Source organism: Streptomyces sp. NPDC006208 (assembly GCF_040613775.1).
Taxonomy (GTDB): domain Bacteria; phylum Actinomycetota; class Actinomycetes; order Streptomycetales; family Streptomycetaceae; genus Streptomyces.
Genome location: NZ_JBEXSW010000011.1, coordinates 1 through 194,536 on the forward strand (window position 1 = coordinate 1; position 194,536 = coordinate 194,536).

Here is a 194,536-nt window from a genome sequence, read left to right on the forward strand (position 1 = left end):
GGACCCTGTGGGAGAGTAGGACGCCGCCGAACAATCATTGGCCTCAACCCCCGGACCTTGTCCGGGGGTTGAGGCATTTTTGCGTTCAGGGCGATCCCCGGGAAACTGCGTTGCCCGAAGCCGGGGGCCGGCACGAGTATCGGGGGATGGAACATGTCATCCGCCCCGTGCGTGCCGAGGAGTGGGCGAAGGTTCGTGACCTTCGGCTCGCCGCCCTGCAGGACCCGCTGTCATCGATAGCGTTTCACGAGACGTACGAGACTGCTCTCGCGCAGCCCGACTCGTTCTGGCAGGAGAGAACCTCGTCCGCCGCCGCGGGTCAGGACGTGATTCAGCTCATCGCCGAGGCGCCGGACGGTCGTTGGGACGGCACCCTTTCGGTGCTGGTGGAGCACCCCGGGGCCGAGCCGCGGATCGGCAAGGCCGCGGTCGTCGAGCAGACGCATGTCGTCGGGGTGTTCGTGCGGTCCGAGGCGCGGGGGTCGGGGCTGGCCGACGAACTGTTCCGCGCGGGGATCGAGTGGTCGTGGGCGCTGGACGCGCCGGCCGTCGAGCGCGTGCGGTTGATCTTCCATGCGGACAACGCAAGGGCTGAAGCCGTCTACCGCCGAATGGGTTTCGTCCCGAGCGGCGAACCCGAACCCATCCCGGGGGACGACATGGCGCGTGAGTACGAGATCCGGCGCCCTGGCGGTCCACTCAACGCGTAGAGCGCTTGCCCCGGACCGTCGTCGGAGGTGGAACAGCACACCGCGGCAGACCTGTTGGCCTGCCGCGGTGTGCTGTGTCCGGACTACTCGTCGATCGAGGCCCCGTATGCCGCGTCGAGCGACGGGGCGCCGAGCGAGCCGCCGCCGTACGTCCATGAGCCGGAAGCCGTGACCCCGCCCGATCCGGCCGAGAGCACCCACACCACTCCGTCGCTCGTGTTCTCGCCGGGGGCCGAGGCCAGCAGGCCGAAGCGGCCGTCCCTGTTCGGGTCGGTCAGCCTGACCTGGCCGCCCCAGCGGTCACCCTTCTCGGCGGCGCCCGGCACCTGCGCGGAGTTCTGGTCCCACGACTTTGCGCCGGTGGCGGTCAGACCGCCGGCCGCGCCGCGCAGCACCCACACCGCGCCCGCGTCCGCGACCGTGCCGATGTCCTCGCCGGCTGCCCCGATCGCCACGTCCGCGTACCCGTCGCCGTTGGTGTCGGCGACGGAGAGGTCGCTGCCCCAGCCGTCCGCGCGCTCGGCCGTGCCGGGGACTCCGGGCGAGTTCTGGGTCCACCACTGGGGCGGGCTGTCCGCACCGTCGATCCCGAGCGGCCCGTCGGGACTTCCGTAGTAGACGCCGACCTGGCCACCGGTCATCCAGTCGCCACCGTCGTCGGGGCTGTGCGGCTCGCCGGTCACGAGGTCGTCGTATCCGTCGTTGTTGATGTCGCCGGAGGCCGCGACCGGGCCGCCACGCAGATCGCGCTCGTACACGAGGCCCTGCACCTGACCGGAGAAGAAGGACGACCAGCCGTGACCCGGCTCCTCCGGGCCTGCGGTGACTCCGGAGACGATGAGGTCGGCGAGACCGTTGTCGTCGTAGTCGCCGGTGGTCAGGGACCTGGGCAGGATGTCGCGCGCTTGTGCCCCGGTGGAGAGGCGGGTCCGAGCAGTGCGCTCCAGCGGCGCGGACCGCGGCTGCGGGACGGTGTCGTACGCGTACAGCTCGAGGTTGTCGCGCTGGAGAACGGCCAGCTGGTCACCCGGGGTGTCAGGGCTGAAGCGGGCTGCGGCGACCGCGCTGCCGAACGTCTGGCCCGCCGCAGGATCCGCGGTCTCCAGCCAGTCGCTGTTCGCGCCGGACAGTCCGCGCGACGACCCCCACAGAATGGTGATGCCGCCCGCCTCCTTGACCGTGCCGATGTCCTCGCCCGGGATGCCCACGATCGCGTCGTCGTAGCCGTCCGCGTCGAGATCGCCGCTGGCCACGGCCTTTCCGAATCCGTCGCCCGCCTCGGCGGCGCCGGGCACGCCGGCAGTGGACTGGCTGACGACGGCGGCGCGGCGGGTGCCGATACCCGTCGACGCGCCGTACTGCACGGTCACGTACCCCGCGCCCTTCTTCCCGCTGACGGTCGCGCCCGGCGCGCCGATGAGCACGTCCTCGTAGCCGTCGCCGTTGAAATCGCTGTTGCGGTCACTTGCGTGTGTACCGCCGGGGGTACCGGCGTATGCGGCGGGAGCGGCGATGGCCGCTCCCGCCGTAAGGAGAAATGCGGCTGCGGCTACGGCGGCCGTACGGTAGTTGCGCACGAGCGGCTCCTTGGCTCAAGGATGACCGGGCGAGTGCGGGGGGCATCCGGAAAGGGCCCGTTCCTTCCTGGCGCCCTGATTGACCGTCAGTGAGGCAAAAGGGTTGTACGGCGGGGTGTTCTCGCCGGACGGCACCTACCGGGTGAGGGGATCGCTCCAGCGGGCGCGCGCCTGTTCCTGGGAGCGGAGCAGGACCAGAGTCGGCAGGCCCTGGTCCTGGCCGGTCGCCAGCAGCTCCGGGAGGCGGGGAAGGGGAGCCACGGCCGCGACGTCTTCGAGGACGAGCGTCAGTGGTGGGTCGAGCCGACCGTCGGATGACCGTGCGGCCATGCGGCGGCCGTGCTCGACCACGTCTGAGGCGAGTGCAGTCAACAGCGGCATCCCGCCCGGGTGGGTACGGGGGTCCTCGATCGGTTCACCCACCACATAAAGGGTGCCCCCTTCGTTTACGAATGATTCCAAGGCGAGCGAATCAGTTCGATTTGGGGTGCAGGCGTCACGGATATGGACCGACGACAGCGCGGATAGGGCACGGACCGTCAACTGCTGGGCGATCTCTCGCCGTTCGGGATGTGCCGTGAGCGCGGACTCCAGCAGCCCGGCGAGCCCGCCCGAGGCCTTGGGATGCGTACGGAGAATGCGTACGGGCTCATGAGCGGCGGTGCCCTGGGCCCAGCGGTGGAGCTGCTTGAACGGGCGGCCGTCCACGGCAGCAGCGTGCAGCCAGCAACGCAGCAGGGTCTCGGCGGTGTCCGCCATGGCCGCGTCCATCAAGGCCCTCGGCCGTACGGGCGCGAGGAGGGCTGCGGCGCGGTCGGCGGCGGTCCCGGCGTCCTCGCAGTGGGCGGTGGGCGACCAGTGGAGACGGGCGGGCGTGTCGCACAGATGCCCGGGGTCGTAGACGAGTACGGGGCCGAGCTTGGCGCGGGCGTCCTTGGTCTCGGCCCATACCGTCGGGTCGGAGGTGATCACCAGGACGGGCCCTTCGGCGTCGCGCAGCGCCTGAACGGTGATGGGGCGGCGGGTGGCCCGGTCGCCGTAGAAGACGTGAGGCGTTCGGGTACGGGGGGCCGGGACGGTGGGGTGCGGCCCGAGCGGCGGGGCGGTGGCGGCACGGGAGCCGGCCGGGTCCGGGTCCAGGGGGACGGTGGCCCGGTCCGGTGCCCGCTCGGCGGGCGCGTCGAGCACCTCTGCGTACGGGGTGGTCACCGCGGTCACGGCGGGGTCCGTCGCCCTGGCGGGAGTGCCGCGCTCCTGGACGTGCCGCTCCCCGGTAGGCGTCACGTCCGCCGTCCGCCGTGTCCTGCCCTCGCGCGCCGCCGCCCGGACCGCGCGCCAGCGCGCCAGGGTGCCGAGCGTGAAGACGGTGAGGACCACCAGCACCATCAATTCGCCGATGGCCAGTCCCCAGAACAGCCCGTACCCGGACAGCTCGGCGGGCGGTGTGGACGGCCAGGCGGACGTCAGGTCGTGCGGGGCCGAGACCAGCGCCCGCATCGCGTGCGGCGTGTCGGTGAACGTGACGCCGGTCGGCCAGGCCCCGTGCGCCAGCAGGCCGGCGAGCCCCGTGGCCGTCCAGACCAGCAGTGTCAGTCCGAGAAGGAAGCTCAGCAGACCGACCAACAGGCCGTCGGGGATACCTCGCTCGTTCTCCGGTCTCCGGCCGCCGTACTGGCGGCTCTGCCGACCCTCGTACATCTCACGCCACCGTCGACTCGGACGACTCGTCCAGCTTGTGCTGCTCGATCAGGGCCGCGCGCTGCTCCGCCTCCCACTCGGCGGCCTGCACGTGTTCCGGCAGGTCCGGGACGGACGACTCCGTCATCGCCCGGTCGGTGAAGACCAGGGGCCGTTCTGCCTCGGTGACCAGGTGTTTGACCACCTGGACATTGCCGTTGACGTCCCACACCGCGATGCCCGGGGTGAGCGTGGGGATGATTTCGACGGCCCAGCGCGGCAGGCCGAGCACGCGCCCGGTGGCCCGTGCCTCGTCGGCCTTCTGGGCGTAGATGGTCCGCGTGGACGCCATCTTGAGGATCGCCGCGGCCTCCCGTGCCGCCGCCCCGTCCACCACGTCGGACAGATGGTGGACGACCGCCACGAAGGACAGACCGAGCCGCCGGCCGAACTTCAGCAGCCGCTGGAAGAGCTGGGCGACGAACGGGCTGTTGATGATGTGCCACGCCTCCTCCACCAGGAAGATGCGCTTCTTGCGGTCGGGGCGGATCCAGGTGTGCTCCAGCCAGACTCCGACGATCGCCATCAGGATCGGCATCGCGATCGAGTTGCGGTCGATGTGCGAGAGGTCGAAGACGATGAGCGGCGCGTCCAGGTCGATGCCGACGGTCGTCGGACCGTCGAACATGCCGCGCAGGTCACCGTCGACGAGCCGGTCCAGCACCAGCGCGACATCCAGACCCCAGGCCCGTACGTCCTCTATGGCGACGTTCATCGCCTCGGCCGACTCGGGCTCCGGGTGGCGCAGCTGCTCGACGATGTCGGTGAGGACGGGCTGGCGGTCGGTGATGGTCTCGGTGACGTACGCGTGGGCCACCTTCAGTGCGAAACCGGCCCGCTCGTCGAGGCCATGGCCCATCGCCACCTCGATGATGGTGCGCAACAGCGCGAGCTGGCCGGTGGTGGTGATGGCGGGGTCGAGCGGGTTGAGACGGATCCCGCCGTCCAGGGCCGTCATCGGGTCCAGCCGGATGGGAGTGATCCCCAGCTCCTGCGCGATGAGGTTCCACTCGCCGACGCCGTCCTCACCCTGTGCGTCCAGCACGACGACCTGGCGGTCGCGGAAGCGCAACTGCCGCAGGACATAAGTCTTCTCGAGTGCCGACTTGCCGTTGCCGGACTCGCCGAGCACCAGCCAGTGGGGGGCGGGGAGCTGCTGCCCGTACAGCTGGAAGGGGTCGTAGATGTAGCCCTTGCCGCTGTAGACCTCGCGGCCGATGATCACGCCCGAGTCGCCGAGGCCGGGCGCGGCGGTGGGCAGATAGACGGCCTGCGCCTGCCCGGTCGACGTACGGACGGGCAGGCGGGTCGTCTCCACCTTTCCGAACAGGAAGGAGGTGAAGGCATCCGTGAGGACGGACAGCGGATCTCGCATGGCGGACTGCCCTCTCGGTCAGCGTCGGATGCCGGTCGCGAACGGCAAGGTGTTCACAAAGGCCCGGTGGTGTTCGCGGTCGCACCATTCCAGCTTGAGATAGGACTTGCCGGCCGAGGCCCTGATCGTGCGCTTGTCCCTGGCCAGGGCCTCGGGCGAACGCGCCGACACAGTGATGTACCCGACGAGATTGACGCCCGCCGCACCGCTTGCGAGATCTTCACCCCGCTGGTCGAGCCGTCCGTGCGCGGCGATGTCGCGCGGGTCGACGGTCCGGTTCATCTTGGCGGCGCGGCTGGCGTCCGCCTCGTCGTTGGTCTTCTCCGTGAGCATGCGCTCGATGGCGACCTCGGTGGGCTCCAGGTCCATGGTGACCGCGACCGTGCGGATCACATCGGGGGTGTGGACGAGCAGCGGGGCAAGGAAGTTGACGCCGACCGGGGTCATCGGCCATTCCTTCACCCACGCGGTGGAGTGACACCAGGGGGCCCGGGTGGACGACTCGCGGGTCTTGGCCTGGAGGTAGGTGGGTTCCACGGCGTCCAGTTCGGCCGGCCAGGAGTTCCGCTTCGTCATCGCCTGGATGTGGTCGATGGGGTGGTCCGGGTCGTACATGGAGTGCACGAGGGAGGCGAGCCGGGACTGGCCGAGCGGCTGGCGTACGCGGATGTCGGCCTCGGCGAGGCGGGCGCAGATGTCGGTGAGCTCACGGGCCATGACGACGGCGAGCCCGGCGTCCTTGTCGAGCCTCCTGGCTCCGGTGGTGTGCCGGGCGGCGCGGGCCATGGCGTGTGCCTCGGCGGCCAGGTCGCGGGAGTAGTGCATGCAGGCGACGAGATAGGCGCGGTGCTGCTCGCTGGAGGTGGAGACCATCGACTGGAGCTGGTCGTAGGACTGCTGGAGCCAGCCGGGGGAGGCCGTGTCGCCGCGCTGGGCGACGTCCTTGGCGTGGGCGTCGGGGTCGGCCGGCAGCGTGCGGGCGAGCATCTGAAGGCGGGTCACAAAACCGTCGCCGTTGGCGACATGCTTGAGCAGGGTGCCGAAGCGGTCGACGAGGGCTTCCTGGTCCTCGCTGTCGCGCAGTCCGACGCCCGGGCCCTCGATCTCGATGGCGGCGGTGACGGTGCGCCGGTCGGCGTGCAGCAGTACGGCGATCTCGTCGGGCCCGAAGGGGGCGGCGAGCCAGTTGATCCGGCCGATGCCGGGGGGCGGGCCGACCTCGACCTCCCGGCCGTCGAGCCGGGTGCCGGCCTCGGCCGTACGGGAGCGGTAGAGGGTGCCCTTGCGCAGGGTGCGCTTGTAGCTGCGGTTGACCTCGAACCACTTGTAGAAGGTGCGCTGCTTGTACGGGACGTAGACGGCGGCGAGCGCGAGCAGCGGGAAGCCCATCAGCAGCACGATCCGCAGGGACAGGACGGGGACCAGCAGCCCGCTCATCATGCCGAGGAACGCACCGGCAATGATCAGCGCGATCTCGCCGGTCTCGCGGTTCTTGCCGACGACAGCGTTCGGCCGCGCGCGGCCGATCAGATACGTACGGCGGGGCGTGATGGGTTGGGACTGCGTCGTCAACGTCCTCCACCTCCAGTGCTGTTGCGGTTGCTGTGCGGAGTGCCGCTGGTCGGGCTGCTGCTACGGGGCGCGGGCGCGGCCCCGCCGCCGCGGTTGCTGTGCGCTGCAACGCCGCCGCTGATGGGGTTGGCGGGCCGGGCGGCCGTGCCCCTGTTGTCCTGGCCGCCACCCGGGTTGCCGCGGGTGCTGTGGGTCTTGATGCCCTGGGAGACGAGGGCGGCGGGGGAGCTTATGACGGCGGCGGCGGCGTTCTCTGCGCCGTTCTGGAGACGGTTGTTGCGGGAGTTGGCGATCTCGTCGCCGAAGCCGGGGACGAAGCGGTAGATCATCGCGGAGGCGAAGATGGCGAGCAGGATGATCGCGAGACCGGACACGACGGCGGAGAACGAGTCGGGCCCGTCGTCGGCGGAGAGCGCGCCGGCGAGCCCGAGGACGATGACGATGACCGGCTTGACCAGGATGATCGCGATCATGATCCCGGCCCACCGGCGGACGTGGCCCCACATGTTCTTGTCGACGAGGCCGGCGTAGACGACGACGCCGAGCAGTGCGCCGACGTAGAGCAGCACGGCGCGGATGAAGAGTTCGAGGTAGAGCACACCGGCGGCGAGGATCGTCACGAGCGAGACGACGATCAGCATGATCGGGCCGCCGCCGATCTCGGTGTCCTTCTTCAGGGCGCCCGAGAAGTTCCCGAAGAACAGGTCGGTCTGCCCGGTGGTGCCGCCGGCGATGACCTCGGTGACGCCGTCGGTCGCGGAGACGAGTGTGTAGAGGATCAGCGGCGTGAAGGCGGACGCCAGGACCGTGAGCCAGAGGAACCCGACGGCCTCGGAGACGGCGGTGGTGAGCGGTACGCCGCGGATGGCGCGCTTGGCGACGGCGAGCAGCCACAGGATGAGCGTGAGGATGGTGGCGGCGGCGAAGACGATCGCGTACTGGGACAGGAAGGTGGTGTTGGTGAAGTCGACGGAGGCGGTGGACTTCACGGCCTTGGAAAGCGTGTCGACGGTCCAGGCGGCGGCGTCGGCGCAGCCGCGGGCGAGGGAGCTGAGGGGGTCGAGGGCGTCGGCGGGGTCGGTGACCGAGGAACGCCCACCGGGGGCGCGGCCGTCGCCGTCTTCACAGTAGTCCCGGGCGGGGCCGACGATGAGGTCGCACTGGTCCTTGTTGGACGGCGTCGGCGTCGGGGAGGGGGCTGCGATGGCGCGCGTTGCCATGAGTACGGCTGCCGTCTGGACGGCTGCGAGGACAGCCGTGGCCTTGAGCAAGAGCCGCTGACTATCGGGCATACGTGAACCCTCCGTACTGCTCGACCGCCTTGGCGATCTCTTCGGCATCCGAGGCTGTACGGTCGGCGTTCACAGGCGCAGGGCCATCTTTCTGGGAGAAGCTCTCGACTCTCCAGTCGCCACCCACCCACTGGAGCCTGAGTGTCATGGTGAACCAGTCGTTGGTCACGGGGTTGGTCGAGCTGACACCGGCGGTTCCGAACACGCCGGTGCACCACACCTCGACGGTGGCCGCCGCGTCCGTGTACTCCGTGACTTTGGTCCCCACAGGTGCAGTACGGGACACGTATGTCATTCCTGCCGGGGCGTTTCCGTTCGTGTCGAGGCCGACCTTCTCGAGGAACTCTTTGTTGTAGGCCTGGTCGAGCTTGGCCTGGAGCTCGGCGGTCTTGCTGCTGACGAACACCTGGCGGACGATCTCGCGACGGAGGTCCGGCTTCAGGATGTCGGCGGAAACGAGCGCCACCGCGTAATTCGCGGCAGCGCTCTGCGCCCCCTGCTCGTCCTTCGCGTACCCCGTAGGGATCTCCCCGGCCTTCCCCTTCACCGGTTTCACCCCCGTCGCCGCCGTCGGCTCCGCGCCCGCGCCCTTGCTGCCGCCGCTCGACCCCTCCGAACCACCGCCGCCGCCCTGGTTCGCGAAGGCGATCGCCGCGATGAGCAGCACGACAACGCCCACCACCGTGATGAGCGAGCGGGAGTTGCGCACGGGGCGCCGCGCGCCGCCGTAGACGTCGCTTGCGGTGCTCTCGGGCAGCCGTGTACGGGTCTGGCCCGAACCGCCCGTGCCGCTGCCCGCTCCGAAACCGTCGTCGTGCTCGTCGCCGAAGCTCATGCCGCGAATGCCCCCTCAGCCGTGTGCGGTGCTGCCACGACGTAGTACGCCGGCCGTGGCTGTGCTGGTTGCCGCGCGGACGCGGTGTGGTGACTCGACATCAGGGAGTGCAACCTCGGAGGGACTGAGGGGTGGCTATACGGCCATTCCGTACACGATGGTGAACAACGTCCCCAGCGACCCGATGATGAAGACACCGGTCAGCCCGGCGACGATCAGGCCCTTGCCCTGCTCGGCGCTGAACGTGTCGCGGAGAGCCGTCGCGCCGATGCGCTGTTTGGCTGCGCCCCAGATCGCGATGCCGAGGCAGAGGAGGATGGCAATGGCCATCACGACCTCGATCATCACTCGAGCCTCGTTGCCCAGGCTTCCGAAAGGCCCCCAGTTCGGGGCGATTCCGCCGATGATGGTGGTGATGTCGCCCTTTTCGGCTGCCAGGATCATGTAACTCACCGCCCCTGTTGGGTTGTTCGGTGCCCTGCCCCTCGGCATGGGCCGTCGTTCTATCTTCGCTGATGAAACCGCCCACGTATGCCGACTTGGAGGGTCTCTTTACCCGATCTCCGCACGTATGACCGAGGGCATGGCTCTGACCTGCGGCGGTGTGGCATGGTTCGATGTTCGTACAGGTATCGTCACTCTGTGTATCACGCTGCGTGACTCCGGGCAATTACTGTCGTTGTGGCACCCAGGGGCGGAAACCGTGAGCCCGCACCGGACGCGATGCGGGCTCGGGGCGGGACCGGGGCACCGGCCGGGACGCGGCGACGGCGAGGCGTCAGCGGGGGGCTACGAACAGGCTCTGGGCGCTTCGTCCGATCGGGCCCTTTTCATCGTGCAGTTGGGCGTCCGCCAGCCCGATCCCGGCGGCGTCCACGCTCGTGCGGGCCTCGACGCACACCCACTCACCGACCGGGTGACGGTGCAGATGGACCGTCAGGTCCGCGTTGATGAACACGTGCCGGTTGAAGTCGAGGACGTTGCTGATCCCGTTCCCGGAGTCGGCGGCGACGAGGACGCGGTCCAGCGGGCGGATCTCCTCGCCCGCGACGAGCGGTACGCGCATCCGCATCCAGCAGGTCCCGGGGCCCCTGTCCATGAAGGCGCCTTCGGTGAACCGGGTGTCCATCGCGGTGTGGTAGCCGATGTCCCATGGGACGTCGAAGAAGGGAGTGACGGCGGTCTGGCCGGGCGAGGGCTGCTGTGGCCCTTCCGCAACCGCCGGGCCGGGGTCCTCGGTCGTCCTGATGCGCAGAGCCCTGGCCATCATGACGGGGGCTTCGCCCTCGGGTGCCAGGGTGGCCTCGACGACTTCCACGCTCCGTCCGGCGCGCAGCACGGTCGTGGCCACTTCCAGCGGCCGTATCGGTACGGGGCGCACGATCTCGAACGTGATCCGGGCCAGCCGCATGTCCGTACGCGCTCCCGGGCGCTCCTCCACGGCCCGGCCGAGCAGCGCCGCGGGCGGTCCGGCGTGCTGGGAGCTCGCGTCCCAGGGGCCACGGGTGTGTTCGGTCGACGCGAAGCGGTTCTCGGAGAGCCGCTCGAAGAACGCCTCGGGTGCCGTCATGTCGCGCTGCCTCTCCCTGCCTGAGTCTTGCAGATGGGTGTACGGCACACACGCTACCTACGGGTAACCTCGGGAGCCAGAGTCCGGCCGCGGCTGGGTCCTGCCCGCGTCCGCCTCGACGACAGGCTGAACCGGGTGGAGACGGCGCAGAGGCCTTCGTACGCGAAGGGCGGCACGGAGTCGTTGTGGACTCCGCGCCGCCGCAACGGCATCAGCGGATGGCCACCATGTATCCGAGCAGGCTGATCGCGATGGCGATGAGCGCGATGAAGGTCACCGTCGCCAGCGTCCCGCCGGCGTCCCCGTTTCTCCGGGTGCCCCCGGGCCTCGACTGAACGCTCTCCCCGTTCTGTGTGTCGGACGCGGTGGCCGCGTTCGCTGCATTCTTCACTTGTGCTCCTGTGTTGCCGGCCCCTCCGTGGTCACCGGAGGGGATCTGACCTCAGCCTTCTGGGCTGCGTCACACACAGTAGCGGTGGGCCGGTCGCGACCCCCCTGTCGGGTCGCGCGGTTTCGGCCAGTGGGTCACCCGTTCGTCAGCGGGTGTCCGGGGGCGAGGAGTTCGGCGATGCGCTGGGCGACGGTCTGGGCCGTGTTGTTCCCGGGAGCCTTGCGCCCCACGGTCGTGGCGACCGCGACGGAGAGCCGTTCGGCGGGGAGATATGCCTGGATGGCGGCGTATCCGGCGAACGACGGGTTCTGCAGGATCCAGCCTTTCTCCACGATGAGGCCCACGCCGAAGTGCATGGCCTCGGTGTTCCGCAGGCAGACGCTCGCGGGACAGGTGGAGGTGGGGCGGCCGAGGCCGACGGTCCCGGGGTTGAGCTGCACTCCGTAGGCGCGCTTCGAGAGCAGTTCTCCGCTGCCGATGGCCTGGGCCGAGCGGGCCAGGTCGCAGATGTTCGTCGTGATGACCGCGCCGGGCGCAGTGGTCCACGAGGGATTCCAGAAAGTGGATTCCTCGTAGGTGCCGCGTTCGGCGTCGAAGGAGTGCAGGACGGGTGAGGGGATCTCGGGGGTGAAGCTGTTGCGGGTGCTGTGCAGCCCGAGGGGGCCCAGGATGCGTTTCTCGAGCAGCTTGTCCAGCGGTTCGCCGCTGATCTTCTCGAGGGCGGCGCCGAGGAACTGGAAGTTGGCGTGCGAGTAGCTCCAGTTGGTGCCGGGCTCGTACCACAGGGGGTGGCTGAGGGAGAAGGCGACGGCCTGCTGGGGCGTCCACCGGCGGAACGGGTCGGCGTAGAACGCGGCGATGAATGCGGGGTCGGTGACGTAGTCCCTGAGTCCCGAGGTGGAACTGCCGAGGTCGCGCAGAGTGATCTCGGCGCCGTGCGGAATGTCGGGCAGCCAGCGGGAGACGGGGTCGTCGAGGCCGGCCTTCTTCTCGTCGACGAGCTGGAGCAGGATGGTGCCCATGTAGGCGATGGCCACCGACCCGGCCCGGAAGTTCATGGCCGCTGTGGCGGGGACGCCGGTCATGGACTCGCCGAGCGCGGCGGTGACGATCTCCTTGCCGCCCTCAGTGACCCGCAGGAGCACGGCTTCGAGGTCGAGGTCCTTCTGGGCCCGCTTCGCGACATCGACAATCCGGCGGGCCTGACCTGCGGGTTTCGAGGAGCCGGCACAGGCGGGCTGCTCTCGGTCGGGAGCGGCGACTCCGGCCCTGATCTGGAGAGTCGCCGCGATCTGCAGAGTCGCCGCGATCAGGATGGCGGCGCAGAGCAGCGCCGTCCGGGTTCGTTTCATGCCGCACTATGTACGGACGAATGCAGTGAAGTCGGCCACAACACGCGAGGGTTGAGCCGTTCGATGAGCCTGAGCGGTGAAGTCCCGACGAAGCCGGTCCGGTTGTGGTGGTGAGGCAGGGACACCGCCCCCGGGCCGGAGCGCCTGAACCCTCGCGCCCCGGCCTCGAACGAAGAAGCCCACGACTCTTCTGCTGTCAACGGCTGAGCAGTACGAAGCCCTCTCTTGCGTCCACCGTTCGATATCCGCGAGCGCGGGCGTTGTCCAGAACACTTTTCTCCTGGAATGCATTCAGCGGCCATCGTCGATCCGGTGTCACCCAGGTGTCCACCATGATCCATTGAGGGTCGGGGCGGCTGCTGAAGTAGCCGAGGAGACTCACACTGGTACGGCCCGTCAAATGAGGCCCCAGCTGGTTCGAGGTCTGGACGGTGGCACCGTCGGGGATCTGGCTCATCATGCTGTGAGCAACGGCGATTCGGGGGTCGGTTCGCCATGTGGAAGCCTGGATGATCTTCCACATGGGAAAGTGCGGAAGCAGCAGGAGGCTGATCGCGGCGGCGCCCACAGCGTATCTCCGCACGCTGCCTTTACGTGCGCGTCGTTTCCGCAGGGCATCGATGAAAGCCGCGAAGACGATGGGCATCAGGACGAGCGAGTAGTGTCCGAACGTGTCCCAGTGGGACGAAAGGTTCGAGGCGAAGCGCCAGAGAACGGTGGGCAGTGCAACCCACAGCAGCGGGGATCGCAGGGCCAGAAAGAGAGTCGGGGACAGAAGGAGCAGGAGGGTGGTGACCTTCTGCTGCGGGGTGATGAGCCCGATCGTGTATCGGTACAGCAGATCCCCCAGCCCGTTGCCTCCGGAACTGCTCAGCCAGGAAAAGTGGAAGTAGGAGTCGCTGGGAGCCAGGGCCGGCATGATCACCAGCATCTCCAGTGCCGTGGCGCCCAGACCGTACGCGATCGTGAGGAATCCGAGCTTTCGTTCCCCGCGGCAGGCAATGATGATGCCGATCACGGCCACCATCAGTCCGAGGTCTTCCTTGATCAGAACCAGAGGCAGCACCCAGAACACCGCGGCACGTGACCGGTTCTCTCCAAGAGCGGTCAGCGAGAAGGCGAGCAAGGGGGCTGCGAACGCCACTTCATGGAAGTCGAAGCCCACCGCCGCGGCAATGCCCCAGGAGAGGCCGTAGCTGACGCCGATGAACGCGGCCGCCTCGTCCCCAAGTGCTCGGCGTGCCCAGAAAGTCAGGGGCACCACGCTGATGGCGATCAGCAAGGCCTGCGCCACGAGCAGGAGCATCGGCGACGGCCACAGCATGTAGAAAGGAGCCAAGAGGGCCAGGATGGGGGAGAAATGCTCTCCCAGGACCGGGTAATCCGGGCCTCTCAGTTCGGATACCGGCAGGTGCCCTTCGGCATAGGAACGGACGACCTGTTCAAAGATTCCCAAGTCATAGCTGAAGGAGAGCATTTGCTGGTGGATGCGCAACGACAGCATCATGTACGAAAAGAAACATGCTCCCGCCAGAGCCCAGATCCACCATGCTGTGGTGGATCGGATCTTGAGGGCCGGCTTCGACGCTGAATGGTCATCGACGGGGGATTTCTGGGGCGCGACAGTCGATGCGGGCAGTGCTTGCATGACGCCCTTCCGGTAGCTGCTGGCTGCGAATCTCAAGATGCCAGAAACTTCCCGGATTTGACTCCGGATGCCCCCTCGGAGCGGCCACTACCCTCCGAATGGAGGATCAGGCAGAGAGTGCCTCAATGCCCTCTGCCCGATGACTTGTACGACTTGCGGTTCGCCGTGGTGAGGGCCTGATACCTCAGCCTCGTTGCGGCAAGGGCTGATGACGGAGAGATCGGCCGTGATCGCCCAGCTCCGCCACGGGGTTGTCCTCGACGTAGAACCAGTCGCCGATCAACGTGACCCGGCAGCGGTCGCGGTAACCGAAGTGCGACTGCAGGGACCAGGCGTAAGGAAAGAAGTGAATGTGCAGATCGAAGCTGTGCTTGTACGGGCGCTGCCGCGGCACCACGATGATCAGCCGGTCCTTGGCGACCCGTCGCAACTCCCGTACGGCGGCCTGCAGGTTCTGCACATGCTCCAGGGTATGGGTGCACACAACCGTGTCGAAGGAGTCGTCGGGGAAAGGAAGCGACTCGACGTTGGCCTCCTGGAACGTGACCCGAGGGTGCCGCTCGCGTACCTCGACCGGGACGATGATGTCCGTTCCCGTGACATCGAAACTGCGGCTCAGCAACCCGGAAAGATAGCCCCGCCCGGTACCTGCCTCGAGCACCGTGCTGCCCGCGACGGACCCCAGGATCCGCTGAATGCACCTGTGGTTGAGGTCCGTCTCGCGGTCGATGAGGACCGGCGCGACCCGGCGGTACACATCGGAGAACTCCCGCTCGCTCAGGCCGAATGCCTTGTCCTTGAAGGTGGTGAAGTCGTCCGTCCGGTCGCGGAACAGTGCCTTCATGGCGGGGCGCATGAACCACTTGGCGTCCCGGATGGCCGGGGGTACCCACTCGTCGAGACCGTGGTTGATGGTGACGGCCAGCTGGCGCGGGATCCTCATTGCGGAATTCGCTCCTTTTGTGGCGTAGCGGTACGTACCCCACGGGAACGGTCGAAAGTGCTGTGGGGTTACGCGTCCTGGGCATACCGGGGAACGCCGCTCGAGCGCCTGCCGGCAGTGGCCGGCGCCCCCTGGTCCGCCGGATTGCCGTCCTTGCGGTACCGCGGCGATCAAAAGTGAGCCAACTCAGCAGTAATTGACCAGAGTTGGTTACCCTGTCGCGCGTGACCGATGAAGCGGACCTCCTCGCCAGGATCGACACCTCCCGCCCGCACACCGCTCGGATCTGGAACTACTGGACCGGCGGCAAGGACAACTACGTGGTCGACCGCGAAGCCGGTGACCAGATCCGGGAGCTGCATCCCGGGATCGGCGAGTACGCCCTGGCCGACCGCAGGTTCCTCGGGCGCTCGGTGCGGTATCTCGCGGCCGAGGCCGGGATCCGGCAGTTCCTGGACATCGGTACGGGGCTGCCGAGCGCCGACAACACCCATGAGGTGGCCCAGCGCGTCACGCCCGATGCGCGGATCGTGTACGTCGACAACGACCCGCTCGTCCTCGCGCACGCCCGTGCCCTGCTCACCAGTTCGCCCGAGGGCCGCACCGACTATCTCGACGCCGATCTGCGCGACGTCGACACGATCCTGGAGCGTGCGGCGCAGACGCTGGACTTCAAGCAGCCCGTCGCGCTGATGCTGCTGGGTGTGGTCATCTTCATCGAGGGCCATGAGGAGTCGTACGACGTCGTGCGCCGGCTCATGGACGCGCTGCCGTCCGGCAGCCATCTCGTGCTGTCCCACACGATCACCAGTCCGGCGATGCCCGATGTGGACGCGGCGGTCGCGTTCTGGAACGAGCACGGCACGCCCAGGCTCACCCAGCGCACGCCGGAGCAGATGGAGCGTTACTTCGACGGCCTGGAGCTGCTGGCACCCGGCGTGGTGTCGTGCAACCGCTGGCGGCCGGACGCGGGCGACCCGGCGAACCCGGACGAGGTGGCGATGTTCGGCGGGGTGGGCCGCAAGCGGTAGCGGCGACCCACGGTCCGAGCGGATGGTCCCCCTACACTGGCGCAGGGTGGACTGCCGTGAGGTGAAGGGTGGTTGACGGTGCGTAAGGCGTGGCTGGTCGCGGGAGCGTCGATCGGGCTGTGTCTCAGCTTCGTCGCGCTGCTCGTCGTCGGCACGTACTCCGCCGCCGCCGGGCTGCTCGGCGGGTCGGGCGGCAAGAACGGGGCCGTCGGACTGGCCAAGGGGGCCGTGCCCGCCCGGTATCAGCCGCTCGTGCAGAAGTGGGGCAACCTCTGCCCCGCCATCAACCCCGCGCTCCTCGCCGCCCAGCTCTACCAGGAGAGCGGCTGGAACCCCCAGGCGCAGAGCCAGGCCGCCGCACAGGGCATCGCGCAGTTCATCCCCGGCACCTGGGCCACGCACGGCATCGACGGGGACAAGGACGGCGACCGCGACGTGTGGGACCCGGCCGACGCGATTCCGTCCGCCGCCTCGTACGACTGTGAGCTCGCCGGGTATGTGAAGAAGGCGCCGGGCGATCCGACCGACAACATGCTGGCCGCGTACAACGCGGGGGCGTACGCGGTCATCAAGTACGGCGGAGTCCCGCCGTACCGCGAGACGCAGAACTATGTGAAGGTCATCCGCACCCTCGAGAAGAGCTTCGCCCGGCCCGTCGGGCGGGTCGAGCCGTCGCGGCAGGCGGCCGGGGCCATCTACTTCGCGCAGCAGAAGCTCGGCACCAAGTACCTCTGGGGCGGGAACGGAACGCCCGAGCAGGGTGGGCGGTTCGACTGTTCCGGGCTCACCCAGGCCGCGTACCGGACCGTGGGGATCGAGCTGCCGCGCGTCGCCAACGACCAGTACAACGCGGGACCGCATCCCGCGCGCGACGAACTGCTGCCGGGAGACCTCGTCTTCTTCTCCGACGACCTGACCAATTCTCGCGCCATCCGGCATGTGGGGCTCTATGTTGGCGGCGGGTACATGATCAACGCTCCGTACACCGGGGCGGTGATCCGGTTCGACAAGATCGACACACCGGACTATTTCGGCGCGACCCGTGTCACCGAGGACGGCGCCCGGGCACTGCCCACCGACCTTCCGGCTGACGCTCCCGAGGCCGCGCCGGAAGCATGAAAAGCCCGGCGCACCGGCTGGAACCGACCCCGTCGCACCTCTCTGAGCTGCAACGACGTGTCACTCTTCGATAACGTCATGGTGATCGTTCCGTGGAGAGTGGAACGTCGCCGTGCAACGGGTCGTTTCCTGGGGGGACAGGCCGGCCGCACTGACCAAGCAGCAGACACCGCACCGACCACGGGGGTTCACGGACGCGGCGCACACCCCGTGCGCCGGCAGGCAACAAGGCAAGGGGCCGCAGGAGATGGCTGGACTCGCAGCGACCGTCGCCGCGAACGGGTCGAACCCGGATGTCGGCCTGCTCTACGACATCAACGGCCTGGCGAAGGACGCCCCCTCGTGGTTCGACCGGACCATGGAGTTCGTCGGCGAGTACGGCATCATGCTCGCCCTGGTCCTGGTGGTCCTGTGGTGCTGGTGGAGCGTGCGCCGGCGCGGCAGCGCCGACGACTCGGTCTCGGCGGTCGCCGGGCTGATCTGGGCGCCGCTGGCCGCCGGCGTCGCTCTGCTGATCAACATCCCCATCCGCGGCTTCGTCGAGCGGCCCCGCCCGTTCGTCAACCACACGGGCCTCGAGGTCCTGGTGGACGGCAAGACCGACTACTCGTTCGTCAGCGACCACGCGACGATGGCGATGGCGATCGCGGCCGGACTCTTCGTCGCGCACCGCGGTTTCGGACTCGCCGCCCTCGGACTGGCGATGGCCGAGGGCTTCTGCCGGGTCTACATGGGCGTGCACTACCCGACCGACGTCGTGGGCGGCTTCGCGCTCGGTACGGCGGTGGCGCTGCTGCTGGCACCGCTCGCCCTCGCCCTGCTGACCCCCTTGGTGTCGGCGGTCGCCGGATCAGGACGCTTCGGCCGCCTCGTACGGTCGAGGAAGGCCGGGGCCGGTGGCCCGTCGTCCGAGGCGGTGGGCATCCCCGAGCCGCGCACCGCAGGCGCGGGGGAAGACGAGAGCGACCTGGCGGCCTGAGCCGGCGCGGCTCCGCCTGCTGCGCGCCCGCGCCTACAAGGCCTGTGGGTGGTGGGCGAAAAGACGGTCCGGGTCGTACTGCCGCTTCAGCCGCGTCAGCCGGTCCGCCGCCGGACCGTAGTAGGCCTCGCGCCAGTTGCGCAGCGTCGGATCCGCGTAGTTCTGGTACGCGGCCCCGGACGCGTGCCGCCGCATCGCCGCGTGGGTGTCTTTCAGCCAGCTCTGCTGGGCGGTGCCGGCGGTGTCCGCCCGCCAGGCGCCGATGTACTGGGCGAGCATCCGGGAGCGGCGGTGCACGAATGCCGTCGCCAGCGGGTCCACCCGGTTCACCGCGCCGCCGAGCGCGGTCAGCGCGATCGAACCGCCGCCGCCCTCGGCCGCCGGGATCCTGGTGAACGCCTCGGTTGCGGCGATCAGCGCCCGGCGCCCGGCCGCGTCGATGTCACGGTCGTAGAAGTCGGAGGCGGAGGCGTATGTCTCGCGCTGCAGCGCACCCTGCGGCGAGCGGCCGGGGGTGGTACCCGGCAGATGGCACTGTGCCTCGGTGAACGACAGGCAGCCCGCGTAGGCGAGCATCGCGTCCCGGTAGCTGCGCGGGCGCAGCGCCACCGACGAGGCGGAGGAACCCACCAGGTCGGCGAGCCGGTCGAGCGCGTTGCGCAGGTCGCTCTCGGCACCGAGCGTGAAAGCAGCGACGGACAGGGTGGGGGCGGCGCCGCCGGGGCCCGCGGCGAGATGCAGAGAGGACCAGATCTCGTCCGGCTGGTCGGGACCCCAGCGCTGCCAGGCGGCGATCACCCTGTCGGCCTTGGGCCACGGCCAGTTGAGAAAGGCGCTCACGGTCCGCGGCGCCGGATGCGTACGGAAGGTGAGCCCGGTCACGACGCCGAAGTTGCCGTTTCCCGCGCCGCGCAGCGCCCAGAAGAGGTCCTTGTTCTGCTGCGCGCTCGCCGTCAGCACCCGCCCGTCGGCGGTGACGATCCTCGCGGAGGTCAGGCTGTCGCAGGTCAGACCGTAGGCGCGCGAGGCGACGCCGTGGCCGCCACCGAGGACCAGGCCCGAGACGCCGACCGTGGGGCAGGAGCCGGCCGGGATGGTGCGGCCGTGGCGGGCGAGAGCGTTGTAGACGTCGATCAGTTTGGCGCCGGCGCCGATGGTGCCGTCGGCGCCGATCCGGTCGAGGGAGGAGACGTCGATGACGAGGTGGCCGTTACCGGAGGACCAACCGCCGTAGGAGTGGCCGCCGTTGCGGATGGACACGGGGGTGCGGTGGGCCTTCGCGTACGCCAGGCACTCCTTGACGTCGTCCTCGCCCGCGACATACGCCACGGCTGCGGGCCTCAGCGCGTCGAAGCGGGTGTTGTAGAGCTGCCGCGCGCTCGGGTAGTCGGCGTCGCCGGGCCGGACGAGCTGTCCCTCGAGCCCGCGGGCCAGCGCGCCCCAGTCGGGCGGCGCCGAGGACGCGGACGCGGTGCCGCGCGAAGGAGCTTCGGTGCTCTTACCCGTCGCGCCGCCGGGGTCACGGTCCTTGCCCGTGCAGGCGGTCGCGGCAACAGCGACAACAGTGGTGAGCAGCGCGCGCCGGTCCATGGATCCTCCTGGGGAAGGAGACGGTATCCACGGACGGCCAGTTCCGGCCGGGCCGCTTCCGGATCGTTTCCGGATCGTTCTTCGACGCTTCGGGTCAGTCCGCCGCTTCGTGCGACGTGGCGTCCGTACGGGCGCGCTCCCGGGATCTGCGCGCGGGCCCCGACCAGCCGCAACTGCAGCGGGCGAACGCGAACGCACCGCGCTCGGCGGTGGTGGCGATGTGTTCCCGGGTGCCGCCGGGCCGGTCCTGCTGGTGCACAGGACCACGGTACTGCGCCATGAGGGGTCTCAGTGACCGGACAGTCGCGTGACGACGTGCTCAGGCCGTCGTTATGCGAATGAGGTGTCCCCAGGCCCCTCGGGCCGAGGGGAGGGGTGGGACTCCTACAAGCGGCGGTCCGGTGTTGGGGGTTGGCAGGCGATGGTGGTGCAGGAGCACAGGCGCAGGGGCGGCGCGTTCGCCGTCGCCGCGGCCGTGGTGGGGGTGGTGGCGACGAGCGCGTGCTCGGGCGCGGGCGCCGCCGCCGAGAACCGCAGCGGCGGTGGACCCGCGGACGAGGTCCGCAGAGCGGCGGACACACTCACCGAGGCGGGCAGCTCCAAGGCGCGCACCTCGATGGAGATGGCCGCCGGCGGCACCCGGGTCACCATCCGCGGTGAGGGCGGGTACGACTTCGCACGGCGGATGGGGCGGCTGAGGGTCGTGCTGCCGAAGGACCCGGCCGGTGCCGACGGGCACGAACCGATCACAGAGCTGCTGACGCCCGGTGCGCTCTACATGAAGAACCGGGGCGCGGGTGTGCCCGCCGACAAATGGGTCCGGGTCGACACGACCACGCTCGACGACGGAAATCTGGTCACGGGCGGTGCGACCGATCCGCTGGCGGCGGCGGAACTGCTGCGGGGCGCGCAGGACGTCACGTACGTCGGTGAGGTGGAGCTGGCCGGCCGGCGGGTACGGCACTTCAAGGGGACGACGGACATCGGGCGGGCGGCCCGGGCGGCCGAGCCGCATGCGCGGGCGTCGCTGGCCGCGGCGGCGAAGGGGTTCACCAGGGACGTGGTCCCTTTCGACGTCTATCTGGACGACGAGGGCCGGGTGCGCAAGGTCCGGCACCGGTTCAGCTTCGCCAATCAGGGCCGTACGGTCGCCGTGACATCGACCACGGTCCTCTTCGACTTCGGGGCCCGGGTGGTCGTGCGGCTGCCGGATGAGCGGGACATCTACTCCGGGAAGGTCAGGGCCTAAATGGTCCGGACGTGCCATGCGCAGTCCGTGCATCGCTCCCTACGCTAGGAAGTCGACTCCGGCTGGAAGAGGTGATTGCACGTGGCTCCGCCCAGTACGACAACCGTCCAGGAGGACCACGTGGCCCTCGCCGAGATCGAGCTGTGCGGCGAGCTGATGATCGCGGCGTCGGACGCGGACGGGGACCGGCTCAGTCCGGACCGTATCGACGAGGTGCTGATGGTGACGCAGGAACGTTCGACCGGGCCCGACCGGGAGTGATCCCGTCATGATGCCGCACCGCTGAGGCGCACCGTCCATATCCGGCCACGGCCCGGAGCCGGTCGGCAGGCCCCGGGGCGGACGGGATCACGTGCGCAGCAGGCGCGCGATCGCCTTCGTCGCTTCTTCCACCTTGGCGTCGACCTCTTCGCCGCCCTTCATCGCCGCGTCCGCCACACAGTGCCGCAGATGCTCCTCGAGCAGCTGGAGCGCGAAGGACTGCAGGGCCTTCGTGGAGGCCGAGACCTGGGTGAGTATGTCGATGCAGTACACGTCCTCGTCGACCATCCGCTGCAGGCCGCGGATCTGGCCTTCGATCCGCCGGAGACGCTTGAGGTGCTCGTCCTTCTGCTTGTGGTAGCCGTGTGTCGCTGCGTGGTGACCGTCGCCGTGGTCGGTGACCGGGGGGCCGGCCGCCTCGGTGGTCGTCATCGCGTCCTCCCGCTGTCCTGAAAGGGTCCGTATACCCCTCGTGGGTATATCGTAACGAATTGGGTGAGATCCGGGTGGGGCCCGTATTGATCGCGAAAGCCCATGGGCGACACTGGGACCCTGCCGGTTAGCTGTGGCCGGATGATGCACCTAGCATCAGCCTGACCCAATTCAAAGCACCCCGAGGACCCCACGTGCGATTTCGTCTGACCCCCAGGGAGACGAGCTTCTACGACATGTTCGCCGCGTCCGCGGACAACATCGTCACGGGCTCGAGGCTCCTGATGGAACTGCTCGGGGCGGACACGTCCGGCCGAGCAGAGATCGCCGAACGGATGCGGGCTGCGGAGCACGCCGGGGACGACGCGACCCACGCGATCTTCCACCAGCTGAACTCCTCGTTCATCACGCCCTTCGACCGCGAGGACATCTATGCCCTCGCATCGTCGCTCGACGACATCATGGACTTCATGGAGGAGGCCGTCGACCTGGTCGTCCTCTACAACGTCGAGGAACTGCCCAAGGGCGTCGAGCAGCAGGTCGAGGTGCTGGCCCGGGCGGCCGAGCTGACGGCCGAGGCGATGCCGCATCTGCGCACCATGGAGAACCTCACGGAGTACTGGATCGAGGTCAACCGGCTCGAGAACCAGGCCGACCAGATCCACCGCAAGCTCCTCGCCCACCTCTTCAACGGCAAGTACGACGCCATCGAGGTGCTCAAGCTGAAGCAGATCGTGGATGTGCTGGAAGAGGCCGCTGACGCCTTCGAGCATGTGGCGAACACTGTGGAGACCATCGCGGTCAAGGAGTCCTGAGCTTCGTGGACACCTTTGCGCTGGTCGTGACCATCGGGGTCGCGCTCTTCTTCACGTACACCAACGGCTTCCACGACTCCGCCAACGCGATCGCCACCTCGGTGTCCACCAGGGCGCTCACCCCCCGGGTGGCGCTGGCGATGGCCGCGGTGATGAACCTCGCCGGAGCCTTCCTCGGCAGCGGCGTGGCCAAGACCGTCAGCGAGGGCCTGATCGAGACGCCCAAGGGGTCCCAAGGTATGGGCATCCTCTTCGCGGCTCTCGTCGGCGCGATCGTCTGGAACCTGGTCACCTGGTACTTCGGCCTGCCGTCGTCGTCCTCTCATGCGCTGTTCGGCGGCATGGTGGGTGCGGCGCTGGCGGGCGGGACCGAGGTGATCTGGTCCGGGGTGCTCGACAAGGTCGTCATCCCCATGTTCATCTCGCCGGTCGTCGGTCTTTGTGTCGGCTATCTGGTGATGTGCGCGATCATGTGGATCTTCCGCAAGTCGAATCCGCACAAGACGAAGCGCGGTTTCCGTATCGCGCAGACGGTCTCCGCGGCGGGCATGGCCCTCGGCCACGGTCTCCAGGATGCGCAGAAGACCATGGGCATCGTGGTGATGGCCCTGGTCATCGCCGATGTCGAGGACTTCAAGGACCCGATCCCGGTGTGGGTGAAGCTCGCCTGTGCGGTGATGCTGTCGCTCGGTACGTACGCGGGTGGCTGGCGCATCATGCGCACGCTCGGCCGCAAGATCATCGAACTGGACCCGCCGCAGGGGTTCGCGGCGGAGACGACGGGGGCGTCGATCATGTTCGGTTCGGCGTTCCTGTTCCAGGCGCCGATCTCGACGACGCATGTGATCACCTCGGCGATCATGGGTGTCGGGGCGACCAAGCGGGTGAACGCGGTGCGCTGGGGTGTCGCGAAGAACATCGTGCTCGGGTGGTTCATCACGATGCCGGCGGCGGCGGTGGTTGCCGCACTGAGCTACGGGGTCGTGTACCTGATCTTCGCCTGACGGATCGTGCGTCGCAGGAAGGGGCGGGCCGGGGTAGTCCCCGGCGCCGCCCCTTCGTCGTCACCGGGCATCGTGACCAGGCACAGCAGCCGGCGGCGCAGCAGCCGACGGCACAGCGTCAACGGCACGGCGGTCACCTCTGCGCATCAACGACAAGCGGGCCCGCCCCTCTGGGAGAGAGGGGCGGGCCCTTCGCCTTGCGGTGGCACCGCCATGCAGCACCGCAGGACGTCTTTATGGGCGGCCGGTTGCGTCGGCGTACTCCCTGGGTGAACCCGTCACCCGCCGCAACCACCAGCGCCCCCTGGCCAGGCTCGGCACAGGACCGTCGGCGTGCGCCCCGGGTGAACCCACCACTGGCAGCGGCCACCAACGGCCTCTGCCCAGGCTCACCACGGGGCCGTCCATCATCCGAAGCGTCCCGAGATGTAGTCCTCGGTCGCCTGGACCGACGGGTTGGCGAAGATGCGCTCGGTCTCGTCGATTTCGATCAGCTTGCCGGGCTGGCCGACCGCGGACAGGTTGAAGAAGGCCGTACGGTCCGAGACGCGGGCCGCCTGCTGCATGTTGTGCGTCACGATGACGATCGTGAACCGCTCCTTCAGCTCGCCGATCAGGTCCTCGATCGCCAGCGTGGAGATCGGGTCCAGCGCCGAGCAGGGCTCGTCCATCAGCAGGACGTCGGGCTCGACCGCGATCGCGCGGGCGATGCACAGACGCTGCTGCTGACCACCGGACAGGCCGGAGCCGGGCTTGTTGAGGCGGTCCTTGACCTCGTTCCAGAGGTTCGCGCCCTTGAGGGACTTCTCGACGACATTCGCCAGCTCGTTCTTCTTGTACGAGCCGTTCAGACGCAGGCCCGCCGCGACGTTGTCGAAGATCGACATGGTCGGGAACGGGTTCGGGCGCTGGAAGACCATGCCGACCGTACGGCGCACGGCGACGGGGTCCACGCCCGACCCGTACAGGTTCTCGTCGTCCAGCAGCACCTTGCCCTCGACGCGGCCACCGGGAGTGACCTCGTGCATGCGGTTCAGGGTGCGCAGGAAGGTGGACTTTCCGCAGCCGGAGGGGCCGATGAAGGCCGTCACGGAGCGGGGCTCAACGGTCATCGAGATGTCCTCGATGGCCTTGTGGGTGCCGTAGTAGGCGGTCAGGCCGCTGACGTCGATTCGCTTGGCCATGTGAATCACTTCTTCTTTCGTGAGCCCCGCTCGGCGGAGCCGAATATCGAGGCCTTAGCGGCCGGTCTTCGGGGCCTTCCAGCGGGCGATGCCGCGGGCCACCAGATTGAGGATCATGACGAAGGCGATCAGGACCAGGGCGGCGGCCCAGGCGCGGTCGTACGACGCCTCGCTGCCGACCCGGTACTGCTCCCAGATGTAGTAGGGGAGCGAGGACTGGGCGCCTTCGAACGGGTTGCTGTTGATCAGCTGGGCGCCGAAGACGAGCAGCATGATCGGGGCGGTCTCACCGGCGATACGGGCGATCGCGAGCATCACACCGGTGGTGATGCCGCCGAGCGCGGTCGGGATGACCACCTTCAGGATCGTGCGGTACTTCGGCACACCGAGGGCCAGCGAGGCCTCGCGCAGCTCGTTCGGGACGAGCTTGAGCATCTCCTCGGTGGAGCGGACCACGACCGGGAGCATCAGGATCGCCAGGGCCAGCGCGCCCATCAGGCCGGACGGCTGCAGATCGAACATCAGCATGATCGACAGCAGGAAGAGGCCGGCGACGATCGACGGGATACCCGTCATGACGTCGACGAAGAAGGTGACGGCCTTGGCCAGCGTGCCCTTGCCGTACTCGACGAGGTAGATGGCGGTCAGCAGGCCGATCGGCACGGAGATCACGGTGGCGAGACCGACCTGCTCCAGGGTGCCGATGATCGCGTGGTAGATACCGCCACCGGGCTCGAAGCCGGGGACCCCGGCCATCGAGTGGCTGAGGAAGTACCCGTCGAGGGCCTTCACACCGCGGCTGACGGTGACCCAGATCAGCGAGAAGAGCGGGATCACGGCGAGGATGAAGCACACCCAGACGATGCTGGTGGCGAGCCGGTCCTTGGCCTGGCGCCTGTTCTCGACGGCGCTGGTGACCACGTACGAGATGACGACGAAGAGCAGGGCGGAGATCAGGCCCCACTGGACCTTGCTCTCCCAGCCGGCCACCATGCCGATGCCGACACCGAGGGCGGTTGCCACGACGGCGAAGAGGGGCTGGGAGCCGCGCGGGAGGGCACGGGAGCTGAGGCTGCTGGGGCGTCCCGGCCTCGGCGGCGTCTTCCTGTCCTGTATGGCTGCGTGGCTCATGCGTTGGCCCCCGAGTACTCCTTGCGGCGCGCGATGATCATGCGGGCCGCGCCGTTCACCAGCAGGGTGAGGATGAAGAGGACCAGACCGGAGGCGATCAGCGCGTCGCGTCCGAGTTCATTGGCCTCGTCGAACTTCGCGGCGATGTTCTGCGCGAAGGTTCCGCCGCCCGGGTTGAGCAGGTGGAGGGAGATCACGAAGCTCGGGGACAGGACGGTGGCGACGGCCATCGTCTCGCCGAGGGCACGGCCGAGGCCGAGCATCGAGGCGGAGATCACGCCGGAGCGGCCGAAGGGCAGCACCGACATGCGGATGACCTCCCAGCGGGTGGCGCCGAGCGCCAGGGCCGCTTCCTCGTTCATCCGGGGGACCTGGAGGAAGACCTCGCGGCTGACGCTGGTCACGATCGGCAGGATCATGATCGCCAGCAGCAGGCCGACGGTGAAGAGCGAGCGGGCGACGCCCACCTCGGTCTTCTCGAAGATGTAGGTCCAGCCGAAGAACTCGTCGAGCCAGAGGTTGAGGCCCTCGAGGTACGGGACCAGGAAGAGCGCGCCCCAGATGCCGTAGACGATCGACGGCACGGCGGCCAGGAGATCGACGACGTAGGCGATGGGAGCGGCGAGCTTGCGCGGCGCGTAGTGCGAGATGAACAGCGCGATGCCGACAGCGATCGGTACCGCGATCAGCATCGCGATGATCGAGCTGACGACCGTGCCGAAGAGGAGGACCGCGATGCCGAAGACCGGCGGGTTGCCCGCCGGGTTCCAGTCGAAGGTGGTGAGGAAGTTGCCCTCGTCCTTCGAGATGGCGAGCGTGGCGCGGTAGGTGAGGAACACGGCGATCGACGCCATGATCACCAGCAGCAGAATGCCCGAGCCGCGGGACAGGCCGAGGAAGACCTTGTCGCCCGCGCGGCCCGTGGAGGTGGCTCGTCTGGTGACCGGCGGAGCCGGTGTCGGAGGCAGAGAGTCTGTGGGTGTTGTGGAAGCCATGATCTTTCCGGTCTGGGGTGGGGGAGCGGAGCGGCTCCCCTGGCGGCGGTGCACCGGAGGGTGGCCGGCGGGGGCAAGGCCCCCGCCGGCCGACTGTGTTACTTCAGGCCCGCGACGGTCTCGCGGACCTTGGCGTTGATCTCGGCCGGGATCGGGGCGTAGCCGGCTTCCGTCAGGACCTTCTGGCCCTCGTCGGAGGCCGTGTAGGTCAGGAAGGACTTGACGGTGCCGAGGGTGTCGGCCTTGTTGCCGCTGTCGCAGACGACCTCGTAGGTCACCAGGACGATCGGGTAGGCGCCATCGGCCTTGGTGGCGTAGTCGAGGTCCAGGGCCAGGTCCTTGCCGGTGCCCTTGACCTTGGCGGCGGCGATGGCCTTGGAGGCGTTCTCCGACGTGGCCTCGACCGGGGCGGCAGCACCGGTGGCGATGTTCACGGTCGGGATGGACTGCGAGGTCGCGTAGGAGAGCTCGAAGTAGCCGATGGAGCCTTCGGCCTGCTTGACCTGGGCGGCGACGCCCGCGGAGCCGGACGCGGCCTGGCCACCCGGGGCCGGCCACTTCTTCTCGGGCTCGTACGGCCAGTCCTTCGCGGCGGTGGCGGCGAGGTACTTACCGAGGTTCTGGGTGGTGCCGGAGTCCTCGGAGCGGTGGAAGGCCTGGATCGCGGTGTCCGGGAGCTTGGTGCCCTCGTTCAGCGCGGCGATCGCCGGGTCGTTCCACTTCTTGATCTTGTTGTTGAAGATCTTGGCGAGGGTGGCGGCGTCCAGGTTCAGCTTGTCCACGCCCGGCACGTTGTAGCCGATGGCGATGGGGCCGCCGACCATGGGCAGGTTGATGCCCTGGCCGGTCTTGCAGATCTTCTTGGACTCCTCGACCTCTTCGGGCTTGAGCGCCGAGTCGGAGCCCGCGAAGCCGACGGTGCCCTGGTTGAAGGCGACGATGCCCTCACCGGAGGACGAGGCCTTGTAGTTGACCTCCACGCCGGTGCAGGCGGCCATGTAGTTCTTGACCCAGAGGTCCATGGCGTTCTTCTGTGCGCTGGAACCGGACGCGAGCAGCTTGCCCTTGGCGTCGTCGCACTTGATGTTCGAGGAGGCCTTGGACGTCTCGCCGCTGCCAGGCTTGGTGTTGTCGTCCGAACCACACGCCGTGAGGACCAGGGCGCCGGACACGGCCAGGGCACCGAGCGCGGTGGCGCGAAGCCCGTTCTTGCGCTGAAGCTTCACTTTTCGGGTGTTCCTTCCAGTTGCCGCCTGACTCTGAACGTTCTATGGCGGCGTGCGTCGGGGTGGGGGGACCAGCACTGTGCCGGTCACCGTGTAAGGCCGAAATTAGGCAGATCAGGTGACGCGACCAACGGGAGAGAGTGAACGGCAGGTGAACCATGCAGGGCGGCCTGGTGCTCGATTCAGTGTTCACCTGTTCGGCCGAGCGCGCGCGACGGGCGTGTGGCGCCGAGAGACCGCTGAGGGGCTCTTCGGAGGGAGCAGGGGGCGGCGTCGGATGCGCAGTGCGTCATCCCTGCTCAAGCTACGTGCAGTGCCTCGAGGAGCGCGTCGAGAAGAGTGCGGTCGCGGGGCTGGGTGAGACGGTTGCGGGCCGCGGCCGGGGGCAGCCAGATGATGCTGTCGACCTCGTTGCCCGGGGTGAAGCCGCCTGTCGTGGCCTCTGCGGCCCAGTACATGACCTGCTTCGGGCGGCCGCCTGCGACATAGCGTGCGGTGGGCAGGCGGGGACCGATCAGGCAGTGGTGACCGGTCTCCTCCAGCACCTCGCGCCGTGCCGCGGAGCGCTCGTCCTCCCCGCGCTTGAGCTTGCCCTTGGGGAAGGACCAGTCGTCGTACTTCGGACGGTGCACGAGACAGATCTCCACGCCGCCGTCCCCGTAGGGCGACCGGCGCCACAGCGCGCAGCCCGCGGCGAGGACGGGGTCGCCGTCCGTCACGGGGCCGACACCGCCGTGGCGTGCCGCCACTCCTGCTGGAAGGCGAAGCGGGCGGCCTCGACCTCGTGCCGCTGGTCGGCGTGAAGCACCCCGAGGGCGTAGGCCGTTGCCGGCGCGATTCGGGGAGTGCGGGCGGCTGCCGCCGCGGCCGCTGCAGCCTCGGCGGCGTCCCGGTGCCGGTCCAGGACCCGTCCGGCGTGCCGGAGCACCTGGTCCGCGCCGGGGTACAGCACCTCCTGTGCGTAACGATGCAGGCGCAGCAGCCGCCGGACCTCGTGCCAGGGCGCGTCCTGCTCGTCGCCGGCGGTGGCCAGGCCGTTCATCAGGGCGTCCGCGTTGTACGGATGGGCGGCGCGGCCCAGTGGCAGCGCCGCGACGGCCTCCAGCAGCCGCTGCTCGGCGGTCTCGGCCTGGGGCACGAGCGTCTCGGCGGCCGTGCGCTCGGCGGCCGGGGCGAGGGGGAGCTCGGAGGCCAGTACGGCGACGGCGTCCGCGACGGCGTGGAACCGGGACGACCCGAGCGTCTGGAGCGCGGCGGAGTGGGCCCGGGTCCGGGCGAGCGTGAGCTGCCGCTCCAGCAGCGCCCCGGCCCGCGCGGCACCGACCGCCAGCGTTCCGGTGGCGCGCCTGGCTTCGGCGGTGGCGCCTGCGCCGTGCGCGGCTGCGACGGGAGCCGGGGCCGCGGCACGGGCCGGGCGGACGGCGGCGTCAGGTACGTCGAGCCCGAGCGATCCGGCCGACCGGGCGGCGCCGACGGAACCGGCGGGCACGGTCCGCCGGGCCACGGGTTCGCCGGGATTCCGGGGGGTCCGCTCCGCGCCGCTCACGCCGCCGGCCTCCGCACCGGCGGCGTGAGCGGACGTCTGCGCGGGGGCCTGGGCAGCGGCCGCACCAAGGACGCCGCCCGTCGCCGCCGGGCCACGGTCTGCGGCGGCCGGGCCGGCCTGGTTCGCGGAGCCGTCGGCGCTGCCGGGATCGGCCAGGTGGTCGGCACCCGCCCGGCCGCCTGGTCCGTGCGGGTCTGCGTCGTCGTCCGCGCTGCCGGGGGCGGCTTCGGACACGTGGCCGGATTTCGCAGCGTCGTCGGCGTTGCCGGTGCCGCCGGTGCCGGATGGGCGGCCGGCCGTGGCGGAGCTGCCACGGCGGCTGCCGCCCGGCGCGGGCAACGGCAGTCGTGCCGGGGGCAGCGGGGCGGTGCCCGACAGGCGGGAGAGGGCCGCCAGCAGGCGGTCCAGGCGCGAGGTGCAGGCGTGTTCGTGGGCCAGCGTCGCCGACAGCCACCCCAGTTCCGTGCGCAGGCCGTCCGCCCAGGCCCCGTCCAGCAGCGGCCGGAACGTGTGCAGCGTGCCGCTGATGCGGCGCGACGAGTGGCGCAGCGCATGCGCCGCCCCGGCGACGACCTGCGTGTCGGCGCCGCCCTCGCTGTGCAGCCGCAGGCTGCGCAGGAAGTCGGCCGCCTGCGCATGGAGGTATCGGGCCACCACGTCGCCCGCCGTGACCTCGGCGGTGGTCGTGGTGTCCCGCCGGGAAAGTTCAGGGCTGTGCACGCCGGCGCCTCCGGGCGTCTATGAGCATCTCCTGTACGTGCCGCAGCGGCTGGCCGTCGGAGTCCGTGGCATGCCGTGTCCACTCGCCGTCCGGACCGAGGTGCCAGGAGGACGTGCTGTCGGACATACCGGTCTCCAGCATCCGGCTGAGGGCCGCGCGGTGGGCCGGGTCGGTGACCCGTACCAGTGCCTCGATCCGGCGATCGAGGTTTCGGTGCATCATGTCGGCGCTGCCGAACCACACCTCGGGCTCGCCGCCGTTGCCGAAGGCGAAGATCCGGGAGTGTTCCAGGAAGCGGCCGAGGATCGAGCGCACCCGGACGTTCTCCGAGAGGTCCGCAACGCCGGGGCGTATCGCGCAGATTCCGCGCACCCATATGTCGACGGGCACGCCCGCCATGGCCGCCCGGTAGCAGGCGTCGATGACCGCCTCGTCCACCATCGAGTTGACCTTGATGCGGACGTAGGCGGGGCGGCCGGCCCGGTGGTGGACGGCCTCTTTGTTGATCCGCGACACCAGGCCGTCGCGCAGGGACTTGGGGGCGACCAGCAGTCGCCGGTAGGTCTCGCGGCGCGAGTAGCCGGAGAGCCGGTTGAACAGGTCCGAGAGGTCCGCGCCGACCTGCGGGTCAGCGGTCAGCAGGCCCAGGTCCTCGTACAGCCGGGCGGTCTTCGGGTGGTAGTTGCCGGTGCCGACGTGCGAGTAGCGCCGCAGGATCTCGCCCTCCTGGCGGACCACCAGCGACAGCTTGCAGTGGGTCTTCAGGCCCACCAGCCCGTACACGACATGGCAGCCGGACTCCTCCAGCTTGCGTGCCCACTTGATGTTGGCCTGCTCGTCGAAGCGGGCCTTGATCTCGACGAGGACGAGGACCTGCTTGCCGGACTCGGCGGCGTCGATCAGTGCGTCGACGATCGGGGAGTCGCCGGAGGTGCGGTAGAGCGTCTGCTTGATCGCGAGCACGTCCGGGTCGGCCGCGGCCTGCTCCAGGAAGGCCTGCACCGATGTGGAGAACGAGTCGTACGGGTGGTGGAGCAGCACGTCCCGTTCGCGCAGCGCCATGAAGATGTCGGGCGCCGACGCGGACTCGACCTCGGAGAGGTCCCGGTGGGTGCCGGCCACGTACTTCGGGTACTTCAGCTCGGGCCGGTCCAGCGCGGAGATCCCGAACAGTCCGGTCAGGTCGAGCGGCCCGGGCAGTGGGTACACCTCGGCGTCGGAGACCTTCAGCTCGCGCACCAGCAGGTCGAGGACGTACGGGTCGATGGACTCCTCGACCTCCAGGCGCACCGGCGGCCCGAAGCGGCGCCGCATGAGCTCCTTCTCCAGGGCCTTGAGGAGGTTCTCGGCGTCGTCCTCCTCCACCTCCAGGTCCTCGTTCCGGGTCACCCGGAACATGTGGTGCGCCAGTACCTCCATCCCGGGGAACAGCTCCTCCAGGTGGGCGGCGATGACGTCCTCGAGGGGGACGTAGCGCTGCGGGGACGCCTCCAGGAACCGCGAGAGCAGCGGTGGCACCTTGACCCGCGCGAAGTGGCGGTGGCCGCTGACCGGGTTGCGCACGACGACCGCGAGGTTCAGCGACAGACCCGAGATGTACGGGAAGGGGTGTGCGGGGTCGACGGCGAGCGGCGTGAGGACCGGGAAGATCTGCTGGCGGAAGAGCGTGAAGAGGCGCGCCTGCTCCTTCTCGGTGAGTTCCGGCCAGCGGATGACATGGATGCCTTCCTCGGCGAGCGCCGGTGCCACGTCCTGCTGGTAGCAGGCGGCGTGCCGGGCCATGAGCTCGCGGGAGCGGGTCCAGATCAGGTCGAGGACCTCGCGGGGCTGGAGACCGGAGGCGGAGCGGGTGGCGACGCCGGTGGCGATACGGCGCTTGAGGCCTGCCACCCGGACCATGAAGAACTCGTCCAGGTTGGAGGCGAAGATCGCGAGGAAGTTGGCGCGCTCGAGCAGCGGCGTCGCCGGGTCCTCCGCGAGCTCCAGCACACGCTCGTTGAACGCGAGCCAGCTGCGCTCGCGGTCCAGGAACCTGCCCGACGGCAGCTCCGGCGTCTTCGGCTCGCGCTCCTCGTCGTATGCGTCGAGGGAGTCGATGTCGGGCTCGAGATCGGACACCGTGGCGGAGGTGGTGTGCCGTCGGTGTGCGGCTATGGAACCGACGGACGACGTGGGGTGCTGGACCGGTACCTCGGCGGGCTGCTGGCTCATAAACCCATTCTTCCGCGCCGAAGGCAGGACGGGCGCGTCGGAGGTGGCCGGGCCGAGGGGATCTTTGCCGTTCGGGGAGGCGGGCACAGCGGGCTGCATTGCCTGAGGGTCGCAAGGTCGTCTGAATGCCCGGTAACAACGACATGACGTGAGGGAAAGCGGGGCAGGGCTCCCGGGCGTCGGAATCCGGGGGCCCTGCGTCCGTGCATACGAAAGTCGGCGTATACGAAAGCCGGCCGCTTGCCGCGGCGCGTCAGCCGTGGCGGCGGCGCAGCACCACGAACGCCGCGGTGGTCAGCGCAGCGGTGAGCGTGAGGACGATACCGGTCTCGACGAGCTGGAGCGGCCAGAAGTGCGAGGGCGGATGGCCGCCGTTGTCCACGCTCCATGCGCTCATGGGGTCGCCGGCCGTGACACGGTCCAAGATCGGCGACTCCAAGATCGGCCACAGTCGCTCGCGGTAGCGGTCGCCGAGGGCGTTGAGGACGATGGTGGTGAGGAGGGCGAGCCCGGCGGCGGGCAGGGCGCGGCGCAGCAGCAGGCCCGCAAGAGCGCCCGTGGCCAGTCCGCACAGTGCGTACGCGAGGCTGACGGGTCCGAGCGCGCGGAACACGTCGTCGTAGTACCACTCGTCGGTCAGGGCGGGGGTGCCGGAGCGGCGCGCCCAGCGGTACAGCAGCGACAGCAGCGCCGTGCCCGTGGCGATCAGCAGGGCGGGGAGCAGGAGTTTCGCGGCGAGCCAGCGAGCCAGCGGGCCGGGGTGACGGACTGGGTCCAGGCCAGGGCGGCGGTGCCGCGCTCCAGCTCGCGGACGATCAGCACCCCGCCCGCGTACACGGCGACGGCGAACGGGAGCCAGGCGATCAGCGTGGAGGCCAGGCTCATGTGCCCGGAGTATTCGAACGCGACGGACGAGTAGGCCTGCTCCTCGCAAGAGAGGGGCCGGTGTCCATCCCCACCGGCCCCTGCGTCTGGTTGCTCCTGAGCCGTCACGATTCCGTGCGGTACATCAGATCCACTTCGTGGGTGACGAAGCCCATGCCCTCGTACACCCGCAGCGCCGCCGCGTTGTCCGCGTCGACATAGAGCATCGCGGTCGGCACGCCCTGCGCGGCGAGGTGCCGCAGACCGGTCGCGGTCAGTGCCGTGCCGAGGCCGGTGCCCTGTGCGTCCGGGCGGACGCCGACCACGTAGACCTCGCCGAGCTGCTCCTCGGCGTGCACCTTCGTCCAGTGGAAGCCGACGATCTCGCCGGCCACCTCGGCGAGGAAGAACCCCTTCGGGTCGAACCACGGTTCGGCCTTGCGGTCGTCGAGATCCCGCTGGACCAGGGACCCCTGTTCGGGGTGGTGGGCGAAGGCGGCGGCGTTCACCGCGAGCCAGGCGGCGTCGTCCTCGCCGGGCACGAACGTGCGTACGCTCACCCCGGCCGGATACACCGGCTCGGGAACGCTGCCGATCTCCAACGGACGCCGCAGCTGGCGCAGTTCCCGGAAGAGGGTGAGCCCGAGCACCTGGGCCAGATGCCGGGCGGCGGACTTGCCGCCATGAGCCCACACCCGCAGCCGCTTGCCCGACGCCCCCAGCAGCGCGGTGCCGAGCGCCCGCCCGTGCCCGCGCCCGCGGTGCCCGGGATGGACGACCAGTTCGGCGGCCGGCGCCTCGACCGGGTCCGTGTCCTCGAGCTGGGCGTACCCGACGAGCACGCCGTCGACCGTGAGCAGGAAGTGCTGTACGCCCTCCCGCTTCCCACCGCGCATCTGCAGCCGCCCCTGCTCGGAGACGGCCTGCATGCCGTCGGACCGTGCAGCGTCGGCAAGCAGCCCGAGCACGGCCTGGGCCTGCTGGGGGCTGAGCTCGTCGTGGGCCTGGATCTGCCGGCCGGGCTCCGGAATCACTGCGTCGATCGTCATGGAATCGAGGGTACGGCGGGGGTGGCTGCGGCGGGATCTCCGAGTGCTGCGTTTGACGGGCTCCCGTTCACCGTGGCGCGTTGGCGTGCCGTCCGCCGCCGTTCCCCCATGTGGGTGAAGCGCGGGGGACGGCCCGCCGGCGAAAGATGGCAACCAGGTCGTAACCCTCATCCCCCTGTCGCGCTACGCGCGTTGACTCTAGGCTGCCGCTCGACGTACACAACACGCTGGAACTGACAAGGGGACAGATGTCAGCGACACCACACAATCACCGCGCGACCAAGCGGAACCGGCGCCTGCTCGCCGCCGCTGCCGGGTTCGCCACCGTCGGCGCGCTCGTCGCCGCGATGCCGGCCGGGGCGGCGGACGGGGACCGTCACAGCAGTCGGCACCACTGGACGCGCACCGTCGATGTGCAGCTGCTCTCCTTCAACGACCTGCACGGCAACCTCCAGCCGCCCGCCGGTTCGGCCGGGCGGGTCACCCACAAGCACGAGGACGGCACCACCACCACGATCGACGCGGGCGGCGCCGAGTACCTCGCGACCCACCTGCGCCAGGCACGTGAGGGCAAGCGGTACTCGATCACCGCCGCGGCCGGCGACATGGTCGGCGCCTCGCCGCTGCTTTCCGGACTCTTCCACGACGAGCCGACGATCGAGGCGCTCAACAAGCTCGACCTCGACGTCACCTCCGTGGGCAACCACGAGTTCGACGAGGGTGCCAAGGAGCTCGCCCGCATCCAGAACGGCGGCTGCCACCCGACCGAGGGCTGCTACGAGAAGAAGGCGAACGGCAAGCCCAAGACGTTCAAGGGCGCGGACTTCCCGTTCCTCACCTCCAACGTGACGAACGCCAAGAGCGGCAAGCCGCTGCTCGACCCGTACTTCATCTGGGAGAAGAACGGGGTGAAGATCGGCTTCGTCGGCGTCACCCTGGAGGGCACGCCGGACATCGTCTCCGCCGAGGGCGTCAAGGGCCTCAAGTTCGGTGACGAGGTCGAGACGATCAACAAGTACACGAAGATCCTGGAGCGCAAGGGCGTCAGGTCGATCGTCGCCCTGATCCACGAGGGCGGCGCGCCGGCCTCGCCCGCGTACAACTACAACTGCGACAGCCCCGGTCCGGGCGACGGTATCTCCGGTCCGATCGCCGACATCGCCAAGAACGTCAGCCCGCAGGTCGACGCACTTGTCACCGGCCACACCCACCAGGCGTACGCGTGCACCATCCCGGACCCGTCCGGGAAGCCGCGCACCGTCACCTCGGCCGCTTCGTTCGGCAAGCTGTACACCGACACGACGCTCACGTACGACCGTCGCACCCGCGACATCGTGCGGACGTCCGTCGCCTCCGCCAACCACGTCGTCACGCGTGACGTGCCGAAGGCCGAGGACATGACGCAGCTCATCGACCGCTGGAACACGCTCGCCGCGCCGATCGCGAGCCGGCCCGTCGGCTACATCGCCGGTGACATCGAGAACTCCGTCGAGGCGCCCGAGAAGCCGATCGGCAACCTGATCGCGGACGCGCAGCTGGAGGGCATGGCGCCCGCCGACAAGGGGGGCGCGCAGCTCGCCCTCATGAACCCGGGCGGTATCCGCGCGGGCCTGGTCCACAAGGCGTCCGGCAGTGAGGGCGACGGTGTCGTGACGTACGGCGAGGCCTTCACCGTCCAGCCGTTCACCAACATGATGACGGCCGTCGACCTGACCGGCGCGCAGCTGATCACCGTGCTCCAGCAGCAGGTCAGCGGTTCTAACCAGGCGGCCCCGAAGATCCTCCAGGTGTCGAAGGGCTTCACGTACACCCTCGACATGACGAAGACCGGTGCCGACCGGATCGTCGTGGACTCGGTGAAGCTGAACGGCGAGGCGATCGACCCGGCGAAGACCTACCGGGTCGCGATGAACGAGTTCCTGGCCGGTGGCGGCGATGGCTTCACCGTGCTGAAGGAGCACAAGAACAAGCTGGTGGGCGGGTCCGACCTGGACATCCTCACCGCTTACTTCGCCGCCCACTCGAGCGCGGCCACCCCGCTCGCGCCGCCGGCGACGGGCCGGATCACGGTCGTGAAGTAGCAGGCGCAGTCCGAGTACGAGGGGCGGCGGGCCGATGGCCCGCCGCCCCTCAGCCGTTCCGGTCGGACGCGGTGAGGAACTCCCGCAACGCCAGAGCCCCTCCGGTCTGTTTCCTGCCGGCCGGACATCAGGGGCGTACGGACTCTGGTGAGACTTGACGTGGCCCCGTCATACTCCGGGCTCATGGACCGACGGAGATTTCTCACCGGGGCCGCAGCCGTATCGGCCGCCGCCCTCATCGGCGCCCCCCACGCCGCCGCCGCGCCAGGCCGCACCCTGTCCGTTCAGGACTGGATGGCCGGCGCCGCCGACTCGACACCCCTGCAACGGCTCACCGTCCCGGGCACCCATGACTCGGGTGCGCGCTTCGGCGGCCTGTGGGTGGCCTGCCAGAACACCACCATCGCCGACCAGTTGAACAGCGGCATCCGGTTCCTGGACATACGGTGCCGTGTCACCGGCGGCTCGTTCGCCATCCACCACGCCGCCTTCTACCAGAACCTGATGTTCGGCGACGTGCTCGTCGCCTGCCGCGACTTCCTCGCCGCCCACCCCTCCGAGACCGTCCTGATGCGGGTGAAGCAGGAGTACTCGGAGGAGAGTGACGCCACCTTCCGGGCCGTCTTCGACGACTACCTCGACAACCGGGGCTGGCGCCCGCTGTTCCGGATCGGCGACGGGATCCCCACGCTCGGCGAGGCACGCGGCAGGGTCGTGCTGCTCGGCGACAACGGCGGGCTGCCCGGCGTCCGGTACGGGGACGGCTCGCTCTTCGACATCCAGGACGACTGGAACGCCGCCCCGAATGCCAAGTACCCCAAGATCGAGGCGCACTTCCGCAAGGCCGTCCAGCAGCCCGGGAAGCTGTTCATCAACTACGTCAGCACGTCGGCGTATCTGCCGCCCCGCTGGAACTCCGACAACCTCAACCCCCGGGTCCACTCCTTCGTCAACGGCTCCGAGGCGAGCGGCTGGCGCGGGCTCGGGATCGTGCCGCTCGACTTCCCGAACACCCGCGCCGGCCTGGTCGACTCACTCATCCGGCACAACGGATGACACGGGGGATCAGAGGTCGTCGCAGATACCGCGGGCCTTGTCGAGGTCCTTCTTCACCTCGGCGTTGAACTCCCCCTCCGACGCGTAGTGGAGGCGCGTCCGGCTGATGGCGTCCGCGAGCGGCTTGTACTCCGAGTCGCCCGCGGCCGCCGCCGCGGAGAGGTCGAAGGCGCCGGCGAACCGGTAGAGCGCCATGTCGCCCTTCTTGCCCCCGGCCGTGTAATCCGCCTCCTCGAAGTTCGCAAGGGCGTTGCACGCTCCCTGGGCATCGGACGCCGGCCCGGACCCGCCGCCGCCGAAGAGCGCCCAGGCCGCGCCCGTTGCCCCGCCGCCCACCAGCAGTCCGATCGCCAGCGCCGCGACCAGCGGGCCGGTGCGACGACGGGGCGACGCGGGAGCAGGCGGTCCGGGCGGGGGCGGTGGGAAGGGCGCGGAGTAAGGCTGCTGTGGCTGCATCCCCCGAAGGTAGTGCGGCCGATGTCCGGTTGTCAGGGCCGAGTCACACAGAGCACGGGGTGACGACCAGTTCCGCCCCGCCGAACCCCGCCCGCATCCGGCGGTCGTGCGTGACGACCACCACCGTGCCCGCGTACGCCGCCAGCGCCGCCTCCAGCTCCTCCACCAGCGCCGGAGCGAGGTGGTTCGTGGGTTCGTCGAGCAGCAGCAGGTCGATCGGTTCGCCGACCAGGCGGGCCAGTTCGAGCCTGCGCCGCTGACCGGTGGACAGCGTCCGCAGCGGCCTGGCGAGATCCCGTGTCCGCAGCAGACCCGTTGCCAGCAGGGAGTCCGCACGCTCCTCGCCGTACGCCTGGAGTGCCGTACGGCCGTCCAGGTCGGCTGGGTCCGTGCTCTGGCGCAGCATTCCGACCCGGTCGGGGCGGTGGACCGTGCCCGTGGACGGCGTCAGCTCCCCTGCCAGCACCTGGAGCAGGGTGGACTTGCCCGCGCCGTTCGGTCCGGTGACCAGCAGCCGCCCGCCGGGCTCGACGCACAGCGTGTCGAGCGCGAGCCGGCCCGGGACCCGTACGCCCGACAGCTCGACAACGCCCGCCGGCTCGCCCTCGATGCGGCCCGTGAAACGCAGCGGTTCGGGGGGCGGTGGCACAGGGTGCTCGGTCAGCCGGTGCAGCCGTTCGCGTGCGTTGCGGATACGGCTCATCGCCCCGTGGGCCCGGGAACGTGCCCGGAACGCGCCCGCTCCGCTGAACGCGGCCGGGGCCTTGCGCGGGATCGCCGACAGCCGGCCGATGTTCGACTCGGCGAGTGCCGAGTGGCGGGCCACGTCCAGGCGCCATTCCTCGTACTCCCGCACCCAGCGGGCACGGGCCGCGGCCTTGGCGGTGAGGAATCCGGCGTAGCCGTTGCCGTAGCGGTGCACGGCCCTGCGATCGTGGTCCACCTCCAGAACGGTCGAGGTGACACGGTCGAGAAAGGTGCGGTCGTGGGTGACCGCGACCACTGTCCCGCGGTGCGTGCGCAGGTGCTCCTCCAGCCAGCCGACGGCCTCGTCGTCGAGGTCGTTGGTGGGCTCGTCGAGCAGCAGCAGTTCGGGCGCGGACGCGAGGGTCGCCGCCAGCGCGAGCCGGGAGCGCTGACCGCCGGAGAGAGTGCCCAGCGGCCGTCCGGGATCGAGCGCCTCGCGTTCGCCGAGCCTGTGCAGGGTGACCGCGACCCGCCGGTCGGCGTCATGGCCGCCGCGCGCCTCGAACTCGGCGATCAGCCGGGCGTACTCCTCGAACCCCGTCTCGTCCGTGCGGTGCAGGCCGGCCTCCGCGGCGTGGATGCGCCGTTGCAGCGAGCGCAGGCCCGCGAGTGCGAGATCGACGGCGTCGCGGACGAGTGCGGTGCCGGGGAGGCCGAGGGTCTGGGCGAGATGGCCGATGCCGCCGGGGGCGGTGACGGTGACCGTGCCGTTGTCGGGCTGCTCCTGGCCTGCGATGAGGCGCAGCAGCGTGGACTTGCCGGAGCCGTTGTCGCCGATGACGCCGGCCTTTTCGCCGGGGCGGACGGTGAGGGAGACACGGTCGAGGACGACGTGGTCGTCGTAGCGCTTGGTGACGTCGGTCAGCGCGAGCTGGGAGGTGGCGGGTGCGGCGACTGGGAACAAGGGCGGTGCCTTCCGTTGACGACAGGATACGAGACGAACCGTTCCGTCTCGTACTCACGATAACACCGTCCACCGACCGATGCAAGACGCTCCGTCTCGTGAGGTTGCGGCGAGTGGCGCTGCGGTCAGGAACTCGCCGGTGGCAAGGTCGCCGCGCCCGGCAGGCTGATCAGCGCGCACGTGCCTCCACCCGGTGCCGGTACGAGCCTGATCCGGCCACCCGCCTGCTGCACCGTACGGGCCACGATCGACAGCCCGAGACCCGAGCCCGGCAGTGCCCGCGCCGACGGCGAGCGCCAGAACCGCTCGAAGACATGCGGGAGTTCATCGGCAGGGATCCCCGGCCCGTGGTCGCGCACCGACAGCTCGCCGCCCCGCAGGGTCACCTCGACCACCCCACCCGGAGGCGAGAACTTGACCGCGTTGTCCATGACGTTGACCAGGGCGCGCTCCAGCGCAGCCTGTTCGGCCCGTACGTACCAGGGCTCCAGCTCCGTACGGAACACCAATTCGGGACCGCGCAGCCGGACCCGCTCCAGTGCCGCCTGGGCGACCTCGTGCAGCGCGACGACCAGAAGCTGCCCTCGTGCCGCGGCGTCCGGCCGGGACAGCTCCTGCAGATCCCCGATGAGCGAGGCCAGTTCGGTCATCTGCGCCTTCACCGAGGCCATCAGAGCCCGGCGGTCGTCGGGCGGTATCGCCCGGCCGGTCTCCTCGCTGCGTGCCAGCAGTTCGATGTTGGTGCGCAAGGAGGTGAGCGGGGTGCGCAGCTCGTGGCCGGCGTCGGCGATCAGCTGCTGCTGGAGGTGGCGCGAGGACGCCAGCGCGGCGGTCATCGCGTTGAACGAGCGGGACAGTCGCGCGATCTCGTCGTCGCCCTCGACCGGGATGCGCACACTCAGGTCCTCGGTCCGGGCCACATGCTCGACCGCGCCCGTCAGTTCGTCGACCGGGCGCAGCCCCGCGCGGGCGATCCAGGCGCCTGCGGCGCCCGCGCCGAGCACGCCGATGCCGGAGACGACGAGCATCAGCAGAGCCAGGTAGTTCAGGGTGCGTTCGGTATCGGTGAGGGGCAGGGCGAACATCACCGCGGTGTCCTCGACGACGGCGCCGCCCGGCCCGTCCACGACGGCCGGGCGCGTGAGCACCCGGACCGGGACCCCCTTGGTGTCCTCGGTGTTGCGGTACGACTCGACGGTCGGGTCCCCGGCGCGCGCCACCTGCCGGTCGCTGTCCTCGACCGGGATGATGCCGGCGGAGTCGGCGAAGACGCAGGGCTGCTTGTCGGTCGTCCGGGCGAGCTGGAAGTAGTAGAAGGAGACCGGCCTCGGGCCTCGGGCCTCGTCCGGCTGCGGCGGCTCGACCGGCTCACGGGGGCAGCTGCGCAGTGCCGCGACGATGTTGACGGCCTGCATCTGCGTGGCCCTGCTCACCGAGTGCAGCTTTGCGTCGACCTCGTCGTACAGCTTGTCGCGCACGATGAACCAGCACGCCGTGGACACCACCGCCACAGCGATCGCCACCGCCGTCGCCACCAGCAGCGCCAGCCGGGACCGCAGGGGCAGCGCCCGGAATCTGCTGATCACTCGGAAGACCCCTCCCGCAACGCGTAACCCACGCCCCGCACCGTGTGGACCAGCCGCGGCTCGCCGCCCGCCTCCGTCTTGCGCCGCAGGTACATGACGTACACATCAAGGGAGTTGGAGCTCGGCTCGAAGTCGAAGCCCCACACGGCCTTCAGGATCTGCTCACGGGTGAGCACCTGGCGAGGATGGGCGAGGAACAGCTCCAGCAAGGTGAATTCCGTACGCGTCAGCTCGACGCCGCGCTCGCCGCGGGTGACCTCGCGGGTCGCCAGGTCCATCCGCAGATCCGCGAACGTCAGGACGTCCTCCTCGGCGGGCGCGGGACCGGCTGCCGCCGCGTAGGAGCTGCGCCGCAGCAGCGCCCGGACACGGGCGAACAGCTCGTCCAGCTCGAACGGCTTGACCAGGTAGTCGTCGGCGCCCGCGTCCAGGCCCGTGACACGGTCGCCGACCGTGTCACGGGCGGTCAGCATCAGGATCGGTACGCGCGAGCCCGCGGAGCGCAGCCGGCGGGCGGCGGTCAGGCCGTCCATCCGCGGCATCTGGATGTCGAGCACGATCAGATCGGGCGCACACTCCGCCGCCCGGGCGAGCGCGTCGAAGCCGTCGACGGCGACCTCGGTGGCGTACCCCTCGAAGGCGAGCGACCGCTGGAGCGCCTCACGCACGGCGGGTTCGTCGTCGACGATCAGGATGCGCTCGCGGTCGCTCTCGGGGGAGGTGGTCATGGCGCCAAGCCTTGCACGTCGTCACGCGCCCGAACCGGAACGCAGGCTGTCCAGGTCCGCCTTGACGGTGTCGACGGGGATGGCGAAGCCGAGGCCCACGCTGCCCGCCGTGGAACCCGTGGCGGAAGAGGGCGAGTACATGGCCGAGTTGATGCCGATGATCTCGCCGTTCATGTTGATCAGCGCACCGCCGGAGTTACCGGGGTTGAGGGAGGCGTCGGTCTGGATCGCCTTGTACGTGGTCGTGGAGTCGCCGGTGTCGCCGTTGAACTGCTGCCCGCCGAATTCGAAGGGCCAGCCGTCGCGCGGGTCCTGCTCCTGCCCCTGCCGCTGGTCCTGGTCCTTGGCCACCGTGACATCCCGGTCGAGCGCGGACACGATGCCGCTGGTGACGGTGCCGGTCAGGCCCTCGGGAGAGCCGATCGCGACGACCTCGTCGCCGACCCTGACCTTGTCGGAGTCACCGAGCGTCGCGGCCGGCAGCCCCTTCGCGCCGTTCAGCTTGATGAGGGCGAGGTCCTTGTCCGCGTCGGTGCCGATCGTCTCGGCGTCGTACGTCTTGCCGCTGCTGAGCCGGACCGTGATGGACGAGGCGCCGGCGATGACGTGGTTGTTGGTGATGATCTCGCCGTCCTTGGTGATGATCACGCCGGAGCCGGTGGACTTCCCGGAGGGCGAGGTGGCGTTGATCTCGACGATGCTCGGCGAAACGGCCTCGGCGACACCGGCGACCGTGCCCTTGCTGCTCTGCGCCACGGTGGTGCCGGTCACCGAGGTGCCGCTGTCGGCAGGGCGGTCGCCGTAGTACTCGCCGACCAGCGCGGACACGCCGCCGCCGATGAGCGCGGCGGCGATGGCGACCGCGGCCATCAGCGCGACGGGCCGCTTGGCCCGGGCCCGGTGCACGGGGGCGGGAGCCGGGCTGTGGACCGGTCCGGGCTCATAGGGCGGAGGCGCCGGAAAACCGCCGCCCCCGTACTGCTGCCACTGGGTCCGTCCCTGCGCGTCATCTCCGCCGCTGCGGTAGTGGTCCGTCATGGAAGGAGTCTCGGGCGGGTCCATGAGAAAACTCTGAGTACGCCCTGAGAAGGGCCGCAGAACCCGTTATGCCCGTTTACGGTCCGGGGCCGGCGTACCCGGGGCAGGCGCGGTGGCCCCGTGGCCGGTGGGGGAGCCGCGCCCGCGGGGCGGGTCAGCCGCAGCCGCAGGAGCGGCGGATCACCAGGCCCGAAGGGAACTGCTTGACCCGCTCCCTGCGGGAACCCGCCACCCGCAGGCCGTCGTCCAGCACCAGGTCCACCGCCGCACGGGCCATGGCCGGCCGGTCCGACGAGATCGTCGTCAGCGGAGGATCGGTCAGCGCCGCCTCCTTGACGTCGTCGAAGCCCGCCACCGCCAGTTCGCCGGGAACGTCGATCCGCAGCTCGCGCGCCGCCCGCAGCACACCGAACGCCTGGTCGTCCGTGGAGCAGAAGATCGCCGGTGGCCGCTCGGGCCCCGACAGCAGCTTCAGCGCGACCTGGTACGCGTCGTACCGGTTGTACGGGGCCTGGAACAGCCGTCCCTCGGTCGAGCGGCCCGACTCCAGCATCGCCCGGCGCCAGCCCTCGACGTGGTCCGCCACCGGGTCGCCGACCGCCGGGGTGTTGTCGACGCCGCCGAGACAGGCGACGTACTCATGACCGTGCTCCAGCAGATGGCGGGTGGCCAGCTGTGCACCGCCGATGTCGTCCGTCACGACCGCGACGTCGTCGATCGCCTCGGGCCGCTCGTGCAGCAGCACCACCCGGGCGTCCCACGCCTCGATCTCGGCCGCGGCCCGCTCGCTGGGCCCCTGGCTGACCAGGATCAGCCCGGAGACCCGCATGCCGAGGAAGGCCCGCAGATAGTGGACCTCGCGCTCGTCGCGGTAGTCGGAATTGCCGACCAGCACCATCTTTCCGCGCTCGGCCGCGGCCTGCTCGACCGCATGGGCCATCTCGGCGAAGAAGGGCTGCCGGGCGTCCGGCACGATCATGCCTATGAGGTCGGTACGCCGTGACGCCATCGCCTGGGCAACACGGTCCGGCCGGTAGCCCAGCTCCTTGATGGCGGCGAGTACCCGCTCGCGCGTGGCCGGGGCAACCGGCCTGGGTCCGTTGTTGATGACATAGCTCACGACGGCGGTCGAAGTACCCGCCAGTCGCGCCACGTCGTCCCGCGTCACCTTGGCCACGCGCGAAGTCTACGCGTGGTGACCTACCTCTGGGCAGGGCGTACGGCTGCTTCCGCCACCTCGAGGTCGTCCTCCGTACGGGCTATGGCTGCCGCGCCCTTCGCCTTGGCCTCCTCGGCCGCCCGTTCGACCTTCTCCGGCACCACGAAGCGGTAGCCCACGTTACGCACGGTGCCGATGAGCGACTCGTGTTCCGGACCGAGCTTGGCGCGCAGCCGCCGTACATGGACGTCGACGGTGCGCGTACCACCGAAGTAGTCGTAGCCCCAGACCTCCTGCAGCAGCTGCGCCCGGGTGAAGACCCGGCCGGGGTGCTGCGCGAGGTACTTCAGCAGCTCGAACTCCTTGAAGGTCAGGTCCAGGACCCGGCCCTTGAGCTTGGCGCTGTACGTGGCCTCGTCGACCGACAGATCGCCGTTGCGGATCTCCATCGGGGAGTCGTCCGAGATGATCGACTGGCGGCCCATCGCCAGCCGCAGCCGGGCCTCGACCTCGGCCGGGCCCGCGGTGTCGAGCAGTACGTCGTCGATGCCCCAGTCCGCGGTGACGGCCGCGAGGCCGCCCTCGGTGACCACCAGGATCAGCGGACAGCCGGGTCCGGTGGAGCGCAGCAGCTGGCACAGCGACCGCACCTGCGGAAGATCGCGCCGGCCGTCGACGAGGATGACGTCGGCACCCGGGGTGTCGACGAGAGCGGGGCCCTCGGCCGGGGCCACCCGCACGTTGTGCAGGAGCAGGCCGAGCGCGGGGAGCACCTCCGTCGACGGCTGGAGGGCATTGGTCAGGAGCAGCAGAGAGCTCATCGCGCCCCACCTGCCTGGAACGTGCTCGTGGTCCTGGTCGTCCTGGTCGTCCTGCTGTCGTCGTGCACGGATCGCTCGCCCATAACGTCGGTTCCTCCTCGGTCCCTTCGAGGACGTTCTGCGGCACTGCTTCGTACTGGAGACTCTCGCGCCCTGAGAGCCGTTTCCCGCCACGTTCACCCCCCTGTAACAACAGGTGGGAAAACACGAAAGGACCCGGGGGCTGCATTGCCCGGATCCTCTGTCGAGCAGAATAGCCCACATGGCTTCCGCGGCGGGGGGCCGATTTCACACTGTGGACGTATTCCCGATCACGTCCGGCCCCTGTCAGGCAACCCTTCATGCCTGCGGCGGGGTCGTGCTCGAGGCGCACCAAGAGCCCCGCCGGGCCGGTTCCGCGGACGCCGACGCCGTCGTCACCTTCTGTTTCCGTGCATACGGCCGATCGGGTGGCCGGATCCGGCCACCGCGCTCGCGCGACGCCGCCGGTGACCGCCGGCCCGTGCAAGCACCGCCGAGGCCGACGGCCGTGGGTGAGGCGGCTCCGTGGTCCCCGGTCGCGGCAGGGGGCGTACGGAAGCATGGATGGATGCACTCGGCGCGGTGAGCGCCCCCCACGCGGCACACTGATCGCGCATGACGCCCGGGCGCCTGTGCCCGTGCTTCCCGCTCCCGGCGCGTAGACCATCATGGAGGGCGGCGCGCACATGGACGAAAGGAGTGCCGCTATGGCAGCGGGCACGATCCGCTACTGGGCCGCGGCCAAGGCGGCGGCCGGAGTCGCGGAGGAGCCGTACACCGCAGGGACCCTCGCCGAGGCGCTCGACGCCGTGCGCGAGCGCCACCCGGGCGAGCTCCCGCGTGTACTCCAGCGGTGCTCGTTCCTGGTCGACGGTCACCCGGTCGGAACCCGTGGCCATGAGACCGTACGGCTGGCCGAGGGCGGCACGGTCGAGGTGCTCCCGCCGTTCGCAGGAGGGTGAACCGCACAGCATGAGCAGCGATCAGCAGTACCCGTACGGGCAGCACGATCAGCAGGAGCCCGCGCCGTATCCGTACCAGGAGCCGCACCAGGGCGCCTACCAGGACCCGTACCGGCAGGACCAGGGGCATCACCAGGATGCCCATCAGGCGCCGCAGACCCCGTACCAGGACCCCGCGGCGACGCAGACCTGGCAGGGGGACACCTGGGACACGCAGTACCAGCCGGTCGTCCAGGCCGCCCACCAGACGGGCACCCCGGCCGAGACGGCGTACGTGCCGCAGCACATGGCGTCGCACCCGCTGCCGCCCGAGGCCCCCGCGGCGTACGAGCCGCAGCAGCAACCACCGGCCCCGGCCGCCGGCCCTGACGGCTACAGCCCGCCCACCATCGGCGGCAACGCACGGATCACCGACGCCCAGCGGGCCCGCGCCGAAGGCCGCTCGCCGATCATCGCGCCGGGCATGCAGCCGGCCGGACTGACCGCTGCCCTGGGCCTGCTGCTCGCGGCCGGTGCCGCCGTCGGTCCGTACGCCCTGCTCGTCCCGCTCGTCCTGCTCCAGGCGGTCACCGCGGCCGGCTGGTTCCGGCTGAACGGCATGTGGCCCGCCCGGCAGGGCATCGCACTCGCCTTCGCGGGCGGTCTCGCGGCCGACGCCGCGCTGCTCGTCGTCGGCAAGGAGCATGCCCCCGCGGCGATCATCGGCGCGCTCGGTGTCTGGGTGCTGCTCACCCTGGTGCTGCAGCTGCGCAGCCACGCGGGCGCCGATGAGCGGATGTACGGGCTGATGGCGACCGTCGTGTCGGCGGCGCTCGCCATCCTCGCGACGGGGCATCTGGCCGCGGCGGGCGAGGCCGTGACCGTCGGCGCGGTCGCCGTCGCCGTGGCCGTGCTCGCCCGTGCGCTGCCGCTGCCGGGCGCCGGGTCCGTCGCGGTGTCGCTGCTGGCCGCGGCCGGCGGCGGTGTCGCGGCCGGCGCCCTGACCGGTATCGGCGCCGGCGGAGCGCTGCTCGGGCTCGCGGCCGGGGTGTGCGCGCTGATCGGTCTGCGGGTGGCGAGCTACGACTACCCGTCCCGCTTCGTCCATATGACGGCGGGCGTGGCGCTGCCGCTGACCGCGGCGGCTCCGGCCGTGTATCTGCTGGGCCGCGCGCTGGTCTGAATCACCCCTCGGGGTCCGCTGGTTGGAGCGAATCCCGCGATGTGCACGGAACGGATCCCGCAACGTGCACAAGCGGTCGCCGAGGAACCATCGGCGGCCGCTGTTCGTCGATCACTGAGCAGAAGCAGAAGGCGTCGTCCGGACTGATTCAGGCTCTCGGGCCTCCGGGTGCCTCAGACCAGGGTGGGGGACACCAACACATGCGTGCAGTGCGAATACTGCTGATCGTCGCGGTCGTGCTCGGCGGGCTCTTCGTCGCCGCGGACCGGCTCGCGGTCAACATGGCCGAATCGGAAGCGGCCGACAAGATCAGGAGCAGCCAGGGGCTGCCTTCCTCGCCGGACGTCTCCATCAAGGGCTTCCCCTTCCTCACGCAGGTGATGGGCAAGGAATTCGACGAGGTCGACGTCAGCCTTTCCGGAATTACCGCCTCCGCGGGCGGTCATTCGGTGAATGTGACCGAGGTCAAGGCCGAGCTGCTCGATGTGCGCATCGACAGCAGCTATTCGTCCGCCACCGCCGGCCGGGCCGACGGCTCCGCCCGGATCGCCTACGCCGACCTGACCAAGTCGGCACCGAAGGGCGCCACCGTGAGCTATGCGGGAGCGGAGCGGGCGGCCAAGGGCCAGGTCAAGCTCACGGGCCCGCTCAGCGAGCTGCTCGAGGGCGCGGGCGTCCCGGTGCCCGGGGCGGTGCAGGCGCTCATCGAGGGCCGCATGGTCTCCACGTACAGCACCGTCAGTCTCAAGGACGGCGGCACGGTGCAGTTGAAGGCCGAGTCGCTGCCGTCGCTGCCGGTGCCGGGCTTCGACGAGAAGCTGCGTGAGGCCGTCGACTACGACCTGAAGATCGAGGGGCTGCCGTCGAGCGTGAAGCTCGACAAGGTCGAGGCGACGGAGGACGGACTGCGGTTCACGGGGACGGGCAAGGACGTCTCGCTGGTCGGCTGACGGCCCCGGGCCCGTCCGAGGCCCGCGAAACAGGCGAAATGACCACCGGCCGCATGGTGAGACGGCAGTGTCCGGTGGGTAGAAGGGGACGAGGCGCACGTGGCCGCGCAGGCCGCAGCGGCGCGGCCCGCCTCCGTTTCGTATCGCATGGTGGATGATCGTGTCTCACAATACGACACGCCGGTGACATGTCCGCCGGGTCGTCCCTACGATCGGACCCATGAAGCAGCGACAGGCGGACCTCACGAAGCGGCGGGCAGTAGACCTGTGCCGCGTCGCCGCCATGCTCTGTCGCACTGCCTGAGCGGGAGCTCGGCTCCCTCCCTCTACGCCCCGGAAGGGGCGTGTGGGGACGCCCACCCGGCCCTTGTCACTGTCAGGGCCCACCCCCTGTGCCGGTTCACCGCACTGTTCGCGTACCCGCACACCCTCGCGCATCACCCGCCGCACACTGCCCCGGAGGAGAAAAGCATGAGCCGCAGCGAAGTCCTGGTAGACGCCGACTGGGTCGAGGCCCACATCGACGACCCGAAGGTCGCCATCGTCGAGGTCGACGAGGACACCTCTGCGTACGAGAAGAACCACATCACGAACGCGATCCGCATCGACTGGACCAAGGACCTCCAGGACCCGGTCCGCCGTGACTTCATCGACCAGGAGGGCTTCGAGAAGCTCCTGTCGGAGAAGGGCATCGCGAACGACACCACCGTCATCCTCTACGGCGGCAACAACAACTGGTTCGCCTCCTACGCCTTCTGGTACTTCAAGCTGTACGGCCACAGCGATGTCCGTCTCCTCGACGGCGGGCGCAAGAAGTGGGAGCTCGACTCCCGCGACCTGGTCGCCGAGGTGCCGACCCGTCCGGTCACCGAGTACAAGGCCAAGGCTCAGGACGCCTCCATCCGCGCCTTCCGCGATGACGTCGTCGCCGCGATCGGCAACCAGAACCTGGTCGACGTGCGCTCCCCCGACGAGTTCAGCGGCAAGCTGCTCGCCCCGGCGCACCTGCCGCAGGAGCAGTCGCAGCGCCCCGGCCACGTGCCGAGCGCCCGCAACATCCCGTGGTCGAAGAACGCCAACGACGACGGCACCTTCAAGTCGGACGACGAGCTCCGCGAGCTCTACGCCGGCGAGCAGGTCGACCTGGCGAAGGACACCATCGCCTACTGCCGCATCGGTGAGCGCTCCGCGCTGACCTGGTTCGTGCTGCACCAGCTGCTCGGTGTCAAGAACGTCAAGAACTACGACGGCTCGTGGACCGAGTACGGCTCCCTCGTCGGCGTGCCGATCGAGCTCGGCGCGAACAAGTAGTCCCGGAACCCCGACCCTAAGGACAGAAGAGATATGTGTGGAGCGCAGGTCGGCGGCCCCGACGCCTCGACGATCAAGCCCGGTGAGACCACCATCCAGGGCCAGGTGACCCGTGACGGCCAGCCCGTGACCGGTTACGTGCGCCTGCTGGACTCGACCGGCGAGTTCACCGCCGAGGTTCCGACCTCGGCGACCGGACAGTTCCGCTTCTACGCGGCCGAGGGCACGTGGACCGTCCGTGCACTCGTGCCGGGCGGCACGGCGGACCGTACGGTCGTCGCGCAGACGGGTGGCCTCGCCGAGGTCGCGATCGCCGTCTGACGCTGAGCTTCCTTACAGCTCAAGAACCGGCCGCAGGGCCGCACCCCAGGGGGTTGGACGCTTCCTGACCGGGGTGCGGCCCTGCGGTCATGTGCGGTCGTACGCTGGTGGTATGTACGCGCGGCGACGGCGCATCTACCTGTGGATGATGGCGGGGTGCCTGGTGCTGTTCGTGGGCGCCTGGGCCGTGGTGCGTCTGTGGTCGGTGCCGGTCGCGGTCGGGATGTGCGTGGTCGCGATGGTCATCCCGCCGGTCGCGGCGATGATGGCCAACCGGCGCGGGCCGGAGGACCGGTGGTGGGACGATCCGTCGGGCGATCCGCAGTCGGACGAGTGGTGGGACGAGCTCGACGGCAAGAAGCGGCACCAGTAGACCGCCGCAGCAGGACGTCGCCGGTGGACCGGCCGCGAGTGGACGGGCCTCAGTAGACCAGGGCCTGTACGTCGTCCGGCATGATCTCGCTGACGAACACTTGCGCACCGGCGATCCGTACGCCCTTCAGTACGTCCTTCTCCGTGATGTCCCGCCGGGCCGCGCACTGGGTGCACAGGGTGAGCCGGCCGCCGGCCAGGACCGACTCGAGCAGCTCGGGCAGCGGCGCGGCATGCGGCAGCTCGAATTCGGCCGCACGCCCCGGCAGCGCGAACCACGCGGACTCGCCGGTCAGCCAGAGGCTGACCTCCACGCCGCTGGCGACGGCGACGGCCGCCACGGTGAAGGCCTGAGAGCAGCGCTCGGGGGCGTCGGCCCCGGCGGTCACCTTGATCACGAGCTTCTTCGCCATATGCCGAACTGTAATGCGCGGAGCTACAACCCCTGTGACGGCCGGGGTGTCTGTTGAGTGCGCAACTAAACGGAATCTGCGCCTCAGGTCTCGTGGGGGGACACCCTTTTGGACATTCAGCACAACCGGGCGCTGCAGGACGCAGCGCTCGGCACGCCACCTCCGGACCCGGTCACGGCTCCGCCGGGTCCGGACCCGGACCCGGCCGGATCGGCTCTGACCGCGGTGCCGGCCCAGGCGGCCGGGACCCCCGGGGCCGAAGCGCCCGGGGTCACGCCCGAATCCGCCGCCTCGGCCCAGGCCGATCCTGTGCCCCTCGCCGACGCACCCGCGGGGATTTCGGGCGGGCGGTGGTGGCGGCGGACCGCCGTGGTCGTTGCCGTTGCCGCACTTCTCGGCGCCGGGGGCGGGGGTGCCGTGGGCTACCACGTGCAGGCCGACCGGAAGCCGACGCCGTTGCCCGCGCTGAACCAGCCGGGGCTCGGGTATCCGAAGAAGTCGCTGCCCGCCGGCAAGAAGCCGGTACCGCCGGCCGTCGCGCAGGACCACAAGGTCAAGACGGACGGCGATCTGCGCAGGCTGCTGGTCCCGAAGCCGGCAGGCGCACGCGCTGCGGACGGACCGAGGCAGGAGGGCTGGCTCGGACAGGACGGTTATGCCCTCAACTTCCGGTCCGAGGACGTGATGTTCGACCGGCTGACCGAGGACGGTTTCCGCCGTGCCGTGGCGAGCACGTGGAAGACCGGGGCATACGGGCAGACGAACGTCTACCTCGTCCAGTTCCATCCGGGCGTGACCATGGGGGCGGCCGGGCATGCCGGAGACCAGCTCCGCTACATGCCCACCCGGGAAGGCGCGGGCAACGAAGGGCACCCGATCAAGGGGAGCCGTAGCGGCAGGTACTTCGTGTACGACGTCCGGAACAAGCCCGGCTATCTGCCCCTCTACCAGGCCCGGGCCATCGCCTACCGCGGCGACATCATGCTCGACATCCACATGGCCGACACCAGGCCGATCAGCAAGAAGGCCATCCGCACCCTGGCCGAGCAGCAGTTGGAGCGCCTGTGACGAACGACGAACGGATGCCCGTCGAGGGTCCGGACGCTCCCGCGCCGGAGCCTGCGGCGCCCGACGTGCCCGCGGCCCCGGCCGCGACGCCTGCCCGCCCGGCACGGCGTGCGCTGCGCGCCGTGCTTCCAGGCGTCCTGGTCCTGGCCGCTCTCGGCGGCTCCGTCGCGTACGCCAAGCACACCGTGGACACGGCGGACACCACCGCCCCGACCGAGGCCTGGGACAACGGCGGCGACCGCCTCGCCGACGACCCGGCCAAGGACGCCGACCGTGGGCGTGCCGACACACCGCTCAGCCGGCTGCTGGCGCCCGTGGACACCGGTTCCCGTCTCGGCCCGGACATCGAGTCGTACGGGAACGACACCGAGCTCAGCGGCAAGCAGGCAGCCGCCATGCTCAAGGCGACGGGCAAGGGGCTCTCGGGCGCACAGCGCAGAGAGTTCGAGAAGGCCGTGGAGAAGGTGGGCCTCCAGGGCTTCGCCATGCGTTCGTACTCGGCCGGCTACGACGACAGCTCCGTCGTCGAGACCTACGTGGGCCGGATGAAGAGCGGGAAGGCCGTCCGTTCCTGGTACGCGAACCAGACGGACCTGTACGAGGCCCTCGGCGTCTTCCGCAAGGGCCCGAGGGTCAAGGGCCACAAGAACGCCACGTGCTTCGTCGCGCCGAAGCCGACCAAGCTGGGCGAGAACGGGGAGAGGGAGAAGTCCCGGCTCGGCAGGGCGTTCTGCGTGGCGTACGACGGCGATGTGTTCGTGCACGTCGCCGCGTACGGGACCCGGTCGGCCGGAGAGGCCGCGGCCTGGTCCATGCAGGAGCAACTTGACCACATGGCGTCTCCGGGAGAGTACGTATGACCCAGCAGATCACGGAGCCCCAGCCCTTGGCCGAGCCGCAGGTGCAGTCCGCGCCGGCGGCCGAGCCGGAGCCGGCCAAGGCTGCCCGTCCCCCGCGCCGGGTCCTGCGGGCCGTCGCCCGCTGGACCGCCGCCGTACTCGTGTTCGCCGGGGCGGGAACCGGTACGGCACTCGGGATCAGCAGCCTGGAGCGCACCGACGTCCCCGGCCTCGCCACCGAGAACGACGGCCGCTGGGCCTACCCGAAGCTCTCGCTGCCTGCCCTGCCCGCCGGGTCGCCGCGCCCCTTCACCGCGGCCAACGACGCCGAGATCCACCACGCCGACCTGCGCAGCCTGCTGCTGCCCGCCCCGCGCGGGGCCGCCGAGGACGAGCAGCTGCCCGGCGGCTGGACCGGTGTGGAGCAGTACCTCTCCGAGTACGCGAAGGACGAGCGCGGCGAGCTGCGCGAGGTACTGACCGAGTACGCGGTCCGGCATGTCGCCGCCCGCGGCTGGACCATGCCGGACGGCACGTCGACACGGATCTATCTGCTGCGCTTCCCCTCGGTGGCCTACGCCGAGTCGTTCAAGGACGAGGGCCTGGACGTCGGTGTCACCGCCGGAGTCCCGCTCGCCGAGGCCGCGGCGACCGAGCTGGACGAGTCGTACGACACGTCCGCCAAGGCACCCGGTACGTCCGCGTACGTGTACGCGGAGCCCAAGCCGTACGACGCCAGGCAGGTGCGGCAGGCCTATGTGCAGGCCGGTGACACCGTCGCCCTGATCGTCCAGGCCCGCACGGGCGGGGCCGCCGCGGTCCCGTTCCACCAGACGGTGATCCTGCAGAACCAGTTGCTCGGCTGATCGCGTAGAGGCTGACCTCACGGAGAGGGCCGGGTCCCAGCCCACTAAGCTGGGATCCGGCCCTTCTGCCTTCAGCCGCTCATCCGAGGGAGCACTCCGTGATCATTTTCTTCGAGACTCTGCTGGCCCTGGTCTGCGTCGGTGTGCTCGCCTTCACCGTTTTCGCCGTGAAGAAGCTGTACCAGGGTCAGCGCTGAACCTCCCGTACCCCTACTGACCGACAGAGCTGCTCATGATCGAGATCCCGTCCGACCTCAATCCGGACCTCGTCCCCCTCGCGTTCCTCCTCGGCACGTGGGAGGGCGCGGGTGTCTCCGACTACCCCGGCGCCGAGAAGTGCAACTTCGGCCAGTCCGTCACCTTCAGCCATGACGGCCGGGACTTCGTCGAGTACGTCTCGCGCTCCTGGGTCCTGGACGCCGAGGGCAACAAGGTCCGGCCGCTGGAGAGCGAGAGCGGCTACTGGCGTATCGACAAGGACCGCAAGGTCGAGGTCGTGATGGTCCGCGACCAGGGCATCGTGGAGATCTGGTACGGCGACCTCGCTGACAAGAAGCCGCAGATCGACCTGGTGACGGACGCGGTCGCGCGCACCGCCTCCGCGGGTCCCTACAGCGGCGGCAAGCGGCTGTACGGCTATGTGAAGGGCGACCTGATGTGGGTCGGCGAGAAGGCCACCCCCGAGGTCCCGCTGCGCCCGTACATGTCGGCGCACCTGAAGAAGGTCGTCACCGCGGACGACGTGCAGTCCTGGGCCAAGGACCTCGGCGACCTGCCGGACGACGGCATCGCCTTCTTCAGGTAGGCCGGTCCGGAGGACTCCCCGGGGGGCGGGGGCCGCTGCCTACACTGGGGGCGTGGTGAGCATCGACTGGAAGAGCGATCTGCGGCAGCGCGGGTACCGCCTGACGCCGCAGCGCCAGCTTGTCCTCGAGGCCGTCGACACCCTCGAGCACGCCACCCCGGACGACATCCTCGGTGAGGTGCGCAAGACGGCGTCCGGCGTGAACATCTCCACCGTCTACCGGACGCTGGAGCTGCTCGAGGAGCTGGGGCTGGTCTCGCACGCCCATCTCGGGCACGGCGCACCGACCTACCACCTCGCCGACCGTCACCATCACCTCCATCTCGTGTGCCGGGACTGCACGGAGGTGATCGAGGCGGATGTCGACATCGCCGCCGACTTCACCGCGAAACTGCGTTCCACCTTCGGTTTCGAGACGGACATGAAGCACTTCGCGATCTTCGGCCGTTGCCGGGACTGCACTGCGAAGGCCGCCGCCCCCGAGTCGTAGGCTGGCTCCATGCAGCAACACTCACCGACAACAAGCCCCCTGTTGTCCCTGCCCGGCGCCGTGCCCGCCGAAGGGCGCGACGAAGGGGTCGCCGCGCACTACGGCGACCTGTTCCGCGAGCAGCGGGCCCTCGCCGGCGGCAAGGGCTTCGTCGACCTCTCGCACCGCGGGGTCGTCACCGTCACCGGCGACGACCGGCTGAGCTGGCTGCATCTGCTGCTCACCCAGCATGTGAGCGATCTGCCGCCCGGACAGGCCACCGAGGCACTGATCCTGTCCGCGCACGGCCATATCGAGCACGCCCTGTATCTCGTCGACGACGGCGAGACGGTCTGGGCGCACGTGGAGCCGGGGACGCAGGAGGCGCTGATCGGCTATCTGGAGTCGATGAAGTTCTTCTACCGGGTCGAAGTCGCGGACCGCACCGCGGAGTTCGCGGTGGTGCATCTGCCCGCGGGCTCCATCGCCGAGGCCCCGGACGGGGTTGTCGTCCGGGAGACGGCGCACGGCCGCGATCTGTTCCTGCCCCGCGCCGACCTGGAGTCGTACGCCACGGGAGGCCTGGGAGGAGGGCCGGCCGGGATCCTCGCGTACGAGGCGCTGCGCATCGAGAACCACCGGCCGCGGCTCGGCTTCGAGACCGACCACCGCACCATCCCGCACGAGCTGGGCTGGATCGGCAGCGCGGTCCATCTGCAGAAGGGCTGCTACCGGGGCCAGGAGACCGTCGCACGTGTCCACAACCTGGGGAAGCCGCCGCGTCGGCTGGTGTTTCTGCATCTGGACGGCAGCGAGGTGCATCTGCCCGGGCACGGCACTCCGCTCAGGCTCGCCGCGGACGGTGACGGCGGCCGCCAGCTGGGATTCATCACCACCTCCGGCCGCCACCACGAGCTCGGTCCGATCGCACTGGCCCTGGTGAAACGGAATGTGCCGTTGGACGCGGAGCTGCTCGCCGGGGACACGGCGGCCGCGCAGGAGACGGTCGTCGAGCCGTAGCCCGGCGTGCCGCCTCCCGACGCGGAGATCCGCTCCGTCCCCAAGAAGCCTGCTACATCTCGATGAGCACGGTGAACGGGCCGTTGTTGGTGAGGGACACCCGCATCTGCGCCCCGAACCGGCCCGTCTCCACATGGGCGCCGAGGGCGCGCAGCTGCGCCACCACCTCGTCCACGAGCGGCTCGGCCACCGGGCCCGGTGCCGCCGCGTTCCAGGTGGGGCGGCGGCCCTTGCGGGCGTCCCCGTAGAGGGTGAACTGGGAGATCACCAGGAGCGGCGCGTTCACGTCGGAGCACGACTTCTCGCCCTCCAGCAGCCGGACGGACCAGAGTTTGCGGGCCATCTGGGCCGCCTTCTCCTTCGTGTCCTCGTGGGTCACCCCCACCAGCACACACAGCCCCTCGCCGACGATCTCACCGACGGTCTCCGGCCCGGACTCACCCGGGACGACGACGCTCGCGCCGTCCACCCTCTGTACCACTGCACGCATAGGGACCAACCTAACGGGGCTGGGCCAACCGGGCTGAAACCGGTGACGTCCACCTGCGTCGGGACCTGCCGCAGTGGCACGATGCAACAAGGCGGTGCATCCCCTCGGTCCTCCGGGCCTGGGGAGACCCCATGCACCGGTCGAGGGGACGGTCTACGCATATGAGTACATCCGGCAACGGGCAGTCGCCCGGTCCCGTATCCGCGCCGTCGGTGACCGCGGCACGCCTCGCCGCAGGCGCCGCGCGGCCGCCCCTGCAGCGCACCGAGGCACAACTGCCCGAGTCGCTGCCGCATACGGGGGCGTCGCCCGATGTCCCGGTGTGCAGGGGGGCCGAGCTGCCCGCAGACGCTCCGGGCGGTGCGGAGGAGCTCCCCGAGCCGCTGCCGCGGACCGCCTCGGGCCTGTCCGGACAGCCACGCCGCGCCGGACCGGTACTGCCGGAGCTCCCGCAGCCGGACCTCGGTGCCCTGCGGCTGCCCGAACTGCGCGCGCTGCGCCGCGACTCGCAGCGGGACGAGGCCGACCTCAGCTATGTACGGCGGCTGGTCCAGGGCCGGATCGACATCCTGCGGGCCGAGCTGGGGCGGCGCGCGGACCCGGAGTCTCCGGTGGTCGACCGGCTGTCGGAGATCCTCGCCGACGTGCCCTCGCGGCGCGGCTCGTCCGCGCGCCACGTCACGCTCTCCACGCCGCGCGGCGAGGAGTACCGGCGGCTTGCCGACGACGTGCTCGATGAGGTCGGTCTCTCCGACCTCGACGCCCGCACGGACGAGGAACTGCACACCGCGATGGGACGCCTGCTGGGTTACGAGCAGAAGGTCTCGCGCCGCCGGCAGCAGCTCCAGCGGACGGCGGACGACTGCAGCGCCGAGATCGCCCGCAGGTACCGCGAGGGCGAAGCGCAGGTGGACGACCTGCTCAGCTGAGGCCGCCTTTCCCGGCGCGGGTGCGGACCGTGTTCGCGGGAAGTCCGCTCCTGCGGAAATCCGGGTGCGGCCGCCTCGGGGCGCCACCTAGCGTGGGGCACATGAGTGTCGAAACCCGTCTGATCACCGAGTCCGAATTCCCCGACTGGCTCCGGGCTCTGGCCACCGGGTTCCTGCGCCCGCCACTGATCGCGGACGAGGAGGTCGCCGACCGCAGGGCCGCCATGGATTTCGGCCGCGTCCGGGGCGCGTTCGACGCGGGGCGGTGCGTGGCGACGTTCCGTTCCTTCGCCCAGGAGATCACCACGGTCGGCGGGGCGGCGCTGCCGGCCGCCGCGGTCACGAATGTCACCGTCTCGCCGACGCACCGGCGCCGCGGCCTGCTCAGCCGGCTGATGACCGCCGAGCTCGCCGAGGCGAAGGAGCGGGGCGATGTGGTCGCCACGCTGATCGCCGCCGAGTACCCGATCTACGGGCGGTACGGCTTCGGTCCGGCCGCCTCGACGGCCGAGTGGGCCGTCGATGTCCCGCGCACCGGCCTTGACCCGCGCTGGTCGGGCCCGGCCGACGGCGGCCGTATCGACCTGGTCGACGGCACGGACGTACGCAAGGCAGGACCCGAACTGCACCGTCGGTTCGCGGCCCAGCAGCACGGCGCGGTCAGCCGCGACGAGCGCTGGTGGCAGGTCAGGACCGGCCAGGCCGGCCAGTTCGACGGGTCCTGGCGGGAGCCCTTCTACGCGGTGCACCGCTCGGCGGCCGGCGAGATCGACGGGCTGGTCGCCTATACGGCGGACGACAAGTGGGGCGACGGGAAGCAGCCGCTGAACACGGCCTCGGTAGGCGATCTGATCGCCCTGACCCCGGCGGCCGAACGGGCCCTGTGGGAGTTCGTGTGCTCGGTGGACTGGGTCACGACGGTGAGGTCGGGCTTCCGGGCCCTCGACGACCTGCTTCCCGACCTGCTGCCGGACCCGCGCGCGGCGCGGGTGGTGACGCAGGCGGACTTCCTGTGGCTGCGGATCCTGGATGTCGTACGGGCCCTTGAGGCACGTACGTACGCGACGTCCGCGTCGCTGGTCCTGGACGTCCAGGACGCCGCGGGTCTGGCCTCGGGCCGCTTCCGACTGGACGCAGCCCCGTCGGGGGCGACATGCGTGCCCTCTGCCGAGCCGGCGGACCTGACGTTGGACGTACGGGAGTTGGGCGCGCTCTACCTGGGTGACGCGTCCGCGCTACGTCTGGCGGCGCTCGGACGCATCGAGGAGGGCCGTGCCGGAGCGGCGGCGGTGGCGGAGGGGCTGTTCCGGACGGCGCGGCGGCCTTGGTGCCCGGACGTCTTCTGAGGGCCGGCCGCTGCTGAACTGCTCGCGTGCAGCGGCCGGTTGCGTGGTGGACGGCTGGTGGTTCCCGAGCCGCTGACGGCTCAGGAACCGGTGGGTGCCACGACGGGGGCCACCAGCAGGACGCCTCCGATACCGGCGATGGTGGCGTTCTCGGCCTTCAGGCCGAGGGTCAGCAGGGCGAGTCCCAGCGCGGCGGGCACGCCGAACCGCCATTGCACGTACTGCTCGATGACAAGAGTGATCAGGGGCACGGCGATCCCTCCTCATGGTGGGGAGTGGAGCGGCACAGGGATTGCGGATGGATCCGCGCGCGGCACCCGTACGACGATGGACGGGCGAGCAGGGAGAACGAGCGACGGGGAGTTGGAACGTCGCACCAAGTTGGCCAAGTTGGTTGCCAACTTCATAGAAGTTGTCCCCACTTGAGTGAGATAGATAAACGACTTGCAGGTAACTCCCTTTAAAAGGTCGAAAGTTGTAGCGTGTTGGTGTGACCGATGAGCACCATGGAGCAGGCGGTAGCGGAACCGACGCGCCCTCACCCGCCGAGGTGGCCGCTGTCCTTGCCGAGCGCATCCGCAGCGGGGTCCTGAAGGCCGGCGAGCGGATGCCGACGCAGGAGCACCTGGCCCAGGAGTTCCACGTCGAGCGGCGCGCGATCCGGCAGGCCCTGGATCTGCTGCGGGGCGACGGTCTGCTCACGGCAGGCGGCAAAGGGGCCCCGGCCCGGGTCGTCGTGCCGTCCGCGGCGGACTCGGCCCTGGAGGAGCCCCGGCAGACGGCCGCTGCCCTGGGGCCGCGGATCATGGAGGCGTTCGAAGCGCGCCGTGTGCACATCGACGCCATCTGTCTGACCGCGGAGTCCCTCACGCTGGCGCTCGCCGAGCCGCTGCGGCTCGTGCACACGGGCCGGATCTGCCCGCAGTCCGTCCACGTCCGGGTGCTCGTACCGGCGCGCGACCTGAATGTCGCGTTCCCCCGGCCGGCGGAGGAGTCCGTCGACCAGGACGCCGTGCACGAGCACTGGCTGTCGCGGCGCAACGCCCACGGCAGCGCGCTGCAGCTCAGCCTCCAGGCTCTGACCACCCGCGGAATCGACGTCGACGTGACACTGAGGTCGCTGCCCTTCACCCCGCTCACCAAGCTGTATCTGCTGAACGGCACGGAGGCGCTGTTCGCGTACTACAACGTGAAGCGGCGCACGGAGCGGATCGGTGGCACCCCGTCGCCGATCTTCGACGCGCTCGGCAGCGACTCGGTGCTCTTCGCCTTCGAGAAGCACGGGGCGCGGCGGGACGAAGCCTTCGTGGCGCAGTCGCAGGCGTGGTTCAACAGCCTCTGGGAGACGCTCGCGACCGACATAGCTCCCGACGGCTGACCGCCTGCCGCTCGGGCAGGTGCTGCGGAACCTCGTCAACCAACCGGCCGGTCAAGGCTGTTGCGGGCACTATGGAGGTGAGGGCTCCGGGAAGTCCGGCCTCTGCCCCCGACGGACGGAGCGATGTGACTGGCTCGCACGGACACGTTGTGCCCCGGCTCTTCAGGGCCGCCAAGTGCATTCTCCTCGATTTCGACGGGCCGGTCTGCGATCTCTTCCACGGCCATCCCGCACCGCGGGTCGCCGCCGAGCTCCGGGGCTGGATCAAGCGCAACGTCCCCGGTGAGGTGAGCGTGGCTGAGGGGGCCGAGGACGATCCGCTGGCGCTGTTGAGGGCCACGGCCGAGCAGAACCCGGACCGTGACCTGGTGCGGGAGATGGAGCAGCGGCTCACCGAACTCGAGGTGCTCGCGACGCGGACCGCCCGGCCGACCGAGGGAGCGGACCTGCTCATACGCGGACTCGAGGCACGCGGCTACCTCCTCGCCATCACGACGAACAACTCCGAGCGCGCGGTCCGGAACTATCTCGACCTCTGGGACCTCACGCATCTCTTCCACGGGCGCATCCACGGCCGCATGCCGAATCCGGCCCTCATGAAGCCGAACCCGTACTGCCTGACGCGGGCGCTGAGGTCGACCGGGGCGACGGCAGCCGAGGCTCTGATGATCGGGGACTCGGCGGCGGACGGCGAGGCGGCCGAGAAACTGGCCGTCCCTTTCCTCGGGTTCGGGCGTACCGCCTCGAAGGATCCCGTTCTCCGTGCCGCGGGAGCGATCGAGGTCGTCCCGACGATGTCGGAGCTGGTACCGATGCTCGACGGACTCGATCCGGATCTGCCGTTCGACGGCACACCGAGCAGAGCCCAGGCAACGTGAGTTGGCCGGACTCCTCGGCCAACTTACGTGAGTTGTCACGTGGATGTACCTTCTGTGAATGCGCCCGGACCGGGTTGAGTGACGTACCCCGTTTGAGGCGTATGTCGAGGAGTACTGGCTACACAGAGCAGGGCGGATCGTCCCCGGTGAGGTGACATCGCCGTGAAGCTCCCCCCGGAGCACTCGCCGGAAGGGTAATTTTCCTCAGATCACCCCTGATCGGAACACCAAGGGCACCAGCGATGACAGTCGAGACGCCATCAGTGACTCGCCGGCAGGCCGGGGAGCTGAGCGTGGATGCCCGGGAAGTGGAGGGTCCCCTCAAGGGCTATCACCACGAGGCCTATGCCTTCCCGCTGCCACCGGAGAATCCGCTGAGTGCCCGTTGGGCACGCGGCAAGCTGCGTGCCCCCCGCCCCGGTGTGCTCTGGTTCGACCGGCGGTGTTTCGACTCCGAGGACCGCCTGCTGATCGCGCTCCAGGGCCGGATCGCCCGGATCCCGGAGACGGTCGAGGTCGTGCCGGACGTCTTTCTGCAGGGTTTCGTCGAGGGCAGGTCCCTGGGCGCCGGGCCGCTGCCCGGCCGTACTCTCTCCTCCCGTCACGAGTCGCAGCTGGCGCAGCTCTTCCAGGAAGTGGTCGCCATCAGGACGGACGAGCTGGACCGCCTGGTGCGTACCTGCGCGCCGGGCGGTCACCCGGCGGCCGACGGCGACTCGGCGGCGTTCCTGAACCGGCTGATCGACTTCACGGCCGAGGACGTCCACGACCGTCATGTCCGGCGGTACGGCGCGCTCTTCAAGGCGCTCGGCGTCCGAAGATCGGCGCTGGACGCGCTCAGAGGCCCCGCCGGGCGGCTGACGTGCCGTCCCTACACACTGGTCCACGGCGATCTGCACCGCAGCAACTTCATCGCCGCCGAGGACGGTGATCTGTGGACCATCGACTGGGAACTCGCCATGATCGGCGACCCGCTCTACGAGCTGGCCACGCATCTGCATCTCATGCGCTACACGCAGCGCGACGCCGACCGGATCGGCGCGTTGTGGGCGCAAGCGGTGGAGGCCGCCCGCCCTGGAGCCGCTCGGGCGTGGCGGCAGGATCTGCCGCACCTGCTCGCCTACAAGCGCACCCAGTCCGTCTTCACCGATGTCATCCGGGCGGCGGAGGCCCTGGGCCCGCGCGACGATCCGAACTGGCGGCTGCTGCCGCGCGCGGCCTGGAGGGTCTGGCGGGCGCTGGCCGCGGCCGCCGGACCCCTCAAGCCGGAGAGCGTGCCGACCCTGGCGCAGGTGGTCTCGGCGTACACGAACTGGCTCAGGGCGCCGGCGGCCTGAGCCCGGGGTGTGCACTCACGCCGTACGCACCCGGAACAGCACCCCCGACACCCCCATCGCCACGGCCAGGATCCCCCCGCACCAAGCCAGCGCCACCCACGGCGACGAGCCCACCGGCGTGCCGTGCAGCAGGCCGCGGAGGGACTCGATCAAAGGTGTGACCGGCTGGTTGTCGGCGAAGCCGTGGAGCCAGGTGGGCATCGTGTGGATCGGCACGAACGCGCTGCTCGGGTAGGGCAGGAACATCATGAAGAAGGTGAAACCGCCCGCCGCGTCAGGGGTTCTGGCGAGCAGGCCGACCGCCGCAGACAGCCATGAGATCGCCACCAGGAAGACCAGCAGGATGCCCGCGGCCGCGAGCCAGCCGGCCGCGGAGGCCGAGGGGCGGAAGCCGATGAGCAGGCCGACGCCGAGAACGAGCACGGTCGACAGCAGATTGCGTACGGTGCTGGCCGCCACATGGCCCGCGAGGATCGACGCGCCGCCGATGTCCAGGGAGCGGAAGCGGTCGATGATGCCGTCCTTCATGTCCTCGCTGACCCGTACCGCGGTCGCGGACGAGCCGAACGCGGCGCACAGCACGAGGATGCCGGGGAGGACGTAAGTGACGTACTCCGTACCGGTGTTGATCGCACCGCCGAAGAAGTAGATGAAGACCAGCATCAGCATCAGCGGCAGCATCAACGAGGTGATGAGGGAGTCGACGTTGCGGCGGCTCAGCCGGATGCAGCGTCCGGTCATGGTCAGTGCGTTGACGGCAGGGGTCAGCACGTCAGACATGGACGGGCTCCTTGGCGCCGGTGGTACGGGTCAGGGTCAGGAACACGTCGTCGAGGGTCGCCGTGTGCAGGGAGAAACGCACCACGTCCTGCCGCTGTGGGTCGACCTCGTCGAGCAGCGAGCGCACCTGGGCCGCGCTGCCGTCCGTCGGCAGGCCCAGCGTGAGGGTCTCGGGGTCGTGGTGGACGGCACGTGATTCCAGGCGCCGGTACGCCGCCGCGTCGCCGAGGACGACGTCCAGGCGGTGGCCCGCGACACGAGCCTTGAGCCCGGCGGCCGTCCCGTCGGCCACGATCCGGCCGCCGTCGACCAGCGCGATCCGGTCCGCCAGCCGGTCCGCCTCCTCCAGGTACTGGGTGGTCAGGAAGACGGTCGCGCCCCGCGTGGACAGATCGCGCACCACCTGCCACAGCTCCTGGCGGCTGCGAGGGTCGAGCCCGCTCGTCGGCTCGTCCAGGAAGACGACCTCGGGCTCGCCGACCAGGCCGGCGGCGAGGTCGAGCCGACGGCGCATGCCTCCGGAGTACGTCCCGGCCTGGCGGCGGGCGGCGTCGCCGAGGCCGAAGCGTTCCAGCAGCTCGGCGGCGCGGCGGCGGGCGTGTGCGCGGGACAGGCCGGTGAGCCGGGCCATCATGCGCAGGTTCTCCTCGCCGGTCTGCTTCTCGTCGACCGCCGTGAACTGACCGGTGAGGCTGATGGCGCGGCGCACCCTGGAACGCTCCGCAGCCACGTCGTACCCGGCGACACGGGCGCGCCCGGCGTCGGCGGTGGTGAGTGTGCTGAGGATCCGTACGGTCGTCGTCTTGCCCGCGCCGTTGGGCCCCAGCAGCGAGAAGACGCTGCCGCGCTCGACGCGCAGATCGATGCCGTCGAGCACGGTCACCTTGCCGTAGGTCTTGCACAGGCCCTCGGCCTCGATGGCCGGTGGAGGTCGCTCCGTCATGGCTGTCACACCCTTCCCCGTCTACTGCGTATGCCATACGCGCTACTGCGTAAGGGTTACGCATTACTAGGATGTGCGTCAAGCAGGCACGGTGGAGGCGGAGGCAGCGGCGATGACGGGCAGCGGCGACGGCGGTGCCGGTAGGGGCAAGGGCGGCGGCACCGGGCTGCCCGCCGCCATCGAGGCCGCCTGGGGTCTGCGCGATCGCCCGGCGAAAGGCCCCAAGCCGGGGATCGGCGTGGACCGCATCGTGGACGCCGCGGTCGCCGTCGCGTCGGCGGAAGGGCTCGCCGCGGTCTCCATGGGCCGGGTCGCCAAGGAGCTCGGCGTCTCGACGATGTCGCTGTACCGGTACGTCGCAGCGAAGGACGAGCTCTACATCCTGATGCAGGAGGCCGTCACGGGCCTGCCGCCCGCACCCCCCGCACCCGGCACGGGCTGGCGGGAGGCGCTCGAGGCCTGGGCATGGGCACAGCGCGAGGTCATCCACCGGAACCTGTGGATGCTGCGCATCCCGATCTCGGGCCCGCCGGCCACACCCCACACGGTGGCGTGGTGGGACCGTGGCCTCGCGGCGCTCGCGGACACCGGCCTCGACGAAGGCGAGAAGATCTCGGTGATCATGCTGGTCTCCGGCTTCGTCCGCAACGAGGCGGCGATGATGGCGGATCTGGGCGCCGCGATCGCCAAGAGCGGGGAGTCGGCCGAGAAGGTCCTGGCCCGGTACGCCAACACGCTGGAGCGGCTGGCCGATCCGGACCACTATCCGGCGCTCGCCCGGCTGCTGGAGTCGAACGTGATGTACGAGCCGGACGAGCCCGACCACGAGTTCCGGTTCGGGCTGGAGCGGGTGCTGGACGGGATCGAGGTGCTGGTCCGCAGGCGCGACCGGTCATCCGGGTCGTGATCGGGGCGTCCGGTCGTCAGCGGGAAAGCCGGATGCTCGGGCCCGAGCATTCAGGCCGTGGGCCGGATGCTCGGGCGGCGAGGGGGAGGTTCGGGCCGTGAGCCGGGCGCTCAGATTGTGAGCAGGACCTTGCCCAGCAGTTCGCGGGACTCGATCGCGCGATGGGCGTCCGCCGCCCGCTCCAGCGGAAAGGTCCCGCCGATCACCGGACGCAGGCGCCCGGCGGCCGCCTCGGCCAGGGCCTTCGCGGCCAGGCGGACATAGGTGTCGTCCGGCAGCTGTACGTCCTCGATACCGACGAGCTTGATCCCGCGCCGCGTCGCCTCGGCAGGGTCCACGGGGGCGAAGCCGCCGGTGGGCGCTCCGTGCGCAGAGAAGCGCCCGCCGTCCGCGGCCAGCGGGAAGGCCGCAAGTCCCACCTCGCCGCCGACCCCGTCGAGGACCACATCGGCGCCGGCCGCCCCCAGCGCCGCGCGGGCCTGTGCGACCCAGTCCGGCCTGGCCGCGTCCACGACGGTGTCCGCGCCCAACTCCCGTACCAGCAGGGTCTTGCGTTCGCCGCGCGCGACGGCGACGACATGCGCGCCGACGGACCTGGCCAGCTGTACGAGCAGCGTGCCCATGCCGCCCGACGCGCCGAGCAGCAGCAGCCGTTCGCCCGCCGCGAGACCGGTGCTCTCCAGCAGCGCGGCCGCGGTGACCCCGTCGTGCACGAGAGCCACGGCGTCGCGCAGCCCGAGCCCGTCCGGCACGGGCACCAGCTTGGCGGCCCGGGCCACGGCCTGCTCGGCGTAGCCGCCGGTGAAGCCGAGCGCCGTGACGACCCGCCGCCCGACCCACCCCGGGTCGACGCCCTCGCCGACGGCATTCACCTGCCCGGCGACACCGCCGCCCGGTACGTACGGAGCCTTGACCGGGAAGTGCTCGCCGAAAGCCCCGGCCCGTACCTGCGTCTCCACGAAGATCGTGTCGACGTCGGACACGCGGACGACCACCTCTCCGGGCCCGGCCACGGGGTCCGGCACCTCGGCCGGAACCAGCACCTCGGGACCGCCGAACCGCGTCACCTGTGCCACGCGCATGGTGGCTCCCCTCGCTCGTGTACGTCTGATGTCGTACGAGGAGTCTGAAACGTCAAGCGCGGTTGAGGTCAAGGCCCGAAGGGGTGCGTGCGTAGGCTCGTGGTCATGAGCGGTGAGCAGGGGCTGCGGGAGCGCAAGAAGAGACTGACGTACCAGGCGATCTCCGACGCCGCGATCGAGCTCTTCCTGGAGAAGGGTTTCGACGGGGTCTCCGTGGCCGAGGTGGCGGCGGCGGCGGACGTCTCCAAGCCGACGCTCTTCCGGTACTTCCCTGCCAAGGAAGACCTGGTGCTGCACCGGTTCGCCGACCATGAGGACGAGGCGGCCCGTGTGGTGGCCGGCCGCCCCGCCGGTGCCTCGCCGCTCGACGCCCTGCATCAGCACTTCCTCGACGGGCTCGCGCGGCGCGATCCGGTGACCGGTCTCAATGACCACGAGGGCGTGCTCGCCTACCACCGGCTGCTGTACGGGACACCGAGTCTGGTGGCGCGAATGTATGCGTATCAGGGCCGGTCGGAGAGGGCGCTGGCGCAGGCGCTGCGCGAGGCGGGGGTGGACACGGGGCTCGGGGCGCAGCTTGCGGCCGGGCAGATCGTTGCCGTCCAGCGCATCCTGGCCGAGGAGAACTGGCGGCGGATCGCGGCAGGGGAGGGCGCCGACCAGGTGGCCGAGGAAGCGGTGGAGGCGGCGAACCTGGCGTTTGCGCAGCTGCGGCAGGGTTGTCTCGGTTAAAAATGTAACTCGGTCACGTTATTCGTTAGTCTTGTCGGAATGACGGCACTCGACAATGCGCTCACCGGCCGGCTCGGCGCTGCGCTCCGCAAGGAACGCACCTTCCACGACACCTGCCGCACGGCTCTGACCGCCATGGTCGACGGAGCAGACCACCAGGTCGCCACCGGCGCCGATGTCTCCGCCTCGGGTGCGGACGCCGAAGTCCTCGGCCATCACCTGCGCAGCCACGCCAAGGAGCTGCGCGAGGAACCGAGGAGTCCGCTCTTCTTCGGCCGGCTCGACCACGAGGACGGGCAGAGCCACCACATCGGCCGCCGACGTATCTCCGTGCACCCAGCGGCACCGCCGCTCGTGATCGACTGGCGGGCTCCCGTGTCCCGCGCCTTCTACCAGGCGAGCGCCCGCAATCCGCTGGGAGTTGCCGTACGGCGCCGGTTCGGCTGGGCCCCGTTCAGCCAGGGCGACGCGGAGGATCTGACGAGTTTCGAGGACGAGTATCTGGGCGCGGAGCGGACGAACGGCGGCGCGAACGACGTCGCCGCACTCGTTGCCGGTGAGATCGCCCGCCCGCGCGTCGGCCCGATGCGTGACATCGCGGCCACCATCCAGCCCGAACAGGACGATCTCGTACGCGCCGCACTCGCCGACACCGTCTGCGTCCAGGGCGCACCCGGCACCGGCAAGACCGCGGTCGGCCTCCACCGGGCCGCGTATCTCCTCTACACCCACCCGCACCGCATCCGGCGCAGCGGGCTCCTGATCCTCGGCCCCAACCGGACCTTCCTCAGGTACATCTGCGAAGTGCTGCCCGCCCTCGGCGAGACCGACATCCGCCAGGCGACGGTCGAGGACGAGATCGCGCGGCACGAGGTGCGGGCCTGCGACGACAAGGCCGCCGCCGCGGTCAAGCACGATGTGCGGATGGCTGCCGTGCTGCGCCGCGCCCTGTACGCGCGGCTCGTGCCGCCCACCGAACCGGTCGTCGTGCCCGACGGCCCGTACCGCTGGCGCGTCCCGCTCGGCGAGCTGGAGCGGATCGTCGACGAGGTGCGGGCCGAGGCTGTGCCGTACGCCGTCGGCCGCGAACGCGTCCGGACGAGGGTGGCCCGCGCCATCCAGCGCCAGGCGGAACGACGCGCCGGACCGATGAGCAGCACCTGGGTACAGAAAGTGGGCAGGGCGCGTGCGGTGTCCGCCTGCATCGATGCCGTATGGCCGAAGGTCCAGCCGGAAGAGGTACTGGCCGCGCTGCTCACCGACCCCGGCGATCAGCTGCTGGCGGCGGATGAGCAGGACGCGATCCGATGGGCGAAGCCGCCACGGTCCTACCGGAGCGCGCGGTGGTCGGCGGCCGATCTCGTCCTCCTCGACGAGCTGGCGGGTCTGATCGAACGCCCCACCGGATACGGCCACATCGTCGTTGACGAGGCGCAGGACCTGTCCCCGATGCAGTGCCGCGCGATCGCCCGCCGTGCCGGCTTCGGCTCGCTGACCGTACTCGGCGATCTGGCCCAGGGCACCACGCCCTGGTCTGCGCGCAGTTGGCCGGAGCAACTGGCTCACCTCGGCAAGGCGGGCGCCGCCGTGATCCCGCTCACCACGGGATTCCGGGTCCCGGCGGCGATGGTGGACCTCGCAAGCCGGCTCGTCGGCGCGCTGGACGTGGACGTCCCGGCAGCGCGTTCCCTGCGCAGGGACGGAGAGTTGTCGATCCGCGCGGTGGACGACCTGGAGGCGGCGACGGTCGACGCGGTCCGGGCGGCACTGTCCCGGGAGGGCTCGATCGGCGTGATCGCCGCGGAGCCGGACGCCGACCGGCTGCGCGCCGCGCTGGCGACGGCGGGCGTGCCCACGGTGCCACCGGGAGATCTCTCGCCCGGGGCCAGGGTCACCGTGCTGCCGGCGACGGCGGCCAAGGGCCTGGAGTACGACCATGTCGTCGTCGCCGAACCGGCCGCTGTGGTGCAGGCGGAGGAGCGTGGGCTCCACCGGCTGTATGTCGTGCTCACCCGTGCGGTGTCCCGCCTGGAGGTCCTGCACGCACGGCCGCTGCCGCCGGAGCTCATGGACGGCGTATGACCGCCGCCCCGGCCGCCCGCGCAGCGTCCGAGGACACGGGGCATGGCCTCGGGAACGACGGTGGACGTGACAGCTTCAGGCGGGCGGTTCCCGGGAGTTCGGGCCGGCGCGACTTGCCTCTGACGCACGTGTAAGGGGTCTCATGTGGCCATGGACATCAACGGATTCCCGAGCCAGTTCGCCCGGACCCGCCGTTTCTCGCTCGGCGCCCCGGGGCAGTTCACCGTCTCCCCGGACGGCGACCGGGTGTTGTTCGTGCGGACCGCCTCCGGTACCGATGCCCGAAGCCTGCTGTGGCTGTACGAGCACGGACCCGGCCGGGAAAGCATCCTGGCCGAGCCGGTCGCCGCGTACGCGAGTGACCGCGACGTCCGCGTGGTTGCCTACGCCCGCGACGGCGAGCTGTGGACCGTACGGACGGACGGCGGCGCTCCGCGCCGGCTCCCCACCGCCGCAGGCCCGGTCACCGATCCGCGGCCCAGCCCGGACGGCAGCCGCATCGCGTACGTCGCCGGCGGTGCGCTCCGCGTCGTCCGGACCGACGGGACGGGGGACCGGCCGCTGGCGGAGCCGGAGGCCCCCGATGTGACATACGGGGCTGCCGATCATGTCGCGCGCACGTCCATCGGGCGGTCGCGGGGCTACTGGTGGGCGCCGGACGGCACCGCGCTGCTCGTGGCACGCGTCGACACGTCGATGGTCCGGCGCTGGTACGTCGCCGATCCGGCGCACCCGGACCGGCCACCGCGACCGGTCCCGTACCCGGCGGCCGGCACGGCCAACGCGGAAACCTCGCTGTTCCTCGTCACCGTCCAGGGTGAGCGCCTGCCCGTCCGGTTGCCCCGCGCGGCACCCGAGTCCGGCGCGCCGCGGGGGATCTGGAACGGCCCGGCCTTCGAGTACGTCGTCACCGCCGACTGGGGGAGCGCAGGCCCGGTCGTCAGCGTGCAGACGCGTGACCAGCGCACGGTGTGGATCCTTGCCGTCGACCCGGCGACCGGCGCGGTCGAGCTGCTGTCCGAGCAGACCGACGAGGGCTGGGTGGAGTTCCCCAAGGGCACGCCCCGGCACACCGCATCAGGAACGTCGGTCATGCCCTGCGTGCGCGGCGACGCGCGGGCGATCCGTGTCGGGGACACCATCAGCCCGGAGGGACTGCAGGTGCGCGAGGTGCTCGGCGTGGTGGGCGAGCGGGTGCTGTTCACGGCGAACGACGAGCCGACGGAGGTCCATGTCTGGTCGTACGAACCAGGCGCCGGGTTCGTCCGCCTGACGCAGGAGCCCGGGGTGCACACTGCGGCCGCCGGGGGCGACACGATCGTCCTCGACAGCAGGACGGAGGCAGCCGGGCAGCAGGTGACCGTCCTGCGCGACGGGAGTCCCGCCGACCGGATCGCGGTTCTCGCCGAGGAACCCCTGGTCCTGCCCCGTCCGATCCATCTGGCACTCGGGAGAAGGGAGTTGCGCAGCCGCCTCCACCTCCCGTCCTGGTACGAACCCGGCTGCCAGGCACGGCTGCCGGTGCTGCTCAGCCCGTACGGCGGCCCCGGCATGCAGGTCGTCACGAAGGCACGGGGCTGGTGGACGGCCGTCTGCCAGTGGTACGCCGAACAGGGCTTCGCCGTGCTCGCCACGGACGGGCGCGGTACGCCCGGACGCGGGGTGCAGTGGCAGCGGGAGATCCTCGGTGACCGCCTGAGCCCCGTCCTGGCGGACCAGGTAGCCGCCCTGCACGCCGCGGCCGAACGCCACGACGCCCTTGACCTGGACCGTGTGGCCATCCGGGGCTGGTCGTTCAGCGGCTACCTGGCGGCGGGCGCGGTGCTGCACCGCCCCGATGTCTTCCACGCGGCGGTCGCGGGCGCACCGCCGACCGACCGGCGGCTGTACGACACGTACTGGGAGGAGCGCTTCCTCGGCCACCCGGACGTCCAGCCCGAGGCGTACGAGCGCAGCTCGCTGCTTGCGCACGCCGGCGACTTGACGCGCCCGCTGCTGCTGGTCCACGGCCTGGCGGACGACAACGTGTTCCCGGCCCACACCCTGCGCCTCTCGGCCGCACTCCTGGCGGCGGGCCGGCCGCACCGGGTGCTGCTCCTGCCCGGGGTTGGTCACATGGTGGCGGGTGAGGGGGCGGCGGACGTGCTGCTCACGGCCGAACGGGACTTCCTGAAGGGGGCGCTGAGCGTCGGATGAACGCGGGCCGGACCGGGCGGACTTGTCCTTCTACGAGCGCCCTCCGCGGCACCGGCGCTGTGCGGTGAGGGCCACGGGTTCGCCCGCGAGCCGGTCCGCGAGCGGCTGAACGGTCTTCGAGAAGGTACCGAAGCCCGGCCTGCGCCCGCAGCGCCGTATTGCCGCCCTCCCCGGACCGGGGAGGGCACTCAACGCGCAGCGGCGTCGGTGAGGATCGACTGAAGTCGTGCTCGGCATTCGGCGACGAAGGCGGGGAAGGTGTGCCAGTAGTAGGAGATTCCACTGACGGCCACCGCGATCGCCCAGGCGCGGGCGCGGGTCCACGTCACCTCGTCGAGGTCCAAGGTGTCCCAGTAGGCCTGACGTGCCTGGGACGGCAGGTCCCAGACCGTGGAGTGCTCGGCGTCGGGAAAGCCGACCGAGAGGCCTCCGAAGTCGATGACCGCGCGGAGCTTGCCCTCCCGGACCAAGAGGTTGGTGGGCTTGAGGTCGCCGTGGAGCCACACGTGAGGTCCGGAAGGCTCAGGCAGCGCCAGCGCGGCTCGCCACAACCGTTCCAGAGTCTCGATGTCGAGCTCCGGACCCACGGTGCTTCGGCACTCTTCAAGACACGTGCTGATCCACTGATCACATGCCTGCAGGCTGCCTCCGCGGTACCAGCTGAGGTCATCCGCGCGAGTCGCTCCCATGAGGTCGATGCCGTGGAGGCCCCGCACGACCGCCGCAAGGTCGGCTCCGAAGGCGGCCCAGTCCCGGACGGTGTCCGGACCGGCTTCGTCACCGTCGATCCAGCGGTGGACCGACCAGACGAGGGGGAAGGCGTCGGTGGGCGTCCCGGCGTGGACGGGCTCGGGAATCGGACATGCAAGGAGCGGTGCCAGGCGAGGAAGCCATTCCTGCTCCTTCCGCACGGCCTGTCCGTTGCCGGCGGTTCGTGGAAGTCGCACGAGCAGGTCATCGCCCAGCCGGTACATGGTGTTGTCCGTGCCCGCGCCTGCGGGCGACAACGGCAGGTCCGCCCACTCCGGACGCTGTGCCTTCAGCAGCGACCGGACCAGCGACTCGTCGACCGGGATCTCATTCTCGTGAAGTGCCACGCCGGAAGTCTCACCGCTGGACGGAGCGCGAAGCCAGTGACTTTTCGTCCCCCCTGTTCGCACCCCGGGCCACCCCCAGCCGGATATACGGCCGGACGGGTGTTGCCTGCGACACTATTGCAAGCAGGTGCTTGCAATAGTTAGCAAGGGCGGGGCATCATCGCACCATGGCATCACTCAACGTCGGCAATCTCGGTGAGTACCTCCGCGAGCAGCGGCGCAGCGCGCAGCTCTCGCTGCGGCAGCTCGCCGACGCCGCCGGGGTGTCCAATCCGTATCTGAGCCAGATCGAGCGCGGGCTGCGCAAGCCGAGCGCGGAGGTGCTCCAGCAGGTCGCCAAGGCGCTGCGCATCTCCGCCGAGACGCTGTACGTGCGGGCCGGGATTCTCGACGAGCAGGAGCGGGACCAGCTGGAGACGCGTGCCGTCATCCTTGCCGACCCCTCCATCAACGAGCGGCAGAAGCAGGTACTGCTGCAGATCTACGAGTCCTTCCGCAAGGAGAACGGATTCGATACGGACACGACCAAGGACACCTCCGCTGACGGCCCCCGCACGGCCGGCGCGAGCGATGCCGAGCAGGACCACACACCCTCACACTGATCTGCGTTCCGGGAGGACCACAGTCATGGCCATCACCGATGACCTGCGCAAGACCCTCACCGACCCGACCCCCCTCTACTTCGCGGCCGGCACCGCCGATCTCGCCGTTCAGCAGGCCAAGAAGGTGCCCGCGCTGATCGAGCAGCTCAAGGCCGAGGCCCCGACCCGCTTCGACGCCGTGCGCAACACCGACCCCAAGGTGGTGCAGGAGAAGGTGACGGCCCAGGCCAAGGAGGCGCAGGCCACCGTCCAGGCCAAGGTCACCGAAGTGCTGGGGAGCCTCGACACCGACCTGAAGAAGCTCGGCGAGACCGCCCAGGACCTCGCGCTGCGCGGCGTGGGCGTGGCCGCCGAGTACGCCGTCAAGGCCCGTGAGACGTACGAGAAGGTCGCCGAGCACGGCGAGCAGACCGTGCGGGCCTGGCGCGGCGAGGCCGCCGAGGAGCTCACGGAGATCGCCGTCGCCGTCGAGCCGGAGCCGCAGGCCAAGGCCGGGGCGAAGGGCGACGCGAAGAGCCAGGCCGAGGTCCCGGCGCAGGCCGCGGCCGAGGACAAGAAGGCTGCTCCGGCCCGCAAGCCCGCCCCCCGCAAGCAGGCCGCCAAGAAGACCACCCCGCCGGCCGGCAAGTGACCGACGGGTGACCGAGGAGGATGTGCCGGGCGCGCGGCGGTATGCCGGCGCCCGGCACACCGCTCGCTCCGCGGCTCCACCGCACCACTCATCGCGTCCGGGGCACCCTCGGGGGTACCTTGGCCGCGAGGCGACACCAACCACTCCTTAGGCGGTGCTCAGCATGTTGCGCACGGGATTCGATCTCGGCCTGTGGCTCATCCTCGACCTGGTCTTCGTCGTCAGCTCGGTGACCGCACTGGTCATGGCGGCCATGGCCCGGGAGGACGCCTATCGCGCCTCCGGCAAGCAGACCAAGTCCTTCTGGCTGATCATCCTCGGCGTCACGGTCGCGGTGAACCTCTTCGTCTCCGTGCTGTTCCTGTCGATCGCCGGCCTGATCGCGAGCATCGTTTTCTTCGTGGACGTACGGCCGGCGCTGCAGCAGGTGTCCGGCGGTGGCCGCCGCCGCGGCGGCTCCAGCAGCGACGGTCCGTACGGTCCCTACAACGGCGGACGGTAACCGGCGCCGGTCAGCCGCGGCCGTTCCGGCTCAGCAGCAGGACCGCCACGTCGTCGGTCAGGTCTCCGCCGTTCAGATCGCGTACCTCGCCGACCGCCGCCTCCAGCAGCGCCTCGCCGTCCAGACCCGCCGCCAGCTGGCGGTTGATCATCCGGACCATGCCGTCCTGGCCGAGGCGCTGTTTGGTGTCCGGCCCCTGACGGCCCTCGATCAGGCCGTCCGTGTACATCATCAGGCTCCACGACGCCCCAAGCTCCACCTGGCGGCGCGGCCAGCGGGCGCGCGGCAGCAGGCCGAGCGCCGGGCCCCCGTCTTCGTACGGGAGCAGCTGCGCATCCCGCCCCTTCCGGGCGATCAGCGGGGCCGGATGGCCGGCGAGGCACAGCCCGGCCCGCCGGCCGTCCGGCGCTATGTCCACGGTGCACAGCGTCGCGAAGATCTCCTCGCTCTCACGCTCGTGCTCCAGCACCCGCTGGAGGGTGGAGAGCAGTTCGTCGCCGCACAGGCCCGCGAAGGTCAGTGCGCGCCAGGCGATCCGCAGTTCCACCCCGAGCGCCGCCTCGTCCGGGCCGTGCCCGCAGACGTCGCCGATCATGGCGTGGACCGTGCCGTCCGGGGTGCGGACGGTGTCGTAGAAGTCGCCGCCGAGCAGCGCGCGTGAGCGCCCGGGGCGGTAGCGCGCGGCGAAGCGCAGATCGGAGCCCTCGAGCAGGGGAGTGGGCAGCAGGCCACGCTCCAGCCGCGCGTTCTCCTGGGCGCGCAGCCGGGACTCGGCCAGCTTCACCTGGGTGACGTCGGCGCGCTTGCGCTCCACCGCGTACCGCACGGCCCGGCTCAGCAGTCGGCCGTCGAGCTCTTCGCGCACCAGGTGGTCCTGGGCGCCGACCCGTACCGCCTCGGCGGCCAGCTCGGCGTCGCCGGACGCGGTCAGGGCCAGCACGGCGTGCCGGGGTGCGAGACGCAGGACGTGCTTGAGGGCGCCCAGCTCGTCGTCCTGGGGGCGGGAGGGCAGTGCGAGGTCGACGAGTACGCAGTGCACGTCGTCGGTGAGCAGCCGCTCCGCCTCGGTGAGATTGCGGGCGGTGCGGATACGGATCCGGCTTCCGGACGCGTCGAGCAGTCCGGGGACGCTGAAGGTGCCCGCCGGGTCGTCCTCGATGACCAGCAGGGTGAGGTCGCCGCCGATACCGCGAGGGGCGGTCTCCGCGACGGGAACGTTCCTCTGTCGCGGTACGGGTACGGGCATGGGTCTGCTTTCCTTCCCTCCCCCCGAGGGCGCGGCAGGTCGACGATCGACGTCCCGCCAGACGGGGACCATAGCGGTATGCGGTGGCCGAACGGAATGGCGATCAGAGAAGAGCGGATGGCATATGCCGCGCATGGGGAGGTAGTTGGCACTCAAGCCATGACGAACATCACGCCGATCGTCCCGTTTGTCACGTAATATCCCGCGTGGCGCACGTCACTTGGCCCGGGCGTCGACGACAGCGCCGCATGTGCCATGTCACCGGAGCGCGGTGCGCACCGCATGGCAAAGTCACCCGGCATGGCGCACATCACCCGGCGCGCGCCGGCCTTCCAGGGGCCGGCGCCGCGTCACTTGTCGGGGCGTACGACCCCGAGGATCGCCATGGAACCCGCGCCCGCGACCGTCACATTCCGGCCCGGCCGCGGTGCATGCACTATCGCGCCGTCCCCGATGTACATCCCCACATGGCTGGCGTCCGAGTGGTAGATGATCAGGTCACCGGGGCGCATGTCCCTGATCTGGACACGGGGCAGCAGACGCCACTGCTCCTGCGAGGTACGCGGAATGGCCCGCCCGGCAGCCAGCCACGCCTGTGAGGTGAGCCCGGAACAGTCGTACGAACCGGGGCCCTCGGCGCCCCACTCGTACGGTTTGCCGATCTGCCTGGTCGCGAAGGCGATGGCCTCCTTGCCCTGCACGCTCGCGCGGCCGTTGATCTCCTTCAGTACGCCCGAGCCCAGCCAGGCCGCCTGTGCGTCGTACTGAACCTGGCGCTCCATCTCGAGGAGCCGCGCGAGCTCCTCCTTCTCCAGCCTGTCCTCGAGCTTCTTGGCCGCGGCGATCTTCTCCTTGATCTCCTTCTTGGCCTTCTCCTGCTTGCGGCGGTTGGCCTCGAGCTTCTGCCACTGGGTGCTGGCGTCCTTGGTGTACGTCGCCAAGTCGGCCTGTGTCCGGGTCAGTTCGGTCAGCAGGTCGTTGGTCGCCTTCTGTCCTTGCTGTATCCGGCCGATTCCGTCGATGAACAGCTGCGGATCGTCGACGAGGACCAGTTGCGCCTCGGGCGGCAGGCCGCCGCCGCGGTACTGGGCGCGGGCAGCCGCCCCCACCCTGTTCTTGATGTCGTCGATGCGGGCCTGCCCCCTGGCCATCTCCTGGGCCAGCTTCACGATTTCGGCCGACTGCTCGGCGGCCTGCTCCTCGGCGAGGTTGTACGCGTCGGTCGCCGACGCCGCCTTGCGGTACAGCGCCTCGATCTCCTGGCGCACCTCTTCGAGGGTGCGCTCCGGCGGCGCGGGTGCTCCCGGCTCGGTCACGGAGGCCGGGGCGCTCGGCGGTGGCTCGGGGGCCGCGAAGGCCGGGCCGCCGGACGCCAACACGGTCAGTGCGCACACCAAGGTGACGGCGGCAGTGGCAACGTGGCGTCGGTTCACGACTCCCCCTCCGGGCGAACACCGATCACGTGAATGTGATTTACCGTCAGTAACTTGTCCGTGACGTCCGTGATGGTGTCACGGCATCCGCAAAAGTGACAGGGCCAAACGCGGGGTTGATCGCACGTCACCCCGGATGCGTCGCATCCCGGATGCCGCCGCAGGGCCGGCCGGCAGATCAGTCCCGTCGATCATCCCCACCCACGGGCCGCCTGCCGATCCCCCGACCTTCCCCACCCGACAGTGACGAACGGCGCACCGCTCGCGTTCCCGTACCCGGCCGGTGCGTGCGACGTTCACCCGAAGGTGGGTGCGAGGGCCGTCCATTCAACGGTGACTTCACCCTGCCGCCACCGCCGTCGGTCGTCCACCAGCGGCCAACTGCCCGCCAGATCACCGACGGCCCGGATCCAGCGCTGCCGCGCGCCCAGCGGGGCGAACGGCGCCGCTGCCGCCCACGCCCGGTCGAAGTCCCGCAGAAAGGCGTGCACCGGCTCGCCCGGCACGTTGCGGTGGATGAGCGCCTTGGGGAGCCGTTCCGCCAGATCGGAGGGACGCTCGAGCGACCCGAGCCGGGTCGCGAAGGTCACGGTCCGCGGCCCTTCGGGCCCCAGCGCCACCCATACGTGCCGCCGCCCGATCTCGTCGCAGGTGCCCTCCACCAGCAGTCCGCCCGGCGCCAGCCGGCCGCACAACCGGGCCCACACGGCGGCGACCTCGTCCTCGTCGTACTGGCGCAGCACGTTGGCCGCCCGGATGAGCTCCGGGCGCCGGGCGAGCGGGATCTCGAACCCGCCGTGGCGGAACGTCAGTCCGTCGCGCTCGTACGGCTTCGCGGCCGCGACCCTGGCAGGGTCGATCTCGATGCCGACGACCTCGCAGCGCGCGTCGGCCGTGCGCAGGCGCTGCAGCAGTTCGACGGCGGTCCAGGGGGCCGCCCCGTAGCCGAGGTCGACGGCGACAGGCGCGGCGGTGTTGCGGCGCAGCGCGATCGCGTGGGTGGCGGCGATCCAGCGGTCCATGCGGCGCAGCCGGTTGGGGTTGGTCGTCCCCCGGGTCACGGCGCCCACGGGGCGGTGCGGGCCGGCGGGACGGGTCATGGAAGTGAGGGTAAGCCGTCCGGGCGACGCTTCGCGCAGACGGCAATGATTTGGCAAAGTGGGGCAAAGGCCGGGCCGCGCGGAAATGGAAGTCGATGCTCCGCTGTTGTCAGGCGTGCAGGGTCGTTCACGGCCCCGCTTGTCGTGCCCGCGAGCGAGGAGGAACGCCGACGTGAGCCAGTACGTCTCCCGCCTCGGCGGCAGCCTGGTGGCGCCGCGCATCCGGTTCCCAGGCGGCCACCGCAAGCCGCGCAGGATCGCCATGCTCAGCGTCCACACGTCCCCGCTGCACCAGCCGGGTACGGGCGACGCGGGCGGTATGAACGTCTATATCGTCGAGCTCGCCCGACGGCTCGCGGCCATCAACATCGAGGTCGAGATCTTCACCCGGGCCACCTCCGGCGGGCTGCCCCCTGCCGTGGAGCTCGCGCCCGGGGTCCTCGTACGCCATGTGGACGCCGGGCCCTACGAGGGTCTCGCCAAGGAGGACCTCCCGCCGCAGCTGTGCGCGTTCACACACGGTGTGATGCAGGCCTGGGCGGGCCACCGGCCCGGCCACTACGACCTCGTCCACTCGCACTACTGGCTCTCCGGCCATGTCGGCTGGCTCGCGGCCGAGCGGTGGGGCGTCCCGCTGGTGCACGCCATGCACACCATGGCCAAGGTCAAGAACGCCGCGCTGGCCGATGGGGACAGTCCCGAGCCGGCCTCCCGCGTCATCGGCGAGACCCAGATAGTGGGCGCCGCCGACCGGCTGATCGCCAATACGGCGGAGGAGGCGGACGAGCTCGCCCGTTTCTACGACGCCGATCCCGCCAAGGTCGCCGTCGTCCACCCAGGCGTCAACCTCGACGTGTTCCGGCCCGGTCCCGGCGGCGTCCCCGGTGACGCCGCCGGCCGCGCGGCCGCCCGTGCCCGCCTCGGACTGCCGCAGGACGCGTTCATCCCGCTGTTCGCGGGCCGTATCCAGCCGCTGAAGGCCCCGGACATCCTGCTGCGCGCCGTCGCGCTGCTGCTGGAGCGCGACCCGTCCCTGCGCTCGCGCATCGTCGTGCCGGTCGTCGGCGGGCCGAGCGGCAGCGGTCTCGCCAAGCCCGAAGGGCTGCAGAAGCTGGCTGCCCGGCTCGGGATCGCCGATGTGGTCCACTTCCAGCGTCCGGTCGGCCAGCAGCGGCTCGCGGACTGGTTCCGGGCCGCGTCCACGCTGGTCATGCCCTCGTACAGCGAGTCCTTCGGACTGGTCGCGATCGAGGCGCAGGCGACCGGCACGCCGGTGGTCGCCGCGGCGGTCGGCGGGCTTCCGGTGGCGGTACGCGACGAGCTGACCGGCTTCCTGGTCCCCGGCCATGACCCCGCGGACTACGCGGACACGCTGCGCCGTTTCGTCCTCGACCCGTCCCTGTCGCAGACGATGGGCGCCGCAGCGGCACAGCACGCGCAGTCCTTCGGCTGGGACGCGGCGGCGTCGGCGACGGCGGACGTCTACACGGCGGCGATGTACGAGCACCGCCACCGCGCAGCCCACCGCAACTAGGCCCTGTCCGGGCGATCTTGTCGGGCCTGCGGCGACGGCTACGGCGCCTCGCTGTGTTGTCGGAGTCGCCCGAGTACGTCCCGTACGAGGGCGATCTCCCCCGGCCTCCGGCCGGGCGGTGCCCCAAACGCCTTGCGATGCGTCCCCTCGGCCCTGGCGGCCTGGGGAGACCCCGTGCCTCGGCCCTGGCGGCCTGGGGAGACCCCGTGCCTCGGCCCTGGCGGCCTGGGGAGACCCCGTGCCTCGGCCCTGGCGGCCTGGGGAGACCCCATGCCTCGGCCCTGGCGGGCCTGGGGAGACCCCACGTATCCGACGCCGCAGGCTGGTCCTCGAAGATCGCCCGGACAGGGCCTGGCTCCTCCTCCACGGCGCTCGGCACAGGGGGCCGGCCGGGAACCCGTGCCGCGCGCCACATCCCGGACGCTCGCGCGGACGTGTGCCGCCCGCTGACGTACGCTCCCCCCATGGCTGACGTACAGCAGGTGGCGCAGGTCATCGAGCGGACCCTCAAGGACGCGGATCTCGAATGGGAGAGTCCTCGCGCGGGCTCGTACGTCGTCAAACTCCCCGGCACCCGCAAGCTGTCGACGACCTGCTCCCTCCTCGTCGGCAAGCACTCGCTGTCGATCAACGCATTTGTCATCCGCCACCCCGACGAGAACGACGCGGCCGTGCACCGCTGGCTGCTGGAGCGCAATCTCAAGCTGTACGGGGTGAGTTACGCGGTCGACCGGCTCGGCGACATCTACCTGGTCGGCAAGCTGCCCCTGTCCGTGGTCAGCGAGGACGAGCTCGACCGGCTGCTCGGCACCGTCCTCGAGGCGTCGGACGGCGCCTTCAACTCGCTTCTCGAGCTGGGCTTCGCAAGCGCGATCCGCCGCGAGTACGAGTGGCGGGTCTCCCGCGGTGAATCGACCCGTAACCTCGACGCGTTCACGCATCTCACGCAGCGCCCCGCCGACTGACCCTCGGCCTCGCGGGCCTCGCCGGAGAGACCAGCAGCCGTCCTAGGCGTCAGCCGGAGCGGGCGCGGGCGCGGAGTCGGCCGGGGCCTTGGCCCCGCTCTCGGTCCTGGGCTCACGCAGCCCCCGCATCAGCAGCCAGTACCCGGCCGCCGCCACCGTGCCGATGGCCGCGCACGAGCCCCACAGCCACCCGGCGCCGAAGCGGTCGATGGTGTAGCCGGCCATCAGCGGCGCGACCAGGGCCGCGACCGACCAGGACATGGTGTACATGCCCTGGTAGCGGCCGCGTCCGTGCACCGGGGAGAGCCGGACCACCAGGCCCATCTGTGTCGGCGAGTTGATGATCTCGGCCAGCGTCCAGACGCACACGGTCAGCGCGTACACGCCGAGCGACCCGGCGAACGCGGTCAATCCGAACCCGTAGCCCGCCAGCAGGGCGGAGAGGACCAGCAACTGCTGCGGGTCGCGGTGCTCGATGAACCGGGTGACCGGGATCTGCAGGGCGACGATCAGTACGCCGTTGACCGCGATGACGAGGCCGTAGTCCGACGGGGAGAAGCCGGCAAGGCCCATGGCCACGGGCAGGCCGACCGAGCCCTGCATGAAGACCAGCGAGATCAGGAAGGACAGACAGACGACGCCCATGTAGCGCCCGTCGCGCAGCACGGTCCCGAGCCGGGTCTCCGGCTCGTGCGCTCCCGCAGCGTCCGTGCCGCGCTGCGGGCGGGACTCCGGCAGCTTGGCGAAGACCACTACCGCGCAGGTCAGCGTGAGCGCGGCCTCGCCGAGGAAGCCCGCGAGATAGCTGTACTCGGCGATGAGACCGGCGGCCGCCGCGGAGATCGCGAATCCCAGGTTGATCGCCCAGTAGTTCAGGGCGAAGGCTCGTACCCGGTCCTCTGGCCGGACGATGTCGGCCATCATCGCCTGCACGGCCGGCCGGGACGCGTTGCTCGTCATGCCGACGAGGAAGGCGACGGCGGCGATCGCCACGGGATGGTGCATGAAGCCGAGCAGCGCCACGGACAGAGCCGTCGAGGTCTGGGCGATCAGCAGCGTCGGCCGCCGTCCGAGCCGGTCGGCCATCACGCCCCCGCCGAGCGAGGACACGACACCGCCGAGGCCGTGCAGGGCGGCCACGAGCCCTGCGTACGAGGCTGAGTAGCCGCGCTCCAGCGTCAGGTACAGAGCCATGAAGGTGGCGACGAACGCGCCGAGCCGGTTGACGAGCGTGCTCGTCCACAGCCACCAGAACTCGCGGGGAAGGCCCGAGACGCTCTCTCTCACGGCACGTCGCACACCGGCGATGGACATACGGGATCCCCCCACGGAGTGTTCGACCTGCTGTAAGTGGCCAAGCTGGCATCAGCAAATTACATACGGGGGGTTCCCGGCCGCCAGTCAATTGACGGGCCCCGTCAATCGAACGGGCCGCCCTGTCCGCTCCTCGGGCACACGCGCGGGGCGTCAGGGGTGTCGATTAGGCTCAGCCGTATGGCCGACGCACCGTACAAGCTGATCCTCCTCCGCCACGGCGAGAGCGATTGGAACGCAAAGAACCTGTTCACCGGCTGGGTGGACGTCAACCTCACGGAGAAGGGCGAGAAGGAGGCAGTCCGCGGCGGTGAGCTGCTCAAGGACGCCGGCCTGCTCCCCGACGTGCTCCACACCTCCCTCCAGAAGCGCGCCATCCGCACGGCGCAGCTGGCCCTGGAGTCCGCCGACCGCCACTGGATCCCGGTCCACCGCTCATGGCGGCTGAACGAGCGCCACTACGGCGCGCTGCAGGGCAAGGACAAGGCGCAGACGTTGGCCGAGTTCGGCGAGGAGCAGTTCATGCTCTGGCGCCGCTCGTACGACACCCCGCCGCCGGCCCTCGCCGACGACAGCGAGTTCTCGCAGGCGAACGACCCCCGCTACGCGACGATCCCCAGCGAGCTGCGCCCGCGCACGGAGTGCCTCAAGGACGTCGTCGAGCGCATGCTGCCGTACTGGTACGACGGCATCGTCCCGGACCTCCTCACCGGCCGCACGGTCCTGATCGCCGCCCACGGCAACAGCCTGCGCGCCCTGGTCAAGCACCTGGACGGCATCTCGGACGCCGACATCGCGGGCCTGAACATCCCGACCGGCATCCCGCTGGTCTACGAGCTCGACGCCGACTTCAACCCGCTCAAGCCGGGCGGCACCTACCTCGACCCGGACGCCGCGGCGGCGGCGATCGAGGCCGTGAAGAACCAGGGCAAGAAGAAGTAGCTTTCGTGATCACGCCCCTGATCCGCACTTTCGGTGCGGATCAGGGGCGTGATCACGGTCTGGCACCTACCTGGAACCTCAGCCCGTGTGATCTTGCGGGCGGAGAGCCTGCCCGAGAGCCTTCCGGGCCCGCTCCCGGCTTCTTGGCATGAGGCGCGCGTACACCTTCAGCGTCAGCCCCGGGTCGGAGTGCCCGAGGTATTCAGCAAGAGCCTTGATGCAGCTCGCTGCGCTCGCGCGCGACGGCGTTCGGGGGCTCCCGCCCGCCGCGTGCTTCCGGGCCGACTCGGACCTAGCGTGCCCGACGGGTCGGCACAGTCCCTGCGACTCTCCCGGCCAGCTCGCGCGGGAGCGCCCCGCGGCGCGTGGCTGCGAAGCGCCTTGTGGGGTTCAGTCGATCCGCTCCCCGTCGCGCGTACCGCCCTTGCAGAGGTTGTCCGTCAGATCGGGCGTTCCGCCGCCCTGCCTGCACTCAGAAGGGGTGACGTAGGATGGGGCACCCTGTGCGGTGGCGGCGGCGGTGGCGGCGCCGGTGAGGCCGAGTCCGGCGAGGGCTGCCGTGGCGGTGACGGCGGCGAGGATTCGTCGAATGCGCATTTGGTTTCCCTTTCACGGATTGCCTCGGTTGGGGTACTAGTCAGCTTGATCTTCACCCATGTGGGTGGCACGTCATGTTGGGCCATTCGGGTGACAGTGCTGTCGGGTGCGGGGTCGGTGACGCGACCCGTCGGACAGGCCCTGGAACGAAGAGACCACCCCGGCCGGATGGGTGGTCTCTTCGTTGTTCCGGAGGGGGCAGCGTCCGCAACCGGCCCCATGCTGAGAGCCGTGTTGACCTGCGAAAACGCGCCCTTGGCGGCGGAGGGTGGGTGGACGCTACACATTCTGTTGAGCGTCCGCAGGAAAAGTGCAGGTCAGAGGGGGCGAGCGATCCCCGGCGGACGCTATTTTCCCTTAACTCTCAAGTTTTGCTGGGGACGGCTTTTCAGGCGGGGCGGGATCGTGGGCCCGGCTGCCCGCCCGCCCCCCTGAAAAGCCGTGGTGAACCACAGAGAGCGGGGGAGGCCCGGCGGCACCTGCCCACGTCTGGCGCCTGCCCCTTGGAAGGCCCGCAGGGCAGCAGTCCAGGAGCGGGCGTCCCCGGGGCAGGTACAGGCGCCCTACGCAAGCAAGAAGAGCACCCGCGGACGTGACGTGCTCCTCTTGCTTGTGCAGGGCGGTCGTGGCGCACCCTGATGCCTTCCAAGCGAGGGCGACGAGTGCCCCGCTCCTGGACTGCTGCCTGCAGGAGCGTGGGGGAACCGTGCGCGGGTGTCAGGGTCAGGTGTCAGGGGGGTGTCAGCGCGCGCTGTTAGGGAGCGTGACACCCGCGCCTGCCCAGGGGTTTGGGTGTTGGGCGGCCGTGACGGTGTTAGGCGTTGGAGGTCATCTCATTTGGTTGCCTCGGTAGGCCTTGGGGCGTGGTGGGGATCGTTGAGCGGCTGGTGCCGGACGAGTTGTGGGACTTGTTCCAGCGGGTGGTGCCGGAGGCGCGTTCGCGGCCTCATGGCGGTGGCCGCCGCCGGCATGGCGACCGTGAGGTGCCGGCCGCGATCGTGTTCGTAACCACTTCGGGATGCACGTGGCAGCAGTTGTCCGCTGTGTCGTTCGGTCCGTCGGGGGCGACGGCTCACCGCCGTTTTGCCGAGTGGACGAAGGCCAGGGTGTGGGCCAAGCTCCACCGCCTGGTCCTCGACGAGCTCGGCTCCTGCGGCGAGTTGGACGGGTCCGCGTCGGTCAGCGGGTGCGGAGACTGCTGGTGTACACGTCCGTACGGTTCTGTGGTGCGCTGGAGTGGGTCTCGGTGAGCACCGCCCGTACTCCCTTGCCGTCTGCCACCAGGCCTTGGTAGTCGCCGAGGAAGTGGCCCCCGGCGAACGGCGCCTGCAGCCAGTCGAAGACCCGCGAGATCCGTCGTTCGGTCCGGAGCTTCGGGTTTCCGTGCTGCAGCGTGGCCAGTTGGTAGGCGGTGGGCAGGGTGGTGGTGTTGCCGGGCTTGAGGAAGCGCAGGTCGTAGTAAGTGAGCGCGACCGTGCCCCGCACGGTGACCGCGATCGACGGTGAGAAGGCCGGAACGCCCTTGGGGCTGATCAGCTCCGGGGTCCCCCAGGTGCGTCCGCCGTCGGTGGACCGCACAAGCTGGACGGAGTCGAACTTTCCACCGGAGAAGTCCGAGCCCTCGTAGGCCATGTACAGCGTGCCTGTCCTGGGGTCGACGGCCGGGCTCGGCAGGGTGGCCGCGGCGCGCAGCAGTTTGGTGGGGTCGTTCGGGTCGACCTCCGGTACGGAGGTGTCCCGGGCCACGGTGACCGGGGCACTCCAGGTCTCTCCGGCGTCGGTCGAGGTGACCACCTCGTAGCGGGCTTCGACGACGGTGCTCAGGTCGTCGGAGTAAGTGATCCGGTCGAAGAAGTCGTACAGGGTGCCGGTGCGCCGGTCGGCGACGATCAGATGGCCGATGGTCTGTGTGTTGGGCACGGTGCTGGTGTCGACGAACGGCCGGGCCTTGCTCCAGGTGCGGCCGCCGTCGCGGGTGAGGGAGATGTAGCCGGGACCGTCGAGGGAGCTGGGGCCGGGTGGGTCGTTGTCGAGGCGGTTCCAGACCTGGTAGGCGGTGCCCTTGCGGATCGGGTCGGCGGTGAGTGAGGGCTTGTCGTTGAAAAACGGCTGCTCGTCGACGTGCGTGGTGGTGAGGTTCTGCCAAGTGCGGCCGCCGTCGCGGGACGTGACTGCCAGGAGGGCGCTGCGCGTGCTCTTCGTGAAGTCGACGCCCTCCCCGCCGGCGTAGACCGTGCCGTCCGGTCCGGTGCTCACCCAGGGGTCGGAGGCCCGTTCGAAGTCCGCGCCGCCGGGGGCGCACAGGCTGAACGGCAGCGTGCTCCGGTGGAAGGTGTGGCCGTCCGTGGTCCAGCCGGCCGCCAGGCCACGGGCGCCGCCGTCGTTCCAGCGGTCCTGCTGGAACACGGTGACCACGCGCTTGGGGTCGCGCGGATCGACGGACAGGTACGGCTCGACCTCGGTGCCCGGGTAGACGATGCTGTCGGGGGACCTCGCTCCGATGGTGCACTTCGCGTACGGGTCGCCGTGGGACACCTTGACCAGTGGTGTGCCGTCGGGGTTCCGGTCTGCTGCGGCGGGAGTCGCGCCGGTGACCGTGACGAGCAGCAGCGCGGCGGTGGTGACGGCGGTGGTGACGGCGGTCAGGGGCAGGAAGACGCGCATGCGGGATCTCCTCCGGGCCTGTCGGCCGGGGTACGGGACCGCCGTCATCGGGGCGGCCTGGGGCGCGGAGGCGTACCGGAACGCGAGGGTGGGGCGCTCCGCTTGGTCCTCTTCGGCGTTGCAGCCGGTGCCCTTGATGGGCCGAACGACGGAGTCGTCCCCGGGGTCGTCGAGGAGCACGGCGGAGCCGACCGGCGGGTGCACCGAGCCGGTCGGCTCCTTGGTCGTGCTGTTACGGCGCCGTCTCGTAGGTCCCCGGAGAAGGCCGTGGGCCGCGTGCCGGTTGGCGATGCCGGCGGGGTCGGCCTTGGCTCAGACGGGTTGGTGGAGCGGGATGCCCTGCTGGACCTCTTCCACGGTGAGGATGAGTCAGGGCATCTCTAGAACTGACGGAGGTTATTGACAGGTGGGTCTCTCATCTCCAGGAGACCTGCATGATGACCGAACGCGAGCTATCACGGCGTGCGAGGTACCGGCTGGCGGTGCTGCGCCATGCGGAGGAGGTGAGCGGCAGTGTTGCCGCCACCTGCCGCTACTACGGCATCAGCCGCCAGTGCCACTACATATGGCTGCGAGGCTATGAGGCCGAGGGCCTTGAGGGACTGAGGGACCGCTCGAGCGCACCGCACCACACGCCGCACGCCACCAAGGCAGACGTCGTCGAGAAGAAACTCTGGCTGCGCCAGCAGTACCACTTCGGCCCGGCAAAGATCGCGATGTACTTGGATCGGTATCACGACGTCAAGGTCAGCTCGTCCGGCGTGTGGCGCATCCTGAAGAAGGTGGGCCGGTCTCACCGCATCGACTCCGAAGAGTTCTACCGCCTCCTGGAGGGGCAGGTCATCGACGACGTCAACCTGTTCAACGTCAAGCTCCAGGAGTGGGAGGACTACTACAACTACGATCGCCCCCCACGGCGCACTCACCGGCCAGACACCCTACGAACGACTCCGACAGAAAGCCCAGAACCCACTGTCGTAGGCCTCCGTCAGTTGCACAGTGCCGCGGTGTCAAGACGGGCGCGGGCGATCCACCCAACGGTGGACCGGGTGCCGTCACCCCATACGCACCGCGCCGGGCGCACCGGCCGGACTGGTTGCCCAGCGTGCGCCGACCGGTCAAGTGATCGCCGGCGTGGTCCCGTCAGGCAGCGCGCAGGCGTAGCCGGCGTAGGGGCGTGAAACGATCTGTCCGCCGGCGGCCGTGCAGTCGTCTCTGGAGATGTTCGGAGACGAGGCGGCCCCGGCGCTGACAGCGCCGACGGCGCTCACGCCGGCAAGCGTTGCCGCGGCCAGGGCGAGGCCCAGGATTCTTCGCATGCGCATGACTTCCTCCTCCTCTCAGGCGCCTTCGTTCGGCCTTCGGGAAGGACAAGTCTCAAGACGACGGCGCCCTCTTACTCAGCATGGGCGCTCCGCATGAGGCCCGCGAGGCGAGGCTGGGCGCCGCGCCGGGGCGGTGACTACCCGGCCCCGGAGAGGCATGACGTCACCGGGGGTCAAGGAGGAGACGGGCCGTACCTGCCTCCGACCGGTGCCGGCGAGCGGCTGCCGCGATCGGTCTTCTAACGCGGTTCGTGGGCCGCCGCCCGGCAGGCACCGGTCGCGGCGCCGCCCGCCACTCCGGCCCCGGTCAGCCCGGTCACACAACTCTGCAGGTCTCCGACCACGCCACGGCTGCAGGCCGCTGTGACGGAGTCGGAAGCGGTGGCACCGGCCAGTTCGGCCATCTGTGTGCAGGCGGGGATGTCCGCCCGGACCGCGGGAGCGGCGAGGACCGCACCGCCGAGGGTGAGGGTCAGGCAAGTGAGGGCACCGGCGACACGGGTCGACGTGCGCATGGGACGTACCTGCCTTCCGGGTTGGTCGCGCGGTCCTGGTCCCGGCGGGCCGGATCCACGCGGTAAGGCCGCCTGGCGACGCTCGGTGAGTGGTGCCCCCTCCATTGAGCCGCACCGGGACATGGTCGCCAGGCCGAAGGAGAGGGCCCCGGACCGGATGAGACACACTCGGACCTCCACTCGCGGGCCCTCACTCCAGCGTCGCATCCTCTCCCCCGTCCGTCCTGGGCACCCGGGGGCGGCCGCGCTGAGTAACTGCGATTGTGCGAAGCGCGGTTGCCGGCCCGTCCGGCCGACCAGGTGGATCGGACGGCCCAGCGTCCCGCCCGGCCGGTCCCCTGCACACCGCCGGGCGCGGCTCGGCCGGGGAGGGAAATACCCGGCGCGACCCTGACCCGCCAAGCCGTGCTCAAGCGGGTCCATCAGCGTGCGACTGCACTGCGTCGGCTCATGCCGCAGTTGCTCAGTGTCGAGGGCTAGCGGCTCATTGCCCGTTGTCGCCAAAGGTGAGCCGGCATGGGCGCACCTCGACCTCGTTCACCTAACAGGCCATCTCGTTGGGCATGTTCGCTAAGACGTCATCTCATTTGGCTGAGTACGCTGCCGGTTGTGGCAGGGATCGTTGAGCCGCTGGTGCCGGACGAGTTGTGGGAGCTGTTCCAGCGGGTGGTGCCGAAGGCGCCTTCGCGACCTCAGGGCGGTGGCCGGCGTCGGCACGGCGACCGCGAAGTGATGGCTGCAATCGTCTTCGTGGCGACCTCTGGCTGCACGTGGCAGCAGTTGCCGACCGCGTCGTTCGGGCCGTCCGGCGCGACGGCTCACCGCCGATTCACCGAGTGGACGAAGGCCCGGGTGTGGGCCAAACTCCACCGCCTGGTCCTCGACGAACTGGGATCCCGCGGCGAGTTGGACTGGTCCCGGTGCGCGATCGACTCGGTCAACATGCGGGCATTGAAAAGGGGGAGCTGACAGGTCCGAGTGAGTCCTGTAGACCGGGGCAAGTACGGGTCAAAGATCCACCTGATCACGGAGCGGACCGGCCTGCCCCTGTCCATCGGGATCTCGGGCGCCAACACGCACGACAGTCAGGCACAGATCCCACTGGTGAAGGGCATACCGCCAGTCGTCGTCTCGGGGCCGTGACGGGGCCGTGCGAGTCGGAGACGCGGCCTGTCGACCAGCTGGATCCGCACATCGATCGCGACAGCGGCAGCTACCGAGGCAGCCGCCCACATCGCGAGCTCGAGCCGTGCGCGGACCGCACCGAGGGCGATGCCGACCGGTACTGGCTGCCGACGTGCGCAACCGGTACGGCGGGGAACCGTCCGCACAGGACTACCTCGCCTGCGGGCCCTGGGGGAGGGGAAGCCGGGCCTCCTGCTCTCCTCGGTGATGTGACGCCACGCATTCACGATGGATTCGCCCCGGCGACAGGACGGAACCCTCGGAGCCCCGGATTCCAAGGAAAACGGGGCTCCGACGTGTGCGGGTACCGGCTAGACGCGGTCCTGGAAGACGCAGCTCCACACGTGCGTGCCCGCGACGCTGCCGTCGGCGCGCACCGCCTCCAGCGTGTAGAAGTGCGTGGTCCCCCGCGCGGCCGTGGTGTCCGTGTAGGCACGGGTCTCCGCCGGCAGCAGTCCGGCGTGCAGCGGCTCGTACGCCTTCGTGGCCGCGTTCCACCGGCTGACCCGGTAGCCCGCGACGGTGTCGCACTCGGCCGTGCTGTCGCACCGCCAGTTGATGGATGGCCCGTCCTCGTCGGGTCCGCCGATCACGGTGCCGTAGCCCATGCTGCCGAGGTCCCAGTCCCGGGTGACCGTCACGGACGGCCGGACGTCCAGCTCGGTGGCCTCGACGACCGTGACCTTCGGGTCGCTCGGGGGCAGCGCGTTGTCCCAGCGGTCCCTGGCGACGACCGCGTACACGTACGTCTCGCCGTCCGGCAGGTCGCCGCAGAGGGCCGCGAGCGGGTTGCTCGTGCCCTCCCGGCAGGAGGTGGAGCTGAGCCACTTGACCGTGCCGTCGGCCTGCCGGACGCCGGTCCAGGCCGCGTAGCGCTCGACGTCGTCCTCGGTCGAGGCCGCCCAGCTCACCAGCACGCCATCGGCGCGCGGGGTGGCCTTCACGCCGGTGACCGGGCCGGGCGCGACGCGGTCGGCGGTGCGGACGACGAGCGGGGCGGACAGCGCCGACTCGTTGCCGGCCGGGTCCACCGCCGCGACCGCGTACGTCACGTACGTGCCCGCGGGCATGTCCAGGTCGTGGCAGATGCCGCCGGTGCTGGTCTCGTCGCTGTTCTCGGCGCAGGTCACGCGGGTGAGCGCGGCCGGGTCGAGGGTCTTGCCGGGCGAGCGGTAGACGCGGTAGGTCCCGCCGTTGTCGAAGTCCTCGTAGAAGCCGTCGGGCTGCTTCCAGTACACGTCGGTGTAGCCGACGCGGACGACGGAGCCGAGGGAGGCCGGGGACTTCGGCGGCGTCCGGTCGACGCCGTCGCCGGTGACGACGGCGTACGCCGACGGGTTGCCGAGCGCGTCGAGGGCGCGGACCCGGTAGTACCGGGCGGTGTTCACGGGTGCGTCGGTGCGGTACGACGTGGCGGTCGTCGTGCCCAGCAGCTCGAACGGGCCGGTGGCCGCGGAGGCGGCGTACACCTCGTACTTCGCGGCGTCGGCGACCCCCTGCCAGGCCAGGGTGGCCCACCACGCGTCGCCGGCGACCGTGAGACCGGTCGGCGCCGCCGGGCCCGTGCGGTCCACGGTCGCAGCGGTGGCGTCGAGGCTGCCGGCGGACTCACGGCCCGCCTTGTCGACGGCGCGGACCTCGTACAGGAAGGTCTGGCCCGTGGCGGGCGTCGCGTCCACGAAGGACGGGGAGGTGAGCAGCGACGAGCCGCTGACCTTCGCCCACTGGGTGGTACTCAGCCGGCGGTACACGCGGTAACCGGCGAGGTCCATCTCCTTGTTCGCGGTCCAGCGCAGGGTGGTCTTCGTGGTGTCCCGGTTGTACGCGGCGGTGAGGCCGGTCGGGGCGAGCGGCTTGACCGTGTCGACGGCTGCCTCGGTGCGCGGGGCGTACGTGAACCCGGCGGAGGCGAAGCCGGTCCAGGCGACGTAGTCCACGCGGATGGTGTGCTTGCCGGCCGGGATGGACAGGTCGACGGTCTTGCGGGCGGTGGTGGAGACGTTCTTCCACAGGTCGATCTTCCGCACGCCGTCGACGTAGACACGCATGCCGTCCTGCGTGGCGGCGGAGAGCCGGAAGGGGCCGCCGGAGCCGAAGTCCCGGGTGAGGGACCAGCGGACGGAGAAGTTGTCCTTGGGCAGCGTGACCCCGGCCGGGTCGCCGTACCCGTAGTTCTCGGCGATGGCGGAGTCGCAGGCGGTCAGCTTCGGCGTGCCGTTGAAGGTGGAGTTGCCGAAGTACTGCGCCCTCCAGACGGGAGAGGCACAGGTGACGGCCGCGGAGGCCGGGGCGGCGGTGATCAGGCCGCCGGTTGCTGCGAGGGCGGCCGTCGCGGCCAGCGCGGTCAGCCGGGTGCGAGTCATCACAGAGAGTGGGGCCCTTTCCGGACCAATGGGAAACAGGTGAAACGCGTGACGCCTGTGTGACCCATGAGGCGGAGGCAGGGTTGCCTCGCCCCTCACCCTTTTTCACGGACGTTCGCGACGCGTCGGCCCTACCGGTGGACGTCAGCCGTAGCGGCGCGGCCGTCGCCCGACCAGCCAGGACCGGCCGACCTCATGAAGCGCTACACCCCGGGGCCGTCTCTGGGCGCGCGCCACTACTGCCCCGACGGAAGCGGGAGATTCGATCAAGTAGCGCATGCGCGCAGCGTACGACCGAGCGCGTTGTCGGAGCCCCCTGCCCGCGGAGCGCTGGGGGCTCGGTGCCGGCCGGGGGCGTCAGCGGGGCGGGGTGCGCCGCGTCAGCAGTTCACTGAGTTCGGCGGTGTCCTGCTCCACCAGGTGCGGGCGCCCGTGGTACTGGGCCGGTGTGTTCTGGAACAGGGTGATCCGCCATGTCTCGCCCTGCCGCTCGGCCACGACGGTCTGATGCGCGTTGGTCGCCGGGTTCAGCTCCTTCGAGCCGGGCGGGAGCATGCCGGCGAGGGCGCGCAGCAGGACCGCGTCCGTGCCGCCCAGGGGCCGGACCTCGCGCTCCGTCGCGACATACGCCGCGGTCGGGTGATCGGCGAAGATCGGCGAGAGATGGTCCCGGATCCGCACGGCGCCGCTCTCCACGCTGCCGTCGAACCCGATGATCGTGCCGTCGTCGGCGAAGAGCCCTGCGAAGTCGTCCGCGCTCCGGCGGTTCCACGCATCGAGCAGCCGGGAGTAGAGGTCGCGGACGGCGGCGTCGGCGTGCTGAGTGGTCACGGGGTGCTCCGACCGTGTGCTGGAGGTTTGCATGGACGCAGATGTGAAGATCGTCTAGCGCTCTGCCCGGGGATTCGTGCCAACTGGCCGCACGAACAGGAGTGTTGGGGGACGGATGCTCGGCATCAGGAAGCTTTCGGGGGTCGCGGCCGCGGGCATGGCCGCCGTGGCGCTCGCCGCCACGCCGGCCGCGGCCAAGGCTCCGTACTGGCAGCCGGTGAAGACGAACTCGTCGTGGTCGTGCTCCGACTACACGTACCACCAGATGTCGTACAACGTGAACTTCAAGGCCTGCGTGGTGAGCAACGACCCGGGCTACAAGCAGGGCGTCCTCGTGGTCCAGAACAACGCCAAGGTGAAGATCGACATCCGTGGACGGGTGTACACCGAGGGAGGCCTCGTCGACCAGAGCCTGGCCTGCATGCACTCCCCGCTCAGCGCCGGGGCCACCACCGGGTGCTTCCTGCCCTCGACCAAGGCGAGTGGAGTCTTCCGTGTCAAGGGCGCCCTGTGGATGAACGGGGACGAGAACGAGAACCTCGACATCGTGTCCTGGCACGACTGAGGCCGACCGTCCGCAGCACGCGGAAGGGCCCCGTCCGGGACGGACGGGGCCCTTCCGCGTGGTGTGCGCGTCAGCCGCACTGGCACGGTGCTCCCGACTGGCAGCCGCAGCCGCAGCCCGAACCGCAGCCGCAGGCGCCGAGAACAGGCAGGAACACCGCGTCCGCGGACGTCGCTTCCTGCTGGGGGTCGGTCGTGGGGGATTCGGCCATGGGTCCCTCCTCATGGGCGTACGCGTCACGGGCGTACGGACCTCGGGCGTACGCAATCGAACGCCCTTTGCCCATTGCACGCCCACCCGGCCGGGCGCATCAACGGCGCACGCGCGCAAGCGCCCCCGGCCCCGTTACGCGCCCTCGACCGCCGTCGGCGGCTGGAGCTCGTCCGCGTGCTCGCCCGTGACCAGGTAGACGACGCGCTTGGCCACCGACACCGCGTGGTCCGCGAAGCGCTCGTAGTAGCGGCCGAGCAGCGTGACGTCCACCGCCGTCTCGATCCCGTGCTTCCAGCGGTCGTCCATCAGGTGCTGGAACAGCGTCCGGTGCAGCGTGTCCATCTCGTCGTCGTCCTGCTCCAGCTGAAGCGCCAGGTCGACGTCCTTCGTGATGATGACCTCCGCCGCCTTCGCCATCAGGCGCTGCGCCAGCTGACCCATCTGCAGGATCGTCGCGTGCAGGTCGTTCGGCACCGCGCGGTCCGGGAAGCGCAGTCGCGCGAGCTTGGCCACGTGCTGGGCCAGGTCGCCCGAGCGCTCCAGGTCCGCGCTCATCCGCAGCGAGGTGACCACGATCCGCAGATCCGTCGCCACGGGCTGCTGCCGCGCCAGCAGCGCGATGGCCCGTGCCTCGAGGTCGTGCTGCAGATCGTCGACCTTCTGGTCAGCGGCGATCACGTTCTCGGCCAGCTTCAGATCGGCATCGAGCATGGCCGTCGTGGCGCGTCCGATCGCCGACCCGACCAGCCGGGCCATCTCGACCAGGCCCTCGCCTATCGAATCCAGTTCCTCGTGGTACGCGTCCCGCATGGGTGTCCCTCTCTTGATGCGACCAGGGTCCGAGTGGGCCCGGTACCCCTACGCTCCCACGCTGTGGCCGGAACAAGACGACATCCTCCCGACCAAATGAACCAGCACTTTCCCCTTGGTGAACTCTGAGCGACGACTGTTCGAGGTGCCACCCGTTTGGCTGGGAGACGGTCCGGGGCCCCGCATAACCTGGGGGGCATGGACGTGAACGCGGCGGTCGCCGCAGCAGCAGCGATCGCCGGTCTGTGCACCGGCGTCATCGCGGTGCTGGCGTTCCGCTGGAGCGAGCGGGAACAGCAACGGCCGACCCGTACCTCGCTCCACACCGATGCCGTGCTCCCGCCCGGCGTCGACACCGTCCTGTCCGTGCTCCGCTCCTCCGCGGTCGTCCTCGACGAGTCCGACTCGGTCGTCAAGGCCAGCTCCGCGGCGTACGCCCTTGGTCTGGTCCGCGGCGGCAAGCTCGCCGTCGAACCCATGCTGCACATGGCCCGCGACACCCGGCGCGACGGCGAGATACGGCAGGTCGAGCTGGACCTGCCCCGGCGCGGCACCGGCCGCGGCGAAGCCCTCGCCGTCTCCGCCCGCGTCGCCCCCCTCGGCTCCCGCCTCGTCCTGCTCCTGGTCGAGGACCTCACCGAGGCCCGTCGCATAGAAGCGGTACGGCGCGACTTCGTCGCCAACGTCAGCCATGAGCTCAAGACCCCGGTCGGCGCGCTCTCCCTGCTCTCCGAGGCGGTCATGGACGCCTCGGACGACCCCGAGGCGGTCACCCGCTTCGCCGGCCGTATGCAGATCGAGGCGACCCGGCTCACCAACCTCGTACAGGAACTGATCGACCTCTCGCGGGTCCAGAACGACGACCCGCTCGAGGACTCCGAGCCCGTACGCGTGGACGAACTGGTTGTCGAGGCCATCGACCGCTCCCGGCACACCGCGTCCACCAAACAGATCACCATGGCCACCGGAGGCACCTCGGACCTGCGTATCTGGGGCAGTCGCGGCCAGCTGGCCGCCGCGCTGGGTAACCTGGTCGAGAACGCCGTCAACTACTCTCCCGCCCACACGCGCGTCGGCATCTCCGCCCGCCGCGTCTCGGCCCCCGGCGGGGATCTCATCGAGATAGCCGTGACCGACCAGGGAATCGGCATCTCCGAGAAGGACCGCGAGCGGGTCTTCGAACGGTTCTACCGTGTCGACCCCGCCCGCTCCCGTGCCACTGGAGGCACGGGTCTGGGACTGGCCATCGTCAAGCACGTGGCCGCCTCGCACGGCGGGGAGGTCACGGTGTGGAGCTCCGAGGGCCAGGGCTCCACCTTCACCCTGAGGCTGCCCGAAGCGGGCGCCGGACGGGACCGCTCACACAACGGACCGGATCGCCTCGAAGAGGACGACGACCGGCCTTACGACACCGATCCGAACAGCGAAATTCCTGCCCCGGAGGTCCTTCCGTGACCCGAGTGCTCGTCGTCGAGGATGAGGAATCATTCAGCGACGCCCTGTCCTACATGCTCCGCAAGGAGGGCTTCGAGGTCGCCGTGGCGACCACGGGCCCCGAGGGCCTCGACGAGTTCGAGCGCAACGGCGCCGATCTCGTCCTCCTCGACCTGATGCTGCCCGGGCTGCCGGGCACCGAGGTGTGCCGCCAGCTGCGCGGCCGTTCGAACGTCCCGGTCATCATGGTGACCGCCAAGGACAGCGAGATCGACAAGGTCGTCGGGCTGGAAATAGGAGCCGACGACTACGTGACCAAGCCCTTCTCCTCGCGGGAGCTGGTCGCCCGCATCCGCGCGGTGCTGCGCCGCCGCGGTGAGCCGGAGGAGGTCACCCCGGCCGCGCTCGAGGCGGGCCCGGTCCGGATGGACGTGGACCGCCATGTCGTCACGGTCTCCGGCGGCAAGGTCGACCTGCCGCTGAAGGAGTTCGACCTGCTGGAGATGCTGCTGCGCAACGCGGGCCGCGTACTGACCCGTATGCAGCTGATCGACCGGGTCTGGGGCGCGGACTACGTCGGCGACACCAAGACCCTCGACGTCCACGTCAAGCGCCTGCGCGCCAAGATCGAACCGGACCCGGGCGCCCCGCGCTACCTGGTGACGGTGCGGGGTCTGGGGTACAAGTTCGAGCCGTAGACCGACACCGGTAACCGGGCGCCGAGTCCGCGCCGTGGAGCGTACGTCCCGTACGCCGCGGCCCGCACGCGCCACGCGCCGACGCGACGGAAGGGGCGGCCCACCGGTGTCCGGTGGGCCGCCCCTTCCGTCGTGCTCGTGTCAGTGACCCGCGGAGTGCGACGCCGACGCGTCGTCCGACGGCTTCTCGGCCTCGCCGCCCGCGGCCTCCTCGGCGGGGGAGCCGGACGGAGTGCCCGACGGCGTGACCGCGGGGGAGCCGGACGGAGTGGCAGCAGGCGACTTGGCCGGCGGGGCCGGCACCGTGCTCGGGCCGAAGCCCGCGAAGTAGCTCGTCGCCGGGACGACCAGCGCCTGCATCTTCACGTCGCCGGTCTCGCTGAAGCGGAAGACCACGTTCTGGAAGCCGCCGTCGTTCACGGCCTCGTTCGCGTTCTCGATCACCGCGGACGCGTTGCCCTTGCCGCCGAAGATGACCCGACCGCCGGCCGGGACCGTGATCGGGCCGGAACCCTTGGCCGGGCTCAGCTCCACCTGGGCCTCGGTGCCCGGCAGGGTGATCGACTCCAGGGTCTGCGCCTTGATGCCGTCATTGAAGACGGTCACGGCCACGACCGCGGGGCCCTCCGCGTCCGGCTCGGGCTGGGTGATGACCGTCGCGTTCTGGAGCTTCAGGTTGTCGATCGCCGTCTCGGGGTTGTCCGGCTTGACCTCGAGGGTCTGCGCGCGGGTGCCCGCACCGCAGGCGGAGAGCGAGGCGATCGAGAAGACGATGGCAGCGCCGGCGAGGGCACCGCGTCGAAGGCTGCTGCTCACGGCGGCGGCATCTCCTTGGGCGTACGGACGGGCGGATGGCGGCTGCCACCGGCCGAAGGGCGTGTCAGCTCGCGCTCAGGTTACCGAGCCGCCGACCACGCCCCGCACCCGACCCGCCCTTTGCGGGTGACGGCCCGTCGCACCCCCCGCGGGCGAACGTCTTCCGTATCTTCCGGCGTCGATGTTCCACAGCTCGTTCACAAATCCGCGGTGATCAATTTCCGGGGCGGCCACGCTTTCATTGACGATTACTTGTCGGTGATCAATTCGGATTCGCCGGCACGTCCCTCCGTACGGGTGACCGAGGTCCGAACGGAGTAGAGGAAGTTCACCATCGAGAACCCGGCAAATCGGGACGTTCACCCACTTTGGAGGGGGGTGTACGGGGTGTGACGGGGGTGTTTCCGCCTGCCCGTGCAGCCGCTCCGACCTGCGAATACCCCGCTCCGGAAGGCGCCCGCAGCACGTTCCTGTCGCTGTTGTCAAGCCCCGAGATATGCCCTGACCTGCGAAAACGCCATTCAGAAGAAGCCGTATCCGTGTTACCCTGGATAGCCACGGAAGGGGTACCTGTCACATGACGTTCAAGGTTGGCGACACCGTGGTCTATCCCCATCACGGGGCCGCGCTGATCGAGGCCATCGAAACTCGCCAGATCAAAGGCGTGGACAAGACCTACTTGGTGCTCAAGGTCGCCCAGGGCGACCTGACGGTGCGTGTGCCGGCGGACAATGCGGAGTTCGTTGGCGTACGTGATGTGGTCGGCCAGGACGGGCTCGACCGGGTCTTCGAGGTGCTGCGCGCACCGTACGCGGAAGAGCCGACGAACTGGTCCCGTCGCTACAAGGCAAATCTCGAGAAACTCGCCTCCGGCGATGTCATCAAGGTCGCCGAAGTGGTGCGCGACCTGTGGCGTCGTGAGCGCGAGCGCGGGCTGTCCGCCGGTGAGAAGCGGATGCTCGCCAAGGCGCGCCAGATCCTGGTGAGCGAGCTCGCCCTCGCAGAGAACACCAATGAGGACAAGGCCGAGGCTCTCCTCGACGAGGTCCTCGCGTCCTGACGCACAATTAATGCCGCGGTGCCCGCTGACATGCTGTGAAAAACCAGTCTGTCGCCGGGCGCTGCGGCACGCTCATTTCTGTTTGCCGTTACCTACTGCTCACCGCGCGCACCGTGCCCGCATCCACAGTGCGCACTGTGGATGCGCCAGGCCCGGGCGGCCGACGCAGACCGTAGTCACGGAAGGGTCCGGTCAAGGCGTCGCGCCCGGGCATTCCCCCGACCTTCGGCCGGGGGTACCCCCAGGCCATACCCATGTCGGCCGAGGAAACAAACCTGCCGGAGTGCAACCGATGTCAGACGAATCGCGCCAGTACCGCACCGCAGCCGTGATCCCGGCCGCCGGACGCGGCGTACGGCTCGGCCCCGGCGCCCCCAAGGCGCTGCGCGCGCTGAACGGGACGCCGATGCTCATCCACGCAGTACGCGCCATGGCGGCATCCCGCGCCGTCTCCCTGGTCGTCGTGGTCGCACCCCCCGACGGCGCGCCCGAGGTGAAGCGGCTCCTCGACACCTACGCCCTGCCCGAGAGAACCGACTACCTGGTCGTGCCCGGCGGCGACACCCGCCAGGAGTCGGTAGGCCTCGGCCTCGACGCGCTCCCCGAGGACATCGGCATCGTCCTCGTGCACGACGCCGCCCGCCCGCTGGTGCCCGTCGAAACAGTGGACGCCGTCGTCCAGGCCGTACGTGACGGCGCCCCCGCCGTCGTGCCCGCCCTGCCGCTCGCGGACACCGTCAAGGAGATCGAGCCCGCCGCCCAGGGCGAACCCGAGCCGGTCGTCTCCACCCCCGAACGGGCCCGGCTGCGCGCCGTGCAGACCCCGCAGGGCTTCGACCGCGACACGCTGGTGCGCGCCCACGGCACCGTCGCCGTCGCGGGCGAAGGCGCCACGGACGACGCGGGCATGGTCGAGCAGCTCGGCGCTCCCGTGGTCGTCGTACCGGGCCACGAAGAGGCATTCAAGGTGACCCGCCCGCTGGACCTGGTCCTGGCCGAGGCGGTTCTCGCACGCAGAAGGGCCAACGATGGCTTCTGAGTCCCCGGACATCTCCCCGGGCATCCCGCTCGTCGGCATCGGCACCGATGTGCACGCCTTCGAGCAGGGCCGCGAACTGTGGTGCGCGGGCCTCAAATGGGAGGACAACGACGGCTGGGGCCTCGCCGGGCACTCCGACGGTGACGTCGCCGCGCACGCCGCCTGCGACGCGCTCTTCTCCGCCGCCGGCGTCGGCGACCTCGGCGCCCACTTCGGCACCTCCCGGCCCGAGTGGTCCGGCGCCTCCGGTGTGACGTTGCTCGCGGAGGCCGCCCGGATCGTGCGGGCGCAGGGATTCGAGATCGGCAATGTCTCCGTTCAGGTGATCGGCGTACGCCCCAAGATCGGCAAGCGGCGCGACGAGGCCCAGAAGGCACTCTCCGCGGCGATCGGCGCGCCGGTGGCCGTGTCGGGGACCACGACGGACGGCCTCGGACTGACCGGACGGGCCGAAGGACTGGCCGCGATCGCCACCGCCCTCGTCGTCCGCGCCCGCTGACGTCCGTGCCCGCCACCGCGCTCGAGGCATGGCCGAAAAGCGGCTCAGGCCCGCTCGTCGGGCACTGCAGCGCCACATGAATGTCACGCGAACCCCGGAAGGGGGCGCGGGGCACTGCTATAGGGCCACTACCCTTGATGCGTGACTATTCGCCTGTACGACACCAGCGCCCGGCAGATCCGTGACTTCACCCCGATTCTGCCGGGTTGTGTCTCGATCTACCTGTGCGGCGCCACGGTGCAGGCCGCCCCGCACATCGGGCACATCCGGTCCGGCCTGAACTTCGACATCATGCGCCGCTGGTTCGAGTACCGCGGCTACGACGTGACGTTCGTGCGCAACGTGACCGACATCGACGACAAGATCATCGCCAAGGCGGCCGAACAGGGCCGCCCCTGGTGGTCCATCGGCTACGAGAACGAGCGCGCCTTCAACGACGGCTACACCGCTCTCGGCTGCCTGCCGCCCACCTACGAGCCGCGCGCCACCGGCCACATCACCGAGATGGTCGAGATGATGCGCGGTCTGATCGAGCGCGGTCACGCCTACGAGGCCGACGGCAACGTCTACTTCGACGTGCGCTCCTTCCCCGGTTATCTCCAGCTGTCCAACCAGGACATCGACGACCTGCGCCAGCCGTCCGGCGAGGGCGAGACCGGCAAGCGCGACCCGCGGGACTTCGCCATGTGGAAGGCGGAGAAGCCGGGTGAGCCGTCGTGGGAGACCCCCTGGGGACGGGGGCGCCCTGGCTGGCACCTGGAGTGCTCGGCGATGGCCCACAAGTACCTGGGCGCCGCCTTCGACATCCACGGCGGCGGAATCGACCTGATCTTCCCGCACCACGAGAACGAGATCGCCCAGGCCAAGGCGTACGGCGACGACTTCTCCACGTACTGGGTGCACAACGCCTGGGTGACGATCGCCGGCGAGAAGATGGCCAAGTCGCTCGGCAACTCGGTGCTCGTCAGCGAAATGGTCAAGCAGTGGCGGCCGATCGTGCTGCGGTACTACCTCGGCACCCCGCACTACCGCTCCATGATCGAATACAGCGAAGAGGCGCTGCGCGAGGCCGAGTCCGCGTTCGCGCGCATCGAGGGCTTCGTCCAGCGCGTCATCGAGAAGGCCGGGGGCGTCGTCGAGCCCGCCGCCGAAGTACCGCCGGCCTTCGCCGACGCCATGGACGACGACCTCGGCGTGCCGCAGGCGCTCGCCATCATCCACACCACGGTCCGGCAGGGGAACTCGGCGCTCGCCGCCGACGACAAGGAAGCCGCCGTCGCCCGGCTCGCCGAGGTCCGCGCCATGCTCGGCGTCCTCGGACTCGACCCGCTCGACCCGCAGTGGGCCGGCGAGACCGACCGCGGCGAGGACCTCCACGGCGTCGTCGACACGCTCGTACGGCTGGTGCTTCAGCAGCGCGAGTCCGCCCGCGCCCGCAAGGACTGGGCCACGGCGGACGCCATCCGCGACCAGCTCAACCAGTCCGGGCTCGTCGTCGAAGACGGCCCGGACGGTCCGCGCTGGACACTCGGACCCCGCTGACCAGCCACAATGTGCCGCCCGGCCTCCCGGGCGGCACACTTTCTTACGTACGTACGCTTTCGAAGCTTCAGGAAACAGGTAGTCATGGCCGGGAACAGCCAGCGCAGGAACCGCCGCACGTCCAACAAGAAGGGCGCGCAGGTCGGCAGCGGTGGCCAGCGACGCCGCGGCCTGGAGGGCAAGGGCCCGACGCCGCCCGCCGCCGCCCGTAAGGGGCACAAGAAGAACCGGATCGCGAACGCCCAGGCCAAGAAGACCGCCGCACGCCGTCCGGTCGCCCGCCGCGGCGGTAAGGGCACCTCCGAGATGGTCGTCGGCCGCAACCCCGTCTTCGAGGCGCTGCGCGACGGCGTGCCCGCCTCCACGCTCTACGTCCAGCAGTTCATCGACAACGACGAGCGTGTGCGCGAGGCGCTCCAGCTCGCCACCGGCCGCGGCAACATCAACATCATGGAGGCGCCGCGCCCCGAGCTCGACCGGATGACGAACGGGCTCAACCACCAGGGCCTGGTGCTCCAGGTCCCGCCGTACGAGTACGCGCACCCCGAGGACCTGGCCGCCGCCGCCTTCGACGACGGCGAGGACCCGCTGATCGTCGCCCTCGACGGCGTCACCGACCCGCGCAACCTCGGCGCCGTCGTCCGCTCCGTCTCCGCCTTCGGCGGCCACGGCGTCGTCGTCCCCGAGCGCCGCGCGGCCGGCATGACCGCGGGCGCCTGGAAGACCTCCGCCGGCACGGCCGCCCGTACGCCGGTCGCGCGGGCCACCAACCTGACCCGCGCCCTGGAGTCGTACCAGAAGGCGGGCCTGACCGTCGTCGGACTCGCCGCCGACGGTGACGCGGAGGTCGGCGACCTCGAAGCGCTCGGCGGCCCCGTCGTCATCGTCGTCGGCAGCGAGGGCAAGGGCCTGTCGCGTCTGGTCGGCGAGACCTGCGACTTCCTGGTCCGCATCCCGATGCCCGGCGGCGCCGAGTCCCTCAACGCGGGCGTCGCCGCCGGCGTGGTGCTCTACGAGGCGGCCAAGCGCCGCGGCTGACGCCCTGGATGACCGGACCGGGGCAGAAAACGGCCGAATGGGATCGCTTGACGGGTCTCGGACAGATCGGGCCCGTCACGGCCGTGCCCTAAGTACACATCACTCGGTTAGATGAGTGTGGACACCAGAACGCCCCGGTCCGGGTTCGACGAGCAGCCTGCGCTGAGCATGGTCAAGGTGCACTGCGATCCCGCGCAGGTCATCGTGAACCACGTCAGCTTCCGGGTGCAGCTCGCCCGGAAGCAGCGCCCCGCACCCGTCACCGCACGGCTCGGCTCCCTCGCCGGAGCCGGCCCGGTCGCACGGCGCAGGGCACCCGTCGTATGGAGCGGCAGGTCGGCCCCTGGGGACTCCGGCGCGACCGGCCTGATCCAGGCCGTACGCAACTCCACCCTGTCACACGACACCTTCAACACGGGCGCGACGCAGGTCATGCCGCGGATCGACCTCGACGACGAGACCGTGCAGACCCTCGAGCGGCCCGCGATCGACCACCCCGGCGGCCCCGGGCACCGCAACCGGCCACTGCTGCCCCCGATGCGGCAAGCGGTCGGCGCCTACGACTCCTACCCCACCGCCTCGCCCGACCCGTACCCCGCCGCCGACTTCAACGGCCCGTACGAGTCGCGCCCGAACGGCTCTCGTCCGTACGACTCCCGCCCGTACGCCCAGGACCCGTACGCCTCCGGAAGCACACAGGACCAGGAGCCCTACGAGGAAGAGGAGTTCGAGGTCCAGCGCCCGCAAGGCACCCCACCGCGCTTCGGCGCCGACACCGTACGGCACGCCTACTACCCCGGCCGCCGCATGAACCTCGGCGTCGTACTGCTGCCGCTGCGCGTGTTCCTCGGCTTCATCTCCATCTGCGCCGGCATGGGCAAACTCTGCGACCCCGTGTACTTCGAGGGCGGTGAACGCGGCTCGATGGTCAAGTGGCTCCACTCCCTCCACCCCTGGGGCCTCGCCGAACCACTGCGCGACTTCGCCCTCTCCCACCCCGTCGGCGCGGGCCTGAGCGTCGCCTTCCTCCAGATCGTCGTCGGCGTCCTCACTGTCCTCGGCCTGTGGCAGCGCGTCGCCGCCGTCGTCGGCGCCCTGCTGTCCGCCGCGCTCATCCTGACCGTCACCTGGCGGACCGTCCCCGTCTACGACGCGCCCGACATCATCTTCCTCGCCGCCTGGTCCCCGCTGATCATCGCGGGCGCACCCGTCTACTCCGTGGACGGCCGCCTCGCCGGCGAAGCCTGGCGCACCCTCGGCCCCCGCTCCGAACTGTGGGACCTGCGACGCCGCGTCCTGATCCGCGGCAGCCTGGTCGCCGCCGTGGTCGTCGGCCTCACCATGCTCGTCGGCTCCATGCTCGGCGGCGCCGTACGCTCCACCGAGATGGTCACCGTGCCGGGACCCGGCCAGGACCCGACCAACCACCTGCCCGGATCGCCGCTCGCGCAGGAGTCCGCAGAGGGCAGGCGCAGCTCCTCGGGCACCCGCACGGACAGGCCGGCGCCGTCCACGAGCGGCTCCGCCACACCCGAGGCCGCGAAGTCCACGCCCGCCGAGGACACCGTCCGTGAGACCGGCCGGGTCGGCGAAGCGCCCAGCCAGACACAGGGCACCGGCCGGCAGCCGCCCACCGGCTCCCAGCCGGCCCCGCCGCCGTCCAGCAGCTCCGGGCCCACCTCGAGCGGCGGCACCGGCACGGGCGGCGGCAGCACCGGCGGGGGCTCCACCGGCGGCTCAGGCGGTTCGGGAGGCGGGTCCGGCGGCAGCGGCGGCAGTGGCGGCTCGTCCGGCGGGCAGGTCATCGGCGGCCTGCTGGGCTGAGCAGCGCGGCCCGCGCGACGAAGCAGACGAGCAGACGAGCAGACGACGCAAGAGGGCGGTCACCGGATGTCCCGGTGACCGCCCTCGTCCGTGCCATCGACCTCAACGCGCCTGAGAGGCAAGCTCCTTGGCGGCCTCGGTCAGGTCCTTCGCCGTGTCGATCGCCCGCCAGTACGCCCCCTGCGGCAGCGGAAAGCCCGCCAGCTGCCGCTCACGCGCCAGATGCGGGAACGTGGTGCGCTCATGGTCACCGACGTCCGGCAGCAGCTCGACGAACGCCGCCGAGAACACGTACACACCCGCGTTGATCAGATAGGGCGACGGCGGGGACTCGATGAAGTCCGTGATGTGCCCGAAAGCGTCCGTCTCCACGGCACCCCACGGGATACGCGGACGGGCCAGGGCCAGCGTCGCGACGGCATCCCGCTCTGTGTGGAACGCGGCCATCTCGCGCAACGAGAAGCGCGTCCAGATGTCGCCGTTGGTGGCGTACCAGGGCTGGTCGGGATGCGGCAGACGGGCCGCGGCGTACTTCAGGCCGCCACCACGGCCCAGCGGCTCGGTCTCCACGACCGTCGTGACGCGCAGCGGGAGTTCGGCGTTCTCCAGCCACTCCTGGAGAACCTCGGCGAGATGACCGCAGGACACGACGGCGTCCGTGACGCCCTCGGCGGCGAGCCAGGCCAGCTGATGCCCGATGATCGGGGTCCCCGTACCCGGGATCTCCACCATCGGCTTGGGGCGGTCGTCGGTGTACGGGCGAAGCCGCGAGCCCTGGCCGCCGGCCAGGACCACGGCCTGCGTCGGATACGTAGGCGTTTGCATGCCGTGCACCCTATGCGGCGCGCGGAGCGCGGCGCAGACCGGACCCGCGTCGGCGGACCCGGTCCGGGAATCGGCGTCGAAAAGCGGCGCCCCGCGGGCGTCAGCTGCCCTGTGCCTGCTGCACCACTCCGTAGGCGAAGGAGGTGTCGCACACGGGCCGGGAGAAGGACTGGGCGCGTGTGGGGCCGTAACGGTCCACGGCGGCCCGGCCGAGGGCGCGCGCGATGGACATGCAGTGCTTGGCGAGCGACGGACGCGCCTCGACCTCGCGCTGGAGCCGGGTGAGCGCGGTGCCGGGGTCCTTCGCCTGCAGCTCGGTGAGCAGCCGGTCGCGCAGAACGTCCTGCGGAGCACGGGACTTGGCGCGTACCGACACGTCCTGGGAGGAGGCGGTGAGCATCTGCGACTGGGTCGCCGTGCCTGCCCACGGGACGCTGGTGACCGCGAGGGTTCCGGAGAGCACCAGGACAACGGGCAGAACGAGGGCGAGAGTGCGGCCGATTCGGCGTGCTGAGTGGGTCACGCGAGTGAGCGTAGCGGGGAGTGATGATTTGGCGACATTTAGTCACTCACGTGGGGGATGGTTCGACGATTCTTTTCGAATTGCGTGTTGACGACCTGGGGTGAAATGCCAGAACTGTGCTGATCCGACAGGGTATTTGTCGGCATGAAGGAAAAGCCGGACCTCGCACCGCGGTGCAAGGTCCGGCTTCTCTCTGTCGGTTGGTCAGTAACCGAACCGCTCGGTCACCGAACCGCTCAGTCGCTGAGGCGCTCACCCGTCGAGGTCGCGAAGACGTGCATCTCGCCCGGCCGCGGCACGACGTGCAGCTCGCTGCCCTTGGCCGGCACGGAACGGCCGCCGACACGGACCACGAGGTCCTTGTGCTCGCCGCCGACCTGGGCGGAGCCGTACACGTAACCGTCGGCGCCGAGCTCCTCGACGACGTTCACCGAGACGGCGAGACCGGCCGGAGCGTCCTCGGTGTCCTTCGACAGCGAGCCCGCGGCCGAACCGCCGAGCTCGACGACATCGAAGTGCTCGGGGCGGACGCCGACCGTCACGGTCGTGTCGCCGCGGTCCGCGGCCGCGGACAGGGCCTCACGGGAGACGGGGACGACGCTGTTGCCGAACTTCACACCACCGTCGGTGATCGGCACCTCGACGAGGTTCATGGCCGGGGAGCCGATGAAGCCGGCGACGAAGAGGTTGGCGGGGCGGTCGTACATGTTGCGCGGCGAGTCGACCTGCTGCAGCAGACCGTCCTTGAGCACGGCCACACGGTCACCCATGGTCATGGCCTCGACCTGGTCGTGGGTGACGTAGACGGTCGTGATGCCGAGACGGCGCTGGAGGGACGCGATCTGCGTACGGGTCGACACGCGGAGCTTGGCGTCGAGGTTCGACAGCGGCTCGTCCATGAGGAAGACCTGCGGCTCACGCACGATGGCGCGGCCCATGGCGACTCGCTGACGCTGACCGCCGGAGAGGGCCTTGGGCTTGCGGTCCAGGTAGTCGGTCAGGTCGAGGATCTTGGCGGCCTCTTCGACCTTCTTGCGGATCTCGCCCTTGTTGACGCCGGCGATCTTCAGGGCGAAGCCCATGTTGTCGGCGACGCTCATGTGCGGGTACAGCGCGTAGTTCTGGAACACCATCGCGATGTCCCGGTCCTTGGGCGGCAGGTGGGTGACGTCGCGGTCACCGATGCGGATGGATCCGCCGTTGACGTCCTCGAGGCCCGCGAGCATGCGCAGGGACGTGGACTTTCCGCAGCCGGAGGGCCCGACCAGTACGAGGAACTCTCCGTCCTCGATCTCGATCTGGAGCTGGTCGACGGCGGGCTTGTCGGAGCCCGGGTAGATCCGGGTCGCCTTGTCGAACGTGACAGTGGCCATGCTGATGTATCTCCTTCACCGGCAGGAACGTGCCGGACGATCCGAGTAAAGGATGGATGGGTCTAGTCCACCGGAGCGGACCTCCCGAGACGGTACCTGGCGATGTCGGATCTGTCAGCAGTCCATGGGCGACGAAATTCTCGAACGCGGCAGCGCGGGGGTTGGTTACACTGCAACCGCTGCCTCCTTAGCTCAGCTGGCCAGAGCACCGCTCTTGTAAAGCGGGGGTCGTCGGTTCGAACCCGACAGGGGGCTCCAATGCCCAGGACGGCACGTCCGTCCTGGGCTCTTTCATGCCTACTGCCGAGGCGTCAGTGCCATGACGCCCTGGCCCCGGCTCGGAGTGTGCGGGCCGATCTCGGGAGGGTCGATGCTCGGCGCGCCTGCCGACTCGGGTGCGAGCTCCCACTGGAGGTAGTGCCACTCGTCCTCGTCGTCACCGACGGCCCGCGATCTTGTCCGCCAGTGTGGCGAGGCGGGACGTGGTGGGGGTGCAGGTGGTGGATTCCTGGTGGTCGGCCTTGCGGTAGGCCGCGTAGAGGCTGTGGACGCCGAGCCAGCGCAGGGGTTCCGGTTCCCAGGTGCGGACCTTGTGGTTGACCCAGGGGAGGGTCGTGAGGTCGGTGGGGCCCGACTGGCCCGAGTCCTGCTGGATCAGGTCGCGCAGGGTGCGGGCCGCGAGGTTGGCGGTGGCCACGCCGGAGCCGACGTAGCCGCCTGCCCAGCCGAGGCCGGTGGCGCGGTCGAGGGTGACGGTGGCGCACCAGTCGCGGGGGACGCCGAGGACGCCGGACCAGGCGTGGTCGATGCGGGCGCCGGCGGTGGTGGGGAAGAAGCGGACGAGGATGTCGCGCAGGGCTTCGACGGTGGCGGGCTGGGTGCGGCCGTCGTTGTCGGTCCTGGAGCCGTAGCGGTAGGGGATGCCGCGGCCGCCGAGTGCGATGCGGTTGTCGGCGGTGCGCTGGGCGTACATGTAGGCGTGGGCCATGTCGCCGAGGGTTTCGCGGCCGTCCCAGCCGATGGTGTCCCAGGTGGACGGGGGGAGGGGCTCCGTGACGATCATGGAGGAGTTCATGGGGAGCCAGGTGCGGTGCTGGCCCTTGAGGGAGGCGGTGAAGCCTTCGGTGCAGCGCAGGATGTAGGGGGCGCGGACTGTGCCGTAGGGGGTGACGGCGTGCTTGGGCTTGATCTCCGTGACGGGTGTCGACTCGTGGATGGTGACGCCGAGGGCTTCTGCGGCTGCTGCAAGGCCTTTGACGAGTTTGACGGGGTGGAGCCGGGCGCCGTGGGGGGTCCAGGTGGAGGCGATGGCGCCGGTGACGCGGATGCGTTCGGCGGTCTCGCGGGCGCCGAACAGGACGCGGTCCTTCTCGCCGAAGGCGATCTCGACGGAGTGGAAGGCTTTGAGGCGGGCGAGTTGGGCGGGGGTGTGGGCGATTTCGAGGACGCCGCCGTGGTGGATGTCGGCGTCGATGTTCTCTGCGCCGGTGGTGCGTATGACTTCGTCGACGGTGTTGTTCATGGCCTGCTGGAGGCGGACGGCGGCGTCGTGGCCGTGGAGTCGGGCGTAGCGGTCGCGTCCCGCGATGCCGTTGTAGAGCCAGCCGCCGTTGCGGCCGGAGGCGCCGTAGCCGCAGAACTTGGCTTCCAGGAGGGTGATGTTGAGGAAGGGGACGGCCTTCTTGAGGTAGTACGCGGTCCACAGGCCGGTGTAGCCGCCGCCCACGATGCAGACGTCGGCGGTGGTGTCGCCGGGGAGGGGTTCGCGGGGGAGGGGGGTGCCGTCCTGTGCGTACCAGAACGATATGCCGCCGTTGACGGTGTTCATGTCTGCTGCTGCTTCCCTGCCGGTCGTGTGGGTGTGCGGGGGTGCGCGTGGGGTGCGTGTGGCGGGAATTTACTGCTGCGGCGGGGTTTTCGCGATGTGGGCGGTCGGGGCGCGCTCGGCAGTGGGGGCGGGTGGCCGGTGTCCATTGCTCGGGCGCTGCTGGCACGGCAGGTGTCCGGCGGGGCAGGGTGGGGTCATGATTCGTACTGCTGTACCTGCTGATGTCCCTGTGATCCACGCGATGGTCCGTGAGCTCGCCGACTACGAGAAGGCCTTGGACGAGGCCCGGGCGAGTGAGGAGCAGTTGCGGGAGGCGCTGTTCGGGGAGCGTCCTGCGGCGTTCGCGCATGTCGCGGTGACGGACGAGGGCGAGGTGGCCGGGTTCGCGTTGTGGTTCTTGAATTTCTCGACGTGGCGCGGGGTGCACGGGATCTATCTGGAGGATCTGTATGTGCGGCCGTCGCTGCGGGGCGGCGGTTACGGGAAGGCGCTGTTGACGGAGCTGGCGCGGATCTGTGTGGAGCGCGGCTATGAGCGTCTGGAGTGGTCGGTACTGGACTGGAACACCCCGTCGATCAACTTCTACAAGTCGCTGGGTGCGAGGCCGCAGGACGAGTGGACGGTGTACCGGTTGACCGACGAGGCGCTGACGGCTCTGGGGGCCTAGGGGATCAGGACGACCTTGCCGATGGTGGCGCGGCTCTCGAGTGCGTGGTGGGCTGCCGCGGCGTCGGCGAGGGGGAAGCGGTGGACGGCGGGGCGGAGCCGGCCGGCGGCGGCTTCGGCGAGGGAGCGGGTTTCGAGGGCGAGCAGGCCGCCTGCCTTCTTGAGCATGGTCGGGCCGAGGACGCTCTCGGAGGTGATGCCGCGTTCGGTGAGTTCCTTGTCGGTGAAGGTGAGGGGCGCGTCGGCGAGGATGCCTTCGCTGGACCAGCCGAAGACGATGTGCCGGCCGCCCTTGCCGAGGAGGTCGACGGCGGCGCGGCCGGGGGTGCCGCCGACGGAGTCGTAGACGACGGTGGCGGTGCGGTCGCCGAGGTGGGCGCGGACCTGGTCGGGCCAGTGGGGGAGCGTGTAGTCGATGGCGAGGTCGGCGCCGTTGGCCTGGACGCGGGTGGCTTTTTCGGGGCCGCCGGCGAGGCCGATGACGGTGGCGCCGGCGTTCTTGGCGTACTGGACGAGGAGTGTGCCGATGCCGCCGGCGGCGGCGGGGACGATGGCGATGTCGTCGGGGCCGAGGTCGGTGTACTGGAGGATGCCGAGTGCGGTGCGGCCGGTGCCGATCATGGCGACGGCTTCGGCTTCGTCGAGGGGGTCGGGGACGGTGTGGAGTCGGTCGGCGCCGGTGACGGCGAGTTCGGCGTAGCCTCCGGGGGCCGTGCCCAGGTGGGCGACGACGCGTTTGCCGAGCCAGCTCTTGTCGGTGCCTTCGCCTGTGCGGTCCACGGTGCCGGCGACTTCGCGGCCGGGGATGGTGGGCAGTGGAGTGGGGGTGGGGAAGGGGCCTTGCGCGCCTTGGCGCAGTGCGGTGTCGAGGAGGTGGACGCCGGCTGCGGCGACGGTGATCCGTACCTGGCCGGGGCCGGGTTCGGGGTCGTCGGTCGTTTCGTAGGTGAGGTTTTCCGCGGGTCCGAAGGCGTGGAGGCGGATGGCGCGCATGGCGGGACTCCTCGTAGGTGTGCGTGGTCCGGGTGGCTACGAGGGAGACTCTTCAACCTCAAGTTTGCTTGAGGTCAAGCGGCGGTGCGGGTGCGGGGTGTTGTCAGTGGCGGAGGCCACCATGGGGTCATGGCGAAGGCACGCAGGACGACGACGGCCGCGCGGGTGGCGGAGGTGCGGCTGCCGCCGCTCGAGCCGTACGAGGGTGGTGGGCTGGAGCCGGACGGGGACTACGACGGCCTGGAGTTCTCGGGCCTGGATCTCGCTGGGCAGTCGGGGCGGGGCGCGCGGTTCATCGACTGCGCACTGCGGGAGTGCGCGCTGGACGGGACGGAGCTGGTGCGGGCCCGGTTCGTCGACAGCGTGCTGAGCGGTGTGCGGGGGGTGGGGGCGGACCTGGGGAGTGCGTCGCTGCGGGACGTGGAGGTGACGGACGCGCGGCTGGGAGGGGCGCAGCTGCATGGCGCGGCGCTGGAGAGGGTGCTGATCAGGGGCGGGAAGATCGACTATCTGAATCTGCGGGAGTCGAGGCTGACGGACGTCGTCTTCCAGGGATGTGTGCTGTCCGAGGCTGATTTCGGGGGCGCGCAGCTGGAGCGGGTGGAGTTCCGGGACTGTGTGCTGCGGCGGGTGGACTTCACGGCGGTGCGGATGAAGGACGTCGATCTGCGGACGGTGGCGGAGCTGGACATCGCGCGGGGGGTGGAACGGCTGGCGGGGGCGGTGATCAGTACGGCGCAACTGCTGGATCTGGCACCGGCGTTCGCGGCGCAGATCGGGGTGCGGGTGGAGGACGGTCCGGGCGGTCGCGGGTAGGCCTGGGCGCGGCGTGCGCGGCGTGCGCGGCCGGGGCTGCCGGCCGCCTAGGTCGTGCGCGGGAAGCGGGCCTGGAGGTCCCAGATCAGGGGGTTGTCGGCCAGGCCGTCGTGCATGTCCGTGAGGTCGGCGATCAGGTCGTGCAGGAAGTCGCGTGCCTCGCGGCGCAGTTCGCCGTGGTTGAAGGTCAGCGGTCGTTCGTCGCCCGGCATCCAGTCGGCCTCGACGTCCACCCAGCCGAAGCGCCGTTCGAAGAGCATGCGGTCGCTGGACTCGGTGAAGTCGAGCTCGGCGTACTGGGGCTTTGCTGCGCGGCTGCCGAGGGGGTCGCGGTCGAGCTGCTCGACGATGTCGCACAGGGCCCAGGCGAAGTCCAGGACGGGCACCCATCCCCAGGCTGTGGACACCTCGCGGTCCTCCTTGGTGTCCGCGAGGTACACGTCACCGCAGAAGAGGTCGTGCCGCAGGGCCTGGACGTCCGCGCGCCGGTAGTCGGTCTGCGGGGGGTCGGGGAAGCGGCGGGAGAGGGAGTAGCCGATGTCGAGCACGTAGGCGATGGTGTCACGCCTGGTGGCGTGTGCCGTATGGCCGGGTGCGCGGTGGGCGCGGGACCTGCGGAAACGTATCGCTTGGACGCTCGGGTGATGATCCGGGTCACGGCCGAGGGGGGCATACGCCGGCGGTGTGGCACTGCTGTCCGAGCCGCTCGGCTTCGAGCTCGACACCGGTGCGTTCCGGGCCGACCGGTCACAGCAGCAGCCGCTGCTCCTTCGCCACCGCCACCGCCCCCGCCCGCGTGTCCACGCCCAGCTTGGCGTAGATACGGCCCAGGTGTGTCTTCACCGTCGCCTCGCTGATGAACAGGGCCCGCGCGATCTCCCGGTTGCCCAGGCCCTGGGCGAGCTGGCCCAGGATGTCGCGTTCGCGGTTCGTCAGGGTCGGGCCGGCCGCGCCGCGCATGCGGTCCATGACGCGGCCGGCGACCGGGGCCGACAGGGCGGTGCGGCCCTCGGCCGCCGCGCGGATCGCCGCGAAGAGTTCCTCGGGCCGCTCGGCCTTCAGCAGATAGCCCGTCGCGCCCGCCTCGATGGCGCGGGTGATGTCGGCGTCCGTGTCGTAAGTGGTGAGCACCAGGACATGGACCTCGGGCGAGGCGATCCGGCGGGTGGCCTCGACCCCGTCGATGCCCGCCCCGAGCTGGAGATCCATCAGTACGACGTCCGGCTTCAGCTTGGTGGCCATGGCGACGGCCTCCTCACCGCTGCCCGCCTCGCCCACGACCTCGATGTCGCTCTCGCTGCCGAGGAGGGCGAGCAGCCCGGCGCGTACGACCGCGTGGTCGTCGCAGAGCAGGATCCGTGTGCAGTGCGGGGCCGCCTTGCCGACCGTCATGGCATCTCCAGGGGGACGGCCGCCGAGAGCACCGTGCCCTCGCCCGGCGTCGACTCGATGGTCAGGGTGCCGCCGAGCTGGCGGACCCTGGCCCGCATGGCGGGCAGGCCGTGGCCGCGTACGCCGCCGGGCGCCTCGCCGGCCTCGAAGCCCCGGCCGTCGTCCGCGATGTCGAGGACGACCTGGTCCTCGAGGTAGGTGAGGGTCACCGCGGCGGCGTTCGCGCCCGCGTGTTCGCGGACGTTCGCCAGTGCGCCCTGGGCGATGCGCAGGAGTGCCGACTGCACCCGCTCGGGCAGGGCGACCGGTGTGCCGTCGACCTGGAAGCCCGCGGACTCGCGCGCCGCGACCGTACGCAGCGCCTCCTCCAGGCTGCCGCCCTCGGCGAGGTCGGCGGGCGCCAGGTCGTGGACGAAGCGGCGGGCCTCGGCGAGGTTGTGCTCGGCGATCGACCGCGCGGTACGGACATGGCGGCGCGCGGTCGCAGGTTCGCCGTCCCAGGTGCGCTCGGCGGCCTGCAGCAGCATCTGCTGGCTGGACAGGCCCTGTGCGAGGGTGTCGTGGATCTCCATGGCGAGACGCTGCCGTTCGGCGAGGGTGCCTTCGCGGCGTTCGGTGGCGGCCAGTTCGCGGCGGGTGGTGATCAGGTCGTCGATGAGAGCGCGCTGGTGGCCGGCGAGCCGTTCGGCGTGGACGAAGACGGCGGTGGCGATCGCCGCGACGGCAGGTGGGGCGATGACGAGGTTGGGGTCGAAGCCGCCGTGCGCGAGCTTGAGCTGCGCGGCGACCACGAACACGGTGAGCAGCGTGACCAGGGCGATCGCGGCGCGTATCGGCAGCGTCCGCAGCCCCGTGTAGAAGAGGGGCACCGCGCACCAGGCGAAGCTCGGCGCGAGAACGACCAGCACCATCCACACCGCGACGACGGTGAACAGCCACAGGCGCACCGGAAGGCGGGGTGTGGCGCGCGGGCCGAACACCGGCCCGAGGACGTACAGAACGGCGAGCGCGGCGGACAGCCCGATGATCCACGGGGAGCGGATCTCCCAGGGGTGGCGCAGCAGATAGCGGGCGAGGGAGGCGCCGAGCAGCAGGAAGAAGGCGGCGTGCATGACCCGGGCCAGCCAGCGGGCGTCGGGGTCCTGCTCGTGCACGGTTGACTCCTTGCTCGTCGCCGGTCTCCGGACGCCGGTCGTCGGGCGCTTTCACCAGGGCTGTGACCTGGTCGTACGGATCCATCGTCGCCCGGGCGGACCGGGGCGGCATCAGCCGATCGGCTGACATGGCCGTCGTCCGTCGTGCGCGGGGACGGCAGCCGGTCCGCGGACCGTGGAAGGCCGGTGGCCGCCGGAGGATCGATGGCAGAGCGAAACGACCCCCTCGGCCTCAAGGAGCCACCCATGAAGAAGATCCTGATCGGTGCCACCGCCACCGCAGCCGTCGTCGCCGCCGGTATGGCCGGCGCCGTCTCCGCCGGCGCGGCCGCCCCGGCCGCAGGGCCCGCCCCGGCCGTGACGGCCGATGTCCCGGACCACGGTCTGCGGCAGTCCACGCACCTGACGATCGAGTCCGCGACCAAGGCCGCTCAGGCGACGCTGAAGGCCGCCGAGAAGGAGAACCAGCGCATCACCGTCGCCGTGGTCGACCGCAACGGCAACACGATCGTCACGCTGCGCGGGGACGGCGCCGGCCCGCAGTCGTACGAGTCGGCCGAGCGCAAGGCGTTCACCGCGGTGTCCTGGAACGCGCCCACCTCCGTGCTGGCCGGGCGTCTGGCCCAGGCCCCGAACCTGAAGGACATCCCGGGCACGCTGTTCCTCGCGGGCGGGGCCCCGGTCACGGTCAAGGGTGCCCCCGTCGCGGGCATCGGTGTGGCGGGCGCGCCCAGCGGTGACCTGGACGAGGGGTTCGCTCAGGCCGGAGTCGCCTCGCTCGGCAGGTGACCGTCGTCGTCGGCGCGGTGAGCGGCGTGAGCCCCGGACCGGTGCTGACCGGTGCTCGCCGGCCGTCCCGGATGCCTTGGGAGACGGTGCGCGGTGTCCGGCCTAGGATCATGAAGTGCACTCCTGTCGTTCTGCCCGGACCGCCGCCCCGGCCGCCGCCGTCGCCCTGCTGCTCGTGACCGGCAGCGCGGGCTGTACCGGCGGTGATGCGGGCGTGCAGGGCACACCGGGTGCCGCAGGTCTGCGTGACCCGTTGTTCCCCAAGCTCGGCAACGGCGGATACGACGTCCGACACTATGGACTGACCCTCGGCTACGACCCCGCCACCGGCCGTCTCAAGGGCACCGCGGAGATCACCGCACGCGCCACCCAGGACCTGAGCGCCTTCCATCTCGACCTGCGCGGGCTGACGGTCCACGGCGCGACGGTCGACGGGGCGGCGGCCGCGACCAACCGGGCCGGCGACGAACTCACCGTGCGTCCGCGCGACGACATCGAGAAGGGCGCCAAGTTCCGTACGGTCATCCGCTATTCCGGCACTCCGCGGCCGGTCACCAATCCGGACGAGTCCCAGGAGGGCTGGCTGGCCAGTGAGGGCGGGGCTCTGGCGGTCGGCGAGCCCACCGGGTCGTCCACGTGGTTCCCCGGCAACCACCACCCCTCCGACAAGGCGACGTACGACATCGAGGTGACCGTCCCCGCGGGCCTCAAGGCCGTCTCCAACGGGGAGTTGACCAGCGAGCGCACCCGTGGCGGGAAGACCACGTTCGTCTGGCGCTCGAAGCAGCCGATGGCGGGCTATCTCGCCACTCTCGCCGTCGGTGACTTCCGGGTGGCGTCCTCGCGTACCCCCGCCGGGTTGCCCGTGATCACCGCGGTCGACCCGGCGGTGGCCGAGGACAGTGCGGAGCTGCTGGGCAGGATTCCCGAATTCATGAAATGGGGGACCGAGAACTTCGGCCCGTACCCGTTCTCGTCGACCGGCGCGATCGTGGTGCCGACGGACGAGGTCGCCTATGCCCTGGAGACCCAGTCCCGTCCCGTTTTCCCGCAGGAGCAGTTCAACGAGCCGACCCTCGTGCACGAGATCGCCCACCAGTGGTTCGGCAACTCGGTCTCGCCCGCCTCCTGGCAGGACATCTGGCTGAACGAGGGCTTCGCCACCTACGCCGAGTGGCTCTGGGCCGAGGAGGCCGACGGCACACCGGCGGAGGAGAGCTACGAGGAGGCGTTCGCCGACGACGAGAACTGGGCCTTCCCGCCCGCCGATCCGCCGGGCGCCGAGGACATCTTCGCAAGGCCTGTGTACATGCGCGGGGCGATGGTGCTGCACAAGGTGCGCGAGGCGGTCGGCGACGAGAGGTTCTTCTCCATCGTGAAGGGCTGGGCGGCGAAGTACCGCCACGGCAACGCCACCACCGACGACTTCACCGCGTATGTCGAGAAGGAGTCGGGCAAGGATCTGACGGAGCTGTGGGACGTGTGGCTGTACGGGGAGGAGAAGCCGGCGCGGCCCTGACCGACAGGTGCGTCCGCCCGGTCATTTCGCCCAGGGCGGGGAGAACTCGATGTGCAGCTCGTCCCAGCCGCCTGCCTGCAGTTCCTCCCAGGTGAAAAGGCCTCGGCAGACGTGGTAGTTGCAGCCGCCCGCGATGTAGAGCCCGGTCGCGGCGGCGGGCGGCCCCTCCTCGGTGACGGCGAACACCTGCCGGGCGGCTTCCCGCAGGGCTGGTGTGGTGCCGGTCAGGAACAGCGTCTCGGCGAATTCGTCCTGGCGCAGCCCGCTGCTGTCGGGGTCGCTCCACGGCGCGCGGCCGCTCGCGTGGCCGGCCTGCAGATCGGATTCGGGCACGCTCGCGGTGCGGGTCTCGCGCGGTGCGTTCCCCGCGGTCAGCCGCTCCCGCAGTTTCTTCCACCGGGTGGGCCGGAACTGCACGGCCCGGTGCGCCAGTACGAGGTCGAGCGGCTTCTCGTCCTCCCAGCCGACGCCGGGGGCGGTCGCGGTGGTGCGCATGGGCAGGTGGATCAGGGTGCGGGGGGAGCGTGCCGCGAGCAGGAACAGGGTTCCGATGCGGTGGCCGTCGGGCCGGTCGACGTACAGGTCGAGCGAGCGGCGGCTGCGGTAGAAGGCGCCGTTCTTCAGCGGCTTCGCCGGGGAGATGACCCGGAACTCCGTTCCGTCCATCCGCACCCGCTGGACGGTGATCTTCAGGCGCAGGCTGTCCCGGGTCAGGGGTGCCCTCGAGGCGGTCATCCTGGTCTCCTGCTTCTGGTTCGGTCCGCCGGAGGGCACACAATAGGGCCCCGGCGTCTGCCGGGGCCCTGTGTTTTCGCTCGTGGATCCTGACGTCAGAGGTTGACGCCGAAGTCGCGGGCGATGCCTTCGAGGCCGGAGGCGTAACCCTGGCCGACGGCGCGGAACTTCCACTCCGCGCCGTTGCGGTACAGCTCGCCGAAGACCATGGCGGTCTCGACCGCGGCGTCCTCGCTCAGGTCGTAGCGGGCGAGCTCGGCGCCGCCGGCCTGGTTGACGATGCGGATGTAGGCGTTGCGCACCTGGCCGAAGTTCTGCGAGCGGGTGACGGCGTCGTAGATGGAGACCGGGAAGACGATCTTGTCGACGTCGGCGGGCAGGCCGGCGAGGTTGACGTTGATCTGCTCGTCGTCGCCGCCGCCCTCGCCGGTGCGGTTGTCACCGGTGTGCACGATGGTCTGGTCCGGCGTGGACTTGTTGTTGAAGAAGACGAAGTGAGCGTCGGACGCGACCTTGCCCCCTGCGTTCACGCCGATGGCGGAGGCGTCGAGGTCGAAGTCGGTGCCGGTGGTGGTACGGACGTCCCAGCCGAGGCCGACCGTGACGGCGGTCAGGCCCGGTGCCTCCTTGGTGAGCGAGACGTTGCCGCCCTTGGACAGGCTTACTGCCATTGGGAAGTCCCCTTCGTGATCGAGTGTGTCGGGCTTCGAGTCCTCCCGAAGCTACCGTCATCCGTCATAACGCAGGCAGGGGACTGCCAGGTTCCATACGCGGGCGGAAAAGAGGATGACGGTCCGTCGAACCCACGGGACCATGGACACATGTCCGGGCCCTACATCATCCGTGGCTCGGTCTCCCTGCCGGAGGCCGAGCTGATCTGGCGTTTCTCGCGGTCCTCGGGGCCCGGCGGCCAGCACGTCAACACCAGCGACTCGCAGGTCGAGCTGCGCTTCGATCTCGCGAGGACGCAGGCGCTGCCCCAGGTCTGGAAGGACCGTGCGCTGGAGCGGCTCGCGGGCCGGCTGGTGGGCGGGGTGGTCGCGGTCCGTGCGTCGGAGCACCGCAGTCAGTGGCGCAACCGCGAGACGGCGGCCGTGCGGCTGGCGTCCTTGCTGGCGGAGGCGACGGCGCCGCCGCCGAGGCCGCGGCGGGCGACGAGGATTCCGCGGGGCATCAACGAGCGGCGGCTGCGCGAGAAGAAGCAGCGGGGCGACACGAAGCGGGGGCGGTCGGGGCGGGACTGGACCTGAGTCTCCCGGGCTCGTGCCCCGGACCCCGCGGCCCTTCGACGGCGGCCGGCCGGTGCCGCAGCTGTCGCTGCCTCACCCCAGGTGCCGGTAGCGCCCCTTGTAGTACGTCAGCGGGCCGCCGTCGCCTCCCGTGAGGCCGACCTTGAGGACGCGGCCTGTGACCAGCGTGTGGTCGCCCGCCTCGATCCTGTTCTCCGTGCGGCATTCCAGCGTCGCCAGTGCCCCGGTGATCAGAGGGGCGCCGCACACCTCGCCCCGTTCGTAGGCGATGTCCGCGAAGAGCAGGCGGTCGCTGACGCGGCCCTTCATGGCGAAGCGGCCCGCGACCTGGCGCTGGGTGTCGGTGAGGAGCGAGACGCCCCACAGCGGGACGTCCGTGAGCAGGTCGTCCATGCGTGAGCCGTTGCGCAGGCTCACCAGGACCAGCGGCGGGTCCAGGGAGACCGACATGAACGCCGTCGCGGTCATGCCCACGTCCTCGCCGCGCGGTCCGTCGTCGGGGTCGTGCGCGGTCACCAGGACCACGCCCGCCGTCAGGCGGGACATGGCGGCGCGGAACTCCTCGTTGCTCACCCCCTCAGCATGGGGGATGGCGGAAGAGGCGGTATCGGGGGTTGTCTGCAACACACCAGGAACGCTAGATGCGACCGCCGCCCGCCCGCATCGGGCCAGGGGACCAGGGCCGGGGCGGGTCGGTCCTAGGACCGGCCTCGTGGACCCGCTCGCGCGCACACGGGTTCAAGAAAGCGACGGCCGTCCCGCGCTCCTGTGTCTGACTCTTCATCACCTGATGTGACTTGACTCACAGAGGCCATGAATTGTTGACCCTGTGTACCGGGTGGGCAGCTCGCTGTGATTCAGTGGCGGGGACAGACCAATCAGTACGCCGATGAGAACCCTGGAGTTTGCTGTCGAAGTCTCGGGGAGAGCGAGCGATGGAGACCGAGTCGGAGCCCTACGTCCGTCTTGCGACCCTGCGGCAGCTGCACCAGGTGGTCGCGGACCTCAACACGGCCCGTAGCCTGGCCGACACCCTGCAGACCGTCGCCGACGGAATCGTCGCTGGTCTGGGATACGAGCTGGCCTGTGTCAACCTCGTGCGCCCCGATGGTGATCTCGTCGTCGCCGCGTTCGCCGGCAGCGCCGCCGCCGAAGCCCTCATCACCGGCCGCGTCGGCTCCCGCCCGTCCTGGGAGCGCAGGCTGTCCATGGGCGAGGCATGGGGCGAGCTCCGCTTCATCCCGCACACCGAGGGCTGGGTCCTCATAGAGGACGACGTTCCGCAGTGGCACACCGAGGGCCCCGAGCCCCGCTTCGACGACGAGTGGCATCCCCACGACCGCCTCTACGCCCCGATGTACGCATCGGGCGGCGGCCGCGAGCTGCTCGGCGTGATCTCCGTCGACCGGCCGCGCAACGGACGTCGGCCCGGCCCGTGGGGCCAGGAGGCGCTGCAGATGTACGCCTCCCAGGCCGGGATCGCGATCAGCAACGCCCGGCTGCGCGCCAACATGCAGCGGGCCCTGGTCCGTCTGGAGCGCGAGCAGCAGGCCCTGCGCGCCAGCGAGGAATCCTTCCGTCAGGCGTTCGAGTACGCCCCTTCCGGCATGGCGATCGCCGAGATGGGCGGCGACCAGCACGGCCGGCTGCTGCGCACCAATGACGCCCTGTGCCGCCTGCTGGGGCGGCCCGCCTCCGCGATGCGGCGGTACTCCTTCGCCGACCTGGTCCACCCCGAGGACGTCGGCACGCTGCTGCGTACCTCCGCCGAGGGCGGCCGGGCCGAGATCAGACTGGGCCGCCGCGACGGCACGTATGTCTGGGTGTCGCTGCGCAACTCCGTGGTCGCCGACACCGCCGACGGCCCCCGTTTCCTGCTCACGCACGTCGAGGACATAGAGGACCGCAAGCGCCATGAGCTGCAGCTCGCGCACCGCGCCTCGCACGACGCGCTGACCGGTCTGCCCAACAGCGCCGAGCTGCGCGCGCGCCTCAGCTCCCGGCTGTGCGAGCGGCCGAACGCGGCGTACGCCGGTGACATCGAGACGCTGGACGCCGCCTACGACAGGGACGGCGAGGGACTCTTCCGCGGAGACGGTTTCGGCTTCGACGCGGTCGGCGCCCGGGCGTACGACCACCATGTGCACACCGTCGCACCGGACAGCGAGTACGACGACGGGGCCAAGGGCCTTGCGGTGCTCTTCTGCGACCTGGACGGCTTCAAGTCGATCAACGACCGCTTCGGGCACCAGACGGGCGACGCCGTCCTGGTCGAGGTCGCGCGCCGGCTCACCACCGGCGTACGGGACGGTGACACGGTCGCCCGGCTCGGCGGCGACGAGTTCGTGGTCCTCGCCGACGGGCTGGGCGCCGCCGACGCGGCTGACCTCGCCGTACGCCTGCGCAACGCGATCATCCTGCCCATCCGGGTGGGCGGCAGGGGCGTGCGCGTCGGCGCGAGCTTCGGAATCGGCTGGGCCAGTTGCGGGATGTCCGTGGAGGAAGTGTTGCAGTCCGCCGACCAGCGGATGTACATCGAGAAAAGGTCCCGTTCCAAGGTGCATCGCCGCGCCGGATGAGGCCTACGCCACCCGGTGGACCAGCATGCACCGGGTAGGCTCGGCCGCGTCAGCGTTGTGCTGACGAGATGGTGAGGAGTGACTGGGATGACGGCCGCGAACACCGGCGCGAGCACGCCCGAGGACGACGACCCGTTCGGCTACCTGTACGAGGACGGGCAGGCCGCGGGCGCGACCCCTCCCGGCCAGGGCCGCGGTTACGGCTACCCCGGTCCCGCCGCGCAGCCCGGCGTCCCCAGGACGTCGTACAACCAGGTCCGCACGGTGGGTGACCGCCGGCAGTACGGTCAGCAGGTCCCGCCGCAGCAGGCGTACGGGCAGCCGACCGCGCACTACGCGGCCCCCGAGACGTATCCCGGTGCCGCGGCCCAGACCCGCCAGGTCCCGATCCCGGCCCAGCAGGGCCACGGTGGCAGCCGTGGCGGTGGCCGCAGTGGCGGACCCAACACCAAGGGCCTGCTGATCGGTGCGATCGCCGTGGTCGCGGTCGTCGTGATCGGAATCGGTGCCGCGCTGCTCACCAGCGGCGACGAGAAGGACAAGGCAGGCAACAAGCCGGGCGCGGGCGGCACCCCGACCGCGGCCGAGTCCGTGGAGACGACCCCGGAGGCCAAGCCGGAGGAGTCCCCCGCCGAGCTCCCGAAGCAGGACGCGGCGACGCTGCGGCTGGGCCCGCCCGCGACGCTCGCGAAGGACGTCCCGGGCGCGGTGGGCGCGGGCGGCGCGTATGTCATGTTCAACGGTGTCGGCGGCTCGGCGAGCTGGTCGGTCGAGGTGCCCGAGGCCGGCGACTACACGCTGTTCATCACGTACAGCGTGCCGGGCAAGGACGCCAAGACCTCGCTGACGGTCAACAGCGGTGAGCCGCGGTCGATCAACATGAAGAACTTCGCGAAGGCGGCGGAGGGCGACTGGGCCAAGGGCTGGACCAACACCTACGCCTACGTGAACCTCGACAAGGGCAAGAACGACCTCAAGATCTCCTGCGAGCAGGGCGATCAGTGCGAGGCGTACCTCGACCAGGTCTCGCTGAAGGCCGGCAACGTCAGGAACTGAGCACCCGCAGGAAACCCGCCACCGTCCCGGCCATCGCCTCGCGAGCCGGGACGAGGTATTTGCGGGGGTCGACGGTCTTCGGGTCGGCCTCCAGGAAGGCGCGGACAGCGCCCGTGAACGCCGTGTTCAGGGCCGTGCCGACGTTGATCTTGACCATGCCGGAGGCGACGGCCGAGCGGATCTCCTCGTCGGGGACGCCGGAGGAGCCGTGCAGCACCAGCGGGACGGGCACGGTGTCGCGCAGGCGGGCGATCAGGCCGTGGTCCAGGGCGGCCGTGCGCTCGGTCATCGCGTGCGAGGAACCGACGGCGACCGCGAGCGCGTCGACGCCGGTCGCGGCGACATACGCGGCGGCCTCCTTCGGGTCGGTCCGTACGCCCGGGGCGTGCGCGTCCAGCGGCGCCTCGCCCTCCTTCCCGCCCACCTTGCCGAGCTCGGCCTCGATCCAGATGCCGCGCTCGTGACCCCAGCTGACCGCCTTTGCCGTGGCCGCGACGTTCTCCGCGTACGGCAGCTTGGACGCGTCGAACATCACCGAGCTGAAGCCCGCCTCGTGGGCGGCGTACAGCAGGTCCACGGAGACCACATGGTCGAGGTGGAGCGCGAGCGGCGCGAAGGAGGAGCGGGCGACGGCGGCGGCAGCGGCGGCGACGGCCTCCACCCGGCCGCCGTGGAATGTCACCGCGTTCTCGGAGATCTGCAGGATCGCGGGCGCGGCCACCTGCTCGGCCCCGGCGGCGATCGCCTCGGCGTGCTCGAGGGTGATGACGTTGAACGCGGCGATGCCGTGGCCGCGGTCCGCGGCGGCGGAGACGAGTTCACCGGTGGTGACCAGGGGCATGACGGATTCTCACTTCCCGGGCCCGTGCGGGCCCGTCCGTACGGAGCCGGGTGGGCGCGCCCGGCGTCTCGCTCGTGCCGGATGTGCGCGGGTGAGGCAAGGATCGGCTGTCGGCCCGCCCGGGGCACGAACGCCGGCCCCTCGGCTCATGCCGCGGCCGCGCGTTCGGTCACCGCGATCCGCGGCAGCAGTTCGGCGTAGGCCGCCGCGTCGAACTCACCCGCTGCCGGAGCCAGTACGGTCGCCGCCGACAGGGCCACCGCGCGGGACAGCCTTTCGGGCCAGGGCAGTTGTTCCACCAGGCCCGACAACAGGCCCGCCACCGCCGAGTCGCCCGCGCCGGTCGGGTTGCCCTTGACCGGGGACGGCGGACTCGCCTGCCAGACGGTCGTCGGGGTGGCCACGAGCAGGCCTTCGGGGCCGAGGGAGGCGACCACCGTGTGGGCGCCGCGGCGGCGGGCGTCGCGGGCCGCGCGCAGGGGTTCGCGTGCGCCGGTGAGCTGGGCCAGTTCGTCGGCGTTGGGCTTGAGCAGGTCGGGCCGGGCCGCGATACCGCGGCGCAGCGGTTCGCCGCTGGTGTCGAGCAGCACCGGGACCCCCGCGGTGCGGGCGCGGCGCACCAGTGCGGCGTATGCGCCGACATGGATGCCCGGAGGCAGGCTGCCGCACAGGGCGACCGCCTCGGCCTCGCGCAGGAGCACGTCGTACGAGGAGAGGAACGCGGCCCACTCCTCGGGGGTGACGGTGGGTCCGGCCTCGTTCAGCTGTGTGGTGTCGCCGGTGGCGGCGTCCACGACGGCGAGCGTGCGGCGCGTGTTCCCGGCGATGGGCACGAGCGCGTCGTGCGGCCCGAGGGGCGCCAGCATCTCGCGCAGTACGGCCCCGTTGCGGCCGCCGGCGAACCCGGTGACGACCGTCTCGTGGCCGAGTGCGGCGAGCACCCGGGCGACGTTCAGCCCTTTGCCGCCGGGGCGTTCGCCGATCTCGCCGACACGGTGGGCGGTGTGCGGGGTGAGCGCGGCCACCTTGTACGTGATGTCGAGTGCGGTGTTGAGCGTGACCGTAAGGATCACCCGCTGACACCCCCATGGAACGCGTTTGCCGTGCTCGTACGGGGCCTGATCATGCCAAACGGAAGGCGGTTGGCCCAGACCCCCTCGCCGGCCAAGTGGAGCGCGCGCCGGTCCCGGGGTCAGGGCCAACCCCATGACAGCAACCGTCAAAGGCCCCTGCCCGGGGTCACCACGGTCCCGTCGGCGTGGACCCAGTGACCCCTGCGCATCACGCCCTTCAGCGTGAACTCCGCGTCGAGGACCACCAGGTCCGCGTCCTTGCCCGGCTCCAGCGACCCCACCCTGTCGTACATGCCCAGGAGCCTTGCCGGGTTGGCCGAGATGGCGCGGACGACGTCCTCGACCGGGAGGCGGTCGACGGTGACCGCGCGCCTGAAGGCGGTGTCGAGGGTGAGCGTGGAACCGGCGATCGAGCCGCCCTCCACCAGGCGCGCGACCCCGTCCTTGACCTCGACCTCGAGCGGGCCGAGTTCGTAGCGGCCGTCGCCGAAGCCCGCCGCGTCCATGGCGTCGGTGATGAACGCGACCCGCCCGGCGCCCGCGCGGTGGAAGGCGAGTTCGAGGGCGGCGGGGTGCAGATGGGTGCCGTCGTTGATCAGTTCGACGGTGATCCGCTCGTCCTCCAGCAGTGCCGCGATGGGGCCGGGCGCGCGGTGCCCGAGGGCGGGCATGGCGTTGAAGAGATGGGTCGCGACGGTCGCGCCCGCGTCGATGGCCTCGACGGTCTGCTCGTACGTCGCGTCCGTGTGCCCGATCGCGGCGATCACGCCGTGCTCGGCGAGCAGCCGTACGGAGTCGATGCCGCCGGGCAGTTCGGTGGCGAGCGTGACCATCCTGGCCGTACCGCGGGCCGCGTCGATGAGCTTGCGCACATCGGCCGGGTCGGGGTCACGCAGCAGTTCCTCGCTGTGCGCGCCCTTGCGGCAGGGGGAGATGAACGGGCCCTCGAAGTGGATGCCGGCCAGATCACCCTGCTCGACGAGTTCGGACAGGAAGCCGGCCCGGTGGGCCAGGAAATCCATGTCGCCGGTGACGGTGGAGGCGACGAGGGTCGTGGTGCCGTGCTCGCGGTGGGTGCGGACGCCCCTCAACACGTCCTCGGCGGTGCCGGAGGTGAAGGAGGCGCCGCCGCCGCCGTGGTTGTGGAGGTCGACGAAGCCGGGCACGACCCAGTGCCCGGACAGGTCGAGGACGGGGGCGTCGGCCGGTGCGGATCCGGCGATCCTCGTGCCTTCGACGACGACCCGTCCGTTCTCGACGGTCCCGGTCGGCAGGACCACCCGGGCGCCGGCGAGAACGGTGACTGTGGCGCGAGCGGCCATCAGGCGGATACCTCCGTGGCGAGTAGATCCCAGGCGAGCAGCCCTGCGCCCAGGCATCCGGCGGTGTCCCCGAGGGCCGCCGGGACGATGGCGGGCAGCTTCTGGAACGTCACACGCTCCTCGACCGCGGCCCGCAGGGGTGTGAACAAGGTTTCCCCTGCCTCGGCGAGACCGCCACCGATGATCAGAGTGCGGGGGTCCAGCAGGGTGAGCGCGGTGACCAGCCCGTCGGCGAGCGCGTCGACCGCGTCCTGCCAGACCCGTACGGCCCGCGCGTCCCCGGATGCGACAGCCTTCGCGCAGTCGGCGGCGTCCGCTTCCGCGTCCCCGGACGCGGTGGCCCAGGCGCGGGTGACCGCGGCGGCCGAGGCGACGGTCTCCAGACAGCCGCGCTGGCCGCAGCCGCAGGCAGGGCCGCCGGGCCGGACGACGATGTGGCCGATCTCGCCCGCGCAGCCGTGCGCGCCGGCCTCGATGGCGCCCGCGATGCCGATGGCGCCGGCGATCCCGGTGCCGAGCGGTACGAACAGGAAGCGGTCGGTGCCCTTGCCGGCCCCGATACGGCCCTCGGCGAGACCGCCGGTGCGCACGTCGTGTCCCAGCGCCACGGGTACCCCGCCGAGCCGCTCCGCGAGCAGGGCGCGCAGCGGTACATCGCGCCAGCCGAGGTTCGCCGCGTAGACGGCGATGCCGTCCTCGGCGTCGACGATGCCGGGGACGGCGACTCCGGCGGCCTCCGCGGCGGCACCGAGGTGGGTGGTGCCGTAGGCGCGCAGATCGGTGGCGAAGCCGAGGATGGACTCCACGACGGCGTCCGCGCCGCGGTCGCGCCCGGTGGCGCGCCGTGCCTCGTGCAGCAGTGTCCCGTCCGCCCCGACGAGGGCGGCCTTCATCCCGGTGCCGCCCACATCGAGGGCGATGACGTGTCTCACGAGGACAGTCTCGCGCGCCGGACCAGAAAAGGTCTAGTCCACTGCCCGAGATTGTTGCCACGTCATACAAACGGCATACGAGCAGGAAGCCGTCCACATGGCCCGCCTTGGGGCAGGCCTGCGGCCTGGCCGTATGTGCCGAGGTGCCCTCCCTCAGGAGGCCGAAAGGATCACGCTGCGCGTCAGGTTGCGCGGGCGGTCCGGGTCGTGGCCCTTCGACTCCGCCAGCGTCACCGCGAGACGCTGCGCGCGGATCAGGTCCGCCAGCGGGTCCGCCTCCTGGCGGGCCACCAGGGTGCCGCCCGTCCGGGCGACATCACCGGCCAGCCCCTCCGGGAGCGCGCCGAAGACCCATGCGACACGGTTCGGGCCGGTGATCGAGATCGGGCCGTGGCGGTACTCCATCGCGGGGTACGACTCCGTCCACGCGCCCGCCGCCTCGCGCAGCTTCAGGCCTGCCTCCAGCGCCAGCCCGTACGTCCAGCCGCGGCCCAGGAAGGTCCATTGCTCGGCCGCCACGACCGCTTCGGGGAGCGGCTCGGTGATCGCCAGCTCGGCGTCGACCGCGGCGTCGGCCAGTGGCTTGACACCCGGCAGCTCGTCGAGGCCGGCCCGCAGGAACGCCAGCGCCGTGGTGGCGAACCTGGTCTGGACGACCGACTCCTCGTCCGCCCAGTCCAGCACCGCGACCGCGTCCGCCGCGTCCCTCACCGGCGTCCTCGGGCCGGCCGTCAGGGCGAGCGTGGGCACCGTGCTCTTCAGCTTCGCCAGCAGGTCCAGGACCTCGGTCGTCGTACCGGACCGGGTGATCGCGACCACCCGGTCGTACGCGCGGCCCGCCGGGAACTCGGAGGAGGCGAATGCGTCGGTCTCGCCGAGTCCGCCCGCCTCGCGTAGTGCGGCATATGCAATTGCCATGTGCCAAGACGTCCCGCAGCCGATGACGGCGACGCGCTCACCCGGCCGCGGCAGACCCTCGAAGGCTGCGGCCGCCTCGGCCGCTCGGCGCCAGCAGGCGGGCTGGGTGGCTATCTCGGCTGCGGTACGGGACATGCGGGACGGCTCCTTGCAACGTGCGGTGACGGCGTCATGTGTCTCGGCGGCGGCCTACCCACTCCGTGCCGGGACGTGCGGGCGTTGCGAAAGTGATACCAGCAGTGGTGTAGACCTCATGGCCCCGATGGGAGAATCATCGCTCATCTCACAGGGCGTCACGGGGGGACGACCGGGGCGTAAGGGCATCCGGACATCCGGGCATCCGGACAACGACAGAGGGTGGGGAAGAGCTGTGCAGCGGCGCTTCTTGGGTCTTGCCGCGGCCGCCGCGGCACTCGCGATGACGGTCTCGCTCACGGGCTGCGGCGGCGGCTCCGAGGGCGGCTCCGGTGACGTCACCCTCAAACTGGTGGCCGCGGACTACGACGTGGCGGGCGGCGGGAGCAGCAAGGACTACTGGGCCGATCTGACGGCCGCGTTCACCGAGCAGAACCCCGGCATCACGGTCGAGGTCCAGGTCGAGTCCTGGAACGACGTCGACCGCAAGGTCGCCGAGATGGTCAAGGCGGGGCACGCCCCCGACATCGCCCAGATCGGCGCCTACGCCGACTACGCCGCGGCCGACAAGCTCTACTCCGCGGACCAGCTGCTCACCATCCCCGTGCAGTCCAACTTCCTCGGCCCGCTCGTGGACGCCGGCGAGCACAAGCGTGTCCAGTACGGGCTGCCGTTCGTCGCCTCCACCCGCCTGCTCTTCTACAACAAGGAGCTCTTCGCCGAGGCCGGGATCGAGGAGGGCCCCAGGACATGGGACGACCTTCGCGCCGACGCGCAGAAGCTGAAGCAGAGCACGGAGGTGAAGTACCCCTTCGCGCTGCCGCTCGGGCCGGAGGAGGCCCAGGCCGAGAGCATGATGTGGCTGCTCAGTGGTGGCAGTGACGGTTACACGGACGCCGCGGGCAACTACACGATCGACTCGCAGCAGAACATCGACACATTCGAATGGCTGAAGACCAACCTGGTCGGCGGCGAGCTGACGGGACCGGTGCCGCCCGCGAAGCTCAACCGCAAGGACGCGTTCGCGGCGTTCACGCGGGGCGAGGTCGGCATGCTCAACGGCCACCCGTCCCTGATGCAGGCCGCGGCGAAGGAGGGCATCGACGTCGGCATGGTTCCCCTGCCCGGCCGCACCGGCAAGGCGAAGGCGACGATGGGCGTGGCCGACTGGATCATGGGCTTCAAGCAGAACGGCCACAAGGCCGAGATCGGCAAGTTCCTGGACTTCCTCTTCAGCGACAAGAACGTCCTCGACTTCGCGGGCCAGAACGGCCTGCTGCCGGTGACGGTCTCCGCCTCCGAGGCGATGGAGCGGGACCCCGAGCACAAGGATCTCCGTACGTTCCTCCAGGAACTGCCGGCCTCGATGCTGCCGCCGGTCGGCAAGACGTCGTGGGCCGCGGTCAGCGAGAGCATCAAGAAGAATGTCGGCGAGGCGGTCGAGCCCGGCGGCAGCCCGGAGGCGGTCCTGGGCCGCATAAGCCTCGAGGCGAAGGAAGCGGAACTGGCGGAGTAGTCAGCCGCGGGGGATTGCGGAAGGGGCGGCCCACTCGTCGGTGGGCGTCGATAGGTTGGATCGTATGACCGACGACCAGGCGCTTTCGGAGCGTGAGCGGGCCGTTCTCGCCATGGAGCAGCGCTCCTGGAGCGGGCCCGGGGCCAAGGAGCGGGCGATACGGGAGAAGCTCGGCATCTCCCCGGTGCGCTACTACCAACTCCTCAACGCGCTCCTCGACGACGAGCGCGCGCTGGCGCACGACCCCGTTACCGTCAACCGGCTGCTCCGTGTGAGGGACGCCAGGAGAAGTCGCCGATAGGGTCGGTACATGGGCTCCCCGTACGCGCACCCCCTGCCGACGCCGTCCACTCCCGCAGGCCGTGACGGTCTGGCGGCTCTCCTCGCCCGGCCCTCAGGGGCCGTCGTCGCCCTCGACTTCGACGGCACCCTCGCCGAGATCGTGCCCGACCCTGAACAGGCCCGCGCCCACCCCGGCGCCGCCCCCGCGATCGCCGCGCTCGCGCCGCGGGTCGCCTCCGTCGCCGTGATCACCGGCAGACCCGCCGGTGTCGCGGTGCGCTACGGCGGCTTCGCCGGTGTGCCGGGCCTGGACCACCTCGTCGTCCTCGGCCACTACGGCGCCGAGCGCTGGGACGCGGTCAGCGGCACCGTCCAGGCCCCCGCCCCGCACCCCGGTGTCGCAGCCGCCCGCGCCGAACTGCCGGGTGTCCTCGACGGGGCCGGGGTCTGGGAGGGCACCTGGGTCGAGGAGAAGGGCCGGGCGGTCGCGGTCCACACGCGCCGCGCCACCGACCCCCAGGCCGCCTTCGACGCCCTGCGCGAACCGCTCGCCGCGCTCGCCGCCCGCCACGGCCTGATCCTGGAGCCGGGCCGCATGGTTCTGGAGCTGCGCCCGCCCGGCATGGACAAGGGCAAGGCCCTGTCGGACTACGTACGCGAGGTGAACGCCGAGTCCGTGCTGTACGCGGGCGACGACCTGGGTGACCTCCCTGCGTTCGGCGCGGTCGAAAAACTCCGCTCGGACGGGGTGCCGGGGCTGCTGGTCTGCAGCGGCAGCAACGAGGTGACGGAACTCGCGGACCGCGCGGACCTGCTGGTGCCGGGGCCGGCGGCGGTGGTGGAGTTCCTGGCGAATCTTGCACAGCACCTGCCGGGTCCGCAGGCGTGAGGGCCGGCGCGGGGCGGGCGGGTTCTTCCCCACCCCGCCCCTTCCCGTAACCGGGGGCAAGCCCCCGGACCCCCGGTACGGCCGGAGGTGGGGGTACCTCCCACGCCCGCAGGGCGTAGGGGTTGATTGAGGCGCGGGGTCCGGGGCGGAGCCCCGGTTACGGGCAGGGGCGGGGTGGGGAAAGCCCCGCAGGGGCCCGGGCCTGTGTCGCCGTGCCGGTCCGCGCAACGCCGGAGCCGGCGTGGCCCCGGAACGAGCGCAACGCCGGAATCAGCGCAACGCCGGAATCAGCGCGGCAACGCCGGAACCGGCGCGGCCCCGGAACGAGCGCAACGCCGGAGCCGGCGTGGCCCCGGAGTCAGCGCAACGCTGGAATCAGCGCGGCCCCGGAGCCGGCGCGTCTACGCGTCCTTGGCGCGCAGGGCCTCCAGCTGGTCGAGGAACCACTGCTTCGGCGGCAGCGCCGTCGCCGCCGCCGCCAGGCGCTTGGTGCGTTCGGCCCGCTCCGCCTCCGGCATGGTCAGCGCCTCGTGCAGCGCGGCCGCCGTGCCGCTCACGTCGTACGGGTTGACCGAGAGCGCGTCGTCGCCGAGCTCCGCGTGCGCGCCCGCCTCCCGCGACAGCACCAGCGCGCAGCCGTGGTCGGAGACGACGGGGACCTCCTTGGCGACCAGGTTCATCCCGTCCCTGATGGGGTTGACCAGTGCCACGTCCGCCATCCGGTACGCGGCCAGTGAGCGCGCGAAGTCGTCCTTGACGTGCACGACGACCGGAGTCCAGTCGTCCGTCCCGTACTGCGCGTTGATCTCGTCCGCGACCCGGGAGACCTCCGCCGTGTACTCCCGGTAGACCGCGAGATCCTGGCGCGAGGGGTAGGCGAGCGCGATGTGCACGATCCGCTCCCGCCACTCGGGGTGCTCCTCCAGCAGCTCCCGGTAGGCCAGGAGCCCCCGCACGATGTTCTTGGACAGCTCGGTCCGGTCGACCCGGACGATCGTCCTGCGGCCCTCGCCGATCTGCTCCCGCAGCTGTTCCATGCGCTCTGCCACATCGGGCCGGTGCGCCCGCTCGCGCAGGAAGTCCGCGTCGGCGCCGAGTCCGTGGACGCCTGTCCGCGTGGTGCCGGTGCCGCCGACCACCTGCTCGCAGCAGCCGGCGAAGGCGTCCGCCCACCGCCGGGTCAGGAACGCCAGCCGGTCCGCGCCCAGCATCCCGCGCAGCAGCTGTTCCGCGATGTCGTCCGGCAGCATCCTGAAGTACTCCGCCGGCGCCCACGGTGTGTGCGAGAAGTGCCCGATCCGCAGGTCGGGGCGGAGTTCGCGGAGCATGCCGGGCACCAGGGCCAGGTGATAGTCCTGCACCAGCACGGCCGCGCCGTCGGCGGCCCGCTGCGCCAGCGCCTCGGCGAACGCCTTGTTGTACGCCTCGTACGCAGCCCACTGCCGCCGGAACTCCTTGTCGAAGACCGGCTCCAGTGGGGTCTGGTACAGCATGTGGTGCACGAACCACAGCACCGAATTCGCGATGCCGTTGTACGCGTCGGAGTGGACGGCCGCGTCGATGTCGAGCATCAGCACACCCGGCTCGCCGACCCCGCGCCGGACCGCCTCGCGGTCGCCGTCGCTCAGGGCCGCGCACACCCACAGGGACTGTGCGCCGGAGCCGATGGCCGACAGGCCGGAGACCAGGCCGCCGCCCCCGCGGCGGGCGTCGAGCTCTCCGTCCTCGTTCACCGTGTACGAGACCGGGCCGCGGTTGGACGCGACCAGGATCTGGGCAGCGTGTTCACGCTCGGAGACCATGTGGCGAACCTAGCCCGTCCCGGGAAACCTCAAACGTGCGTACGGTCTCACCGCGCCAGATCCGGTCTCAGTCCTTGTCGCGGCGCCGCGACGCCGCCACCGCGACCACTCCCGCCGCCGTCAGACTCAGCGCCACCCCGCCGAGCAGCCACAGCTGCTCGTTCCTGGATCCGGTGTCGGCCATCTCGCCGGGCTGGATCTGCACCGGCCGGAGCGAGGGTTCCGTCCCCGGCGACCCGTCCGCCCCCGTGGCGGCCGCGGGGACGGGCGATCCGAGCAGTGCCGCGGCGGTGACCGCCAGGGCCCCGAGGATCCGGGGCAGCCGGCCATGGTTCCTGTCATCTTTCGCACCCATGTGTACGAAAGGTAGAGAAGATGTCCGCGTGATCCGGTTTATGCCGCGCGACGCGCCGCATACTCACCGATCTCACGCATCGGCGGCCGCTCCTCCGTGTCCACGGAGTACGTCCGCGGCTCGAACCCCGTCTCGCCCCGCTCGAACTGCGTCAGCGACGGCCGCACCAAGTGTCCGCGGGAAAGTCGCAGTTGGGCGGTGCGGTAGATCGCCGCCGCCATCCGGCCCAGTGCCTGCCCGTCCTGGTGGCGGTGCTTGCGCGAACCGACGTCCACCTGTGCGAGCGCGTCCAGGCCCACCGTGTGCAGCGCGTCCACCAGCAGTCCCAGCTCCACCCCGTACCCGACGGGGAACGGCAGCCGCTCCAGCAGCGACCGCCGTGCCGCGTACTCGCCGCCCAGCGGCTGGACGAAGCCGGCCAGCTGCGGCCAGTGCAGATTCAGCAACGGCCGGGCCACCAGTTCGGTCACCCGCCCGCCCTGGCCCGGCTCGCCGCCGAGCGGCCGGTCGTACATGGCCTTGACGAACTGCACCTCGCCGTCGGTCAGCAGGGGCCCGACGATCCCGGAGACGAACTCCGCGGAGAAGTCGCGCAGGTCCGCGTCGACGAAGCAGACGATGTCACCGCTGGTCACCATCAGTGACCGCCACAGCACCTCGCCCTTGCCGGGCACGGCCGGTATCCGCGGCAGGATCGTGTCCCGGTGGACCACCCGCGCCCCGGCCGCCGCGGCCACTTCACCCGTACGGTCGCTCGAGCCCGAGTCGATGACCACCAGCTCGTCGACCAGCGGCACGCTCTCCATCAGCTCGCGCCGGATCACGGTGACGATGTCCCCGACCGTCGTCTCCTCGTCCAGCGCGGGAAGCACCACGCTGACCGACGTCCCGCGCCTGGCCTTGGCCGCCAGCAGCTGGTTCATCGTCCGGTCGGCGGCCGCCCAGGAACGCCTGCTCAGCCAGCGCTCCACCTCATCGAGCACGTGCGCGTCTCCTTGACTTCCTGTCGAGAGATCCATCTCGAGGTTCGGACGACTATCTCAACCGTCCAGGGCTTCGGTTACAGTCTTGAACAACGCCGATGACCGTCGCATGCCGGGGGTCGTCGCGCTGACAACTGAATACCGCTCATCCAGAGGGGCAGAGGGAACGGCCCGTTGAAGCCCCGGCAACCCTCCCGCCGACCGCGAGGTCACGGTGGGGAAGGTGCCAATTCCGTCTCGTGGCGAGATGCGTCACGAGGAAGATGAGGAGAAAGGGCCTCGCCACCATGGCTGTGCAGACCGTTGCAAGCAGCACCACCACCCCTGTGGACCTCGGACCGGCCGCCGCGCTCTCGTGCCGCGAGTGCGGGGAGCGTTTCGAACTCGGCCCCATCTTCGCCTGTGCCTCGTGTTTCGGGCCGCTCGAAGTCGCGTACGACCTGCCGAGCGGCGACCCCGAGGCCCTTCGCAAGCGGATCGAAGCGGGCCCGGACAACATCTGGCGCTACGCCCCGCTGCTGCCCGTCCCCGCCGACGTGGCCGGCAAGCCGAGTCTGAACCCCGGTTTCACCCAGCTGGTCAAGGCCGACAACCTCGCCCGTGAACTGGGCGTCACCGGCGGCCTGTACGTCAAGGACGACTCCGGCAACCCGACGCACTCCTTCAAGGACCGTGTCGTCGCGATCGCCGTCGAGGCGGCCCGCGCCTTCGGTTTCACCACCCTGTCCTGCTCCTCCACCGGCAACCTCGCCGGCGCCGTCGGCGCCGCCGCGGCCCGGGCCGGCTTCCGCTCCTGCGTGTTCATCCCGCACGACCTTGAGCAGGGCAAGGTCGTCATGGCCGCCGTGTACGGCGGTGAACTGGTCGGCATCGAGGGCAACTACGACGACGTCAACCGCTTCTGCTCCGAGCTCATCGGCGACCCGCTCGGCGAGGGCTGGGGCTTCGTCAACGTCAACCTCCGCCCGTACTACGGCGAGGGCTCCAAGACGCTCGCGTACGAGATCTGCGAGCAGCTCGGCTGGCAGCTGCCCGACCAGATCGTGATCCCGATCGCCTCCGGCTCGCAGCTCACCAAGATCGACAAGGGTCTGCAGGAGCTGATCAAGCTCGGTCTCGTCGAGGACAAGCCGTACAAGATCTTCGGCGCCCAGGCCGAGGGCTGTTCGCCGGTGTCCACCGCCTTCAAGGCCGGCCACGACGTCGTACGCCCGCAGAAGCCGAACACCATCGCCAAGTCGCTCGCGATCGGCAACCCGGCCGACGGCCCGTATGTGCTGGACATCGCCCGCCGCACCGGCGGTGCGGTGGAGGACGTCAACGACGAGCAGGTCGTCGACGCGATCAAGCTGCTGGCGCGGACCGAGGGAATCTTCGCCGAGACGGCGGGAGGCGTGACCGTGGGCGTGACCAGGAAGCTGATCGAGCAGGGCCTGCTCGACCCGACGCTCACCACCGTCGTACTCAACACCGGCGACGGTCTCAAGACGCTGGACGCGGTCGCCCCGACCACCGGTCCGACCGCGACGATCCGCCCGAGTCTGGACGCGTTCCGCGACGCCGGCCTGGCCGGCTGAACCACCGAGAGAGGCAGCACACCATGAGCGTCAACGTCCGCATCCCCACCATCCTCCGCACGTACACGGGCGGCAAGGCCGAGGTCCCGGCCGAGGGCGCGACCCTCTCCGAGGTCATCGCGGACCTGGAGAAGAACCACGCGGGCATCGCCGCCCGGGTCCTGGACGACCAGGGCAAGCTGCGCCGCTTCGTCAATGTGTACGTGAACGACGACGATGTGCGCTTCGAGCAGGGGCTGGAGACGGCGACGCCGGACGGTGCGGGAGTTTCCATCATCCCCGCGGTCGCCGGTGGCTGACGCGACCTGGAATTACCCAGAGTAACGAGAATTGCCCCTTCCGGTGGAGAACCGGAGGGGGCAATTCTGCATGGTTGAGCGCGATAGAGTTGGGGAAGCGGCCTCCGCCACTCGCTTCCCCTGTGTATGAGAATGCGCCGGGAGGCGACAAGAAGTGGCCAAAGTGTGCGATCGAAATGCGCCTTTGGGGATACTTTGTGGAGCCCGACTTGCCCCGGAATTCACGGAATTTGCACATTTCATCCCTTTGCTACTGCGCAGAATTCTCGTCCGACTGACCTGTTGCAGACGGCAGTTGGACAGATACATTCAGCCGCGGTCGACGCGTTCCGGCGCCCGCCCCTCCTGTCGGGGCGGTAGGTCTGACCCGGGTCCGCGAAGTGCGGTCCTGCGCAAGGGCCAGTAATAGGGGAGTTAGGCATGGCTCAGGGCACCGTCAAGTGGTTCAACGCGGAGAAGGGCTACGGCTTCATCGCGGTCGACGGTGGTGCGGATGTTTTCGTCCACTACAGCGCGATCCAGATGGATGGGTACCGCACCCTTGAAGAGGGTCAGCGAGTTGAGTTCGAGATCTCGCAGGGCCAGAAGGGTCCGCAGGCGGACATGGTCAAGCTGGCCGTCTGATCCAGTCGCGATCGGCCACCGACGTTCTCACTCCGAGGGGTCCGCATCCCATCCAGGGATGCGGACCCCTCGTCGTGCGTTCACGCACGGTTCGTCCGCCCTCCGCCTTCGCCGCTCTCCGCCTGCGGATCCCCGAGAGCCGCTTGCACTCTCCTATGCCGAGTGCTAATCATTGGCGTTAGCACTCTGCAGGTGAGAGTGACAGAACTTGGATCGGGTCGGTGAGGCCCGCGGGCCGGGTGGGGCAAGGAACCACACGGCTTGCAGGCCGTCCGTCGCGGGCACCAGCACGGTCCGGAAGCAATCCTCCCCCGTAGCCCTGCGGGCACGGGGGGACCCCCAAGTCCGGGAGGACCACTTCACATGGCCAAGATCATCGCGTTCGACGAGGAGGCACGGCGCGGTCTCGAGCGCGGGATGAACCAGCTCGCCGACGCCGTCAAGGTCACCCTTGGCCCCAAGGGCCGGAACGTCGTCCTCGAGAAGAAGTGGGGCGCCCCCACGATCACCAACGATGGTGTTTCCATCGCCAAGGAGATCGAGCTCGAGGACCCGTACGAGAAGATCGGCGCCGAGCTGGTCAAGGAAGTCGCCAAGAAGACGGACGACGTCGCCGGCGACGGTACGACCACCGCGACCGTTCTCGCGCAGGCGCTCGTCCGTGAGGGCCTGCGCAACGTGGCCGCCGGCGCCAACCCGATGGCCCTCAAGCGCGGTATCGAGAAGGCCGTCGAGGCCGTCTCCGGTGCCCTGCTCGAGCAGGCCAAGGACGTGGAGACCAAGGAGCAGATCGCTTCCACCGCCTCCATCTCCGCCGCCGACACCCAGATCGGCGAGCTCATCGCCGAGGCCATGGACAAGGTCGGCAAGGAAGGCGTCATCACCGTCGAGGAGTCCCAGACCTTCGGTCTGGAGCTGGAGCTCACCGAGGGTATGCGCTTCGACAAGGGCTACATCTCGGCGTACTTCGCCACCGACATGGAGCGTATGGAGGCGTCCCTGGACGACCCGTACATCCTGATCGTCAACTCCAAGATCTCCTCGGTGAAGGACCTGCTCCCGCTGCTGGAGAAGGTCATGCAGTCGGGCAAGCCGCTGCTGATTATCGCCGAGGACGTCGAGGGCGAGGCCCTGTCGACCCTGGTCGTCAACAAGATCCGTGGCACCTTCAAGTCCGTTGCCGTCAAGGCCCCGGGCTTCGGCGATCGCCGCAAGGCGATGCTGAACGACATCGCCATCCTCACCGGTGGCACGGTCATCTCCGAGGAGGTCGGCCTCAAGCTCGAGAACGCCGGCCTGGACCTGCTGGGCCGCGCCCGCAAGGTCGTCATCACCAAGGACGAGACCACCATCGTCGACGGTGCCGGTGAGAGCGACCAGGTCCAGGGTCGCGTCAACCAGATCCGCGCCGAGATCGAGAACTCCGACTCGGACTACGACCGCGAGAAGCTCCAGGAGCGCCTCGCGAAGCTGGCCGGCGGCGTGGCCGTCATCAAGGCCGGCGCCGCGACCGAGGTCGAGCTCAAGGAGCGCAAGCACCGCATCGAGGACGCCGTTCGCAACGCGAAGGCGGCCGTCGAGGAGGGCATCGTCGCCGGTGGTGGCGTGGCTCTGATCCAGGCTTCCTCGGTCTTCGAGAAGCTCGAGCTCGAGGGTGACGAGGCGACCGGCGCCAACGCCGTGAAGCTCGCGCTGGAGGCTCCGCTGAAGCAGATCGCCGTCAACGGTGGTCTCGAGGGCGGCGTCATCGTCGAGAAGGTGCGCAACCTGCCCGTCGGCCACGGCCTGAACGCCGCGACCGGTGAGTACGTCGACATGATCGCCGAGGGCATCATCGACCCCGCGAAGGTGACCCGCTCTGCCCTGCAGAACGCGGCCTCCATCGCGGCGCTGTTCCTCACCACCGAGGCCGTCATCGCCGACAAGCCGGAGAAGGCTTCCGCGCCTGCCGGTGGCGGCATGCCGGGCGGTGACATGGACTTCTGATCCGGTTTCGGATCGGACCCGTCCGTAAGGACGAAGGGCGGCACCCCTCCTCCCAGGGGGGTGCCGCCCTTCGGCGTCTGCGCGGCGACCGTACGGGCTACTGCCGCGAAAGGGGCGACCTCGAAATCCTCATGTGGCCTCGGGCTCGAGGCAGTTGAATGTTCTGGAACGATCAGCTGCCCACGATCCAGGAGGGAAGCCGCGTGACTTTCGGGGGACAGGGACCGTACCGCCCGCCATGGCCACCGAACGGTGGACCGCCACCGCCGTACCGTCCCCACCCGCCGAACGCGTCCCTGTGGCAGCGGCTGCGCGAGGACGAGTGGCCGCCGCTGAGGGAAGTGCTGGGACACGCACGCAGGCTTCCCGGCTGTGTGTGGGTGCTGGCCCTGTGCTTCGTATGGCCCGCGCTGTTCGTCCTGGTGATGTACCCGCTGGCCCGCTCGGCCCGTATGAAGTCCCGGGCAGTCTTCCCCGCGCGCAGCCATCGCGGTGTCCAGGACCCGGAGGTGATGCGCATGCAGAAGATCCGGGCCTGGATCGCCCTCGGCGCGTCCTTGGCGATCCTGCTGGCCTACGGCACGTCGGAGGACTGGCAGCAGGCCCAGGACCAGGCATTCTTCCGGCTGGCGGTCACCCCGTGGCTGCTGCTCCTCACGGCGCCCGCCGTGATCGCGCTCCTGTTCCGCTTCGCGCCGCCGTCGGCCCGGCCGGTCATGCGCGCGCGTCTGCGGCCGGCGGTCCGGACGGTGCTCTGGTACTTCGGGGCCTTCACGGCCGTGCCGATACTGTTCGCCGGCGTCATGTTCCTCAGCAGGACGTTCCAGGGCGAAGCGGCGGGTGCCCTGCTCTCGTTCGCGCTCCTTCTTCCGGTCCTGTGGCTCGTCTTCTTCGTCGGCTTCGCCTCCACGACGGTCGTCCGCACCGCCTTCCACACGGCCGATGTACACGCTGCCCTCCCGGCGCTGCTCACCGGTGTCCTGGTGTGGGAGCTTGCCGCGGTCAATCTGCTCATGGCCGGCCCGCCTCCCGGCCCGCCGGTGATCCAGCTCTGCGCACTCATCGGCGGCCCGGCGTCGGTGACGGGCGTGGCATGGTGGGAGATCGGCCGCCTGCGCACCCGGTACGGCGTGACCTTGCGCAGCTGAGCAGGCGCTCGTCCGGGGCGTCACGCGCGGCGACCTGAAGCTGCCGGGCCGGCTGCTCGCGGCGTACGGCCGCACCTTCGACCCGGCCGAGCCGCCGGCGTACACGCTGCTGCATGCGTACAGCAATCTGCGTGGTACCTGCGGGAGTTGCCCCCGCGCCGCCGCAGCAGACGCCGAAGTCGCCGGCGGAGACCTGGTTCGGCACGGCCTGGCCGAGCGGCTGCCCGGCGGATCACCGGCTCGTCAGCGACAGCGTGAACCAGGTGGTCTTGCCCTGGTCGGTCGGACGCACGCCCCAGTCCTGCGCCAGCGTGTCGACCAGGACGAGCCCCCGCCCGGACTCGTCGTCGTCGGCGGCGATCCGCGGCTGCGGCGGATGGTGGCTGTGGTCGCTCACCTCGACGGTGAGTTCCGTGCTGTTGTGCCGCACGTGCACATGGACCGGTCCCTGGCCGTGCCGGATGGCGTTGGTCACCACCTCGGACACCAGCAGCCGGGCGTCATCGGCGAGCCGGTCGCAGTTCCACGCGACGAGGGCCTTCGTGAGGAACGTCCGTGCCTCCGACACCGAGGACGACACCGCGGGCAGATCCGTGGTGGCCGTGGCGACCGGCGCCGCGGGTAACTGGGTCAGGAGCAGGGTCACATCGTCGTGATGGCTGTCCGTCGACGGAAGCACGGACGTAAGGACCCGGTCCGCGGCTGACTCCAGATCGGACGTGGCGGCGAACGCCTCGTCGAGCGCGGTGACGAGTGCGGCGAGCTGCTCCTCGATGTCGCCTTCCGGGGTCTCTATCAGCCCGTCGGTGAAGAGGATGAGACGGGACCCTGCCGCCACGGAGAGCGTCGTCTGCTGGTGCAGGAAGTCACCGACACCGAGCGGCACGCTCACGGGTGCGTCGAGAGGCCGCACACGTTGGCCCGGTGCGGCGAGCAGCGCGGGCAGATGCCCTGCGGAGCACACGGTCACCTCGCCGGCGTCCGGTGCCACGATCAGATAGCAGCAGGTGACCAGCTGGTCCGGCCCGTCGAGTTCGGCGACGATCGCGTCGAGGGACTGCATCAACTGGCGTGGCTGCATACCGGTCTTGGCCAGGGCATGGGCGGCGGAGCGCAGCTGCCCCATGATGGCGGCCGCCTCCAGGCCCCGCCCCATGACATCGCCGATGAGGATGCCGACCCGGCCGGCCCCGAGCGGTACGAGATCGAACCAGTCGCCGCCGACGCCGGCGCCCTGGGTGGCGGGCAGATAGCGGCTGGCCGTGGGCATCCCGGGGACGGCGGGCGGGGTGCCCATCAGGCTGCGTTGCAGGGTGAGGGCGACATGGCGCTGCTGTTCGTACAGGGCGGTGAGCTGGGTCTCGGCTGCTTTTCGTTCGCTGACGTCGCGTACGGCGGCGGAGACGAGGAGTCCGTCGGTGGTTTCGAGGGGGCTGAGGCTGATCTCGACGGGGAATTCGGTGCCGTCTCTGCGTAGTCCGTGGAGTTCGAGTCCGGCGCCCATGGGGCGGACCTGGCGGTTGTGGATGTAGCCGTTGCGGTGGTGGGCGTGGTGGTTGCGGAATCGGCCGGGTACGAGGATTTCGACGGGGTGGCCGAGGAGTTCTTCGCGGTCGTAGCCGAAGAGGGCTTCGGTCTGGGCGTTGACGAGGCGGATGGTTCCGGTGTCGTCGACGATGACCATGGCGTCGGGCGCGGCCTCCAGCAGGCTACGGAACCGTTCTTCAGCTGCTTTTCGTTCGCTGACGTCGCGTACGGCGGCGGAGACGAGGAGTCCGTCGGTGGTTTCGAGGGGGCTGAGGCTGATCTCGACGGGGAATTCGGTGCCGTCTCTGCGTAGTCCGTGGAGTTCGAGTCCGGCGCCCATGGGGCGGACCTGGCGGTTGTGGATGTAGCCGTTGCGGTGGTGGGCGTGGTGGTTGCGGAATCGGCCGGGTACGAGGATTTCGACGGGGTGGCCGAGGAGTTCTTCGCGGTCGTAGCCGAAGAGGGCTTCGGTCTGGGCGTTGACGAGGCGGATGGTTCCGGTGTCGTCGACGATGACCATGGCGTCGGGCGCGGCCTCCAGCAGGCCGCGGAACCTTTCCTCCGCGGGGCTCGGTGTCTGCTCGTGCCGCGGGGCGGGGACGGGGCACCGGCAGGGTGGCGGACCGTCGGGTCCTGGGTCGGACTCCGATGAGACTGCGGCGATCGTGGCATCCATACGTGCCTCCCGGACGGATTATGCCGACTGCGGTTTCCACGACTGCGGTATCCGGACATCTCAGCGCAGCCCGTCCGCGCAGGCACCCGTGAGTCCGATTCTGATCGGCTCTGGCCCAATTGGGGTTCCGTGGGTGCAGTCCTTGTGCTTCTCGGGGCGGAGGGTGATTCCGACGGGCTTGGGAGTTCGACCGCGGACAGGCCGTGTCTCAGAGTGGCTCGATCCCCTCGTCCTACATCGTGATGATCTCGGTGCGGGGCGAGGGGATCTTTCCGGCCAGCAGTGGTCGGTGCTGTAGCCGTTTGTTGCCGGTCGCGGTGTCGGGCCGGCCGTCGGTGGGCCGGCGGAAGCTGATCGACGGGATCCGCCGGCGATTGCGGACCGGTGCCGCGTGGAGAGATCCACCGTTGGAACGCCGGCCGTGGACGGTCTACGGACTCTTTCGCCGCCGGCAGCGCGACGGCACCTGGCCCATGCTGCTGACCGGACTGCAGGCCTGGGCGGACGCGGCAGGGCTGATCAGGTGGGAGGTCGATGTCGACTCCACCAAGCACGGCCGGCCGCCGTGACATCGGTCGCCTGGCAGGGCGACCGGTGGATGGAGACGAGCTCCCGGACAGGGGTGACTATCGGCCAGTTTCTGGCCGAGAAGTAGCGCCGCATTCACACTCCTTTCACAGCAGCCACACGGGTAAACCCTGACATGAGCACGGTATTTACGCGCAGCGCGTCGGGGCGATCCCCCGAATGCCCCATCGGCATGGGTCGGAGGCGCCCAAACGGAGGCTTGCCCAAAGGTGTTGAGCTCTGCCTATGGTGATCGCTGCGCGCGTGGGCGGAACCTGACCCTTCTGCCCTGACGCGCGCATCAGTCGGCGGCCGGGGGGCCAGTGCCGCCACGGGGGGAGGGCGAACCGTCATGCAGTGCTACCGGCTCACCGCGAAGGCCGACTCGGTCGGCGCCGTCCACCGCCCCCATCGCCGCGCCGGATCGGCCGGCTGACCCGGCGCGCAACGCTCACACCTCTTGGGGCGGTCGCCCCCGCCTGCTCTCGTTCGCTACGAAGGATGCTCTTTTGCGCCCTATACCAGGGTTGTTCAGACCCGGATCACGCACATCCGCGGCGTTCACCTCCGCCGTCACATCCATCGCCGCCCTGGCCGTGCTCGGCGGGCTGGCCGTCCAGCCTGGCCTGCGGGACCTCGGACAGCGCACCGCCCTGGCGGGCGGTTCCGAGGACTGGTTCGAGGAGACGGCCGCGGAGGAGTTGCGGCAGGACCAGTGCCTGATGGCCGATGTGCTGCGCCTGGGCGGGCCGTCCATGGCCACTGTCGCGCAGGACGGCCTGAATCAGCCGCAGGACAAGCTGCACGTTCTGGCCAACCGGCAGCACTGGGAGGACACTCCGCTCGCCCAGGCGTACAAGTCGGACAGGGACGCGGCGTCCAAGGAGATGGACAGCCTCAACGCCCTCTGGAGCGGTTGGAAGAAGCCGCTCGAGGGGTTGGAGAGGCCTCCCATAGCGGACTTCCACGAACCTCCGGGCGGAACGGGGGACAACAGAGGCACCTTCTATCAGCAGACCGGTCTGTCGAAGTGGATCTCCGACCGGTTCTGGAAGAACGACAGCGACTTCTACGAGGATCCCACCCCCAAGGCCGACGGGCCGACGGTGAAGGCCGTCAAGGATCTCGGCACTCCGCTGTACGGCAAGGACCCCGATCCCAACCTGCCGGAGTGGGACCGTCAGTACGCCGAGCATGGCGCGTTCGAGCACCTGACTGACTGGTCACTGGAGCCAACGGGTGCGGACAACGCCCGTATCTTCCTTGCCTCCGGCGGTTTCCCCCGCACCGCGCCGCAGCCGGGTACGGCGGAGCACCGCGTCGCGGTCGAGGACGTGAAGACCCGGTTCGCGTCGTGCGCGTGGCGTGACCCGATGGACCCGAACAAGGTGTTGGGCGACATCTCCGCCACCGCCGCGGCGGAGTGGCAGCAGGAGATCGCCTCCCAGCAGGTGCAGCGCAACCAGCTCCTGAACGCGAACAAGGACGCCACCAAGTCCCTCGCCGCGGGCGCGAAGACACTGGGAGACCTGCTGGGTCACTCCTGGGTCGCCGACCACCTCGCACGCTGGCAGGACTACTGGTCCGCGGGCGGCGTGGGCTGGATCGGTGACAGCTACGCGACGATCGAGGTGCCGGGCGCCAAGGGCAACTGCCTGGACGTCCAGGGCGGCGGCAAGACCAACGGCACGCCGGTCCAGATCTACACCTGCAACGGCGGTGCCGCCCAGCAGTGGACGATCGAGGGCAGCGAGGACGACCTCCACATCCGTAACGTCGGCTCGCTCAAGTGCCTGGACGTGGCCGGGAACGCGTCGGCCAACGGCACGAAGATCCAGATCTCGGACTGCTACAAGTCCAAGGGGCAGTCGTGGAAGGGCGATGTCCGCGCTGCCTCGCCCCTGAAGAGCGTGTCCACGGGCAAGTGCCTGGATCTGAGCGCGTTCACCAAGAGCACGGATGCGCGGCTGTGGGACTGCAAGGACGCCAGTGCGCAGAAGTTCCTGATCAAGCCGTCCGGTCACAAGGGTACGGACAGCCTGTCGTACCCGGAGAAGGCGCAGTTCGACAAGGCGAAGAAGGGCGTCACCGACACCCAGGCGGCGGCGAAGAAGCAGCTGGCCGCGCTCAAGACGCAGCTGGAGAACGCCAAGAAGTCGGGCACCACCTCGGATGCCGCTGAGCAGGCGGCGTACGGGATCGCGGATGCCGCTGGTGCGCCGCGGGGGCGTGGTCTCCTCGTGGGCCAGCAGAAGGCGCAGGTCACCAAGGGCATCGTCGCCGCGCTGACGGCGATGGTGAAGGCCGGTGAGACCGCCGAAGCGGCCACCCGTGCCTCCGCCGGTGACAGCGAGACGGTTGCGCAGCGCGCGCTGGCTCAGGCGGCGCAGGTCAATGCCGAGTTCCGCAAGGAGGCCGCGCACAAGGCCGAGTTGCAGGCGAAGGCGGCGGCTGACGCGGCCAAGCTGCACCGGGACAACGCGAAGAAGGACAAGGAGACGGCGGAGGCCAAGCTTGCCGTCGCGCTGAAGGCGGAAGGGGAAGCGAAGGCGGCCGCTGCTGACGCGCACGCGAAGCGGCTGGCTGCTGAGGCCGAGGAGAAGACGGCCAAGGCGGAGAAGGAGACCGCCGCCGCCAAGCAGGCCGAGGCCAACCAGCACAAGCAGAACGCCCAGGCCGAAGCCGGCAAGGCGCAGGAGGCCAAGGGCAAGGCCGAGGCTGCCGAGGCCACCGCAGTCGAGCGGAAGAACGGCGCGATCCAGGCCCGCGACAACGCCAGGGCCAAGCGGGACGACGCCTGGGACGCCGAGCAGAGGGCGGATGCCGCTCGCGCCAAGGCGGACGCGAAGGGCGCGTACGCCGACTCACTGGAGGCAGGTTCCGAGGCTGACGCCGCACGTACCGCCGCCAACGAGGCGGACAAGCATGCGGACGATGCGGAAGCGGCCGCCGGCCGTGCCCGCACCGCGGCCAACGCCGCCACCGAGGCGGCCGCTGAGGCGGATGCCGCGGCCACCCGTGCCGAGGCGGCCGCCAAGCGGTCCCGTGCGAACGCGGATGCCGCCCAGGCCGCCAAGCTGAAGGCCGACGCCGCGGTGCGGACCGCGACCAGCGCCGCGGCCGACGCCATCAAGGCGTCCGAGCACGCCTTCGAAGAGGCCAAGACGGCCGTCAAGTTGGCGGAGGAAGCGGAGAAGCTGGCCAAGACCGCCAAGACCCAGGCGGACGAGGCGAACAAGGAGGCCGGCAAGGCCCTCGTGGCTTCGGCGAAGGCCGCGGGCTTCGCCCACGTCACCGCGCAGGCCGCGGTCGACGCGGGCAACGCAGCCGCCCAGGTCGCCAAGCCGGCCAACGACGCGATCCAGCTCGGCTCCCCGTATGTCACCACCGACTCGGCCGCGAGCCTGGTCGTGCTGACCGGGCAGGCGTCCAAGTCGATCGCCGACCAGCAGAAGGCCGTCGCCGACGCCCACGCCAAGAACGCGCAGGCCGAGGCCGCAGCCGCCAAGAACCTGGCCGACCAGGCGTCCGGCGACGCGAAGATCGCCTACCAGTACGCGGCCAACGCCGCCGGACACGCCGCCAACGCCCGCACCTACTCCAAGGAGGCCCTCGGGTACGCGGCCGACGCCGCCGCAGCCGCCTCAAAGGCCTCGCAGTCCCTGGCCCGCACCATCGAGTACGACCGCCAGGCCACCGAGGACGCCGCTGCCGCCGACAAGGCCGCGGGCCGCGCCGAAGGCTACGCCAAGGAGGCCCGCAGCTCCGCCGACCAGGCCGCCCTCGATGCTGCTGCCGCCCGCGACGCGGCAGCAGCGGCGGAGCAGGCGGCCAAGGACGCACGCGCTGCCGCAACCCGCGCCGACGCCGCAGCCACCGAAGCCGAACAGGCCGCCAAGGACGCGGCCAAGTACGCCAAGGAAGCCCAGGAAGCCGCCGACCGGGCCGAGAAGGCCTCCAAGGCGAAGCAGATCGACACCGGAACCGTTCCCGACGGATCCGGAGGGTCCATCGGCAACATGTTCTACGTCGTCGACCACACCGAGAACATCGGCGAACCCCAGACCGTAAAGAAGACGGCCGGCTGCGACGGCTGGATCGACAAGCTCTTCTACCGGGGCGACTGCACGATGACCGTGAAGATCCGGTACAAGGCCTTCCTCGACCTGTACCTGTGCACCGCACAGGTCCTGGACCCGTCGAAGTCCACGTGTCCCTCCAGTGAGACGTTGTATCTGGGTCAGCACCCGACGGACGAGCTGTCCCAAGAGGTCACGCACACCATCACGATCGCCGAATACCAGGCGGGCGTCGATCCGGTGGACATCCTCTTCGGGAGCTGGATCAGGTGCGCCCAGAAGCTCACCCCGGGCGGTGAGAACGGAAGCTGGGGCGGATGCGCCTGGGCAGCCGTGGATGTCGCGCTACTGTTCTCGGGCAAGATCATCAGGCCCATCGCGGACGCCGTCAGGGCGGCGGACGCCGCTGCGAGGACCGGCATCGGATTCGCGGACGCCTACAAGGCCCTGCGTTCCCTCGGCCTGTCCGAAGAGGTCATCGCCGGCATCAGCAAGGTGCAGTTCCAGCGGCTGAGGGCAGCTTGTCTGACATCCCTGGCCCCGTCCAAGACGCGCGCGCTGCCGGCCGGCGGCAGTGCGAAGCGGATCAGCGCGGCCAGCAGCGCCAAGTGCCCGGACTACGTTGAGGTAGCGCCGAGCGGATTTGGAATGGTTGCAGGCATCAACGACGCCGGCCTCGTCTCCATGGCCGTCAAGAAAGGTCCGGGTACGCGGAGTGGCGGCGAAATGTTCAACTCCGCCATTGCGCACTTCGGCGACAAGGTCAAGGGAGTAAAGGCGTACTGGCAGAACGGTGGAGAACTCAGCGACAACCTGAACGACTTCAACAAGGCCGTGCGAAGTGGCGAATACGCATCACTCGAGGAAGCCGCACTTCGGGGAACGTTCACGGGGCATATGTCTGCGAAGCACGGGTTCACGAACGTAGAAATAATTGAACTCCGAGGAATGCCGGGCGAGTACACCGAGGTTGGTGTGATCTTCTCGTAGAATATCGCCCGCGCGATGCGCGAGGTGAGCGGGCGTATGTGAGGACGGGTCTCACGCGAAGTGAGACCCGTCCTCACACCACAGTTGGTGCTCAGGGCAGAGCGGAAAGCTAGGTGCGACATGGGTGATCTGGAAAAAACAGCAGACGAACTGAGGGCGGCTCACGCGGAAGGCAAGGGTGCAGTGGAACTGGCCTTGCTTTCCAGGGACAAGTTGGGTTCGGCGTTCGGCGTCATCTCTTTCATTGCCGCATTCCGTATGGCGTTTGACGTTCCGCTTCCTGTTCTGCAGCGGGCGCAAGCGTGGGAGGGTTTCGGCTGGGGAGGTGTTCAAATCTCTGATGAAGAGTTTTCCGCAGTCATGTCGCCCTGGCTTGCGCACCCGTAGCCGCATGGACCTCCCGGCGGCCTGATGTGCCGGTGACGCTGCCGAACGGGGCGTAGTACCAAACGGGAGCTCCACGCGCCAGACCTGCTCAGGCAGGCGGAGCGCATGCAACCCATCCGGACCCTGTGGAAGTCCCGGATCACGCCACGAGCGTGACCGGCAGCTCGTCCACCAGCGGGAACCGGGCGCGGCGCTACAGAGCACACCGACACATCCCACCACCTGGGAACGATCGCTGACCGGGCATTTGCTGCCCTGCTGCATGCCGGTGCCCGGTGATCACGCCGGCAGGACCTTCAGCGGGCATCTGCCGTGTCCGACCGGGAGCCTTCTACCGTCACGACCCGATCTACGGCTGTAGTACTAGCGGACGGTGCGGAGGTACGCGGAGAGGGCGGCCACGTCCGGGTACTTCTCCGCCTCGCGGGACAGCGGGTCGTCGTCGCGGCCGTGGCCGATGACCGGGTTGACGACACGGCCGTCGCCCTGGATGTACAGGCCCTGGGAGCAGATCAGCCGGTAGTACGGCCGATCCCCCTGCAGGACCCGCCTCTCCTCGGCGGTGACCGGCTCACCGGACCGGACGCGCTCCTCGACGAAGCGTTCGCCCTCCTCCGCCTTGGAGCGCAGGAACCAGACCGAACGGCCCTTGGGCAGCCGGAGCTTCATCCCGTTGACGCCGTCGGCCATCTCGTGGGGCGATCCGGTGAACTCCACCGTGACCCGCTTCCGGAAGCCCTCCGGAAGCGTGCCCGCCACCACCTCCACGGGGCGGATCGTCACGCCGATCATCTGGACGCCGTACGCCCTGCGGGTCGGCCGTACGCCGACGACCTCGCCGATCACGACGGCCGATGCGGCGCGGGCCGCCTGCCCGAGGGAGTCGTAGCGCTCCACCTCGTCCGCGAGGCCCGTCGAGCGGAGCCGGTCGAAGAAGGCGGCGTCGGACGGTGACGGCGCCTTCTTCGACGGGGGCCGGTCGCTCGCGACGGGGCGGCCGCCGCCGGAGGAGCCACGGTCGAGCAGTTGCGGCCCGGCGACCAGTGCCGCCGTGACCGCGGCGGCCGTTGCGGCCGTCGAGGCGATCACGAGCGTTGTCCGCCTGTGCCGTGGCCGGGGTGCGCGCGGTGCGGCCAGCACGTCCGACAGGATCCGCCGGCCCTCGTCGGTGGCGTGCCAGCTCTCGTGCGCGGGCGGCCCGGCAGAGCGGATCGCCTCGGTGATGTCGTGGTCGTTCACGGTTGCGCCTCCTTGTGTGCGCTCTCCATCCGCCGGCGCAGTCGTCGGCGCGCCCGGTGCAGCCGGACGGCGTAGGTACCGGGCGAGCAGCCCAGGACCTCGGCAGCCTGGGGGCCGCTCAGGTCGTGCCACGCCGCCAGGGTGAGCACTTCCTGGTCCGCGTCCGGCAACGTCCGCAGCGCGGTGATCACTTCCTGCTGCGCGAGCGCGGAGGGGTCGGTGCCGTACATGCCCGACGCCAGGGAGCCGAGCCGCTCGGTCAGCGCCGAACGCCGGGCCTGCCCGCGCAACTCGTTGGCGACGAGCCTGCGGGCGGTGGCGAGCAGCCACGGCAGTGCCGGGTCGCGGATCTCGTCGATGCGGCGCCACGCGACCAGAAAGGTCTCCGAGACCATGTCCGGCGCCGACGCCGGGCCCACGCGATGGGCGGCGAAGGCATGGACCTGACCGGCGTGCGCGGCGTACAGCTCCTCCAGCCGCCGCCGCGCGTCCTCATCGCTCCGATACGTCCCCACCGGCCCCCCTCTCGTGCTCCCACCCCGTAGTTGTCCGGCACCCGGCCCGGTATTACAGGGGCTCCGGTGGACAGCCCATCCGGGCGGCGTGATGCTGGAGACGATGCGCACCGATGTGCACGCCCACCTGTGGAGCGAGGGCTATCTCCGTCTCCTGGAGTCCTACGGGCGCGAGGACACCGCGACCCAGCGAGGACTCGGAGCCGGCGACAGCCCGGCGGAGCTCGACGCCCGGTTCGCGATGAACGACGCCGCGGGTATCGACCATCAGATCCTGTCCGTCTCCCCGCAGACCCCGTACTTCGCCGCCGAGGCCGAGGCGGTCAGGGCCGCGCGCCTCGCCAACGACCTCTACGCCGACGCCGTACGCGACCGGCCGCGGCGTTTCTCCGCGTTCGCCGCGCTGCCCCTGCCCCATCTGGACGCTTCGCTGGAGGAGTTGGCCCACGCGCTCGACGATCTCGGCATGGCAGGGGTCGGGCTGACCACGTCCGTACTGGGGCGCAGCCTCGGCGACCCGGTCTTCCGCCCGCTGTTCGAGGAGTTGGACCACCGGGGCTCCGTGCTGAGTCTCCATCCGGCGGGGCGCGACGCCGGGTCGCCGCTCATCGCCGAGAACCGCATGCGCTGGATGGTCGGCGCGCCGATGGAGGACACCATCTGCGCGATGCACCTGATGCTCGAGGGCATTCCGCGCCGCTTCCCGAGGCTGCGGATCGTGCATGCGCACCTCGGTGGCGCGCTCCCGATGCTGCTGCCGCGCGCCGACGAACACGTCCCCTGGGAGGCCCCGGACATCGTCGAGATGCCGACCGTCGCCGCCCGGCGCATGTACTACGACACGGTGGCCCACGGCCACGCCCCCGCCGTGCGGGCGGCTGCGGACTCGTACGGCGCCGACCGGCTGATGCTCGGCACCGACTTCCCGTACCAGACGGGGGACGGACTGCGCCGGGCCGTGGACTTCCTGCGTGAGGCGCTGACCCCGGAGGAGGCCGAGGCGGTGCTGAAGGCGGGCGCGGCGCTGCTGCCGGACTCCGGATGACCGTGGTGGATTCGGCAAGGCTTCGTCACCAAGCTGTGAAGGTTCTGCGGGACGCTGGAGTTCACCAGCGCACTTGCGCTGCTCACTCGGGGGAGACACCACATGAGCACCGTACGCAGAGCCGCCGTCGTCCTTGCCGCCGTTTCCGCACTGGCACTGACCGCCTGCGGGCCCGACGAGGAGATCGCCGAGCCGGCCGGCACTCCGACGCCGGTCGCGAGCCCCTCGAAGTCCGCGACCCCCTCGAAGCCGACGACGCCGTCCGGCTCGCCGAGCAAGGACTCGTCCGGCGGCGGTGACGGTTCGACGGCCGACCCCGACTACAACGTCTTCCCGTGCAGCACGTACGACGTGAAGTTCACGGCGACCCGCGCGGAGGCCACGACCAGCAGCTACCTGCTCAAGGTCACCAACAAGAGCGGTAAGCCGTGCGAGGTGCTGGGCCATCCGATCGTGACCTTCGGCGACCTGGACGGCGCGGCGACCGAGCGGGGGGAGGCCCCCGGCATCGAGGACGAGATCAGGCTCGAGGCGGGCGAGACGGCGTACGCCGGGCTCATGGGCGGAGCGAACGACGGCAAGGGCAAGACCGTCAACTCCATCGCGATGACCATGAACACCGCGTCCGACCTGGAGCAGACGCCGCTCACGGCGTCGACCCCCGGCCTGTACGTCTCGCCCGACAAGAACTCCGTGACCGCCTGGATGGACAACGCGGAGGACGCGCTCAGCCTGTAGTCGACGTCCCGTTCTTCAGGTCCGCGACGAAGGAGGACCAGGCGGCGGTCCGGAAGGTGAGCTTCGGGCCGTCGGGGTTCTTCGAGTCGCGGACGGGGACGATGCCGGGGTGACCGGTGGCGACTTCGAGGCAGTCGCCGCCGCTGCCTCCGCTGTAGGTCGACTTCCGCCAGGTCGCGACCTCCAGGCAGTTGCCGCCGTCCCCGCCGCTGTAGCTGGACTTGTGCCAGATCGCGGTGCTCAGGTCGTACTCAGGACTGGTCTTCATGAGCATAATCCTCCGCCACTGACTGGATCAGGGCCAAGGAAGATTCCGGTGACAGCGCACTGGCCCCGACAAGATCGTAGGCCAGTTCGTACCGGGTGACAGTGGCTGGATCGTCCTGCAACTGGCCGGTGCCGAAGCCTTGGAGGTAGGCGAGTGGGGGCGCATCGGCGAAGGCCATCAACTTCAGGGCGCCTTCCAGAGCCATGTGGGCGCCTGCCACGAATGGCAGCACCTGCACGATGATCCGGTGCCGTCTCGCCAGAGCCGCCACATGACGCAACGCCTCCGCCATCACCTCAGGACCACCGACCCGCCGCCGTAGCACCGCCTCGTCGAACACCGCCCACAACAGGGGCGTTGTTGGGTCGTCCAGCAGATGCGCCCTGTCCAGCCGCGCCTCCACCAGCTCGTCGATCACGCTCTCAGTGGCCGTGGGCTGGTACGCGCGGAACACCGCCCTTGCGTACGCCTCCGTCTGCAAAAGGCCCGGGATCAGCAGCGGCGCGTACTCCTTGATCGTGATCGCCACCGCTTCCGCCTCCGCCGCCTCGGCGAAGTGGTCCGGATAGCGAGACTTGTTGGATGCCTTGCAGTTCCGCCCGAAGAAGCCGTTCGTCTCCAGGATCTCGTCCATCTGTCCCGCGTACTCCGGCTGCATCCGCCGCGTCCCGGCCTCCAGCTGGCCGATGAACGAGCCGCTCACGAACAGCGGGCGGCCCAGCTCCTCCTGGGTGAGGCCCGCCTTCTCGCGGGCGTGACGCAGTTCCGCGCCGAGCAGCGCACGGGGAGAAGTGGACGGATCGAGATCCTTGGGACCGGGCATTGTCAACTCCGGTTAGGACAGATGGGGTTGTTGGGCGTCCGTTACTGGTCAGGCTAGCCGTCCGTCGACCACGCTGTGTAGGGAAAGTGAACACTCAGCGTGGAGGTTCCAGATCATGGTCGTGCGACCGGCGGAGCGGCTGCGGGCCGCCGAGGAAGTGTTGGCCCAGCTCAGGGACGGTCTCGATGTGGTGGCCGTGACGCTGCCCTCGCTCCGGGTCGACCTCGTGTCGCTGGCGAGCGATACGCCCTATCCGCTGGTCGACCTGGGACGCTGCAACCTGGACACGGCGCTTCGGCTGGCCGCCGTCCTCCAGGGGCTCAGGCCGTGACGGCCGAGGTGCCCAGGACGGGCACGTACGCCGTGGACCGCCGCGACGGGCGCGTGGGGCAGGTGATGGGGCACGTCGGGACGTACATCCAACTTCGGCCGCCCGGCGGAGGGCTGGAGTGGGACTGTCCCGTCGAGACGCTCCGGCCGGCCGGGCCGGGCGAGGTGCTGCGGGCGCGCGTACGGGAGATCAACGCGGAGGGTCGTCTGCCGTGAGCGGTCCTCGCCGGGCGCGGCGGATCGCGACAGGGCCGGCTCGGTGACGGTGCGTGGTGCCCGTTCTCGGCCGGTGGGCCGTCTGCCGCCCGGCGAACTCGGCAAGCAGCCAGCGGTAATTGCGGCAGCGGCAGTCCGTCAAGACCGCCCCTGACGCGCCATCGGCCAACTGCACTCCGGACGATGCCTCTGGGCTGGTCAGCAGCGTGCGTTCCTTACGTCAACGGGAAAGCCTCTGGGGCCATGAAGGCGAGCGCTGCCCCTACGGCGCCGAGGGCTGTGAGCATGACTGCCGTGAACCGTCCTGGCTTCCACCTCATGAAGAAGGCCGCGACGAGGAGGACGGCGGAACCGGCACAGGCGGCGAGAAAGACGAGCCATGCCTTCTCTGCGTTGTCCCGGATGAGGAGCTGGTACGGAGCGACCGCCAGGACGAGGATGACGACGCCCCACTCTTCGCCGCCGAGGACTCGTCCAGAGCCTTTCACTTCTGTGGTGTCTCTGGTGGCCATCCTGCCTTCCTCATAGGCGTGTTCAGTCGTCGGGTGATCAATGACCGAGACGCCGACAGCGGGGGAAGAGTTGCCTCGACTCAGGACGATGCCCCCTACCAGGCCAGACAGCGAAACGCTGCTGGAGCACTAGTCGCGGGTGAAGGTGCCGAGGCCGTTCCGGTCGAGACTCTCCACGCGTACCCGCGTGGCCTTGCCGTCGAGGTCGCCGGAGAAGGTCACGCCGGAGAGTCCGACCGCGTTCTCGCCGACGGTCCGGAAGCTGAAGGTGTCGCCGTCGTAGTGGGTGAGGCGGAACCGCATCCTGTCCGGGCCGAGTTGCATGATCAGGGCGCCGCCGGCGGCGGTGATCCGGAGTGGGCCGTAGTAGTCGTTGCGGTAGGTGCCGAGGTAGGCGCCTTCGGGCCTGGCAGGAGCCGCATCGGGCGGCGGCTCGGCATAGTCCGTGGGGGACCTGAGCTCTGCCTCCTCCTGCTCGTAGACCTTTCCGATCAGGGAGAGCCAGTCGGCGGTGGGTTTGCCGTACTGGGCTGTGTCGAAGAAGTTGAACGCGATGGAGTCGGCGAGGCCGACCGGCATCCCGTTGGTGAGGACGACGATGCCCAGCTGCTCGCTCGGCAGCAGGGTGACATTGGTGTTGGCGCCGAGGGCGAACGCGCCGGAGTGGCTGAGGCGCAGCCTGCCCTGGTCGTCGTAGCTGACGTTCCAGCCCAGTCCGTAGAAGCCGGTCCGGCCGGTGGGGGTGGCCGGGGGCTGGGAGACGATCTCGGGCAGGTGGGTGCGTTCGAGGGGCGCGGCGGGGACGATCTGCTTGCCGTCGAGCTTGCCGTTCGCGAGCTGGAGGCGTACCCAGCGGGCCATGTCCTCGGCGGTGGAGCTGACTCCGCCGGCGGGGGACTGGGCGTCGGCGTCCCGTACGTACTTCGCGGCCCAGGTGCCGTCGCCGTTGTCGACGTGCGTGACCGCCCTGTTGGAGGCCTTCTCGTAGTCGGCGAAGCGCGAGCTGGTGGAGTTCATGCCGGCAGGGCCGTACAGGCTGTCCTCGGCGAGTTTCTCCCAGGTGGTGCCCTTGGCTTCGGCGACCGCCTCAGCGGCGGCGGTGACACCGTAGTTGGTGTACGCATAGCTCGCGCGGAACGGTGCCAGCGGCTCCTGGCTCAGGCGCCCGAGGATGTAGTCCCGGTCGTAGCCGAGGTCTTCGAGCAGGTCGCCCGCGTGGTCGGGCAGACCGCTGCGGTGCGAGAAGAGGTCGGCGACGGTGACGTGATCGGTGACCCAGCGGTCCTTCAGCGCGAAGCCGGGCAGATGTCCGGTGACCGGTTCGTCCCAGGTGACGGCCTTGTCGCCCACGGCGTCGGCGACGACGGTGGAGGCGAGGGGCTTGGAGAGGGATGCGAGCTGGAAGACGGTGTCCGGCTCGACGGCGCCGGGCCTGCCGACCTGGCGTTCGCCGAAGCCCTTGAGGTACACCACGCGGTCCTTGTGCACGACGGCCACGGCGACGCCCGGGACGCCGGTCTTGCGCATGCCGTCCCGGACGATGCCGTCGAGCTTGGCAACGGCGTTGTCCACCTTGGCCTGGGTGAGCTGGGGCGGGGGCTGCGGGGGCGGCTGGCGGGTGGCCGTCGGTGTCGCGGCGGTGGGTGCTGCGGCGGTGGCGGTCGTGGCACACGTGGCCGCGAGCAGGAAGGCCAGGCCCGCTGCGGACACGGCTCTGCTTCGGTGGCGTCCCGCGCGTCGCCGGAGACCCATGTCGTCCATTGAACCGCTGGGCCGGGTGTTTGTCGCACGGAGCGTGTTGCCGTTCTCATGCGGCTCTCATGGCGGGCTCAACTCCCCATCACCTCGCTTCCCTACGTTCGCGCCATGTTCTTCACCTACCTCCGGCGCGAACTGCGCCGCCGCAGAAAGGCGGCGCTCGTCGTCGCCTCGGGGCTCGCCCTCGGGATCGCGTTGGTCATCGTGGTCAACTCGGTGTCGTCCGGGATGAACCGCGCCCAGGACAAGGTCCTGGAATCGCTGTACGGGCTCGGCACGGACATGACCGTGACCAAGGCCGCGTCGCCGCCGGGGGAAGGGGAGACCGTACGGCGGCCGCGGTTCGAGTTCGACGCCAAGGACAACGACGACGACGCCGAGCAGAGCCAGGACCTGGTGATGGTCCAGGGGTTCGAGACGCTGGCAGCCTCGACGGTGGACAAGGTCGGCAAGCAGGACGGGGTCGCGGACGCGGTCGGCGGGCTGAGCCTGCGCGTGATGAAGGTCAACGGGCAGTTCAAGCGGGGCGAGGCGCAGGCGATGCCGGCGCAGCCGGGCGGTTCCGGCAGAGGGAGCGGCGGGAGCGGCGGCGGGGCCGTGCGCGGGGGCGGGGCGGCGTTCGACGTCGACTCGTACACCGTGTACGGAACGGATGTCTCGCATCAGGGGCTCGGCCCGCTGACATCCTCGAAGATCACCTCGGGGCGGACGTTCAAGGAGAGCGAGACCGACGCCAAGGTGGCCGTGGCCGACAGCGCGTACGCCAAGGAGAAGAAGCTCGCGGTCGGCGACAAGCTCACCGTCTCCGGGACGAAGTACGAGATCGTCGGCATCGCGACGGCGGACAGCGGGGACGCGGCGGCCAATGTCTATCTGCCGCTGAAGCAGGCGCAGACGCTCGCCGACGCGAAGAACAAGGTGACGACGGTCTACGTACAGGCGTCCGACTCGCAGCGGATCGACGGCGTCAAGCAGACCATCCGGAAGAACATCCCGGGGACGACGGTGACGACGTCGGCGGACCTCGCCGAAACGGTCTCCGGGTCCCTGTCGACCGCGTCCGACCTGGCGTCGGGCGTCGGCAGGTGGCTGTCGATCGTGGTGCTGGCGGCGGCGTTCCTGGTGGCGGGGCTGCTGACGTCGGCGGCGGTGAGCCGGCGGGTTCGGGAGTTCGGCACGCTCAAGGCGCTGGGCTGGAAGAGCGGCCGGGTCACCCGGCAGGTCGCCGGCGAGGCACTGGTCAACGGGCTGGTCGGGGGGGCGCTCGGGATCGGTCTGGGGCTGGCGGGGGCGTGGCTGATCACGACGTTCAGCCCGACGCTGACCGCGGAGCTGGGTGGTGGGCTCGGCGGTGGCGGCGCGGCGGCCGGCGGCCGGGTCGTCTTCGGCGGCGGCCCCGGCGGGCCCGGCCAGGAGACGGCCGGCCGCGCCCTGGACATCGCGCTGAGCGCGCCGGTCTCGCTCATGACCATCGCACTGGCGGTCGCGCTCGCCGTGGCGGGCGGGCTGGTGGCGGGCGGTTTCGGCGGGTGGCGTGCGTCGCGACTGCGGCCGGCGGATGCGCTGCGCCGGGTCGAGTAGCCGATTTGGTCACGTACTCACTCACGTACAACAGGAGTTGAAGATGTATGAGCTCAGTGGCGTCACCAAGCGCTACCGGCGGGGCAAGGAGTCGGTGACCGCGCTGGACGGCGTGGACCTGACGATCGAGGACGGCGGGCGGCTGGTGATCCAGGGCCCGACAGGTGGCGGCAAGTCGACGCTGCTCCAGATGCTGGGCGGGCTGGACCGGCCGACGGAGGGGAGCGTCGTCCTGGACGGGACGGATCTCGCGACGCTGCCGGAGGCGAGGCTCACGAGGGTCCGGGCGGAGAAGATCGGCTTCGTCTTCCAGAGCTTCAACCTGATTCCGACACTGACGGCGCAGGAGAACGTCGAGACGGCGCTCGTGCCGCTGGGGCTGCGGGCCAAGGCGCGGCGTTCCCGGGCGGAGGAGGCGCTGGGGTCGGTGGGCCTGGGAGAGCGCGGAGGCCATCTGCCCGGCGAGCTGTCGGGCGGGCAGCAGCAGCGGGTGGCGATCGCGCGAGCTCTGGTGAAGCGGCCCGCGGTGCTGCTGGCGGACGAGCCGACGGGGAACCTCGACGAGTCGATGCGGGACGAGGTGATGGAGGTGCTGGAGGGGTTGTGGCGGGAGCAGGCGTTCACGTTCGTGCTGGTCACCCATGACTCGACGCTGTCGAAGAGGGCGTCGAGGCTGGCAACGATCCGCAAGGGGAGGGTGTCGGTGACGGAGCGGACGGGGGCGGGGGCGGCGTAGCCGCCGGGTGGTGGGGTGGGGGCGTGCGCTGCGGGGGCATGTCTCCCACCTCTCCCCCTGCGCCCAGGCGGGCGTCCGGAACTGGGGCTGCGTCCCGGCTCGCGGGGCTGCACAGTGCTGATGCCTCGGCATCCCACAGGGTGGCAGCTTCACGTCGCCGCCGGGTCGCGCGGCGACGGCCGCCTCGTCCGGGGCCTGGCCGATGACGAACGAGCAAGGGCGGCGGGCACGCTCTGGGGCCGGCCCCGGTCACGGAGTCGGCCCCTCGCGGCACCCGCATACGGCTACGCCATCAGGGTGCGTCGCAGTACACGAAGGCCTGGATCAGGCCGTCCGCGGTGGTGGAGTTCGTGCCATAGACGATCCAGCCCTCAGGAGAGCCTTCCACCTTGATGGCGGCGCCCGGGACGACGAAAACCTGGCTGGAGCTGGTGAAGCCCCAGGAGATCGCCTCGTAGCCTTCCGGGCACAGTGCCGTACTGGTGCTGACTCCGCCCGCGGGCACAGTTTCGAGTGGCCCGTCGAATCGTTCAAGGTCGATGTCGGCTCCAGGTCCCGTGGGGCCGGTGGGGCCGGTGGGGCCGGTGGGGCCGGTGACGCCGGCGGGGCCGGTGGAACCCGGGTCGCCCGGGTCGCCCGGGTCACCCTGCGGGCCGGTGGGGCCGGTGGGACCGGTGGGGCCGGTCGGACCCCGATAGCAGTACCTGTCGCCGAACGCCAGCAGAACCTGAGCGGCTGGTCCGCCCTTGCACTTCTCCTTGCCGTCTGCGCTGACCGACGCGCTCACGTGGTCACCTGGGCCCTGCGCCGCGGCGCCGGCAGGACTGGCCGCTCCGGTCGCGAGGACCAGCGCGAGCGAGGCGATCGCGCCGCCGACCGTCCAGTTGTTCCGCCGAGGCAGGGGCCCAAGCCGGGACCGCGTCGTGCTGTCAGGACTCATGCACTTGCTCCCTGTTTCCCATCGGTTTGGGGATTCCGAATCCGAAACCCGAGTGGGAGCTTGTCCCGGGCACCGTCGAACTGTTGCTGCTTTCGGTTGCAACACGCCGTCTATCAGTAACCAGGGGTAGTCGACCGATCCGTATGGGTCAATCCATCCGGCCGGGTACCCGGGTTCAGCGCAGGGGCAGGAGCCGCGAGGGCGAACGGCAAGGGCGCGGCGGCGGCGTCAGGCGTGGGACGCCGCTGACAGGGCCGCGCGCAGGTGGCCCGCGCTCTCCTTCAGCAGGCGTGACGCAGTCTCCGCGTCCACCCCGGCCAGCAGCGTCAGGATCGCGTTCTTGACCTCGCCGTCCGTCGAGGCCAGTGCCGATTCGATCTCCGCGTCCGACGCTCCCGTCGCCAGCGACACGATGTGGCGGGAGCGGGCGCGCAGCTTGTCGTTGGAGGCGCGGACGTCGACCATCAGGTTTCCGTACGTCTTGCCGAGGCGGATCATCGTGATCGTCGAGATCATGTTGAGGACGACCTTCTGCGCCGTGCCTGCCTTCAACCGGGTGGATCCGGTGAGCAGTTCGGGGCCGACCACCACCTCGATGGGGTGGTCCGCCGCCGCGCCCAGCGCGCTGTCCGCGTTGCAGGACAGCCCGATCGTCAGCGCGCCCAGCGCCCGGGCGTGCTCCACCGCGCCGATGGCGTACGGCGTGCGGCCCGATGCCGAGATGCCGAGCACGGTGTCGTCCGCCGTGAGCCTCAGCTCGTCCAGGTCGGCCGCCGCCAGCTCCTTGCTGTCCTCCGCGCCCTCCGACGCCTTGACCATGGCCGTCGGGCCGCCCGCGATCAGGCCGACGACCTCCGACGGGTCGGTGTTGAACGTGGGCGGGCACTCGCTCGCGTCCAGCACGCCCAGGCGGCCCGCCGTGCCCGCGCCTGCGTAGATCAGCCGGCCGCCGCGGGACATACGCTCGGCGGTCCCGTCGATCGCGGCGGCGATGGCGGGAAGCTGCGCGGCCACCGAGGCGGGCACGGTCGCGTCCTCGGCGTTCATGATCCGTGCGATCTCGAGCGTGGGGAGCCGGTCGATGTCGGCGAGCTCGGGACGGAACGCCTCGGTGGTGAGGGTGGCCAGCTGGGCGCGGAGTTCGTCGTACGTGGAGGGCATGTGGTGCGGCTCTGCTTTCTCGGTCCGGGTGCGGAGGATTCAGCGCGTGCGCGGGCTGTGGCGGTGCGCCAGAGCCTCGTACGACGCGGCGAGGGCGGGGGCCGCCGTCTCGTACGTACGCTGTGCCACGCCTATGAACAGGCAGTCCACAACGAGCAGTTGGCTGGTGCGCGAGGACATCGCGGCCGGCCGCAGCTCGCTCTCGCGGGCGGTGGAGGTGGTCAGTACATGGTCGGCGTACTGCGTCACGGGGCCGTCCGGGCGGCCGGTGATCGCGACCGTCGTCGCTCCCCGGTCGAAGGCGACCCGCAGTGGCTCGATCACGTCGCCGGTGGATCCGGAGTGGGTGATCGCGATGGCGACGTCGCCGGAACGGAGCTGCACCGCATTCGTCACGGCGAGGTGCGGGTCGGTGTGGGCGTGCGCGATCAGCCCGATGCGCAGGAGTTTCTGGGCGAGGTCCAGGCCGACCAGGGACGACGCACCCACCCCGTAGATGTCGATGCGGCGTGCGGTCGACGCGGCGGCGACGGCCGCGCCCAGCTGCACGGTGTCCAGCCCGGCGGCGGTGTCGGCGAGGGTCTGCTGCTCGTCGTACGCCAGCTTGGTGACGACGTCGGCGATCGGGTCGTCGACCGCGATGTCCGCCGTGACGGACGGGGCGCGGCCGGACTGCTGGTGGGCGGCGAGACCGGCGAGCGCCAGGCGCAGGTCGCGGTAGCCGGGATAGCCGAGCAGCCGGGCGGTGCGGACCACGGTCGCCTCGCTGGTGCCGGTGAGCTCGGCGAGACCGGTGACCGTGAGGGCCGCGCAGCCTGCCGGGTCGTCGGCGACGGCTTCGGCGACCCGCTGCATGGAGCGGGTCATGGACGGCGAGAGCGTGCGCACCTTGGCCGCGAGGGCTGCGGGGGCCGGTGGTGCCTCCCCGTTGAAAATTTCCTTCACTGGATTGGTCACATCTGAAAGATATTTTCGAATTTCGGGTGCCGTCAAGACCCCCTGGTCCTGGAGACGCGGTCCCGGGTGACAATGGCTTCATGGACGGCACGAAATCTCTCGAGCAGGCCCTGCATGCCGCACGTGCGCTGGTGCTCGCCGATCTGGCCGCCCGTGACGTGGCCGAGGCCGATGTCGTCTCCCTCGTCGAGGACGCGGTGGCACACCGCCGTTGGTGGGTCGAGCAGTGGCCCGAGGGCATCGAGTACGTCGCCGGCCTGATCGCCCAGGACGTCCAGGACGCGCTGCTGGAGCGCTACGGGCGGTGGCCGCTGTGCCCGGTGTGCGACGCGGGCGACCCGCACGCGCTCGACGTGGAACCTGAGCTGGGGCCGGACCCGCACTGGGTGTGCGGTAAGGCGGGGGTGGTCGTGGCACCGGTCGGGGCGCTGTGGTGACGGCGGGCGGGGCGGCGTGAGCGGCGGCGGACCGCGGTGACGGTCTATATCGACCCGCCGACCTGGCCGGGGCACGGCCGCATGTGGTCCCACATGGTCAGCGATGTGTCGTTCGAGGAGCTGCACGCGTTCGCGGCGGGGATCGGCTGCCCGCCGCGCGCCTTCGAACGCGACCACTACGACGTCCCGTCGCACAGGTACGGGGACGCGGTGTCGGCGGGCGCGGTCGAGATCGGCTCCAAGGAGCTCGTACGCCGTATCACGGACGCGGGGCTTCGCAGGCCCAAGAACCGTCCCGCGTAAGAGGCGTCGCGATGATCGGCCCGGGAACGCCGAGGTGTCCAGAACGGCGTCGAACGGCTCGGGCAGCTTGACCTGATCACCGAACCGCACCCGCTCGGCGTGCTTGTACGCACCGTTCTGCGGCTGGGTGAACAACGTCGCCGTCGGGCCGTGCTCGTCGAACCGGTCGATCAGCAGCTACGTGGGCACGGGCGCGTGCGCGTAGGCCCAGAGCTTCTTGGTCCGGTCGTCCTTGGCGTTGCTCTTCGACGTGATCTCGACGACGAGCAGCGCCTCTGACGACCACGTCCGCCTGGTCGTCTCCTTCTGCTGACGTACCCGCGGCACCGCGGGGCGGGAGCCGGTCAGGACGTGAGCTGTGCGAGCTCCGTCCCGAGGTTGGCGCGGGCCCGCGTCTCCCACTCCCGCTCGCCGTACGGGGTGTGGAACAGCCGGGGCAGCTCCAGCAGTTGGCGCAGCACCGCGGCACGCCCCGCGCGGAAGGCGTCCTCCGGGACGAAGCCGTACTCCTCGCGGACCGCCGTGGTGTAGGCGGCGTACGGCTCCGGGGGCGCCGCGAGGATCGCCAGGTCCGCGTCGCACAGGACCTGGCCGTTGGTGTCGTCGCCGGCCGGGGCATGCGTGACCGTGAGGCGGACCAGCCGGGCGACCTCGGCGGTGGCGGCCGGACTCAGTCCGGCCTCCGGGAGGCCGCGCTCGGCGAGGCGGGCCGAGCGTTCCTCGTTCTCCGAGCGGTCGGGGAGATAGACCGCGTCGTGGAACCAGGCCGCGAGGCGGACCAGATCGGGGTCGGCGGCGTGGGACGCGAGCGTGTCGATGTGGTCGAGGACCGCGATCAGGTGGTCCGTGGTGTGGTAGCGCCGCTGCGGCTCGGCCCAGCGGGCCAGCAGGTTGTCGGCGTACGGCAGCGGATCGGGCGCGTCCGCCGCCCCCGCACGGGCTGCGGTCAGGGACCGCGCCCAGCGGGCGCGGAGGTCCGCGGAGCGGTCGTGGTCCGCGGAGCGGTCGTGGTCCGCGGAGCGGTCGTGGTCTGCGGAGGGGACGCGGTCCGTCATGACGCGACTCTAGAGGGACGGCTCCACGATGCGCACGGTCGGGATGCCGCTTGCAGCGGGGTGCCGTCCCGCCGTTGCCGGACACACCGGGCGGCGCCGCGCGTCAGACGGCGGCCTTGAACCCCCGCAGCCGCAACGAGTTTCCGACCACGAAGACCGACGAGAATGCCATGGCCGCACCCGCGATCATCGGGTTGAGCAGGCCCGCCGCGGCGAGCGGGAGTGCCGCCACGTTGTAGGCGAAGGCCCAGAACAGGTTCGAGCGGATCGTGCCGAGCGTGCTGCGCGCCAGCCGGATCGCGTCCGCGGCCGCCCGCAGGTCACCGCGTACGAGCGTGAGGTCGCCGGCCTCGATCGCGGCGTCCGAGCCCGTACCCATCGCCAGGCCGAGATCGGCCTGGGCGAGCGCGGCGGCGTCGTTGACGCCGTCGCCGACCATGGCGACGCTGCGGCCCTCGGACTGGAGCTTCTTGATCACGTCGACCTTGTCCTCGGGCAGGACCTCGGCGATCACGTCCTCGGCGGCGATGCCGACCTCGGCCGCGACGGCCTCGGCGACCGCCCGGTTGTCGCCGGTCAGCAGGATCGGGGCGAGCCCCAGCGAACGCAGCCGCCGGATCGCCTCGGGGCTGGTCTCCTTGACCGCGTCGGCGATCTCGAGGAGGGCGCGCGCCCGGCCGTCCCAGGCCACGATCACCGCCGTACGTCCCGCGGCCTCGGCCTCCGCCTTGGCGCGTGCGAGATCGGCAGGCAGGTCCAACTCCTTCCCCTGGCCTCCGGCATGAGGGACCCCGGCGAGCAGCTGTTCGCGGCCGACGATCACGGTGTGGCCCTCGACCACGCCTCGGACGCCGAGCCCGGGCACGTTCACGAAGTCCTCGGGCACGGGCAACGGGCCGGCCTTCTCGGCCGCGCACGCCGCGACGGCCCGGGCGATCGGGTGCTCGGACGCGTGCTCCAACGCGCCTGCCAGCCGCAGCACTTCGGTCTCCGACTCGTGCGGCGCGTGCACGGCGAGCAGGGTCATCCGGCCGGTGGTGACGGTGCCGGTCTTGTCGAGGACGACCGTGTCGACCTTGCGGGTGCTCTCCAGGACCTCCGGGCCCTTGATCAGGATCCCCAGTTGGGCGCCGCGTCCGGTGCCGACCAGGAGGGCGGTCGGGGTGGCCAGGCCCAGGGCGCACGGGCAGGCGATGACCAGTACGGCGACGGCGGCGGTGAACGCGGCCGTCCAGCCCTCGCCGAGCGCCCACCACGCGCCGAGGGTGGCGAGCGCGAGGACGAGCACCACGGGTACGAACACGGCGGAGATGCGGTCCGCGAGTCGCTGGGCTGCGGCCTTGCCGTTCTGGGCGTCCTCGACCAGCCTGGCCATCCGGGCGAGTTGGGTGTCGGACCCGACGCGGGTGGCCTCGACGACGAGACGGCCGCCGGCGTTCAGGGTGGCGCCGGTGACGAAGCCGCCGACGGTGACCTCGACGGGGACGGACTCGCCGGTCAGCATCGAGGTGTCGACGGCGGACGTGCCCTCGACGACGGTGCCGTCGGTGGCGATCTTCTCGCCGGGGCGGACCAGGAAGCGGTCGCCGACGGCGAGCCGGGCCGTGGGCACGGTGACTTCCCGGCCGTCGGAGGCGAGCACGGTGACTTCCTTGGCGCCGAGTTCGAGCAGCGCCCGCAGCGCGGCGCCCGCCGAGCGTTTGGAGCGGGCCTCGAAGTACCGCCCGGCGAGGATGAAGGCGGTGACGCCGGCCGCGGCCTCCAGGTAGATGCTGCTCGCGCCGTCGCTGCGGCTGATCGTGAACTCGAAGGGGTGGGTCATGCCGGGCGTACCGGCGTGACCGAAGAACAGGGCCCACAGGGACCAGAGGAACGCGGCCGAGGTGCCGAGCGAGACGAGGGTGTCCATGGTGGCCGCGCCATGGCGGGCATTGGTGAACGCGGCGCGGTGGAAGGGCCAGGCGGCGTAGGTCACTACCGGGGCCGCGAGGGTGAGACTCAGCCACTGCCAGTACGGGAACTGGAGCGCGGGGATCATGGCCATCGCGACGACGGGGACGGCGAGGACGACGGCCGTGACGAGCCGCTCGCGCAGCGCGCGGAGCTCGTCGGGCTCCGCGGGTGCGGTGGCTTCGGGCTCCAGGGGCTCCGGGGGTGCGGGCTCGGCCGCCGTGTAGCCGGTGGCCTCGACGGTGGAGATGAGATCGGCCACTCCGACCAGTCCGGTGAAGGTCACCTTCGCCTTCTCGGTGGCGTAGTTCACCGTCGCCGTGACGCCGTCCATGCGATTGAGCTTCTTCTCGATGCGGGCGGCGCAGGAGGCGCAGGTCATGCCGCCGATGACCAGCTCGATCTCGCGGGGGGCGGTGACGGAAGGGTGGGGCATGGGTCCGAGCCTCCTGCGCGGTCCTGAGGGCTCATACCCCTCGGAGGTATGACTTTCACTTCACCATATACCCCCCACCCGTATGAAGCCCAAGGGTGGCGTGAAGGGAGACCGGTTCCCGCGGCTGCCAATGCGTGGCCCGGGCATTAGGCTGGATTATTGGACTAGACCTGTCGCTGTAGTCGGCTACCTGGAGGAACAGGCCCCATGAGCAACCGAGCACTGCTGGAGGTGATCGCCCTCGATGCCGAGGACGCGGTCGCAGCCCGGACCGGAGGGGCCGACCGGCTGGAGCTGGTCACCGACATGGCCGCGGACGGGCTGACCCCGTCGCGCGAGACGTATGCGAGGATCCGCGCGGCCGTCGACATCCCGCTGCGTGTGATGCTGCGTCTCGCCGACGGCTTCCTTGCGGGCACCCCGGCGGATGCCGACGCCCTGGTGCAGGTGGCGCAGGGGCTACGGGCGGAGGGCGCGGACGAGTTCGTGCTCGGCTTCCTGGACGAGACGGGCGATCCGGACCTGGTCACGGTGGAGCGCCTGATGGCGGCGCTGGACGGATGCCGCTGGACGTTCCACCGGGCCATCGACCACGCCGCGGACCGCGACTCCCTGCGCAAGCAGCTCGCGGACCTGCCGGGCCTCGACACCTACCTGACAGCCGGCTCGCCGACGGGCGTCGACGACGGACTGCCGACGCTCCTCGCGGAAGCGGCACGCGGCGGCGAACCGGGCTACGAGCCCCGTCTGCTGGTCGGCGGAGGGCTGCGCCTGGACCATGTGCCCGCCCTGCGCACGGCGGGCGTGGACGCCTTCCACATCGGTGGCGCGGCGAGGCCGGGCGGATGGGACGGGCCGGTCGCCGCGCACGCGGTGCGCCAGTGGCGGGCGGCGCTGGACGCGTGACGCCGACAGGCGCCGGCATCGAACGTCTCTGACGCCCGGGAATCCGGCAGCCGAAGGCCTCGCACGCACGTGACGCGCATGCGAGGCACCGGATGTGTGCCGGAGCGATCGAAGGGGCGGACCATCCCTCCGGGCCGGACCGGGATCCGCCGACCGAGCCACCAACCCCCGTTGGTGATGCGATCAGCCCTGTGCGCCGTTGCGCGCAACTGCCGCACTCCTGAATACGCGCCCGGCGGGTGACGGCCGCGACGGCATCACCGGGACCGAGCGCATACGGGTGCGGACGCGGGTCGGCGAGCCGAAGGAGCCGTTGCTCCATGACCGCCCGGCCCACGGGCAGTTCCGGTGGGAGGCAGGTGCGCTAAACGGGTTCGCCGGCGGAGAGCTGGACCGGCAGCGGCGCACCGTGAACGACCGTCAGGCCCGACACCGCCCTCGTCAGCGCCACGTACAGGCGACGCAGGCCCGTCCTCTCGTCCGGTTCCGCCGAGACCACCGAGGCCGGGTCGTCCAGGACCACGTAGTCGTACTCCAGGCCCTTCGCCAGCGATGCCGGGACCAGGGTGAGGCGGGTGTCCGGCGTGGTCTCCTCGCCGGGGGACAGGTACCCGATGCCCGCCGCCAGCAGCGCATCCGCGAGCGCCGGGACGCGCTCGTCCGCCGCGATCAGGCCGATCGAGCCCTCGTGCCGCAGCGACTCCACGCACGCCGCGACCACATCCGCGTCCGGGTCCGCCGACCCCCGTACCGACAGCGACCCCGGCGACTCACGCACCGAGTGGACCTCGGCCAGTCCCGGCGACATGTGCGGAAGCAGGCGGGAGGCGTACGCGATGACCTCCCGGGGGACGCGGAAGCCCGCCGTCAGCTCCTCCACCGCCGCGTCCGGCTTGCCCAGGTGGGACAGTGCTTCCTGCCAACTGGCCGTCGCCCAGGGCGTCGTCCCCTGCGCAAGGTCGCCGAGCACCGTCGCCGAACCCGTCGTGCAGCGCCGGCCCACCGCGCGGTACTGCATCGGCGACAGGTCCTGCGCCTCGTCGAGCACGACATGGCCGAGCGACTGCGTCCGCTGCACCAGATCGGTCGCCTCGTCGATCAACACCGCGTCCGCCGCCGACCACTTCACGGATTTCACGCTCCGCGCCGGCTTCTGCCACAGGATCGTGGCCTGTTCCTCGGCGGTGAGGATCCCGTCCGCATGCGCCGCCAGGAACTCGGCGTCGGACAGCAGCCGCAGTACCAGCTTCGCCGGATCGACCGCCGGCCACACCGCCTTGACCGCCGCCTTCACCGCCGCGTTGCGCGCCACCGCGTCCTGGACCCGGTCGTCCGGCGCCTCGCCCGCCTGTTCCATGCGCACGAGCACCGTGTGTGCGATCCGCTGCGGAAGGGCGTCGCGCGCCGCGCCGTAGCGGATGTCGCGGTCCAGCAGTTCCTGGACGATCTCCTCCAGTTCGTACGCCGGAACCCGCCACCGCCGCGAGCCCCGTACGACCACCACCGGCTCGGCCGGCATCGTGACGTGCGAGCGAAGAGCCCGGCGCAGCACCTGCGCCATCCTCGCGTCGCCCTTCACCACGGCCGCAGCCGCCACGTCCGTGCCGCGCACCTCCACGTGCGCCACCAGGTCGTCGACCGTCGCCTGCTTCACCTCCAGCTCGCCGAGTGCCGGCAGGACCTGCTCGATGTAGTGCAGGAAGGAACGGTTCGGACCGATGACGAGCGTGCCCGTGCGGGCGAGGCGCTCCCGGTGGGCGTAGAGAAGATAGGCGACCCGGTGCAGGCCGACGGCCGTCTTGCCGGTGCCGGGGCCGCCCTGCACACACACCGTGCCGGACAGGCCGCTGCGGACGATCTCGTCCTGCTCCGGCTGGATCGTCGCGACGATGTCCCGCATGGGGCCCACGCGCGGCCGCTCGATCTCCGCCTGGAGCAGCTTCGACGTCTGCTCGGCCTCGCCCGGGTCGGTCAGGTGCTCGTCCTCGTACGCCGTGAGATCCCCGCCCGTGTAGCCGAAGCGGCGCCGCAGGCCGACGTCCTGCGGATCCTTGCGTGACGCCCGGTAGAAGGGCTGCGAGACCGGCGCACGCCAGTCGATGACCATCGGGTCGCCGTCCGCGTCATGGACGTGCCGGCGGCCGATGTAGAAGCGCTGCCCCTCCTGCGTGGTGTGCAGATGGTCGAGGCGGCCGAAGAACAGCGGGGTGTGGGACAGATCGGCGAGCGCCTTGATGCGCTCCTCGATCTGGGCCTCCAGCACCCTGGCGTTGACCCAGTTCGCGGTGACGTCCTTGATGTCGAGCGCCTCGACGTCCTCGCGCATCGCGCGCAGCGCGGCCCGCGATGCGGCGAGATGGGCGCGCTCACGGCCGAGCGGATCGGCGGAATCGACGGAATCGGAATCGACGGGAGCGCCGCCGCGGGCGGGGGCGGAAACGTCCGGTACAGGGGCGTGCGCGGGCACGGGTTTGCCTCCGGCTGGTGATGCGGGAAACACGACATGGCGAACCGGCCGGTTTCCGTCCGGGCGGCGGCGCTCCTCGATGTCGGTCGGAGGAGGCGGGGAAGCCCGCGAGTGTAGTCAGCCTCTGGGCACCGGCGCGAACGGTTTTCCACGCGTCCGGTCGTGGGTCCGGCCTCGGGGGTGACCCGGGGGTCCGCCGCAGGGCCTATCCCGTAGGGGGCGGTCTCTGTCTGGAGTCGTACGCGCACCCTCCCGGGATTCAGCCCACAGCCCGATGCCCGGCGGGTGGCGGAAAACCATCATGGAGTCATGAGCGCAGCAACCCTCCATCCCACAGTCCGCGTCCCCCACCCACGCGACGGCGCGACCGCCACCGGCGCCGCGCCGCACTCCTCGCACCGGGTCGGCAACGCACTGCGTGCCGTCAAGGTCTACGCCGAGGCCGTGTTCAGCGTCGCCGTCCTCGGTGAGTACGCCGAGGAAGCCGGCGTCCGCCGCCGCTGAGACCGGCCGCTGAGACCGGCCGCCGAGGCGCCGCTGAGACCGGCCCCTGAGGCAGGCCGCCGAGGCAGGCCCCTGAGCCAACCCCAGTACCTCGCACGTCGCCGGTCGGGACCGCCGCCGCGCCGCGACACGGGGTGCGGGCCAAGACCGTGACGGTCCCCGGCCCGCTCCTCGCGCTCATGGACCGGCCGCCCGTCAGCCTTCCGACAGCAGCTCGTCCGCGTCCACGATCCGGTACGCGTACCCCTGCTCCGCCAGGAACCGCTGCCGGTGCGCGGCGAAGTCCTGGTCGATCGTGTCGCGGGCCACCACCGAGTAGAAGTGAGCCTTGTGGCCGTCCGCCTTCGGGCGCAGGACCCGGCCCAGACGCTGGGCCTCCTCCTGGCGCGACCCGAAGGTGCCCGACACCTGGATGGCGATCGTCGCTTCCGGCAGGTCGATCGAGAAGTTCGCGACCTTGGACACCACCAGCACGCTGATCTCGCCGTTGCGGAACGCGTCGAAGAGCTTCTCGCGCTGCGCGTTGGGCGTCTCGCCCTTGATCACCGGCGCGTCGAGATGCTCGCCCAGCTCGTCGAGCTGGTCGATGTACTGGCCGATCACCAGGATCTGCTGCCCCGTGTGCTTACGGACCAGTTCCTCCGTCACCCGCCGTTTGGTCGCCGTCGTCGCGCAGTAGCGGTACTTCTCCTCCTGCTCCGCGGTCGCGTACGTCAGACGCTCGGAGTCGGTCAGATTGACCCGCACCTCCACACAGTCCGCGGGCGCGATGTAGCCCTGCGCCTCGATCTCCTTCCAGGGCGCGTCGAAACGCTTCGGCCCGATGAGCGAGAAGACGTCCGACTCGCGGCCGTCCTCCCGTACGAGCGTCGCCGTCAGGCCCAGACGGCGCCGGGCCTGCAGATCCGCGGTGAACTTGAAGACCGGGGCGGGCAGCAGATGCACCTCGTCGTAGACGATCAGACCCCAGTCGCGGGAGTCGAAGAGCTCCAGGTGGGGGTAGACCCCCTTCCGCTTCGTCGTCAGCACCTGGTACGTGGCGATCGTGACGGGCCGGATCTCCTTGCGCGCACCGCTGTACTCGCCGACCTCGTCCTCGGTCAGGCTGGTGCGCTTGACCAGTTCGTGCTTCCACTGGCGGGCCGAGACCGTGTTGGTGACCAGAATCAGGGTGGTGGCCTTCGCCTGCGCCATCGCACCGGCCCCGACCAGCGTCTTTCCGGCGCCGCACGGCAGCACGACCACACCCGAGCCGCCGTGCCAGAAACCCTCCACGGCCTGCTTCTGGTACGGCCGCAGCGCCCAGCCCGACTCGTCCAGATCGATCCGGTGCGCCTCGCCGTCCACGTAACCGGCGAGATCCTCGGCAGGCCAGCCCAGCTTCAGCAGCGTCTGCTTGATCTGGCCGCGCTCGGAGGGGTGCACGGCGACGGTGTCCGGGTCGATGCGGGGGCCGACCAGCGGCTGGACCTTCCGCGAGCGGAGGATCTCCTCCAGCACCGGCCGGTCGGTGGTGGTCAGCACCAGCCCGTGGGTGGGGTGCTTGGACAGGGTGAGCCGGCCGTAGCGGGCCATCGTCTCGGCGACGTCGACGAGGAGGGCGTGCGGGACGGGGTAGCGGGAGAACTCGACGAGCGCGTCCACGACCTGCTCGGCGTCGTGCCCGGCGGCCCGGGCGTTCCACAGGCCGAGCGGGGTGACGCGGTAGGTGTGGATGTGCTCGGGGGCACGCTCCAGCTCCGCGAAGGAGGCGATGGCACGACGGCAGGCGTCCGCCCGTTCGTGGTCGACTTCGAGGAGGAGGGTTTTGTCGCTCTGGACGATGAGTGGACCGTTCACACCTGCGCCCTTTCGGTAAGGCCAAACGTCCAGTGTGCCCCATGCAGGCCTGGAGGGGAGAGGCCGAGCACGCGCGGCACCGGTGGACGGGCCCGGCCCGGCGCACCGGGCCTCTCTCAGGCGGACTCGTCGGCGAGTTCCGCGACCCCCGTGATGCGGTGCAGCGGATACGTCCTGACCTCGTCCGCCGTGTGGTCGTACGCCGTGACGAACCCGCCCTCCACCCGCACCGGTGCGATCACGCGCTGGCTGGCCGCGCCGTCGGCGTTCACGTACCCGATCCACAGGGCCGAGCCGGTGAGGGCCGCGGCCTGGACGGTGGCGAGGGTCTCGGCGGGGGTGGTGCGCGGGAGCTCGCCGCCGCGCACGGCCTCCGCCTGCTCGGGAGCGGGCTTGCGGACGACGGTGGCGGCGAGGTCGCCCGCCCTGATCGCCTTCACGGCAGCCCCGAGAAGTGTGGCGTCGGGCACGGGCGGGCCTTCCGGTACGGGGGCGGGCGCCGTACGCGGCGGGGTGCGGCGGGCGTATGCGCGGGTGATCAGCACATCGCCCTCGGCGGACTCGGCGGCCGGCGCGTACCCCATGGCGCGCAGCCCTTCGAGAAGGGAGGCCGGGTCGGCCTGGGCGGACAGGACCGTGGGTGCGAGGCGGCGCAGCCGCAGGCCCTGGGAGCGCTTGTCGGCGAGGATCTCGCCGAGCAGGGCGTCGTCGTCGCAGCGTACGTAGGCGGAGGCGGCGCCGATGCGCAGATGCCCGTGACGGCGGGCCACGTCGTCGATGAGGTAGCTGAGGGGCTGCGGCACGGGCGTGCGGGAGTGGGTGGCCAGGAAGGTGTGCAGCTCGGAGGCCGATCGCCCGGCGTCGAGTGCCCGGCGCACGGAGCCGGGCGTGAAGCGGTAGACAGTGGCTCCGCCCTTGGACTCGACGTCGGCGAGCACGGCGAGGGTCTCGGCGAGCGGCCGTTCGAGGGGCCCGGGCGCGACGGCGGTGAGGTCGGCCTGCAGGAGGACATGGTCGAGCGGCTCGGGCAGCAGTGCGGCGAGCAGGGTGACGGCCCGGGCGCGCGCGGCGTCGCGGGCCTGCGCGTCCGCGTCCTGGGAGGCGACGGGCCCGGGCCGGGCGGCGGTGGGTGTCGTGGCGCCGTCGACGGGGCCCCCGGGCACCCCGGTGTCCTGCCCTGCGCGTGCCGGTGCCTGGGCCGCCGCCGCGCCGGGCGCGCCGCCGGGTCCGGGCCATGCCTCGGTCCATGTCCCGCCGCCGGCCGGCCGGGCGGAGCCGTCGAGTGCCGTGCCGGACCGCGACGCGGCACCCGCTGTACCGGCGGCCGTACCGGCGCCTGCGGAGGCCGCCTCCGTGGCCGTCCGTCCCGGCCGGCCGCCGGCACCCGCGGGGCTCGTCGCCTCGGCCGTGTCTCTCCCGCCGCCCGTCTCCGGCAGGGAGAGCAGCGCACGAGCGTGCGCCGACAGGGCGGCGCGGCCGGTCATGCCCAGGAGTTCGGACTCCATCAGGGTCCAGGTCGCGAGCCGGGTGCGCAGATCCGTGCCGTCGCCGCGCAGCGGGCGTTCCCAGCGCAGGCGGGACAGGATCGTCTCCGGGTCGGGCGCCGCGCCGGCCGGGAGAGTGGAGAGCAGGTGGAGTACCCGGTGGCGGACCTCGGGCGCCGCCGAGCGGTCCAGGTCCGGGCCGAGTGCGGCGAGTGTGCGGCCTTTGGTGTCCTGGGCGCCGACGAGGCCGGAGGTACGGGTGGCGGTGAGCCAGGCGGTTGCCAGGACGGCCCAGCGTTCGGCCGCGGGGAGCGTGAGCCAGTCGTCGTACGCGGGGGTCGGCGCGAACCGCTCGTCGGCCTCGCCGTCCGAGGCCAACAACCCGGCCGCGTAAGCCAGTTCGAGCCAGAACGAGGCCAGCTGCTCGGTCGTGTCGAGCGCCAGCGCGGTCCGCTTGAGGTCCCGTACCGAAAGGCCGCCCGCGCGCAGCACCGAGGGGCCGCCCTCGTGCCAGTCCTTCAGGAGGTCCTCGACCGTCGTCAGCGCGGTGTACGCCTGGCCCGCCGCCGCGTTGTCCACAACCTGTGGACTGTATTGGGCGCCCGGCGCGACGGCCGGCGGCACCGGCTCGGGCAGCCGGTGCGCGCGCCCCGCCCGCAGATGCAGCGCGACCTCGCGGGGCAGCACCACCGTGCGCGCGGACGCGGGCAGCAGCAGCCCCCGGTCCCGCAGCCACTGGACCGGCGGCGTGGGTGCCGACGTGACCTCGCCGTACGGAGGTCCCCACACGAGGCGGTCCAGGACCGCCAGCGCCTCCGGCGGGGCTGTGTCCAGCAGTTCGCCCATCCGTGCGCGGTCCGTGAACAGCGCGGTCAGCGCCGCCACCGCCGATACCGGGTCGTGCGTGGTCGCGAGCCCCGCAGCCGCCAGGATCTCCTGCAGCCGGCCCGGCGACATCCCGGCCGTCGCCTCGGCGGCGGTGGGGCCGAGCCCGGTGGGGGACGGCCGGGTGGGCGAGGGGGCGAGCAGTTCCCGGGCAGTGCGTACCAGCCGTAGCCGGTCGTTCCCGCCCCACACCAGCGCCTGGTCCCGAAGCAGTGCCACCGCCCGCGGCAGAGCCGCCTCGATGTCTCGCACGGCCGTGCCGGCATCGGACGTACGTCCGTCACCCGCGTCACCCTCGTCACCGGTCAGCAGGCCGAGCAGTGTGTCGTAGGGGGCGGGGTCGGGAGCCACCGCCAGCGCCTCCGCGGTCTGCAGCGCGAAACGGTCGAGCCGCTCCAGGGCGCGGACGACGGAGGCCCGGGTACCGGCCCTGGTGGCGAGCTGGGTGACGTCGTTCGGCACCGGGCTCAGCAGGTCGGGGCGGGCACGCAGCAGTGCGGCCAGGTTCTCGTCGTCGCGGGCGCGCAGTGCTTCGGCGAGCGTGCGCGGGCTGCCGCCGCTTCCTTCGGGCATGGTCCCCATCCGCCCCACGTTAGCCCCTGGAGCGCTACCGTCGGGGGCAGGGCGGCCCTGGAACGAGGGGGCGTCCGCGCTGGGGAACGTCAAGGGGAACGCCGGTGGGGATCGAGAGCGACCAGCTCGTCTACGACTATCTGAGCCGGGTCGGCGATCTGGCCCAGCAGGCACAGCTTCCGTCGGGCGCCCGGATGCGGCTCGTGACGACGCTGCGCAGCGAGATCGACAAGCAGCGCAGCACATCGGGTGACGACAGCCCGGCGTCCGTACGCAAGATCCTCGGGCAGCTCGGTACGCCGGACGAGGTCGTCGCCTCCGCGTCGGCGCACGCGGCCGCGCCGTCGTCGGCCGACGACAGGTCCGGGCCGCCGCGGACCGCCTCCGGGCAGCGGGCGCCCTCCGGAGCCCCGTCCGCCCTGCCGCGTCAACGCGGTTGGCGCGGAGTTCCGCGGCCGCGCACCGCCGACACCCCCGCGCCGCGCCCGGCCGCCTCTCCGCCGCATCTCGCCGGGATGGACGAACTCGGCCCGTCCGGCAGTGAACCGGACTGGTGGCGGATCGAGCCGGGGCCGTTCGGCCCGGGCGAGAGCGTCGCCGGGTTCGTCGGCGGCGTCGAGATCCCCGAAATACTGAAACCCCCGCCGTCCCAGGACGACACCGAGAGCGAGGAACCGGACCCGGACGCAGAGGCCGGTCAGGCTGCCGCACCGCGACCGTGGTGGCGGGCCCGGCTGCGCCGTCGGCGTGCCGCGGCACCCGTCCCCGCACCCGAAGCAGCCCCGGCGGCGGCCCGCCCGGCCAACGCGATGCTGCTGCTCGCCGCCGCGCTGCTTCTCGTGGGCGCGGTCCTCGGCTCGCTGCTCGCGCTCGGGGGCGGCTGGCTCCTCGCCTACGGCTCGCGCAAGCTCTCGCGCGCCCAGGCGAAATGGGTCGTCGTCGGCCTGCCGTCGACGGTCGCCGCAGCGGGGGTCGTATGGCTGTGGGGCCGTGTCAACGACCGCTGGGGCGAGCCCATCGCCGAGGACGGGATGCGTGAGGCGCTCAGCGGCACCTGGCCGTGGGTGCTGCGGGGAGCGGCCGTCGCCTCCGCGCTCTACCTGGTGTGGCGGGCACGGCGACGCTGAGCCGGCACAGCGGCAGTCCCGCGGCCTGCGGAAGAACGCCGTTTCCCCGTGCCGAACCGTAGGTGCCCACGTGTGCCGAGGGCGGGTGCGCTGCCCGCCGCCGGCCGGAGGGTCGTGCGCGAGCAGGGCGGCCACGATCGCGTCGGAGAGTCCGAACGAGTACGGGCGTGGGGGAGTGCCCCACGGCCTCCGTGCGTTCCTCCTCCAGGGCCGGCCTGCCGTGCCGCGGCGTCGAAGCACCACCAGCAGCGCCCGAGGCCCGGTTGAGCAGTGGCCCCGGAAGCCGGCGTCCAGCTCCACGGCCGCAATGGCGGGCGGCGTCCCGGCCGCCGCTGTCCACGGCAGATGCCGGTGATGCCCGCGGGGGGCGTCGCCCACCACCGCGACCCGCCCCGCGGTCCACCACGCGCCGTCGCCGCACCAGGACGTGCGTACGGACATGGGCGGGCAGCGACCCGCCCGGGGCCGCGGGCACAATGGCTTGCATGTCCTTCCCCACCGCGGTCCAGCCGCTCACCGTCGGCTTCGACCTCGACATGACGCTCATCGACTCCCGGCCCGGCATCCACGCCACCTACCGGGCGCTGTCCGCCGAGACCGGTGTGTGGATCGACGCCGACTCGGCGATCACGCGGCTCGGGCCGCCGCTGGAGCAGGAGTTGGCGCTGTGGTTCCCCGCCGAGCGGGTCCAGGAGGTCAGCGACCGGTACCGGGAGATCTACACCGCGTACGCGATCGAGCCGACCCCGGCCATGCCCGGCGCCCGGGAGGCGATAGCCGCGGTGCAGGAGCTCGGCGGCCGCGCGATCGTCGTCACCGCCAAGCACGAGCCGAACGCCGAACTCCACCTGGCCCACCTGGGCATGGCTCCGGACGAGGTCATCGGATGGCTGTGGGCGGAGGCCAAGGCGGAGGCGCTGCGCGAGCACGCCGCGAGCGTGTACGTGGGCGACCACATCGGCGACGTACGGGGCGCGCGGGTCGCCGAAGCGCTCTCGGTGGCCGTGCCGACCGGGCCGTGCGACGCGGATGCGCTGCGCGAGGCCGGGGCGGACGTGATCCTCGACGATCTGACCGCGTTCCCGGCCTGGCTGCGGGACTACTGCGCGGACCGTGCCTGACGGCGCTGCGCGCCGATCGAACGCAGCACCCCGGCCGCGGCGATCAGGAAGCCGACGCCCATGAGCATGCAGACCGCGTAGGCGACCGGCGGAAACGGCTCGGTGCCCAGAAACAGCGGGGCGACGGTGACCAGAGTGGCGACGGCGCCGACGACGAAGACGATCGCGCCGACGCGTACGAGCCCGTCACCGGGGGCGGGAGGAGTAGCAGGCATTCGGCCAGGGTAGTCCCATTGCGCGCAGGAACCGATCGGCAACGTCTTGTCACCAGCCTCTGGACCATTAGCCTTGGGGGTGGCGGGTCAGGCGACCCGCTGTAGTGCTATCAAGAGCCGTTTTGTGCGGCGCCCGATTCAGGTGCCTCAGTGCCCAACGAGTACAAGGACGAGGACAGACGTGCCTACCGGCAAGGTCAAGTGGTTCAACAGCGAGAAGGGCTTCGGCTTTCTCTCCCGCGACGACGGCGGCGACGTTTTCGTTCACTCGTCGGTGCTCCCCTCCGGTGTCGATGCCCTGAAGCCGGGCCAGCGCGTCGAGTTCGGGGTCGTGGCGGGCCAGCGGGGTGACCAGGCGCTCTCGGTGACACTTCTCGACCCGACGCCGTCGGTGGCGGCGGCGCAGCGGCGCAAGCCGGACGAGTTGGCGTCGATCGTGCAGGACCTCACGACGCTGCTGGAGAACATCACCCCGATGCTGGAGCGCGGCCGCTACCCCGACAAGGTGCAGGGCGCGAAGATCGCGGGCCTGCTGCGGGCGGTGGCCGACCAGCTGGACGTGTGACAGCGGGACACCGCACAACAACACGGCGCACAGCGGCCGGACGAATCCGCCGGACCGCTCCGTCAGACGAACGACAGCGCATCACGGCCGAGGGGCGGTACGAGCCCCTCGGCCGCGGCGCGCGTGAGCAGGCCGCGTACGGCCGCGTAGCCGGCGTCACCCAGGTCGTGGGTGAATTCGTTGACGTACAGGCCGATGTGCTGGTTCGCCACCGAAGGGTCCATCTCCTGCGCGTGCTCGAGGACGTACGGGAGGGAGACGTCCGGGTCGTCCCAGGCCATCTTGACCGACGTGCGCGCCGAGGTGGCGAGCAGGCGCAGTGTGTCCGCGCCCAGCGAGCGCTTGGCGATGATCGCGCCCAGCGGGATGGGCAGCCCGGTCGTCGTCTCCCAGTGCTCGCCCATGTCGGCGAGGGAGTGCAGCCCGTACTGCTGGTAGGTGAAGCGCGCTTCGTGGATGACGAGTCCGGCGTCGACCTTGCCGTCGCGCACCGCCGGCATGATCTCGTGGAACGGCATCACGACGACCTCGCCGACGCCGCCCGGGACGGCCTCCGCGGTCCACAGCCGGAACAGCAGATACGCGGTCGAGCGCTCGCTCGGCACCGCGACCGTCCTGCCCCGCAGGTCCACCTCCGGCTCCCGGCCGAGCACCAGCGGGCCGCAGCCCCGGCCCAGCGCGCCGCCGCAGGGCAGCAGCGTGTACTCGTCGAGGACCCACGGCAGGACGGCGTACGAGACCTTCAGTACATCGAACTCGCCGCGCTCGGCCATCCCGTTGGTGATGTCGATGTCCGCGAACGTCACATCCAGCGCGGGCGCGCCGGGGATGCGGCCGTGCGCCCAGGCGTCGAAGACGAAGGTGTCGTTCGGGCAGGGTGAGTACGCGATCTTCAGGGGCGCGGCGGTCACGGCGACTCCTCGAGGACGGGGGCGAGCTGCTGGAAGGCGGAGCGCAGCGCGTCCAGTGCCTCCCCGATGCGCCAGGCGGCGCGGTCGCGCGGGCCGACGGCATTGGAGACGGCGCGGATCTCGACGACGGGCACGCCGTGGGCCGTGGCGGCCTCGGCGACGCCGAAACCTTCCATCGCCTCGGCGGCGGCGTGCGGGTGGCGGGCAGTCAGCTCGGCGGCGCGGGCGGCGCTGCCGGTGACGGTGGAGACGGTGAGGACGGGCGCGTACACGGCGTCCAGGGTCTTCGCGAGGCGTGCGGAGAGCTCGGCGGGCGGGTGGTGCACGCTGCGGCCGAAGCCGAGTTCGTCGACGGGCAGATAGCCGTCGGGGGTCTGGGCGCCCAGGTCGGCGGCGACGATCGCGTCGGAGACGACGAGGGAGCCGAGCGGGGCGTGGGCGGCGAAGCCGCCGCCGATCCCGGTGGAGACGACGAGGTCGTACGGCGCCGGGGAGCCCTGCGTCCGCGACCCGGATGACGTGGGCGCGGTGGCCGGGACCGGTCCCAGCACCGCGGCCGTCAGGGCGGCGGCGGTACCAGCCGCGGCGGCTGCCGGTCCGACCCCGGCGACGAGGACGTCGACGAGCTGTCCCGGGGCGTGCTCGAAACGCGTCAGCGCGTACCCGCCGGGCAGCGGAACCCGGTGCGTGGCGCCGGCCGCGCCGGTGAAGGCGGCGGCGACGGAGTCGGCCTCCGCCGTCACCGCGGTCACGACGAGTACGCGCACAGGGTCAGGAGGCCTTCTCGAACTGGAAGTGCCAGATGCCGGTGACCTTCTTGCCGCTGGTCTCCATGATGCTGACCTGGGTCTTGCTGGTGGTCTCGCCGGTCGCCGAGGAGAAGAAGGCGTTGCCCGGGATGGTCCGGTACGACTTCCCGTACGGCTCCTGCTCGACGGGCTGGCCGTTGAACAGCAGCGTCCAGCCGTTCTTCGCGATCTCCGGGTCGACGCCGATGCGGACCCGGTCGTCGAAGCCCACCTTGACGGTCTTCGCCGGCTTCTTGCTCAGGCAGCCCTGGAGCAGGGACTCCTTGATGGCCTTGCCATCGTTGTAGCAGGCCGCCTCGGAGTGCACCGACTCGGTGCCGACCGTCACGGTGACGAGCGGGGTCGGCTTGTCGCAGGCGGAGAGGACGAGAAGCCCGGCGGACACGGCGCCGAGAGCGGCGGCGGCCCGGCGGCGCTTGCCGGAGAAGAACGCAACGGTCATGGCCCGAAGGCTATCGGGCCTCCCTGCGCACGCCACCCCCGGGTACGGCGCGGCCCCTTGGTTACGCCACGGGGGCTACGGCCCCGCCCACCCGCGCCTCCGTTCCCCCCGGGCGCGCCGGTCCCTCACTGCCCGTGCCCGGCGGCCTCCGGCGGGGCAGCGTTGCGGGCGGGGGTGTTGCGCGCCCGGTGGGGTGGGGAATCGCCCTCGGTCCTACGCCACCCGAGCCCGCGCGTGCCCCCGGCGGGACGCGTCCAGCAGACCCCGGATCGCCGCCAGCGCACCCGCGCCCACGATGCACGCCGCCACCGACATGCCCAGCACCCCGTTCAGCGGCAGCACGATGCCGATCGCGCCGCCGGCCACCCACGACATCTGCAGCAGCGTCTCGGAGCGGGCGAACGCCGACGTACGCACCTGTTCGGGGACGTCCCGCTGGATCAGCGCGTCCAGCGACAGCTTCGACAGGGCCTGGGTCAGGCCCGCCGTCGCGGCCAGGACCGCGATCATCGCCGTGCTGAAGAACACCGCCGCGCAGATCGCCGCCGCCAGCACCAGCGTGATCATCGTGGCGATGATCACTTCGGGTGGACGTCCCCTCAGCCACGCTCCCACCGCCGTGCCGAGCGCGTTGCCCGTGCCCGCCGCGACGCCGACCATCGCCAGGGAGACCGCCGCGCTCTGGCCCGACAGCGGATGCTCGCGCAGCAGGAAGGCCAGGAAGAAGATCAGGAACCCGGACAGCGCCCGGTGCGCCGCATTGGCCTGGAGGCCGTGCAGCACGGACGGCCCCACCGTCCGCAGGCTCGGTTTCTGCTCGCCGTGGGTGAGCATGTGCGCCTTGCGCTCGCCCTTCGCGGAGTCCACCTTGTGCGGCAGTCGCAGGGCCCAGTACGTACCGAGCAGGAACAGCGCGCAGGCCCCGTACAGCGGCCACTGGGGCCCGATGTTCTGCAGCCCGATCCCGATCGGCGCCGCGATCCCCGTCGCCACCAGACCGGCCAGGGTGACCCGGGAGTTCGCCTTCACCAGCGGGAAGCGCGGTGGCAGCAGGCGCGGCACGACCGCGCTGCGGACGACCCCGTACGCCTTCGAGGACACCAGTACACCCAGCGCCGCCGGATACAGCTGGATTCCGCCCGTAGCGACCGCCGTGGACATCGCGAGCGCGAGCACCACACGTGCGAACATCGCGCCTGCCATCGCCGCGCGCCGCCCGTGCGGGATGCGGTCGAGCAGCGGGCCGATGACCGGGGCCAGCAGGACGAAGGGGGCCATCGTGACGGCCAGATAGAGCGCGACCCGGCCGCGTGCCTCGTCCGTCGGTACGGAGAAGAAGACCGTGGACGCCAGCGCCACGGTGATCATGACGTCGCCGGCGCCGTTCACGGCATGGAGTTCGATCAGTTTGCCGAGGCCGGACTCGCCCGCCCCGTGCGCATGCGTCGCTTTCCGGATACCGCGCGCCGTGCCCGTGAACGGCAGATGGAGGGCACGCCCGACCGTCCGGCCCACTCTGCGGAGCGGCCCGGATGTGTCGGACGACCTCGCGGCTGCCACCCCGTCATAGTGCCCCAAGCCCTGCCGAGGCGAACCGGTGACAGGCACTGTTCCTCCCATGTTGGGGCAGGCAGGTGGGCGGGGAGCTGCGGAGGGGGTAGCGTGCGTAGCGCGCCACCGGCGGCTGTTCTCGGCCGCGCGCCTCTTCGGCATCCCGCAGAATGGATGACGTTGGGTGTGCCCGAGACAGGTCGGTCCGGGCGCGGACGTCGATGCGGCCCTCTGGTCCGCTCCGCCCGCGGTCCCGTACCTCCGGAATCGGCCGGCGCACCCGTGAGACGGCGTAGGAGAGAAGCGAGACCTGTGAGTGCTGCGACGACGCGAAGCCGTACCCCCGACCGTCTGTGCGCCGAGGCGGTAGATCTTGCCCGGGAGGCGGCCGAGGAGGCCGCGGCCCCGGGCAAGGTCGGTGAGCATGTGTCCCTGGTCTCCGAGGGCGACCGGGTGGTCACACACTTCTTCGAGTGCCAGGAGCCCGGCTACCGGGGCTGGCGCTGGGCGGTGACCGTCGCGCGTGCCTCCCGCGCCAAGAACGTCACCTTGGACGAGACCGTCCTGCTGCCCGGTCCCGACGCCCTCATGGCCCCCGAGTGGGTGCCGTGGAGCGAGCGGCTGCGACCGGGCGACATGGGCCCCGGCGATCTGCTGCCCACCGAGGCCGAGGATCTGCGCCTCGAGCCCGGCTACACCGGCGAGGACGAGCCCCCGCCGAATTCGGTCCTTGCCGAGCACCCCCCGTCGCACGATCTGGCGGAGCGCGTCGAGGCGGAGGACGCCGAGCTCACCGACCGCAGGCCCGCGATCGAGGCCACCACGGGCAACGGCCGCGCGGCGATCGCGGCGCTCGCCGAGGAGCTCGGCATGCGCCGGGCCCGTGTGCTGTCCCGGTACGGGCTGCACACGGCCGCCGACCGCTGGGATGAAGGCTTCGGCGCCAAGACCCCGATGGCGCAGGCCGCCCCCGCATCCTGTGTGACCTGTGCCTTCCTGGTCCCGATGGCGGGCTCGCTGAAGCAGGCCTTCGGTGTGTGCGCGAACGAGTTCTCGCCCGCGGACGGCCGGGTCGTCTCCCTGGCGTACGGCTGCGGCGGGCATTCCGAAGCGGCCGTGATGCCCAAGCCGCCGACGCCCCCGCCCCCGGTGCTCGACACGATGGCGGCCGACGAGTTCCCGCTGCGGCCCGCCCGCGACGGCGGATCCGTCTCGCCCGAGGCCGACGCCGCATCGGAGGATCTCGGCCACTCGTAGTCCGGCGTTCGCAGCTCTCCGGTTCCCCGATCCGTGCTGACCGGCCGATACGCGGTACCTTCGGCCCCAGCAGCAGTCGCCGCTTCCGGAGAGAGTGGAGTCACAGCGTGAGCGTCAGGACGACGGAGTGGGCCGACCCGTTCGGGACGGTACGGCTGCGGCGCGGGGTGCTCGACGCATGGGGCGCGAGCCCCGCCCGCTTCCGCGAGGACGCCAACGCCGAGGAGGACCTCGCGCTCGGCGGGTACCGCGACCGTCTCGTTGTCGAGCTCGCCCAGAACGCAGCGGACGCCGCCGCGCGCGCCGGTGTGCCGGGGCGGCTCCGGCTGACCCTGCATCCGGCCACCGGTACGGACCGCGCCGTGCTCGCCGCCGCCAACACCGGCGCCCCGCTGGACGCCGCGGGCGTCGAATCGCTCAGCACCCTGCGCGCCTCCGCCAAGCGCGAGGGGCACGAGAGCTCCGTCGGCCGGTTCGGTGTCGGCTTCGCCGCCGTGCTGGCGGTCAGCGACGAGCCGGCGGTCGTGGGCCGGCACGGTGGCGTGCGCTGGTCCCTGGCCGAGGCCAGGGAGCTGGCCGGTGAGGCGGCCAAGGGCAGCCCGGGCCTCGGCGACGAGCTGCGCCGCCGCGACGGTCACGTACCGCTGCTGCGGCTGCCGCTGCCCGCCGAAGGCACCGCGCCCGAGGGATACGACACGGTCGTCGTGCTGCCGCTCAGGGACGGGGCCGCGGTCGACCTGGTGGAGCGGCTGCTCGCCGGGATCGACGACGCGCTGCTGCTCACCCTCTCGGGGCTGTCCGAGATCGTCATCGAAACCCCGGACGGCGTACGGGAGTTGCGGCGCTTCACCGAGGACGCGTATGTCCGCATCCAGGACAGCGTGCACGGCGGACGCCGCTGGCGGGTCGTCAGCCACGGCGGCGCGACCGAGCCCGCGCTGCTCGCCGGCCGGCCCGTCGAGGAACGGCTCCGGCCGCACTGGTCGGTCACTTGGGCGGTGCCCGTCGACGACGAGGGCGCGCCGGCCCGGCCGCGTACCGCACCTGTCGTGCATGCGCCGACTCCTACCGACGAACCCCTCGGCGTGCCCGCGCTGCTGATCGCCTCGCTGCCGCTGGACACGACGCGCCGCCATCCGGCGCCCGGCCCGCTCACCGACTTCCTGGTGCAGCGCGCGGCCGACGCGTACGCCGAACTCCTCGGCGACTGGCGGCCGGTGAGCGTCGGCACCATCGACCTGGTGCCCGGGCCGCTCGGCAAGGGCGAGCTGGACGGTGCGCTGCGGGCGGCGATCCTGGAGCGGCTGCCGCGCACCGCGTTCCTGGAGCCCGCCGTGCCGCGCGATGTGCCGGTGGAGGACACCGGTCTGCCGGGCCGGGAGATCTCCGTGGGGCTGCGGCCGATCGAGGCGGAGGTCCTGGAAGGCGGGGGCGCGGAGACCGTACGGGTTCTGGCCGAGGTGCTGCCGAGCCTGCTGCCCGCGGGACTCGAGCGCCGGGTGGAGCTGCGCACGCTGGGTGTCGCACGGGTGCCGCTGACCGAGGCGATCGACCGGCTCGCCGGGCTCGAGCGCGAACCGGGCTGGTGGCACCGGCTGTACGACAGCCTGGCGGGCGTGGACCCGGACCGGCTGTCCGGCCTGCCCGTACCGCTGGCCGACCGCCGCACCACGATCGGTCCGCGCCAGACCCTGCTGCCCCTGGCCGACACCCCGGCCCAGCTGGCCCGCCTCGGCCTGAAGGTCGTGCACCCCGATGCGGCGCACCCGCTCCTGGAGAAGCTGGGCGCGCTGCCCGCGACGCCGCGAGCCGTGCTGACGACCGCGCAGGTGCGGGCGGCCGTCGCGGCATCGCTGGACGACGGTGACGTCTGGGACGAAGACGCGCTCGACGCGGAGGAGGTCGCCGAGACGGTGCTCGCGCTGGTCCGGGACGCGGGTCTGGAGCCCGGCGAGGAGCCGTGGCTGGGCGCCCTGGCGCTGCCCGACGAGGACGGCGAACTGGCGCCCGCCGGTGAACTGGTGCTGCCCGGCAGCCCGTTCGCCGCGGTGATGCGTGAGGGCGAACTGGCGCTGTGCGACGCGGAGCTGGCCGAGCGGTGGGGCGAGCAGCCCTTGGCGGCGTGCGGCGTGCTGGCCAACTTCGCGCTGGTGAGGACCACCGATGTGGTGCTCGACCCCGATGAACTGGAGCCCCGCGAAGGGGACTTCGCCGAGCCCGACGACGCCGGGCTGCTGGACGCGGTCGACGTCTGGTGCGAGGACGTGCTCGACCGGCTGCCGGACACGCCCGTGCCGCCCGTCGCCACGGAGATCGTCGCCGTGCGCGACCTGGACCTGGTGGACGACGACTGCTGGCCGCAGGCGCTGGCGCTGCTGGCGCAGCCGCCGCTGCGGGACGCGCTGACCCAGTCCGTACGCATCCTGCTGCCGGACGGCACGACGGAGACGGTGCGGCCCTACACGGCGTGGTGGCTGCGCGACCATCCGGTGCTGGACGGGCGCCGGCCGGCGGGCCTGCGGGCGGCGGGCGCGGATGCGCTGCTGGAGGGCCTGTACGAGTCGGCCGACACCACGGGCTTCGAGGACTCCCAGGTGCTGCGCGCGCTGGGGGTGCGTACCTCGGTCGCCGCGCTGCTCGACGAGCCGGGCGGCGCCGCGGAACTCCTGTCCCGCCTGGCCGATCCCGACCGTCCGGTCCGTGCGGCCCAACTGCACGCCCTGTACTCGGCGCTGGCGGACCTCGACCCGGAGCAGGTCACGCTCCCCGACGAGCTGCGAGCGGTCGTCGACGGCGAGGTCCGGGTCGTGGACGCGGCGGACGCGGTCGTGGCGGACGCCCCCGACCTGCTGCCGCTGGCGGAGGGACTCCCGCTCCTCCCGGTCACACCCGCGCGCGCCGGCGACCTGGCGGACCTGTTCCAGGTACGCCGCCTGAGCGAGACGGTCGACGCGGAGATCACGACACCGGGCGAGGAGCACGAGGTCCCCGAGTCGGTGCGCATCCTGCTCGGCCCGACGACCCCGGCGACGTACATGGAGCACGAGGAACTGGTCGTCGCCGGCGTCGAACTGGACTGGCGGCGCACGCCGGACGGAGTGCTCCACGCCTCCACCGTGGAAGGCGTGGCCGCGGCCCTTGCCTGGTCGACGGCCCAGTGGCCACGCCGATTCGAGGTGGCGGCACTGCTGGAGGACCCGTCGCGCACGGACGAGCTGGCGCGCGACCGCTGGTTCGACTGAGACCTGACGGTCCGCCCCCGACCGGACCCGGCCGGGGCGGACCGCGTGGCCTCCGGACGGGCGCGTGATGTGTCATGCTCGCGTTCATGGAGCGGGGGAACTCGAGCAGAGGCCGCTGGTGGAAAGGCATCGGGCGCCTAGCGCGCACCAAGGGGGCGCACGCGGCGCCTGTCGCACCCGCGCCGCCCGCAGCGCCCCGGGCATACGCCGGACCTCTCGCCGGAGTGCTCGGCAGCACGCCGTTCAGCCTTCGGCAGCTCGACGGGCAGACGGTGCTGCGCATCGGCGAGTGGGAAACGGTTGTCGGACCGGACACACAGGTGCGGCACCGGCAGCACCGGCTGTGGAACAGCTTCGCCGTCGCGGCCCTGGGCCGGCCCACGTTCGTCCACCGCTACCACCTGCCATGGGGCCTGCAGTTGCTCGCGCAGTTCGAGTCCACCCCTGACTTCTTCGTCGCCCAGATGGACGACCCGGGCCTTGAACTGACCGTTGAGCTAGGCGGCATCTCCGCCTGGAGCCCTGCCACGAACGCGGAGTGCTGAGGGTTCTGCCGCGGCTGACCCCACGCCGTCATGGCCAGGTGCGCTCGATGTGATCCCGTCGTACGGCACGGGTGGCGGGGCCGCTCCTGTGGGCGGGTGGACGGATCGCATCGCGTCGCGCGTCGCCGCTCGACCGCCCCGATACTGCGGACCTGTCTCCGGTGCCCGAAGTCTGCCTGGCCATCAGCCAGTTGAGCGATTGATCACCTTTTGCCCGCGGAGTTCTGCTAATCCTATGACCGGGGTTACGGGCATCGGCCCGTCGCAGCGCGTGCGCGCTGTCTGGAGGGGATACACGTGAGTACGACATCACGGGATGCGGTCGTCGCCGGAGAACAGAAGGCCGTGGACCGCGCCTACGACTGCTACGAGGCGCGCCTCGCGGAGATGACGGAACAGTCGCCCGCCGCGGCCTCCGCCAGCGGCAAGGACGGCATCGCCGCCCGGATCGAGGCTGAGGCCAAGGCCGAGGAGTACGGAGGGCTGGGCGGCGAGGCCCTGGTCGTCAGCAGGGTCGACGTGCAGGAACCGGGCGCGTCGGCGGCCGAGACCTTCTACATCGGGCGCCGGAGCGTCTTCGACGTCGAGACCCGTGACCAGGTCGTGGTCCTCTGGACGGCGCCGATGGCCAGGAAGTGGTACAACGCGCAGCCGGAATCGCCCGGGGAGGTGCTCCTGCGACGGCAGTTACGCTGCTCGGAGCGCACGGTCGAGGACTTCCTGGACGAGATCGCCCCGTCTGCGGTGCCCGGCGCCGATATCGACATCGACGCTGACGCCGACGAGCAGGATGGACCGGCGTCCGACTCCCTTGGCGGGACGGCCTACGACACCGCTGCGGAGCCCGCAGCCGCCGAGGACCATCGTCCCGGCACCGTCCCCTCACCTCGTGACGCCGCCCGGCGGCGCCGGAAGAAGCCGCAACAGGTGGACGAGTTCCTGCTCCGGGAACTCCACCGCTCCCGCAGCGGGCGGATGCGCGACATCGTCGAGACGATCCGCCGCGACCAGATGGCTCTGGTCACCGGCTCACCTGCGGACGTACTCGTGATCCAGGGCGGACCGGGCACCGGAAAGTCCGCGGTGGGCCTGCACCGCGTGACCTGGCTCGTCAACAACGACCACTTCCGCTCACAGGACATCCTGGTGGTCGGACCGCACCAGAACTTCCTGGAGTACGTGGGGCGGGTGCTGCCCACCCTCGGCACCCGCAACGTCAACGCCGTCCAGCTCGACCGCCTCTGGGCCGGTGAGGTCCGCGGCACGGACTCCCCCAAGGCGCGGCTGGTCAAGTCCGACGACCGGATGGCGACCGTCCTGCGGCGGCGCGTGGAGCGCGAGTGCAGACCGGACGCACTGGATTCCCTCGTCACCGCTCCCTCGCACGAACAGGACGAGCCGGACTTCGCCGTCGGCGTCGGCAGTACGCTGCTGCGCCTGCCGCGCTCGGAGGTGCTCGGCGTTCTGCGCGAGGCCCGCGAGGGCAGCGGCGCCTACCGAGCGCGCCGTGACCGGTTCCGGACGCTTCTCGTCGACCGACTGCTGGGCGCCCTGATGCGACTCGCCCCGCGGCGCGGCACGGACGAGACGATACGCAGGGATCTGGAGCGCAACCGGCAGGTGGTGGCACTCGTCGAGCGCACCTGGCCGGCGCTGAGCCCGGAGGAGGCCCTGCGGAGTCTGCTCAACTCCCCTGACAGGCTGGGTGAGTGCGCATCGCAGGTGCTCGGCGAGAGTGAACAGGCCGCGCTCCAGCGGCCGAAGGCCGAGAGCGCGGCGGAGGAGCCCTGGACCCTCGACGACTTGGTGTGTCTGGAGGAACTGCGCTTCCTCATTGCCGGTGAGACCCCGCAGCGGTACCGGCACATCGTCGTCGACGAGGCCCAGGACCTGACGCCGATGCAGGCGAGGTCGCTGCAGAGGCGCTGTCCGACCGGCTCGATGACCGTGCTCGGCGACCTGGCGCAGGCCACCGGCCCCCACACGTATGCCGCTTGGGGCCGGCTGGGCGGACTGCTGTCCGGGCAGGGGGACTGGCATGTCGCGGAGCTGAACACCAGCTACCGCGTGCCCGCTCAGATCATGGAGTTCGTGGCTCCCCTCGCCGGGGAGGTCGCGCCGTCGCTGCCCTTCCCCGCCGCCGTCCGCCGGGCCGACGGGGAAGCCGTACGGCTGGTCGCGACGACACCGTCCCAGCTGCTGGACGACGTGGCGGCCCGCGTGATCCGCCTCGTCGGTACCGATGACGGCCGCTCCCCGAGGTCGGTCGCCGTCATCGTGCCCGACTCCCCGTGGCGGGAGCAGGTCCGCCGGCACGTGGACCTGATCGAGGGCATGACCCCGGAGCGGCTGCGAGCCGTGTCCGTGCTGGCGGCGGCCGAGGCCAAGGGCATGGAGTTCGACCATGTCCTGGTCCTGGACCCGTCGGCCATCGCCGACAGCGGACCCGCGGGGCTGCGCCGGCTGTACGTGGCACTGACACGCAGTACGCAGAGCCTGACCGTTCTTCACACGTCACCGCTGCCCGAGGCGCTCGGGGGAGGTTCCGGCGACGCGGCCGGCGAGGACGCCCCGCAGGTCGGCGCCGAAGTCCGGGTCACGGTGCTCGGACCGGGACCGGGGTCGCACTGGCGGGTGCAGGCTCTCTCGCCCGCGAGCGAGCGCACGTTCCTCCTCGTCCCGCGCCACGGCTCACCCGTTCCCGTCGCCGGATCCACGCTGGACGGCTGGGTGATCCGCAATGAGGGGCGGGTGAGTCTGATCTCTGCCGCCGACTTCGGCCGTAGGCCCGTCTCGCCCGGAATGGCGGCCCGTTACGCGGCAGCACTCGATGTCATGGACGAGATCGCGCGCGGCGGCGGCACGATCCCGGCCGATGCCCCGGCCCGGCTTTCGGAACTGAAGGGCATGGCCAATCGGTGTCTGCGCCGGGACCAGGCCGACTGGCTGAGTGTCTGGCAGCTGCTCGGGCGTCCTGACGCGGACCGGCTGGCCGTCCTGCGAGACCTCGCGAGGAGTGCACGGGAAGCGGTCGCCGCGGGCGATCCGGCGCGTGCAGCCGCGGTCGCGTCGGAGCTGACGCGCAGCGGATGGGCGGACGCGCTGAGCGAAGCCCGGGAACTTCTGCGGCGTGGCACCGGCACCTTGGACGAGCGCGACGCCGGCACCGCACCCGAGGCCGACCTCGCACCCTTGGATGACGCCGCGCCCGCCGCCGCATCCGAGGCCGACGCCGGCCTCGCACCCGTCAACGGCGTCGAACCGGACGCCGGGACGCCACGCGTCGACGACTTCGGGCCCGAGCCCGAAACCGAGCCCGAGCCCGAAACCGAGCCCGAGCCCGAAACCGAGCCCGAGCCCGACGCCGAAACCGAGCCCGCTGCCGGAACCGGACGCGCCCCCGATCCCGATCCCGATCCCGCCACCGGCACCGGCACCCGGCCGGAACCCTCCGGGTCCCCGGAGACAGAGCACCAGAAGGAGCACGACGTGCAGGCCATCGCCCTCGAGGACATCGAAGTGACAGCCACCGGGCTGCTGTACGACCTGGCGACCGCGGCGGAGGCCGACCGGAACTGCAACACCCATGAGGCAGTGCGGTTCGAGCTGATGGCCGCCCTGCTGCGGGCCGGCCTGAAGCCGTCCGACGCACCCCTCGTCGACGTCATCCGCACCGGCGAGGACGGCCGCTTCCTGTACGAAGTCCTCGGCGCCGGACGCTCCGCGTACGCGGACCTGCGTGCCGGAGCGACCCGTCTGCTGGAGGTCAACCACGCTCAGCCGCAATCCGCCGACCGCCTGTACCTCGTGCTCTCCGAGCCGCCTGCCGACGCGTGGGCGGCGGACACCGTACGAGCGGTGTTCGGTGTCCATGTGCTGTGGCGGACGGTGGACGGCTGGGGCGGGGAGGACAAGGAGACGGCGCTCGGGGCCGGGGCGGCGTCCGCTCCCTGAGGCCGGGACGGGACCTGACCCTCAGTCAAATGCCGGTGCGTTATTTGATTTACTGGCATTCAACGAAGTCTCTACGATTCGTTCACCATCCAAGATCCCGCCGGGGGGACTCGCACGGCGGGATCGCATTTCACTGGGGACACATACATGCGCATGCGTGCCACTGGCGCCGCCCTTGTCGGCGCCCTGGCTCTGACCACCCTTGTCGTTCCGGCCGCTCAGGCCGGAGCGGCGGAGGTCGAACCCAAGATCACCAAGGTGGTCGTGAACGGCGGCAAGGACATCGTCCTGGGCACCAGGGCCGAGAAGACCGTCACCGTCTCCCTGACCGCCACCCATCCGGACGGCATCAAGCAAGGCCGGCTCTACCTGTGGCACGACGACGGTACGGGTAAGGCGGACAACATCGTCTTCGAGAACGAGGACTGGGACACCTGCACCGAGATCGACGACACCACCTCCATCTGCAAGCAGACCGTCACCTTCGACCCGCTCCTCACCCCGGGCCGGAACGAACATGCGGGCACCTGGAGGGTCAGCGCATGGGCGATGGCTCCCGGTGGCTACGACACGCGGGACGAGACGAAGACCGTCCGGATCCAGCGCGCCTCCAAGCTCACGGTCAACGCGGGTCCGGAGCCGGTCACCAAGGGCAGGAAGATCACCACCACGGGCAAGCTCACCCGCGCCAACTGGGACGAGATCGCCTACAAGGGCTACACCAACCAGCCGGTGAAGCTCCAGTTCCGCGAGGCGGGCTCCAGCACCTACACGACCGTCAAGACCGTCAAGACCAACTCGACGGGCAACCTGTCGACGACGGTGACGGCGTCGAAGGACGGCTACTGGCGCTGGTCCTTCGGGGGCACGACCACCACTCCGGCGGTCAACGCGACCGGTGACTACGTCGACGTGAGGTAGTCCGCAAGGCCTGTGCAGGCCACCGGCCCCACAGAGGCCGGTGGCCTGCGCCTGCGCGGAAGCGCCAACGCGCCAACCCCCGGTCGGACTTTGGCCGAGCCTCCTGCTTTACTGCGGCTCAACGGAATCTCTACAATCCGTCCACCATTCAAGATCCCGTCGGGGGGAACACGCGACGGGATCGCATTCCACTGGGGACACATACATGCGCATTCGTGCCACTGGCGCCGCGATCGTCGGCGCCCTGGTTCTGACCGCCCTTGCCGTTCCGGCCGCCCAGGCCGAAGAAGGCCCGGCGGGCCCGAGGAAGACCACCTTCTCCGCCAAGGCACCGGCGGACGAGGTCCTCGGCGACACCAAGATCACCAAGGTGGTCGTGAACAACAACAAGGACATCGTCCTGGGCACCACGGCCCCCAAGACCGTCCCGGTCACCCTGACGGCCACCGACGCGGCCGGTATCCAGGACGCGTGGGTCGAGCTGTGGCACGGCAACGACTGGGACTCGCCGGACGTGCTCGCCGTCCCGCACGAGTCCGTCTGCAAGGAGGTCAATGCCACCACGTCCACCTGCACGATGAACATCACGATCGACCCGAAGCTGGAGCTGGACAAGAACACCCTCGCCGGCACCTGGAAGGTCACCGCCTACGCGTGGGGCAAGGACGGCGACCTCGTCCAGAAGGACACGTACAAGACGCACCGCGTCCAGCGTGCCTCGAAGCTCACGGTCAACGCGGCTCCGGAGCCGGTCACCAAGGGCAGGAAGATCACCGTCACGGGCAAGCTCTCCCGTGCCAACTGGGAGACCTCCACCTACAAGGGGTACGCCGACCAGCCGGTGAAGCTGCAGTTCCGCAAGGCGGGCACCAGCACGTACTCGACCGTCAAGACCGTCAAGTCCAACTCGACGGGCAACCTGTCGACGACGGTGACGGCGTCGAAGGACGGCTACTGGCGCTGGTCCTTCGCGGGCACGACCACCACTCCGGCGGTCAACGCCACGGGTGACTACGTCGACGTGAGGTAGTCAGCGACGCAGACAGGCCACCGGTCCCACAGGGGCCGGTGGCCTGTCTGCGTGGAACAGCCGGTTCGACCGACCCCCGTCAGGTTTTGGCCACGCTTGGCCGGTTTGCTGCGGCTCAACGGAATCTCTACAATCCGTTCACCATTCAAGATCCCGTCGGGGGGAGTCGTACGACGGGGTCGCCTTTCAGTGGGGACACTCATATGCGCATTCGTGCCACTGGAGCCGCGATCGTCGGCGCCCTGGCTCTCTCCACCCTTGCCGTGCCCGCCGCACAGGCAGACAACTCCCTGGACCGCAAGGACAAGTCCGCGCTGGTGCAGGCCGTGCGTGCCGCACAGCAGGCGGACTCCGGTGCCGCGCAGGCGTCCGGCCGCGCCGCCTCTGCCGCCGAGGACGGGGTGCCGTACGAGCTGGACCTCTCCTTCTCCCAGGTGAAGGTCAACAACGGCAAGCCGATCGTCGTTGGCGTCAGCAACCAGGTCACCGTGCCCGTCACCTACACCGTGACGCACGGCGCCGACGTCGACATCTTCGCCCCCGACTTCCTCATGGACGTCGAGATCTACCGCGGCGGAACCGACTACTGGAGCCAGACCCACGGCCTCCTCGGCGACGAATGGCCGGTCTGCACCGCGGTCTCCTCCACGGTGGCGACCTGCAAGGGCACCATCGACATCTACCCCGAGTTCGATCTGACCCTCGCGGACGCCACCACCTGGAAGACCTACGGCTACGCCGTCGCGTACAACGGTCAGGACCCCGAGGACGAGAACATCGACCTGAGCCAGGTCGGCGTCGTCGAGCAGGACCCGCTGGGCGTCACCACCAAGCTCCAGCGGTACTCGAAGCTGACGGTCAACGCCTCCCCGGAGCCGGTCGTCAAGGGCAAGACCATCACCGTCACGGGGAAGCTGTCCCGTGCCAACTGGGAGACGCACAAGTACGCGGGCTACACCAACCAGCCCGTGATGCTGCAGTTCCGCAAGGCGGGCACCAGCACGTACACCACCGTCAAGACGGTGTACACCGACGGTTACGGCAACCTGAAGACCACGCGTACGGCCTCGACCGACGGCTACTGGCGCTGGTCCTTCGCCGGCACCTCCACCACTCCGGCGGTCAACGCCACCGGTGACTACGTCGACGTGAAGTAGTCCGTGACGTAGTCCTCGTCTCTGCGTCGGCAGGGAAGCGGCGGTCGACCCAGCGCCAGGTGAACTCCAGAAGCGCTGCGGCGGCCGCCGCAACGGCGACTGCCGCCCATGGCATCGTCGTGCCCACGAGCTTCAGGGCGAAGAAGTGCTGGAGCCATGGCACGACCAGCACCAGCAGGAACGCTCCGCCCATCGTCGCCACCAGCGCGATCCGCCACCACGTGTAGGGCCGGGCGATGATCGCCAGCACCCACATCGCGACCAGGAACAGCGTCAGCGTCGCCGCGCTCGTCTCCGCGTCCAGGGCGCCCGGTCCGCTGTAGTGGGAGCGGGCCAGCAGATACGTGCAGAACGTCGCCGTTCCCGCGATCACACCCGCCGGGATCGCGTACCGCATCACCCGGCGCACGAAGTTCGGCTTGGCCCGCTCCGTGTTCGGGGCGAGCGCCAGGAAGAACGCCGGGACGCCGATCGTCAGCGTCGACAGCAGCGTCAGATGGCGTGGGAGGAACGGGTACTCCACCTGGCTGCACACCACCAGGATCGCCAGAAGCACCGAGTACACGGTCTTGGTGAGGAACAGCGTGGCGACGCGGGTGATGTTGCCGATCACCCGGCGGCCCTCCGCCACCACCGACGGCAGCGTCGCGAAGCTGTTGTTCAGCAGCACGATCTGGGCGACCGCCCGGGTGGCCTCCGAGCCCGTGCCCATCGAGACGCCGATGTCCGCGTCCTTCAGCGCCAGCACGTCGTTGACGCCGTCCCCCGTCATCGCCACCGTGTGCCCGCGGGACTGCAGCGCGCCGACCATGTCCCGCTTCTGCTGCGGGCTGACCCGGCCGAAGACCGTGTTCGCGTCCAGCTCCTCGGCCATCGCCGACTGCTCGGCCGGCAGCCGGCGCGCATCCACCGTGTCCGCCGCGCCCGGCAGTCCCAGCTTGCCCGCCACCGCGCCGACGGCGATCGCGTTGTCGCCGGAGATGACCTTCGCCGCGACGTTCTGCTCGCCGAAGTACCGCAGCGTGTCGGCAGCCTCCGGCCGCAGCCGCTGCTCGAGCACCACCAGCGCCGTCGGCTTCGCGCCCGCCGCCACGTCCGCCGCGTCCAGTTCGCCCGCGGCCCGGGCCAGCAGCAGCACCCGCAGCCCGTGCTGGTTGAGCTGGTCGATGTCGGCGAGCACCGGGTCCCCTGGCGGCAGCAGCACATCGGGAGCGCCCAGCAGCCAGGTGGACTCCTCACCGTTGCCCTCGCTGAAGCTCGCTCCGCTGTACTTGCGCGCAGAGGAGAAGGGCAGTGACTCCGTGCACCGCCAGTCCTCGCTGTCCGGATACGCGTCGATGACCGCCTGGAGGCTCGCGTTGGGCCGGGGGTCGGACTCGCCGAGTGCGCCCAGGACCTTGCGTACGTACGGCTCGTCGGTACCGCCCAGCGTCCGCAGCTCGGCGACGTCCATGCCGCCTTCGGTCAGTGTGCCGGTCTTGTCCAGGCAGACCACGTCCACGCGCGCCAGGCCCTCGATCGCGGGCAGTTCCTGCACGAGGCACTGCTGGCGGCCGAGCCGGATCACCCCGATGGCGAAGGCGACCGAGGTGAGCAGGACGAGGCCCTCGGGGATCATCGGGACGATTCCGCCGACCGTACGCGCCACCGAGTCCTTGACGTTGGTCTCCTTGACGACCAGCTGGCTGATGACGAGCCCCGTCGCGGTGGGGATCATCATCCAGGTCACGTACTTGAGGATGGTGCTGATGCCGCTGCGCAGCTCGGAGGCGACCAGGGTGAAGCGGGACGCCTCCTCGGCCAGTTGTGCGGCATACGCCTCGCGGCCCACCTTGGTCGCGGTGAACGCGCCGCCGCCCGCGACCACGAAGCTGCCCGACATCACGAGGTCACCCGGCTGCTTGACCACCGGGTCCGCCTCGCCGGTCAGCAGCGACTCGTCGATCTCCAGGCTGTCCGCCTCGGCGACCTCGCCGTCGACGACGACCTTGTCACCTGGCCCGAGTTCGACCAGGTCGTGCAGGACGATCTCGGAGGTGGAGACCTCGGCGGCCACCCCGTCGCGCCGTACCGTCGGTTTCGCCTCGCCGATGACGGCGAGTGAGTCCAGTGTCTTCTTGGCACGCAGTTCCTGGATGATGCCGATCCCGGTGTTGGCGATGATCACAAAGCCGAAGAGGCTGTCCTGGATCGGCGCGACGAAGAACATGATCACCCACAGCACGCCGATGATCGCGTTGAAGCGGGTGAACACATTGCCGCGGATGATGTCGACGGTGGAGCGCGAGCTGCGTACGGGTACGTCGTTGATCTGGCCCCGCGCCACCCGATCGGCGACCTCGGCGGTCGTCAGTCCGGTCGGGGACACCCGGCGCCGGGCCGTCACGGGGGGTCGGGTGGGAGGGTGCACGGGGTCGAGTTCGGCGCCCGCGCTGATGACGGGTCCGCTCGGCTCGGGGCCTTCGGTGCCGGTCCACGGCGGCTGCGTCATGGTTTCGACGGTACGGCCGACGGCCCGGGTTCACCCCCCGAGTGGCGCGTTCTCGTCGGGCGCGGTCTCAGGAGTCGGAGTTCTCCGCAGTCGGGGCGGTGTCCGCGTCGGCGGCCGCTTGCGAGCGCTTGATCGCCGCTTCCCGGCCGCGTACGTACCAGATGCCGATGAGTCCGAGGCCCGCACCGGCCAGACAGGTCCACACCCACCAGGTCAGGTCGCGGTCCGCGAACCAGCCGTAGAACGGGACCTGGACGAGGAACATGACGAACCACAGGATCGTGCCGCCGGTGATGGTGGCGACGATCGGCCCCTCAAGGGGTTCGGGTGCCTCGTGCCTGGGGGTCCACTTCGCCATGCCGACAGTGTAGGCGGCGCTTTTCGTACGCCGACGGGCCAGGTCCGCCCGGGGTCTACGCGCGGAGATACCGATCTTCCTCTTATGTGTTCATGCTGAACGGGTTTGCGTCCGACCGGTTTCGTTCGTATGAACCTCCAGGGAACCGGCCTGAAATACGACGAGGTCTCGCATGCCCCCCACGGCCACCGCCCCTGCGGACGTCCAGCCGCCGCAGCAGCAGCCGCCCACAGGCTCCAGCCGCCTGGACCGCTTCTTCAAGATCTCCGAGCGCGGCTCCACGGTCGCCCGCGAAGTCCGCGGCGGATTCGCCAGCTTCTTCGCGATGGCCTACATCATCGTGCTGAACCCGATCATCCTCGGCAGCGCGAAGGACATGTACGGGCACCAGCTCGACGGCGGCCAGCTGGTCACCGCCACCGTGCTGACCGCGGCCTTCTCCACCCTCCTCATGGGCGTCATCGGCAATGTCCCGATCGCGCTCGCGGCCGGTCTCGGCGTCAACACCGTCGTCGCCCTCCAGCTCGCGCCCCACATGTCCTGGCCGGACGCCATGGGCATGGTCGTGCTGGCCGGCTTCGTCGTGATGCTGCTGGTCGCCACCGGGCTGCGTGAGCGCGTGATGAACGCCGTGCCGCTGAGCCTGCGCAAGGGCATCGCGATCGGTATCGGCCTGTTCATCATGCTGATCGGCCTGGTCGACTCCGGTTTCGTCTCCCGTATCCCCGACGCCGCCAAGACGGTCGTCCCGCTTCAGCTCGGCAGCGGCGGGCACCTGCTCGGCTGGCCGGTCCTGGTCTTCGCCCTGGGTGTGCTGCTCACCTTCGCGCTGATCATCCGCAAGGTGCCCGGCGCGATCCTGATCTCCATCGTGGCGATGACGGTTGTCGCCATGGTCGTCAACGCGGTCGCGGACATCCCCAGCTGGGGCCTGACCACGCCCGAGTGGCCCGGCAATCCGGTCGCGACGCCCGACTTCGGCCTGGTCGGCGAGGTCAGTCTGTTCGGCGGCTTCGAGAAGGTCGGACTGCTGACCGGCTGCCTCTTCGTCTTCACCGTGCTGCTGTCCTGCTTCTTCGACGCGATGGGCACGATCCTCGGCGTCGGCGACGAGGCCAGGCTGATGGACAAGGACGGCAACTTCCCCGGCATCAACAAGGTGCTGATCGTCGACGGCATCGCGGTCGCCGCCGGCGGTGCGAGCTCCGCCTCCGCCAACACCTGCTTCGTGGAGTCCACCGCCGGTGTCGGCGAGGGTGCCCGTACCGGTCTCGCGTCCGTCGTCACGGGTGCGCTGTTCGCGGTGGCGCTGTTCCTCACCCCGCTCGCCACGATGGTGCCGTCCCAGGCGGCCACGCCCGCCCTGGTGGCGGTCGGCTTCCTGATCCTGGCCGGTTCCGTCAAGGACATCGACTGGAGCGACTTCACGATCGCCGTCCCGGCGTTCCTGGCGATGGTGATCATGCCGTTCACGTACTCGATCACCAACGGTATCGGCATCGGCTTCATCGCCTTCAGCGCGCTGCGGCTGGCGGCCGGACGCGGCCGTGAGGTGCCGGCCGCGATGTACGTGGTGTCGGCGGTGTTCCTCTTCTCCTACGCGATGCCGGCGCTCGGCCTCACGTAAGCAGGGGTTTCGTGTGCCGTGAGGCCCCGCCCCGGCGGGGCCGGACCGCACCCCCCATAAATAATCGGTGTGCGAGAACGCCGCCATGAATGGTGGGGAGAAATAGGGACGAAATATAGTG

Annotated in this window: 181 protein-coding genes, 1 tRNA gene, 5 pseudogenes and 1 riboswitch; of the genes and pseudogenes, 90 read left to right on the forward strand and 97 right to left on the reverse strand. The window is 70.6% G+C overall.

The features are described from left to right. Positions 1-146: 146 nt before the first annotated feature. The gene (locus tag ABZ208_RS10880; RefSeq protein WP_356909178.1) at positions 147-710 is read left to right on the forward strand and encodes a GNAT family N-acetyltransferase; all 564 of its coding nucleotides are present in this window, start codon (positions 147-149) and stop codon (positions 708-710) included. An 83-nt stretch (positions 711-793) separates the two neighbouring features. Here ABZ208_RS10880 and ABZ208_RS10885 read toward each other — a convergent pair whose 3' ends face one another. The 12 genes from ABZ208_RS10885 to ABZ208_RS10940 form a co-directional block, all read right to left on the reverse strand. Beyond that, on the reverse strand, positions 794-2,287 hold the full coding sequence (locus ABZ208_RS10885) for an esterase (RefSeq protein ID WP_356909179.1): 1,494 nt from the start codon (positions 2,285-2,287) through the stop codon (positions 794-796). A 135-nt stretch (positions 2,288-2,422) separates the two neighbouring features. Then, positions 2,423-3,985, reverse strand: a complete 1,563-nt coding sequence (locus ABZ208_RS10890; protein WP_356909180.1) for a type IV secretory system conjugative DNA transfer family protein — start codon at positions 3,983-3,985, stop codon at positions 2,423-2,425. A gap of 1 nt (position 3,986) precedes the next feature. After that, entirely contained in the window at positions 3,987-5,399 is a 1,413-nt protein-coding gene (locus ABZ208_RS10895; protein ID WP_356909181.1) for an ATP-binding protein, read from the reverse strand. A gap of 18 nt (positions 5,400-5,417) precedes the next feature. Continuing rightward, positions 5,418-6,971 carry an SCO6880 family protein gene (locus ABZ208_RS10900; RefSeq protein ID WP_356909182.1) on the reverse strand — a complete coding sequence of 518 codons (1,554 nt, stop codon included), beginning with the start codon at positions 6,969-6,971 and terminating at the stop codon, positions 5,418-5,420. Continuing rightward, the gene (locus ABZ208_RS10905) at positions 6,968-8,263 is read right to left on the reverse strand and encodes a hypothetical protein (protein ID WP_356909183.1); all 1,296 of its coding nucleotides are present in this window, start codon (positions 8,261-8,263) and stop codon (positions 6,968-6,970) included. Before ABZ208_RS10905 ends, ABZ208_RS10900 begins: the two co-directional genes overlap by 4 nt. Further along, the gene (locus ABZ208_RS10910; RefSeq protein ID WP_356909184.1) at positions 8,253-9,098 is read right to left on the reverse strand and encodes a hypothetical protein; all 846 of its coding nucleotides are present in this window, start codon (positions 9,096-9,098) and stop codon (positions 8,253-8,255) included. The genes ABZ208_RS10905 and ABZ208_RS10910 overlap by 11 nt, the downstream gene beginning before the upstream one ends. Positions 9,099-9,233: 135 nt before the next feature. Further along, positions 9,234-9,542, reverse strand: a complete 309-nt coding sequence (locus ABZ208_RS10915) for a hypothetical protein (protein ID WP_005315450.1) — start codon at positions 9,540-9,542, stop codon at positions 9,234-9,236. A gap of 334 nt (positions 9,543-9,876) precedes the next feature. Beyond that, positions 9,877-10,668 carry a thioesterase family protein gene (locus ABZ208_RS10920; RefSeq protein ID WP_356909185.1) on the reverse strand — a complete coding sequence of 264 codons (792 nt, stop codon included), beginning with the start codon at positions 10,666-10,668 and terminating at the stop codon, positions 9,877-9,879. 211 nt (positions 10,669-10,879) lie between these two features. Further along, entirely contained in the window at positions 10,880-11,059 is a 180-nt protein-coding gene (locus ABZ208_RS10925) for a hypothetical protein (RefSeq protein ID WP_356909186.1), read from the reverse strand. A 134-nt stretch (positions 11,060-11,193) separates the two neighbouring features. Beyond that, the gene (locus tag ABZ208_RS10930) at positions 11,194-12,411 is read right to left on the reverse strand and encodes a serine hydrolase domain-containing protein (protein ID WP_356909187.1); all 1,218 of its coding nucleotides are present in this window, start codon (positions 12,409-12,411) and stop codon (positions 11,194-11,196) included. Between the two features lie 196 nt (positions 12,412-12,607). Beyond that, on the reverse strand, positions 12,608-13,918 hold the full coding sequence (locus ABZ208_RS10935) for a DUF2079 domain-containing protein (protein WP_356909188.1): 1,311 nt from the start codon (positions 13,916-13,918) through the stop codon (positions 12,608-12,610). 325 nt (positions 13,919-14,243) lie between these two features. Continuing rightward, on the reverse strand, positions 14,244-15,002 hold the full coding sequence (locus tag ABZ208_RS10940) for a class I SAM-dependent methyltransferase (RefSeq protein ID WP_356909189.1): 759 nt from the start codon (positions 15,000-15,002) through the stop codon (positions 14,244-14,246). Positions 15,003-15,226: 224 nt separating this feature from the next. On the opposite strand from ABZ208_RS10940, the gene ABZ208_RS10945 reads away from it, so the two are divergent. From ABZ208_RS10945 to ABZ208_RS10955, 3 genes are all read left to right on the forward strand, one after another. Beyond that, positions 15,227-16,033 carry an SAM-dependent methyltransferase gene (locus ABZ208_RS10945; RefSeq protein ID WP_356909190.1) on the forward strand — a complete coding sequence of 269 codons (807 nt, stop codon included), beginning with the start codon at positions 15,227-15,229 and terminating at the stop codon, positions 16,031-16,033. 78 nt (positions 16,034-16,111) lie between these two features. Continuing rightward, entirely contained in the window at positions 16,112-17,152 is a 1,041-nt protein-coding gene (locus ABZ208_RS10950; RefSeq protein ID WP_356909325.1) for a bifunctional lytic transglycosylase/C40 family peptidase, read from the forward strand. Positions 17,153-17,399: 247 nt separating this feature from the next. Next, a complete protein-coding gene (locus ABZ208_RS10955) occupies positions 17,400-18,131 on the forward strand; it encodes a phosphatase PAP2 family protein (protein ID WP_356909191.1) in 732 nt (243 codons plus the stop codon). Positions 18,132-18,164: 33 nt separating this feature from the next. Here ABZ208_RS10955 and ABZ208_RS10960 read toward each other — a convergent pair whose 3' ends face one another. Both ABZ208_RS10960 and ABZ208_RS10965 read right to left on the reverse strand, forming a co-directional pair. Beyond that, positions 18,165-19,721 (reverse strand): FAD-binding oxidoreductase, encoded by a 1,557-nt coding sequence (locus ABZ208_RS10960; protein WP_356909192.1) that lies wholly within the window; start codon positions 19,719-19,721, stop codon positions 18,165-18,167. Positions 19,722-19,815: 94 nt separating this feature from the next. Further along, positions 19,816-20,001 (reverse strand): hypothetical protein, encoded by a 186-nt coding sequence (locus ABZ208_RS10965; RefSeq protein ID WP_356909193.1) that lies wholly within the window; start codon positions 19,999-20,001, stop codon positions 19,816-19,818. A 141-nt stretch (positions 20,002-20,142) separates the two neighbouring features. Between ABZ208_RS10965 and ABZ208_RS10970 the strand changes: the two genes are divergently transcribed. Continuing rightward, on the forward strand, positions 20,143-20,970 hold the full coding sequence (locus ABZ208_RS10970; protein ID WP_356909194.1) for a hypothetical protein: 828 nt from the start codon (positions 20,143-20,145) through the stop codon (positions 20,968-20,970). 81 nt (positions 20,971-21,051) lie between these two features. Beyond that, positions 21,052-21,231 carry a hypothetical protein gene (locus ABZ208_RS10975; protein WP_356909195.1) on the forward strand — a complete coding sequence of 60 codons (180 nt, stop codon included), beginning with the start codon at positions 21,052-21,054 and terminating at the stop codon, positions 21,229-21,231. A gap of 87 nt (positions 21,232-21,318) precedes the next feature. On the opposite strand, the gene ABZ208_RS10980 is transcribed toward ABZ208_RS10975, so the two are convergent. Continuing rightward, a complete protein-coding gene (locus ABZ208_RS10980; protein ID WP_356909196.1) occupies positions 21,319-21,663 on the reverse strand; it encodes a metal-sensitive transcriptional regulator in 345 nt (114 codons plus the stop codon). A gap of 194 nt (positions 21,664-21,857) precedes the next feature. On the opposite strand from ABZ208_RS10980, the gene ABZ208_RS10985 reads away from it, so the two are divergent. Both ABZ208_RS10985 and ABZ208_RS10990 read left to right on the forward strand, forming a co-directional pair. Then, entirely contained in the window at positions 21,858-22,478 is a 621-nt protein-coding gene (locus ABZ208_RS10985) for a DUF47 family protein (RefSeq protein ID WP_356909197.1), read from the forward strand. Between the two features lie 5 nt (positions 22,479-22,483). Beyond that, on the forward strand, positions 22,484-23,482 hold the full coding sequence (locus ABZ208_RS10990) for an inorganic phosphate transporter (RefSeq protein ID WP_356909198.1): 999 nt from the start codon (positions 22,484-22,486) through the stop codon (positions 23,480-23,482). Here the strand turns inward: ABZ208_RS10990 and ABZ208_RS10995 are convergent. The 12 genes and pseudogenes from ABZ208_RS10995 to mshD all read right to left on the reverse strand — a co-directional run bounded on the left by ABZ208_RS10995 (position 23,452) and on the right by mshD (position 34,409). Then, entirely contained in the window at positions 23,452-23,610 is a 159-nt protein-coding gene (locus ABZ208_RS10995; RefSeq protein ID WP_356909199.1) for a hypothetical protein, read from the reverse strand. The two genes, ABZ208_RS10990 and ABZ208_RS10995, sit on opposite strands and share 31 nt — an antisense overlap. Before the next feature lie 279 nt (positions 23,611-23,889). Beyond that, positions 23,890-24,666 carry a phosphate ABC transporter ATP-binding protein PstB gene (gene pstB, locus ABZ208_RS11000; RefSeq protein ID WP_328399073.1) on the reverse strand — a complete coding sequence of 259 codons (777 nt, stop codon included), beginning with the start codon at positions 24,664-24,666 and terminating at the stop codon, positions 23,890-23,892. Positions 24,667-24,720: 54 nt separating this feature from the next. Then, a complete protein-coding gene (gene pstA / locus ABZ208_RS11005) occupies positions 24,721-25,797 on the reverse strand; it encodes a phosphate ABC transporter permease PstA (RefSeq protein ID WP_356909200.1) in 1,077 nt (358 codons plus the stop codon). Further along, complete coding sequence (gene pstC / locus ABZ208_RS11010; RefSeq protein ID WP_356909201.1) at positions 25,794-26,792, reverse strand: phosphate ABC transporter permease subunit PstC; 999 nt, start codon at positions 26,790-26,792, stop codon at positions 25,794-25,796. The genes pstA and pstC overlap by 4 nt, the downstream gene beginning before the upstream one ends. Positions 26,793-26,890: 98 nt before the next feature. Further along, the gene (gene pstS, locus ABZ208_RS11015; protein ID WP_356909202.1) at positions 26,891-28,018 is read right to left on the reverse strand and encodes a phosphate ABC transporter substrate-binding protein PstS; all 1,128 of its coding nucleotides are present in this window, start codon (positions 28,016-28,018) and stop codon (positions 26,891-26,893) included. A 299-nt stretch (positions 28,019-28,317) separates the two neighbouring features. Beyond that, positions 28,318-28,737, reverse strand: coding sequence for an NUDIX hydrolase (locus tag ABZ208_RS11020; RefSeq protein WP_356909203.1), 420 nt, complete (start codon positions 28,735-28,737; stop codon positions 28,318-28,320). Beyond that, the gene (locus ABZ208_RS11025) at positions 28,734-29,720 is read right to left on the reverse strand and encodes a CHAD domain-containing protein (RefSeq protein WP_356909326.1); all 987 of its coding nucleotides are present in this window, start codon (positions 29,718-29,720) and stop codon (positions 28,734-28,736) included. Before ABZ208_RS11025 ends, ABZ208_RS11020 begins: the two co-directional genes overlap by 4 nt. 219 nt (positions 29,721-29,939) lie before the next feature. Beyond that, positions 29,940-30,284: pseudogene (locus ABZ208_RS11030) on the reverse strand (CHAD domain-containing protein); the annotation flags it as partial. Further along, positions 30,271-32,496: an RNA degradosome polyphosphate kinase gene (locus ABZ208_RS11035; RefSeq protein ID WP_356909204.1), complete on the reverse strand. Its 2,226-nt coding sequence runs from the start codon at positions 32,494-32,496 to the stop codon at positions 30,271-30,273. The gene ABZ208_RS11035 and the pseudogene ABZ208_RS11030, both read right to left, overlap by 14 nt. A gap of 253 nt (positions 32,497-32,749) precedes the next feature. Beyond that, the gene (locus ABZ208_RS11040; RefSeq protein ID WP_356909205.1) at positions 32,750-33,109 is read right to left on the reverse strand and encodes a hypothetical protein; all 360 of its coding nucleotides are present in this window, start codon (positions 33,107-33,109) and stop codon (positions 32,750-32,752) included. Positions 33,110-33,201: 92 nt separating this feature from the next. After that, positions 33,202-33,381, reverse strand: a complete 180-nt coding sequence (locus ABZ208_RS11045; protein ID WP_356909206.1) for a hypothetical protein — start codon at positions 33,379-33,381, stop codon at positions 33,202-33,204. A 104-nt stretch (positions 33,382-33,485) separates the two neighbouring features. Then, positions 33,486-34,409, reverse strand: a complete 924-nt coding sequence (mshD, locus tag ABZ208_RS11050; protein ID WP_356909207.1) for a mycothiol synthase — start codon at positions 34,407-34,409, stop codon at positions 33,486-33,488. 248 nt (positions 34,410-34,657) lie between these two features. Between mshD and ABZ208_RS11055 the strand changes: the two genes are divergently transcribed. Continuing rightward, a complete protein-coding gene (locus tag ABZ208_RS11055; protein ID WP_356909208.1) occupies positions 34,658-36,490 on the forward strand; it encodes a bifunctional metallophosphatase/5'-nucleotidase in 1,833 nt (610 codons plus the stop codon). A 183-nt stretch (positions 36,491-36,673) separates the two neighbouring features. Continuing rightward, positions 36,674-37,546 carry a phosphatidylinositol-specific phospholipase C gene (locus tag ABZ208_RS11060; protein WP_356909209.1) on the forward strand — a complete coding sequence of 291 codons (873 nt, stop codon included), beginning with the start codon at positions 36,674-36,676 and terminating at the stop codon, positions 37,544-37,546. A gap of 9 nt (positions 37,547-37,555) precedes the next feature. On the opposite strand, the gene ABZ208_RS11065 is transcribed toward ABZ208_RS11060, so the two are convergent. The 7 genes from ABZ208_RS11065 to ABZ208_RS11095 form a co-directional block, all read right to left on the reverse strand. Beyond that, complete coding sequence (locus ABZ208_RS11065) at positions 37,556-38,002, reverse strand: hypothetical protein (protein ID WP_356909210.1); 447 nt, start codon at positions 38,000-38,002, stop codon at positions 37,556-37,558. 43 nt (positions 38,003-38,045) lie between these two features. Then, positions 38,046-39,653 carry a ribosomal protection-like ABC-F family protein gene (gene abc-f, locus ABZ208_RS11070; RefSeq protein WP_356909211.1) on the reverse strand — a complete coding sequence of 536 codons (1,608 nt, stop codon included), beginning with the start codon at positions 39,651-39,653 and terminating at the stop codon, positions 38,046-38,048. Positions 39,654-39,778: 125 nt separating this feature from the next. Continuing rightward, positions 39,779-41,239, reverse strand: coding sequence for a HAMP domain-containing sensor histidine kinase (locus tag ABZ208_RS11075; RefSeq protein WP_356909212.1), 1,461 nt, complete (start codon positions 41,237-41,239; stop codon positions 39,779-39,781). Beyond that, positions 41,236-41,967, reverse strand: a complete 732-nt coding sequence (locus ABZ208_RS11080) for a response regulator transcription factor (protein WP_356909213.1) — start codon at positions 41,965-41,967, stop codon at positions 41,236-41,238. The genes ABZ208_RS11075 and ABZ208_RS11080 overlap by 4 nt, the downstream gene beginning before the upstream one ends. Positions 41,968-41,988: 21 nt before the next feature. Then, positions 41,989-43,005: a trypsin-like peptidase domain-containing protein gene (locus ABZ208_RS11085; protein ID WP_356909214.1), complete on the reverse strand. Its 1,017-nt coding sequence runs from the start codon at positions 43,003-43,005 to the stop codon at positions 41,989-41,991. A gap of 154 nt (positions 43,006-43,159) precedes the next feature. Then, a complete protein-coding gene (locus ABZ208_RS11090) occupies positions 43,160-44,182 on the reverse strand; it encodes a LacI family DNA-binding transcriptional regulator (protein ID WP_328399088.1) in 1,023 nt (340 codons plus the stop codon). Positions 44,183-44,205: 23 nt separating this feature from the next. Next, complete coding sequence (locus ABZ208_RS11095) at positions 44,206-44,985, reverse strand: response regulator transcription factor (protein WP_328399089.1); 780 nt, start codon at positions 44,983-44,985, stop codon at positions 44,206-44,208. A gap of 728 nt (positions 44,986-45,713) precedes the next feature. On the opposite strand from ABZ208_RS11095, the gene ABZ208_RS11100 reads away from it, so the two are divergent. The 7 genes from ABZ208_RS11100 (at position 45,714) to ABZ208_RS11130 (ending at position 50,085) form a co-directional block, all read left to right on the forward strand. Then, on the forward strand, positions 45,714-45,968 hold the full coding sequence (locus tag ABZ208_RS11100; RefSeq protein WP_356909215.1) for a MoaD/ThiS family protein: 255 nt from the start codon (positions 45,714-45,716) through the stop codon (positions 45,966-45,968). A 10-nt stretch (positions 45,969-45,978) separates the two neighbouring features. Then, positions 45,979-47,130: a hypothetical protein gene (locus tag ABZ208_RS11105; protein WP_356909216.1), complete on the forward strand. Its 1,152-nt coding sequence runs from the start codon at positions 45,979-45,981 to the stop codon at positions 47,128-47,130. Between the two features lie 200 nt (positions 47,131-47,330). Next, complete coding sequence (locus tag ABZ208_RS11110) at positions 47,331-48,080, forward strand: DUF2993 domain-containing protein (RefSeq protein ID WP_356909217.1); 750 nt, start codon at positions 47,331-47,333, stop codon at positions 48,078-48,080. A 220-nt stretch (positions 48,081-48,300) separates the two neighbouring features. Continuing rightward, complete coding sequence (locus ABZ208_RS11115) at positions 48,301-48,384, forward strand: putative leader peptide (RefSeq protein WP_356909327.1); 84 nt, start codon at positions 48,301-48,303, stop codon at positions 48,382-48,384. Positions 48,385-48,551: 167 nt separating this feature from the next. Beyond that, positions 48,552-49,391, forward strand: a complete 840-nt coding sequence (locus tag ABZ208_RS11120; RefSeq protein ID WP_356909218.1) for a sulfurtransferase — start codon at positions 48,552-48,554, stop codon at positions 49,389-49,391. A gap of 33 nt (positions 49,392-49,424) precedes the next feature. Next, positions 49,425-49,712 carry a DUF1416 domain-containing protein gene (locus ABZ208_RS11125; RefSeq protein ID WP_328399094.1) on the forward strand — a complete coding sequence of 96 codons (288 nt, stop codon included), beginning with the start codon at positions 49,425-49,427 and terminating at the stop codon, positions 49,710-49,712. A 112-nt stretch (positions 49,713-49,824) separates the two neighbouring features. Beyond that, the gene (locus tag ABZ208_RS11130; protein ID WP_328399095.1) at positions 49,825-50,085 is read left to right on the forward strand and encodes a DUF3099 domain-containing protein; all 261 of its coding nucleotides are present in this window, start codon (positions 49,825-49,827) and stop codon (positions 50,083-50,085) included. 49 nt (positions 50,086-50,134) lie between these two features. Here the strand turns inward: ABZ208_RS11130 and ABZ208_RS11135 are convergent, their stop codons facing one another. After that, a complete protein-coding gene (locus tag ABZ208_RS11135; RefSeq protein ID WP_356909219.1) occupies positions 50,135-50,497 on the reverse strand; it encodes a DsrE family protein in 363 nt (120 codons plus the stop codon). Between the two features lie 108 nt (positions 50,498-50,605). Between ABZ208_RS11135 and ABZ208_RS11140 the strand changes: the two genes are divergently transcribed. The 6 genes from ABZ208_RS11140 (at position 50,606) to ABZ208_RS11165 (ending at position 55,564) form a co-directional block, all read left to right on the forward strand. Next, positions 50,606-51,565: a hypothetical protein gene (locus tag ABZ208_RS11140; protein WP_356909220.1), complete on the forward strand. Its 960-nt coding sequence runs from the start codon at positions 50,606-50,608 to the stop codon at positions 51,563-51,565. Beyond that, on the forward strand, positions 51,562-52,425 hold the full coding sequence (locus tag ABZ208_RS11145) for a hypothetical protein (RefSeq protein WP_356909221.1): 864 nt from the start codon (positions 51,562-51,564) through the stop codon (positions 52,423-52,425). Before ABZ208_RS11140 ends, ABZ208_RS11145 begins: the two co-directional genes overlap by 4 nt. After that, positions 52,422-53,270 carry a hypothetical protein gene (locus tag ABZ208_RS11150; protein ID WP_356909222.1) on the forward strand — a complete coding sequence of 283 codons (849 nt, stop codon included), beginning with the start codon at positions 52,422-52,424 and terminating at the stop codon, positions 53,268-53,270. Before ABZ208_RS11145 ends, ABZ208_RS11150 begins: the two co-directional genes overlap by 4 nt. Before the next feature lie 232 nt (positions 53,271-53,502). Then, positions 53,503-54,075 (forward strand): FABP family protein, encoded by a 573-nt coding sequence (locus ABZ208_RS11155; RefSeq protein ID WP_356909223.1) that lies wholly within the window; start codon positions 53,503-53,505, stop codon positions 54,073-54,075. A 52-nt stretch (positions 54,076-54,127) separates the two neighbouring features. Then, positions 54,128-54,565 (forward strand): transcriptional repressor, encoded by a 438-nt coding sequence (locus ABZ208_RS11160; protein ID WP_356909224.1) that lies wholly within the window; start codon positions 54,128-54,130, stop codon positions 54,563-54,565. Positions 54,566-54,574: 9 nt separating this feature from the next. Beyond that, positions 54,575-55,564 carry a folate-binding protein gene (locus ABZ208_RS11165; RefSeq protein WP_356909225.1) on the forward strand — a complete coding sequence of 330 codons (990 nt, stop codon included), beginning with the start codon at positions 54,575-54,577 and terminating at the stop codon, positions 55,562-55,564. A gap of 52 nt (positions 55,565-55,616) precedes the next feature. Here ABZ208_RS11165 and dtd read toward each other — a convergent pair whose 3' ends face one another. After that, on the reverse strand, positions 55,617-56,054 hold the full coding sequence (gene dtd / locus ABZ208_RS11170; protein ID WP_356909226.1) for a D-aminoacyl-tRNA deacylase: 438 nt from the start codon (positions 56,052-56,054) through the stop codon (positions 55,617-55,619). 161 nt (positions 56,055-56,215) lie between these two features. On the opposite strand from dtd, the gene ABZ208_RS11175 reads away from it, so the two are divergent. After that, entirely contained in the window at positions 56,216-56,983 is a 768-nt protein-coding gene (locus tag ABZ208_RS11175; RefSeq protein ID WP_356909227.1) for an ABC transporter substrate-binding protein, read from the forward strand. A 101-nt stretch (positions 56,984-57,084) separates the two neighbouring features. Further along, complete coding sequence (locus tag ABZ208_RS11180) at positions 57,085-58,329, forward strand: GNAT family N-acetyltransferase (RefSeq protein ID WP_356909228.1); 1,245 nt, start codon at positions 57,085-57,087, stop codon at positions 58,327-58,329. Between the two features lie 80 nt (positions 58,330-58,409). Here the strand turns inward: ABZ208_RS11180 and ABZ208_RS11185 are convergent, their stop codons facing one another. Continuing rightward, positions 58,410-58,580 (reverse strand): hypothetical protein, encoded by a 171-nt coding sequence (locus ABZ208_RS11185; protein ID WP_328399105.1) that lies wholly within the window; start codon positions 58,578-58,580, stop codon positions 58,410-58,412. A 239-nt stretch (positions 58,581-58,819) separates the two neighbouring features. On the opposite strand from ABZ208_RS11185, the gene ABZ208_RS11190 reads away from it, so the two are divergent. The 3 genes from ABZ208_RS11190 to ABZ208_RS11200 all read left to right on the forward strand — a co-directional run bounded on the left by ABZ208_RS11190 (position 58,820) and on the right by ABZ208_RS11200 (position 61,922). Beyond that, the gene (locus ABZ208_RS11190) at positions 58,820-59,707 is read left to right on the forward strand and encodes a GntR family transcriptional regulator (protein ID WP_356909229.1); all 888 of its coding nucleotides are present in this window, start codon (positions 58,820-58,822) and stop codon (positions 59,705-59,707) included. Positions 59,708-59,856: 149 nt separating this feature from the next. After that, positions 59,857-60,585: an HAD hydrolase-like protein gene (locus tag ABZ208_RS11195; RefSeq protein ID WP_356909230.1), complete on the forward strand. Its 729-nt coding sequence runs from the start codon at positions 59,857-59,859 to the stop codon at positions 60,583-60,585. A 293-nt stretch (positions 60,586-60,878) separates the two neighbouring features. Then, a complete protein-coding gene (locus ABZ208_RS11200) occupies positions 60,879-61,922 on the forward strand; it encodes a phosphotransferase (protein ID WP_356909231.1) in 1,044 nt (347 codons plus the stop codon). A gap of 15 nt (positions 61,923-61,937) precedes the next feature. Here ABZ208_RS11200 and ABZ208_RS11205 read toward each other — a convergent pair whose 3' ends face one another. Together ABZ208_RS11205 and ABZ208_RS11210 are read right to left on the reverse strand one after the other, a co-directional pair. Beyond that, positions 61,938-62,702, reverse strand: coding sequence for an ABC transporter permease (locus tag ABZ208_RS11205; protein WP_356909232.1), 765 nt, complete (start codon positions 62,700-62,702; stop codon positions 61,938-61,940). Further along, positions 62,695-63,645 carry an ATP-binding cassette domain-containing protein gene (locus ABZ208_RS11210; protein WP_356909233.1) on the reverse strand — a complete coding sequence of 317 codons (951 nt, stop codon included), beginning with the start codon at positions 63,643-63,645 and terminating at the stop codon, positions 62,695-62,697. Before ABZ208_RS11210 ends, ABZ208_RS11205 begins: the two co-directional genes overlap by 8 nt. A gap of 112 nt (positions 63,646-63,757) precedes the next feature. Between ABZ208_RS11210 and ABZ208_RS11215 the strand changes: the two genes are divergently transcribed. Further along, positions 63,758-64,552 carry a TetR/AcrR family transcriptional regulator C-terminal domain-containing protein gene (locus tag ABZ208_RS11215; RefSeq protein ID WP_356909328.1) on the forward strand — a complete coding sequence of 265 codons (795 nt, stop codon included), beginning with the start codon at positions 63,758-63,760 and terminating at the stop codon, positions 64,550-64,552. Positions 64,553-64,662: 110 nt separating this feature from the next. Here ABZ208_RS11215 and ABZ208_RS11220 read toward each other — a convergent pair whose 3' ends face one another. Next, positions 64,663-65,634: a zinc-binding dehydrogenase gene (locus ABZ208_RS11220; protein WP_356909234.1), complete on the reverse strand. Its 972-nt coding sequence runs from the start codon at positions 65,632-65,634 to the stop codon at positions 64,663-64,665. Positions 65,635-65,739: 105 nt separating this feature from the next. Here ABZ208_RS11220 and ABZ208_RS11225 point away from each other — a divergent pair, with 105 nt between their 5' ends. From ABZ208_RS11225 to ABZ208_RS11235, 3 genes are all read left to right on the forward strand, one after another. Beyond that, entirely contained in the window at positions 65,740-66,366 is a 627-nt protein-coding gene (locus ABZ208_RS11225; RefSeq protein ID WP_356909235.1) for a TetR family transcriptional regulator, read from the forward strand. Positions 66,367-66,405: 39 nt separating this feature from the next. Continuing rightward, positions 66,406-68,448, forward strand: coding sequence for an AAA family ATPase (locus ABZ208_RS11230; RefSeq protein WP_356909236.1), 2,043 nt, complete (start codon positions 66,406-66,408; stop codon positions 68,446-68,448). Positions 68,449-68,598: 150 nt separating this feature from the next. Next, positions 68,599-70,644, forward strand: coding sequence for a prolyl oligopeptidase family serine peptidase (locus ABZ208_RS11235; RefSeq protein WP_356909237.1), 2,046 nt, complete (start codon positions 68,599-68,601; stop codon positions 70,642-70,644). A 188-nt stretch (positions 70,645-70,832) separates the two neighbouring features. On the opposite strand, the gene ABZ208_RS11240 is transcribed toward ABZ208_RS11235, so the two are convergent. After that, positions 70,833-71,741 (reverse strand): aminoglycoside phosphotransferase family protein, encoded by a 909-nt coding sequence (locus ABZ208_RS11240; protein WP_356909238.1) that lies wholly within the window; start codon positions 71,739-71,741, stop codon positions 70,833-70,835. Positions 71,742-71,908: 167 nt separating this feature from the next. Here ABZ208_RS11240 and ABZ208_RS11245 point away from each other — a divergent pair, with 167 nt between their 5' ends. The 3 genes from ABZ208_RS11245 (at position 71,909) to ABZ208_RS11255 (ending at position 73,476) form a co-directional block, all read left to right on the forward strand. Then, on the forward strand, positions 71,909-72,343 hold the full coding sequence (locus ABZ208_RS11245) for a helix-turn-helix transcriptional regulator (protein ID WP_356909239.1): 435 nt from the start codon (positions 71,909-71,911) through the stop codon (positions 72,341-72,343). A gap of 25 nt (positions 72,344-72,368) precedes the next feature. Further along, entirely contained in the window at positions 72,369-72,974 is a 606-nt protein-coding gene (locus ABZ208_RS11250) for a hypothetical protein (RefSeq protein ID WP_356909240.1), read from the forward strand. 163 nt (positions 72,975-73,137) lie between these two features. Beyond that, positions 73,138-73,476 (forward strand): DUF2516 family protein, encoded by a 339-nt coding sequence (locus ABZ208_RS11255; protein WP_356909241.1) that lies wholly within the window; start codon positions 73,138-73,140, stop codon positions 73,474-73,476. A 10-nt stretch (positions 73,477-73,486) separates the two neighbouring features. On the opposite strand, the gene ABZ208_RS11260 is transcribed toward ABZ208_RS11255, so the two are convergent. From ABZ208_RS11260 to ABZ208_RS11270, 3 genes are all read right to left on the reverse strand, one after another. Next, complete coding sequence (locus ABZ208_RS11260) at positions 73,487-74,722, reverse strand: SpoIIE family protein phosphatase (RefSeq protein WP_356909242.1); 1,236 nt, start codon at positions 74,720-74,722, stop codon at positions 73,487-73,489. Between the two features lie 350 nt (positions 74,723-75,072). Next, positions 75,073-76,155, reverse strand: coding sequence for an NlpC/P60 family protein (locus ABZ208_RS11265; protein WP_356909243.1), 1,083 nt, complete (start codon positions 76,153-76,155; stop codon positions 75,073-75,075). Positions 76,156-76,451: 296 nt separating this feature from the next. Further along, entirely contained in the window at positions 76,452-77,255 is an 804-nt protein-coding gene (locus ABZ208_RS11270) for a class I SAM-dependent methyltransferase (RefSeq protein WP_356909244.1), read from the reverse strand. A 172-nt stretch (positions 77,256-77,427) separates the two neighbouring features. Here ABZ208_RS11270 and mshA point away from each other — a divergent pair, with 172 nt between their 5' ends. Continuing rightward, complete coding sequence (gene mshA, locus ABZ208_RS11275; protein ID WP_356909245.1) at positions 77,428-78,789, forward strand: D-inositol-3-phosphate glycosyltransferase; 1,362 nt, start codon at positions 77,428-77,430, stop codon at positions 78,787-78,789. Between the two features lie 464 nt (positions 78,790-79,253). Further along, positions 79,254-79,754, forward strand: a complete 501-nt coding sequence (locus tag ABZ208_RS11280) for a YbjN domain-containing protein (RefSeq protein WP_356909246.1) — start codon at positions 79,254-79,256, stop codon at positions 79,752-79,754. 42 nt (positions 79,755-79,796) lie between these two features. On the opposite strand, the gene ABZ208_RS11285 is transcribed toward ABZ208_RS11280, so the two are convergent. Then, a complete protein-coding gene (locus ABZ208_RS11285) occupies positions 79,797-81,068 on the reverse strand; it encodes an MFS transporter (RefSeq protein WP_356909247.1) in 1,272 nt (423 codons plus the stop codon). Positions 81,069-81,248: 180 nt separating this feature from the next. On the opposite strand from ABZ208_RS11285, the gene ABZ208_RS11290 reads away from it, so the two are divergent. Next, complete coding sequence (locus ABZ208_RS11290; RefSeq protein ID WP_356909248.1) at positions 81,249-82,010, forward strand: phosphoglyceromutase; 762 nt, start codon at positions 81,249-81,251, stop codon at positions 82,008-82,010. Between the two features lie 78 nt (positions 82,011-82,088). Here ABZ208_RS11290 and ABZ208_RS11295 read toward each other — a convergent pair. Both ABZ208_RS11295 and ABZ208_RS11300 read right to left on the reverse strand, forming a co-directional pair. Next, positions 82,089-82,229: pseudogene (locus ABZ208_RS11295) on the reverse strand (site-specific integrase); the annotation flags it as partial. A gap of 171 nt (positions 82,230-82,400) precedes the next feature. Beyond that, the gene (locus tag ABZ208_RS11300; protein WP_356909249.1) at positions 82,401-82,607 is read right to left on the reverse strand and encodes a hypothetical protein; all 207 of its coding nucleotides are present in this window, start codon (positions 82,605-82,607) and stop codon (positions 82,401-82,403) included. 863 nt (positions 82,608-83,470) lie between these two features. Between ABZ208_RS11300 and ABZ208_RS11305 the strand changes: the two are divergent. Next, a pseudogene (locus ABZ208_RS11305) lies at positions 83,471-83,779 on the forward strand (transposase); the annotation flags it as partial. A 7-nt stretch (positions 83,780-83,786) separates the two neighbouring features. Here ABZ208_RS11305 and ABZ208_RS11310 read toward each other — a convergent pair. Beyond that, positions 83,787-85,475 carry a sialidase family protein gene (locus tag ABZ208_RS11310; protein ID WP_356909250.1) on the reverse strand — a complete coding sequence of 563 codons (1,689 nt, stop codon included), beginning with the start codon at positions 85,473-85,475 and terminating at the stop codon, positions 83,787-83,789. 230 nt (positions 85,476-85,705) lie between these two features. Here ABZ208_RS11310 and ABZ208_RS11315 point away from each other — a divergent pair. Further along, positions 85,706-86,252 (forward strand): annotated as a pseudogene (locus ABZ208_RS11315) (leucine zipper domain-containing protein). 137 nt (positions 86,253-86,389) lie between these two features. Here the strand turns inward: ABZ208_RS11315 and ABZ208_RS11320 are convergent. Together ABZ208_RS11320 and ABZ208_RS11325 are read right to left on the reverse strand one after the other, a co-directional pair. After that, positions 86,390-86,596: a hypothetical protein gene (locus ABZ208_RS11320; protein WP_327324241.1), complete on the reverse strand. Its 207-nt coding sequence runs from the start codon at positions 86,594-86,596 to the stop codon at positions 86,390-86,392. Positions 86,597-86,835: 239 nt separating this feature from the next. Further along, positions 86,836-87,111: a hypothetical protein gene (locus ABZ208_RS11325; protein WP_356909251.1), complete on the reverse strand. Its 276-nt coding sequence runs from the start codon at positions 87,109-87,111 to the stop codon at positions 86,836-86,838. 600 nt (positions 87,112-87,711) lie between these two features. On the opposite strand from ABZ208_RS11325, the pseudogene ABZ208_RS11330 reads away from it, so the two are divergent. Continuing rightward, positions 87,712-88,236: pseudogene (locus tag ABZ208_RS11330) on the forward strand (IS5 family transposase); the annotation flags it as partial. A 371-nt stretch (positions 88,237-88,607) separates the two neighbouring features. Here the strand turns inward: ABZ208_RS11330 and ABZ208_RS11335 are convergent. Beyond that, entirely contained in the window at positions 88,608-90,659 is a 2,052-nt protein-coding gene (locus tag ABZ208_RS11335) for a PA14 domain-containing protein (RefSeq protein WP_356909252.1), read from the reverse strand. A 357-nt stretch (positions 90,660-91,016) separates the two neighbouring features. After that, positions 91,017-91,490, reverse strand: coding sequence for an SgcJ/EcaC family oxidoreductase (locus tag ABZ208_RS11340; protein ID WP_356909253.1), 474 nt, complete (start codon positions 91,488-91,490; stop codon positions 91,017-91,019). Positions 91,491-91,605: 115 nt separating this feature from the next. Between ABZ208_RS11340 and ABZ208_RS11345 the strand changes: the two genes are divergently transcribed. After that, positions 91,606-92,055 carry a hypothetical protein gene (locus ABZ208_RS11345; RefSeq protein WP_356909254.1) on the forward strand — a complete coding sequence of 150 codons (450 nt, stop codon included), beginning with the start codon at positions 91,606-91,608 and terminating at the stop codon, positions 92,053-92,055. Between the two features lie 70 nt (positions 92,056-92,125). On the opposite strand, the gene ABZ208_RS11350 is transcribed toward ABZ208_RS11345, so the two are convergent. Continuing rightward, positions 92,126-92,266, reverse strand: a complete 141-nt coding sequence (locus ABZ208_RS11350) for a hypothetical protein (protein ID WP_328399126.1) — start codon at positions 92,264-92,266, stop codon at positions 92,126-92,128. Between the two features lie 134 nt (positions 92,267-92,400). Next, positions 92,401-93,078: a phosphate signaling complex protein PhoU gene (gene phoU / locus ABZ208_RS11355; RefSeq protein WP_356909255.1), complete on the reverse strand. Its 678-nt coding sequence runs from the start codon at positions 93,076-93,078 to the stop codon at positions 92,401-92,403. A 198-nt stretch (positions 93,079-93,276) separates the two neighbouring features. On the opposite strand from phoU, the gene ABZ208_RS11360 reads away from it, so the two are divergent. After that, on the forward strand, positions 93,277-94,533 hold the full coding sequence (locus ABZ208_RS11360; protein WP_356909256.1) for an ATP-binding protein: 1,257 nt from the start codon (positions 93,277-93,279) through the stop codon (positions 94,531-94,533). Further along, the gene (locus ABZ208_RS11365; protein WP_018847140.1) at positions 94,530-95,210 is read left to right on the forward strand and encodes a response regulator transcription factor; all 681 of its coding nucleotides are present in this window, start codon (positions 94,530-94,532) and stop codon (positions 95,208-95,210) included. The genes ABZ208_RS11360 and ABZ208_RS11365 overlap by 4 nt, the downstream gene beginning before the upstream one ends. Positions 95,211-95,351: 141 nt before the next feature. Here ABZ208_RS11365 and ABZ208_RS11370 read toward each other — a convergent pair whose 3' ends face one another. Further along, positions 95,352-96,026, reverse strand: a complete 675-nt coding sequence (locus ABZ208_RS11370; protein ID WP_356909257.1) for a DUF461 domain-containing protein — start codon at positions 96,024-96,026, stop codon at positions 95,352-95,354. A gap of 577 nt (positions 96,027-96,603) precedes the next feature. Between ABZ208_RS11370 and ABZ208_RS11375 the strand changes: the two genes are divergently transcribed. The 6 genes from ABZ208_RS11375 to ABZ208_RS11400 all read left to right on the forward strand — a co-directional run bounded on the left by ABZ208_RS11375 (position 96,604) and on the right by ABZ208_RS11400 (position 103,028). Next, complete coding sequence (locus tag ABZ208_RS11375; protein WP_003953493.1) at positions 96,604-97,086, forward strand: CarD family transcriptional regulator; 483 nt, start codon at positions 96,604-96,606, stop codon at positions 97,084-97,086. Between the two features lie 292 nt (positions 97,087-97,378). Beyond that, positions 97,379-98,125, forward strand: a complete 747-nt coding sequence (gene ispD / locus ABZ208_RS11380) for a 2-C-methyl-D-erythritol 4-phosphate cytidylyltransferase (RefSeq protein ID WP_356909258.1) — start codon at positions 97,379-97,381, stop codon at positions 98,123-98,125. Next, the gene (gene ispF, locus ABZ208_RS11385; protein WP_328399131.1) at positions 98,115-98,624 is read left to right on the forward strand and encodes a 2-C-methyl-D-erythritol 2,4-cyclodiphosphate synthase; all 510 of its coding nucleotides are present in this window, start codon (positions 98,115-98,117) and stop codon (positions 98,622-98,624) included. The genes ispD and ispF overlap by 11 nt, the downstream gene beginning before the upstream one ends. A gap of 141 nt (positions 98,625-98,765) precedes the next feature. Further along, positions 98,766-100,166 (forward strand): cysteine--tRNA ligase, encoded by a 1,401-nt coding sequence (cysS, locus tag ABZ208_RS11390; RefSeq protein WP_356909259.1) that lies wholly within the window; start codon positions 98,766-98,768, stop codon positions 100,164-100,166. A gap of 84 nt (positions 100,167-100,250) precedes the next feature. After that, positions 100,251-101,204, forward strand: coding sequence for a 23S rRNA (guanosine(2251)-2'-O)-methyltransferase RlmB (gene rlmB / locus ABZ208_RS11395; protein ID WP_356909260.1), 954 nt, complete (start codon positions 100,251-100,253; stop codon positions 101,202-101,204). 111 nt (positions 101,205-101,315) lie between these two features. Beyond that, entirely contained in the window at positions 101,316-103,028 is a 1,713-nt protein-coding gene (locus tag ABZ208_RS11400; RefSeq protein ID WP_356909261.1) for a DoxX family protein, read from the forward strand. A gap of 102 nt (positions 103,029-103,130) precedes the next feature. On the opposite strand, the gene ABZ208_RS11405 is transcribed toward ABZ208_RS11400, so the two are convergent. The 3 genes from ABZ208_RS11405 to ugpC form a co-directional block, all read right to left on the reverse strand. Next, on the reverse strand, positions 103,131-103,853 hold the full coding sequence (locus ABZ208_RS11405) for a nucleotidyltransferase family protein (protein WP_356909262.1): 723 nt from the start codon (positions 103,851-103,853) through the stop codon (positions 103,131-103,133). 100 nt (positions 103,854-103,953) lie between these two features. Continuing rightward, the gene (locus tag ABZ208_RS11410; RefSeq protein ID WP_356909263.1) at positions 103,954-104,376 is read right to left on the reverse strand and encodes a hypothetical protein; all 423 of its coding nucleotides are present in this window, start codon (positions 104,374-104,376) and stop codon (positions 103,954-103,956) included. Between the two features lie 236 nt (positions 104,377-104,612). Continuing rightward, entirely contained in the window at positions 104,613-105,749 is a 1,137-nt protein-coding gene (gene ugpC, locus ABZ208_RS11415; protein ID WP_328399137.1) for a sn-glycerol-3-phosphate ABC transporter ATP-binding protein UgpC, read from the reverse strand. Positions 105,750-105,930: 181 nt separating this feature from the next. Here ugpC and ABZ208_RS11420 point away from each other — a divergent pair. Next, positions 105,931-106,007: transfer RNA gene (locus ABZ208_RS11420), tRNA-Thr, on the forward strand. 178 nt (positions 106,008-106,185) lie between these two features. On the opposite strand, the gene ABZ208_RS11425 is transcribed toward ABZ208_RS11420, so the two are convergent. Beyond that, positions 106,186-107,577, reverse strand: coding sequence for an FAD-dependent oxidoreductase (locus ABZ208_RS11425; protein WP_356909264.1), 1,392 nt, complete (start codon positions 107,575-107,577; stop codon positions 106,186-106,188). A gap of 196 nt (positions 107,578-107,773) precedes the next feature. Between ABZ208_RS11425 and ABZ208_RS11430 the strand changes: the two genes are divergently transcribed. After that, positions 107,774-108,244 (forward strand): GNAT family N-acetyltransferase, encoded by a 471-nt coding sequence (locus tag ABZ208_RS11430; protein ID WP_356909265.1) that lies wholly within the window; start codon positions 107,774-107,776, stop codon positions 108,242-108,244. On the opposite strand, the gene ABZ208_RS11435 is transcribed toward ABZ208_RS11430, so the two are convergent. Continuing rightward, complete coding sequence (locus ABZ208_RS11435) at positions 108,241-109,236, reverse strand: zinc-binding dehydrogenase (protein WP_356909266.1); 996 nt, start codon at positions 109,234-109,236, stop codon at positions 108,241-108,243. The genes ABZ208_RS11430 and ABZ208_RS11435 overlap by 4 nt on opposite strands. 129 nt (positions 109,237-109,365) lie before the next feature. Here ABZ208_RS11435 and ABZ208_RS11440 point away from each other — a divergent pair, with 129 nt between their 5' ends. Beyond that, complete coding sequence (locus ABZ208_RS11440) at positions 109,366-110,052, forward strand: pentapeptide repeat-containing protein (RefSeq protein ID WP_356909267.1); 687 nt, start codon at positions 109,366-109,368, stop codon at positions 110,050-110,052. Positions 110,053-110,099: 47 nt separating this feature from the next. Here ABZ208_RS11440 and ABZ208_RS11445 read toward each other — a convergent pair whose 3' ends face one another. From ABZ208_RS11445 to ABZ208_RS11455, 3 genes are all read right to left on the reverse strand, one after another. Beyond that, positions 110,100-110,600 carry a hypothetical protein gene (locus ABZ208_RS11445; protein ID WP_356909268.1) on the reverse strand — a complete coding sequence of 167 codons (501 nt, stop codon included), beginning with the start codon at positions 110,598-110,600 and terminating at the stop codon, positions 110,100-110,102. Between the two features lie 199 nt (positions 110,601-110,799). Then, positions 110,800-111,444, reverse strand: a complete 645-nt coding sequence (locus ABZ208_RS11450; protein ID WP_356909269.1) for a response regulator transcription factor — start codon at positions 111,442-111,444, stop codon at positions 110,800-110,802. Next, positions 111,441-112,556 carry a sensor histidine kinase gene (locus ABZ208_RS11455; protein ID WP_356909329.1) on the reverse strand — a complete coding sequence of 372 codons (1,116 nt, stop codon included), beginning with the start codon at positions 112,554-112,556 and terminating at the stop codon, positions 111,441-111,443. The genes ABZ208_RS11450 and ABZ208_RS11455 overlap by 4 nt, the downstream gene beginning before the upstream one ends. A gap of 288 nt (positions 112,557-112,844) precedes the next feature. On the opposite strand from ABZ208_RS11455, the gene ABZ208_RS11460 reads away from it, so the two are divergent. Further along, the gene (locus ABZ208_RS11460; protein ID WP_356909270.1) at positions 112,845-113,387 is read left to right on the forward strand and encodes a heme-binding protein; all 543 of its coding nucleotides are present in this window, start codon (positions 112,845-112,847) and stop codon (positions 113,385-113,387) included. 169 nt (positions 113,388-113,556) lie between these two features. Beyond that, positions 113,557-114,906: a M1 family metallopeptidase gene (locus ABZ208_RS11465; RefSeq protein WP_356909330.1), complete on the forward strand. Its 1,350-nt coding sequence runs from the start codon at positions 113,557-113,559 to the stop codon at positions 114,904-114,906. 21 nt (positions 114,907-114,927) lie between these two features. Here the strand turns inward: ABZ208_RS11465 and ABZ208_RS11470 are convergent, their stop codons facing one another. Next, complete coding sequence (locus ABZ208_RS11470; protein ID WP_356909271.1) at positions 114,928-115,641, reverse strand: hypothetical protein; 714 nt, start codon at positions 115,639-115,641, stop codon at positions 114,928-114,930. A 95-nt stretch (positions 115,642-115,736) separates the two neighbouring features. After that, the gene (locus ABZ208_RS11475; RefSeq protein ID WP_328399146.1) at positions 115,737-116,312 is read right to left on the reverse strand and encodes a TerD family protein; all 576 of its coding nucleotides are present in this window, start codon (positions 116,310-116,312) and stop codon (positions 115,737-115,739) included. A gap of 150 nt (positions 116,313-116,462) precedes the next feature. Here ABZ208_RS11475 and arfB point away from each other — a divergent pair, with 150 nt between their 5' ends. Next, positions 116,463-116,891 carry an alternative ribosome rescue aminoacyl-tRNA hydrolase ArfB gene (arfB, locus tag ABZ208_RS11480; RefSeq protein WP_328399147.1) on the forward strand — a complete coding sequence of 143 codons (429 nt, stop codon included), beginning with the start codon at positions 116,463-116,465 and terminating at the stop codon, positions 116,889-116,891. Between the two features lie 72 nt (positions 116,892-116,963). On the opposite strand, the gene ABZ208_RS11485 is transcribed toward arfB, so the two are convergent. Then, a complete protein-coding gene (locus tag ABZ208_RS11485; RefSeq protein WP_356909272.1) occupies positions 116,964-117,518 on the reverse strand; it encodes a flavin reductase family protein in 555 nt (184 codons plus the stop codon). Between the two features lie 308 nt (positions 117,519-117,826). Here ABZ208_RS11485 and cdgB point away from each other — a divergent pair, with 308 nt between their 5' ends. Together cdgB and ABZ208_RS11495 are read left to right on the forward strand one after the other, a co-directional pair. Further along, a complete protein-coding gene (cdgB, locus tag ABZ208_RS11490) occupies positions 117,827-119,470 on the forward strand; it encodes a diguanylate cyclase CdgB (protein ID WP_356909273.1) in 1,644 nt (547 codons plus the stop codon). 87 nt (positions 119,471-119,557) lie between these two features. Next, complete coding sequence (locus ABZ208_RS11495) at positions 119,558-120,526, forward strand: carbohydrate-binding protein (protein WP_356909274.1); 969 nt, start codon at positions 119,558-119,560, stop codon at positions 120,524-120,526. Here the strand turns inward: ABZ208_RS11495 and ABZ208_RS11500 are convergent. The 5 genes from ABZ208_RS11500 to ABZ208_RS11520 form a co-directional block, all read right to left on the reverse strand. Then, positions 120,516-121,367 carry a class II fructose-bisphosphate aldolase gene (locus ABZ208_RS11500; RefSeq protein ID WP_356909275.1) on the reverse strand — a complete coding sequence of 284 codons (852 nt, stop codon included), beginning with the start codon at positions 121,365-121,367 and terminating at the stop codon, positions 120,516-120,518. The two genes, ABZ208_RS11495 and ABZ208_RS11500, sit on opposite strands and share 11 nt — an antisense overlap. Before the next feature lie 146 nt (positions 121,368-121,513). Continuing rightward, a complete protein-coding gene (locus ABZ208_RS11505; RefSeq protein ID WP_356909276.1) occupies positions 121,514-122,440 on the reverse strand; it encodes a 1-phosphofructokinase family hexose kinase in 927 nt (308 codons plus the stop codon). A gap of 146 nt (positions 122,441-122,586) precedes the next feature. Continuing rightward, positions 122,587-123,762, reverse strand: a complete 1,176-nt coding sequence (gene nagA / locus ABZ208_RS11510) for an N-acetylglucosamine-6-phosphate deacetylase (RefSeq protein WP_356909277.1) — start codon at positions 123,760-123,762, stop codon at positions 122,587-122,589. After that, positions 123,762-124,694 (reverse strand): ROK family protein, encoded by a 933-nt coding sequence (locus ABZ208_RS11515; protein WP_356909278.1) that lies wholly within the window; start codon positions 124,692-124,694, stop codon positions 123,762-123,764. Before ABZ208_RS11515 ends, nagA begins: the two co-directional genes overlap by 1 nt. A gap of 153 nt (positions 124,695-124,847) precedes the next feature. Continuing rightward, positions 124,848-125,747 carry a sugar isomerase gene (locus ABZ208_RS11520; RefSeq protein WP_356909279.1) on the reverse strand — a complete coding sequence of 300 codons (900 nt, stop codon included), beginning with the start codon at positions 125,745-125,747 and terminating at the stop codon, positions 124,848-124,850. A gap of 283 nt (positions 125,748-126,030) precedes the next feature. On the opposite strand from ABZ208_RS11520, the gene ABZ208_RS11525 reads away from it, so the two are divergent. From ABZ208_RS11525 to otsB, 3 genes are all read left to right on the forward strand, one after another. Then, a complete protein-coding gene (locus ABZ208_RS11525) occupies positions 126,031-127,263 on the forward strand; it encodes an extracellular solute-binding protein (protein ID WP_356909331.1) in 1,233 nt (410 codons plus the stop codon). Positions 127,264-127,327: 64 nt separating this feature from the next. Continuing rightward, positions 127,328-127,564, forward strand: a complete 237-nt coding sequence (locus ABZ208_RS11530; protein WP_356909280.1) for a DUF3263 domain-containing protein — start codon at positions 127,328-127,330, stop codon at positions 127,562-127,564. 9 nt (positions 127,565-127,573) lie between these two features. Further along, a complete protein-coding gene (otsB, locus tag ABZ208_RS11535) occupies positions 127,574-128,434 on the forward strand; it encodes a trehalose-phosphatase (protein WP_356909281.1) in 861 nt (286 codons plus the stop codon). 401 nt (positions 128,435-128,835) lie between these two features. Here the strand turns inward: otsB and ABZ208_RS11540 are convergent, their stop codons facing one another. The 3 genes from ABZ208_RS11540 to ABZ208_RS11550 all read right to left on the reverse strand — a co-directional run bounded on the left by ABZ208_RS11540 (position 128,836) and on the right by ABZ208_RS11550 (position 131,574). Then, complete coding sequence (locus ABZ208_RS11540) at positions 128,836-130,236, reverse strand: trehalose-6-phosphate synthase (protein ID WP_356909282.1); 1,401 nt, start codon at positions 130,234-130,236, stop codon at positions 128,836-128,838. A 67-nt stretch (positions 130,237-130,303) separates the two neighbouring features. Further along, positions 130,304-130,591: a hypothetical protein gene (locus tag ABZ208_RS11545; protein ID WP_356909283.1), complete on the reverse strand. Its 288-nt coding sequence runs from the start codon at positions 130,589-130,591 to the stop codon at positions 130,304-130,306. 38 nt (positions 130,592-130,629) lie between these two features. Beyond that, complete coding sequence (locus ABZ208_RS11550; protein WP_356909284.1) at positions 130,630-131,574, reverse strand: glucosyl-3-phosphoglycerate synthase; 945 nt, start codon at positions 131,572-131,574, stop codon at positions 130,630-130,632. A 142-nt stretch (positions 131,575-131,716) separates the two neighbouring features. Continuing rightward, a riboswitch (SAM riboswitch) is annotated at positions 131,717-131,844 on the forward strand. Positions 131,845-131,861: 17 nt separating this feature from the next. Between ABZ208_RS11550 and thrC the strand changes: the two genes are divergently transcribed. From thrC to ABZ208_RS11575, 5 genes are all read left to right on the forward strand, one after another. After that, the gene (gene thrC, locus ABZ208_RS11555; RefSeq protein WP_356909285.1) at positions 131,862-133,151 is read left to right on the forward strand and encodes a threonine synthase; all 1,290 of its coding nucleotides are present in this window, start codon (positions 131,862-131,864) and stop codon (positions 133,149-133,151) included. 23 nt (positions 133,152-133,174) lie between these two features. Then, positions 133,175-133,450 carry a MoaD/ThiS family protein gene (locus tag ABZ208_RS11560; RefSeq protein ID WP_356909286.1) on the forward strand — a complete coding sequence of 92 codons (276 nt, stop codon included), beginning with the start codon at positions 133,175-133,177 and terminating at the stop codon, positions 133,448-133,450. Positions 133,451-133,870: 420 nt separating this feature from the next. Beyond that, on the forward strand, positions 133,871-134,074 hold the full coding sequence (locus ABZ208_RS11565) for a cold-shock protein (protein ID WP_005315736.1): 204 nt from the start codon (positions 133,871-133,873) through the stop codon (positions 134,072-134,074). 363 nt (positions 134,075-134,437) lie between these two features. Then, the gene (gene groL, locus ABZ208_RS11570) at positions 134,438-136,060 is read left to right on the forward strand and encodes a chaperonin GroEL (protein ID WP_328399163.1); all 1,623 of its coding nucleotides are present in this window, start codon (positions 134,438-134,440) and stop codon (positions 136,058-136,060) included. A 203-nt stretch (positions 136,061-136,263) separates the two neighbouring features. Then, positions 136,264-137,208: a hypothetical protein gene (locus tag ABZ208_RS11575; protein ID WP_356909287.1), complete on the forward strand. Its 945-nt coding sequence runs from the start codon at positions 136,264-136,266 to the stop codon at positions 137,206-137,208. Between the two features lie 232 nt (positions 137,209-137,440). Here the strand turns inward: ABZ208_RS11575 and ABZ208_RS11580 are convergent, their stop codons facing one another. Further along, positions 137,441-139,411, reverse strand: coding sequence for a PAS domain S-box protein (locus ABZ208_RS11580; RefSeq protein ID WP_356909288.1), 1,971 nt, complete (start codon positions 139,409-139,411; stop codon positions 137,441-137,443). Between the two features lie 242 nt (positions 139,412-139,653). Here ABZ208_RS11580 and ABZ208_RS11585 point away from each other — a divergent pair, with 242 nt between their 5' ends. From ABZ208_RS11585 to ABZ208_RS11595, 3 genes are all read left to right on the forward strand, one after another. Continuing rightward, positions 139,654-139,980 carry a transposase gene (locus tag ABZ208_RS11585; protein ID WP_356909332.1) on the forward strand — a complete coding sequence of 109 codons (327 nt, stop codon included), beginning with the start codon at positions 139,654-139,656 and terminating at the stop codon, positions 139,978-139,980. A 720-nt stretch (positions 139,981-140,700) separates the two neighbouring features. Continuing rightward, positions 140,701-145,047 carry an RICIN domain-containing protein gene (locus tag ABZ208_RS11590; RefSeq protein WP_356909333.1) on the forward strand — a complete coding sequence of 1,449 codons (4,347 nt, stop codon included), beginning with the start codon at positions 140,701-140,703 and terminating at the stop codon, positions 145,045-145,047. A gap of 120 nt (positions 145,048-145,167) precedes the next feature. Further along, complete coding sequence (locus ABZ208_RS11595; protein ID WP_356909289.1) at positions 145,168-145,434, forward strand: hypothetical protein; 267 nt, start codon at positions 145,168-145,170, stop codon at positions 145,432-145,434. A gap of 363 nt (positions 145,435-145,797) precedes the next feature. Here the strand turns inward: ABZ208_RS11595 and ABZ208_RS11600 are convergent, their stop codons facing one another. Together ABZ208_RS11600 and ABZ208_RS11605 are read right to left on the reverse strand one after the other, a co-directional pair. Further along, positions 145,798-146,673 carry a hypothetical protein gene (locus tag ABZ208_RS11600; protein ID WP_356909290.1) on the reverse strand — a complete coding sequence of 292 codons (876 nt, stop codon included), beginning with the start codon at positions 146,671-146,673 and terminating at the stop codon, positions 145,798-145,800. Continuing rightward, complete coding sequence (locus tag ABZ208_RS11605; RefSeq protein ID WP_356909291.1) at positions 146,670-147,188, reverse strand: sigma-70 family RNA polymerase sigma factor; 519 nt, start codon at positions 147,186-147,188, stop codon at positions 146,670-146,672. The genes ABZ208_RS11600 and ABZ208_RS11605 overlap by 4 nt, the downstream gene beginning before the upstream one ends. Positions 147,189-147,279: 91 nt before the next feature. On the opposite strand from ABZ208_RS11605, the gene ABZ208_RS11610 reads away from it, so the two are divergent. Both ABZ208_RS11610 and ABZ208_RS11615 read left to right on the forward strand, forming a co-directional pair. Continuing rightward, positions 147,280-148,233 (forward strand): amidohydrolase family protein, encoded by a 954-nt coding sequence (locus tag ABZ208_RS11610; RefSeq protein WP_356909334.1) that lies wholly within the window; start codon positions 147,280-147,282, stop codon positions 148,231-148,233. Between the two features lie 102 nt (positions 148,234-148,335). After that, entirely contained in the window at positions 148,336-148,971 is a 636-nt protein-coding gene (locus tag ABZ208_RS11615; RefSeq protein ID WP_356909292.1) for a DUF4232 domain-containing protein, read from the forward strand. Here the strand turns inward: ABZ208_RS11615 and ABZ208_RS11620 are convergent. Together ABZ208_RS11620 and ABZ208_RS11625 are read right to left on the reverse strand one after the other, a co-directional pair. Continuing rightward, a complete protein-coding gene (locus ABZ208_RS11620; protein ID WP_356909293.1) occupies positions 148,961-149,239 on the reverse strand; it encodes a DUF397 domain-containing protein in 279 nt (92 codons plus the stop codon). The two genes, ABZ208_RS11615 and ABZ208_RS11620, sit on opposite strands and share 11 nt — an antisense overlap. Next, positions 149,223-150,062 carry a helix-turn-helix transcriptional regulator gene (locus tag ABZ208_RS11625; RefSeq protein WP_356909294.1) on the reverse strand — a complete coding sequence of 280 codons (840 nt, stop codon included), beginning with the start codon at positions 150,060-150,062 and terminating at the stop codon, positions 149,223-149,225. Before ABZ208_RS11625 ends, ABZ208_RS11620 begins: the two co-directional genes overlap by 17 nt. Before the next feature lie 115 nt (positions 150,063-150,177). Here ABZ208_RS11625 and ABZ208_RS11630 point away from each other — a divergent pair, with 115 nt between their 5' ends. Both ABZ208_RS11630 and ABZ208_RS11635 read left to right on the forward strand, forming a co-directional pair. After that, a complete protein-coding gene (locus ABZ208_RS11630; protein ID WP_328399173.1) occupies positions 150,178-150,393 on the forward strand; it encodes a hypothetical protein in 216 nt (71 codons plus the stop codon). Beyond that, on the forward strand, positions 150,390-150,608 hold the full coding sequence (locus ABZ208_RS11635) for a hypothetical protein (protein WP_356909336.1): 219 nt from the start codon (positions 150,390-150,392) through the stop codon (positions 150,606-150,608). The genes ABZ208_RS11630 and ABZ208_RS11635 overlap by 4 nt, the downstream gene beginning before the upstream one ends. Before the next feature lie 215 nt (positions 150,609-150,823). Here the strand turns inward: ABZ208_RS11635 and ABZ208_RS11640 are convergent, their stop codons facing one another. Continuing rightward, complete coding sequence (locus ABZ208_RS11640; RefSeq protein WP_356909295.1) at positions 150,824-151,120, reverse strand: hypothetical protein; 297 nt, start codon at positions 151,118-151,120, stop codon at positions 150,824-150,826. Between the two features lie 129 nt (positions 151,121-151,249). Beyond that, positions 151,250-152,881, reverse strand: a complete 1,632-nt coding sequence (locus tag ABZ208_RS11645) for a serine hydrolase (protein WP_356909296.1) — start codon at positions 152,879-152,881, stop codon at positions 151,250-151,252. 105 nt (positions 152,882-152,986) lie between these two features. On the opposite strand from ABZ208_RS11645, the gene ABZ208_RS11650 reads away from it, so the two are divergent. Further along, positions 152,987-154,459, forward strand: coding sequence for an ABC transporter permease (locus tag ABZ208_RS11650; RefSeq protein WP_356909297.1), 1,473 nt, complete (start codon positions 152,987-152,989; stop codon positions 154,457-154,459). Between the two features lie 43 nt (positions 154,460-154,502). Continuing rightward, entirely contained in the window at positions 154,503-155,195 is a 693-nt protein-coding gene (locus ABZ208_RS11655; RefSeq protein WP_356909298.1) for an ABC transporter ATP-binding protein, read from the forward strand. Positions 155,196-155,487: 292 nt separating this feature from the next. Here the strand turns inward: ABZ208_RS11655 and ABZ208_RS11660 are convergent, their stop codons facing one another. The 3 genes from ABZ208_RS11660 to ABZ208_RS11670 all read right to left on the reverse strand — a co-directional run bounded on the left by ABZ208_RS11660 (position 155,488) and on the right by ABZ208_RS11670 (position 158,253). Next, on the reverse strand, positions 155,488-156,135 hold the full coding sequence (locus tag ABZ208_RS11660; protein ID WP_356909299.1) for a hypothetical protein: 648 nt from the start codon (positions 156,133-156,135) through the stop codon (positions 155,488-155,490). Between the two features lie 228 nt (positions 156,136-156,363). Then, complete coding sequence (gene murQ, locus ABZ208_RS11665) at positions 156,364-157,296, reverse strand: N-acetylmuramic acid 6-phosphate etherase (RefSeq protein WP_356909300.1); 933 nt, start codon at positions 157,294-157,296, stop codon at positions 156,364-156,366. 39 nt (positions 157,297-157,335) lie between these two features. Further along, entirely contained in the window at positions 157,336-158,253 is a 918-nt protein-coding gene (locus ABZ208_RS11670; protein ID WP_356909301.1) for a MurR/RpiR family transcriptional regulator, read from the reverse strand. Between the two features lie 80 nt (positions 158,254-158,333). On the opposite strand from ABZ208_RS11670, the gene ABZ208_RS11675 reads away from it, so the two are divergent. Both ABZ208_RS11675 and ABZ208_RS11680 read left to right on the forward strand, forming a co-directional pair. Continuing rightward, positions 158,334-158,690 carry a hypothetical protein gene (locus tag ABZ208_RS11675; protein ID WP_328399179.1) on the forward strand — a complete coding sequence of 119 codons (357 nt, stop codon included), beginning with the start codon at positions 158,334-158,336 and terminating at the stop codon, positions 158,688-158,690. A gap of 36 nt (positions 158,691-158,726) precedes the next feature. Beyond that, positions 158,727-158,993, forward strand: coding sequence for a DUF4031 domain-containing protein (locus ABZ208_RS11680; protein WP_356909302.1), 267 nt, complete (start codon positions 158,727-158,729; stop codon positions 158,991-158,993). A 177-nt stretch (positions 158,994-159,170) separates the two neighbouring features. Here the strand turns inward: ABZ208_RS11680 and ABZ208_RS11685 are convergent, their stop codons facing one another. From ABZ208_RS11685 to ABZ208_RS11695, 3 genes are all read right to left on the reverse strand, one after another. Beyond that, complete coding sequence (locus ABZ208_RS11685) at positions 159,171-159,320, reverse strand: hypothetical protein (RefSeq protein WP_356909303.1); 150 nt, start codon at positions 159,318-159,320, stop codon at positions 159,171-159,173. 17 nt (positions 159,321-159,337) lie between these two features. Continuing rightward, positions 159,338-160,048, reverse strand: a complete 711-nt coding sequence (locus tag ABZ208_RS11690; protein WP_356909304.1) for a hypothetical protein — start codon at positions 160,046-160,048, stop codon at positions 159,338-159,340. A 103-nt stretch (positions 160,049-160,151) separates the two neighbouring features. Then, entirely contained in the window at positions 160,152-162,434 is a 2,283-nt protein-coding gene (locus ABZ208_RS11695; RefSeq protein ID WP_356909305.1) for a heavy metal translocating P-type ATPase, read from the reverse strand. A 207-nt stretch (positions 162,435-162,641) separates the two neighbouring features. Here ABZ208_RS11695 and ABZ208_RS11700 point away from each other — a divergent pair, with 207 nt between their 5' ends. Beyond that, on the forward strand, positions 162,642-163,340 hold the full coding sequence (locus ABZ208_RS11700; RefSeq protein WP_356909306.1) for a copper homeostasis protein CutC: 699 nt from the start codon (positions 162,642-162,644) through the stop codon (positions 163,338-163,340). 364 nt (positions 163,341-163,704) lie between these two features. Here ABZ208_RS11700 and ABZ208_RS11705 read toward each other — a convergent pair whose 3' ends face one another. Next, a complete protein-coding gene (locus ABZ208_RS11705) occupies positions 163,705-165,675 on the reverse strand; it encodes a UvrD-helicase domain-containing protein (RefSeq protein WP_356909335.1) in 1,971 nt (656 codons plus the stop codon). 441 nt (positions 165,676-166,116) lie between these two features. On the opposite strand from ABZ208_RS11705, the gene ABZ208_RS11710 reads away from it, so the two are divergent. Further along, on the forward strand, positions 166,117-166,311 hold the full coding sequence (locus ABZ208_RS11710; RefSeq protein WP_356909307.1) for a hypothetical protein: 195 nt from the start codon (positions 166,117-166,119) through the stop codon (positions 166,309-166,311). Between the two features lie 195 nt (positions 166,312-166,506). Here ABZ208_RS11710 and ABZ208_RS11715 read toward each other — a convergent pair whose 3' ends face one another. Both ABZ208_RS11715 and ABZ208_RS11720 read right to left on the reverse strand, forming a co-directional pair. After that, entirely contained in the window at positions 166,507-168,150 is a 1,644-nt protein-coding gene (locus tag ABZ208_RS11715) for a DNA repair helicase XPB (protein WP_356909308.1), read from the reverse strand. A gap of 116 nt (positions 168,151-168,266) precedes the next feature. Further along, the gene (locus ABZ208_RS11720) at positions 168,267-171,101 is read right to left on the reverse strand and encodes a helicase C-terminal domain-containing protein (RefSeq protein WP_356909309.1); all 2,835 of its coding nucleotides are present in this window, start codon (positions 171,099-171,101) and stop codon (positions 168,267-168,269) included. Positions 171,102-171,196: 95 nt separating this feature from the next. On the opposite strand from ABZ208_RS11720, the gene ABZ208_RS11725 reads away from it, so the two are divergent. Both ABZ208_RS11725 and ABZ208_RS11730 read left to right on the forward strand, forming a co-directional pair. Then, positions 171,197-172,219 (forward strand): hypothetical protein, encoded by a 1,023-nt coding sequence (locus ABZ208_RS11725; RefSeq protein ID WP_356909310.1) that lies wholly within the window; start codon positions 171,197-171,199, stop codon positions 172,217-172,219. Between the two features lie 476 nt (positions 172,220-172,695). Then, positions 172,696-173,340 carry a haloacid dehalogenase-like hydrolase gene (locus ABZ208_RS11730; protein ID WP_356909311.1) on the forward strand — a complete coding sequence of 215 codons (645 nt, stop codon included), beginning with the start codon at positions 172,696-172,698 and terminating at the stop codon, positions 173,338-173,340. Here ABZ208_RS11730 and ABZ208_RS11735 read toward each other — a convergent pair. Next, the gene (locus tag ABZ208_RS11735) at positions 173,319-173,555 is read right to left on the reverse strand and encodes a hypothetical protein (protein ID WP_356909312.1); all 237 of its coding nucleotides are present in this window, start codon (positions 173,553-173,555) and stop codon (positions 173,319-173,321) included. The two genes, ABZ208_RS11730 and ABZ208_RS11735, sit on opposite strands and share 22 nt — an antisense overlap. A gap of 181 nt (positions 173,556-173,736) precedes the next feature. Between ABZ208_RS11735 and ABZ208_RS11740 the strand changes: the two genes are divergently transcribed. Next, a complete protein-coding gene (locus tag ABZ208_RS11740; RefSeq protein ID WP_328399193.1) occupies positions 173,737-174,120 on the forward strand; it encodes a cold-shock protein in 384 nt (127 codons plus the stop codon). Between the two features lie 62 nt (positions 174,121-174,182). Here ABZ208_RS11740 and ABZ208_RS11745 read toward each other — a convergent pair whose 3' ends face one another. The 4 genes from ABZ208_RS11745 to ABZ208_RS11760 all read right to left on the reverse strand — a co-directional run bounded on the left by ABZ208_RS11745 (position 174,183) and on the right by ABZ208_RS11760 (position 177,842). Continuing rightward, on the reverse strand, positions 174,183-175,031 hold the full coding sequence (locus tag ABZ208_RS11745; protein ID WP_356909313.1) for a 1,4-dihydroxy-6-naphthoate synthase: 849 nt from the start codon (positions 175,029-175,031) through the stop codon (positions 174,183-174,185). Next, positions 175,028-175,798 (reverse strand): futalosine hydrolase, encoded by a 771-nt coding sequence (locus tag ABZ208_RS11750; RefSeq protein WP_356909314.1) that lies wholly within the window; start codon positions 175,796-175,798, stop codon positions 175,028-175,030. Before ABZ208_RS11750 ends, ABZ208_RS11745 begins: the two co-directional genes overlap by 4 nt. A gap of 4 nt (positions 175,799-175,802) precedes the next feature. Next, the gene (locus ABZ208_RS11755) at positions 175,803-176,282 is read right to left on the reverse strand and encodes a DUF2771 domain-containing protein (RefSeq protein WP_328399196.1); all 480 of its coding nucleotides are present in this window, start codon (positions 176,280-176,282) and stop codon (positions 175,803-175,805) included. Positions 176,283-176,495: 213 nt separating this feature from the next. After that, complete coding sequence (locus ABZ208_RS11760; RefSeq protein WP_328399197.1) at positions 176,496-177,842, reverse strand: MFS transporter; 1,347 nt, start codon at positions 177,840-177,842, stop codon at positions 176,496-176,498. Positions 177,843-178,145: 303 nt separating this feature from the next. Between ABZ208_RS11760 and ABZ208_RS11765 the strand changes: the two genes are divergently transcribed. The 7 genes from ABZ208_RS11765 (at position 178,146) to ABZ208_RS11795 (ending at position 189,939) form a co-directional block, all read left to right on the forward strand. Then, positions 178,146-179,090: a DUF3027 domain-containing protein gene (locus ABZ208_RS11765; protein ID WP_356909315.1), complete on the forward strand. Its 945-nt coding sequence runs from the start codon at positions 178,146-178,148 to the stop codon at positions 179,088-179,090. A 107-nt stretch (positions 179,091-179,197) separates the two neighbouring features. Further along, complete coding sequence (locus ABZ208_RS11770) at positions 179,198-182,332, forward strand: molecular chaperone Hsp90 (RefSeq protein ID WP_356909316.1); 3,135 nt, start codon at positions 179,198-179,200, stop codon at positions 182,330-182,332. A gap of 86 nt (positions 182,333-182,418) precedes the next feature. After that, positions 182,419-182,877 (forward strand): hypothetical protein, encoded by a 459-nt coding sequence (locus ABZ208_RS11775; protein ID WP_356909317.1) that lies wholly within the window; start codon positions 182,419-182,421, stop codon positions 182,875-182,877. A gap of 297 nt (positions 182,878-183,174) precedes the next feature. Beyond that, positions 183,175-186,831, forward strand: a complete 3,657-nt coding sequence (locus ABZ208_RS11780) for an ATP-binding domain-containing protein (protein ID WP_356909318.1) — start codon at positions 183,175-183,177, stop codon at positions 186,829-186,831. A gap of 153 nt (positions 186,832-186,984) precedes the next feature. Next, entirely contained in the window at positions 186,985-187,752 is a 768-nt protein-coding gene (locus ABZ208_RS11785) for a calcium-binding protein (RefSeq protein ID WP_356909319.1), read from the forward strand. A 205-nt stretch (positions 187,753-187,957) separates the two neighbouring features. Further along, entirely contained in the window at positions 187,958-188,782 is an 825-nt protein-coding gene (locus tag ABZ208_RS11790; RefSeq protein ID WP_356909320.1) for a calcium-binding protein, read from the forward strand. 203 nt (positions 188,783-188,985) lie between these two features. Next, positions 188,986-189,939 carry a hypothetical protein gene (locus tag ABZ208_RS11795; protein ID WP_356909321.1) on the forward strand — a complete coding sequence of 318 codons (954 nt, stop codon included), beginning with the start codon at positions 188,986-188,988 and terminating at the stop codon, positions 189,937-189,939. On the opposite strand, the gene ABZ208_RS11800 is transcribed toward ABZ208_RS11795, so the two are convergent. Beyond that, positions 189,905-192,430 (reverse strand): HAD-IC family P-type ATPase, encoded by a 2,526-nt coding sequence (locus ABZ208_RS11800; RefSeq protein ID WP_356909322.1) that lies wholly within the window; start codon positions 192,428-192,430, stop codon positions 189,905-189,907. The two genes, ABZ208_RS11795 and ABZ208_RS11800, sit on opposite strands and share 35 nt — an antisense overlap. 67 nt (positions 192,431-192,497) lie before the next feature. After that, positions 192,498-192,788, reverse strand: a complete 291-nt coding sequence (locus ABZ208_RS11805; RefSeq protein WP_356909323.1) for a DUF2530 domain-containing protein — start codon at positions 192,786-192,788, stop codon at positions 192,498-192,500. Between the two features lie 172 nt (positions 192,789-192,960). On the opposite strand from ABZ208_RS11805, the gene ABZ208_RS11810 reads away from it, so the two are divergent. After that, positions 192,961-194,415, forward strand: a complete 1,455-nt coding sequence (locus tag ABZ208_RS11810) for an NCS2 family permease (protein ID WP_356909324.1) — start codon at positions 192,961-192,963, stop codon at positions 194,413-194,415. The last annotated feature ends 121 nt before the right edge of the window (positions 194,416-194,536 follow it).

Excerpts from the sequence above, each read along its gene's own strand:
- ABZ208_RS11055 (WP_356909208.1), top strand. The coding sequence starts at position 34,658 with ATGTCAGCGACACCACACAATCACCGCGCGACCAAGCGGAACCGGCGC.
- ABZ208_RS11800 (WP_356909322.1), bottom strand. The coding sequence starts at position 192,430 with ATGACGCAGCCGCCGTGGACCGGCACCGAAGGCCCCGAGCCGAGCGGA.
- ABZ208_RS11695 (WP_356909305.1), bottom strand. The coding sequence starts at position 162,434 with ATGCCCCACCCTTCCGTCACCGCCCCCCGCGAGATCGAGCTGGTCATC.
- ABZ208_RS11325 (WP_356909251.1), bottom strand. The coding sequence starts at position 87,111 with ATGCGCACGTCGACCCGTGTCGCCGGTGCCCTCACTTGCCTGACCCTC.
- ABZ208_RS11630 (WP_328399173.1), top strand. The coding sequence starts at position 150,178 with ATGGTCGTGCGACCGGCGGAGCGGCTGCGGGCCGCCGAGGAAGTGTTG.
- ABZ208_RS11755 (WP_328399196.1), bottom strand. The coding sequence starts at position 176,282 with ATGACCGTTGCGTTCTTCTCCGGCAAGCGCCGCCGGGCCGCCGCCGCT.
- ABZ208_RS11690 (WP_356909304.1), bottom strand. The coding sequence starts at position 160,048 with ATGACGGACCGCGTCCCCTCCGCAGACCACGACCGCTCCGCGGACCAC.
- ABZ208_RS11270 (WP_356909244.1), bottom strand. The coding sequence starts at position 77,255 with ATGACCCGTCCCGCCGGCCCGCACCGCCCCGTGGGCGCCGTGACCCGG.
- murQ (WP_356909300.1), bottom strand. The coding sequence starts at position 157,296 with ATGCCCTCCACGTACGACGAACTCCGCGCCCAGCTGGCCACCCTCACC.
- ABZ208_RS11655 (WP_356909298.1), top strand. The coding sequence starts at position 154,503 with ATGTATGAGCTCAGTGGCGTCACCAAGCGCTACCGGCGGGGCAAGGAG.
- ABZ208_RS11565 (WP_005315736.1), top strand. The coding sequence starts at position 133,871 with ATGGCTCAGGGCACCGTCAAGTGGTTCAACGCGGAGAAGGGCTACGGC.
- ABZ208_RS11640 (WP_356909295.1), bottom strand. The coding sequence starts at position 151,120 with ATGGCCACCAGAGACACCACAGAAGTGAAAGGCTCTGGACGAGTCCTC.
- ABZ208_RS11435 (WP_356909266.1), bottom strand. The coding sequence starts at position 109,236 with ATGCGCGCCATCCGCCTCCACGCCTTCGGACCCGCGGAAAACCTCACC.
- ABZ208_RS11255 (WP_356909241.1), top strand. The coding sequence starts at position 73,138 with ATGTTGCGCACGGGATTCGATCTCGGCCTGTGGCTCATCCTCGACCTG.
- arfB (WP_328399147.1), top strand. The coding sequence starts at position 116,463 with ATGTCCGGGCCCTACATCATCCGTGGCTCGGTCTCCCTGCCGGAGGCC.
- ABZ208_RS10960 (WP_356909192.1), bottom strand. The coding sequence starts at position 19,721 with ATGGACCGGCGCGCGCTGCTCACCACTGTTGTCGCTGTTGCCGCGACC.
- ABZ208_RS11730 (WP_356909311.1), top strand. The coding sequence starts at position 172,696 with ATGGCTTGCATGTCCTTCCCCACCGCGGTCCAGCCGCTCACCGTCGGC.
- ABZ208_RS10965 (WP_356909193.1), bottom strand. The coding sequence starts at position 20,001 with ATGGCGCAGTACCGTGGTCCTGTGCACCAGCAGGACCGGCCCGGCGGC.
- ABZ208_RS11700 (WP_356909306.1), top strand. The coding sequence starts at position 162,642 with ATGAGCAACCGAGCACTGCTGGAGGTGATCGCCCTCGATGCCGAGGAC.
- ABZ208_RS11520 (WP_356909279.1), bottom strand. The coding sequence starts at position 125,747 with ATGTCCCGTACCGCAGCCGAGATAGCCACCCAGCCCGCCTGCTGGCGC.
- ABZ208_RS11455 (WP_356909329.1), bottom strand. The coding sequence starts at position 112,556 with ATGCACGCCGCCTTCTTCCTGCTGCTCGGCGCCTCCCTCGCCCGCTAT.
- ABZ208_RS11060 (WP_356909209.1), top strand. The coding sequence starts at position 36,674 with ATGGACCGACGGAGATTTCTCACCGGGGCCGCAGCCGTATCGGCCGCC.
- ABZ208_RS11720 (WP_356909309.1), bottom strand. The coding sequence starts at position 171,101 with ATGGGGACCATGCCCGAAGGAAGCGGCGGCAGCCCGCGCACGCTCGCC.
- ABZ208_RS11590 (WP_356909333.1), top strand. The coding sequence starts at position 140,701 with ATGGCCGATGTGCTGCGCCTGGGCGGGCCGTCCATGGCCACTGTCGCG.
- ABZ208_RS11810 (WP_356909324.1), top strand. The coding sequence starts at position 192,961 with ATGCCCCCCACGGCCACCGCCCCTGCGGACGTCCAGCCGCCGCAGCAG.
- ABZ208_RS11095 (WP_328399089.1), bottom strand. The coding sequence starts at position 44,985 with ATGAGCTCTCTGCTGCTCCTGACCAATGCCCTCCAGCCGTCGACGGAG.
- ABZ208_RS11425 (WP_356909264.1), bottom strand. The coding sequence starts at position 107,577 with ATGAACACCGTCAACGGCGGCATATCGTTCTGGTACGCACAGGACGGC.
- ABZ208_RS11100 (WP_356909215.1), top strand. The coding sequence starts at position 45,714 with ATGGCAGCGGGCACGATCCGCTACTGGGCCGCGGCCAAGGCGGCGGCC.
- ABZ208_RS11180 (WP_356909228.1), top strand. The coding sequence starts at position 57,085 with ATGAGTGTCGAAACCCGTCTGATCACCGAGTCCGAATTCCCCGACTGG.
- ABZ208_RS10895 (WP_356909181.1), bottom strand. The coding sequence starts at position 5,399 with ATGCGAGATCCGCTGTCCGTCCTCACGGATGCCTTCACCTCCTTCCTG.
- ABZ208_RS11775 (WP_356909317.1), top strand. The coding sequence starts at position 182,419 with ATGGAGCGGGGGAACTCGAGCAGAGGCCGCTGGTGGAAAGGCATCGGG.
- ABZ208_RS11290 (WP_356909248.1), top strand. The coding sequence starts at position 81,249 with ATGGCCGACGCACCGTACAAGCTGATCCTCCTCCGCCACGGCGAGAGC.
- ABZ208_RS11475 (WP_328399146.1), bottom strand. The coding sequence starts at position 116,312 with ATGGCAGTAAGCCTGTCCAAGGGCGGCAACGTCTCGCTCACCAAGGAG.
- ABZ208_RS10915 (WP_005315450.1), bottom strand. The coding sequence starts at position 9,542 with ATGATCCTGGCAGCCGAAAAGGGCGACATCACCACCATCATCGGCGGA.
- ABZ208_RS11440 (WP_356909267.1), top strand. The coding sequence starts at position 109,366 with ATGGCGAAGGCACGCAGGACGACGACGGCCGCGCGGGTGGCGGAGGTG.
- ABZ208_RS11650 (WP_356909297.1), top strand. The coding sequence starts at position 152,987 with ATGTTCTTCACCTACCTCCGGCGCGAACTGCGCCGCCGCAGAAAGGCG.
- ABZ208_RS11045 (WP_356909206.1), bottom strand. The coding sequence starts at position 33,381 with ATGAGCCTGGCCTCCACGCTGATCGCCTGGCTCCCGTTCGCCGTCGCC.
- ABZ208_RS11120 (WP_356909218.1), top strand. The coding sequence starts at position 48,552 with ATGAGCCGCAGCGAAGTCCTGGTAGACGCCGACTGGGTCGAGGCCCAC.
- ABZ208_RS11110 (WP_356909217.1), top strand. The coding sequence starts at position 47,331 with ATGCGTGCAGTGCGAATACTGCTGATCGTCGCGGTCGTGCTCGGCGGG.
- ABZ208_RS11175 (WP_356909227.1), top strand. The coding sequence starts at position 56,216 with ATGAGTACATCCGGCAACGGGCAGTCGCCCGGTCCCGTATCCGCGCCG.
- ABZ208_RS11645 (WP_356909296.1), bottom strand. The coding sequence starts at position 152,881 with ATGGACGACATGGGTCTCCGGCGACGCGCGGGACGCCACCGAAGCAGA.
- ABZ208_RS11065 (WP_356909210.1), bottom strand. The coding sequence starts at position 38,002 with ATGCAGCCACAGCAGCCTTACTCCGCGCCCTTCCCACCGCCCCCGCCC.
- ABZ208_RS11210 (WP_356909233.1), bottom strand. The coding sequence starts at position 63,645 with ATGACGGAGCGACCTCCACCGGCCATCGAGGCCGAGGGCCTGTGCAAG.
- ABZ208_RS11115 (WP_356909327.1), top strand. The coding sequence starts at position 48,301 with ATGAAGCAGCGACAGGCGGACCTCACGAAGCGGCGGGCAGTAGACCTG.
- ABZ208_RS10980 (WP_356909196.1), bottom strand. The coding sequence starts at position 21,663 with ATGACGACCACCGAGGCGGCCGGCCCCCCGGTCACCGACCACGGCGAC.
- ABZ208_RS11150 (WP_356909222.1), top strand. The coding sequence starts at position 52,422 with ATGACCCAGCAGATCACGGAGCCCCAGCCCTTGGCCGAGCCGCAGGTG.
- ABZ208_RS11560 (WP_356909286.1), top strand. The coding sequence starts at position 133,175 with ATGAGCGTCAACGTCCGCATCCCCACCATCCTCCGCACGTACACGGGC.
- ABZ208_RS11470 (WP_356909271.1), bottom strand. The coding sequence starts at position 115,641 with ATGACCGCCTCGAGGGCACCCCTGACCCGGGACAGCCTGCGCCTGAAG.
- ABZ208_RS10920 (WP_356909185.1), bottom strand. The coding sequence starts at position 10,668 with ATGACGGCACCCGAGGCGTTCTTCGAGCGGCTCTCCGAGAACCGCTTC.
- ABZ208_RS11125 (WP_328399094.1), top strand. The coding sequence starts at position 49,425 with ATGTGTGGAGCGCAGGTCGGCGGCCCCGACGCCTCGACGATCAAGCCC.
- ABZ208_RS10955 (WP_356909191.1), top strand. The coding sequence starts at position 17,400 with ATGGCTGGACTCGCAGCGACCGTCGCCGCGAACGGGTCGAACCCGGAT.
- ABZ208_RS11610 (WP_356909334.1), top strand. The coding sequence starts at position 147,280 with ATGCTGGAGACGATGCGCACCGATGTGCACGCCCACCTGTGGAGCGAG.
- ABZ208_RS11350 (WP_328399126.1), bottom strand. The coding sequence starts at position 92,266 with ATGGCCGAATCCCCCACGACCGACCCCCAGCAGGAAGCGACGTCCGCG.
- phoU (WP_356909255.1), bottom strand. The coding sequence starts at position 93,078 with ATGCGGGACGCGTACCACGAGGAACTGGATTCGATAGGCGAGGGCCTG.
- pstC (WP_356909201.1), bottom strand. The coding sequence starts at position 26,792 with ATGGCTTCCACAACACCCACAGACTCTCTGCCTCCGACACCGGCTCCG.
- ABZ208_RS11525 (WP_356909331.1), top strand. The coding sequence starts at position 126,031 with ATGACGGTCTCGCTCACGGGCTGCGGCGGCGGCTCCGAGGGCGGCTCC.
- ABZ208_RS11230 (WP_356909236.1), top strand. The coding sequence starts at position 66,406 with ATGACGGCACTCGACAATGCGCTCACCGGCCGGCTCGGCGCTGCGCTC.
- ABZ208_RS11085 (WP_356909214.1), bottom strand. The coding sequence starts at position 43,005 with ATGACGGACCACTACCGCAGCGGCGGAGATGACGCGCAGGGACGGACC.
- ABZ208_RS10940 (WP_356909189.1), bottom strand. The coding sequence starts at position 15,002 with ATGAGGATCCCGCGCCAGCTGGCCGTCACCATCAACCACGGTCTCGAC.
- pstB (WP_328399073.1), bottom strand. The coding sequence starts at position 24,666 with ATGGCCAAGCGAATCGACGTCAGCGGCCTGACCGCCTACTACGGCACC.
- ABZ208_RS10880 (WP_356909178.1), top strand. The coding sequence starts at position 147 with ATGGAACATGTCATCCGCCCCGTGCGTGCCGAGGAGTGGGCGAAGGTT.
- ABZ208_RS10970 (WP_356909194.1), top strand. The coding sequence starts at position 20,143 with ATGGTGGTGCAGGAGCACAGGCGCAGGGGCGGCGCGTTCGCCGTCGCC.
- ABZ208_RS11580 (WP_356909288.1), bottom strand. The coding sequence starts at position 139,411 with ATGGATGCCACGATCGCCGCAGTCTCATCGGAGTCCGACCCAGGACCC.
- ABZ208_RS11620 (WP_356909293.1), bottom strand. The coding sequence starts at position 149,239 with ATGAAGACCAGTCCTGAGTACGACCTGAGCACCGCGATCTGGCACAAG.
- ABZ208_RS11495 (WP_356909274.1), top strand. The coding sequence starts at position 119,558 with ATGACGGCCGCGAACACCGGCGCGAGCACGCCCGAGGACGACGACCCG.
- thrC (WP_356909285.1), top strand. The coding sequence starts at position 131,862 with ATGGCTGTGCAGACCGTTGCAAGCAGCACCACCACCCCTGTGGACCTC.
- rlmB (WP_356909260.1), top strand. The coding sequence starts at position 100,251 with ATGGCCGGGAACAGCCAGCGCAGGAACCGCCGCACGTCCAACAAGAAG.
- ABZ208_RS10930 (WP_356909187.1), bottom strand. The coding sequence starts at position 12,411 with ATGAAACGAACCCGGACGGCGCTGCTCTGCGCCGCCATCCTGATCGCG.
- ABZ208_RS11710 (WP_356909307.1), top strand. The coding sequence starts at position 166,117 with ATGAGCGCAGCAACCCTCCATCCCACAGTCCGCGTCCCCCACCCACGC.
- ABZ208_RS11205 (WP_356909232.1), bottom strand. The coding sequence starts at position 62,702 with ATGTCTGACGTGCTGACCCCTGCCGTCAACGCACTGACCATGACCGGA.
- ABZ208_RS11585 (WP_356909332.1), top strand. The coding sequence starts at position 139,654 with ATGATCTCGGTGCGGGGCGAGGGGATCTTTCCGGCCAGCAGTGGTCGG.
- ABZ208_RS11260 (WP_356909242.1), bottom strand. The coding sequence starts at position 74,722 with ATGCCCGTACCCGTACCGCGACAGAGGAACGTTCCCGTCGCGGAGACC.
- ABZ208_RS11460 (WP_356909270.1), top strand. The coding sequence starts at position 112,845 with ATGAAGAAGATCCTGATCGGTGCCACCGCCACCGCAGCCGTCGTCGCC.
- ABZ208_RS11660 (WP_356909299.1), bottom strand. The coding sequence starts at position 156,135 with ATGAGTCCTGACAGCACGACGCGGTCCCGGCTTGGGCCCCTGCCTCGG.
- ABZ208_RS11360 (WP_356909256.1), top strand. The coding sequence starts at position 93,277 with ATGGACGTGAACGCGGCGGTCGCCGCAGCAGCAGCGATCGCCGGTCTG.
- ABZ208_RS11225 (WP_356909235.1), top strand. The coding sequence starts at position 65,740 with ATGAGCGGTGAGCAGGGGCTGCGGGAGCGCAAGAAGAGACTGACGTAC.
- ABZ208_RS11080 (WP_356909213.1), bottom strand. The coding sequence starts at position 41,967 with ATGACCACCTCCCCCGAGAGCGACCGCGAGCGCATCCTGATCGTCGAC.
- groL (WP_328399163.1), top strand. The coding sequence starts at position 134,438 with ATGGCCAAGATCATCGCGTTCGACGAGGAGGCACGGCGCGGTCTCGAG.
- ABZ208_RS10905 (WP_356909183.1), bottom strand. The coding sequence starts at position 8,263 with ATGCCCGATAGTCAGCGGCTCTTGCTCAAGGCCACGGCTGTCCTCGCA.
- ABZ208_RS11105 (WP_356909216.1), top strand. The coding sequence starts at position 45,979 with ATGAGCAGCGATCAGCAGTACCCGTACGGGCAGCACGATCAGCAGGAG.
- ABZ208_RS11790 (WP_356909320.1), top strand. The coding sequence starts at position 187,958 with ATGCGCATTCGTGCCACTGGCGCCGCGATCGTCGGCGCCCTGGTTCTG.
- ispD (WP_356909258.1), top strand. The coding sequence starts at position 97,379 with ATGTCAGACGAATCGCGCCAGTACCGCACCGCAGCCGTGATCCCGGCC.
- ABZ208_RS11405 (WP_356909262.1), bottom strand. The coding sequence starts at position 103,853 with ATGCAAACGCCTACGTATCCGACGCAGGCCGTGGTCCTGGCCGGCGGC.
- pstA (WP_356909200.1), bottom strand. The coding sequence starts at position 25,797 with ATGAGCCACGCAGCCATACAGGACAGGAAGACGCCGCCGAGGCCGGGA.
- dtd (WP_356909226.1), bottom strand. The coding sequence starts at position 56,054 with ATGCGTGCAGTGGTACAGAGGGTGGACGGCGCGAGCGTCGTCGTCCCG.
- cdgB (WP_356909273.1), top strand. The coding sequence starts at position 117,827 with ATGGAGACCGAGTCGGAGCCCTACGTCCGTCTTGCGACCCTGCGGCAG.
- ABZ208_RS11615 (WP_356909292.1), top strand. The coding sequence starts at position 148,336 with ATGAGCACCGTACGCAGAGCCGCCGTCGTCCTTGCCGCCGTTTCCGCA.
- ABZ208_RS11155 (WP_356909223.1), top strand. The coding sequence starts at position 53,503 with ATGATCGAGATCCCGTCCGACCTCAATCCGGACCTCGTCCCCCTCGCG.
- ABZ208_RS11795 (WP_356909321.1), top strand. The coding sequence starts at position 188,986 with ATGCGCATTCGTGCCACTGGAGCCGCGATCGTCGGCGCCCTGGCTCTC.
- ABZ208_RS10935 (WP_356909188.1), bottom strand. The coding sequence starts at position 13,918 with ATGATGCTGTCGTTGCGCATCCACCAGCAAATGCTCTCCTTCAGCTAT.
- ABZ208_RS11335 (WP_356909252.1), bottom strand. The coding sequence starts at position 90,659 with ATGACTCGCACCCGGCTGACCGCGCTGGCCGCGACGGCCGCCCTCGCA.
- ABZ208_RS11805 (WP_356909323.1), bottom strand. The coding sequence starts at position 192,788 with ATGGCGAAGTGGACCCCCAGGCACGAGGCACCCGAACCCCTTGAGGGG.
- ABZ208_RS11300 (WP_356909249.1), bottom strand. The coding sequence starts at position 82,607 with ATGCGCATTCGACGAATCCTCGCCGCCGTCACCGCCACGGCAGCCCTC.
- ABZ208_RS11220 (WP_356909234.1), bottom strand. The coding sequence starts at position 65,634 with ATGCGCGTGGCACAGGTGACGCGGTTCGGCGGTCCCGAGGTGCTGGTT.
- ABZ208_RS11320 (WP_327324241.1), bottom strand. The coding sequence starts at position 86,596 with ATGCGCATGCGAAGAATCCTGGGCCTCGCCCTGGCCGCGGCAACGCTT.
- ABZ208_RS11375 (WP_003953493.1), top strand. The coding sequence starts at position 96,604 with ATGACGTTCAAGGTTGGCGACACCGTGGTCTATCCCCATCACGGGGCC.
- ABZ208_RS11235 (WP_356909237.1), top strand. The coding sequence starts at position 68,599 with ATGGACATCAACGGATTCCCGAGCCAGTTCGCCCGGACCCGCCGTTTC.
- ABZ208_RS11530 (WP_356909280.1), top strand. The coding sequence starts at position 127,328 with ATGACCGACGACCAGGCGCTTTCGGAGCGTGAGCGGGCCGTTCTCGCC.
- ABZ208_RS11345 (WP_356909254.1), top strand. The coding sequence starts at position 91,606 with ATGCTCGGCATCAGGAAGCTTTCGGGGGTCGCGGCCGCGGGCATGGCC.
- ABZ208_RS10910 (WP_356909184.1), bottom strand. The coding sequence starts at position 9,098 with ATGAGCTTCGGCGACGAGCACGACGACGGTTTCGGAGCGGGCAGCGGC.
- ABZ208_RS11215 (WP_356909328.1), top strand. The coding sequence starts at position 63,758 with ATGACGGGCAGCGGCGACGGCGGTGCCGGTAGGGGCAAGGGCGGCGGC.
- ABZ208_RS11785 (WP_356909319.1), top strand. The coding sequence starts at position 186,985 with ATGCGTGCCACTGGCGCCGCCCTTGTCGGCGCCCTGGCTCTGACCACC.
- ABZ208_RS11130 (WP_328399095.1), top strand. The coding sequence starts at position 49,825 with ATGTACGCGCGGCGACGGCGCATCTACCTGTGGATGATGGCGGGGTGC.
- otsB (WP_356909281.1), top strand. The coding sequence starts at position 127,574 with ATGGGCTCCCCGTACGCGCACCCCCTGCCGACGCCGTCCACTCCCGCA.
- ABZ208_RS11285 (WP_356909247.1), bottom strand. The coding sequence starts at position 81,068 with ATGTCCATCGCCGGTGTGCGACGTGCCGTGAGAGAGAGCGTCTCGGGC.
- ABZ208_RS11035 (WP_356909204.1), bottom strand. The coding sequence starts at position 32,496 with ATGAGCCAGCAGCCCGCCGAGGTACCGGTCCAGCACCCCACGTCGTCC.
- ABZ208_RS11500 (WP_356909275.1), bottom strand. The coding sequence starts at position 121,367 with ATGCCCCTGGTCACCACCGGTGAACTCGTCTCCGCCGCCGCGGACCGC.
- ABZ208_RS10890 (WP_356909180.1), bottom strand. The coding sequence starts at position 3,985 with ATGTACGAGGGTCGGCAGAGCCGCCAGTACGGCGGCCGGAGACCGGAG.
- ugpC (WP_328399137.1), bottom strand. The coding sequence starts at position 105,749 with ATGGCCACTGTCACGTTCGACAAGGCGACCCGGATCTACCCGGGCTCC.
- ABZ208_RS11250 (WP_356909240.1), top strand. The coding sequence starts at position 72,369 with ATGGCCATCACCGATGACCTGCGCAAGACCCTCACCGACCCGACCCCC.
- mshD (WP_356909207.1), bottom strand. The coding sequence starts at position 34,409 with ATGACGATCGACGCAGTGATTCCGGAGCCCGGCCGGCAGATCCAGGCC.
- ABZ208_RS11430 (WP_356909265.1), top strand. The coding sequence starts at position 107,774 with ATGATTCGTACTGCTGTACCTGCTGATGTCCCTGTGATCCACGCGATG.
- ABZ208_RS11540 (WP_356909282.1), bottom strand. The coding sequence starts at position 130,236 with ATGGTCTCCGAGCGTGAACACGCTGCCCAGATCCTGGTCGCGTCCAAC.
- ABZ208_RS11625 (WP_356909294.1), bottom strand. The coding sequence starts at position 150,062 with ATGCCCGGTCCCAAGGATCTCGATCCGTCCACTTCTCCCCGTGCGCTG.
- ABZ208_RS11135 (WP_356909219.1), bottom strand. The coding sequence starts at position 50,497 with ATGGCGAAGAAGCTCGTGATCAAGGTGACCGCCGGGGCCGACGCCCCC.
- ABZ208_RS11545 (WP_356909283.1), bottom strand. The coding sequence starts at position 130,591 with ATGGGTGCGAAAGATGACAGGAACCATGGCCGGCTGCCCCGGATCCTC.
- ABZ208_RS11675 (WP_328399179.1), top strand. The coding sequence starts at position 158,334 with ATGGACGGCACGAAATCTCTCGAGCAGGCCCTGCATGCCGCACGTGCG.
- ABZ208_RS11400 (WP_356909261.1), top strand. The coding sequence starts at position 101,316 with ATGAGTGTGGACACCAGAACGCCCCGGTCCGGGTTCGACGAGCAGCCT.
- ABZ208_RS11280 (WP_356909246.1), top strand. The coding sequence starts at position 79,254 with ATGGCTGACGTACAGCAGGTGGCGCAGGTCATCGAGCGGACCCTCAAG.
- nagA (WP_356909277.1), bottom strand. The coding sequence starts at position 123,762 with ATGGCCGCTCGCGCCACAGTCACCGTTCTCGCCGGCGCCCGGGTGGTC.
- ABZ208_RS11735 (WP_356909312.1), bottom strand. The coding sequence starts at position 173,555 with ATGCCTGCTACTCCTCCCGCCCCCGGTGACGGGCTCGTACGCGTCGGC.
- ispF (WP_328399131.1), top strand. The coding sequence starts at position 98,115 with ATGGCTTCTGAGTCCCCGGACATCTCCCCGGGCATCCCGCTCGTCGGC.
- ABZ208_RS11245 (WP_356909239.1), top strand. The coding sequence starts at position 71,909 with ATGGCATCACTCAACGTCGGCAATCTCGGTGAGTACCTCCGCGAGCAG.
- ABZ208_RS11165 (WP_356909225.1), top strand. The coding sequence starts at position 54,575 with ATGCAGCAACACTCACCGACAACAAGCCCCCTGTTGTCCCTGCCCGGC.
- ABZ208_RS11450 (WP_356909269.1), bottom strand. The coding sequence starts at position 111,444 with ATGACGGTCGGCAAGGCGGCCCCGCACTGCACACGGATCCTGCTCTGC.
- ABZ208_RS11595 (WP_356909289.1), top strand. The coding sequence starts at position 145,168 with ATGGGTGATCTGGAAAAAACAGCAGACGAACTGAGGGCGGCTCACGCG.